This is a genomic window from Acidimicrobiales bacterium (assembly GCA_041394185.1).
Taxonomy (GTDB): Bacteria; Actinomycetota; Acidimicrobiia; order Acidimicrobiales; family Poriferisodalaceae; genus JAAETH01.
Genome location: JAWKIQ010000003.1, coordinates 57,672 through 288,357, shown reverse-complemented (window position 1 = coordinate 288,357; position 230,686 = coordinate 57,672). Strand labels below are relative to the sequence as shown.

The following is a 230,686-nucleotide window of genomic DNA, read 5'->3' as shown; positions in this document are numbered from 1 at the left end:
GTCTACCTGGTGACCACGCAGGGCAACGGCGTGGTGATCGACACCGAAGGCGGCTTGGTCATCGTCGACGCCGGCCCGGGCGGCGGTGCTACCGACCGCATGATCGGCGACCTGCGATCCATCACCGACCGGCCGGTGCGCGCCATCGTGTACTCGCACGGTCACGTCGGCTACAACGCCGGTGTCGCACAGTGGAGAGCGCACGCCCTCGAGCGCGGCGAGCCCGAACCGGTGACCATCGGCCAACAGCGGGTCAAGCCCAGGCTCGAGCGTTATCGAACCACCGCCGACTTCCAGGTTCTGATGAACCAGTGGCAGTTTCCCCGAGGCAATCGCGAAGGCCTGCGCAAGGCGCTCGACATCGAGACCCCCCAGGTCATGTTCGAAGATGCCTACACTATCGACGATCCGGTGCGTCCGATCGAGGTGCTGGCGGCACCATCGGAGACCGACGATTCGATCGCCGTGTGGCTGCCGACCCAGCGCATTCTGTATGGCGGTCCGGCGGTGATACCCGGGTTCCCCAACATCGGCACGCCACTGCGCACCCAGAGATTCACCCAGCGCTGGATCGACACGCTCGACATGATGATCGCCCTCGAAGCCGAGATCTTGATTCCCGAGTTCGGAGACGCGGTGCGCGGCGCGGACGCTGTGCGCCAGCGCCTGAGCACCACAGCCGACGCCCTTCGCTGGTTGGTCGCAGAGGTCACCGAGCGGCTCAACAAGGGCATGACCGACGTCGAGATCATCCACGACCTGCCCGACCCTGGCCCGGTGTTCGACCATCCGCACCTGGTCGCCAACTATGGCTCGCCGCACTATGTGGTGCGCGACCTGGTGCGCGAGCAGTTCGGTTGGTGGGCGTCACGCAACCCGACCGACCTTCATCCCGCCCACCCCGACCAGGCGGCTGCGGCGGTGTTGGCCGCAGTCGACGCGGCCGCTGTTGTGGCCAAGGCGCGCGCCCATCACGACGCCGGCGAATATCAGCTGGCCCTGCACGTGGTCGACCTGGTCGCGATGGCCCCAGGCGACGACGCCGTGTTGGCCGAGGCCTGGGAACTGAAGGCCGATTGCTGCGATGCGTTGGCCCAACAGACCGAACCGTTCGTGTCTCGCAGCCTCTATCGAAACTCGGCCAAACTGCTGCGCTCGGGCCGCCGCCGGTGGTCCGAGGCGCCCGAAGGCCCAGCGGGCCCCGAGTAGTCAGCCCGGCGGGCCCCGAGTAGTCAGCCCAGCGGGCCCCGAGTAGTCAGCCCGGCGGGCCCCGAGTAGTCAGCCCAGCGGGCCCCGAGTGACAAGATGACGTTCAAAGGGGAGACACCATGACCGAATTCGATCTCAGCCAGACCGATCGCCTGCTCACGACGACCAAGCAGGTGCGCAAGCGCCTGGATCTGACCAGGCCGGTTCCCAACGACGTCCTGCTCGAGTGCATTGAGATTGCGGGTCATGCCCCCGTGGGTGGCAACGCCGAACGCAACCGCTGGATGATCGTGACCGACCCAGATCTGAAGGCGGCGATAGCCGAGTTCTACTCAGCTGTCGGTCGGCCGTATCTGGAAGCAGCAGGTGACCCGGCCAACGAGCGAATGGGTCGCGTGATCGATTCGACCGTCTATCTGATCGATCACCTGGCCGAGGTGCCCGCCCTGGTCATCCCGTTGCGCCTCGATCGTCCAGGACCCACCAACAACGGCTCGGCCGGTTTCTACGGCTCGGTGCTGCCCGGGGTGTGGAGCTTCCAGATGGCTGCCAGGTCGCGCGGGCTGGGCTCTTGCTGGACGACCTTCCACCTGGGTTACGAGCGCGAGATCTCAGAGCTGTTGGGCATTCCCGAGTCGGTCACCCAGGTGGCGCTGCTGCCAGTTGCCTACTACACCGGCGACACCTTTCACCCGGCACCGCGGCGCGACGTGGGCGAGATCACGTTCCTCAACCAGTGGAAGAACCCGGTCAGCTAGTCGGGCCGGCTATCTAGATAGGCCTATTCGCTGCGACGCGGCAGCGCGGCCCGCAGCTGGCCGAACGCAGCCGCACCGTCGGCCGATCTGGTCCACGAGATGTAGTCAGACCTGCCGCGCTGGCGAAAGAACTGATTCGAGAAGATCTCGGCCCAACGGGTGACCGGCATCAGGCTGGCGGACATGGCCTCGTCGAAGCCGGGCCAGCGGCGTGCGTGCTCTTCCGACCGGAAGAGATTCATGTTCGCTCACCTGAACGGCCGGCTGGCCGCATCACCTCCTACTTCAGCCGTTGTGTAGCCGACCGTCTCGGCAGGGTCGACGGTTATGTCGTCGTCGCACATCTCGATCGTGATCGGTTCGCCGCAGCACAGGCAGGGTGCCTCGATGCGAACGGTCTTTCCCGGCACTAGCCATCTGATGGCGGTTGCCTCGAAACCACATTGGGCATACCAGCCCGGCTTGCCGTCGATCGAAACCCGGTATTGGGTCGGTTGCAGGTTGAACGGTGGAAACGACGCCAACAGGTCTGTGCCCGGATGAACCCAGCCGGGCGTGATCGCCACCAACTCGTGGACCAGTTGGCGTGCCGTCTCTAGCTCGATGCCGAGCTCGGCAGCGAGTTCGGTGAAGTGGTGAGCGGTGCCGGTCTCGACGATGCGCGCCATGACGGCTGCGTATCCCCGATCGAGCAGTTCCAGATCGGCCATGATGCCCCCTTGTCACCTGCGAACCTAGCGTCGCGGCGGCGGCTGGGGCCAGTGCTACTGGCGATACATGGCGATGCGGTCTTCGGCGCCGCCGTCGAAACTGATGGGACCGTTGGTGCGCAGCACGGCGCGGTGGAGGCGCCCCGTGAACGTGAACGGCGACTGATACTGCGACCAGACGGGGGTGCCGGCATCGCTGCCCACTTCGAGGCCCTCACCGACCGAATAGATGATGGGGTTGGTGCGCTCGACACTTCCCTGGCCGGCCATGTGGCCGTCTAGCCACAACGTGACCTCGCCGGCGAACGGCTGGGTCTTCTCGAACGACATGATCGCTGTGTGTCGGCCCGGAGGTATCGGTTCGACCGAGCGTACGACGAAGGTGTCGCGGCCCAGGTAGTTGCTGACGTAGACCAGATGACCGTCGGAGACGCACAGCGTGTAGCCGCCTTGCAGGCCCCCGTTCGACATCAGCACACCCTCGACACCGGGGGCGAACTCGAAGTCGACCTCGATGTTGTGCGAGCGGTTGATGATGTTGGGCGACACCGACCTGACCAGGCGGATCGGGCCCGAGAACACGTACTCGTCGCGGCGCTCGACCACCCTGGGGCGAGGCTCGGACGCCCGCTCGAGGGCCCGGTCGTCCAGCGGATAGACGTTGTAGCGAAGCGCGTCTTCGTGCCACAACTGCTGCAGCTCCAGAAGCTTCTCGGGGTGCTGCGTCGCCAGATCGTGGGCTTCGGAGAAGTCTTCTGCCAGGTGATACAGCTCCCAGACATCTTCTTCGAAGCGGCCCTCCCGCACCTCGAGGCCGGGAATGCGAGGCGCCGCCGCCTTGCCAGGGTGCATCGTCACCGCCTTCCATCCGTCGGCCCAGATCGCCCGGTGGGCGAACATCTCGAAATACTGGCGTTGCTTTCGGCTGGGGGCGCCTGCGTCGCCGAACGAGTAGGCCATCGAAACGCCCTCGAGGGGGCGCTGGTCGACCCCGTCGACGGTGTCGGGCAACTGCACGCCGGTCAGCTCGTAGATGGTGCTGGCGATGTCGACTACGTGGTGGAACTGGTCTCGAACCTCGCCCACCTTGCCGATTCCGGCAGGCCACGACACGATGAGAGGGTCGCGGGTGCCGCCCTCGTGGACGAAGCCCTTGTACCACTTCTGGGGGGTCGAACCGGCGTAGGCCCAGCCGTGGGCATAGTGCGGGTAGGTCGTGGGGCCGCCCCAATCGTCGAGTCGTTCGACCATGTCGTCGATCGATTCGGTGCGGCCGTTGAAGTAGGTGATCTCGGATACCAGGCCGTGCTGGCCGCCCTCGGCCGAGGCTCCGTTGTCGCTCATCAACATCACGATGGTGTTGTCGAAGCATCCGTCGTGCTGGAGGAACTCCAACAGCCGCCCGATCTCTCGATCGGTGTGCTCGACGAAGGCCGCGTAGACCTCCATCTGCCGGCAATACACGCGGCGCTCGGTGTCGGAGAGCTCGCTCCAGGCCCGCACGCCCTGGTTGCGCGGTGGCAGGTCGGTTCCCTCAGGCACCACTCCCAAGTCGATCTGGGCGGCGAGCGTCTGTTCGCGGATGACATCCCAGCCGTCGTCGAACACGCCTGCGTACGACTCGATGAGGTCTCGCGGTGCATGGTGCGGAGAGTGCGGGGCGCCCGTGGCGAAATGCAGGAAGAACGGCCTGGTGCTATCGATGGTGCGGTGCTCACCTATCCACCTGATCGCCCGGTCGGCCAGGTCGGCGGTGAGGTGATAACCCGGCGTGGGCGGAGGGTCGACACGGTGGTTGTCTTCCCACAGGTCGGGGTGCCATTGATCGGTCTCACCCGACAAGAAGCCGTAGTAACGGTCGAATCCCTGGCCCAGCGGCCACCGGTCGAAGGGGCCCGTGGGTCCGTTGTGTTCGTCTGGCGTCAGGTGCCACTTGCCCACGCAGTAGGTGGACCAGCCGTTGGCGCCCAACACCTTCGGCAGCATCGCCGAGTCCTTGGGGATGCGGGCGTGATAGCCGGGAAACGCGGTTGCGCGCTCGACGATGGTGCCGAGCCCGACACTGTGGTGGTTTCGGCCGGTCAGCAGAGCGGCCCGGGTCGGCGAGCACAATGCGGTGGTGTGGAAGTTGCGATAGCGCAGACCCCCGGCAGCCAGCCGGTCGATGTTGGGGGTGCGAATGCGGCCGCCGAGGCCGCCGTAACACCCCAGCTGGGCATACCCCAGATCGTCCAGCACGATGAACACGATGTTCGGGGCACCTTCTGGGGCTTGTTCCGGCACTGGCCAGGAGCCGCTGGACCCGTCGAGGCTCTGTGCGGCAACCCCAGGAAAGGGAGATCCATCGGGGTGGGTGTTCAGGTGGGCGTGACTGACCATGGCCAGACCGTATTGGATGGCGTCGGCATGCACCCAAGGCGGCAACCCGATGCCGCGCGGACCTTTGCCCCTTGCCGAGCTGTCGGCGCCGCTGGATCGTGAGAGACAGAGAGCGTGCTTTGGAGGAGGTACTCCGATGATGACGCAAGAGTTGGTGCGCTCGACCAGCGAACGATTGTTGGCCCAGTTGGAGCTGATTGCATCCAGACTCGACAGGCTGGCCGACACGACCATGGGGCTTGCCGCCGATAGTCAGGAGGTCTTCCGCGAGCGCATGTGGTTCATGACGCGCCGCTGTGAAGAACTTTCCGATGCTGTCGAACACGGACATGACGAGGCGCCCGGCACCGCCGGAGCCATCGACGACCTGAGCTCTGCGGTCGACACCCTCGAAGCCGACATAGGTGCGGTGCGCGAGGAAGAGGCCGTCGGCTATCGGGCGGCCGTCGACAGGCAGCTGCGCGCCTGGAAGGCTCGTGTCGAGAGCCTGCGCCTGCAGGAGGCGTTGGCCGGTATGGAGATCCGCGACGAGCTGGGCCCGCTGGGTGATCAGGTGAGCGATCTCAGGCACGCCGTGCTGGTCGATCTGCGCAACGTCGCAGACGACGCCAAGGATGCAGTCGGCGATGTCCGTGGAACGGTCGAGACCCTGTTGTCCGAAGTGCGCAAGGCCGTAGAGGACGCTGCGGCGTCGTTGACCAAACGCGATAGCTGAACGCCAGGCGCACGTCGCGGTGCATGGATGACGAATAGGTGGTTTCGAGGGGCCAGACTGGCCGCATGCAGCGAGAACCCGACGACCAGACGTTCTGGGACGACATCGAAGGCTATTGCGGTCAGCTGAGCTACCGGCCCGGCGAGACGGCCCAGATCCATGTGTCGACCAAGGCCGATACCTACGATGTCGTCGTCGAGCGGTGGGGGGCCAGCAGAGTCGAGGTGAGGCGCCGCGAGGGCGTGTCGGGGCAGTTCCACCAACCGCCGGACGACGCCGATTCGATGGGTTGCCGGTGGCCGGTTGGTGTCGAGGTGCCTGTCGGTTCGGACTGGGCATCGGGTTTCTACCTGGTGACCCTGCGGGCCCACGGCGCTCCCGCGGGCCGCAACGTGGGTCACGCCGGTTTCGTGGTTCGCGCCGAGACCGGGCGCCGTGCCGAAACACTGCTGATACTGGCCACCAACACGTGGAACGCCTACAACACCTGGGGTGGCAGGAGCCTGTACACGGGCGGCAACCAGGTGTCGTTCCGGCGGCCTTTCGGACGCGGCATGTTGTGTAGGCCCCAGGTCGACCGCACAGATCGCAAGGCCCGGCCGGTGCGGTTCCGTGAACAGCCCGATGCCGGTGGGCACATCTTCCAGGAGTATCGAACCAGCAACGGCTACCCGTCGGCCATAGGTTCGGCGGGCTGGTTCACCCACGAACGGCGGTTTGTGGAGTGGGCCGAGTCGGAGGGGTTCGAGTTCGACATGGCGGTGTCGTCCGACCTCGAGACCGTCGCCGACTTGCTCGACGGCTATCGGCTGGTGTTGTCGGTCGGCCACGACGAGTACTGGTCGGCCAAGGGACGCGACGCAATCGATGCCCACATCGCTGCGGGAGGCAACTTCGCGAGCTTCTCCGGCAACACCATGTTCTGGCAGGTCAGGCTGACCGATCAGGCCGATCACATGATCTGCCACAAGTACACGGCTCCTGACACAGACCCCGTCGTCGCCGACGGTGACCCGACCGCCATGAGCGGCATGTGGTGCGACCCGCTGGTTGGCCGCCCCGAGTGGACGACCTTGGGCGCCGGCTCGGCCTATGGCCTGTATCACCGCTTCGGAGACGCCACACCCAGGGGGGTGGGTGGTTTCGAGATCGTCGACCCCGACCACTGGATGTTGACCGGCACCGGCCTGCGCTATGGCGATGTGTTGGGCCGAGACGACGGGGTGGTCGGCTACGAGACACTTGGCTGCCCGCTCCAGTTCGACGAGACCAACCGGCTGGTGGCGCGCGTCGACAGCGGCTGGCCGGCCGAGATCGAGATAGTGGGATTCACCCTGTCATCGAACCTGGCGGTGGGTGAGTATCCGGCATCTGTGGCCGCGCTGAGCGATCAGGGCGACCTCGAGTTCATCTGCCGCAGGCTCGAGGGTGAAGCATCGGAGGAGGCCATGGCCAAGTGGCGCCGCGGCAACGCTGTGATGCTCGCGTGCCGACCCGCCGGACTATCCGGTGGTCAGGTGGCGACCGTGGGATCGACCGATTGGGTGTTCGGTCTGGCCGAAGACGCAATCGTCGCTCGCGTCACGGCCAACATCGTCGACTACCTGGCGACCTAGCCGCCGCCCAGGGCAGGTCAGCCGCGGGGCTGGTCGGCGACCGATATGTCGAACGAGCCGGTCTGGAGATCGAGCGTGAGGACGCTGTCGTATACGTCGCCGTTACTGGGGTCGGTCAGCGCGCAGTCGAGTTCACCCGAGTCTGGGACGATGGTCGGGCCATCGCCGCAGTCGTAGTTCTCGGCGGGCAGGTCGGCTCCCACCTGTTCACCGAGAAGCCGTGCGGCGTCGGCCTCCAGCAACGACAGGTTGTCTGGTGAAACGACATTGGTGCTGACCAGATTCACCATCTCTTCGGCCTCGTCGATGGTGGCTTCGAAGTGGACGACGCGACCGTCGGCGGCCAGGCCTTGGCACTCGAACACCGCGCCGTCTTCGGGGTCTTCCAGTTCGGGGCACTCGCCGGTCAGCTCGACTCCGATCTGGTCTGACAGCTCGCCTTCGATCAGCTCGACAGCGACGTCTTCTGGGCTCTTGCCCCCGATCGAGAAGTCGACAGAGCCAGAGCAGGCGGCTCCGGCCGATGCGAGAAGGGCGACGATAGGAAGGATTTGTCGGGTCTTCATTGGTCGAGAATCCTAGTTTCGGCTTTGTTGATGGTCATGGGTTCGGTTGGTTGGCGATGTCTGCGCTGAAGTTGCCGGTCGCCAGATCGATGGCGACCACGACGGCGAATTCGTCTGCGGTGGCCGGGTCTGTGTAGGTGCATTCGACGTCACCTTGGTCGGGGACGATCACCGATTCGGCGCAGGCGAAGTCGTCGGCGGTGTCGCCGTCTCGCAGACCGGCGAGTGCCTCCTCGATCACTGCTCCGGCGATGATGTTCCTGGGATCAGCGGTTACGTCGTCGGCTGCGACGTTCACGTCGAATCGCACCACCTCACCGGTATCGGTGGTGCCGGTGCAGTCGATCACGCTGCCCGGCTCGATGCGCTGTGAGGGGTCGATCCCCGGGCATTCGGCGGCGAGCCTCGCGCCGAGCAACTCGGCCCAGTCGCCCTCGATCAGGGCTATTGCCGCCTCGACAGGCGACGCAGCGAGTTCGGCCTCGCGGGGGTCGGGTCGATAGCTGGGTTCGAAGCTGTCGGCTCTGAAATCGAGGGTCAAGACGACGTCGATCACATCACCTGTTGCAGGATCGGTCACCGCGCACACGAACTCGTTGTTGGGCGGAAGCATCACGGTGGCGTCGATACTGCAGTCGACCGGAGACTCCGCGGCCGAGATCGCCAGGTCGCGAACGACTGCAGAACCTGCGGCCTCTTGCAGAGTCTCGGCGGTTCCTGGTGTGACGAAGTTGAGCGGGTAGACCTCGATGACGCCGTCCTCGGCCCTCACCGCGTAGAACCGGAAGTCCTCGCCCGCGTCGTCGGTAGCCGAACAGTCGAATGTCTCGCCTACCGCTATCTCGCCGGGGTCATCGCAAGTGGCTTCAAGTGAGGCACCAATTTCGTCGGACCACTTCTCGTCGATGGTCGCCTCGGCTATCTCGGCCGGCGTCTGGGAACCACCGATGCTCACCGAACAAGAGCCGAGCGTTGCGAGCAACGCCATGGCGATGGCCGTCTTGTAGAGCATGGGTGGCAACCTACTGCGGGCGCGTTAATGGCCCATTAACGGCACGGCGCAGCGATGCTCAGAACAGGCGCAGGTGATCAGACTCGATGCCCCTGAGGGCGTCGTAGTCGAGGGTCACACAAACGATGCCCCTGGACTCGGCCAGCACCCTGGCTTGGGGCTTGATCTCCTGAGCGGCGAACACACCACGCACCGGCTTGAGTGTGCCGTCGCGGTCGAGGCGTTCCAGATACCTGGTCAGCTGCTCGACCCCATCTATCTCGCCCCGGCGTTTGACCTCGACCGCTACCGCGGCGCCAGCGTCGTCGCGGCACAACAGGTCGACCGGGCCGATGTCGGTGGGGTACTCGCGGCGCACCAGCTTCCAGCCGGCGCCCAGCACCTCTACATCGCGGGCCAACAGTTCTTGAAGGTGGGCTTCGACGCCGTCCTTTTGAAGGCCGGGGTCGACTCCGAGTTCGTGCTGCGAATCTGCGAGAACCTCGTGGATGGTGATGCGCAGCGTCTCGCCCTTGGGGCTGGTGACCGTCCAGCCCTCGTCGTCGGTGACCAGGCGGTTAGGGGCGTTCATCCAGTTGAGCGGCTTGTAGGCGCCGCCGTCGGCGTGCACGGCGACACACCCGTCGGCTTTCACCATCAGCAGGCGTACCGCCTCGGGCAGGTGGGCCTGAAGGCGACCGTCGTAGTCGACCGTGCAGCGGGCAATGACCAGGCGCATTCGTTCGAAACTAGCGGACCGCGTTCCCGGTGCCAGGCACCCGCGCCCGGCACCCGAAACGTCGGAATCAGTCGGGCGTGTAGTCGGTGCTGAACCAGCGCTCGGGGCGCATCGAATAGATGGTGCCGCCGCCGGCGTTGGCATCGGCGTACTGACGCCCCATCTCGGTGCCCAGGTAACGCGTAGCCATGGCCAGGGTGTCGTCGTAGGTGCCCTCGCGCTCTGACACGACTGGACCCTCGGCCATCACGTACTTGTACGGCAGTGCCTCTTGCTGGGCACATATCGAGAACCGGCCCGCCGCCGCGATGGCGCGGCCCTTGCGGCTCGATGCCGACATGATCACCGCCACCTCGCCACCCGGCTCATAGGAGTACCAAACGGGCACGGCCAAGGGCCCCCTGTCGCCGCTGGGGTCGTCGATTGCGATGACCCCCACGTGCATCTCGGCAAGAAACGCCTGGCGTTCGGTTTCGTTCATCGGCCCCATCAGCGGCCCCCCATTCTCTTGATGATGATTTCGCGTCGGGCCCGTAGCTCGGCCCACGTCATTGATTCGACCTCGGACTCGACGCCCATGGACGCCTTGACCCCGGTCATGTCGATCATGTTCGGGTCGACGGCGATGCCGCTGTCGACCGCCAGCTTGGCGCCGTGACGCATGGCGAAGTGCATGGCGATCGACTGGATCTCGGCGATCAGGTCGATGTCGGGGGCCAGCCGTCCGATCATCGAAGACAGGAAGATCATGTTCTTGGTGAACAACATGAGCTCCTTGGGCAGTCGCGCACCATAACCCAGCAGGGCCTTGACCACCCGCTGCACCTCGTGAAGCAGTTCCTCCTGCGACAGCTTGGTGGGGTCGACGGGCGGCTTGTCGAGACCCAGGTCGGCGATGACCGCATCGATGTCGGTGTCTGGGGGCAGGGCTCCGAGGTCGCGCATTGCCTCCATCTGCACCCTCGGATCGTTCGACGTGGCGCCCATCATCAGCCGCAGGAATGCCCGGCGCTTGAACTCGTTCATCCGGCCCGTGATGCCGTAGTCGAGCAGGGCGACCTTGCCGTCGGGCTGGACGAATAGGTTGCCGCCGTGGAAGTCGCCGTGAAACACGCCGTACAAGGTGGCGCTCTCGAGGAAGGCGATCATCACGTTGCGCACGACCTCGTGGGTGTCGACGCCGGCGTCGGTGATGCCGGCGACGTCGTCGAAGGCAAAGCCCTGGACCTTTTCCATCACCAGCATGCGGGGACTGACCAGCTCTGGATGAGGACGCGGCACCACCCAATCGGTCTGGTCGAGCTGGCGAAGCGTTGACGCGATGTCCAGCAGGTTCTGGGCCTCGAGGCGGAAGTCGAGCTCTTCGGTGATGGTCTCTGCGAACAGCTCGACCAGGGCGGGCGGGTTGGCCAGTGCCGACACAGGGATGCGCCCGATGAGGAACGGGGCCAGCCAGGCCAGGGTGCGCAGGTCTTTGCCCACCAGTTCGCCCACCGTGCTGCGCTGGACCTTAACCACGACCTCTTCGCCGGTTCGCAGGCGGGCCTCGTGAACCTGGGCGATCGACGCCGCGGCCAAGGCGGTGGGTGAGATCCAGTCGAACACGTGCTCGGGAGGCCGGCCGAGCTCGCGTTCGAGTGTTGCCCTGACCACGTCGAATGGCTCGGGCTTGACCTGGTCGCGGCACTTCTTCAGCTCCTCGACCAGTTCGTCGGGGAACACGCCTTCGCCGGCCGAGATGATCTGGGCCAGCTTTATGTAGGTGGGGCCGAGGTGTTCGGCCGAGACACGCAGGCGGTGGCTGAGGTCGGTGCGCGACGCTGAACCGCCCTGGCGCCGGGCGCCCATTCGCCACCGCAGGATGGCCCAACCGAAACGTCCGCCGGTCTCGATGAGGCGCCCCAGCGGCGGAAACTTGCGGGCCTGCACCAGCTTGGGGACCGTCAGGCGGGTGCGCTCACGCACCTCGTCGAGCCCCTGGCGCCACGGCATCTGCTGGGGGTCGACCAACCACGGCGGGGACGAACTGAACGTTCCGAAGGACAGATCGGCGGGGGAGTCCGAAGTGATTGTCACCCTTGCCAGTCTCGCAGCAAGATCCCGGAATGCGACCGCCGGATCACGGTCCCTCGACCTTGTGCAGCCGATCGCGGATCGCTGCGGCGGAGGTTGTGTCGCCGAGTGATTGATACGCGTCGGCGAGCACCAGGTGCGTCGGTCGGCTCCACGGATCGACCGCCAGGGCGCGACGAGCCAAATCGGCCGCGCTGCCGGGGTCACCCACAGCCACCGAGAGCTCGGCGGCCCGGCAACATGCACGCACGAAGCGGCTGCGCAGATGGATTCGTTCGAGATCGAGCCAGTGGTGGTCGAGGTCGTCGGCCAGGTCGCCTTGCCAGAGGCGGGTGGCTGACACCAGCAGCGGCAGGGCTTGGAGTGGGCGTCCGGCGCGCTCAGCCGAATCGGCACCGTCCAGCAGTTCCCTGAACCGCCAGAGATCGATGCTCAGTCCGCCTGTGAGGGTTATCGAGGCTCCGTCGGATCGTATGAACCAAGGAGCGTCACCGGGCGAGCGACCCGGCTCGACGATTCGGTGCACATAGTTGAGGGTGGTGCGCAGGTTGCGCAGTGCCTTGTCCTGCTCGAGGTCGGGCCAGAGCTGACCTGCCAGCCGCTCTCGCGTCGTTCGGGGATTGAGCGCCAGAGACACCAGCAGCGACCTGACCCGCTCGCGGCGCATGTCAGGGTCGTCGCTGGTCCGGCCGTCGACGATCACCTCGGCGCGACCCAGCACGCGAAGCTCGACGTCTGCCGACGGGGGCGTTGGAGTGCTCGACAACACGTCGCGTGCCACCGCGCCAAGTGACGCATCGTCGGTCCAGGCGCGTAGGGCCAGTCGGGCCGGATCGCCCCAGTGTTCGCACAGCCACGAAGCCAGCCGACGCCCTTCCTGGCGGCCGGCTGCGAGCCCTCGCAGAGCAAACTCGATCGCCCATGGACAGGGCAACACCGTTGCCAGATAGCCCGGTTCGGGCCACCTGAGCGATCGCAGCGATCTCAGGTCGTCGTCTTCGCGTGCGGCCGTCAGCGCCCGGATGGCGTCCCGGGCCTCGGCTATCGACGGCCCTAAGTCGGCACGGTCCCAGTACTGCCTGCAGCCGGGGTCGAGTGCGTAAGCCAGGGCCAGATTGTTGCGCATGGTCTGTTCGGCGATGCCAGGCGCCAGCGGTGCTCGCTCGAACAGGCTTCGCATCAAGCCTGCCGCGTCGTCGTCGCGACGTTCTGCGACCGCCACCAGAACCTCGAGCCCCAAGAGCTGCAGCGATATCAGTGCGCTCGGGCTCTCGCCGGCGGCCGTTCTGGCGATGGCGAGGTGTTCGCGTGAAGCCGAAGCATCTCCTGCGTAAGCCGCGGTCAGTGAGTTCCAGGCCGCGACGATGAACAGGTCTCTGGCTCCTAGATCTGGAGCGTCGCTGGGCGGGGAGACGCTTCGGGCCTCGACAGGTCGCCCCGAATGCCAGAGGCACTGGGGATAGGTGACGAGGGCCCCGGGCACCGGCACTCTCGCCGAGGCCACGTCGCGCGGTGCAACCGCCAGACCGTCGCGCGGCCTGCCGAGGCCGAACAAGGCGTGCGCGATCAGGTGGTCGCGGGTGATGCGCCATACCTCGGGTAGTTCGATCTCGGCTATCGACTGCATCGCCACGAGCTGGGCCGCCGGGTTGCCTCGTGCCAGCGCAGCCCATGCATCGCCGAACGCGAGGAACGGTCGAGCCGACGGATGGCGATCGGCCAGCTCGCGCACCCTCGTCATGATCTCGTCGACGCGCTGCGGGTCGCCGCCGATGCGGGCGACGTAACCGAGCTGAAGCAACGCAACGAGCTCCAGTTCGGAATCGTTCTCGGCTCGGAATCCCGCCGCTGCCGATTCGAGCGACCGCCAAGTGCGTGCCGAGGTCGGATCGGATTCTCGGGCGGCGATCCCATCGATGAGATTGACCGTTGGATGGTCGCCCAGATGCCCAGGAATCAGCTTGCGCCACCTATGTAGCTGGCCGGGCCGCAGGCCGCCGTCGACTCCTTGTGCAATGGCGGTGGACATCGTTGCAAGAGCGTCGTCCCAGCAACCGACCGAAGCAGCGAGGTCGATGGCGGCGTCGTGCTGATTTCGTGACCGGCAGATCTCCGCGGCCGCAAGGGCTGCTTGCACCCGTGTCGAGTTGTCGATCTCGTGCCACAGAACGTCACCCCAAAGGTCGTGCAGGCGGGCGCGGTCACCCTCCCAACCGACCAGCGGCAGATCGCCAAGCAGTTCGTCGAGTCGCAGGCCCGTTACGGCGGTGGCGATCTCGTCGTCGCCGCCCCTTACGAACGCGAACTGGGCCAGCGCTCGCCGCCTGTCGGGCGCGATTTCCCTCAACGCCTCCTGCTCGAGATATCGCAGCGACCGCACTGCCGACCCGGAGGCGGCCAGCTCGACGAACGCGGGCCAACCCTCGGCAGCTTCGAGTTGGGCGATGTCTACGCCTCTGGAGTTGGCGAAGTCGATCAGCTCTTCGCGGGTCAGCAGAAGATCGTCCTGCTCGATTTCGAAGAGTTGCCCGGCGGCGTCGAGCCTGGCGATGTCGAACTTGGGGCGCCTTCGGCTCGACAAGAGGAGATGGCCGTTGGTTGGCAGCGACGTCAGCAGTTGTTCGATGGCCGTCGTATCTTCGACGGTGTGCAGGTCGTCGAGCACCAAGCACACGTGACCGGGCGAGTGAGCCAGTACGAGATCGACCAGATTGTCGATGCTGGCCGGCCGTGGGTCGTGTGAGCCGAGAACCTCGTGCACAGCGTCCACCAGCGACGCGATCAGGCGGTCGGCCGAAGCATCGGCTGATGTGCACGTGTGGAAGACGTCGACATTGATCCCGGCCGTGCGCATCAACTGGGCCAGGAGCGTGGACTTGCCTGCGCCACCACCTCCGATCACCAAGCCCAGGCGGCGGCGATGGCGCTCGGCCAGAGCCGTCTGGAGGCGTGGCCGTTCGATCGGTTTGCGCTGGACCACCCCTGGGCCCGCAGAATCCATGACCGCACGGTAGCCATCCGGCGTCAGCGAGGCGTCAGCGGCTGCTCAGCGCCATACCCCGACAACGGCTGGCGTCTCGCTGACGCGACTGAGCCAAGGTCGTCGACGATCGGACAACCCAGGGGGATGGTCATGATTCTGAAGCGACCAGTTGCGCTGCTCATGGCGCTGGCGATGCTGTTCGGCGCTTGCGGCGGGGGTGAGGACAGCGCCGGGTCGACTACGTCAACGGCTACGCCACCGACGTCTGCGGCCTCGTCTACGTCTACGTCAACATCGTCGACGACCTCCACAACGGTCGCTGTGACCACCACGGCCGCACCCCCGACAACGACGCAGGCGACCAGCACCACAGCAGGCTCGGCAGGTGGCGCAGTGGCGATTCCCGCATCGCCCGCGTCGGCTGTGCTCAACCAGTCCTACACATTCCAGGGCGGCACGCCCGAGCCCGAGTTGCTGCCTGCTGAACCGGGAACGGTCGAGGCTCGCTGGTACAGGGTCGGTGTGGTTTACGCGGTCGCCTATGTCGGCCTCGACCCCCAAGCGATTGCGTGTCCAGGTAACTCGATCCTGACCTCGGCCGGCTTTGACTTCGCCAGCAACGCCGAACTCGAGGGGGCTGAATGCAGTTCGTTCCCGACACTCATCGAGAGCAACGACGAGCAGGGGCTGCGGATCTGCAACGACACGGTGGTCTATCTGTCGCTCATCCCGTCAGATCTCGCCGGGCAGCTGTTCTCGAGCATCGAGGTTCCGGTTGCCGACATAGGCGGAGTCGGACTGACCGGCAGCGTCGCGGTGACTGACCCCACGACCGTACCGGAGCTCGACCTGGGCTCGATCGGTTGTTGAGCAGACCATGGAGCCGCTGACCCAGATCTGGATAGTCGACGAGGTGGGACGTCCCGTGCGTCACATCTCCAAGGACCAGCCATTCAGCGTGGTGGTGCGTACTGGCGCACCCGAGTCGGGTGAGCCAGACGACATCCTGGTCGCTCGCCTCGGCGTCGGCGATCAGTCACAGACGTTGTACGTGCCCCTGGTGGGAAGTTCTGAGGGCACCTTGCACTATCGCCTCGAGGGCCTGCGCCTCGACGACGACACAGCGTTCCTCGACTTCGCCGATCTCGACTTTTCGGTGGCTGACGGCATGGCGATCAACATCGGCCTGTACGGGCCCCACGACGGCCAAGTGCAGGAGTTCGATGGATTCGCTTACGAGGTAGCTGCCTCTCGCGAGCTTGCGATCGCCCTGACTCACCTTCATGCGGTGTTCGACGAGTGGAACGTCGCACGTGCGGCCGCTCGGCGCAACGGTGGACCCACCGATCGATCCGATCGGCTCGAGGCCTATGCAACGGGCTACCTGAAGCAACTGAGTCTCGGGTTCCAGGCCATTGGGCAACTGATGGAGTCGGACCGGTGGGACCGCAGAGGCGCCGCACGTGCCATCGCCAAGTGGCTGGTCATCAACACACCGACCGATCCGATCGCGGCGCTGGAGGAAGCCGACGAGCCACACATCGGGTTCATGTGGTCGGAGAGCCGATTCCAGTCGACGTTGTGGCAGCAGGTCGATTTCTACGAGGACGACGTGTCGGACCTCGTAGATCACGTGTGGGCGGTGGCGACGATCGGCTGTTACCGCGGGTTTGTCGCCTACAGCGGGGCCGACACCCATTGGGCCGTGATGACCAACGTCTATGCAAAGTATGAGGCGTTTCAGGCCGGCGAGATCACCTGGTTCGATGCAACCGGAACCGACGAGATGGGCCAGGCCAAGACCCTGACCGACACCGCTATCGACATGGCGGTCGACAAGGTGATCGACAAGGGAATGGAACTTGGGCTACGCCACCTCGAGGGTGGCCCCGATCTCGAATTCAAGGCGAGCAACAACACGCCCAGAGCTCGCGATAACCCGCACGGCGAGGTTGAGCCACAAGTCCCGCCAGTGCCGGGGCGCATCGTCGACCCGGGTACACATGGAATTCGCGACGACGTTCTTGTCAAGTTCCAACAGTTCGCGGCGAAGCACGGATTGGTGCTGGCAATGCGAGGCGCAAACGAGGCCTCGACCGTTTGGCAAGGCCTGGGGTTGTCGGGCAAGGACACCCGTATCAAGACCAAAACGGTGAGCCCTGTCGATCCGCTGATCGGAGGGCCGAGCGCGAGCGGAGTTCCGAACGGTCCAGACTCGCCAGAGGGTCTGGTCGGGTTCTTCGACCCACGCCTGGCGACCAGGCCCGACGGCATCCCAGACGCCGACTGGGACCTGGTCACAAACGGTGGCCGCCGTCCTGCACTCATGACCGACGACGTCGAGTGGACGGCCTACAAGAACCGGTGGGCTCAAGACGCCCGAGCCGTAATCGGCAATCACTGGGGCGACGAGTTCGGGCCCGATCTGGTCGAGGTTGTGGCCAAACGTTTCACCCAAAGGCGGGTCGAATACGAGGACAACCTCGCCTCGATTCAGAAGCTCCGAGACCAGGGTCTGGTAGATGTGCGCGACGGCTTACTGATCGATACCGGCCTGTACCAGGGGAACGGCATGCCGATGACCGGCGATCTCGATCTGTTCGAGATCGTCGACCTGAACGGCGTTCCGGTACCGACCCCCATTTACAAGGCGGCGATAGAGGAGCTCGGGCTGGACCCCGACATGTATATCCGCCATGGTGCCCACGATCGCTGGCGACAAGACGCCCCGTTCCTGCCGGGCAGCAAAGAAGAGGGAATATTTCTCGGCATCAAGGCGGGACACACGACCGATCCGCTCCTGTTGATCGGCGGGTTCGGCGATCGGCTTCTGCGGACGACCTACGTTCAGAGAGCGGGCAATGACTTCGAGCTGATCTCGACCAGAGACGGAGCCGTGCTGTGGTCCGGGGGTGTGATCATGAGACCGAGTCCGCTCGAGTCGAACCTGCGCCTGACCGAGCTCGACCTGCTCCGCTGGACACGCGCCTCGAGCCTGGCGACCAGGTTGCCCTTGCCGCTGGTGGTCAGCCGTCAACAGGCCGACTCCGTGCCACCCGGCAGTGGCGACGGCGAGACCGACTGGGACTCGAAGTGGGAAGACATGTCCTCGCGGCTCGACGACTACTACGAGCGGCTGGAGGACTCTGAGGGCTCAGAACCAGAGTATGAGGGTCCGGCCGATCTGTTCGAACCCGATGCCGAGACTGGTGGCGATGGCGACGAACCCGATCTGTCTCGCGATCGGCGGTCGTTTCCGGTGGCCAAGCTGAGCGCGACCTTCGGAGCCATTGGCATCGCAGGCCTGCTTGCGTTTCTCGTTTCTGACTGCGACGGCGGCACGGATTCAACAGCTGCGCCAGCCCTCGCGCAGGTGGCCGACGAGGTCGCGGGACCGATCGAGGCCGTAGAAGAGCCGGTCCCTGCCGAGGAAGCGGACGCTTTGGCTTCGGCGGGTGACACCGATGAGGTTCTGGAACTGGGTCCGGGGTTGGAGAGCGTTCGCGATTTCGCTGCGGGAAACCTCGCATCGGATCTCGGCTATGCCGTGGATGGCTTTGACTTCCATCTAGACACCGGTCCCAACCGGATCTACAGCATCGACGGCACCGCAGTGCCGGACCAGCCAGGACCCCCGGGTACCGATATCGAGGCAACGGCGGGTGGCGGTTTCTTCGCCCGCGGATCGCGAGTTCGCCTTCGCTATGACTTCTCGTCTCATCCCTGTGGGTTGGACGACGGTGTGAAGGTGATCACTTGTGCGATTGCGCCAGGACCCGTCGGCGAAGGCGAGGAGTTGGTCGTTGTCGTCGAGCTCGACGCCGCTCCCGAGCCTGGTGCTACCTACACGTATGGCTTGGCGCTGGACGACGACGGTGACTCGGCCGACAACTACCAGTTCGTCGCCCCGTTTGATTGGGACTACTTCCGTAACACAGAGTTCTGGTATCGCCTCCGTATCGACGCCGATGGAAGCCGCCGGATGTGGGCTGAAGAGGCTCATCCGGGCTCGATCGTGCCTCGGCATTCGTCGGCGTTGGTGATGCAGCACGGACGCTTCTTGGTCTGGGTCATCCCCAGGCGAGAGGTGCCGGGCCCGCTGCCCGCGTACCGGGCAACGGCTTTCGCGCAAGACACGGACCCCACTGAGCTGCCGCTGCCCGAGACTTCCGCCGGCGATGTCAGCGGTGGTGACCCGACGTCGACGTTGACGCCCATCGACGTGGCATCACCGACTCCGGTGGCCGTCGAGGGCATCGTCGACACGGGCGCCGCAGACCCGATTCCCCGGTTCGATCCCGGGCCCGACCCTGATCAGACGATGTGGGACGCCATGGTCGAAGAGTTCGGCACGAGGGCCTCGGCCGCCCTCGACGGTGGCTCGGTCGATGAGTTGACCTCATTGCTTCACCCGGTGCTCACATCGTCTCCCGAGTCGCTGAACCGCTGCCGGGAACTGATCGCTCAGTCGATTGCGCTGGCACGCGAGTACCGGGTGACTGGGCCAGCTGTGGTGGTTCGGGACGGCCTGTTCGTAGGCGCACAGGTTCCGGTTGAATACGTGTACCCGGGCGGTGCTGTTGCATCTTCAGATCTGCTCGTGTGGACCGGAGATGGCCGGTTGGCCTGGATATTCGACTGCGGCTGAACCCGCGTCCGTGCGGTGTGGTGCCGAACCCTTTGCCGTTGGTCTAGCCTGCAGCAGAACTCGTGACGTCGGTCACACCGCGCCGTCACGTCGACGCACAAGGGGGATCACATGGTCGATCGTTGGGTCGTGGAGACGAAGCTCTCCGAGCGCTACCCGGTTTATACGAGAGCCAACGTCGGCGAGGTCTTCCCAGACCCGGTCACGCCGTTGTCGTTCTCGCTGGCATTCCAGAACGAGGACGGCCTGCAGGGGTCAGAGCTGGGTTTTCGCGACGGTTATGTGCGCATGGGCGGCTTCGACGACCATGAGTTCGACCAGGACGAGTGTGTGTTCCTGGGCGTATTCGGGGGCTACTGCTACCTGAACGCCTCGGCGATGCGCCTGTTCGGTGCGCGAGCTCCGGGCATGACAGCCCAGGACATCGACGACCAGTTCTTCGGGCTGCAGCCGGGTATCCCGCCCTACGAGGAGCAGCCGGGCGACCAAGACCCTGACAAGACCGCACGCATCGGCGAGACCTTTGCCTGGGCGTTCTCGATCGAGCAACTCGACGACGCCCTCGAAGACGCCGAGGCCATGCGTCAGCTGCGCGCCGAACGGCCCGACGTGAAGGCAATGTCCAACCGCGAGCTGGTCTCGCGGGGCCGCAAGATCTTCGACGATCATTTTCGCCGTTTGTTTGGTCGGCACCTTTTCGTGACCGGGTTGGCGGCCGTGCCCGTGGCCGCGCTGACCGAGATATGTGCTGCGGTTGGTCGACCGGGAGACACCCTCAAGCTGATCGCAGGCGTCGGCGATGTCGAGTCGGCTGCGCCATCGGCCGCCATGTGGGAGCTGGGTCGTATCGCAGCGTCGTCGACAGCACTGTCCGGCGAGTTCGAAAAGGGTGTCAAGGGCCTGGTCGGGCGCATCGAGGCGTTGGAGGACCCTGCGGCGGCCAAGTTCATGGAGGGCTTCGAGCAGTTCCTGTACGACTTCGGCTCGCGAGGCCCCAACGAATGGGAATCGAGCTGCGCCACCTGGGAGGTCGAGCCCGAACTGGCGCTGTCGGCCATCGACCGGATGCGCTTGTCGCCAGACTCGGCCTCGCCGCTCGGTCATCAGGCCGAAAGGGCCGCCGAGCGCGAGCAGATCTCGGCCGAGATCTCGGCGATGCTCGAGGCCAACCCCGAAGTGCTGGGCCAGTTCCAGGCCGCTCTGCGGGCAGCTCGGGTGTTCATGGCCGGCCGCGAACGCACCAAGACCAACTGCGTGAAGATGATCCAGGAGACCCGGGTCTTGTTCTACGAGTTTGGGCAGCGAGAGGTCGACGCCGGCCGCCTCTCCCAGATTGCCGATTTCGCCATGTTGACGTGGAGCGAGGTGCAGCAATATCTGGACGACCCAGAACCGTTGCTCGAGACCATCCGCGAGCGCCGCGCCCAGTACGAGGAGCTGCGCCAGTTGCAGGAGCCGTTCGTGGTGTTCGGCGAAGTGCCACCCATCAGCTCCTTCGAACGGCGCGACGCCATCCAGGTCGAGATTGCACAGGTGGGCGATCAGCTGCAGGGAATGCCGGGCTGCCCCGGAATCTCACAGGGTCGGGCACGCGTGGTGCTCGACAGTCACGACCCCACCGCGTTGGCGCCAGGAGACGTGCTGGTCGCACCGCTGACCGACCCGTCGTGGACGCCGCTGTTCGTCCCGGCGGCCGGTGTCATCGTCGACGTTGGTGCACCCCTGAGCCATGCGATCATCGTCAGCCGCGAACTGGGCATACCCTGTGTGGTGTCGGTGACGGGGGCAACGCGCAAGATTCCCGACGGCGCACTGGTCGAGGTAAACGGCGACACCGGTGTGATAACCATCCTCGAGACATGATCTGACAGTTCGGCCGGGCCGGGTAACCATCTCCGATCGGGCCCGGTTGGGTGGCTGCCTCCACTGGGGGGCGGAGGCAGCCACCCAACTCTCTTCCCTGCTGCTCGCTTCTGCCCTTCGGCCGTGTCGGCCCTAAGCTCGCCGTCATGGTCGACAGACGCAGCGAACTCGCCTCCCTCACAGCCAACTTCATGGACGCCTTCAACCGCGGCGACCTGGACGCGGTGGTCGCGTCGTTCGCCGACGACGGCGTGTACGACGAGTTCAACGGCCGGCGCAACGTCGGGCTAGACGCCGTCCGCGAGTCGTTCCGCCCCCAGTTCCAGGGGGCCTTCGGCGAGATGAAGTTCCTCGACGAGGATCTGTTCATCGACGACGAAACCGACAAGGTGATGGCCTCGTGGGTCTGCACTCTCGAGGTCAAGGGTGAGCCGATGTCGTGGCGCGGTCTCGACCTGATCCACTTCAGCGGCGACAAGGTCGTCTACAAGGGAACCTACGCCAAGGCCAAGGCGCCCCTGTTCGAACCTCGCAGTTGACCGGGTGACAGCGCCTACCGCGGCTGGGGTGGCCAGCGCGGTGGGCGCTTCTCGATGAGGGCGGCCACACCTTCTCGATAGTCGGGTTGGCCCATCATGTCGTTCAGCAGTCGGCCGGCGTCGTCGACCGAGGCGCCTACGTCGCGCAGCAGGTCCAGGGCGATCTGGCGTTTGGTCGTGCGAATCGAGCTGGGCGCGACCTCGGCAACCATCGTCGATGCGTACTGGTAGACGACATCCATCAAGTCTTCGGCAGCGACGACCCGATTGAACAGGCCCCAATCGGCCACCTCGTCGGTGGTGACCTTGCGGCTCGACAGCAACAGGTCGTTGGCCCTCGTGTGCCCTATCAGGCGGGGCAGCATCCACGACAGGCCGTACTCGGCGGGCAGCCCCAACTTGCCGTGTGCGGTTGTCAGCTTGGCTCCGCTGGCGGCGAAGCGCAGGTCTGCGTACACCACTACGGCCAGCCCGACGCCTGCTGCTGCACCGTTGACCGCCGCGATCACCGGTGTGGTCAGGCCGAACTGGAACGCGAAGTCGGTGTCGAACTGTGGTCGGACGCCATAGCCGGGGTTGTCGATTTCGGGTGCCGTGCCCGGGTCGTAGGAGCCCCGCTCGGCGTGGCCGTCGAGCGCCTGTGAGTCGCCGCCCACACAGAACGCCCGGCCCTCGCCGGTGACCACGACGACGCGCACCTCTGGGTCGGCGTCGGCGCATGCCAACAGGTGGCGGTATTCGGTGTGCATGCGGCCGGTCCACGCGTTGTGGCGGTGGGGGCGCGACAGTGTCAGCGTCGCGATGCCGCCGGACACTTCGTAGCGGGTGGTCTTGAGTTCCAGGGTTGGCTGCATCAGGGTCTCCGATTCAGCGGTAACGAATGACTGCGGCCAGCGCCTCGAGGGCGGCCTCGGCGTACTCGGGGCGGCACATCACGAAGTCGGGTGACCAAGGGTCTGGGTAGTTGAACCGCATGGGCGAACCGTCGCAACGGCTGACGTGCATGCCGGCCGCTTGGGCCACCACTGCCGGGGCGCAGTTGTCCCACTCGAACTGGCCTCCCGAGTGGGCGTAGATGTCGCCGTAGCCCAGGATGACCGCCGCCGTCTTGGCACCCGCCGAGCCCAGAGCCATCATCTGGCCATCGAGAGCCCTGGCAACCACCACCGCCGCCGTCGAAGGATGGCTTCGGCTGACCATCAGGCGCGGCGGACCGTCCTCGCGGTCGGGCAGAATCGGCGGCTCGTGGGTCGACAGAACCTGGTCCATCGCCGGCAAGGCAACGGCCCCGGCCGTGGCGATGCCGTCTTCGCTGAGGGCGATGTGGACCGCCCAATCACCGCGTCCGTATTGTCCGTATTCGCGGGTGCCGTCGAGCGGGTCGACGATCCACACCCTCTGGTTGTCGAGCCGGGTCAGGTCGTCTCGGCCCTCTTCGCTCAGAACCGAATCGTCGGGGAAGCAATCGTGGAGCTGCTCGACGATGTAGTCGTGGGCCAACCGATCGCCCTCGTCACCGATGCGCCACGGGTTGTACCCGGCCTCGAACATCTGCTGGCGGATGTCGACCAGCAGCCGCCCTGCTTCGACGGCGATGCGCGCTGCCTCGCGATGATCTCTCCCGTCGGCCATGCCCGGTCGAGCATACGCCGCGCCGGTTGCGTGCGGCCCAATCGTGCTGTTGCGGGGTGCATCCACAGCGACAGGTCTCGACAACTTCGCACAGCAATCGGTCACAAGCGCTTTCAGTCGCTCGAAACACACTCTTAGTGGTTGTGGTGGAAGAAGTGGCGACAGCCTGTGATCTATGGCATAGGGTTGTCCGCTGACCGGACAAGGTTTGCCTTGCCGGTCGGACCGGGTGAGGCCTCGAGTCTCGCCGAACCGAATATGGAGGGAATCCTGCATGCGAAACAGCAAGCTTCTGAAGCTGCTCGCAGCACTGCTGGCCTTTGGTCTCGTGGCCAGTGCTTGTGGCGACAGCGACAGCGATGACGGTGCCGAGGAAGGCACCACCGACACCACCGCCGAGGGCGGCACCGAAACCACAGTCGAACTGAACCAGGACGGCGGCAGCCTTCTCGATGCCGTCATCGCACGCGGCACCCTCAACTGTGGTGTCTCGGGTGCGGCCGTTGCGTTCTCCGAGACCCAGCCCGACGGCAGCCAGACCGGCTTCGACGCCGACTACTGCCGCGCTGTTGCGGCCGCCGTGCTCGGCGACGCCAACGCAGTCGAGTTCTCGGCGCTCACCGCCGCCGAGCGCTTCACGGCCGTTCAGACCGGCGAGGTCGACGTGCTGATGCGCAACACCACCTGGACCCAGAGCCGCGACTCCGACGTAGGCATGGACTTCGGTCCGACCACCTACTACGACGGCCAGCAGTTGATGGCCCGCGCCTCGGACGGGTTCTCGAATGCCTCGCAGATCTCTGACATCGATGGCGCCGTGGTGTGCACCAACGCCGGTACCACCACCGAGAAGAACATCGCGGATGCTGCCGATGCCGCTGGTGTCGGCATCACGGTGAGCACCTTCGAGGACTTCGACATCGTCACCGACAACTTCATCAGCGGTGCGTGCGACATCATCACCACCGATGGTTCGGGCCTGGTCGGCCGCAAGGCCGTGCAGCAGCCCGAGGGCGAAGAGTGGGTGATCTTCCCGGCCACCCCGATCTCCAAGGAGCCGCTGGGTCCGACCTATGGTCAGAACGACTCGAAGTGGGCCGACGTCATCAACTGGACCGTCTACGCCACGATCATCGCCGACGAGAACGGCGTGACCTCGGCCAACGTCGACGAGATGGCAGCCAACCCGCCGACGGCCGAGATCGGCCGCCTGCTTGGCGGCGAGGGCGAGCTGCAGACCGCCATGGGTCTGCCTGCCGACGCCTTCTACCAGGTGATCAAGCAGGTCGGTAACTACGACGAGATCTACGAGCGCAACCTCGTTCCGGTCGGCCTGACCCGCGATGGTTCTGCCAACGCCGGTTGGCTCGATGGCGGTCTCATCTACGCCCCGCCTGCACGCTGATAGAGCGTCTGGCATTCGGCTTCACGGATCCGCTTTCGTGAGCTGAACCTCGAGCTTCAAGACGGTGGCCGGGCACCGGCCCGGCCACCGTCGGCTCGAATCGATCTTCACTTCTGCAAGAGGTCCACTGCGGGCCGCACTTCGTTTCCGGGGGGAACCGAACTTGACAGCAACAGCGGGCGGATCGCTGGCCACTTCCCAGCAGAACAAGCCGCCGTTCTATCGCGACGCCACGGTGGTCAAGTGGCTTGTACAGCTGGCGACCTTGGTGGCAGTCCTGGCCACCATGTGGTTCCTCGTCAAGGTCGCGGGTGACAACCTCGACCGATCCGGTGTCGAGGTCGACTTCGACTTCTTGGGCGTCGACCCCGGTATCAAGCTCTCCGAGGGCATCGACACCGACCCCAGCACGGGTGGCAGGGCGCTTTGGGTCGGAATGGTCAACACCATTCGAATGGCCGCGGCCGGCATTCTCTTGGCGACCATCTTGGGTGTGTTCGTCGGCCTGGCCCGCCTCTCCAGCAACTGGATCCTCAACAAGCTGGGCAGCATCTACATCGAGACCATCCGCAACATCCCCCTGCTGGTCCAGATCCTCTTGATCTTCGCCGCCCTCACCAGCCTCGAAGGCGTTGTGACGGATCAGGGTCCGTGGAATGGATGGGTCCATCTGTCCAACAAGGGCCTCGCCGTGCCTCGCGTGTTCGCCTCCGACGGCTTCTATCAGTGGTTCGTTTTTATCCTCATCGGCGCAGCCGTTGGCGAATTCGTACGCCGCAAGCAGGTGGCAAAACGCGACGCCACCGGCGACGACACCTATCCCGTGTTGTCATTCCTGGGCGTCGTGGCGGTATTCGGCGCCATCGGGTGGTTCGCTCATCCGGTCTTCTCGTGGCTCGATGGTCCCCTCGACTTGATCGGCGACACCATCGATGGGGTTCCCCAGGTGGTCATGCAGCTCGTGTTGTCCGGTGGGGCGGTTGCCGCATCGGTCCTGTGGATCAGGCGCTTCCTCGACAGCCGCCGAACACCGGCGGGCCTGGCCAAGCTGACCGACGACGACTACTTCCGAATGATCTTCGCCGGCGTCGGATCACTTGTGGTCATCGCTGTGGTGTGGGTTCTGTGGCCAGGGCTCAGCAGTTGGATGCTCAACTCGAGCCGCGACTTCTTCCACATGCTCGCCGACAAGTTCGTCGACCGATCGGGCAAGCCCATCGACGCGATGCGCCCCGACATCGTCCAGACCGGCAACTTCCCCAACTACGGCACCAACGGCCTCAACTTCTCGACCGGCTTTGCAGCGGTGTTCTTCGGGGTGGTGTTGTACACGGCGGCCTTCGTAGCCGAGATCGTGCGCGGTGGCATTCTGGCGGTGCCAAAGGGCCAGACCGAGGCCGCCGGGGCGTTGGGCCTCAAGAGATCGACAGCGCTGCGCCGGGTCATCTTGCCCCAGGCATTCCGCATCGTCCTGCCGCCGCTTGGCAACCAGTACCTGAACCTCACCAAGAACACCTCACTGGCGATTGCGGTGGGCTACAGCGACCTGGTGCAGGTAGGCCAGACCATCTACAACCAAACGGGCAAGACCTTGTCGGTCGTGGCCATCTGGATGGCGTTCTATCTGGCCTGTTCGTTGACCATCTCGCTGGTGGTGAACTTCTTCAACGTCCGCCTCAAGATCGTGGAGCGCTGAGATGTCAGACTCTGGTTCCTACATCGATGCGTCTCGCGATCTTGCGTTCATGGGCGCCAACAAGCCAGGCGACGAAGCCTTCGAACCCGGCGACGAGGTCGACATCCACAACCTGCCGCCCGAGCAACCCAGCCTCAGCCCGCAGGAATGGTTGAAAAAGAACCTGTTCTCGTCATGGGGCAACAGTCTCATCACCATCTTGTTCCTGCCCTTGGTGCTGCCCGTTGGTTGGCTGATCAGCTGGGTGCCCTACCTGGGTTCGATCTACCCGGACCGTGGCTTGCTGGGCGTGCTGCTCGACTTCGTGTTCAGCGAAGAGCGGGACTGGAACGCTGTTCGCACCAACCTGCGGCTGCTGTTCACCCAGGCATACCCAGACTCTGACTTCATCAGGGTGTGGATCGTCGTGGGCCTGGCGGTGGTGCTGGCAGGTCTCAGCGCCGGCCTGTGGCAGAACTGGGGCGGGGTTTCGCTCAAGCGCATCTCGATCTGGCTGATGTCGACCGGGTCGATAGTGGTTCTGGGTGTGGTGTCGCGCGAGCCCAGCGTCGTGACCGACGCCGACGGTGGCCGCACCATCGACGAGGCCACAGGCGAGTTCGTCCGCGAGTCGTTCGCCGATGCGATGGCCGACCGGGTGGTCTGGTGGATCATCGGCTTGGTCCTCGTCGGTGCCGGGCTGGGTTTGTGGTACGGCCTGGGCGACAAGAAGCGCAGAAGCACGTTCGTGCCCGTCACCGCCGTCGTCTTCGGCCTGCTCGGAGCAATCGTCGCCAGCACTTGGGTCGTTCGCTATGGCCACTACGCCTTCGCCGACGGCGAGTTCATCGCCGAGCCCGGCCGCACGGTCGCTCGATCGACGAAGCTCCCCTGGACCGTCATGTGGGTCTTGTTGGTCGCCTCGTACTTCGTCGGCAAATACATCAGGCACTCGCCGCTTGTCAGCGCAACAAAGGGCATCGTCAACCTGCTGTGGTTGCTGACGCCCTTCATCGGATTCTGGGTGGTGCTGCGCAGCCCCGTCATCGACTGGGGGCGTGTCGCCAGCGTCGATGCTCCCATGTTCCTGGCCTTTGCGGTTGCGGGCGCAGTCGTGCTGTTCGGGCTCAGCGCAACGGGCATCGGTGAGGTCGGCCGATTGGCGGCCATCGCCTTGTTGGTCGTGGCGTTGGGTACCTGGGCAGTGGGCGGCCTCGGCTGGTTCTCGATGTTGCAGAAGGCCCGCATCAGCTTCTTGGTGTTGGCCTTGTTCGCGCTGGCGGCTTCGGCCTTCTCCGGCGACCAGACCCAGCGACGCAAGTTCGTCGCCGCCTGGGTGTTGGCGATGTTCCTGGTGCACTTCTTCGCGACGGTCATCAACTCGCCCTCGGCCATCAAGACGCCGACGGGCCAGTTCCTCGGTGGGTTCAGCATCACCGTGTTCGTAGCGGTGATGACCGTGATGTTCTCGTTCCCGCTGGGTGTATTGCTGGCACTGGCCAGAACGTCGTCGATGCCCATCTTCAGGGTTTTGGCCACGGCCTACATCGAGACGATCCGGGGTGTTCCCCTCATCACCATCCTGATCTTCTTCTCGATCATGCTGAACCTGTTCTTGCCGGGTGGCATGAGCATCAGCGAATTGGCGGCCGTCACGGTGGGCTACACGATGTTCTCGGCGGCCTATCTGGCCGAGAACGTTCGAGGTGGCCTACAGGCGATCAGACGCGGCCAGTACGAGGCATCTGACGCCTTGGGTCTGACCACCGTGCAGCGCACCGGATTCATCGTGTTGCCCCAGGCGCTTCGGGTGTCGATTCCGCCGCTGGTGGGTCAGGTGATCGCCACTTTCAAGGAGACGTCGCTGCTGTACATCATCGGCGTGTTCGACTTCTTGTTCATGGCCAACAAGACCATTCCGGCCCAGACCGAGTTCCTCGGTGTGCGCCGAGAGGGTCTGCTGTTTGTTTCGGTCGTGTACTGGGTCGTCGCGTTCGCCATGTCCAAGTACAGCCAGCGACTCGAGAAGCGGTTGGGAGTAGGCGAACGATGAACGGATTCTCGATCTCTAGTCAGGAGACCCGGCGATGACGCAACCACTGAGTGCACAACCAGAGCTCAGGCCCGACATGATCGTCTGTGAAGGCGTCGACAAGTGGTACGGCGATTTCCAGGCGCTGAAAGGCGTGTCGGCGACCATCGCCGAGCAGGAGGTCGTGGTGGTGCTGGGCCCGTCGGGCTCTGGCAAGTCGACATGGATTCGCTGCATCAACCGCCTCGAGGCGCATCAGGGCGGCCGCATCGTCGTCGATGGTGTCGAACTGACCAACGACCTGCGAAACATCGAGAAGATCCGCTCCGAAGTGGGCATGGTCTTTCAGCAGTTCAACCTGTTCCCTCACCTGACGGTGCTCGACAACATCACGCTGGCCCCGCGGTGGGTTCGCAAGCAGCCCAGGGGCGAGGCCGAGCGCAAGGCGATGGAGCTGCTGGAGAGGGTGGGTATCCCCGAGCAGGCGGCCAAGTTCCCGGGCCAGCTCTCGGGTGGCCAGCAGCAGCGTGTGGCGATTGCCCGGGCCCTGGCCATGGAGCCTCGCGTCATGCTGTTCGACGAGCCGACGTCAGCCCTCGACCCCGAGATGATCAAAGAGGTGCTCGACGTCATGAAGGAACTTGCTCGCTCGGGTATGACGATGATCGTCGTGACCCACGAGATGGGTTTCGCCCGTGAGGTCGCGGATCGCATCATCTTCATGGAGAGTGGCGAGGTGGTCGAGGTCGGCACACCCGAGCACTTCTTCACCAACCCGACCGAGGATCGCACCAAGCTGTTCTTGTCGCAGATCCTTTGAGCCCTGCTGGGGGAGCCAGATGAACTCGACCGAACCACCAGAGGTACCCGATCGCCGGACAGCGTTCGACGACGCCTTCGATGAGGCTTTCAGCCACCTGGCACAGTGTCGGATCGCCTACGAGGAAAGCCCTCGAGATGCCACCCTCGTCGACGCCTTGGCGCAGGCGCGCGACCAGCTAGAACAGGCGCGCCGGGCCATGGACGCCGAGCGTCAGAGACTGGGGCTGTCGCCGAGGCGGCTTCCCCCGAGCCCGGTTGTCAAGATCGAGGGCCTAGCCATGCACTTGTGGCAGAGCATCCAACAAGAGGGCTGAACCAGGTCTACCGACCTCGACCACCCTTCCCCGAAGTGTCTGTCCCCAGCGCCCGCCCAGGGGCGCCCTACGGGGACACTTCGGTCGTTCCTGCCACCCGATTCCGAAGTGTCCCGTCCTGGCGCCCTCATAGGGGCGCTAGGGACAGACACTTCGTTGGGTGGGGTGCCGGTGCGAGGGTGGGGTGGTGGTTTGGGTCGGAGGGTTTCAGTCCTGGGGTGGCTCGCCGAAAGGGGCACCGGCCTTGTCGTAGCACTCTTGGTGAAAGTGCTCGACGCGATCCCACTTGCCCTTGACGTAGACGTTGCAGATCACCTGGTACGCACGCACCTTCGCTCGGAACTTGATCAGTTCGTCGCACTCAGAGCAGTACGCGGAATTTCCAGCGTCGATGGTGCGCAGAACCGCGCGGCTCGTCCACTTTTTCGATGCCTGTTGCTTGGCTGCCATGTCACTCCGTAGTTCGTGCCCCGCCAGAGACCGTCGACCTGAAGTCGAGGGTGAAACCTAGTTCGCGTGCTCACGCAAGTGGTGATACTCGCGCGAGCCGCGCGAGAAATTCGCGGGTCGCGCGAAATCCCTGGTCAGGGCCCGTTTTGCGCGCCATCAGTGAAATTTCAGGGCTGTAGTTCGTTAGTGCTTGAGCGGCTTGTACTTGATCCGCATGGGCTGGTCGACGTCGATGCCGAGCTCGCGCTTGCGGAACTCTTCGTACTGGCTGAAGTTGCCCTCGAACCATCGCACCTGCGAGTCGCCCTCGAACGCCAGCACGTGGGTGGCGATGCGGTCGAGGAACCAGCGGTCGTGGCTGGTCACGATGGCGCAGCCCGGGTAGGCAAGCAGGGCCTCTTCGAGGGCTCGCAGGGTGTCGACGTCGAGGTCGTTGGTGGGCTCGTCGAGCAGCAGGACGTTTCCACCGCTCTTCAACACCTTGGCCAGGTGAACACGGTTGCGCTCGCCGCCCGACAGGTCGCCCACCCGCTTTTGTTGATCGGGGCCCTTGAAGTTGAACGAGGCGACATAGGAGCGGCTGTGCATCTCGCGGGTGCCGAGCACGATGGTGTCGTGGCCGCCGGTGATTTCGTCGTAGACGGTGGCGTCGGGCTCGAGTGCGTCACGAGACTGATCGACATAGGCCAAGTCGACCGTCTGGCCAACCGTTATCGAACCCGAATCGGGCTGTTCGGAGCCCGTGATCATGCGAAACAGCGTGGTCTTGCCCGCGCCGTTGGGGCCGATGACGCCGACGATGCCTGCCGGGGGCAGGTTGAACGAGAGGTCCTCGATCAGCAGCTTGTCTTCGAAGCCCTTGGAGATGTTGTCGGCCACGATGACCACATCGCCCAGACGCCGGTTGGCAGGGATGACCATCTCGAGCTTCGACTGCTGGTCCTTCATCTCCTTGGACTTGGCAACCAGCTCGTCGTAGGCCTGCAGGCGGGCCTTGTTCTTGGCCTGGCGCCCCTTGGGGTTCATCCGCACCCAGTCGAGCTCTTGGGCCAGAGTGCGCTGCATGGCCGACTCTTGCTTTTCCTTCAGCTCGAGGCGCTTGCGCTTTTGTTCGAGCCAGCCCGAATAGTTGCCCTCGTACGGGAAGGTCTTGCCGTGATCGACCTCGAGGATCCAGCCAGCGACGTTGTCGAGGAAGTAGCGGTCGTGGGTGACCGCGATGACACACCCGCTGTAGTCCTTAAGAAAGCGCTCGAGCCAGCCGACCGACTCGGCGTCGAGGTGGTTGGTGGGCTCGTCGAGCAACAGCAGATCGGGGTGTGACAGCAGCAGCCGGCACAGGGCGACCCGGCGCTTCTCGCCGCCCGAAAGGGTGGTGACGTCGGCGTCGCTCGGCGGAACACGGAGTGCGTCCATGGCGATCTCGACCTTGCGGTCGATGTTCCAGGCGTCGGCCGCTTCGATCTTGGCTTCGAGCTCGTGCTGCTCTTCGCCGATCTTCTCGTAGTCGGCGTCGGGGTCGGCCCACTCGGCCATGACCTCGTTGTAGCGATCGATGAGGCCCTTGACGGCCGCAACACCGTCCATGACGTTGCCCAGAACGTCCTTGGAGGTGTCGAGCTGGGGTTCCTGCTCGAGATAGCCGACAGTGAAGCCGGGCGTCAGCCTGGCCTCGCCTGTGTAGCCGTCGTCGATGCCGGCCATGATGCGAAGCAGCGACGACTTACCGGAGCCGTTGTGGCCGATTACGCCGATCTTGGCGCCGGGGTAGAACGCCAGCGTCACGTCACGCAGTACCTCGCGATCGGGCGGGTAGAAGCGATTCACGTTGCGCATCGTGAAGATGAATTCGCTCACGGCGTCCTCCTGGATTCGAGCCAATCTGCCAAGTTATCGGCCGGGCACCCCTAAACCGGGCGGCAAGCGTCGCTACCATCGGCGTCGTGAATGACGAGTCGTCGCAATTGGGCCCCAACTCGTGGTTGGTCGACGAGATGTACGAGACCTACCGCGCCAACCCCGCCGCAGTGGACGCGCGCTGGCGCGAGTACTTCGAGAATGGGGCACCGGCCGCGCCCGCAGAGATAGGGCCGGGTGGGTCCAACGGCTCGCACCCCGCCAGCACCCCCAGCGGCAACGGGTTCGACGAGGCGTTGGCCGGCACTTCGGCTTGGCCCGAACCGCTGGGCTCGCCCAAGCCCGACACCCCCGAGCCCGCGCCTGCTGCCGCAGCCCCGCCACCCGCCGCCGCGCCTGAACCAAAGACAACAGCCAAGGCCGAGCCCGCGGCGCAAAGCGACGAAAGCGACACAACCCCCCAGGGCCCCACGATCGAGCCGTTGCGTGGAGTTGCGGCCCGCATCGTCACCAACATGGAAGCCAGCCTCGAGGTGCCCACGGCCACTTCGTACAGGCAGGTTCCCGCCAAGCTGCTCGAGGTCAACCGCAAGATCATCAACGGACATCTGGGCCGCACGGGTCAGGGCAAGGTCTCGTTCACCCACCTCATTGCCTATGCGCTGGTCGAGGCGACAAATGCCGTACCCGCAATGCGCAACACCTTCGACCGAGACGGCGACGACAAGCCCGTCGTCGTGCGCCACGAGGACATCGGTCTGGGTTTGGCGGTCGATGTCGAGAAGAGCGATGGTTCGCGCACACTGATGGTGCCGTGCATCAAGAAGGCGAACACCCTCGATTTCAAGACCTTCGTCGACGTCTACGACGACCTCGTCGACCGCACCCTCAAGGGCAAGATCCAGGTCGAAGACTTCACCGGCACGACGATCTCGCTGACCAACGTCGGCGGCATCGGCACACTGCAGTCGGTGCCCAGGCTGATGCCGGGCCAGACCTCGATAATCGGCGTCGGGGCCATCGACTACCCGGCCGAATTCTCGGGTTCTGACCCAACCACCCTGGCCGACGTGGGTGTCTCGAAGGTCATCACCATCTCGAACACCTACGACCACCGGATTGTGCAGGGTGCTGAATCTGGTCAGTTCCTGGCCCGCATGCATCAGCTGCTTCTGGGTGCCGACGACTTCTACGAACGCATCTTCGAGTCGCTTGGCGTGCCCTACTCGGCGGTCAAGTGGCGCCGCGACGTCAACCCTCACCGGTCGATCTCGCCGATGCTCGAAAAGCAGATGCAGGTGCGCAAGCTGGTGCAGATGTACAGGGTGCGCGGTCACCTGATCGCCGACCTCGACCCCCTGGCCTTGCAAGATCGGCCCATGCCGGCCGAGCTCGACCCGGCCACCTACGGCCTCACCATCTGGGATCTGGATCGCGAGTTCCTGAGCGATGACCTGGGCGGCGCCGACTGGATGACTCTGGGCGACATCCTCGGCGTGCTTAGAGACGCCTATTGCCGCACCATCGGTGTCGAGTACATGCACATCCAGGACGCCGAGGAAAAGGAGTGGATCCAGGCTCGGGTCGAGGCCCACAAGGAGCCCTTCACCGAAGCCGACCAGAGGCATCTGCTGTTTCGCCTGAGCCAGGCCGAGGCGTTCGAGACCTTCCTCGGCCGCCGGTATGTGGGCCACAAGCGGTTCGGCATCGAGGGCGCCGAGTCTGCGATTCCGATCATCGACGCCATCATCGAGTCGGCCGCAGACGCCGGGCTGGCACATGTAGTCATGGGCATGGCCCATCGCGGCCGTCTCAACGTGCTGGCCAACATCATGGGCAAGTCCTACGAGGAGATCTTCCGCCAGTTCGAGGGCTACGTCAGCCCAGACACCATCCAGGGCCAGGGCGACGTCAAGTACCACCTGGGCGCCGAGACGATGTTCACCGCCCGGTCTGGTACGGAGATCCCGGTGACTCTGGCGGCCAACCCGAGTCACCTCGAAGCCGTAGACCCGGTTGTGGTGGGTATGGCCCGGGCCATCCAAGATGGTCTCGAGCCGCATGGTTCTTTCGGCTCTCTGCCGCTGTTGATCCACGGCGACGCCGCTTTTGCCGGTCAGGGTGTGGTGGCCGAGACCCTCAACACGTCTCGCATCCCGGGCTTTCGCGTCGGGGGCACCATCCACCTGGTGATCAACAACCAGGTCGGCTACACGACCTCACCCGAGCAGTCGAGGTCGGGTACCTATGCCACCGAGGTGGCCAAGATGGTGCAGGCGCCGATCTTCCATGTGAACGGCGACGACCCCGAGGCCGTGGTGCGGGTGGCGCGGTGGGCTTTCGAGTATCGCCAGGCGTGGAACAAAGACGTCGTCATCGACATGGTCTGCTATCGCAGGCAGGGCCACAACGAGGGCGACGAGCCGTCGTACACCCAGCCGCTGATGTACAAGCGCATCGACCAGCACCCCGGTGTGCGCCAGCGCTACACCGAGACGCTCATGCGACGCGGCGACATCACCGCCGAGCAAGCCGAGTCCGAACTGGAGCAGTTCTCCGACTGGCTGCAGGTGGTGCTAGACACCACGCGCGCGTCGGCGCCGGCCGAACCGGCACGGTCGATACGCCCCACGGCATATGTCGCCGACTTCGAGTACCTCGACACCGGCGTAGACCGCAGCACGCTCGACAAGATCCACGACGCGCTCGACAGTTACCCCGAGGGGTTCACGCCTCATCCCAAGCTGGCACGCCAATTCGCCACGCGGCGAAAGATGTACGAGTCTGGCGAGGTCGACTGGGGCCTGGCCGAGACGTTGGCCTATGGGTCCTTGCTGCTCGAGCGGGTACCGATCCGCATCACCGGGCAAGACACCAGGCGAGGCACTTTCGCCCATCGCCACGCGGTGCTGGTCGACAACCTGAACGAGTCAGAGTTCACGCCCCTGGCGAGCCTGTCGGACGAGCAGGCACCGTTCTGGATCTACGACTCGATGTTGTCTGAATACGCAGCGCTGGGCTTCGAATACGGCTACTCGCTGATAAACCGGGCCGGCCTGGTCGCATGGGAAGCTCAGTTCGGCGACTTCGTCAACGGAGCCCAGATCATCATCGACCAGTTCCTGGCAGCCGCCGAGGACAAGTGGAACCAAAAGAGCGGCCTGGTGATGCTGCTGCCACACGGTTATGAGGGCCAGGGGCCAGAGCACAGTTCGGCCCGCATCGAGCGGTTCTTGATCTTGTGTGCCGAGGGCAACATGACCATCGCCAACGCCACCACGTCTGCGCAGTTCTTCCATTTGTTGAGGCGCCAGATCAAGCGCTTCAACGAGCGTCCCCTGGTGGTGTTCACGCCCAAGTCCCTGTTGAGGGCCAAGGCGGCACGGTCCCCGATCAGCGAGTTGGTCAGGGGAGGCTGGCAGCCGGTGCTTGACGATCCGGGGGTTACAGACCCCGACTCGGTCCGCAAGGTCGTGTTGTGTTCAGGCAAGGTTGCCTATGACGCCATGGCCCATCGCGACGCCACCGGAACGCCGATAGCTGTGGTTCGCATCGAGCAGCTCTATCCGTGGCCTGCCGAACAGCTCAGCGAGATCATGGCGCTGTACCCCAATGCCGAAACCGTGATCTGGCTACAGGAAGAGCCCGCCAACATGGGGCCATGGTCCTATGTCAGGGGCAGGGCCGACGAGGGCGCGCTGCCGGTGCGCGACCTGGTGTTGGTCGGGCGCCCCGAGTCGGGAAGCCCTGCCTGTGGGTCGCTGGGTGTGCATCAGCACGAGTTCGAACAGCTGATGGCCGAGCTGTAGACGCCCAGCCTGGCGCAACGAACGCGTCAGACCAGCGTCAAACCGAGTTTTGCGCCCAAAGCCGCAAGAGCCTCGTCTGGGTCGGTGACCTTGATGGCGAACATCCCCAACTGGTGCGCTGCCTTGCAGTTGATGCCCAGATCGTCGAGGTACACCGCCTGGGCGGGCTCTATGCCCATTTCCTGACAGGCCATCAGGTAGATCTCGGGACTGGGTTTGCGAACGCCCACCTTCGACGACTCGATCACGACTTCGAACCGGGCCAGCGCCGCGTCCATGGCCGAGGCTGCGTCGGAGTCGCGGGCCATGCCAGCGCCTTCGCCGAACGAGGCGTTGTTGGTGATGGCGCCTATGCGGACTCCGGCCTCGACCAACAGGTCGAGTGCCCGCACCATCTTGGGGCGCACCGTGCCCGTAATCGCCTTCAGTACCTCTCGGCCGTCGACTTCGAGCCCCAGAGCGCGGCCCTCGGCGTCGAACAGGGCGACGAACTCGTCGGGCCCAACCTCGCTTCGTTCCAGCTTCGCCCAGGCGTTGGAGTCGGGGTTGGTGGAGTTGATCTTGCGAATCGAGTCGGGCGGCAGACCCGCCCGCGCTTCGTATTCGTTGAAGCGCTCGAATGGGCTGGTGGTGATGACGCCACCGAGATCGAACAGTACGGCCGTTCTGGTCATGGCGTTCGAAGGTACTCTGGGGGCACACATGGTCACACATCTGGTAGTCGACGGATCGAACATCGCAACCGAAGGGCGCAAGACCCCCTCGCTCGAGCAGCTCGAGGAGGCGGTCCAGGAGTTCCTGGCCGAGCGGCCTCACGATCATGTCATCGTCATCGTCGACGCCACCTTTCCCAACCGCATCGACAAGTCCGAGTTCGCCCGTTACGAGAAGCTCATCGATGCCGGCTGGATGCTGACCCCACCCGCGGGTGTCATCGGGCGGGGCGACGCCTTCATCCTGCAGGTGGCCATAAAGGCCAACGCCACCGTGTTGTCGAACGACTCGTTCCAGGAGTTCCACGGCGACCACGACTGGTTGTTCGAAGACGACCGCTTGGTCGGCGGAAAGCCGGTGCCGGGTGTCGGGTGGGTGTTCGTCGATCGGGCGCCGGTGCGCGGAGCTACCAGCCGCCGCGCCGTGCGAGACGCCAAGCGCAAAGAGACTCCAGAGCCTGCCGCAAGCACAAAAGCACAGGCGACCCCCGAACCAGACAAGGGCAACGACGCCGACGGCGAGAAGGCACCTGCGCAATCCAAGACGGTCCGCGGTGAGCGCGCCAGCGACAAACCGATCCTCAACGACGCAACCGCGTTCGTGACCTTCGTCGCCAATTATCTGCCTGGTTCGAAGGTGCGCGCGGTGGTCGAGTCGTTCTCGTCTCACGGCGCCTACGTCAAGGCGGGCAACGCCACTTGCTACGTGCCCCTGCGCCTGATGGGCGACCCGGCGCCGCGCAGCGCTCGCGAGGTGTTGACCGTCGGCGACGAGGTCGAGTTCACGGTGCACGCGACCGACCCGGCCCACAACGCGATCGACCTGGCCTTGGTGCCTGACGAAACCACACCTCCGCCACCCAAGAAGGCCACCCGCAAGACGGCCGCTCGCAAGTCGCCCTCGCGCACGACCGCGAAGAAAGCCGCGTCGACGTCCGAGGAATCCGAGCCTGCAGCCGCGAAGAAGACGGCAGCCAGGAAGACCACCGCCGCGAAGAAGACGGCGGCCAAGAAAACCACGGCCAAGAAGGCAGCCACCAAGAAGACGGCTGCGAAGAAAACCACAGCCAAGAAGAGCACCGCCAAGAAGGCCGCAGCCAAGAAGGCCACAGGTACCCAGGCTGCCGCCAGCGACGGAACAGCCGCCAAGGCCCCGGCCAAGAAGGCCGCAGGGTCGACCACCCGCAAGCGCACCGTGCGGCCCGCGGCGGCCAAGGCCGACGAGCCGAAGGCCGACCAATAGCGGCGAGCCGGCTGGCCTCAACCACCTTTAGGCTCGGGGCATGCGCCTGGCCACATGGAACGTCAACTCGCTGAACGCTCGCATGGATCGTGTCGACGAATGGCTCGACTATGCATCCCCCGACATCTTGTGCATGCAGGAAACCAAGATGTCGGACGACCAGTTTCCGCACGACCACTTTGCCCAGTTCGGCTACCAGTCGGTCCACGTGGGAGAGGGCCAGTGGAACGGTGTGGCGATCCTGTCTCGTGTGGGAATCGACCAGGTGCACACCAACTTTGCGCCTGGCATAGAACCCGATGGCGAGGCCCGGTTGGTTTCGGCGACCTGTGGCGGCGTGAAGGTGACGTCTGTTTACGTCCCGAACGGACGCGCTGTCGACGACGATCACTACGTGTACAAGCTGGGATGGCTCGATCGCCTGGCAGACCACGTCGACTCGATCGCATCGCCCGACGAGATGGTGGTGGTGGCCGGCGACTTCAACATCGCGCCCCAGGACATCGACGTCTGGGACGTCGCCAAGACGTCGGGCGGCACCCATGTGACCGACGCAGAGCGCCAGCGTCTGACAGCCCTGGGCGAGTGGGGTCTGGCCGACGTGTTCCGCGCCCACCACAGCGATGCGGGCCTTTTCAGCTGGTGGGACTATCGGGGAGGCGTTCCACAAGCGTGAGGGCATGCGCATCGACCTTGCCCTGTGCAGCCGAAGTGTGGTCGACGCCTCGACGTTTGTGGTCATCGACCGCAACGCCCGCAAGGGCAAGCAACCCTCCGACCACGCACCGGTGCTGGTCGACTTCGACGCCTGAGCCCGCAGATCGGATCTCTCGGCGCAAAATAGCGAGCTCGTGGGTCTAGCTGCGGTGGATGGCAGCCAGGATTGCCACGTGGTCTCGGCGCAGGCGTATGGGCGACAACCCCGAGGCTTCGCACAGTTCGTCCAAATCGGCCGGCGCTCGTCGTGCGATCTGAACCATGGCTTCATCGCGAAGCAGAGCCTCCGGGTCGATCCGCCTGGCCCTGGCCGTGGTGTCGCGCCACGTCTGCAGGCGCTCGAGCCGACGGCGGGTGGCGCCATCGGTGCTGGCCATGGTGGCGGCGCGGGCCGAAGCCAGGAAGCTTCGGCGCTGGTCTTCGGTGGGCGGCACCGGCGGCGGAGCCTGGGTGCTGATCGAACCGAGCCACCTGGACGGATATCGCTCGTGGGCCACGCCTTGAACCGTGCGGCTTCGACACCACGACAGGTGCAGGCTCCGTTCGGCGCGGGTGACAGCCACGTATGCCAGCCTGCGCTCCTCGGCCGAGTCGTTCATGGGTACGAGACCCTCCTCGGTGCCGACGATGGTGACGTGAGGCCACTCGAGCCCCTTGGCAGCGTGGAACGTCACCAGGTCGACCACGTCGTGGTCGACCCCGACGTCGCCGGCGCGCAACGTGGTCAACCAGGCCGCGAACCCCGAACCGTGAGGCTGGTCGTTGCCGCTGACGTACTCGCGAGCCAACTCCAGCACGGGCGAGACGACGTCTGCGTCGTCGGACCCGATGTGTTCGGTCTCGAGGTCGATCAGCCGCACGGCAAAGGAAGGCCCTGAAGACTTCAGCTCGTCGACGATGGCCGTAGCAGCAGGGTCTTGTGACAACCCGCCGCGTCCCCTGATCCGATGGGGGATACCTGCAGCCGAGAAGGCTGAGGCCACCAAGTCGAGCTGGGCGTTGGTGCGGGCCAACACGGCATGATCGGACCATCTCCCAACAGTGCTGTGAGCCCACCGGATGCGTTCGACGGTCGAGCGCGCCTCGGCTTCTGGATCGGAGTGGTCGCTGGTGGTGGGTGAGGCGCCCGCCTGGCGCCTGACCACCACATCGCGCTCGCCCAGCACCGCGTGGGCTGCGGCGATGATTGGGGCCGCCGAGCGATGGTTGGTGCTGAGTGCCACGGTGGTGGCGTTGGGAAACCAGCGCTCGAAGTCGGTCAGATACGCAGCGTCGGCACCGTTCCACTCGTAGATCGCCTGGTCTGGGTCGCCGACCACGCAGAGATCGTCTCGGTCGCCCAGCCAGGCACGCAACAGCTCGAATTGGGTGTGGTTGACGTCTTGGAACTCGTCGACGAAGAAGTGCCTGAACCGCCACCGCTGAGCATCGGCGAATGCCTGGTCGGTGGTCAACATGTGGGTGCATTCGGCCAAGATGTCGTCGAAGTCGAGCAGGTTCTGGCGACGCTTGTGTTCGTTGTAGCGCCGGGCGAGGTCGGCTTCGACGCGGTTTCGTGGCTCGGTACCCGCCGAGATGGTCGCTTCGACGGCTACGGCGGCGCGGGCCTGGGTTGGATTGTCGGCCAGCGATCGCAGCAGAGCCACCCGGCTGCCGATGATCCGGGGCACCGCCTTGCCCCTATCCAGCCGGCGCTGGCGCACCTGTTGCAGCGCAACGGCATGGAATGTGCCCACCGGGCCCAGGTCGCGAACTCCGGCGGCGGCCAGGCGCTGCCTCAACTCGTTGGCGGCGCGTCGGGTGAAGGTCAGCGTCATCGCCCGGCGCGGGTCGATCTCGTCGGCAGCCCGGCGGGCGATGCGCGCCGTCAGAACCCTCGTCTTGCCCGAACCTGGCCCGGCCAGTATGCGCAACGTCGTGGCGGGTTGGTCGACGGCTATGCGCTGCGAGTCGTCGAGCCTGGCCAACAGATCGTCGATGCCCGGCTCGCCCATGGCCCAGACGCTACCGTCCCCTCCATGGAGCTGATCGGCTTCCAACGCTTCGAAGAACTCGTCGGTGAGGCACTGGACCTGCTGCCAGACGAATTGTTCGACGCGATGGACAATGTCGCGTTTGTCGTGATCGATGGGGACGACCCCGACCTTCTGGGTTTGTACGACGGCGTACCGCTGACCGAACGGGGCATGGACTACAGCGCCGTGATGCCCGACCGCATCTCCATCTTTCGCAACACCATCTGCGCCATCTGCGAGACCGAGGACGAGGTGATCGAAGAGGTCAGGGTGACGGTCCTGCACGAGATCGCTCACCACTTCGGAATCGACGACGACCGCCTGGACGAGTTGGGCTGGGCCTGACGACCTCTTGTCGGCGACCACTCAGAGTGAAATACTACTCTCCGTAGTCATTTAGGGTGGCGGCAGTACAAGGATGTCACCAGGGGCGTCAACGTGCGTCCGAGGGTCGTCTCCAGCCCAACAACAAGAGGTCGGACGATGGCGCTTTCGCGTAGACAATTTCTTGGTGGTTCCGCAGCTGCCTTGGCGGCATACGCGCTGCGGTCGGGGGTTCATCTCGACGCAGCTGCAGCTGTCGAAGCCGGGGCTCGGCTCAGCGACCCTGCCAGGCAGCCGATGTTCGTGGAACGCGCGCCGAATGCGTTGGACCCAAGCTTCGTGCTGCAAGACTTCGTCGAGAACGGCTGGGACAGTTGGCGTAACTACCGCCTGAAGGCCGCTCCCGCGCTCCACAAGACCGGGCTCATCGACCCGGCAACGGGAACCAAGCTGACTACCCCGATCTGGGGATACGGGGTCCATGAACCCTCGTGGCCAGGACCGACCATCCAGGTGAGGCGCGACGGCGGCGTCACCCGAGTCCAGTGGAAGAACCGGCTCGGCAAACAGCACCTCTTGCCCGTGGACGAGAACCTGCACTGGTGTTATGCCCTGCACGGATACCACGACCGCACCATCGAACGCGATGGCGTGCCGATGATCACCCATCTACACGGCGGCAAGTCCGACTATCAGTTCGATGGCAACCCAGAGTTCTTCTATAGCCATCGCAACAAGGTGGTGGGTCCACAGTGGGCGGGTGTCGACGGCGGGTTCACCGACACATTCGAGTACGACAACGACGTTGCGGCCGGCTCTCTCTGGTACCACGACCACGCCCTCGGAATCACACGGCTGAACGTCTATGCCGGGTTGGCCGGCTTCTACTTCGTTCGGGACGACATCGACACCGGCGGGCATGACAACCCGGTCGGGCTGCCGGCATTCCCCTACGAGATGGCCTACTGCATCCAGGACCGCATGTTCACCAAGACGGGCGAACTGTTCTTCCCGTCGTTCCCGGGTGAGCCCTTCTACGACGATTTCATCACGGGCGAGGGTGCCGACCTGCCCGAGGACCTGTTCCCCAACGGTGGGCCGACAGCCCTCGCCGAGTTCTTCGGCGATCACATCGTGGTTAACGGCAAGCTCTGGCCGAGAAAGAACGTCGAACGGCGTCACTATCGGCTGCGTCTTCTGAACGGCTGCGATTCGCGCTTCATGGTGTTGCAGTTCGTCGCAGTGGCCAGGGGTGCAACCGACCTCGACAGTGCAAGCGCACCTTTGCCCTTCTGGGTAGTCGGAAGCGACCAGGGTCTGGGCACGCCCAGGCAGGTCGAGTCTCTGGTGTTCGAACCGGGTGGTCGGTACGACGTGGTGATCGACTTCTCGCAGGTTCCCAAGGGCACCCGGGTCATCATGAAGAACGCAGGCGGGGATGCTCCATTCGGGGGAGCGTTCGGCGACGCTCTCGATGTCGATGACCTGTTCCCCGACCGGCGAACCGACAGGGTGATGGCCTTCGACGTCGTCAAGAGGACCAACACATCGGTCCCCGACCGTTTCGACCCGACCGCCATCGGTGGCTACGGCGGTGTGCGCGGCATCGCAAAGCGACGCAGGGTGGCCTTGTTCGAGGGCAAGGACGAGTTCGGCCGTCTGCAGCCGCTGCTTGGCACCGTCGACGACAACCTGTGGGGGCGCGGCGTAGCCACCCCCTTCACCTGGTCGCATCCCACGACCGAGAATCCCGCTGTAGGCGACACCGAGATCTGGGAGATCTACAACTTCACCGCCGACGCCCACCCGGTGCACCTGCACCAGGTGAACTTCGAGGTGCTCGACAGGCGCGACTTCGAATACGAAGTCACGGGCATGGTCGATGTAGTGCAACACAACGGTGCGGTGGGCAAGTCGCCCGAGGTGTCGAACATCCGCAAGCTGCCGCGGACACAGGTGGGGCCCGAGTACTACGAGGCTGCGCCGAAGGACATGGTGACGGCCCTGCCTGGCGATCCCGACGGTTCACCACGCACCGGACAGATGGTGAGGGTCAAGGCCAAGTTCGAGAAGCCGGGGCGCTACGTGTGGCACTGCCACATCCTCTCCCATGAGGATCACGAGATGATGAGAGTGCTTCACGTCGGGCCCCTCGATCGCTGAAGAAGTGGGGCCCTCGGCTCGCGTAGTCTTCTGAGCTATGGCGTTTCCCGATGACTACCTGAACGAGCGTGAGGAACTGATCCTCAACCTCAAACCGCACTGGTGGGTGTTTTCTCAGTCGGTTGCGTTGCTGGTCGCGGCCCTCGCCGCCGCTGTTGTCCTGAACGTCATCGACGTCGCATACGTCGGGTGGCTGGGCTGGGCTCTGCTGCTGGCAGCCATCATCAACCTGGGCGTGGTGTACACGAAGTGGGCGCAGACCTTCTTCGTGTTGTCCAGCGAACGCCTCATCTTCAGGACGGGTGTGCTGACCAAGCGCGGTGTCGAGTTGCCCGTCGGCCGAATCGACAACATCAACTTTCGCCAGTCGCTGTTCGAGCGAATGATCGGCGCCGGCGATCTTCTGATCGAATCAGCCGGTGAAAGCGGTCAGTCGCGGTTCTCGAACGTGCGCAAACCAGACGCCATCCAAAACGAGATCTACCGCCAGATCGACCGGCAGAACGATCGGGGCTACGGTGCTGCACCGCAGGCACCGACCGACGATGTCGCAGCAAAGATCAAGCAACTCGACGAGCTTCGTCGTCAGGGGCTGGTCAGCGACGAGGAGTTCGAGGCCAAGCGGCGCGATCTGCTCGATCGCATGTAGGCCAGACGACCACGGAGACCCTCGGGTGCGCACCACCAACGGCGACTACGAAATCGAGTTCGAGACCTTCGGCCGCCGAGGCGACCCGACGCTGTTGCTGGTGAACGGGCTCGGCAGCCAGATGATCGCCTATCGCGACGCCCTCTGTCTGGGGTTTGCGACGGCCGGTTTTCATGTGGTGCGCTACGACAACCGCGACGTCGGTCTCAGCACGAAGACCCCAACTCCGCCGCCGTCGATTTCCCAGGTTGCAGAGGCCCTGGCCGCAGGCGAGCCCGCCCCGGTTGCCTATTCGGTAGCCGATATGGCTGCCGACGGCATGGCTGTCCTCGACGCCCTCGAGGTCGAGTCGGCTCACGTGTGGGGCATGTCGATGGGTGGGATGATCGTGCAGACCATGGGCTACGCCTTCCCAGAGCGCGTCAGGTCGATCACGTCTGTGATGTCGACAACGGGCAACCGTGAGGTCGGCCGCTCGACACCCGAGGCGCTGGCGGCATTGACCGAACCAGCGCCCACCGAGCGCAGCGCATACATCGAGGACGACCTGCTCCGCAGGCGGATCTGGGCCAGCGACGACTACGACGAGGACGAGGCCCGCCAGTACGTCGCCGCTCAATACGACCGTTGTTTCCACCCCGACGGCACAGCTCACCAGTACACGTCGGTCATGGCCGACGGTGACCGCACGGCCCGGCTGGCCGCCATCACAGCGCCCACCCTCGTCATCCATGGCTCGAAGGACACCCTCATCGACATGTCGGGTGGTGTGGCCACAGCCGAAGCCATCGATGGTGCCGAGCTTGTTATCTACGACGGCATGGGCCACGATCTTCCGCAGTCGCTGTGGGACAGCTACATCGACCAAGCACGTCGGCTGGCCCAGCGAGCCGGCTGAGCAGGTTTCGAGTCTCGCCTACTGATTCAGGAGAACACAATGGGTCCGCTTTCGGGTGTACGGGTCGTCGAACTGCAGGGCATCGGCCCAGGCCCGTTCTGCGGGATGATGCTGGCCGACATGGGCGCGGAGGTGATCCGTGTCGACCGTTCGGCCAACGCCGGCGTCTCTCGTGGCATCGATGTCTTGGCGCGCGGTCGGCGCTCGATAGCCGTCGACCTGAAGAACCCCGAGGGAGTCGAGACGGTTCTGGAGCTGATCGACTCCGCAGACGCCCTCATCGAGGGGTTCAGGCCCGGGGTGATGGAGCGCCTGGGGCTTGGCCCCGACGTGTGCCTGAGCCGTAACCCGAAGCTGGTCTATGGGCGCATGACGGGTTGGGGTCAGGACGGGCCATATGCCTCGGCGGCCGGTCACGACATCAACTACATCGCTCTGGGTGGTGCGCTCGGCTCCATCGGCCGCGCCGGCGAAGCACCCGTGCCACCACTGAACCTGGTGGGCGACTTCGGCGGCGGGGGAATGTTGCTGGCCTTCGGAATCGCCTGTGGCATCGTCAGCGCTCGCTCTACAGGGCAGGGCCAGGTGGTCGACGCGGCGATGGTCGACGGCACCGCGACGCTGATGTCGATGTTCTTCTCGATGAAGGCCATGGGTATCTGGGGCGAGCGGGGCACCAACATGCTCGATACCGGAGCGCCGTTCTATGACGTGTACGAATGCGCCGACGGCGAGTATGTGTCGATCGGGTCGATCGAGCCCCAGTTCTACGCACAGCTGATGGAGCTGTCCGGACTGGGCCAGATGGATCTGCCCGCCCAGATGTCGCGCGGCGACTGGCCCGACATGAAGCACAAGTTCGCCGAGGTGTTTCGCACCAAGACCCGCGACGAATGGTGCGAGATCATGGAGCACACCGATGTTTGTTTTGCTCCGGTCCTCTCGCTCGACGAGGCCACGGCACATCCACACAACGTCGAACGTCAGACCTTCATCGAGGTCGACGGTGTAGTGCAGGCGGCACCGTCGCCGCGGTTCTCGGTGACCACTCCTGAGGTCAAGGGGCCCGCCGCGGTTCCGGGTGCCGACACCGACGCTGTGCTCGCCGAACTCGGCAAGTCAGACGATCAGATCGCCGCGTTGCGACAGTCGGGCGCCGTCGCCTGATGGCGACCATCGTCTTCTTTCACGCCCATCCAGACGACGAGGCCATCGCCACCGGCGGCACGATGTTGCTGGCCAGTCGAGCCGGCCACCGAGTGATACTGGTGGTCGCCACACGAGGCGAGGTCGGCGAGGTGGCCGAAGGCTTCCTCGAGCCCGGCGAGACGCTGGGTGCCCGGCGCAGCCTCGAGACACAGACCGCCGCTTCGATACTGGGCGTTCATCGCGTTGAGTTCCTCGGATACGAAGACTCGGGGATGATAGGCGAGCCCACCAACGACAATCCGGCGTGCTTCTGGCAGGCCGACGTCGATACCGCCGCCGGCCGCTTGGCAGAACTGTTGGCCGACGAGACCGTCGACGTGCTGAGCTGCTACGACGACCACGGCGGCTACGGCCACCCCGACCACATCATGGTCCACAGGGTCGGCCATCGTTTTGCCGAGCTCGCAGGCGTGGCGAGGGTGTACGAGTCGACCATCAACCGCACCCAACTACGCGAGCAGATGGCCGCGGCCGCAGCCGAGCGGCCTGAGATGGTCGACGAGATCGGCGAGGTCGGCGACGACTTCGGATCTCCCGACGAGATAATCACCACAGCGGTCGACGTCGTGGCGGTAATCGATGCCAAGCGCAAGGCGATGGCCGCCCACGCCAGCCAGATCGGCGAAGATTCGTTCTTCCTAGCCATGGATCCCGAAGTGTTCGCCAGGGCATTTGGAACCGAGTGGTACATCCGAACCGATCTGGCGCCCGCGGGGCGCGAGGATTGGATCATCGACGAACCAGCACCCGCTCAGGAGCCGACCAGGTGAGCTTGTCTCCAGACACTCCAGATCTGCCCGCATCGCTGATGCCCCTGTACGACGAGGCGATGGCTGTGGCCGATGCGTCACCTGCCAGCGCCTCGGCACTGTTGCGCCTGCTGCTGCGGGCGCTGATCAAGTCGGCGGGTCGGGGCGGGCGAGATCTGCGCGCCGACCTGGAGGCGCTGGTCGCCGGCGGTGCCGACGTGGGCATATTGCGAGCGCTCGATGCTGCCGGTCTTTCCGAGACCCATTCACGACGCCCCGGCGAGATTCAGCTCACCGATGGACATTCCGATGTGCGAAACCTGTCGGTGCTGGTGGCCGTCGTGGTGCGGGCCACAGGGGGCGGTCGGTGATAACGCTGCACCTGGTAGTCGCCTGGTGCGCTGTCATCGGCACCGGTATTGCCGGGGCCTGGGCGCTGCTCGCCAACTTCGTACCCGCTGTTCGGGGCAAGCCGATGTGGTGGTTCATGGCCCTGGCCCAGGGGTTGATGATCGTGCAGGTGGTACTGGGCGTGATCTTGTTGGCAGGCCTCGACTACGAAGCGCACGAACGCCACGTGTTCTATGGCTTCTTGACCTTCATCGCCATCGGAATCATCTACGCCTACCGCCAGCAGATGGAGCACAAGCTCTTCCTGCTGTACGGGCTGGGCACCCTCTTCGTGATGGGGTTGGGCATCCGCGCCATGTCGTTCGCCCTGTGAAGCGTCCTGTCTCGGCGCCCCGGTAGGGGCGCCAGAGACAGACACTTCGTTCTAGGCGGGGCAGGGTGAGGCTTCGCCCACCTGGCGACGCTCGGCATCGAGGTCGGTCGGGTCGTACTCGGGTGTGTTGTCGACACACTCGGCCGGTCCCTGAGGGATGAAGAAGCCCATGTCGTGGTCGGTGATCAGGGTTGTGGCCCCGATGCTCAGCACCTCACCCTCCATGGTCAGCGGGTCGATGTCGCTGTCGATGTCGTCTGGGCCGATGTCGGGCAACGACATGTTCCACGAGATCGGCACTCGCACCAGGCGCACGAAGTACTCGCCCGGATCCAGATCGCCGAACCAGTAGATGCCGGGCTGGGCCGTATCGCCGTCGAGGTTCTGCGAATACGTGGTTGCAACCAGATTCCGGTCGACGTCGTACAGTTCGATCCGAACGCCGTTCTGGCCGACCTCTTCGGGATCCTGGATGCCGTTGGCATTCTCGTCCAGCCAAACCCGGCCGCCGATGCCGTTGACAGACTTGTTCAACAGCAGGCCTGCATGGCTGGTCTCGATGGCCGGCGGAGCCGAGCCGTCGGCGTCGAACGCCACATAGTCGACCGGGAAGAACGCCACGGTGTCGGCCAGCCACGACCCCTGCGGGGCGATCAGCGGGATACGCACATCGAGGTCTTCCCCGGCGGCCCAGTACTGTCCCACGCCTGGTGTGGCCTGGACCCTCACCGCTCTGACCGCCGACAGATCCTCTGGGCTGGTCGTCCAGTCGTTGTCGCACCCGCCCGGAGCCGCGGCACCCGCCGCCGAGCCGAACAGCTCGGGACGGCACGGATCGGACGACATCGAGTACGACACGGTGACCGTGACATTGCCCGGCTTGGCGAACACCTCGGCAAGACCGCTGAGCGACGGCGTGTACTGCGAACCGATCGGGTCGCCGGTCAGCGGCGATACATCACCCGGGTAGGGCAACACCTGATAGGCCACCAGGCCGCCGGTCGCCACGTTGCCGTTGTTCTCGAGCTCGATGCGGATGCTGCCCGGGCCATGCGATGTGGTCTGGGCGATACACGGCCGCGACGTGTGGCCGGCCTCTTCTTCGCACGAGAAGTCAGATCGGCTGAAGTCGACCGCCCCGGTCCATGCTGCCGGTCCGTCGCCATTGGTCACCGCGAAGGTGATGGTGTTGGTGCCGACCTGGAACGGGCCAGAGAGTGGCACTGACACCGGGGTGCTCCAGTTCGATCCACCGACACCCTGGGACACACCGTTCACATAGATGTCGGTGACCGAGTTGTCGACCAGGAACCGCGCGGTGGCCTCCAGCGAATCGGGCAGGTCGTCGGCGCTCAGCTCGAACTCACGATGGAAGAAGTAGGTGAAGTTCTCCCTGGTGTTGGCTGACGTGTTCTGCCACGGGTCGCTCGAGCGCACCCACACCCGGTGGATGGTGTCGGTCTCTGCGTTGTTCGCGTAGTCGTCGACCTCCCAACGGTTTCCGTTGGCGCCAACACCCCAGTGATTGGTGCCCGCCATGTAGAACGGGAAACGGGTGAGGGCCTCGTTTCCACGATCGGCGTAGGTCGAGTTGGCCGTAGCCGGCAGGTTCGACGTGTGGCCCTCGAGGGCGGTGAAGTTGCTCTTCAGCCCGTTCAGGTCCATCGATCCGGATCCGGTTTCGAAGTAGCTGATGCCTTCGAAGGTGCGGAAGTGGATGACCCGGTCGTGGGCCGACGTTTCGGCATAGAACCGAACCTCGTCGGCGTCGAGGGCTGCGAACAGGTCGTTACCCGCGTGGCCCCAGGCGTTGGTGCCCGATTCGTCGGCGCCCAACGCGGCGTCGGTCGAGATCGGCAGGCTGTCTGTGCGCACGTCGAGCGACGGGTTGGTGCCGCCCTCGTGCACGTAGTTCAACACAAGCACCCAGCCGCCACCGTTGGAGTTGTCGACCTCGGCCTGGAAGGGGTCGACACCTTCGAGGTCGAACCAGTAGACGCCCGAAGGCACGTCCTGGGCCTGGCTGATGTCGACGAACGGGTTGGCCTGAGAACCCGGCGCGGCCAGGTTCACATCGGCGCTGACGGGCACCTGCACGCCACCGTTCCACTCGAAGTCGATCGACAGCGCACCGGGACCACCGGTGTTGCGGGTGACGACGGTGATGGTGTTGGTGCCGGGTACAAACGGGCCAGCGAGGGTCTTGACCGGCCGGGTACCGCTGAACCCAGAGTCGGTGATGCCCTGGCTGACTCCGTTGACCGTCACCGAGTCGATGTAGTTGTCGATCCAGGTCTGGGCCGACAGGCTCAACGACTCGTGGCCCGTTCCTTCGGGCAGCTCGAACGTCGCGGTGAACGTCGCTGTGCCCGTGTTGTTGCAGTTGGGCGTCCAGATGAGCTGAGCCGGGATGTTGTTCCACGCATAGGTCGCGCAGTTGGGCACGACGGTGGCCGGGTTCGTCGAGCCGTTGTAGGTGACGTCCCACATCGGGTCAGTCGAGCCAACCGGCAGATCCGCGCCGGAAGCATCAGTACCGGTATCGAGGTTGGGCAACTCGGCTGCTGCGAACTGGGTGGTCTCATAGACCGGCCGCTCGCAGTTCTCGCCCCACAGATACGAACCACCGCCCGGTGCGGCACCCCAGTTGGGCACACACGAGCGAGCGGCGCTGACCGCCGGGCGACGAGGCCCGTCGAGGCTCTCGCTGACGGTCCAGTCGCTGTCGAGCTGGGTGTATGCCACCGCAGGTGCCACGTGGGTGTTGACCTGTACCTCGGCCAGACTCAGGTGCTCGTCGGTGTCGAGCACGATCAGCACGTAGCGTCCGGCTGCTCCGGCCACCGAGAACTCGTGGTGGGGGCCCGACAGATCGGGAGTGACCGGAATCTCGATCACCCCGGCCTGTCCGCGTGCTCCGGCCACTGTCTTTGTGGTGATCGGGTCTGGCGACACGAACAGCTTTGCGCCGCTCAGCCGAGTGGTGCAGCAGTCGGTGCGGTTCCAGATCTCGATCGAGCCGACCGAAACCACGGTTCCCAGGTCGACCTGCCACCACTTGTTGCCGGTGTTGATGGCGGTGTGGCTGACCGACTCGTGCCAGTAGTCGCCGTCTGTGTTGCCGTCGATTGCGCGCGATGCAATGGGTGGGCCGTTGCCGGTATCCCACGCCGTGGCAGTCGTACTCTGGGTGGCCCGGCCGCTGGTAGCGATGTTGATCGCCTCGGCGCCGGTGCCAGACCCGTCGTCGGTGCGGTACCAGGCGAGCGATGCGGCCAGCAGGGATGGCCCGCCGTCACCGTCGACCTCGACCTCGATCAGGTTCACGCCGGCAGCCCACGGTCCGGTCAGGTACACCCGGCCGAACTCGTCGAGTTCCTGGCCCTGGCGAACCCCGTTCACGAAGATCTGGCCAACTCCGCTGGTGGCGACGTCGCCGACCAGCACCAGGCTGGCGGGCCGGTCATCCGACCCGAGGCTGAACGAACGCTGGAACCAGCGCGCGCCACCGTTGGCGCAGTCTTGCGACAGCACCGGTGCGTCGCCCGACAGTGGCACGCCGCAGTCGCTGGCGTCGGCCGGGGTCTGGTTGCTGACACGGTTGACCGAAGCCGTCCAGGCCGCGTTGGTCGAAGCGTCGGGCAAGGCATCGAGGAAGGTGTCCTGGCCGGTCACCAGCGGTGCGACATCAACCGACGCACCCTGGCCGGGAACCTCGTCATAGATGATGAAGTCCATGCCGTCGCGGCCTTTGGCAGAGGCGTTGACCTCGACATCCAACAAGGCGTCGACATCGAAGCTGTCGGTGTCCCAGCAGACCGACTCTGCCACCAGACCGTCGCCGTCGACGTCGTACACGTCGGCGATTGCCGGGTCGACACACGAAACGTTGTACTGGGTGTTGTTGGTGCCGGTCATGGCCACCAGATCGAACGACGACGCTGACACGGCAGGGCGCACGGTGGTGTTCAACACCAGGTCGAAGACCTCACCGGGCGTCAGGTCTCGTGCCGCGTTGCGATAGTCCCAGCGCACCAGCGTGCGACCGGTGCCGTTGTGGTTCTCGGTCACCAACAGCTGTGGCGGCTCGTCCTGGGTCAACGGTTGGGTGCTGGCATAGCTCAGCTCTTCGGGCAACAGGACTGCGACGAAAGGCTCGCGATACGGCCGTGACGCTGCAGGCAGGTTCTCGATGCGGATCTTGAAGCTGATCTGCTCGCCTGGTACCGCCGAACCGGTGAGGGTGGTGACGGTGAGGTCGGGAATCGAGTTGTTCAGATCGACCTGCACCAGGTCGCAGACCTCGCGGCCGGCCATGTTGTCGGCCGCCCACGTTGCACAGTTGACGATGGGTGCCGGGGTGTCGCCGTCCATCGGAGGGTCGAACACGTCGGTCACCAGACGTGCCGGTGCCAGCGTCGCAAACGCCTTGTCCAGACCACCCGGATAGGTGATGCGCACGGCCTCAGCGTTGGCAGGAAGGTTGTAGGTGGCGTCGTCGTCACCGTCGACGGTGGCGATGTCGAACCAGTTGCCGTTCTTCAGGTACTCGAACTCGGCAACCGTGGTCGACGGAGCCCATGCGCCGGTGCGGATGCTGACGGCACGAAGGCCGGTCGGAAGTACATCGGTGATCGTCGTGTTCTCGGCCTTGCCGGTGCCCACGCTGGTGGTGCCCAGCGACCACTCGATCTCGCCGCCCGCCGAGGCCATGTCGGTGTTGGCGATCTTCGATCCCTGCAAGAGGGCCTCTCCGCCACAGGCGGTTACAGGTGGCTCGGTGACCAGGATCTCAAAGCTGTCGAGGCTGCCGGCAAGAGCCGTACCCGAACTCTCGAGCGTCAGCACGATGCGGTCGACGGTGCCGGTTATCTCGAGTGAGCCGCCCGAGCTGCCGCGGTTGAAGGCGTCCATCGCCAGGGTCGGGTTGTTCATCAGGTCGCCGACCCGACGCTCGACGGTGTTGGAGGTCGCAGAGAAATGGCTGCCGTTGCGGTGCACGCTGTCGACGGTCCATGTGAGGCCGTCACCCAGGGTCAGCAGCGACGAGTTGGAGACCGCCAGCGGGCCGCCCAGGCCGACGTAGCCGCCCAGCCGGCCGATGTGAACCACGGGGTCGACCACGGCTGGGCTGAAGGTCAGGGTCAGCGTCGCAGACTGGCTGTAGTCGTGAACGATCTCCAGCGCCGGGTTACCCGCCACGTTTGGCTGGCTGTAGTCGTTGGAGTTCAGCTGGTCCATCACCGCTTGAGTTGCGCTGAGGTTGGTCAGCTCGGCCGTGACGGTGCTGTCGCCCAGCTGCGCACGCCACATGTCGAGCTGCAGTTCGGACCACGAACCGGTTATCCCTGCAGGGCGATCTTCGATGGGCAAGCCGGGGGCGCAGATGACGTTCATCGTCACTGTGGCTGTGTCGCACCGGGGGTGGCCAGACTCGAAGTCACCGGGGCACAGCTCGTATTCGAACGTTCGGGTCTGCGACAGCTCGGACAGCAGGGGCGTGTACATCACGACCCCGTCGTCGCGGATCTCGAAGGTTCCCTCGCCGTCGGTGGTGAGGATGCGCGGCAGCGACCCTGCGGGTGCGGTGTCGTTGGCCATCACGGGCACAGCGCTGGCCGTGCCGGGGTAGACGTCGACGAAGTCGTCGTTGGCATTGACCTTGCCGAACGGGTCGGGCGCACTGGGGCACGAACCGCCGTCGTTGTTGTTGGTGGGCTGTCCGGTCGAGATGCGGGTGCCTTGCGGATTGTTGGTGTCGAGGTCTGTGATCCAAACGATGGCACCGGTGGGGTTGTTCGAGGCGTAGAACTGATCGCCCGATGTCACGTAGGTCGAGCCCCAGCCACCGCTGAGACCTGAAACGCCTGTCACACCCTGCACGTCAAAGCGGAAGTGCTGCAGCGTGTTCAGGTCGTAGACACCCAGGCGGTCACCCTGCATGCCGTAGGCGCGGCCGTCGATGATGGCTATGTCGGCGACGCTGGGCCGGCTCTGTCCGTCGCCGGAGGTGAACGTCAGCGCATCGACGATCTGGAGGGTGTCGAGGTTCACCACCTTCCAGTTGTTGCCACCGTTCGAGATATGCATCAGCCCGGTGACGGGGTCGATGTCCGCGGTGAAGGCACCGGCCTGCACGAACAACCCTGTGTTGGTGATCGAGCCGTCGGACGGGTCGATGCGGATCAGATCACCGTTTCTGCGCGAGCCGTCGGCTGCGTTGGCGGTCGAGATCGCGTAGAAGACGCCTTCAGACTCGCGGAAGGCCATGGCGTTGTACGAGCCCTGGGTACCACTGTCGAGCACCTCGTACTGGCCGGTGGTGACGTCCAGACGATGCAGACGACCCGACAGCACCTGGTAGAAGCCGGTCGGGCAGGTGGGGGTGAAACTCTGATCCGAGAGGGCGAAGAACTTGACGTCGGCTTCGCCGTCGTTGTCGATGCGGAAACCGGCGATCGGGGTGGCGGTCGTGTCGACCTCGAATGCCTCGACGTCGACCACGGTGAACCACATCGGCTGGCCGACGTTGTCGCCCGGGGCATAGCCGGTGTTCCAGCGGTAGGGGGCGTCGAAGCCAAGGCGCTTGGAACCAGCGATGACGTTGCCGTCGGCGTCGAGCGGTTCGAGGTCGAAGAACGAGTTGCCGTTGCGCTCGGTTATGAGCACATAGTCGCCGTTGTCGACCGGGAATTCGAAGTAGAAGTCGAAGTCCGGCTCGAAACTGGTCAGCGCCGGGTTCGTGCCCCCGTTGACGTCGAGGTAATCGCGCAGGTCGGTCGACCCCAGCACCTGCTCGACCCGGTCCCAGAAGTCGGGATGCGACGGCAGTGTGTGCACGCCGTTCTCCGAAGTCCTCACACCTGACTGGTTGGTGCCCCAGTTCTGGTTCTGCACCTCGATGCCCGTGAAGTTGAACTCGTCGAGCACGACGGTCTGGCCACCGTCGACGATGGTCACCGACTCGATCTTCAGCTCGTCGTTGTCGGCATCGATCACACCAGACACCGAGGAGTTCTGGGTGATGGTGTTTCCGTTCTCGGTCATGACGACCTGGGTGATGGCGACGTCGCCGCTGCCAGCTCGGATGGTCTCCAGGCCCGACGTTTGTGCGGCGGCCGGCTGCACTGGCAACACGGCGAACGTCGATGCCACCACGGCGGTGATCAGCACCGCCAGCCAGGTGTTCTTGGCCATGCGGCCGACTCGATGGTTGTGCTTGCTCACCACTGTGCACTCCTGGCAGGCGAATCTTCGAGAATTCCGGACTGGGTTCGTGTGAGCCACACCGAGGCGCCTTCGTCCGTGACCGCTATTGCGACGGTTCCGTCGTCTGAGAAATCGATGCTGTTCAGGCGATGGTCGATCACCAGCAGCTCTTCGCGTTCGCCGCCCTCGTTCCAGTAGGTGACGCTGGCGCCGGCGGCGTTGGTGGACACAACCGCGAACTGGCCCGTCCCGGCCCGTGCGACCAACTTGGCATCGGAGCTGACCGAGATCTGCGAGATCTGTGTCCATGAGCCGCCATCGACAGACCCGAGGATCAGGTCGGTGCCGGAGGCGGAGGCGACGAGCAGTCCGAGGTGCGTATCGGCTTCGACCAAGTCGACGACCCGGCCGCCAGGCTCGACCACCTCGGTTACCTCACCCGCCGCGCTGGCCAGCGAGACCGAGGCGCCGTCGGGGGAAATCCATGCGACCCATGCGCCGTCATCGGATGCGATCGGGTGCGTGCCGGCGCCCAGGGTCACCGGGTTGTCGGCGCTGGAAGCGAACCTGACCACGGGTTCGCCATCTGAGGTCTGGAACCATCCGATGATCGACAGGCCAGATCCCATGTCGAAACCGACGATGGTCTCGCTCTGGTCGGGCGCCTGACCGATCTCCAGCGCAGGTGTGCGCATAAGGGTGCGGCGCGAGTCGCCGTCGATCATCGCGACGGCGCGGCCGTCGTTGACGATTCGCGTGTCGGGCAGCGCCACGAATGCGTCCGCGTCGGCCTCGGACTCCCACGAGAACCCCACCGGGGCAGCTGTCGTGGTGGTCACCTCGACGGCCGTGGTCGGCGCCGGAGCGGCGCCTCCATCGGATGTGCATCCGGCCAGGACCAACAGCGTCCCCACCATGCAGACGCCCACCGGCATCCGCGTTCTTGTTGTCCCGCGCCAGCTCACCGCAAGCTCCCAGAGGTCGATACTTCTCGACCCCCATCGGGATCAGCGGGGCCCTACTTGAGCCAAATCGGCCGCTGGCTGAACGGCCTTTCAGAATGGTTTCAGATTGGGCCGGGATGTGTCAGAGATTGACAACCGGGCACGTCAGGGTGCGGGTGATGCCGTCGATCAGCTGTATGCGAGACACAACCATCTTCCCGAGATCGTCGACCGAGCCGGCCTCGGCTACCGCTATGACGTCGTAGGGTCCCGTTACGTCGTCGGCCGAAACTATGCCGTCGATGGCCCCCATCTGGGTGGCCACGGCGGCAGCTTTGCCGACCTCGGTCTGGATGAGGATGTAGGCCCGGACGGTCATGATGGAAGGCTCCCTCGTCAGGTGACCAGACCCTACCGCGGGTTGTGCTGATGCCTTTGGTCCCACGGCCGGAACGTGAGGTACGGTCGTCTGCGTTCTTGTCGAACACCGATCACCAGACCCCACCGACGCAGGAGAACCGCCGATGCGCGCTGCACTCATGACCGCCCCCGGACAGCCGCTCGAGCTGGTCGAAGACGTCGAACTCGAGTCGCCCAGGGCCGGCGAGGTCAAGGTGCAGCTCCACAACTGCGGGCTGTGCCACTCGGACCTGCACTTCATCGACGGTTCGTTGCCCGGTCCGACGCCGCTGTTGTTGGGCCACGAGGCGGGTGGCATCGTCACCGACGTGGGTGCCGGCGTGCTCGACCTCGCCGAGGGCGACAAGGTCATCTTGACCCTGCGGCCCCCGTGCGGCCGGTGTTTCCACTGCGTGCGGGGCGAAATGTCGCTGTGCGAGACCTATGCCGGCGGCCTGTTCCCAGACGGTGGTACGCGCCTCAGCCGCGGCGGCGACGTGGTTCACCGTTCAGGTGTCAACCTGGCCGCCTTCGCCGAATCGACGGTGGTTCCCTCGGCCGCAGCGGTCAAGGTTCCCGAGGACACACCTCTCGACATCGCCTCGGTCATCGGTTGTGCGGTGCAGACCGGTGTGGGCGCAGCCATCAACACCGCCAAGGTCGAACCGGGTGCCACGGTGATGGTGGTCGGGCTCGGCGGAATCGGAATCTCCATCGTGCAGGGTGCCCGCATCGCCGGTGCTGCGCGCATCATCGGCGTCGACACAAACGAGGCCCGCCGCGAGCAGTCTCGCCACTTCGGCGTCACCGACACCATCGATCCGATGGCCGGCGATGTACCGACCCAGGTTCTCGACCTTCTGGGTCGTGGCGTCGACTACGCATTCGATGCCGTCGGCGCGGCCTCGCTGACCGAGACGTGCATCGGGTCCATCCGAAACGGTGGCCAGGCGGTGATGGTAGGAGTGCCGAAGATCACCGAGGGTGTCAACATCCACGCCATCGCCTTCGCCATGGGCGAAAAGAAGCTCAGCGGCTGCTTCCTCGGCTCGAGCAACCCGCACCGCGAGTTCCCGCGCCTGCTCGACCTTTGGCGCAACGGCAAGCTCGACCTCGACGCCATGGTCACCGGAACAAGGCCGCTCGACGAGATCAACGATGCGGTTGCCGACATGCAGGCCGGCAAGGGCCTGCGCACGGTTCTCAGCATCGGCAGCTGACCCGGCAGCGCAGCAGGGCGTCGAACAGGTGGAGCCCGCAGCCGAGTTGGTGGCACTGCACCTCGAGTGGTGCCGGTTTCGCGAGGCCGACACAGCGTTTCAAAAACTCGTAGGCGAACACCGCGAGTTCAGTGCCGTGGCCCGGCTTGGTCAGCGGTTGCTGCGCCTCGATCTCGAGCGCGTCGACCTCGCCGACCACGGGCACCTGGCCTCAGCTGTGCCATCCGACTTGGCATCCAGGGTCGGCGGCCTACAGTTCCCACGGCGTCCCGACAGCATCGATCGCGGCCCGTTGGCCGACTTCGGGCCGTTGGTGAGCCTGATGCTGGAGGTGTTCGCAATCCGTTGGCGCCGCCGCGAGAGCCTGCACGTTCTGGCCCTGATCCACCTGATCGGCGAATATGCAGGCCACATGGCTTGGGAGCCGGTGCTGGGCCACAGCCTCGACCCGCCGATGCTTGCCGACGACGTCAGCGGCAGGGCCAGCCTGTGGGGGCAAGTCGGAGACGACAGGTGTGGCCATCGCCGGTCGCAGCAACACCTGGCCTCGGAGGTGTCCGAACTCGAGATGATGCGCTCGGAGGCCAGGTGGGTCGAGTTTCTCCACGAGGAATACAGCCGGGTTGGGGAGATGATGACGGTCTGTGCCCTCAGGGGTTCCATGCGTGCCTTCGACCGTCGGGTGCGAGGCTGTTCTGCCCACTGCTCGGTGTGGGTACGCCACAGCGAGGCCGACCGCGACGCGTTAGAGAGACGGGCCCGGTTGGCGGCACTGCTTGGCGCATCGCCGCTGATACAGATGCGCCACTCGGCACCGGTGGGGCACTTCTTCGGCGTTCCCGACCTCGAGGAGATCGCGCAGGAGTGGGGTCGATTCGCCCACGAGGCCCGGAAGCGACTGGGTCACGACCTGTCGGTGGGTGGTGGTGTCGATGACATGCCGCAGAACCTGTGCCTGTTGATCAGTGCCCTTCGGGGCGAACCGACACAGCAGTCGTCGCTGGTGGCCGACGTTGTTTCGCACCTCAGATCAATACTCAACACCTCAACCCGGACGGTGGAAACGTGAGCCTGTACTGCCGAGCAACGCTGAACTTCGTGGGCGACGCCGATCGCGTTGCGGTCGCCACGCCAATTCTGGACGCCCGCAGCTCAGCGCCCGTGGGCTTCGACCGTTGCGGCTTCACCTTGCTGCAGCACGCTTCGGAGGTCACGGATTGGCGCGACGAGCATCGAGTCGCAGAGGCTCACCGGCCCGAGATCGTCGAGTTGGCGAGCAGCTTCACCGGTTGTGACGCCGTTGTCGCCTATCCGCCAATCGTGAGAAGTCCGGCGACGGCGCGGACAGTTGAAGACTATGCACCCATCGAGCTGGTGCACTCCGACTTCACCATCGACTATCGGGCGATGGTCACCGACCCGACACGCCCCTACAGCGGTTTCATCAGCCCGCTGCTCGCCGAGCTGGGTTTCGGCCAATCCGATCTGGCAAAGGCGTCGCGTCTTGCGATGATCCAGTTCTGGCGCAATACCGGGCCGCAGACGCCGGACTATCCGCTTGCGGTGTGCGACGTGGCGACAATGGATCCGCGACGTCAGGTGACCTCGGTGGTCGACTCGTACGGTGGCCAGCATCTCGAGTTCGAGGTCTCGTTCTTCCTCGCTCCGGCGCTCGATGTGGACCCCGAGGTCGGCCGAGATGTCTGGTACACCTACCCCGCCATGACCTCCGACGAGGTTCTGGTCTTTCGGACCTACGACAGCGACCGCGAGCTGGCCAAGCAGCCGGTGTGGACACCTCACTCTGCGTTTCTCGACCCCAACGCCTCGCACGGCGCGCACAACCGGCGCGAGAGCGTCGAGATGCGTGCCCTCTGCGTGTGGTTTGGATGACCTGAGCGGCTAGCTCCGTTTCGGTGCAAGATGGGGCATGGCCAAACCAATCCAGATCTCGATCGACGCCGCCAGCCCCACCCGGCTGGGCAAGTTCTGGTGTCAGGTTCTTGGATACGTCGAACAGCCCCCACCGCCAGGATTCGAGACCTGGGACGACGCGCTCGACGCGTTCGGTATCGACCGATCAGATCCCGACAGGGCCTATTCGATAGTCGACCCCGACGGTGTCGGACCCCGCCTGTTCCTGCAGAAGGTCCCCGAGGGCAAGACGTCGAAGAACCGCTTTCACCTAGACGTTCATGTTGGCGCCGAAGAACTCGAATCGACCGCCCAGCTGTTGGTCGAGATGGGCGCCGAGGTGGTTCAGTCGTTCGACGAACCCGAGGGCAGGTGGATCTCGATGAAAGACCCCGAAGGCAACGAGTTCTGTCTGGAAGGTTGACCAGCCGCTGCCGACGCAGGCGTCAGTCGTAGTCGGTCCAGTCGGGGGCTCCCAGATCGACCTCGCTGCCCAGGCGCAGGCCGGTGGCAAAGCCTCGGTCGTCGAGATCGAACACGACGCGCTGACCCTGTCGAAGCATCCGAAACACCGAACCCTCGAGAGCGTTTGGCGCAAGTTCGTGCTCGACACGATCGCGGTCGTCGACCAGAACTCCGGCCCCACTGGCGGGGTCGTAGGACTTGATGACTCCCTGCACTGCGCCCTCCTCGGCGGTCTGTACGCGGCTGTGAAACGGGTTCGGGGCACTGTGTGGCGCCCTCGAACGCACCTCAACATACCAACGAGGCCGGAACCGGCGCGCATCGCAGTTACGATCGTCGCCCATGGCCGTGCTGACAGCGTTCGGTGTCGAAGAGGTTCGGGGTCTCATCTCGACCTTTCGCGACGCCCTTGCGAACCACCGCGAAGCGATCAACCGATTGAACGTGTACCCCGTTCCGGACGGCGATACGGGCACCAACATGACTCTGACCCTCGAGTCGGTGTTGGCCGAGATCGACGGTGCGGGCGCCGACATGGAGGCCACGTGCGCCGCAATCTCGCACGGCTCGCTCATGGGTGCGCGCGGCAACTCCGGTGTGATCCTGTCGCAGGTCCTGAGGGGTATCGCATCGACGTTCGCCTCGGGTGTCGAGATCGGCGGCCGCAGTTTCGCGAACGCGCTCGATGTTGCCAGCAAGGCCGCTTATCAGGCGGTCATGAAGCCGGTCGAGGGCACCATCTTGACCGTGGTGCGCGAAGCGGCCGAGGCTGCGACGGCTGCAGTAGAACAGGGCAAGGACCAGCTGGTCGATGTTTTGGACGCGGCACGGGCCAGGGCCGTCGATGCCTTGTCGAGGACCCCAGAGATGCTCCCGGTGCTGAAGGAGGCCGGGGTCGTCGACGCTGGTGGCGCCGGGTTCATCTTGCTGCTGGATGCCGCCCTGAACATCGCCGACGGGCGTCCGCTGCCCGACCCGCCCGAGGGTGACGTCGCTGCGGACCTGGTCGCTGGTTTCGAACGTCCCGACGAGCACGACGGCGACGTCTCTGACCTTCGCTATGAGGTGATGTTCTTCCTGGAGGCCGAAGACGACACCATCGCGGGCTTCAAAGACGTATGGGTGGGAGTCGGTGACTCGATCGTGGTCGTAGGCGGCGACGGCATCTGGAACTGCCACATCCACACCAACGACATCGGCGCGGCGATAGAGGCCGCTGTCGACGTCGGACGCCCCCGCCAGATCCGCGTCACCGATCTGGCCGAGGAGGTTGCCGAAGAACGCTGGGTGCGCGAGGCCGCCGCCCAGTCGGCGGCGGTGCCCCTGCCACAACGCGACCCGGTCGGGTGTGCGGTGGTGGCGGTGAGCCCTTCGGACGGCATCGGCCGGATCTTCCACTCTCTTGGCGTCCAGGAGCTGGTCACAGGCGGCCAGACCATGAACCCCTCCACCGCCGACCTGCTGGCAGCGGTCGAGGCCGCCCCGTCCGACATGATCGTCGTCTTGCCGAACAACAAGAACATCATCCCCGTCGCCAGGCAGGTGAACGACCACACCGCCAAGACGGTCGTTGTGGTTCCCACTACGTCGGTTGCCGAGGGGTTCGCCTGCCTGCTGGCCTACGACCCAGATACGGACGCCCATTCGAACGCCAGCGGCATGGCCGATATCGCTTCTGGTGTGGTGGTCGGCGAAATCACCCAGGCGGTCCGCGACACCAACAGCGACGCGGGCCCCGTCAAGGTGGGCGACTGGATAGGCCTTGATCGCTCGGGCATACGCGTTGTGCGTGGCGAGATGGTCGAGGCTGCCATCCGCCTGCTAGATCGTCTGGTCACCGACGATCACGAGATCGTGTCGGTCATCGAAGGTGCCGACGCAGGGGCCGCCGATACCAGGGCCATCACCGAGTGGTTGTCAGAGCATCGACCTGCAGTCGAGGTCGAGGTGCACAAGGGCGAGCAGCCGTTCTATCCGTACTACTTCGGCGTCGAGTGAGCCGCCGGTCTTGAACCAGTCGCTCAGCCTCGCCGAGCTCGACTCGATTCCCGTCAGCCGCCTGCGCGGTGTGGGCCCCAAGACCCAGGCCGCCCTGGCTGTGCTGGAGGTCGAGTCGGTGGCCGATCTGCTGACTTACTACCCACGCCGCTACGTCGATCGCACCAACCAGGCTCGATTGGCCGAGTTGGTGGTGGGCGAGGAGGCGCTGGTGCTCGCAACGGTCGAGCGGGTCGAATCGCGGCGCATGCGCAACCGGCGCACGATGGTCACCGTCAGGGTCACCGACGGCACCGGCTACATGACCGTGACGTTCTTCAATCAACCATGGCGGGCCCGCCAGCTCACCGAGGGCACCACTGCCGCATTCTTCGGCAAGGTCGACCTGTACAAGGGGCGCCGCCAGATGACCAGCCCGGTGGTAGACCTCGTGGGCGACCGCACCGGGCGCATCGTTCCGATCTACCCGCAGTCCGAGAAGGCTGGGCTGATGACCTGGGAGATCGCCGGGCTGGTGACCGAGGCGCTACGCCGATGCGAGCAGCGCGGCATAGAAGACCCGATACCTGCACCCGCGCGGCAGCGGTTCGGCCTGGTCGACAGGCATGTGGCGTTCGCCTCGATCCACGCTCCGGGAGCCATGTCGGACGTGCAGCGGGCGCGTACCAGGCTGGTGTTCGACGAACTGTTCCGCGTTCAGCTGATACTGCTCGAACGCAAGCGCGAGCTCGACATCCACACTCGCGGGGTGGCCCACACCGTCGACGGCGCTCTGGTCGATCGTTTCGTCGAGTCGGTGCCCTTCGACCTCACGGGGGCCCAGAAGCGCACTATCGGTGAGATAGCCACCGATCTAGCGAGGCCGACTCCGATGCACAGGCTGCTGCAGGGCGATGTGGGCGCAGGCAAGACCCTGGTGGCAGTACATGCGCTGTTGGTCGCTGTTCAGGGCGGGCACCAGGGTGCGCTCATGGCACCCACCGAGGTCTTGGCCGAGCAGCACGCACTGGGCGTCTCGGCCCTGGTCGAGGGAATGATCGTCAACGATGCTGCGACGCTGATGGGCGAGCGGCCCTTGCGGGTCGAGCTGTTGACCAACAAGGTCAAGACCGCCGATCGTCGTCGGATCGTCGCCGATCTGGCTTCGGGCGCCGTCGACATCGTCATCGGCACCCACGCTCTGATCCAGGACGGAATCCAGTTCTCGTCCCTGGGCGTCGTGGTGGTCGACGAGCAGCACCGGTTTGGCGTCGAACAGCGCGCAAAGCTGCGCGACACGGGCCGCAGCGACGGCCTGACCCCCGACGTGTTGGTCATGACCGCGACCCCCATTCCTCGAACCGCTGCCATGACCGTTTACGGCGACCTCGATGTGTCGGTGCTAGACGAACTGCCCCCGGGGCGCACGCCGATCGTCACCCAAAAGGTCGAGGGAGATCTCGCCATCGAGTCGATGTGGAGACTGGTGCTCGACGAGATCGCTGCCGGACGCCAGGCCTACGTGGTGTGTCCGCTTATCGAGGAGTCAGACAAGCTCGATGCGGCGTCGGCCGAATCGACATACGAGCGCCTGACGTCGGGTGTCTTGGGTGACGTGGCGGTCGGTTTGTTGCACGGACGGATGTCACCGACCGACAAGGAGGCGGTGATGGCCGCCTTCCGGGCGGGTCAGCTCGATGTGCTGGTCGCCACCACGGTGATCGAGGTGGGAGTCGACGTACCCAACGCCACGGTGATGGTCATCGAATCGGCCGACCGGTTCGGCATAGCCCAGCTTCACCAGCTTCGGGGTCGAGTGGGCCGCGGCGCCCACCGGTCGCATTGTTTCCTGGTCGTCGATCAAGCGGCGACCGAAGCCGAGGAAGAGAACCAGAGGGCAACCGCTCGCCTGGATGCCCTGGTGAAGAGCACCGACGGCTTCGAGCTGGCCGAGATCGACCTTGACCTGCGAGGCGAGGGAACCATATTCAGCGAACGACAATCGGGGCGAAACGACCTGAAGCTGGCGTCGTTGCGCCGCGATCGCGAGTGGGTCGGCAAGGCCAGGGAGGTGGCCGCAGAGATGGTCGCCGATCGTTGCGTCGAGGACGACCCTGCGGCCCAGCGCGAGTTTCGCTGGTTCGTCGATGGCCGCGACGACACCGATTTCGTGCTGAAGAACTAGCGGCCGTCGCCGGTCACCCGGGAGGGCCGCCAACGGTGTCGTCGATCATCCACCGCAGCTCGTCGGAGTCGTCCAGATAGGGCGGGAGCCTGCCGATCTTGCCGTCGATCAGGCGAAGCATCAGGGGCGAACCTGGCGTCGCGTAGTCGATGTCTTCCCACGCGTAGAACTTGGGCTTGCTGGCGTTGAGCCTGACGTTGAGGCCTTCCTCGGTGGCAACCACGCCGGCGTACATGGCCTGGCCGAGGGTGTAGAAACCGAAGCCCACGAACACGATGCCCAAAAACACGTACCAGCTTCCGGCGAACAGGTTCGTCGAGCCGAACAAGATCAGCAGGAAGCTCGAAGTGATCTGCAGGATCCGGAACCAGCGCTTCAGACGAAAGAGCTGGGGTTCCATAGGGGTGTGGTCCATGGAGACAGTCTGTCATCCGTCGGGCGCAACGAAACCCTCGTCGATCTCTACATCCCATCGATCGAGGCAGTCGACGCACCTGTAGCTGACGATGTCGCCAGGTAAGAACCCGTCGTCGGGGTCGGGGTACGACTGCAGGTGACAACGGCCCCCGCAGTCGACGCAGTCGATGATCTTGGGGATGTCCAGTCCAGCCACACGGCCAGTGTCGCAGATGGATAGCGTCGAGCCATGCGCGTAGTGGCCGGGACACATCGAGGGCGGCGTCTGGAGGCTCCAGACGGGCTGGAGGCGAGGCCCACCTCGGGTCGGGCCCGTGAGGCCACGTTCAACCGTCTCGAGAGCCTCGACCTCATCGACGGTTCAGTTGTTCTGGACCTGTTCGCCGGCTCGGGGGCCCTTGGCATCGAGGCCTTGTCCAGAGGTGCTGCGCAGGTCGTGTTCGTCGACTCGTCACCGCGGTGTGTCGACGCCGTCAGGCAGAACCTGTCGGCGCTCGGGCTCACCAACCAGGCTCGCGTCGAGCGCAGCGACGCCATGCGCTTCCTGACAGACTCGACGGCGACCTTCGACCTGGCCCTGCTGGACCCGCCATATGAGTTCGACGGTTGGGACGAGCTGTTGACCCGCCTGCCGAGCGAGTACGCGGTCGTCGAGTCCGATCGGGCCATCGCAGTGCCAGATGGCTGGGTCGAGCTGAAATCGTCCAGGTACGGCAGAGCCACGATCGCTGTGCTGGAACGCGAAGAAAGGTAGCTTCGATCAGCGATGGCCAAGGCGTTCTATCCAGGTACCTTCGACCCGTTCCACCTCGGACACCTAGAGATCGTCGAGGCCGCGTCGCGCGCCTTCGACCGGGTTGTCGTGGCCGCCATGCGCAATCCTTCCAAAGCAACCCCGTTCTTCACCGACGACGAACGTATGGACCTGATCGCACGCTCGACCAGTCACCTAGACAACGTCGACGTCACCGCGATGGAGGGGTTGGTCATAGATGCGGCGGCCGCCGTCGGCGCCGACATCATCGTCAAGGGTGTTCGTGGTGTCACCGACTTCGACACCGAAATGCAGATGGCGCAGATGAATCGCCATGCATCTGGAATCCTCACGACCTTCCTGCCGGCCACGGCAGCCAACGGCTTCATCGCGTCGCGATACATCAGGGAGATATCGAAGATGGGCGGCGACGTCACCGATCTGGTTCCAGAACCTGTCGCGGAGGCCCTTCGGGAGAGGTTCCTGAGATGACCGACGCCGACGCACTCGCCACCGAGGGACCAACGCTCGACGACCGCGTACGCGAGGTCATCGCTTTGCTGCAGGCTGCCAGGCCAATGCCGTTGTCTTCGTCGGTGGTGGTCAACCGCGACGAGATAATCTCCCTGCTGGAGCTGATGCTGGAGGACCTGCCATCGGAGATCCGCCAGGCCCGATGGTTGCTGAAAGAGCGCGAAGAGTTTCTCGACGCAGCCCGCGCTGAGGCCGCCGCCATCGTCGAGCAGGCCGCCAGGCAGGCCGAGGCCATGGTGCAGCGCACCGAGGTGGTGAGGCAGGCCGATGCCCGCGCCGCGCGGATCGTGTCCGAAGCCCAGGCCGAGGGTCGTCGCCATCGTCGCGAAACCGAAGATTGGTGCGAACAGCGGCTCGAGCATTTCGACAACACGCTGGCCAAGGTCACGGCGGCAGTCCAGGAGGGGCGTCAACGTCTGCGGGCACTGCCACGCACCGAGGACGAACCCGAGTCGCAGGCCGAGATAGACCTGCGTGAGGCCGACGAGCAGTCGCAGGCCGAGGCGGCCGAGCGGCACCTGCTGTTCGATCAGGACGACTACTGAGATGCCCGCGGCGGGGCCCAGCAACGCGGGTGAAAACGGCGACGATCTGAGAGTGCCGCTGCACGATCTGCGAAAGCGGCCGCGCAACCGCCGACCCGTGCTGCTCGAGGTCTTGCTCGACGGGCTGGCCGTGGCCGACAGCCGGGTCGATCCGAGCTCGCCCGTGGTCGTCGACGTCGAGATCGAATCCGCGGCCGAGGGCGTCACCGTCGCCGGCGCGGTAGAGGCTCGATGGCTGGGGTCGTGCAACCTCTGCCTCGACGAGGTTTCGGGCGAACTGTCGGCTCACGTCAACGAGTTGTATGCCGACAGCCCACTCGACGAGGAGACATACAAACTCGACGCCGAGACACTCGACCTCGGCCCACTGGTAAACGATGCGGTTCTGCTCGAACTGCCGGTGGTGGTGCGCTGCCCCTTTGGGGGGATCGGGCACTGCGATCGGGTTCCCGAGGAGCTGGCGCGCGCCGCTGCCGACGCGGCCCAAGACGATGATTCTGCCGATGAGCGCCCTCTGGCCGACCCGCGCTGGGCGGCATTGAACGCACTCGAGTTCGACGAGGGGTAGCCGAGCGGCCCCGCAGCGGATAACATTTCCCGTTCGTCACTGCTCGCCTCGGGCGACGTGCTACCGCGAGCGAATCCGATCGATCACACCAGGACCGACGATGGCTGTCCCCAAGAAGAAAACCTCCAAGTCAAAGACGCGCAGCCGCCGCGCCTCGGCGTGGAAGCTCAGTGCTCCCGCCCGCAGCGTGTGCCCCCGTTGTGACGCCACCAAGTTGCCGCACGTCGTGTGCCCCAACTGTGGTTGGTACAAGGGACGCCAGGCCGTCGAAGTCGACTGATTTCACTATGAACACTCGCCTGACCATCGCTCTCGACGCAATGGGTGGCGACAACGCCCCCGGCCAGATCGTGGCCGGCGGCGAGCAAGCCGCCCGCGAACTCGGTGTCGAGGTGGTCCTCGTCGGCCGCCCCGAAGCCATTGGCGACACCGAACTCGAGGTCGTGGCGGCTTCCGAGGTCATCGACATGGCCGACGATCCGGCGCGCAGCGTCAGGGTCATGAAAGACTCGTCGCTGGTTCGTGGCGCCGAGCTCGTGCGAGATGGCGCTGCGGCAGCCTTTGTCAGTGCGGGCAACACCGGCGCCATGGTGGCCGCCTCGCTGCTGAAGATGGGCCGCATCAAGGGTGTGGCACGGCCCGCGGTCGCCACAGCCATTCCCGTGCCGGGGTCAACGCCCACGGTCTTGCTCGACTCTGGCGCCATCGCCGACTGCCAGGCGCAGTGGCTGGTGCAGTTCGCACAGATGGGCTCGGCCTTTGCCACCCGCCGCTTCGGATACGAGAACCCGCGAGTGGGGCTGCTGTCCATTGGCGAGGAAAAGTCCAAGGGCAACGAGTTGGTCAAAGAAACCCACGGCCTTCTCGCCCAGCTCGACGGCATCAACTTCATCGGCAATGTCGAGGGCCGCGACGTCATGTCCGACATCGTCGACGTGGTGGTAACCGATGGATTCACCGGGAACGTCGTTCTGAAGACCCTCGAGGGTGGTCTCAAGTCGATGGTCTCGGCCGTGTTCGGTGCCCTGACGGGTCCCGATGCCGGCGATGAGGCGGCGGCGGCGATCGGTTTGTTGGCACCACTGGCCACCGAGCTCAACCCAGACACCTACGGCGGAGCGATGCTGCTGGGCGTCGACGGTGTCAGCATCATCGGTCACGGGTCCAGCGGCGCCACCGCCATCTACAACGCCATCGCAGTTGCCCGCGACATGGCCGCCGCCGACTTGGTGTCGGCGATGCGGGCCTCGATCGGGCGCTGAGCGCCCCACCTCACACCCCGAGAAACGCGCGGTCGATAGTCGCTAGACTCGCTTGCGCCCCAACGACCCCTCAGGAGTTCAAGTGCCGGCTGAGACGCACGTCGAACAACCGCCAATGGATCGCCAGCAGATCTTCGAGCTGATCCGCGACCAGCTTTCCGACATCCTCGAGATCGATCCGTCACAGGTCACAGAGTCGGCGTCGTTCGCCGACGATCTCGAAGCCGACTCGCTCGCCCTGATCGAGCTGGTCGAGGCCCTCGAGGAAGAGGTCGGCGAGCGCACGGTCGGTTTCCGTATCGAGGACGAAGATCTCGAAGAGCTGAAGACGGTCAGAGACGCCGTCGACTACGTCGCCGCGAAGCTCGGGTCGACGAGCTGAACGAGGACGAGCTCCTGGGACTCTCCGAGAGGATCGGCTATACGTTCGCCGATACCTCGCTGATCGAACGCGCCATGTCTCACAGGTCGTGGTGTGCTGAGCACGGCGGAGTTGCGTCCAACGAGCGCCTCGAGTTCTTGGGCGACAGTGTGCTGGGATTGGTCGTCACCGATCACATCTATCACCGTTACCCCGAGCACTCGGAGGGCTCGTTGGCCAAGGTGCGCGCCGCGGTGGTCAACACCCACGTGTTGGCCGACGTTGCCACGTCGATATCGATCGGGCCTGCCCTGCTGCTAGGCAAGGGCGAAGATCAAAGCGGGGGCCGGGAAAAGACGTCGATCTTGGCAGACGCTCTCGAAGCCGTCATCGGTGCTGTCTACCTCGACGGGGGTATTGCGCCGGCCCGCGAGTTGGTGCTCGACTTGCTGAGCGACCGCATCGAGCACCATGCTGCGGGCCCCGGCGGCCACGACCACAAGACGCTCCTGCAAGAAGTGGCGGCCAGGCGTTTCGAGACCCTCCCGGTCTATGACGTCGAGGGTGATGGCCCAGATCATCAACGCAGTTTCGACGCCGTGGTCACCATCGACGGTGTCGAGCACGGCCGGGGCACAGGCAAGACCAAGAAGCAGGCCGAACAGGCGGCGGCGCGCAGCGCATGGGCCGCCTTGAACGAACAAACCGAACTCGAAGAAGTCAGGGAGCGATGATGCTCGAACTACCCGAAGCCGAGGTTGTGCGAAGAGATCTCGACAAAGAGATCTCGTCGCGCAAGGTGAAGGAGGTCGATGCGTCTGGCCCGATGGTCCTCTTCGACGGCTTCTCGACCCGAAAGGCGGTTGCCGCCAAGCTGGTCGGCAACAAGATCAACTCGGTGCGCCGTCAGGGCACCACCCTGTTGTTCGATCTCGACACCGACGAGACGATGCTCATCGATCTCAGCGCCGGTGTAGTCATGCGCCGCAACGCCAACAAGGACGCCCTCGAGGACGACACCGTTCTGGTCGTCACGTTCACCCAGGGCGGTCAGGTGCGCATGCTCGCGCCCGCAGACACCGAGAACGCAATGCGGATCGTGGCCACCGAGGCCCTGCCAGACGAACTGCCCCGGCCGACGGGATTCGACCCCATCGACGAGCCCATCCCCTGGACCCAGTTCGGTCAGACCCTGCGTGCGCGCACCGGGCAAAAGCTCTACGACTTGCTCCGCGACCAGAGCTTCGTCGTCGGCCTGGGCCCGGTCTACATCGACGAGATCCTTCACGCTGCGTTGCTGCGCCACGATCGCGTTGCCGACGGGGTGACCATCCAGGAGATCCGGCGGTTGTATCGCGCCATCGTCGAGACCATGCACAACGCGGTCAAGTACCGCGGCACCTCCTTGCCCGACGACCCGTTCACCGACGTGTTCGGCAACCCGGGCGGATTCGATTCGTACCTCGAGGTCTATGGTCGGGCCGGTGAACGGTCGCGCAACGGCCGGGGCGAGGTCCAGAAGATGAAGGTCTCGGGCAACGTCCACTACTACTGCGACTATCAGGTCTGAGCCTCGTGTTCCTGAAGTCGCTCACCATCAAGGGCTTCAAGAGCTTCGCCGACACCACGCGTCTCGATTTCGAGCCCGGCGTCACTGTCGTCGTCGGGCCGAACGGGTCGGGTAAGTCGAACGTGGTCGACGCCATCGCCTGGGTTCTGGGTGCGCAGGGTCCGCGTACCGTGCGCAGCCAGAAGATGGACGACGTGGTATTCGCCGGAACCGCGAAACGTGCCGCTCTGGGGCGTGCCGAGGTGTCGATGGTGCTCGACAACTCGAGCGGAATCCTTCCGATCGAGTTCAACGAGGTCACCATCACCCGCGTTCTGTATCGCTCGGGCGACTCCGAGTACGCGTTGAACGGCGTCTCGTGCCGGCTGCTCGACATCCAGGAGCTGCTGTCTGACGCAGGTGTAGGCCGCCAACAACACGTCATCATCGCCCAGGGTCAGATCGACCAGGTGCTGAACGCTCGCCCCGAAGACCGGCGCACCATCATCGAAGAGGCTGCCGGCATCTTGAAGTATCGGCGTCGCAAGGAGCGGGCCGAGCGGCGGCTCGACGCGACCGAGGCCAACCTGCTGCGCCTTCAGGACCTGCAGCGCGAGGTGCGCCGCCAGCTGCGGCCCCTCGAGCAGCAGGCCGACGCGGCCAGACGCCACGACGCGGTGGTCGCCGAGCTGCGGGCGTTGCGCTTGCACCTCGCAGGTCGAGAGCTCGAAGAGCGCAGACGACGCCTGCAGGCCGCCACGGCCGAACGCTCGACGCTGGCCGAAGACGACAAGCGCATCCGAAAAGAGCTGGCCGAGATCGATATCGCCGTGTTGTCGGCCGAGGCCAAGCTGGCCGCAGTCGGCGACGACATCGGCGACGCCCTTCCCCGCTACGAGTCGCTGGCCCAGCGGTGCCGTGGCCTGTCTGCCCTGCTCGCCGAGAGGCGGCGAGGTGTCGAGCGCGACCGTGGGGCTGCGCTGGCAGACGATCTGGTGGCCAGCCTCGAGGCCGATCGGGCCCTGGCGCGGGCTCAACTGGCCGATGTCTCCAAGCAGGTCGAGCTGCTGGCCCCGCGCATCGACGAGCTAGAGGCCGACGAGCAGGCGCTTGCCCTCGAGCATCACGAGTTTCAGAGCGAGCGCGAGGGCTTCAGCCCCGACAATTCGGGTCGGGCGGCAGAGGTGCGGGGCGAGCTGACCGCCATACGCGGATCGCTCGACCGAGCAGTTCGCGAACTCGACAAGATCGTGGCCAGGGTCGCCACCGCCGACCAGGTCGATGCAGACCGGGTGGCCAAGGCGTCGGAGATTCAGACGCGGCTAGACCAGCTGGCCGAGGCCGAACCCGCGCTTGCGCAGAGGTGCCAGAAGGCAGCCGTGCAGCTGACCGACGCCGAAGAGGGAGTTGCTGCGGCGGTCGATGCCGAGCGGGCAGCCAGCGCCGGTGTTGAGCGTTGGCGGACGCGGTCCGAGGCCTTGCGCCTGGCGCTCGACGAGGCCAGGGCCGCAGCCGGGTTCGAGCGCATCGAGTCGCTCGAGGGTGTCATAGGCACTCTCGCCGATCTGGTCGATGTCGATGCGGGCTTCGAGCTGGCATTCGAGGCCGCAGCCGGCGATGCCATGGCTTCGGTTGTGGTCGCCGACCCTGCCACCGCCCGGGCCGCGCTCGATCATCTGGCCGAGGCCGACCTGCGCGGAGCGGTTCTGTCGCTTGGCGGTTCGGTGTCGTCACCTGTCAAGCCCTCGGTCGGCACCAGGTTGCGCGACCACGTTCGTTCTGGTCGTGCGGGCGCCGACGCGCTGCTCGATCGGCTCTTCGGCTCTGCCGTGGTGGTCGAAGGAGACTGGCGCGAGGCCGCCGACGTGGCCCTCGACAATCCCGAACTGTTGGTTGTGACGCGTGCGGGCGACAGGTTTGGCCACAGCGGTTGGCGCATCGGAGCCGGAGGCTCGGGCGCCACGGCCGCTGCCTATGAAGAGGCCGAAGCCGAACTGGCCACGGCGATCGAGCTTGCCGCCCAAACCGCAGAGGTGCTGAAGGCCGCCAGGGCTGCGCTCCAGAGCGCCCAGACCGAGTCGAAGGCCGCGGCCCGAGAGCTCGAGCTTCACGGCGTCGAGACATCCAAGGCCACCGATGCCTTGTCGCGGGTCGAGCGGCAACGGTCCGACGCGGCGGCTGAATTGCAGGGCATCGTCGAGCGCCGCGCCGAACTCGAGCCTCAGATCGAACGCGACCGGTCGCGCATTGCCGAACTCGAGGGTGTGCTGCCCGCGCTGGTCGAGCGTGAGCAATCCGACCGTGCGCAGGCCGACGAGTTCGAGGCCAAGCGCGGCGATCTCGACCGGCGGGCCCGGGCCTTGGCCTCGACCCGCAGCGAGCTGGGGGTCAAGGCCGCCGGTCTCGACGAGCGTCGCGAGGTTCTGGAGAGCCGCATCGCCGACATCGGCACCCGGCTCGAAGAACACGTCCGCGAGGTCGCCCAGGCCGAAGCCAGACGAGAACGCCTCGACGCCCAGCTGGCAGCGCTGGACAAGCTGGCCGGCTTCGTGTCGCAGCGCCAGACCACGGTCGACGCCGAGCTGACGAGGTTGCGCGAGAAGCGCCGTCGCACCTCGCTGGCCACCCGCGCGGTCGCCGACGAACTCGACTCATTGCGTCAAAGGCGTACTGCCCTCGATCGCCAGCTAGACGAGCTGCGTGGCAAGCAGGCCCGTTTCGATGTGCAAGAGGCCGAGTTGAAGATGCGGCTCGAGAACCTGGTTGCGGCCATCCGCAACGATCTCGACACCGATCCCGACACCGCCTTGGCGGCACCCCTTCCAGAGTTGGCACAGGGTGTGACCGCACCGGCGCGGGTGCGCGACCTCGAGCGCGACCTCAAGCGCATGGGCCCGGTGAACCCGCTGGCCATGCAGGAGTACGAGGCGCTGAAAGAGCGGCACGAGTTCGTCTCCGAACAGCTCGAAGACGTCCGGCAGGGTCGTCGTGAGCTGTCGAAGGTGATCCGCGCCATCGACGAGGAGATCACGAAGATCTTCGCTGCTGCGGTCGCAGACGTGAAAGAGAACTTCGAGCAGCTGTTCGCAACGTTGTTCCCGGGTGGGGCCGGCTCGCTGAAGCTGACCGACCCAACCGATCTGCTGAACACCGGCATCGAGTTGGAAGCCCGGCCGTCTGGCAAGAACGTCCGCAAGCTGTCGTTGTTGTCGGGTGGCGAGCGCTCGTTGACCGCGCTGGCGTTCCTGTTTGCGATCTTCCGCAGTCGGCCGTCGCCGTTCTACGTGATGGACGAGGTCGAGGCCGCCCTCGACGACGTCAACCTGCACCGCTTCCTCGATCTGGTCGCCGAGTTCAGGCGCGAGGCCCAGCTCATAATCGTGTCGCACCAGAAGCGCACGATGGAGGCTGCAGACTGCCTCTATGGGGTGACCATGCCTCCGGGCGGCTCTTCTCGCGTCGTGTCGGAGAAGGTCGCCTAAGCGACCGCATCAACGGGGTCGCCTAAGCGACCGCATCAACGGGGTCGCCTAAGCGACCGCATCAACGGGGTAGCCCTGGCGTGGGTAGCATCGTCTGAGTCATGGATCCTCTGATTCTCATTCTCATCATCGTCAGCGCCTTGGTGCTGGCGTCGTTGCCGTTTATCCACCGAGCCTGGACTCGACGTGGGGGAGTGCCAGGCGAGGTTGCTCCAGAGCGCGAGCGGCCCAGCATTGTCGACACCACGCCTCCGGATCTGCGCGAGGCGCCCACTGTCGAGGCCGAACCCGAGCCGCTGCCCGAGGTTGTCGAGGAACCGCCGAGTTTCTTCGCCCGCCTGGGCAAGGCCCGGTCGACGGTGGCCGGTTATTTCGGTTCGGTGCTGTCGCGCGGTGTCGACAACGACACCTGGGACGAGTTGGAGGAGGCTCTGATTCGCGCCGACGTTGGCGTGGCCGCGACAACAGCCATCATCGAGGATCTTCGCGAAAGGGCCAAGCGCGACGGCATCAAGGAGTCTTCGGCACTGATGGCCGCCTTGGGCGACGAGATGAAGAGTGTGCTCAAGGCCGACCGCTCGCTGGACATGACCGATGAGGGCCAGACGGTTTGGCTGTTCGTCGGGGTCAACGGTGTGGGCAAGACGACCACCATCGGCAAGGTCGGAAAGCGCCTCACCGACGACGGCAAGACGGTGCTGATGGCGGCGGGAGATACGTTCCGAGCAGCGGCTGCTGAGCAGTTGGCCACGTGGGCCGAACGCTGCCAGGCCGATCTCGTGCGCGGGGCCGAGGGTGCAGATCCGAGCTCTGTGATCTTCGACGGCGTGCAGGCGGGCTGGTCACGAGAGGTCGACGTGGTGTTGGCCGACACCGCAGGCCGTCTTCACACCAAGTCAAATCTGATGGAAGAGCTTCGTAAGGTCAAGCGAGTGGCCGAACGCGAGCCGGGAGTTGTCACTGAAACCCTGCTGGTCATCGACGCCACCACCGGTCAGAACGGTCTGGCCCAGGCCAAACAGTTCACGGAGGCAGTCGATGTCACCGGTGTGGTGTTGACCAAGCTCGATGGCTCCGCCAAGGGCGGCATCGTGTTTGCCATCGAACGTGACCTCGGCATACCGGTGAAGCTGGTCGGGTTGGGCGAAGGTGCCGCCGATCTGGTCGATTTCGACCCCGACGCCTTCGTCGACGCGCTGCTCGGATGACCTCACCACTTGCCTCCAGCTATGGCCAGGCTCGGGCGCGCTTCCTGGAAGCGTCGAGTGCAGCCGGTGCGCGCGTCGAAACGTTCGCACATCCAGACGCAGGACCCAACGGCGAGGACCTGGCTGTCGATCTGGCTTGGCTGGCCGAAGCCGAAGGCGACCAGAACCTCGTCCTGGTCGTGTCGGGCACCCACGGCGTCGAGGGCTTCGCCGGTTCGGCCATCCAGACCCGCCACATCGTCGAGGGCATCGAGCTGGCGCCGTCGACGTCGATGGTGATGCTGCACGCCCTCAACCCGTATGGCTTTGCATGGGTGCGGCGCACCAACGAGGACAACATCGACCTCAACCGCAACTTCGTCGACTTCGATGCCAGGCCCGTCAACGAACGCTATGGGCCAATCGCAGATGTTCTGGTGCCAGACAAATGGGACGAAGCGACCCAACAGGCGACACTTCGGGCGCTGCTCGAGCTTCTCGAGCAAAGGGGTATGCCCGAGGTGCAAGAGATCGTGTCGGGTGGCCAGTACGACCATCCCAAGGGTTTGTTCTACGGCGGCGTAGAGCCATCGTGGGCCAACCGGTTGTTGCGCGACCTGTGCAGCGGGCCCTTCGCGCGATTCGACCGGGTGGTCATCGTCGACCTGCACACCGGTCTGGGGCCGTGGGGGGTCGGCGAGTTGATCAGCTCTGTGCCCGATACCAGCGACGCTTTCGAGGCCGATCAGGCCGTGTTCGGTGACGATCTGGTGTCGCTGGCGTCGGGGGAGTCGGTGTCGGCTCAGCTGGCCGGCGAGTGGATCTCGGCCGTTGCCCAGTGGTTGTCGCCCGCCCAGGTTCACGCGGTGGCGATCGAATACGGCGTGGTCGAGATCATCCAGGTGCTGATGGCGTTGCGCGCCGACGCATGGCTGCACGGCTACGGCGACCCCACCGGTTCAGAGGCTGCGCCCATCAAGCAGGCGCTGAGGGCCGTCTTCGCCGATGATGACCCCGAATGGCACGAGCGCACCTGGCAGCGTTATCAGCAGGTCTGGCGGCGTATCAATCAGGCGTTGAGTGCCTGAACCGGCGGTGTCGGGGTCACAGCTCGTCGCGCACCATCTTCACGCCCTCGACCATCGCTGCCAGCTTGGCCTTGGCCAGTGAGCGCGGCAGGTATTTCATTCCGCAGTCGGGCGAGAACGCCAGCTTGTCTGGGGTGGTGTAGCGCAGGGCCCCGCGAACCTTGTCGGCGATGGCGTGGGGATCTTCGACCTGGTCGCTGCCCAGGTCGATAACGCCCAGCACGACCCCTCTGGGCGCCAACCGTTCGACGATTTCGGGCCCCAGCCCGGGTTGGGCGGTCTCTATGGCTATGAAGTCGGCCGGCACTTGCGACAGCTCGTCCAGGAACGGATAACCAGACGATTTGTTCTCGACGTAGATCGCGTAGCCGTAGCACGTGTGCAGGGTCGTGGTAGCGGTGATGCCATCGAGAGCTGCCGAGATCGCCTCGACGGCGAACTCGCGGGCTGACTCGGCGTTGGCCTGCAGATATGGCTCGTCGAGCTGCAACACGTCGATGCCCAGATCTTGGAGTTCGCGAAGCTCCTGGTTGACCGCCGTGGCATAGGCCATGGCAAGCGCCGCTTGATCTGGGTAGTAGTCGTTTTGTGCCAGCTGGCTGAGAGTGAAGGGCCCGGGAACGGTGACCTTGGTGCGCGCGGTCGAGTGGTCGCGCAAGAACCGCGCCGAGTCGAGTTCGATGGGATGCTCGCGCACGATGGGTCCATTGACCAGGGGCACCTCGGCCACGCCACCACGGCGGTTGACCCCTTGCCCGATGCGCTCCTTGTCGACACCTCCCAGCGAGTTGGCGAAGTGGTTGAAGTAAGACTCGCGACCCACCTCACCATCGGTGATGATGTCGATGCCTGCGTCCTGCTGGTCTGCGATGGCCATCAGCGTGGCGGCCTCGATGGCCTCGTCGAAGTCTTCGTCGGAAACCTTCCACAGCTCGCGGTTGCGGACCCGTGGAACGCCGTCCCCCACGAGGCGGTCGCGATCGACCAGCCAGCGCGGCTGCGGGTAGCTACCCATGACGGTGGTGTCGAGCATTCTCGTCTCCTGGTCAGTTGGTCGGTGGCTGGTAATCGGTGTTGCGGTCGATGTTCATGTACATCTCCTGAGCCACAGGATCGGTCATCTCCTCGGCCAGATGGCCCAGGATCCCGGCACATCTCGCCAGCAGTGCAAATCCGCGCATCACTCCCATGGGCAGGTCGATGTCGGCCAGAACGGCGCCACATACGCCGGCACCGTTCAGGGGAAGAGTGCGGCCGAGCACCTGTGGGTGCACCCGACCGATGGCCGAGAACAGTTCGAGGTGAGGACCGAACTGCGCGTTCTCGCGGGCCAAACGCATGAGGGTGGGGGTGCGGGGGTCGCCGTCCTTGTGAACCGGGTGGCCCAAACCTGGCACGAATCGTCCGGCCTGCTTGGTGCGGCCGACCAGGTCCAGCGCCGCCTCATCCCAACCTTCATCGGTGGTCGGCAGCGAGTCGAGATCGGCCAATGCCGCGTGCAGGAACAGGGCCGCGTCTTCGGTGACACCCAGATACCGGCTGCCGCCGCCCAACAATCCCGACGCCAGGGCACCCTGGATCGAATCGGGGGCGCTGAGGTATGTGAGACGCGCGGATATGGCCGTTGGCGTGAACCCGTGATCGGCCAACGCGACCAAGACAGCTTCGAACATCACTCGCTGGCCGGGTGAGGGACGACGTTTGGCGACCAGCCAGTAGGCGAGTTCCCCGAACGTGATCTGGCCAAGCAGATCGTCGGCGAGTTCGTGTCCGAGCAGCTTGATGCTGTGAAGGTCGGAAGCGCCGATTCCGGTGCGGTAGGTGGGTTGGGGGGTTGAGGTCATCTGGTTCCTGTTCTGGGCTGGGTCACGAAGCCGGTTCGTCGAGCCATGCGCGAATCTCGTCGGTGTGTTCGCCCAACCGCGGCGGCAACCTCTGGTACGACGCCTGGGCGTCGCTGAAGGTGATCGGGTTGGCGATGAGACTCACCGAGCGGTCGCCTTCGGCGACCTCGACTATCGGGTTCAGCCCCAGGCGCTCGGCCAGGGCGACCCCTTCGTCGATCGTGTTCACCGGCCCACACGGCACCCCGGCGGTGTTCAGGCGGTCGAATAGATCGTCGGCCGACCACTTGGCCAACTCGGCCAACAGCATGGGGTGGAGGATCTCGCGGTTGGCGGTGCGGTCGGCGTTCAGCTTGAACCGGTCGTCTTGGGCCAACTCGGGAACGCCGAGCACGTTGCACAGTGCCTGAAACTGCCTGTCGTTGCCGCAGGCGACGATGACGTCGCGGTCGGCGGTGGGCATTGTCTGGTACGGGTACACACTGGGGTGCTCGTTGCCCATCCTGAAGGGCACCACACCTGCTGCCGCGTAGCCGCCCGTGTGGTTTACCAACCCCGACAGCGCGGAGGACAACAGGTTGACCTCGACGTGTTGGCCCCTGCCCGTCTGCGAGCGCTGGTGCAGTGCTGCCAGAAGGCCGATGGTGCCGTGAAGCCCGGTCATGACGTCGAACACCGAGATGCCGGCTCGGTAGGCCGGACCTTCCGGATCGCCGGTGAGGCTCATCAGACCGGACACGGCCTGCACAACCAGGTCGTATCCGGGTATGCCTGCGCCTTCTGCGGTTCCGAAGCCCGAGATCGACAAGTAGACGAGTTCGGGGTTGATCTGGGCAGCGGTGTCGTAGCCGAGGCCGAACTTGTCGAGAGCGCCGACCTTGAAGTTCTCGACGACGACGTCGGCGCGACGAAACAGTTCGTGCACCACAGCGACGTCGTCGGGGTTGCGGAAATCGAGAACGATCGAGCGCTTGTTGCGGTTGATCGACAGGTAATAGGTCGATACGCCGTCGTGTTCTGGAGGTATCCAGGTGCGGGTGTCATCACCCTGAGGACTCTCGACCTTTATCACCGTGGCCCCGAGGTCGGCCATCAGCATGGTGCAGTAGGGGCCGGCGAGAACTCGAGACAGATCGGCGACGACGATGCCTTCCAGGGGCCGGTTCTGCTGGTTCATCTGTTGACCTCCGCGGTCGGCAGTCGGGCAAGGTTCGCCCATTCGTCCGTGATGGCTCTTGCCGCCTCGAGGAGGGCAGGCAGGTAGTCGCCGGTCAGCTTCTCGACCGACGTCTCGGCCGCGTGGGTAGTGACGTTCAGAGCTGCGACCACCCGACCGTCGGCTCCGTACACGGGGGCCGCCACCGAGCGGATTCCGTGAGACAAGATCTCGTCGGCCATGGCCCACCCGCGGGCCCGCACACCGGCCAGGATCTCGTCGAGTTCACCGCGCTCGGGTGTGACGCGGGGAATGACGTGTGACGTCGACGAACACGCCAGTGCCTTGTCGAGTTGGTCTTGGGAGAGGTCGGCCAGCAAGACCTTGCCCATCGAGGTGGCAACCGCCGGGAACCGGGTACCGATGGTCACCGCCAGGGCGATGATCTTCGGCACCGGCACCCGCGCGGTGTAGACGATGTCGGATCCGTCGAGTTGCGACATCGACGACGACTCGCCGGTGAACGACACCAGCCCCAGCATGTGGGGTCTTGCGAGATCCCATATGCCCTGGGCTGCGACTGCGGCCGTGCCGATGTCGAGCACCTTGGTGGTGAGCGAGTATCGGCCATCGGTCGATCTCACGTAACCCAGCTGTTCCAGTGTCAACAAGAGGCGGCGCGCAGTGGGCCTGGCCAACCCGGTGTGGTCGGCGACGTCGCTGACGGTCATCTCGATCTGGCTGGGGCTGAAGGCGGTGAGAACCTCGATGCCTCGAGCCAATGCCTCGACGAAGTCGCGGTCTTTGGCCAGTGCTCTGCGCGCTGCCATGACCTCAGCGGTAGCTGTTGTTCGATGTGTGGTCGCCTGCCAACCAACGCTCGAGCGTGGCGTGGGCATCCTGGACCCGATCGGAGGCGATCTCGTCGGCGTTGTCGACATCGACGGTGAACTCGAGCAGCATCCCGTTCGGATCCTCGGTGTAGAGCGAGCGGCAGTAGCCATGCTCGAGCACGTAGGTTCCCTCGGGCTTCCAGTTGGCCGCGGTCAGGCGGCGTTCGAGCTCGGCTTGGCCGTCTGCGTCGACCTTGAGGGCGATGTGGCGGAAAGGCGACGGTGTCAGTGCCGGGTCGAACAGGTCTTGATCGTCTTGGTTCGCGAACTGGAAGAAAGCCAGCGCGCTGCCATCGGCGAGGCCGAAGAAGGTGTGGCAATAGACGCGAAGGGCGCCGAACAGTTCGTCGGCTTCCGACCAGCAGGCAACCAGCGGGAATCCGAGGATGTCTTCATAGAAGGCCCGTGTGGCCTCCTGGTCCTTGGTGAGGTATGCGGTGTGGTGAAGTCGTTGTGCGAGCGGGTTGGTCATCGGATCTTCTCCTCGATTCGGGGTTGTTCGTACTGTCTACAAGCTCGGCCCGCGACCGCGTCGCCGCCGGTCGCGGGCCGAGCCCGAGTTGTCAGGCTTCGGCTTCGGTGGGGTTGTAGAGCAGCCCCAGGAATGCGCCGTAGATCAGGTGCCAGAGCAAGATGCCGAAAGGCAGCTTCCAGCCGTCGGGGCCGTCGAACAAGAACAACCCGTATCCCTGCTCGGGAACGTAGGCATAGGGCACCAGCAGGCCGGCGCTGATGATGGTCATGATCACGCCGTACACCAGGCCGTTGGCGACATTGTTCTTGATCCACTTGCTTGCGTCCTCGCGGAACATCACTGCCCACAACACGGCGAAGATGATTCCGTTGACGAAGTGCAGCGCGTGGCCGACGAAGAACGCGTCGGACGAGACCGCGAAGGCCCCCTCGGTCGCTACCGCTCCGTTGAAGCCGTCGGCGATCGTGGTGCCGAGGATGCCGTTGTAGAGCGGCCACGGCAGCACGGGCAACCCCACTGCGGGGAACACGTAACCGAAGTACGTGCCGAGCTGTGTAGCGATGACGCCGATCACGAAGATGGCGCCGATTGGATGGGCATCGACATACTGCCGCCATCTCATCGATGGTTCGCCCGGCTTTGCGTAGGACATGAGGTACCCCCTTGGTTCTTCTCACATCCGGACTTTGTGTCCGTAGTGCGGTCAAACTAGCCGCACTGCGGTCGGCGATGCCAACAAAGTCACCCATCGAGCAGACGTTCGTTCAACATGCTTCGAACTGCGGCGACCTCGACCGGCCTGATCCGATGTTCGGAGTCGTCGAACAGGCGGGTGCTCACGCTTGCGCCGGCGGCTTCGAAGGCGGCCGCCGACTGTTGCATGCGGCCGAGGTCGATCCATGGGTCGTCGGTGCCGGCGCTGATCCACACCGGCATGCCCCCGAGGTCGCCTGCGATAGCCAGGTCGGTCCCCGCGGGGCCGATGCGGGCCCCGGTGAGCGCTGCCAGCCCTCCTCTCGGAACTGCGGTTCGGGCCACGTATTCGCAGGCCAGGCAGGCGCCCTGTGAAAATCCGAGCCAGACGACCTTGTGGCTGGGGATCGACTCGAGCAGGCTCGATTCCATCTGGTCCAGGGCACTCAACGAACTCGACAGTTGCGGCTCGTTGGCCTGGGCGGGGCCATGTGTCCCTCGGGGTACCAACTGCGATCACGAGTGGTCGGCAGTATCCAACAGACAGCGGGCAGGTCGACCGCTCCGAATCAGGCTGTCGACGAGGTTCTGTGGTTGGTGGTCGCGTCCATGGATGGCCACTGCAACAGCCGCAGCCTGCCTGGGCGGTGGGCCGACCCGCTCGACACGCCACCCCCCTGGCTGCCAAACGTGGGGTCGATGTGTCCGCACAGCGGCCAAGCTACCAACTGGCGGCCAAAACCGGACTCGGCGGACTCGCGTCGCCTAGTGTCACCCATCGAACACGAAGGTCAGGTCGCGCTGGCCCAGACACAGGATGTGTGATGACTCTCGACCACGGCAGAATTCTCACCACCCACACGGGCAGCCTGCCCCGCCCCGACGACCTCATCTCGATCATGTGGGCCCGCGAGGACGGCGTGCCCGTCGACGCCGACGCACTCGCCGGGCGCATCATTGCGGCGGTCGGCGAGATGGTCGACAAGCAGGTCGCGGCGGGCATCGACGTCGTGAACGACGGCGAGATGTCCAAGCCCAGCTACGCCACCTACGTCAAGGACAGGCTGCATGGCTTCGGCGGAGAGTCGGTCCAGGACTACTTCTTCGAAGATCTCGTCGACTACCCGCGCAGCGCCGAGATGGTGGCCGAGAACCCCGGCAGGCGAAAGCGGTCTGCGCCGGCTTGCACCGAGGAGATCGCGGTCAAGGACCGTCAGGCTGCGGTTACCGACATGGTGAACCTGACCAACGCGGCAAACGCTGCGGGCGCCTTCGCCACGTTCACCAGCGCTGCGTCGCCCGGTGTCGTCTCGTTGTTCTTCGGCAACCAGCACTATGCGAACGACCGCGAGTATGTGATGGCCATCGCCGAGGCCATGCGCTTCGAGTACGAGGCCATCGCAGCAGCGGGTGCCACCGTGCAGGTCGACTGCCCCGACCTGGCCATGGGTCGCCACACGGCTTACGCCAGGCTCGACCGCGACCAGTTCCGCGATCGCATCGCTCTGAACGTCGAGGCCATCAACCACGCGGTGCGCAACATCCCGGCAGAGCAGCTTCGCATGCATCTGTGTTGGGGCAACTACCCCGGGCCCCACCACCACGATGTGCCGATCACCGACATCATCGACATCGTCTGGGACGCGAAGCCCTCGACGATTCTGTTCGAGGCCGCAAACCCGCGCCATGCGCACGAGTGGGCCGTGTTCGAGACGCTCGAAGTACCTGACGGCAAGGTCTTGTGCCCCGGGGTCATCGAACCACAGTCGAACTGGATCGAACACCCCGAAGTGGTGGCTCAGCGCATCGAGCGTTATGCCCGCGTGCTGGGCCCGGACAAGGTCATGGCCGGGGTCGACTGCGGGTTCAGCGTGCATGTCGGCATACAGGGCATCGACCCAGATGTGGTCTGGGCCAAGCTGGGTTCGCTGGCCGAGGGCGCAGCCATCGCGTCCGGTCGCCTGTTCGGCTGAGCGGGCGTCGCCCGATCAGCTCTGGGGATATCCGGGGTAGCTCTCTTTGAACACGCCCTGATGCAGCAACACCGTCGCCACGTGTCTGCCGGTGTCTGCCTCGATGACTCGCGACTCGGTCCAGTACGACTCCACGCGCCTGCTCTGCCCAACGCACAACAGTTCTTTTTCGACGATGTAGGGCTGGCCTACGAACACCGGCCCGTCGACGGCACGGACCTCTAGGTCGATGAACAGCCCGTTGGCGGGGGTTCGCACGCCTGGCATGCCGCGTGTCTTGTTGGTCAGCACGCTGTACATCTCGAACGGCACTATCGGCCGACCCCACGGGTTGTCGGACGACTCGTACCAGGGGCTCGGCTCGGTGATGCGGTCGAGCTTCTGGCGCAACGAGAACGGGTACATGTGGCCGTTCCAGACATCCATGTCGATGGTGTGGGGCTCATCGACGACCACCCTGTCTCCGACTCGCAGACGGTCGATCACGTAGAGGGCGCCCGGGTCTTTCGCCTGCATCTCGGCCAGGCGGGTGCGCAGCGTTGTGGGGGCATCGGGATCTATCGACGCAGAACCGGCCAGCACCGGGGATCCGTCGGCCTTGTGGGCCTCGATCGTCGCGGTGCCATCGCCGCTGTCTGTCAGCGAAGCCGTGACCGATTCTCCCTCGACGACCATGGTGCGAAAGTGCGAGCTGATGCACCCGGTCTCGAACCAGCGCCGACCCCAGACGTGGAAGCCCAGTGGGTCGATCTGGCTGAAGTGAGTGGGCCCCTCGATAGGTGCGCCCGCCAGCCCGAGCTTGGCCGCGGTCTCGTCGTCGTGAACGCTGGCGTGCCCGTCGTAGCTCTGGTCGGCGAGCATCTGGGCCGGCATGCGCTGAGGCCCGAAATGGGTGTTGCCGTCGGTGATTATCACGGTGTCGAATGCCATTCGGCGAGTCTCCCATGTGTTCGCCCGAACGCACGCCTATCCTTTGTTCCCGTCATGTTCGAATCACTTTCCGATCGCTTCGACGGGATCTTCGGCCGTCTCCGAGGCAAAGGTCGCCTGACCGAGGCCGATGTCGACGAGGCGATGCGCGAGATCCGTCTCGCCTTGCTCGAGGCCGACGTCAACTTCAACGTCGTCAAGAACTTCGTCGCCCGCGTACGCGAGCGTTGTCTTGGCGCCGACGTGTCGGCCAGCCTCACCCCGGGCCAGCAGGTCATCAAGATCGTCGACGAGGAGCTCACGGGCATCCTCGGTGGCGAGACGCTGGCCATCACGTTTGCGCCCAAGCCGCCCACCGTCGTGCTGATGGCCGGTTTGCAGGGTTCTGGTAAGACCACCAACTCGGCCAAGCTCGCCGCCTGGTTCAAGAGCCAGGGCCGACACCCCCTGCTGATCGGCGCCGACCTTCAGCGGCCGGCTGCCGTCGAGCAGTTGCGCACGCTGGGCGGCCGCATCGACGTACCGGTCTTCAGCGACCCGTCAGACCCCGTCACCGCCGCTCGTGCGGGCCTTGAAGAGGCGCGCCGCACGGGACGCGACGTCGTCATCTGCGACACGGCCGGTCGTCTCTCGATCGATCAGGAGCTGATGGACGAGATCCGTCGCATCTCCGACACGATCGAGCCCCACTTCACGTTCCTGGTCATCGACGCAATGACCGGCCAGGACGCGGTGCAGACCGCAGAGGCCTTCCATCAGACACTCGAGCTCGACGGTGTCATCCTCACCAAGCTCGACGGCGACGCCCGTGGCGGTGCGGCCCTGTCGGTCAAAGAGGTGGTCGGCCGCCCGATCGCGTTTGCGTCTACCGGCGAGGGCCTCGACGCCTTCGAGCAGTTCCATCCGGACCGGATGGCCAACCGCATCCTGGGTATGGGCGACATGCTCACCCTCATCGAGAAGGCCGAGAAGGTCTACGAGGAGGAGCAGGCCGAAGAGGCCGCTCGAAAGATGCTCGAGGGGACATTCACCTTCGACGACTTCCTCGAGCAGTTGGCCGCCGTCAAGAAGATGGGCAGCCTGTCGAGCATCGTCGGCATGCTGCCCGGCGTTCCCAAGGAGCTCAAGAACGCCGACATCGACGAACGCGAGATGGCTCGCATCGAGGCCATCGTCTATTCGATGACCCAGGAAGAGCGCAATCATCCCGAGATCATCGACGGCTCTCGCCGGGCCCGCATCGCCAAGGGCAGTGGCACCTCACCTTCGCAGGTGGCGGCGCTGTGCAAGCAGTTCGGCGAGATGCAAAAGATGATGAAGGGCCTGATGGGCCCGGCGTTCGCCAAGAAGAAGGCCAAGCGCACCAAGAAGAAGGGCAAAAAGGCCGCTGGCGGGCGGGTTACGGCGTCCAAGAAGCAGCGTGCGATCCAGCAGAGTTCTGGCCCGATGCAGCTTCCTCAGCTCGACGAAGAGCTGCTGAAACAACTCGGCGACCAACAAGACGTACCGTTCCGCCTTCCGGGGCGCTAGAGTCGTCTGTCGGCCCGAGCGCCATCCCTACGCGCCCGATCCCCACCGATTTCAACTTTCAGACCTGGGCACGGTCTCACCTCTCGTTCCGTGCCTTCAACAAGGAGCAAAATGGCCGTTCGACTTCGCCTGATGCGAATGGGCAAGAAGAAGCAGCCGACATACCGCATCGTCGCGGCCGACAGCCGTTCGCCTCGCGACGGTCGGTTCCTCGAGATCGTTGGCACCTATCAGCCGCGCCTCGAGCCGTCCGGCATCAAGATCGACGACTCCAAGGCCCTCAAGTGGCTGCGCAACGGTGCACAGCCGTCCGAGACGGTCGAGAAGCTTTTGAAGATCAACGGCACCTGGGAACACTTCGAGAAGGGCACCGAGCCCGCCGCCGAAGCTCCTGCCGAGGCCGAGGCCACTTCATGAGCGAAGACGAGAACATCAGCCACGCCGAAGAGCTGCTGGTCTACCTGATCACCCAGATCGTCGACGACAAAGACTCTGTCGAGATCGAGATCGAGGAGAGCGACACCAAGCTCTCGATGGTTGCCCGGGTCGCCAACGACGACATGGGCAGGGTCATCGGCAAGCGTGGACGTGTCGCCAATTCGATCCGCGACCTCGTGCGCGCCGCCGCTCACAAGGACGGCATCGAGGTCGAGGTCGACTTCGACGGCTGAGCCCGTGCTGCTCGAGATCGGGCGCATCGTCAGGGTCCACGGTCTGAACGGTGAGGTCGTCGTAGACCTCACGACCAACGTCGACCAGCGCTTGGCGCCCGGATCCCTGCTGTACACCGACGCCGAGGGCGTCGGCTCGTTGCTGGTCGAGACCTCCCGCCCCCATCAACACCGCTGGTTGGTCAGGTTTGCTTCGGTCGCAGACAGGAGCGCGGCCGAGGCGCTGGGCAGGCCCGCGCTGTACGCCGAACCGGTCGACGACCCCGATGCGGTTTGGGTTCACGAACTGTTCGACATGGTGGTTGTCGACAGCGATGGTGAAGAGCGCGGCCGCGTGGTCGAGGTGCTCGACAATCCGGCGTCCGAGTTGCTGGTGCTCGACACCGGTCACCTGGTGCCTCTCGACTTCGTTGTTTCCATCGAGGCCGGCCAGATTTTCGTAGAGGTTCCCGCCGGGCTCTGGGAGCTCGTCGAGGGCCCAGACGCCTAGGCGTCGGTCGTGCGCATCGACGTCTTTTCCATCTTCCCCGAGATGATCGATCAGTTCGTGACCTACGGGGTCATCGGCAAGGGCGTCGAGGCCGGGTTGCTCGACGTTCGTGCCCACGACCTGCGCATGGCCACCTCCGACCGCCATCGCAGCGTCGATGACGCACCCTTCGGCGGGGGAGCGGGCATGGTCTTGATGCCCGAGCCTGTGTTCGGCGCGGTCGAGATGGTCGAGCCTCCCCGCCCGCTGTTCGCATTGACCCCTGGCGGGCGGCCATTCGACCATGCGATGGCCGTCGAATTGGCCTCTCTGGATGGGTTCTCGATGCTGTGCGGTCGCTACGAAGGCATCGACCAGCGCATCGTCGACCACCTGTGCGATGCCGAGATCTCGCTGGGCGACATGGTTCTAGCTGGAGGCGAGGTGGCGGCGATGGCCGTCGTCGAGGCCGTCGGAAGGCTCGTCCCTGGCGTTCTGGGGAACCAGGCGTCACCCGAGGACGAATCCTTCGCCAGCGGTTTGCTCGAATATCCCCAATTCACCCGCCCAGCGTCGTTTCGAGGCTGGGACGTGCCCGAAGTGCTGCGAAGCGGCGACCACGCCCGGGTCGATCGTTGGCGGCGGGCCATGGCACTGACCCGCACCATCCAAACCCGCCCCGACCTGATAGCCGCGCGGGGTGGGCTCACGGGCGAAGATCTGGCTTGTCTGCACGAGTTCGGGCTGCCCAGCGATGGGCTCGGCAAAATCGATCCGTAAGACGCGTTGGACAGCCACGCCTGTGCGGCTAAAGTAGACCGCTGCACTACCGGCCCCGCTGCGGTGCATCCATAGAACCCCGCAGCCCCTCGCTTTCCGGGCTGGCCACTCTCGGGCACAGGACTCTGCCATGCACAACACCGACTTCATCGACGCCGACTCCATCCGCGACGACGTCCCCGACTTCGCCCCTGGTGACACCGTTCGGGTCCACGTTCGCGTCGTCGAGGGCAACCGCGAGCGCACCCAGGTGTTCGAGGGCATCTGCATCGCTCGCCGCGGCACCGGTGTCAACGCCTCGTTCACCGTTCGCAAGCTGAGCTTCGGCGTTGGCGTCGAGCGCGTGTTCCCGGTCAACTCGCCGATCGTCGGCAAGATCGAGCGCGTCACCCGCGGCGACGTGCGTCGAGCCAAGCTCTACTATCTCCGCGACCGGGTCGGCAAGAAGGCCCGCGTCAAGGAAAAGCGCGACTTCTAGTCGCTTTGGTTTGTCGGCCTCGCGGCCGATGGACCCAGTTGCAAGCCTCCGGCACAGGACGTTCGATGTCTGCCGACGAACTCGAGGACTATGAGGCCGAGCTCGAGATGGCTCTGCTGCGCGAGTACCGCGACCTGTGTCGCGTGTTCTCCTACGTGGTCGAGACCGAGCGGCGCTTCTATCTCGCCAACGCGGTCGAACGCCGCGTGGTCGAGCTGAACGGTCAGTCGGCCATCGAGCTCCAGCTCACCGACGCCTGGGTATGGGACATGTACCGACCGTCTCGCTTTGTTCCCAGCGTCACGGTCGTGACGTTTCGCGATGTGAATGTCGAGCGCTTGCCGGAGACCGAACTCGAAGCTCCTTGAGCCTTGACCGCCCGGCGCATCGACCTGGGTCGCAGCGGCGAAGAACGGGTCGCGCGACGCTACGAGGCACACGGGTATGTGGTGCTGGAGCGCAACTGGCGGACTCGACGCGGCGAAGTCGATCTGATCCTCGGGCGCGAGGGTTCCATCGTCTTTTGTGAGGTCAAGACACGAACCTCGACTCGGTTCGGTACTGGGGCCGAGGCTGTCGGCTGGCGCAAACAGAGGCGGTTGCGTCAACTGGGTGCCGAGTACTTGGCAACCCGCGGATCCTTCGTGCCCGAGGTCAGGTTCGATGTGGCCTGGGTTTCGCCGACCGGAGTCAGGGTGTTCGAGGCCGCCTTCTAGGCTCGACCTTCGCCGGTTCTCAGCCCAAGAACGCCCAGGCGACCAGTGCGGCGGTCGCCAGACCCACCGCCGCCATCACTATGTAGTCGACCGGGCGGGCCTTGAACGGACGGTCAGGTGTGTAGCCCATGGGCCAATTATGGCCCGCGCGGCCGTCATCGCCATCGGGCCACTATCGGCGGCAGTTCCGCCAGGTGTTCGATGGTTGCGTCGGGTCTGACGTCGGGGGGCAGGGTGACGACCTTCCTGTCGTTCCAGACCCCCTTCCAACCGAGGCGCTGGGGTGCGGCCACGTCTTTCACCGGGTCGTCTCCCACGCACACCAGTTCGCTCGGCGTCACCGCCAACCGCTTGGAGACCTCCGCGTAGATCCGGGCCTCGGGCTTGGCCATCCCGATGTCAGGCCCTACGACGATTACCTCGAAGTACTCGGCCAGGCCCAGCCCGACCAGATCGGAGTTGCCGTTCGTGACAACCGCCAGGCGCACGCCCATTCCAGCGAGTCGATCAAGGCATTGCGTCGCATCGTCGAATGGCGATGCGGGCCCATGTCGTATCGAGAAATACAGATCGGTCAGCTCATCGCCGAGCGACTGGTCTCCAGGAGCGGCCTCGGCCGCTGCCTCGACCAGCGATTCGTGCCGAATCGTCGCCAACCTCTCGCCGGGGGCCGAAGCCTCGATCCGGTCGTACCTGGCCTGTAGATCGTCGATGCTCCAGGCCCACGGAGCCTCGCAGGTCGCTCTGTTGCACAGCAGTTCGAGGCAGGCGACCAAAGCGGCGCGGCGGTGCGAGTGGAAGTCCCACAGGGTTTGGTCTACGTCGAATGCGACGGCCTGAATCGACATCTAGTCGAACGTAGCGTTGTCCCACCCCTCGAGTAGAACTGTTGTTGTCCAACCGACCCGTCGTCCGAGCCGGCAGCTCGCTCCCAGCTAACAGGCGCTCAGCGCCGTCGCGCCCAGGGGGTTCGAAGTTGTTGTCGGTAGTTCAGTCCGCAGTTGTGGTTGGCGTTCGAGGTGTGCCCGTCTCGGTCGAGGTTCACGTCTCGAACGGCCTGCCCGGCTTTGCAGTTGTCGGCCTACCCGACACGGCTTGTCGCGAAGCTCGCGATCGTGTCAGGGCCGCAGTGCTGTCCAGCGGGCTCCAGTGGCCCATGTGTCGGGTGACCGTGAACCTCGCCCCGTCCGATCTGCGCAAGTCGGGCAGCGGTCTCGATCTGGCAATTGCGGTCGGTCTGGTGGTTGCCTCGGGGCAGCTGCCGCCAGCTGCCATCGACGGGCTCGCCTTCGTCGGCGAGCTGGGCCTCGACGGACAGATTCGACCGGTGCCCGGCTTGTTGCCTCTGGTCGCCGCATGCCGGCCTGCAGACGTCGTGGTGCCCTCGGCGGCCGCTAGTTCGGCCTCGGCAGCACCTGGGCACGTGGTTCGTCCGGTCGATCGTCTCGACGAACTGGTTACACACTTGCGTCAAGGTCGCGGGTTGGCAGTCGCCGAGCCGTGCCCAGATCCCGAGCCAACCCCAGACGGACCCGATCTCAGCGAGGTCGCCGGACACCCGCTGGGACGTCTAGCCGTCGAGGTTGCGGCCGCGGGTGGGCACCATCTGCTGTTGCTCGGGCCACCCGGTGCGGGCAAGACGATGCTCGCCCGTCGAGTGCGGGGACTGCTGCCCACGCTCGGCGATGGCGAGGCGCTCGAGGTTTCGATGGTCCACTCGGCTGCGGGCCAGGCCCTGCCACCGGGAGGGCTCATCAGGGTGCCGCCAGAACGGGCTCCACATCACGGCGTTTCGGCGGTGGGTCTGGTCGGCGGCGGATCCAACCGCCTTCGGCCAGGCGAGGTCAGCCTCGCTCACCGCGGCGTTCTGTTCTTGGACGAGCTGGGCGAGTTCTCGCCCCACGTGCTCGAGATGTTGCGCCAGCCGCTCGAGGACGGCTCCATCCGGGTGGTTCGTGCCACCGGCGCGGCGACCTTCCCCGCCCGATTCTTGCTGGTTGCGGCCATGAATCCTTGTCCGTGCGGCGAGGCCGCCCGGCCCAACGCGTGTCGCTGCACCGACGCCGAGAGGTCTCGCTACGCCCGGCGCCTGTCGGGCCCGCTGCTCGACAGGTTCGATCTGCGAGTCATGGTCGAGCGTCCGCCAGCCGGCGTTGTTCTGCAAGCCGCATCGTCTGAATCCACCACGGAGGTCGCCGAGCGTGTGGGCCGGGCCCGCGACCGCACCCGTGTCAGGGGGGTGACGACCAATGCCGAGCTGGCGGCGGCCCGCCTCGACGAGGTCGCTCCCCTCACCGACGCATCTCGCCAGCTCCTCTTGAGCGCACTCGAAAGGGGGACCCTGTCGCCGCGAGGTGCCCATCGCCTCAGGCGCGTCGCCTTGACCCTTGCCGACCTGGCGGGTGAAGACCCGCCCATCTCCGAAAGTCATCTCATGACCGCCCTCACGCTCAGGGCCGAACCGTCTTCTCTGCTGGGTGGTCGTTGATGAAGGCCGACACGTGCATCGGGCGCGATGGCATCGAAGCAGACGTTCATCGCGCAGCGCTGGCGGCTCTGCCCGAGATTTCTCCGGCCAGGCTGAGGCGAATCGACGAACTCGCGGATCCCAAACAGGCTTGGGCTGGCCTCGCGCGCGGCGATATCGGAGCTACCGAACTCAGCGTCAAGCCGGCGCTGGCAGCACGATGGCAGTCCTTTGCGCGCACCAACGACCCTCAAGAGATGGCGGCTCGCTGGTCGGCTTCGGGCATCGACGTCATAGACCATGGTTCGTCCAGCTGGCCCGACCGGTTGCTCCACGACCCCGAGCCCCCAACCGTGTTGTTCACGCGCGGCGCGGCAACGTTCGGCGGCCCGTGCGTGGGAATTGTCGGCACCCGCCGATGCACCAGCTATGGGCGACGGGTGGCAGCGCGGCTCGGTTCCGACCTGGCCCAGCGCGGTGTTTCGGTTATCTCGGGCCTGGCCCTGGGCATTGATGCCGTGGCCCAACAGGCCGCGCTCGAGTCCGGAGGCGACGTGTTCGCGGTCGTGGGCTCAGGACTCGATGTCGTCTACCCATCCCGCAACAGGCGCCTATGGGAAACAATCTGCGACCGTGGTCGAATCTGGTCTGAGTACGCCCCCGGGGTACGTCCCGATCACTGGCACTTCCCGGCGCGCAACCGCATCATCGCAGCCCTGGCCGACGTTGTCGTGGTGGTCGAGAGCGCGGCCAAAGGTGGCTCACTACATACGGTCGACGCAGCACTCGAACGCGATGTTCCGGTGCTGGCGGTTCCAGGGCCCGTCGACGGGCGCGCGTCGGAGGGCACCAATCGCCTGCTTGTACAAGGGGCCACCCCGTGTATCGATGTCGACGACGTGCTGGTGGCGCTTGGCCTCAGCACCGCCACCGCCGAGGGTGTGTTTCCTCAGGCACCTTCGGCGCCCGGTCTGGACCAGGGGTGCGAGCCAGACGAGTTGGCTGTATTCGACGCCCTGGGCGCCGAGGCGGCTTCGTTGACCGAGCTGGTACTGCGCAGCGCAATGCCGCTCAGCAGGGTCATCGAGGTCGTCGGCCGCCTCGAACTGCAGGGGCGGGTCACCAACCGTGGCGGTTGGTACGAGGTGGCACGCCGATGAGTCCGCGCTCGTCAGTCTCCGGCCTTGCGTGCAGCTATCAGGGTCGGGTCCCAGACCGGCGAGAACGGTGGGGCATAGCCGAGGTCCAGCTGGCTGAAGTCGTCCACCGTCATGTCGTTCCAGATGCCCACGGCCAGAGCATCGATTCGCTTGGCAGCCTCGGCTCCACCAACGATCTGGGCCCCCAACATCCGGCCGCTACCGGCCTCGGCGACGATCTTCACCGTCATCGGCATGGCATCGGGGTAGTAGTGCGCTCGGCTTGCGCCCTCGATGCGCCCTGCCATGATCGCGAAACCAGCTGCCCTGGCCTCGCGTTCGGTCAATCCGGTTCGGCCGATCTCGGTCGGGCCCACCTTCGTCACCGCCGTGCCGATAACACCCGGGAACCGGGCATGGCCGCCGCTGACGTTGATACCAACAACCCGGCCCTGCTTGTTGGCGTGGGTGCCCAAGGCGATCGCCGCCGGCATGTTTGTGACCCGGTGAAATGTCTCCACGCAGTCTCCGGCAGCCCAGATTCCGTCCACCGAGGTCGACATTGTCGCGTCGGTGGCTATTCCGCCGGTGGTGCCGATCTCGATGCCTGCGTCGCCGGCCAGATTCGAGTTCGGGCGGACGCCGAGACCAAGCACAACGAGGTCGGCCTCGATGTCGCCTCCGTCGGTGTTCACACTGCGGACCCAGCCATCGGTTCCTACCCCGAACCCTTTGACAGCAGTCTCCAGCCTCAGTTCGGCGCCCTGTTGACGAATCGACTCGGCTACCAGCGCACCCATGTCGGGGTCCAGGGTCGACATCGGCTGCTCCAGCAGTTCCACTACCGATACCTCCAGACCACGGGCGAGGAATGCCTCCACCATCTCGAGTCCGATGTACCCGCCCCCGACCACGACGGCGCGCCTCGGATTGCGCTCGCGGATCATCGAGTCGATCGCCAGGGCATCGGGAATGGTCTGGATGCCGAACACCCCATCGGCGCCGATGTTGTCGAAGGGTGGCCTGACCGCGGTTGCTCCGGTCGCGATGACGAGATCGTCGAATGGCTGGGCGAAGGTCTGTCCGCCGTCGAGGTCGGCCACTTCGATCTGCCTCTTGTCTGTGTCGATCGCCTTGACCTCGTGGCGAGTTCGAACGTCGATGCCGTTGGCCCGGTGCTGTTCGGGACTGCGAGCGACCAGTTGGCCTGGCTGTGGCACCAGGCCGCCGACGTAGTAGGGCAGACCGCAGGCGGCGAACGACGTGTACGAACCCCTCTCGAAAACGACCAGTTCGACCGGCTCAGCACCTCGGCTCGCCTGGGCCGCCGCCGACATGCCGGCAGCATCTCCGCCAATCACCACAACTCGCCGCATCTCATCTCCTCGATCGAATCCGCTCGACTCTGGTGTAGGGGCAGCGTCGGCCTCACACAAGGGCAAAAGGTCCGGGTACAAATGCGCCACCATGACCGGCCGGTATGGCTTGCGTGTCCAACCCTGCGCTGCGGGCGAACACCAAACCCGCTTGTACCATCACATCCAATGGTGACGGCGTCGCGAGACATCCCCCGGGCTTTTGAGCTCGACGAGTTCGTGTCGAGCCTCACCGCGGCGTCGCAGGCGACAAAGAACTCGTATCGCTCCGACATCGTTTCGTTCGTCGAGTGGCTGGCTCGTAGCTCTATCGCCGAGCCGGGCGCGGTCGATCGGCTCACCCTGCGCCGCTTCATCGCCTATTGCTCTACGTCGGGCTTGGCGCCGCGCACCATCGCAAGACGAGCGTCGTCGCTGCGTCGCTATTACGGCTGGCTGCATCGCACCGGCCGTGTTCAGACCGATCCGACACTTGGGCTGTCGACGCCCAAGGGGGCCTCTCGTCTGCCGCGTGTGTTGCGCCCCGACGAGCTCGACCAGTTGCTGGCCATCACCGAGACACTCGGCGACCACGAAGCAACCGTCGACAAGGCCGTCGAAGACGGCATGGCAGCGCTGGACCTCCGAGACGCAACGGTGCTCGAGCTGCTGTACGGCAGCGGGGTGAGGGTGGCCGAGCTGTGCGGCCTGCGCACCTCAGATCTCGACCTGGCCAACCGAACGGTTGATGTCATGGGCAAGGGCTCGAAAGCCAGGCGTGTTCCCATGAGCGAACCCGCCGCCGATCTGTTGCTGCGTTGGCTCGACAGCGGACGTCAGGCCTTCATGGTCCGCTTCGTCGACCACAGCGGTCGCAGCGGCGACGAATTGTTCCTGAACCGCCGTGGCAAGCCTCTGACCCCGCGCGATGTCAGGCGCATCCTCGACGTTCGCGCACCGTCACCGACGTCGCCTCACGCGCTGCGCCACACCTATGCGACCCACCTGCTCGATGGCGGAGCAGATTTGCGAAGCGTTCAAGAACTGCTCGGACATTCCGATCTGGGTACTACGCAGCTTTACACCCACGTCAGTCGAGAGCGTCTGAGGGAGGTGTACGAGCAGAGCCACCCACGGGCATGACACAGGAAGACCGATGAGCCAATACGCCGACATCGACGAAATCTGGCGGCGGTACCACGAACACGGCGACCCCGATGCCCGCGACCGACTCATCGTGCACTACTCGCCTCTGGTCAAGTTCGTCGCAAGCCGTGTGGCCGCTGGTCTGCCAGGCAGCGTCGAGCAGCCAGAGCTCGTGTCCAACGGTGTGTTCGGTCTCATCGATGCGATCTCGAAGTTCCAGCCCGAGCGTGGCTTCAAGTTCGAGACCTATGCCATGGCCCGCATCAGGGGTGCAATCCTCGACGAGCTTCGCAGCTACGACTGGGTTCCACGTTCGGTGAGGGCCAAGGCCCGCCAGATCGAGCGTGCCAATCAACGCTTCAGCGCCAAGCACCATCGTGCGCCCACCGAAGACGAGCTGGCCGACGAATTGGGTGTCACGCTCGAGGCCATCCAGCGGATGCTCAAGCAGGTTGCGGCGGCCGGAATGTTGGCCCTCGAAGACCCGTTCTCGGGCGACGACGGCGAATCTTCGACGCTCGGCGATGTGCTGAGCGACGGTTCCGACGAGCCCGAGGACTCTTTCGAGAGCGATGAGCAGCGGTTCATCATGGCCAACGAGATCAATCGGCTGCCCGAACGAGAGAAGCTGATCCTCGCCCTCTACTACTACGAGGGCATGACGTTGGCAGACATCGGCACCGTGCTGAACGTCACCGAGAGCCGGGTGTGTCAGATTCACACCAAGGCCGTGGTTCACCTCAAGCAACGCATGGCCGCCGCCGAACGTGACCGCAGCTCGCCCCAGCGTCCGACCCGATAGGCTCGCCTCGACCTAATCCCCGCCATCAGCTTCCCCCAAAGACGAAACAGAGTTTCTGGAGGCAAGCCCATGGCCGGGCGCTTCTCATTCGTTCGTTTGGCGGTCTGCGCCGCTGCTCTACTGCTGATCCCACAGTGGGCGACCGCGGCCGGCGCCGACGCTGTGCCTCGCACAGATTGGCCCTATCAGTGGCCTGTGGTGGCTCCCATCGCCGACCCGTTCAGGGCCCCGGCGTCTCCCTATGGCGCAGGCAACCGGGGCATCGAGTTCGACACTGCACCCGGAACCTTCGTCGCCGCCGCCGGAGCCGGAGTGGTCACCTTCGCCGGGCCCGTCGCAGGTCAGAGGTGGGTGACCATCTCACACCCCGACGGCGTGCGAACCAGCTACGGGCCACTGGCCGAGGTGCTCGTTGCGACGGGGCGCTCGGTGAACCGAGGCGAACACATCGCGACCTCGTCGTCACGCCTGCACGTGTCGGCCCGAATCGGCGACGCGTACGTCGACCCTGCGGTCTTGTTCGGCGCATTCGTGAGTGTTCGGCTGGTTCCGACTCCGCCGGGCCTCGGTGCCACACCCACAAACGCCCCGGCCGCGCCCGTAGATCGTGGGCGGGCCATCAAGTCGGTGTTCACAAACGCCCGATCGCGGCTACAATCGTCCGCTGGCCCCCGTCCGGGTGCCGCCCATGCGCTCAGCGCAACCCCGTGAATATCCATCGGGCCTTTCCGACGGTCGCTCTCGCGCCCAGGCCCGGTGCTTGCCTAAACCGTCGGAGAGGAGAAACCAATGTCGGCTGTCGTCACGATGCGTCAGTTGCTCGAGGCAGGTGTCCATTTCGGTCACCAGACCCGTCGCTGGAATCCCAAGATGCAGCGCTTCTTGTGGGGCGAGCGCAACGGCATCTACATCATCGACCTCCAGCAGACGATGAAGCGCACCGAGCGTGCCTATACCTTCCTGCGCGACCTGTCTGCAAAGGGTGGCACGGTCCTGTTCATCGGCACCAAGAAGCAGGCCCAGGACCCGATCCGCACTTACGCCGGCCGCTCCGGAATGCCCTATGTCAACGAACGTTGGCTCGGTGGCATGCTCACCAACTTCCGCACCATCGCCAAGCGGGTCGAGAAGATGCGCGAGTACGAGCGCATGCAGGCTGCGGGCGACTTCGCCGGCATGCCCAAGAAGGAAGCGCTGTTGCTGAGCCGCGAGCTCGAGAAGCTGCAGCGCAACCTCGGCGGCATCCGCCACATGGAGAAGCTGCCCGACGCGATCTTCGTTCTCGACACCGTCAAGGAGCACATCGCCGTCGCTGAAGCAAACCGGCTGGGAATTCCGGTCATCGCGGTTGTCGACTCGAACTGCGATCCCGACGTCATCGACTTCCCGATCCCCGGCAACGACGATGCGATCCGCTCGACCGATCTGATGTGCCGCATCGTCAGCGATGCGGTTCGCGAAGGTCGCTTCATCGCTTCCAAGCGCGGCGTCGTGGTTCCCACCGCCAGCCGCACTCCCGAAGAAGAGGCCCGCATCGCCCAGGCCCAGGCCGAAGCGTCGGCTCAGGCTGCGGCTCAGGCCGCCGAGCGTGAGGCCCGCATCGCAGCTGAGATGGCGGCCAAGGCCGAAGCCCCGGTCGCTGAGCCCGAGGTCGAGGCCGAAGCCACCGAGCAGACCGAGGGCTGATCGCCCTCTCGTCGTCACCCACCCGCAGAACAATTCGCGCTCGTTTCACCCACGAGCACCACGACGGCCCGGTCCGGGCCCAGAGCAACTAGCGCCCGCGGTCGCCGGCTGTGGGCACATCGAAGGACACAACACCATGGCCGATTTCAGTGCAAAGGACGTCCAGCGTCTGCGTCAGCAGTCTGGCGCCGGAATGATGGACGCCAAGAAGGCGCTCGTAGAAAATGGCGGCGATTTCGAAGCCGCTGCTGCTTGGCTTCGCGAAAGGGGCCTCGCCAAGGCTTCGACCCGCTCCGATCGCGAGAACTCCGAGGGCGTCGTAGCCGCTCGGGTCGAGGGCTCGGTGGCTGCGGCAGTCGAACTCAAGTGCGAGACCGACTTCGTTGCCAAGTCCGATCAGTTCATTGACCTGGCGGGCGAGATCCTCGACCTCGTGATCAGCGAAGGCGTAGAGGCTGCGGCTGCCAAGAACGAGGCCATCGACGACATGCGCGTCACCCTCAAGGAGAACATCGAGTTGGGCCGTGTTGTCCGATTCGACGCTGCCGAGGGTGATTCGCTCGAAGCCTACGTTCACGTTCAGAACGGCCGCGGCGTCAACGCCGTGCTCGTCCACCTGAATGGGGGATCTGAGGAACTCGCTCGTGACGTCGCCATGCACGCGGCGTTCTCGCGGCCCGCGTTTGTCACCCGCGACGAGGTTCCCGAGGCCGACGTTGCCGCCGAGCGCGAGACCCTCGCCACGATCACCCGCAACGAGGGCAAGCCAGAGGCTGCGCTCGAAAAGATCGTCGAAGGCAGGCTCAACGGCTGGTTCAAAGAGCGTGTCTTGCTCGAACAGGGTTGGGTCAAGGACGAGAAGACCACGATCGACAAGATGCTCGGCGATGCCAGCATCGCCGGTTTCGCCCAGATCGAAATCGGCGGCTGATCCCCTTGGCCTCCTCCAACCGCACAGGGTGGCAGCGCGTGCTGCTGAAGCTCTCCGGCGAGGCACTTGGTGCCCGCGAGGAAAGCATCGACCACGAGGTCATCGATCGTTTGGCCCGCGAGATCGCCAAGGTCAAGAACGATCTACAGATTGACGTGGCCCTGGTGGTCGGAGGAGGCAACATCTGGCGCGGCCTTTCCGGCGCCTCCGATGGTATGGACCGGGCCCAGTCCGACTACATGGGAATGCTGGGCACGGTCATCAACGCCCTGGCGTTCCAGGACGCTCTGGAAAGGGCCGGGCAACCCACGCGTGTGATGACCGCCATCGGGATGGCCCAGATCGCCGAGCCCTACATCAGGCGGCGCGCTGTTCGCCACCTCGAGAAGGGTCGCATCGTCATCTTCGCGGCGGGCACGGGTAACCCCTTCTTCACCACCGACACCGCAGCTGCGCTTCGCGCAGCAGAGATCGATGCCGACGTCGTTTTGAAGGGCACCCACTCGGGCATCGACGGGGTCTATACCGCTGATCCCAGGCTCGATCCGTCCGCGACGCGCTATCACGAGGTCTCGTTCCTCGACGTCCTTGCGAACGAGCTGGCTGTCATGGACAGCGCAGCCATCGCCGTGTGCAAGGACAACAACACTCCCATCGTCGTGTTCGACGTGATGGAGCAGGGCAATTTCAGGGCTGTTGTCCAGGGAGAGCCGATCGGTACGCTGGTCAGGTGAGCGAATTCGCCGAAGAGATCATCAAGGACGCTGTCGATCGTATGCACGGCGCCGTCGAGCACGCCCAAGGCGAGTTCGGTTCGGTGCGTACGGGCCGGGCTACCCCGGCCCTGGTCGAGAAGATCCGTGTCGATTACTACGGCACCGAGGTTCCACTTCAGCAGTTGGCGGGCTTCAGCGTTCCCGAGGCCCGTATGTTGATCGTTCAGCCCTATGACAAGTCGTCGCTGGGCGACATCGAGCGGGCAATCCAGGCTTCGGATCTGGGCATCAACCCGGGTAACGACGGCGACAAGATTCGCCTGGTGTTTCCGCCTCTCACCACCGAGCGGCGCCAGGAGCTGGTGAAGGTCGTCAAGCACATGGCCGAGGAGGCGCGCGTGGCGGTGCGCAATGTGCGCCGAAGTGCACGTCAAGATCTCGAGGCCATGCAGAAGGACGGTGAGCTGTCAGAAGACGAGCTTCGCCGTTATGAAGGTCAGCTCGACGCGAAGACTGCGTCTTCCATCGAAGAGATCGACAACGCTCTCAAGCACAAGGAAGCCGAGCTACTCGAGGTCTGATCTCGGCTTGCCACGAAACGACGGTGGGGTCGTGGCACACTCGAACCACCCGGCGTCGGTCGGGAGGAGGATTTCGTGGACGACCAGGACATCGATCGCAACACCGATGAGGACAACGACGACGAGCGTCGCGGCCCGGTGTTCTCGTTCGACGACACGGCGTCGCTGCCTCACTGGTCAGAGCCCGCCACGGGCGAGATCCCGAAGATTCCCGAGGGTGGCCAGCGTGCGGGTGGCTCTCGTCTGTTCCCTCAGCTTCCCGACGACCCTCGCATCGCAGAAGATGAGAGTCCCAGCGGGATAGATGTGGGTCCTTCCCTGGTCGATGGAATCGACGACCTGGCGCCCACCGGACCCATCGAGTCGATCATCCCCAGCATCCCCGCTGACGACCTGCCTACCCCTCGCTGGGCCGAGCCGAAAGCCGATTCGCCCGACGACGACCAACTCTCACCGTCTGAGGGCCGCGGGTCCATCCCCGGACTCGACTCGGTTCCCGATCTCGAGGATTCCGCCGATCAGGTGTTCGCGTCGGATGACTGGGTTGGTGAATCGGCCACGCCGGACGGGTCTGGCGAGGCCGAGACCCGCGGGCTGTTCGAGCCTTCGGTGCCGATCGAGCCCATGAGCGACCAACTCGACCAACTCTTGGACATCGGCCTCGACGAAGACGAGGCCGGCGGTGGGTACAGCCTCGACGAAGACGAGGCCGGTGGTGGGTACAGCCTCGACGAAGACGAGGCCGGTGGTGGGTACAGCCTCGACGAAGACGAGTACGAGGACGAGGCTGATTCGGTCCCGTTTGTGGCGGTGGAGCCAGAGCCTCCTGCCGTTGACACCGGTCCGCTGCCTATTGTCGATGTCGGCGAAGGGCGCTTCGGCGGCCCGGCTCCACACGAGCCTGATGAAGGTGTTCCCTCGGCCGAGCCAACGCCCGATGTTGCCCTTGTGGCTCCGATAGAGCCCGCTTTTGTGCCCTCGGAGGCGCCTCCGCAGAACGCTCCGGCGTCCGGCGGTGATGGCGAAGACGAGCTCGCTGCCTGGTCGGTTCTCGATCAGCAGGCCCCACTTTGGCGCGAAGGCGCCAAGGACTGGGGAGATCATGATTCGTCTGACTCTGCGGAGAGGACCGTGCTGCACTTCGACGACGGAACCGACGACGGCGGGCCGCCAGCCCCGTCGGGCGGGCGAAACATGCCGGTGGCCATCGCTACTGCCGCGACGCTGGTGGCTGCATTCCTGTTCCTGGTCGATCGAGGGCCGGGCTGGGCCATGCTGCTGGTGGTTCCGCTGCTCGTGATGGCGGCCAGCGAGTTCTTCATGTCGGTGCGCCATGTCGGCTATCGGCCTGCGACCTTGCTGGGTCTGGTGTCGGTGGCCGGGCTCTCGTTGGCCGCGTACTTCGAGGGCATTGCGGCGATTCCCCTGGTTCTGGTGCTGACCACGGTGTTCTCGTTGTTGTGGTTCCTGTTCGGGGTAGACCACGATCGGCCTGCGGCGAACATCTCGGTGACCCTTTTTGGGGTGCTGTGGGTGGGATTGCTCGGATCGTTCGTGCCGCTGATTCTCGAGATGCCCCACGGTTCGGGAATCTTGTTCGGTGCGATCATCGGTACCGCTACTTACGACACGGCGGGTCTGTTCATCGGCCGGGCCACCGGTCAAAGTCGGCTGGCGCCACACATAAGCCCCAACAAGACCTACGAGGGTCTCATCGGCGGCATGATCTTCGCCGTGCTGGTGGTGACCTTTGGTCTGGGGATATGGCCTGGGCTCATGCCCTGGAGCGGCGACAGCCAACTCGACGCGCTGCTGTTGGGCATAGTGGTCGCGGTGATGGCACCGCTGGGTGACCTGGCCCAATCGCTCATCAAGCGCGATCTCGGGGTGAAGGACATGGGCACAGCCCTGCCGGGGCATGGCGGGGTGTTCGACCGCTTCGACGCCATGTTGTTCGTGTTGCCCGCGGTCTATTACCTGGCCTTGGCACGCGATCTGCATCTCGGACTCTGAGCCGATCCGGTCGATGGGTGACCTGACCTCGGTTGCGGTGCTGGGCTGCTCGGGCAGCATCGGCACTCAGACCGCGGATGTGGTCAGGGCCGAGCCCGAGCGCTATCGAATCGCTGCGCTTGCTGCTTGGCGTTCGGTCGAGACCTTGGTGGCGCAGGCTTTGGAGTTTCGCCCCGACGTCGCTGCCATCGTCGACGAGAGCCTGTACGACCAGGTTCGGGGGGCACTTCCGGCCGATATCGAGGTCGTGGCCGGCACCAAGGCGCTCAGCGACCTTCCCGGGCTTGCCGATGTCACCGTCAACGCAGTTGTGGGCTTTGCCGGTCTCGACGTGACCCTGTCGACGTTGAGGGCTGGGCGCCGCCTGGCGCTGGCCAACAAGGAGTCGCTCATCGCGGCGGGTCCGGTGGTGCAGCCACTGCGGTCGGTTCCCGGCGCCGAGTTGGTTCCCGTCGATTCCGAGCACTGCGCCATCCACCAATGCCTGCGCTCGGGGCGAGTCGATGGGTCGGGGCGTACCGAACGGGTCTCGCGGCTGCTTCTGACCGCGTCAGGAGGGCCTTTCCGGGGAAAGACCGCCGCCGAGTTGGCATCGGTCACGCGAGATCAGGCCCTTGCTCACCCCACGTGGGCCATGGGGCCAAAGATCACCGTCGATTCGTCGACTCTCATGAACAAGGGTCTCGAGGTCATCGAGGCCCACGAGCTGTTCGGCGTCGCATACGACGACATCGACGTTGTTGTTCATCCCCAGTCGGTGGTGCATTCGATGGTCGAGTTCACCGACGGTTCGACGATCGCCCAGCTTTCGATGCCGGACATGAAGTTGCCCATCGGTTACGCACTGGCCTTCCCCGACCGCATCGCAACCCCCTTTGGGCGCATCGATTGGACCCAGCTGGCGCGGCTCGATTTCGAGCAGCCCGATCGCCAGACCTTCAGGTGCCTCGACCTGGCCTACCAGGCCGGCCGGATGGGCGGCACGGCACCGGCTTGGGTAAACGCCGCCAACGAGGTGGCCGTGCAGGCCTTCCTGGACGGACGTATTGGTTGGTCGTCGATCGCGGAAGTCCTTTACCGGGCGCTCGATCTTCACGATGGAACAGAAGCGACCTCCGCAGAGGTTGTAGTCGATACGGACGCGCGCTCACGTCGGGTTGCCGCCTCACTGATCGCAGATCTGGATCGATAGATAGAGGCGATGCCCGATCGGGCGTCTTGTCGGGCACAATCGACGAAGAGTTTTCCGGAGAAGACGTGACGATCCACGACGAGCAGCGAGACTTCGACCCAGCCGACATCGGCGAGCCCGCGCCCGCCTCGACGCCAGACCCCGAAGACGCCGGCTTGTCCGGACTGTTCATCGTCTTGGGCATGTTGGGTGTGCTGGCGGTTTGGTCGCCGATCGTGTTCGTGCTGGTGCTGGCGATCTTGTTCTTCGTGTTCATGCACGAAATGGGCCACTTCTTGACAGCTCGGCTGACCGGCATGAAAGCCACCGAGTTCTTCATCGGTTTCGGCCCTCGCATCTTCTCGTTCCGAAGGGGCGAGACCGAGTACGGCCTCAAGCCGATCCTGGCCGGTGCCTACGTGAAGATCATCGGCATGAACGATCTCGAGGAGGTCGACCCTGCCGACGAGCGCCGCACATACCGCCGCGCCACCTACCCGCGCAAGGTGCTGGTCATCACCGCAGGTTCGTTGATGCACTTCATCATGGCCATCGCGTTGTTCTTCGGTTACTACGCCTTCATCGGCGAAGAGAAGCTGGTTTCGCAAGAGTCGTGGGCCATCGCTACGCCGGGCCAACAGACCGCGGCCGAGGCGGCCGGGCTGCAAGAGGGCGACCGAATAGTCAGCATCGACGGCGTGGTAGTGCCGACGTTCGAAGATCTGCGCGTTGTCGTTTCGGAGAGGCCAAACGAGACGGTCGAGATCGTCTTGAACCGTGATGGCCAGACGATCAGCACCCAGGCGACGCTGGGCGTCAACCCCCAAGACCAGACGATCGGATATCTCGGAGTCGGGTGGATTGCGGACACCTACCGAGACAAGGAGTCGATCGGGGGAGCCGCCGCCAGATCGGTGACCGAGTTCCCGATGTGGGTCGGGCGGGTGTTCGAGGGCATGGGCATGTTCGTGCAGAACATCGGCGGCTACGTCGACAATGTCTTCACCGCTCCGGGCAACCAGGACCAGATCGACCTCGAGTCGCGCCCGGTGTCGGTCATCGGGGCTGTCGACGTCGGCCGTCAGATCGGTGTCGAGGCGATCCAGTGGCTAGCGATCTTCAACATCTTCGTCGGGGTGTTCAACCTGTTGCCCTTGCTTCCCCTCGATGGCGGGCATCTGGCCATCGCCACCTACGAGCGCATCAGGTCGCGGCGCGGTGAGCGCTACGTCGTCGACGTCAACAAGCTGCTGCCCATCACCTACGCGGTGTTCTTGTTGATGGTGCTGTTCGGTCTCGGCGCAATCTGGCTCGATATCGCCAACCCCATCAGGCTGTAAGACCCGGCGCGCGCAATACGCTGGGCGGCATGTACGAACGTCGTCAGACCCGGCAGTTGATGGTGGGCAAGGTGCCCGTCGGCGGTGGTGCGCCGGTGACCGTGCAGTCGATGACCACCACAAAGACCGCCGACGTGGACGCCACCCTCGAGCAGATCTATTCGTTGGCAGCCGCTGGCGCCGACATTGTTCGTTGCACGTGCAACGAGGTCGAGGCCGCCGAGGGGCTGGCACGCATAGTGCCTCGGTCGCCGGTTCCGATCGTGGCCGACATCCACTTCCAGTACAAGCTGGCGTTGGCCGCTCTCGAGGCCGGTGTCGACTGCCTGCGCCTCAACCCGGGCAACATCCGAAAACCAGAGCACATCCGAACGGTCGCATCCGAGGCGCGCGACAGGGGAGTGCCGGTTCGTATTGGGGTCAACGCGGGCAGCCTCGACCCCGATATCGAAGAGCGTTTTGGCATGACGCCCGAGGCCCTTGTCGAGTCGGCCAAGCGCGAGCTCGGCTACTTCGAAGAGGTCGGCTTCGACAATGTGAAGATCTCGGTGAAGGCCAGCGACGTTCCACTGATGGTGGGCGCCTACCGACTGCTGGCCGACACGGTGGACTATCCGCTGCACCTCGGTGTCACCGAGGCCGGCCCTCCGCCTGCGGGCATCATGAAGGCCACGGCCGGCATCGCCACCCTGTTGCTGGAAGGCATCGGCGACACCATTCGTTACAGCCTCACCGCCGACCCGGTAGAGGAGGCCAAGGTAGGCCGCCAGCTGTTGGAGGCTTTGGGCCTGCGCGAACGCTCGGGGCTCGACCTGATCGCATGTCCGTCTTGTGGTCGGGCCGAGGTCGATGTGATCGCGGTGGCAAACGAGGCCCAACGGGCTCTCGAGGGCCGCAACCTGCCGGTGCAGGTGGCCGTTATGGGCTGTGTGGTCAACGGGCCTGGTGAGGCCAAGGGTGCCGACTTGGGTATTGCCGCGGGTCGCAAGCGTGGCCATCTGTTCGTGAAGGGCGAGGTCGTCAGGGTGGTTCCCGAGGCCGAGATGGTCGATGCGCTGGTCGAGTGGGCCGAACGCATCGCCGAGGTCGGCGTCGAGGGAGCGCTGGCAGACAAGGACGAAAGCGCGGCCGCAGAGGCCGAGGCCGACCGCGCTGCCCTGCTCGACATCCAAGGCGCCGACGCGAACAGCTCCGAGCAGGTGGTCGAGTTGATCCGGTCCAAGACCGCCCAGTAGGCCCGAAAGGGCGGTATCGTCCTAGGTTGCCTCGACGGGGCGTGGGTTCGCCCACGCTCCTTCGCACTTAAGGCACCTATATGGGCCACGCGGTCCAGCACAACCCACGGCCGACGACGCGAAAGGACAGGTGAGCAATGGACACACAACGCATCGCCGACCTGGCGCGTCCTTTGGCCGAGGCCGAATCGCTCGAACTCTACGACGTCGAGCGCTTGGGCAACACGCTGCGCATCTCGCTGTCGGGCGTGGGCGGGTCTAGTGCGGGCATCGACGAACTCGAATCGGTTTCCAGGGCCATCTCGTTGGCCCTCGACGAGGCCGAGATCGGCGGCGGGGCCTACGTGCTCGAGGTTTCTACACCCGGGGTCGAGCGCAAGCTGCGCACCCCCGAACACTTCTCGATGGCCGTAGGCGAAACCGTCTCGGTCACCATCAGAACACCAGAAGGCCGGCGCCGACTCCACGGAGAGTTGGTGGCCGCCGATCACGACAAAGTCACGGTCTTCGACGTCGACGCTGGCGAGGTCATCGTCGCGTTCGCCGACATCGACAAGGCCAAGACGATCTTTGAATGGGGTCCAGCCCCCAAGCCGGGCAAGGGCAACCAATCCAGCTCGCGGAACAAGGCAAGCTCATGACTACACCTGACATGATGGAAGCGCTACAGGCCCTGGCGGCCGAGCGCGGTATCAGTACCGATGTGTTGCTGGAGGCTCTGGCCAACGGGCTCGAGTCGGCCTACAAGCGCATGCCCGGTGCGGCCGACCATGCATACGTCATCATCGACGAGACCTTCGACATCCGGGTCATCGCACAAGAGATCGACGAGGACGGTCACGTCACCCGCGAGTGGGACGACACCCCCGCCGACTTCGGACGCATCGCGGCGCAGACCGCCCGTCAGGTGCTGACCCAGCGCATCCGCGAAGTCGAGCGCGACATGAAGTACGAGGAGTACGCAGGTCGAGAGGGCGACATCGTCACCGGAATCATCCAGCAGTCCGATTCGCGCTACACGCTTCTGGACCTGGGCCGCGTCGAGGCCCTGCTGCCCCAGTCGGAGCAGGTCGCCTACGAGCGCCCAGAGCCCAACAGCCGCCTCAAGGCCTACATCGTCGAGGTGCGCAAGACCGCCAAGGGTCCCCAGATCGTGGTCAGCCGAACCCATCCGGGCCTCATCCGCGAGCTGTTCAAGCTCGAGGTTCCCGAGATCGCCGACGGCACGGTCGAGATCAAGGCCTGTGCTCGCGAACCCGGGCATCGCACCAAGATCGCGGTGTGGTCGAACGATCCCAACGTCGACCCCGTCGGCGCCTGTGTCGGCGCACGCGGAGCGCGTGTGCGTCAGGTGGTCAACGAGCTGCGCGGCGAAAAGATCGACATCATCCCGTTCTCCGACGAGCCCTACGAGCTGGTCGCCAAGGCCCTTTCGCCTGCCAAGGTCAAGGAGGTGCGTTTCCTCGAAGAGGAGGGCACCGCCGAGGTGATCGTGCCCGATCATCAGCTTTCTCTGGCCATCGGCCGCGAGGGCCAGAACGCTCGTCTCGCAGCACGCCTGACCGGCTGGCGTATCGACATCAAGAGCGAGACCCAGCTGGCCGACGAAGAAGCCGGCTACGAGGGTGAGGAATGGGCCGAGGGCGAATGGGTCACCGATCCCGAAACCGGCGAGTACGTCTGGAAGCCTGCCGATGGTGGTGAGGTGCTGACCGCCACCGCCTACGCCGAAGAGAGCGAAGCCGACGAATCCGGTGAGGCCGTCGAGGTCGTCGAGGCCAGCGCGCCAGCCGATAGCGAGGCCCCGGCACAAGATGACGAAGCCTCGCCCGACCCAGAGGGCGATCAAGACGAGGCCTGAGGGCCGCTCCACGCCAGCCAGCGGCGCTTCTTTGCCGAGGTTTTCCCCGCTGTGGGGAAGGCGTCTCAACGAATCCGTGACGGCGCCACCGTTCACCCGTTAGGGTGTACGGCGGGCGTGACGTGCCCAACGCGTTGCGCGCCCCACGATCGAGCACAAGGAACTGCGTGGCTAAGAACATTCGCGTTTTCGCACTGGCCAAAGAGCTTGGGTTGACCAACAAGGAGACCCTCGATCTGTGCGACGCGCTTGGAATCGGAGCAAAGAGCCACTCATCGAGCATCGTCGAAGCCCAAGCCGACCGAGTACGGCGCAAAGCCGAGCGTGAGGGCCTGATCCGCGACGAACAGCCCGAAGAGCCGGCCAAGAAGAAGGCGCCTGCCAAGAAGAAGGCGGCTGCCAAGAAGTCGACGGCCAAGAAGGTCGCCGCCAGCACGCCAGCCGACGAAGCGCCCGTCGCAGAGGCGCCGGCTGAGGCGACCCAAGAACAATCGCAACCGCCCGAGAGCGTCGACACGGCTCCGGCCGAAGCCGTCGAGGCACCTCCGGCGCCAGCGGTTGCCGACACCCCACCCGCGGCCGACACCGATGCCGGTGACGTTCCGCCCGTTTCCGAGGAGACTTCGGCGACTAGTTCCACCACCGATGCCCCGTCGCAGCCCGACAACTCACAAAGTGCTGCACCCCGACCGGGCAACATCCCCATGCCGCCTCCGCGCCCCCTGGTGACCTCCAGTGGTCACGAGGGCGCCAAGACGGCACCCGCCCCGGCACCCGCAGAGTCCAAGCCGGCTCCGGTTCCGAGGCCTCCGGCCGGTCCTCCACAGGCCAAGCCCGCTCCAGACAAGGCCGAGCGTCCGGCAGCAAAGGCCGACGCCCCCGCACCGCCCCCACCTCCACCTGCCGCATTGCGTCCCAGGTCGTCGGGCGGCAAACCGATCCCACCGCCTCCCGCTCCGCCGCGTTCGGCCAGCGGCAAGCCCATCCCGCCTCCGCCCGGTGCCGGTGGTCGTGGCCCCGCGCCGACGCGCGGAGCCGGTCGCCCCGGTGGCGGAGCCGGCGGCTTCGGTGGCCCACGCCGCGGCCCAGCCCCAAGCCCTTCGGGTCCGCCGCCTTCCACCGGTCGTCCCGGTGGTGGTGGCCGTCCCGGTGGTGGCGGTCGTCCCGGCGGCCCACCCCGGCGTCCGCGCCGCACCAAGCGTCGTCGTCGCAACATGGAAGACCTGCAGCCGCAGGAGCTTGCGTCCTACACGCCGGCCGACGCGCCGGTGCCGACCGAAGAGGTCATCGTCGAGCGCGGTTCGACCGCCCAGGAGATGGCACCCAAGCTCAACCGGTCGGCGGCCGACGTCGTGCGCTTCTTGTTGCAGCAAGGCGAGATGGTCACCGCTACTCAGTCGCTCACCGATGAGATGATCGAGCTGTTCGCCGAAGAGGTTGGCGCCGACATCCGCATCGTCGACCCTGGCACCGAGCAGGAAGAAGAGCTTCAGCAGATCTTGGGTCTCGACGAAGAGATCAATCCCGAAGATCTGGCGCCGCGCCCGCCGGTGATCACCGTCATGGGCCACGTCGATCACGGCAAGACCAAGCTCCTCGACCGCATCCGCTCGGCCAACGTGGTCGAAGGTGAGGCCGGCGGCATCACCCAGCACATCGGCGCCTATCAGGTCGAGCACAACGGTCAGAAGCTGTCGTTCATCGACACACCTGGTCACGAGGCGTTCACCGCCATGCGCGCACGCGGCGCCGAGGCCACCGACATAGTGGTTCTGGTCGTGGCCGCCGACGACGGCATCATGCCCCAGACTCTGGAAGCCATCGATCACGCCAGGGCGGCCGACGTACCCATCGTGGTGGCGATCAACAAGATCGACCGCGAGGGTGCCGACGTCAACCGGGTGCTCGCTCAGCTTTCCGAACGTGGGCTCATTCCCGAGTCCTACGGCGGCGACGTGGTAACTGTCGAGGTTTCGGCCCTTCAGGGCCTCGGCATCGACGACCTGCTCGACCAGCTGTTGTTGGTCGCCGAGCTCGAAGAGCTCGAGGCCGTGCCAGACGGCCGTGCCTCGGGTGTTGTTCTCGAAAGTCACCTCGACAAGGGCCGCGGCCCTGTGGCCACGGTGTTGGTGCAGCACGGCCAGCTCGAGGTCGGCCAGCCCATGGTCGCCGGTGCGGCCTGGGGCCGCATCCGCGCCATGATCAACGACCGCGGCGAACAGGTGAAGACGGCAGGGCCGTCCACCCCTGTGGAGGTTCTCGGGCTGTCCGACGTGGCCAGTTCGGGTTCGCAGTTCGTGGTTGCCCAAGACGAGAAGACCGCTGCCAAGGTCGCCGACACGCGTGAGCACTGGCAGCGCCAGGCATCGTTCGCCAACGCCGCGGCGGCATCGTCTGGCGGTGCCAAGCTCGAAGACATCTTCAAGCAGATCCAGGCCGGTGAGGCGGCAACGCTGAACCTCATCGTCAAGGCCGACGTCCACGGCTCGCTCGAGGCCGTCACCGAGAGCCTTCGCAAGCTCGAACGTGACGAGGTCAAGTTGGCCTTCGTGTCCCGAGGCGTGGGTGGCATCTCCGAAAACGATGTGCAGTTGGCGGCAGCCACCAACGCGACGATCCTGGGCTTCAACGTCCGCGCCGATCGCAAGGGACGCAGCCTGGCCGACGAACTCGAGGTCGAGATTCGGCACTACGAGATCATCTACAAGCTGCTCGAAGACGTCGAGAACGCCATGCTCGGCCTGCTCGAACCCGAGTACGAAGAGGTCGTCACCGGCGACGCCGAGGTTCGCGAGATTTTCAAGATCCCGCGCATCGGCCTCATCGCCGGTTGTTACGTGCTGAACGGTGTCATCACCCGCAACTCGAAGGTTCGTTTCCTTCGCGAGGGCACCATCATCTGGCGGGGCACTGTGTCGTCGCTCAAGCGCTTCAAGGAAGATGCTCGCGAGGTCTCGGCCGGGTACGAATGCGGCATCGGCTTGTCCGACTTCCAGGACTTGCAGCCGGGAGACATCATCGAAACCTTCGAGGAACGCGAAATCCCTCGCACCTAGAGCTGGGCGTAACCAACGATGTACGTGCTGGCAATGTCCATCGACCTGAAGCTGCCCGGTTGCGCGTCGCTGAAGGAGAAGCGGGCCGCTCTGCGGCCGGTCATCGACGGCATCAGACACCGTCAGCAGGTCTCCGTCGCCGAGACGGGTCATCACGATCTGTGGCAGCGGGCCGGCATCGGTGTTGCCGTGGTCAGCGTCGACCAGACAGGTGCCGACGAGGCGATGGACCGCATAGAACGATTCGTCTGGTCGCGGCCAGACGTCGAGGTCATCTCGACCGAGCGGTATTGGCTCGAGATCGACCGCTGATTGGAGGATCACCGTGCCAGCCCGAGGACATAAGAGAGAGTTCCCCCGCTCGGCGCGTGTGGGCGAGCTGCTTCGCGAGATCATCGCGTCGGAAGCCGAGCTGATCGACGACGATCGGCTACTGGGCGTAGCCATAACCTCTGTCGACGTCGACAACGAGCTCGAGAAGGCCGTTGTGTACTTCGATTCCGACGACGCCGACTCTGCAGATGCGGCCCTGCACGAACACTCGGGTCGGTTGCGGCGCGCGGTCAGCAGCCAGGCGCGTATCCGGCGCACGCCTCGTCTCGAGTTCGAGTTGGACCGCTCGATAAGCACGGGCAACCGCATCGAGGAGATACTGGGCAACCTCGATATCCCACCCGCCGAGGACTGATGTGGCGCGGCGCAAGCCCAGCAAGGTTCACGGCGTCGTCGTAGTCGACAAGCCTGCAGGGGTGACAAGCCACGACGTCGTCGGCATGGCTCGCAAGGAGTTGGGCGAGCGACGTGTAGGCCACAGCGGCACACTCGATCCTGATGCCACGGGCGTCTTGTTGTTGGGGGTTGGCAGGGCGACGCGGCTGATGCGTTTCATGACGATGCTCGAGAAGACCTACACCACCGAAATCGTCTTCGGAACAACAACCGACACCCTCGACGATTCGGGCGAGGTGATCGCTCACCACGACACATCGCGGATCGCCCCCGAAGCCGTGGCCCAAGCCGCCGCCGGCCTGACCGGCAGCATCATGCAGGTACCGCCGATGGTGTCGGCGGTGAAGGTTGGCGGAAGACGCCTGCACGAGCTTGCCCGCGAGGGAATCGAAGTCGAGCGCCAGGCGCGGCCGGTCGAGGTGTACTCGTTCTCGACCGAGCCAACCGACGATCCACTGGTCTACAGGGCCACCGTCAGGTGCGGGTCGGGTACCTACGTGCGCGTGCTTGCCGCCGACCTGGGACAGGCGCTGGGCAGCGGCGCCCACCTGCGCAACCTCAGGCGAACCCGAATCGGGTCTTTCGATCAGGCGCAGGCGTCGGCGCCGGGCCAACTCGAGCTGTTGGCGGTCGAAGCAGCAGTAAGAGACCACGCTCGCATCGAGGTCGATGCCGACGAAGCCCAGCGCATCGTGCACGGCGCCCATTTGTCATCGCCCCCGATTGGTGACGGACCCTGGGGGGTGTTCAGCCCCGATGGCGCCTTGCTGGCGGTGCACGAGCGTGACGATGCCGGACGTGTCAAACCGGGTGTCGTTCTGGCCCAGTCCAACTGACCGGTAGGTTGTTCGCCCGTGGAAGTCATTCGAGACATCGACTGGTGCCCCAAGCCCGAGAAGGGCTGTGTGGTGACCATCGGTCAATACGACGGGGTACACCGAGGCCATCGTGCGGTCGTGTCGGAGATGCACCGCATTGCCGCAGAGCTCAACGCTCGCACCGCAGTGGTGACCTTCGACGTGCATCCGGCAACGGTGGTTCGCCCCGAATCGGCGCCGCTTCAGCTCAGCGACCTCGAACAAAAGCTCGAGCTGTTGGCCGAGACCGGCGTCGACTACGTGCTGGTGATCACTTTCGACCAGCGGCAGGCCTCGATGGAGGCGGCCGACTTCGTAGATCAGGTCCTGATCGAGTGCCTGAACGCCAAAGCGGTGGTGGTGGGCGAGGACTTCCACTTTGGCAAAGGACGTGGAGGCAACGTCTCGACACTGACCAAGATGGGTGCCGACCTGGGGTTCGAGGTCATGGGCCTGCCCCTGGTCAAGCAGGCGACATCGGAGGGTGAGACGATCTCGTCCACGGCCATCCGTGCCGCCCTCAGCGCCGGAGACGTGGCCAAGGCTCAGCGCCTGCTGGGCCGGCCCTATGAGGTCCGCGGAACCGTCAGCCCGGGCGATCGTCGTGGCCGCACCATCGGTTTCCCAACGGCCAATGTGCCAACCGATGCTCGCACCCAGCTGCCCGCCGAGGGCGTCTACGCCGCCATCTACGAGCGCCCCGACGGGTCCAAACACAAGGCGGCGGTGAACATCGGCCGGCGGCCAACGTTCTATGAGTTTGTCGACAGGCCCTTGATCGAGGCCCACCTGATCGGGTTCAGGGGCGATCTGTACGACGAGGAGGCCAAGGTCAGGTTCGTCCAGCGGCTGCGGGGCGAGAAGCGCTTCGACGGCATCGACGAGCTGAAGGCACAACTGGAGCTCGACATTGCTGCCGCATCGGAGGCTCTGCGGTAGCGGAGTCTCGCCCAGGCTGCTAGAGTGTCCAGGTTGCGTGTGTGAGAGCCCGGATGGCGTCACGCACATTCACAAGTCCCAACGTCGCCGGGACGGCGGCCGACGGCCGTTCTCGCCAGAAGGTTTTTCGAATACACATGCCCAACAAGACTGCGACCATCTCCGAGCATCGCCTCCACGAGTCCGACACCGGGTCCCCCGAGGTCCAGGTAGCGATCCTCACCGAGCGCATCAACCACCTCACCGAGCACTTCAAGGTCCACAAGAAGGACCACCACGGCCGTCGCGGCCTGCTGATGCTGGTGGGCCGTCGTCGCCGTCTCCTCGACTACCTGAGGGACAACGACGTCGAGCGCTACAGGGCGCTGATCGCCAAGCTCGGCCTTCGTCGCTGACCACTTCTTCCAACGAGCGGCCCCAGTGGCCGCTCGTTTCCGTTCTGCACAACCGTCCGCGCACTGCTGCGCGTTCTGTGGTTCTGTGGAACCCAACACGAGTCTGATGACAACAAATGGACGGGAAGGTCCCGTCCTCGATTGGAGAAATGATGGCTGAAGCCATTTCCGTGTCGGGCCAGATCTCTGGCACCGACAAGACCCTCACGTTCGAAACCGGCAAGTTGGCCGGGTTGGCGAACGGAGCAGTCACCGCCCGCATGGGCGACACCCAAATCCTGGTAACCGCCACCGCGTCTTCCAAGCCGCGCGACGGTGCCGACTTCTTCCCCCTCACCGTCGACATCGAGGAGCGTATGTACGCCGCGGGCCGTATTCCCGGCTCGTTCTTCCGTCGCGAAGGCCGTGCGTCTGAGGACGCGATCTTGGCGTGTCGCCTGATCGACCGCCCCCTGCGCCCCAACTTCAAAGAGGGCTACCGCCACGACACCCACATCGTGGGCACCATCTTGGGTGTCGACAGCCAGAACCCTTACGACGTCATCGCCCTGAACGGCGCCTCGGCGGCGCTGTGGGTATCTGACATCCCCTTCGAGTCGCCCGTGGCGGCCGTTCGAATCGCCTGGTCCACCGAAGGCACCTGGATTCCGTTCCCCACCTACGAAGAGGGCGAAGCCTCGACCTTCGAAATGGTGGTGGCCGGTCGTCAGCTCGACAGCGGCGACATCGCCGTGATGATGGTCGAGGCCGGTGGCACCGAGAAGTCGTTCCAGTACTACGCCGATGGTGCCCCAAAGGTCACCGAAGAGGTCCTGGCCAGCGGTCTCGAGGCCTGCAAGCAGTGGATCGACGACGTCATCGAGCTGCAGAAGTCGCTGCGCCTGGCCGTTGGCGCCAAGCCCGAGATGGATTGGGTCCGTTCGGCCGACTATTCAGACGAGATCATCGCCGCCGTTCGCGAGGTCGGCACGGAGCGCCTCACCGAAGCCCTCAGCATCGCCGACAAGGCACAGCGTGAGGCTCGCGAGTCCGAGCTTCGTGGCGAGATCGCCGCCGAGCTGGTCGAGCGCTTCGCCGATGTCCCAGACGCCGCCAAGCAGGTTGGCAACGCCATCCGGTCGGCATCCAAGGAGATCGTGCGCAGGCGCATCGTCGAAGACGGGTTCCGCATCGACGGTCGTGCCACCAACGAGGTGCGGCCGTTGTCGGCCGAGGTCGGGCTGCTGCCCACCGCACACGGTTCGGGCCTGTTCCAGCGTGGCGAAACCCAGGTCATCAACGTGTGCACCCTGGGCATGAGCCGCATGGAGCAGCTGATCGACACGCTCAACCCGTCCGATCGCAAGCGCTACATGCACCACTACAACTTCCCGCCGTTCTCGACGGGTGAGGCCGGCTTCATGCGTGGCCCCAAGCGCCGCGAGATCGGCCACGGCGCCCTCGCCGAGCGTGCCCTTCTGCCCGTGATTCCTTCGAAGGAAGAGTTCCCCTACGCGCTGCGCCTCGTGTCCGACGTGTTGTCGTCGAACGGCTCGACCTCGATGGGTTCTGTTTGTGCCTCGACGCTGTCGCTGATGGACGCCGGTGTGCCCATCAAGGGTGCGGTCGCGGGCATCGCCATGGGCCTGGTCCATGCCGAAGGCAAGTACACCACCCTCACCGACATCCTCGGCGCCGAAGATGCATTCGGTGACATGGACTTCAAGGTGGCAGGCACCGCAGACGCCATCACCGCCCTGCAGCTCGACACCAAGATCGACGGCATCCCAGCCGACGTGCTGTCGCAGGCGCTGCAGCAGGCTCGCGAGGCCCGTCTGCAGATCCTCGAGGTCATGGCCGGCGCCATCGCCGAGCCTCGCGAAGACGTTGGCGCCTCGGCTCCCAAGATCGTCAGCTTCGAGATTCCGGTCGAAAAGATCGGCGAGGTCATCGGCCCGCGCGGCAAGGTCATCAACACCATCCAGGAAGAGACCGGCGCCGACATCTCGGTCGACGACGACGGCACCGTCGGAATCGTCAGCATCGGCTCGACCGATCGCGCTGCGGTCGAGGAAGCCGAGCGTCAGGTTCGCCTCATCATCAACCCGCCGACGGCCAACGTTGGCGAGGTGTACGACGGTCGTGTCGTGAACATCACCAAGTTCGGTGCGTTCGTCAACATCCTGCCCGGCACCGACGGCTTGCTCCACATCTCCAAGATCGGTGGCGGCAAGCGCATCGACAAGGTCGAGGACGTGCTGAACCTCGGCGACGTCATCGCGGTGAAGGTCGACGACATCGACCCCAACGGCAAGCTGTCGCTTTCGCTGGCTGGTGATGCACCGGCAGCCAAGGAGCCTGCTTCCGACGACGGCGACGATGTCGACGACGACTCGGACGACTCCGATGCACCGGCGCCGTCGCGGTCGCGCAGCGCTTCGGCTGATCGCGACGAGGTTTCGTTCGAAGAGGCCTTCGATGCGCAGGCCGCCGAGAAGTTCGGTGACCTCGGGCCATCCGTCGACACCGGCCGCCGCACCCGCGGCCGTCAGCGTCGCGGCCGTTCGCGCCGCTGAACAGGGTTGGTGATTCGGTGAGTATCCGGGTCGTGGTCGTCGGTGCGGCCGGGCGAATGGGCTCGGCCGCATGCGCGGCTGTTGTCGAGGCCGACGGTCTCGACCTGGTCGCCACCGTCGACCGCAACGGTCAAGCCGATCACCAATCGATCGAAGCGGTCGATCCGGCGTCGGTAGACGTCATGGTCGACCTGACCGTGGCCGAAGCCGCCCGCGTCGATTTGGCGTGGGCGGCCTCCCACGGTGTACACGCCGTCGTGGGCACCACAGGTCTCAGCGATGACGACATCGACCGGCTGCGAGCAGCTTTTGTCGACAGCAATTGCCTGATCGCACCCAACTTCGCCATCGGCGCCGTACTGATGATGCGCTTCGCCGAACTGGCAGCGCCCTGGTTCGATACGTGCGAGATCATCGAACTGCACCACGACAACAAGATCGACGCCCCTTCCGGTACGGCGCGAACCACCGCAGAACGCATCGCTGCAGCCAGCGATTCGTGGGCGCCCGACCCGACCCAGGACGAGGTTCTCGCCGGCAGCCGGGGCGGCCTGGCCGCTGGTGCGGTGCGGATTCACTCGGTGCGCATGCGCGGCATGCTGGCCCATCAAGAGGTCATCCTCGGCGCCGCAGGCCAGACGTTGACTATCCGCCACGACAGCTACGACCGGTCGTCTTTCATGCCCGGAATCGTTCACGCGTGTCGCGTGATCGCCGACCACCCCGGCCTCACGGTCGGGCTCGACTCGTTCCTCGGGCTCTAGGACCATCGGAGCAGCTGTGGTCGAGGTGGCCGTCGTCGGCTCTTTGAACCACGACATCACCGTTTGGGTGCCACACCGGCCAGCACCAGACGAGACCATGCACGGAGATCGGGTCGCCGAGTTCCGGGGTGGCAAGGGTGCCAATCAGGCCGTTGCTGCAGCCCGTTTGGGGGCCAGGGTTTCGATGGTGGGCGCTGTGGGCGACGACGCCCGCGGCACCTTCCTGGTCGATGGGCTCGCGGCCGAGGGTATCGACCACTCGCACGTGGTTCGCGCCGACGAGCCAACCGGTGTGGCGGTCATAACCGTCGATCCCGAAGATGTGTCGATAATCGTGGTGGCCGGAGCCAACGGCCGGCTGAGCCCCGCCCATGTCGGCGAGGCCGCCGATGTGATCGCCAGAGCCGATGTCTTGTTGTTGCAGGGCGAGGTGCCTGCGCCCACCGCTCGGCGGGCCGCCGAATTGGCACGGGCTTCATCGACTCTGGTGGTGTTCAACCCCGCGCCGTTCAACGATGTGGCGCCTGCTGTGCTGCCCCTCACCGACGTGCTGGTCGTCAACCGGGGCGAGGCCGCCCAGGTGGCCGAGCTCGGCGATCGAGTCTCGGCCGCCGACGTGGTAGTGACGACCCTTGGCGCCGACGGGTGCGTGGTGACTCAGCGGGGTGACGTGTCGCCCGCTCGCACCAGCATCGGCGCCTTCGAGGCCGCCATGGTCGACCCTACCGGTGCCGGCGACTGCTTCGTGGCGGCTCTGGCGGTGGCGATTGGCGAGGGTCGTTCGCCGGTCGATGCGGCTCGTTTCGCTGCAGCGGCCGGTTCGCTTGCCGTCGAGGTCGAGGGTGCCCAGCCCTCGATGCCGCTTCGGTCAGCTGTCGAGGTCAGGCTGGGCGGGGCCGGCTGATCCTTCTGGGGTGTCTGGGCGCTCCGAACGACCGACCTGCAGCCCCACCAGCACGGCCATCGCGATCATCACCGGGATCTGATAGCGACCCAGGAAGTCGAGGATCGTTCCGATCGGCCCTTCGATCATGCGGCCCAGGTGCCAGATGACCCAAAGGCGCCCCGCAGTGCCAGCGGCGTTCAGGATTCCAAAGATCCACCATCTGACTCGGGTCATGCCGGCCAGCAGGCAGACGGGATAGTTGGGCAAGATGACGATCAGCACCAGGCCGATCTTCGGAAACCACCTCTGTAGAACGTCGATGGCGCCGGTGACCTTGTTGGGATGCCCGAGTTCGGCATCGATGTACCGCCGTCCGGCAGGCCCGTAGTGCGAGCCGATCAGGTAGAGGAATGGGTCGGGCAGTACCAACCTGACGAACCCAACGGCGAAGAATGCCCAGGTGGGTACCGAACCCACGGTCAACACCAGGAATGCGTCGCTCGGGGCGATCGCTATCAGCAGCAGGGGAGCGGAGTTGGCAAGCGCAGCGAAGGCGACCTGGCCGACGAGCGCCAGCACGGCCAGCACCAGTGGAACAGCGGCCAGAGTCCACAGATGACGACGCTGCTGTGCATCGAGGATGGTTTCGGCAGGTTCGGCCACCCGAGGCAGGTTAGAGGTCCGAGGGGGTAGCCAGACCAGTGCCGCCCGGGACGGGCCCGCTCAATACAGCCCTGGGGCCGGCACCGGCTTGGGCGCAGGGCCCGTGCGAACCAGCTGCTTCTCGGGAGCCACGCCCGAGCGCATGGCCTCGAGAGCTTCGACGAAGTTCGGGTGGGCGCCGGTGACCCGTGCTCCGGTGCCATCTGAAACGACCCCAACTGTCAGAGCCCGGTTTACCCACGCACCTCCGAAGATCACCACGACCAGGCCCACCATCGAGATCAAGATGCCCATGAGGTTGCCGCCCGACACAGCCGAGAAGGCGTTGTAGAACAAGCCCAGCGTCAGCAGTATGCGAACTGCCATGACGACGGTCTGCTTGTTCTTGGCACCGTCGCCCCGTCCGACCTTTGCGCCCAGGGCGCTGCCGAACAGCTTGGTCAGGAGGTCCTTCGACAGGTAGCCGGTGGGCAGGCCTGCAAGCTGGGGAATCTTGGTGGGGCCGATGGCGATTTCGGTCAGCGTTTCGACCGGCTCGCCCGAGCAGATGCACACCAGGGGCAGCTGCCCACCCTCGAGTTCAGATTTTGACAGGACTACTTCGCTCATGGGGTTCTCCAGGTATGGCCGCTGTATTACCCATCGGTACTCTCGGCGCCGAGCTGTAGGGAGTTTTCTCTGCGAGCCGAGCCGGTTCGGGTAGCTTCGCCCTACATGAACTGGGCAAGTGCATCGGCGCCAGAAGCGGCAGTTTCTGGGCGTTTCGTCTTGGTCACAGGCGCGTCGACAGGTATTGGTGAGGCGACGGCGCGCCTTTTGGCCTCTGGTGGCTGGAACGTGATCGCCACCGTTCGCTCCGATGCCGATGCCGACCGCATCGGCGCAATCCAGCGGTGCTCTCCGGCGCACTTCGACCTGGGGTTGGGTGCCGAGCGAGCGGCCGCCGAACTGGCAGATCAGGTTGCCGGCATCGTCGGCGACGCCGGTTTGGCCGGGCTGGTGAACAACGCAGGTTATGTCGAGGGTGGCCCGTTCGAGACCGTGACCCTCGACCGGTGGCGGTCGCAGTTCGAGGTCAATGTGTTCGGGGTGGTCGAACTGACCAGGGTGTTGATGCCCACGCTGCGCCGTGCGGTCGATCCGCGGGTGGTGGTGGTCGGGTCGATTTCGGGCCGCGTCGGCGCCCCGATGTTGGGGCCATATGTGGCTTCCAAACACGCCGTCGACGGATTGTGCAAGTGCCTTCGGCGCGAGTTCGACGGCAGCGGGCCAATCGTCACGCTGGTCGAGCCTGGCGCCGTCAGCACCCCCTTGTGGGCGAAAGCGGTCCGGTTGGCCGATCGGATCGAGGGCAGCCTGAACGCCGACCAGCAAGCTCGATATTCGCGACTGATCAGTGCCCAGCGCGTCGCGCTGCAAGACGGTCGGCGCCAGGGCGTGAGCCCCGACGTGGTGGCCGAGGTGATCCAGACCGCACTGACCTCCAGCCGGCCACGAGCCCGCTATCTGGTGGGTCGAGACGCAAAGGCCGGGGGACTGTTGGATCGGGTTCTGCCCGACTCGGCGATGGAGGCCATAGGGCGAAGGCTGATCGCCCGTGCGGCCGACCGGGGGGTTCGATGAACACCGACACCGTTCGCGAACAGATTGTCGCCGGGGCCGCCAGGGCCGCCATGTGCAGTTCGTTGCAGAAGATGACGGTGGGCGACATCGCGGCGTCGGCTGGAATATCTCGCGCCACGGTCTATCGCCACTTTGCCGGCGGCCGCGACGAGATCGTCTCGGCACTGGTGAAGTCAGAGTTCCAGCGGTTCTTGAGCCACGTGGCCAGGGAGGCCGAGCAGGCCGACAGCCTCGAAGAGATGCTGGTGCGCGGCCTGATGACGGCGCGGGCGTTGGCCGACGAAAACGAACTTTTGCAGCGCGAGCTATCGGTCGAACCCGAGGTGGTCATCCCGTACCTGACCGTCGAGTCACGTCAGGTCCTCGACCTGGTCGCCGGGTTCTTCGAGGTGCGGCTGGGCCCGTTCGGGTGGCCCGCAGACGACATCGCAGCCAAGAGCCAGTACCTCGCTCGGATGTTCTTGTCGTACGTCGAGGCGTCGGGCAGCTGGAACTTGTCGGACGTCTCCAGCGTGACCAGGCTGGTTCGAAACGAGTTTCTTGGGGAAGCCCAGCGACGGCCGACTGGATCGCCATGAGTCTTTCGACGATGCGCAACGTTGTTCGCGACTACGCCTGGGGTTCCACCGATCTGATTGCGGCGTTGCGTGGCGAGCAGCCCTCGGGTCGGCGCGAGGCCGAGGTGTGGATGGGGGCTCACCCGGCAGCACCCTCGGCGGTCGACGTTGGTGGAACCGTCGTGGCCCTCGACCAGCTCGTGGCCGACGACCCTGTGCGGGTTCTGGGTGCCGGTGTCCACGAACGCTTCGGTCGCCTGCCCTTTCTGATGAAGCTGTTGGCTGCTGCCGAGCCCCTGTCTCTGCAAGCTCACCCATCCATAGAGCAGGCCGTGGTGGGGTTCAACCGCGAGAACCTCGCGGGCATCGCATTGGATGCTCCACACAGGTCGTACAAGGACGACAACCACAAGCCCGAGCTGATCTGCGCGCTGACGCCGTTCCGGGCGCTGGTGGGGTTCCGCGAGGTGGCCGCATCGATCGAGTTGCTCGAGTCTCTTCGGGTTGCCGAGCTGGCGGGTGTGCTCGATGTGTTGCGCTCTGACCCGTCGCGCGACGACCTCACGGGTCTGTTGCGCAGCTTGCTGACCACCGATCGCGTGGCCGGCCAGGCGTTGGCCGAGGCTGTGGGCGCAGCGGTGCGCTCGGACGGCCCCTTCGAGCTCGAGCGGGCCGTGGCGCGCTCGATTGCGCGCGTGCACCCCGGAGACCCCGGAATCGTCACCGCCCTGCTCTTGAACGCCATCGAGTTGGCACCGGGCCAGGCCATACATCTGGCCGCGGGCGTGCTGCACGCGTACGTCGAGGGGTTGGGCGTCGAGATCATGGCGTCGTCCGACAACGTGTTGCGCGGTGGGCTGACGCCCAAACACATCGACGTCGACGAACTCTGTTCCGTCGTCGACCCGACCCCTTCGCAGGTGGTTGTGCTGGAAGGTGACGACGCCGACGGCGAATACGTCTACCGCACACCCAGCCCAGAGTTCGAGCTTCGCCGCCTCGAACTGGACGGCGCGGTAACCCGCTCGACCTGGGGCCCCGAGATAGTCGTGGTCACGGCGGGTGTGGTCCGCATCGACGATGTGCCCGTAGCAGCGGGCGACTCGGTGTTCATTGCCGCGAACTCGACTTGGAAGGCCGGCGGCCGCGGCCAGCTGTTTCGCGCCGTCGTGCCCGCCGGTTGATGACGCTTGCGGTGTCGCTTATCGTCGAAACACCATGACCGAAGCGTCGAACTACCACCGAATACTCGACGCCGCGGACCGATGCGTCAGCCGATGGGGGTGGGCCAAGACCACCATCGACGACATCGCTTCTGAAGCCGAGGTCAGCCGGGCCACCGTGTACCGCACGTTCACGGGTGGTCGAGACGCCATCTACGACGCGGTCAGGCGCGAAAGGGTCAGGGCGTTCTTCAAGGAGCTCGAGCCGATAGCTGCGGCCGGCGACGACGTATTCGAGATCCTCACCGAGGCCATTGCGGTGTCGACCGAGGCGCTCGGGTCCGACGAGGTGCTGCAGTTCCAGCTCGAACACGAACCGGGCCAGGTGTTGCAGACGTTGTCGTTTCGCGGGCTAGAGCAATTGTTGACTGCAGCTCGCATCTTCCTGGCGCCTCATCTCACCCGCTTCGTCGACCGCCAAACAGCGGTCGAGTTGGTCGAGTGGGCGACGCGCATCGTGTTGACATATTTCCTGGCTCCTTCGCCCACCGTCGATCTCGGCGACCGCGACCAGGTGCGGTCGTTGTTGGCCCGGCGTATTCCGTGGTTGGCCGACTCGCCGGCTCAGGTTGGTGCTTCCAAGTCTTGAGATACGGTTGACGCCGATGGCGCACTCCGGCGAGATTCGGCTTCTCGCCCTTCTGGGTCTGAGGCTCAAGGGGTTTGCCTCGGCCGACGCAGTGGCCGAGGTGGTTGGCCAGGACCCTGGGCTGATAGCCGCCGAACTCGACGACTGCGTCGCCGACGGCTTGGCTGTATTCAATCCGCAGCGGCAGGTGTACTTGCTGAACCCAGCCCAGGGTCGCTCCGAGGGTGAACGGCTGCTGGCATCACAACTCGACAGGCTGGGAGTGCGCCAACGGGTCGAGAATGCCTACGGTCGATTTCTGGAGTTGAATCCCGAGATCCTTCAGCTGTGCACCGATTGGCAGATCTGCCAGCAGCCCGACGGTGAGCGCACGCTGAACGACCACTCCGATCCCGACTACGATGCCCAGGTGATCGACCGTCTCGGTCAGCTCGATGCCCGCCTTCGCGACGTGCTGGCCGAATTAGGCTCCGCGATCGATCGCTACTCGGTGTACGGTCCGCGGTTCAGCGCCGCACTGCGGCTGCTCGGCGAGGGCAACCTCGAGTACTTCACCAAACCCATAATTCCCAGCTACCACACCGTGTGGTTCGAGTTGCACGAGGACCTACTGGCCACCCTCGGCATCGACCGCGCTACGGAAGGATCGTCCTGATGACAGGCCGCTTCGGACGGGTCGTACCCGCCATGATCACCCCATTCGCACAGGACGGGTCGCTCGACGTGGATGGTGCGGTGAAGCTCGCCAAGTGGTTGATCGACCAGGGCTGTGACGGCCTGGTGATCACCGGCACCACGGGTGAGGGCCCGACCATCACCGACGAGGAAGACTGGGAGCTGTGGAAGGCTGTCTGCGAGGCGGTCACGGTGCCCGTGGTCATCGGGTCGGGCACCAACGACACCCGCCACTCGGTCACCCAGTCGAAGATGGCCAAAGAGTGCGGCGCCGACGGGTTGTTGATCGTGACCCCCTATTACAACCGCCCATCCCAGGCGGGCATCTGGGGTCATTTCGAGGCCATTGCCGATGCGGTCGATCTGCCGATCGTGGTCTACGACATCCCGCCCCGGACCAACCGAAAGATCGAGACCGACACCCTCTTGGCGATGGCCCACCAGATCCCCAACGTGGTGGCGCTGAAGGATGCGGCCGGCAACCCGGGCGAAACCTCCAGGGTCATCGCCGAGGCGCCCGCCGGCTTCGATGTGTACAGCGGCGACGATTCACTGACGCTGCCCTTGCTGGCGGTAGGTGCCGTGGGGGTGATCAGTGTGTGCGCCCACTGGACGGCACCGGACTTCGTCGAGATGTTCGATGCCTTCGCCGCCGGCGACACTGCTGGAGCCATACGGGCCAATGCCAGGATGCTCGCGAGCTATACGTTCGAGTCTTCGAACGACGCCCCGAACCCGGTGCCCACCAAGGCGATGCTGCGCACCCTCGGTCTGCCCGCCGGCGAACCGAGACTGCCGATGGGGCCAACCCCATCTGGCCTCGAAGACAGGGCGCGCGAGGTTTACGCCGCCCTAGTGGCGAAGCGCTGAGTGGCCGCCCCCGTAACGATCACCTTCCTCGGTGGGGTGGGTGAGGTCGGACGCAACTGCACGGCTATCGAGTGTGAGGGACAGGTTCTGGTCATCGACTACGGCCTGATGTTCCCCGACGCCACCATGCACGGTGTCGACGTGATCTTGCCCGACAACGAGTACCTGCTCGAACGATCCGAATCGATCGTGGGCCTGGTGGTGACCCATGGTCACGAGGACCACGTCGGTGGCGTCACGCACTTCTTGCGAGACTTCAAGGCTCCGGTGTATGGCTCGCCCTTCACCATGGCGCTGGCCCAGTCGAAGCTCGACGAGGCGCGCATCGATGGACGCGTCAACCCGGTTGCCGATGGCCAGACCGTCGACATCGGCCTGTTCCGGGTCGAGTTCTTGCCCGTCACCCACTCGGTGCCACAGTCGAACATCATCGTGGTGCACACGCCCCAGGGGCCGATGGTGCACACCGGCGATTTCAAGCTCGACAACACGCCCGTAGACAACCGTTTGACCGACCTTCAGAGGCTGGGTTGGCTGGGGCGCGACCCGGGCATTCGGGTCTTGATGGCCGACAGCACCAACGCCGACAACCCCGGTCACTCCGAGAGCGAAAGCCAGATCGGCGAGACCTTCAGGCGCCTGCTGCCCGAACTGCGCGGACGCCGCATCATCGCCTCGTGCTTCGCCAGCCATCTTCACAGGGTCCAACAGATCGCCGATGTTGCCATCGACGAGGGTCGCACGATCTTCCCGGCTGGCCGTTCGATGGAACGCAACGTCGAGATCGCCAGGTCGATGGGCATCCTGGACATCCCCGAGCGCCACCTCGACTCGCTGGAGGCCATCGACCAGTACGAACCCGGCGAGGTCTGCGTGGTGTGCACGGGCAGCCAGGGCGAGCCCTTTGCCGCCTTGTCGTCGATAGCCCAGGGAACTCACCGAGACGTCTCGGTTCACGAAGACGACGTCGTAATACTCAGTAGCCACCCGATTCCGGGCAATCAGCGTGCCGTGTTCGGGCTGATCAACGCCTTGGTGCGTCGCGGTGCCGAGGTCATCCACTCGGGCCAAGACCTGGTTCACACCACAGGGCACGCCAAGCGAGACGAACTACGCATCCTCCACAACGTCGCCAGGCCCGAATATTTCATCCCGATCGAGGGCGAGCACCGGATGCTGCGCCGCCACGCAGATCTCGCTGTAGATCTGGGCCTGGATCCCGAGCACGCAATCGTGCCGATGGGGGGCAGCCAGGTCGTGGTCGACGACGATGGCGCACGCCTGGCGCGCCAGTTGCCGCATAGGTATCGCTACGTCCACGGCGTGGGCATGCTGATCGACGCCGACGTCATCTCGGAGCGCCGCGAGCTGGCCGATGGAGGCGTCGTGTTCGTCACCGCCACCGTCGATCTCGACAAGCGGTCTGTGGTCGGTGGACCATCAGTGGTGTCTCGCGGCTGGGCCGCAACCGATGAGCTCGCTTTGCTGGTGCCACAACTCGAGGAGCTGGCGGCAAAGGCCCTCGGCAAGGCCTTCGACGGCAAACCCAGCGCATCTGACCTCGAGCGTGCGATGCGCCGAGCGGTCGGACGCTTCGTGGGTGACGAAACCCAGCGGCGCCCGCCCATCGTGGCACTGATACAGGTCGCCTGAGCCGAATACCGGCGGCGAAACGGACAACTCGGTGAGACGTAGGGGCGATACTTCGCTACCTTGAAACGTCGTGGCTACTACGCGCCGTAAATCGACCACTAACCGTCGCCGGTCGACGTCTTCGACGCGTTCGTCCAGCGGTCGTCGGGCGGCTTCGACCAAGCGTCCGGCGCGCTCGGCCAAGGCCAAGGCTCGCTCTCGCACAAACAAGCAGCCCTCGGCAGCGGCGCTCGCACTGGCCGAGCGCGAACGCGACATAGCGGCACTGGTGCTGTTCGCCCTGGCTGCGATCTCGTCGCTGGCGATTCTGGCCGATCGTGCCGGGCCGGTGGGGCGGGTGCTGCGCGACGGCATCGGCTTCGGCGACGGCGTGTTTCGTTATGTCGTGCCCCTGGTCTTTGTGTGGGTAGGCCTCTCGCTGCTTCGCACCAACCGCACCGCACGCAGCGTCCGTGTTGGTGTGGGGCTGGCCGTGATGCTGCTTTCGGGACTGGCCATAGCCCACTTGGCACGGGGCCCCGGAGCTTTCGATGCTCCAGCAGACGAGCTTCGCCGCGGCGGCGGGGTCATCGGAGCCGCCATTGCCGAGCCGTTGGTGAGGTTGGTGGCGACCCCCGGGGCATGGTTGGTGGCGGCGCTGGTGGGATTCTTCGGCCTGCTGGTGTTGCTCGACATGTCGCTGCGCACAGTCGTAGAGGTCGTTGGCGATTGGTCGCTGCGGTTCTTCGATGGCTCGGTTGCACTGCTCAAGCGATTGATCGAACCCGCGCCCGTTGTCGACGCGGACGCAGACCGGTCTGCGGCGGGGCCCGGACCCGGCTTCGAAAACGCAGGGCCAGAGGTCATCGACGTAACCGACATCTCGCCCGCCGACGACGAATCTGACGAGGGCCCTGCGGTCGACGAGCCGGCTCCGACCAAGCTGCCCAAGGTCAAGCTGCCCGAGGCTCCGGTCGAGGCCCAACAGCTCGCCATAGAGATGGTGCCCACCCAGGCGCCGGGCCCCTGGACCCTTCCTTCGCCCAGCTTGCTGGTGCGAAGTGGCGCCCAGACCGTGGACGAGCGGGCGGTCCACGCGGCAGGACGGGCCCTCGAGCAGGCGCTTGCCAGCCATGGCGTCGAGACCAAGGTCGTCGGTATGACCGTCGGCCCCACGGTGACTCGTTTCGAGCTCCAGCTGGCACCGGGGGTGAAGGTCAGCCGGGTCACCAGCCTCAACAAGGACATTGCCTACGCGATGGCAACCCCCGACGTGCGCATCCTGGCGCCCATCCCGGGCCGCTCCGCTATCGGCATCGAGGTACCCAACGACGCCAGGCACCTGGTCTCGGTAGGCGACATATTGGCCAGCCGGGTGGCGGCCGACGCCAAGCATCCTCTCGAGGTTGCCTTGGGTCAAGACATCGCCGGGCGACCCGTCATGGCCAACCTGGCGACCATGCCCCACGTACTCATCGCCGGCGCCACCGGAGCCGGAAAGTCATCCTGCATCAACAGCATCCTCACGTCGCTGCTGATGAGGGCCACCCCCGAGCAGGTGAGGCTCATCCTGGTCGACCCCAAGCGAGTCGAGATGGGGCAATACGACCGTCTTCCGCACCTGTTGACCCAGGTCGTCACCAACCCCAAGAAGGCCGCCAACGCCCTGGCCTGGGCGGTCAAGGAGATGGAGCGCCGCTACGACCTGCTGTCCGAGTGTGGGTTCAGGGACATCACCGGATACAACGAGGCCTACGATGCCGGCTCGCTGATCGCAGCCCCGGGCGACGATCGGGTCTATGACCGAATCCCGTTCATCGTGGTGGTGGTCGACGAGCTGAACGACCTGATGATGGTGGCAGCGCGCGACGTCGAGGAGTCGATCACCAGACTCGCCCAGATGGCCAGAGCCGTTGGTATCCACCTGGTCATCGCCACCCAGCGGCCGTCCGTCAACGTCATCACCGGTGTCATCAAGGCAAACATCCCATCGCGGATGGCCTTCGCCGTTTCGTCGCTGGCCGACAGCCGCGTGATCCTGGACCAGCCTGGCGCCGAGCGACTCATCGGCAAGGGCGACATGCTGCTGTTGACCGCCAACTCGAGCGTGGCCCAGCGCATTCAGGGTTGCTGGGTCACCGAAGCCGAGGTCGCCAAGGTCGTCGCATCCTGGAAGCGCCAAGCCCCAGATGTTCGGTACATCGAGGGAGTAGAGGGCGAAGAGTCCGAGGCCGCGGCCGGCTTCTTGCCCGGCGGAACAACGGGCGACGAGGGCGACGACGATCTGCTGTTGCAGGCGATGCGTCTGGTGGTCGAAAGCCAACTGGGCTCGACCTCGATGCTGCAGCGCAAGCTGAAGGTCGGTTTTGCCCGGGCCGGACGCCTGATGGATCTTCTGGAACAACGCGGTGTGGTCGGCCCCTCGATCGGGTCTAAGGCCCGCGACGTGCTGATGACCCCAGAAGAACTCGCTGCTGTGCTGCCCGCCGAATCGGTTTGACGGCCCACAGCGGGCATCATGTTTTGATGCAACAAGTCGCAGACGGGCTTCAGTTTCCCGAGGGCCCAATAGTCATGCCAGACGGCTCGATCCTGCTGGTCGAGATTCGCCGAGGCACCCTCAGCCGCGTGCACCTCGATGGAACCATCGAAGTGGTAGCCGAGCTGGGAGGGGGTCCCAACGGTGCGGCCATCGGCCCCGACGGGCGCTGCTATGTGTGCAACAACGGCGGCTTCCAGTGGCACGACGTCAACGGTCTGACCCTGCCGGGCGAGCAGCCCGACGACTACGTGGGCGGGTCGATCCAGGCCGTCGATCTGGGTACCGGAGCCGTCGAGACGCTGTACACCCAGGTCGGTGGGCATCAACTGCGCGGCCCAAACGACATCGTGTTCGACTCGGCGGGCGGCTTCTGGTTCACCGATCACGGCAAGAACCGGCCACGCGAGCGCGATCGCGGCGGCTTGTACTACGCCAAGATCGACGGATCTTCGGTGGTCGAGGTCGCATATCCTCTGGACGCGCCAAACGGCGTCGGCCTTTCGCCGGCACAAGACCGGGTGTACGTCGCCGAGACACACTCAGGTCAACTCTTGGCCTGGGATCTCGCCGGCCCCGGCGAGCTGTCGGGGGCATCGCCGTCCAGGGGCACGTTCATAGGGCGGCCCGCCGGTCGCAAGCTGTTCGACAGCCTGGCGGTCGATGCCGAGGGCAATGTCAGCATCGCAACACTCAGCACGCCGGGCATCACGACCTTCACGCCTGACGGTGACGAGTTGGCGTTCTTCGCCACCGACGATCCGCTCACGACAAATATCGCGTTCGGCGGCGACGACATGTGCACCGCTTTCATGACGCTGTCGGGCACCGGACGCCTGGTCTCGACCACCTGGGAACGTCCCGGTCTGAAGCTGGCTTTCTAGATGACCCACGGCGCCGAGGACCCACCCCGACTACGCGACGTGCTCAGCCAGCGCGATTTTGCGCTGGTGCTGGGCGCATCATTCGTATCCAACACCGGTCGGTGGATGCAGCAGGTTGTGCTGGGTGTGTTCGCCTGGCACCTGACCGAGAGTTCGACGTTCCTGGGGCTGATCGTGTTCGCCCAGATGGGCCCGATGCTTGCGTTGAGCCTCATCGGTGGAGGGCTGGCCGACTCGCTCGATCGCAAGCGCCTGATCGTGGTCACCCAGGCCTGGCAAGCGCTGTGGGGACTGGTGCTCGCATGGCGTGTCGCGGGCGGCTCGATCTCCAAAGGCGAGCTGATCGCCCTGGTGTTCGTCATCGGTGTCGGCCAGGCGCTTTATGCACCTGCTTTCACCGCGGTGTTGCCCAGCCTGGTTGGCCGAGAGAACCTGTCGGCTGCGATCAGCCTCAACTCGGCTCAGGTGAACGGCAGCCGGGTAGTGGGCCCGGCGTTGGGCGCCTGGTTGGCGTCGCTGTTCGGTGTGTCGACGGTGCTGGTCATCAACGCCGTCACCTACCTGTTCGTCATCGGGGCCATCATCGTGGTGACCATTCCACGCACCGTCATCCAGAACCGCGGGCGCGGCGATCGATACCTCGGCGGCATCAGGCTGGCGCGGATATCGCCCCAGGTGCGAAGACCGCTGTTGACCATGGCCACATTCGCGGCCTTGTGCCTGCCGTTCCTGGGGCAGATGCCCGCGCTGGCCGAGTTGAACCTGGGCGTAGATCCCGAGAGCCAGACCTACGGCCTGTTGTACGCAACGTTCGGCTTTGGGGCGCTCGTGGGCGCAGCCAGCGTGGGCACCGTCTTGGCCGGCGTACCCCAGCCCAAGATCGTCCGTGTGACCCTGGCGTGCTTTTCGGTTTCGTTGGCGCTGCTGGCCACCGTCAGTTCGGCAACGGTTGCCTATCCGGTGTTCTTCGCGGTGGGGTTGTTCTACTTCACCATGCCGGTTGCGCTCAGCACCTTCCTGCAGCATCACCTGGCCGACGAGGTGCGCGGACGGGTGATGGCGCTCTGGACGCTGTCGTTCGGTGGGGTCATCTCGATCTCGAACTCGATCATGGGTTATCTGGTCGACCAAACCTCGGTCAGCACCGTGGTGTATGTGGGCGCGGTGGTGTCGGCCGTGTTGGCCGTGGTGGTTCGACTCGAGTTCGGCGAAGAGGTCGGCGAACAGACCCTGTTGCAGACAAGGCCCAAATCTGTGCGTACAATCAGACAAAGTTCCAATTAGCCGCATTGATTGTCTGCAATCACAAGGAGTGAGGCCATGCCGGCAGCGACGCTCGATCGTGAGAGCCCGATGCCTTTGTGGGCTCAGCTGGAAGCAGACCTCAGGCAGCGCCTCGAAAACGACGAGTTCGCGGAGAGGTTTGCCACCGACGCCGAGTTGGTCGAACAGTACGGGGTCAGTCGCCACACCGTCAGAGAGGCCATCCGGCACCTGAACCGCACGGGCGTGCTGAAGCGCGAGCGAGGCCGCGGCACCGTTGTGAATCGCACCGAGTTCGAGCAGCCGTTGGGGCAGCTGTACAGCCTGTTTCAGTCGATCGAGGCCACCGGTGCTTCCCAGACCAGCCAGGTGCTGAAGCTGACGGTGTGCACCAACACGGTGGCCGCTGCAGCCCTCGATCTCGATGAAGACGCCGAGCTGGTTTATGTCGAACGTCTGCGCCTGGCCGACGACCAACCCCTGGCGCTGGATCGGGCCTGGCTGCCTCGATCGGTAGGCGAGTGCCTGCTGGACGTCGACTTCTCGCGGACTGCGCTCTACGACGAACTCGAGCGCACAGCGGGCGTTCGACCCGACAATGGATGGGAGCGGCTCAGCCCCATCATCCCGTCGGCGGGTGACCGCGAGCTTCTGGGGTTGCGAAAGACCGACGCTGCCTTCCACCTCGAGCGGCTGGGTCTTCACGACGGCACACCCATCGAGTGGCGCGTCACCATCATCCGCGGCGATCGCTATCGGTTCGTCGCCGACTGGTCGGCCGGTTCGGGCGCGGGCCTCACCCTCACCGCCTCCTGAACGACCCAACGATCCACCCGGCCGTCTGGGTAGGGTGACCCAATGTCGGCTTCACCGATCCTCCAGACGTTTGCCCTCGGCGATCAATGGCCCACCATCGACCCGTTCCTGTTCTGCGTTCATCACCTCGACCACTATCCGGCCAGCGACGGACAGATGGGTCCGGCCGCCTCGCTCGAAGGGCGCCAGATCGGTTCTGACTTCAGCTCTCGCGACGGCTGGAGCATGTACCACGGAACCCACGTACCGGGCTTTCCGTCGCATCCCCACCGGGGCTTCGAGACCCTCACCTATGTCAGGCGAGGCCTGGTAGACCACTCGGACTCGCTGGGCGCGGCGGCCAGATATGGGCGTGGAGACGCCCAGTGGCTCACGGCTGGGCGAGGCATCGTGCACTCGGAGATGTTTCCCCTGCTCGACCTGCCCGAGGGCAACACGCTCGAACTGTTCCAGATCTGGGTGAACCTCGCGGCTTCAGACAAGATGGCCGACCCCCACTTCTCGATGTTTTGGGCCGACGACATACCCAAGGTCGAGACGGTCGACGACCAAGGCCGCGCGGCGACCGTCACCGTGGTGGCCGGTTCGGTGGGAGACGCCACGGCGCCAGCCCCGCCGCCCTCTTCGTGGGCGTCGAGAGACGATTCGGATGTGGCTGTTTGGCACGTGGTCCTCGATCCAGGCGCCTCGGTCGATCTGGCCCCCGCCAACCATTTCGACACCCGCAGGGTGGCGTATCTGTTCGAGGGCGGCCACGTGATGTTCGACGGGCATCGCCTCGACCGCTACAGCGGTGCGGTCATCGACTGTTCGCGAGCCTGCCGGGTCGAAGCCGGGGAAGACGCCGTCGAATTGTTGGTTCTGCAGGGGCGGCCCATAGGCGAACCGGTGGCCAGCTATGGCCCGTTCGTCATGAACAACAGGGCCGAGATCCAGCAGGCATTCGACGACTATCAAGCGACGGGGTTCGGGGGCTGGCCGTGGCCCAGTTCAGACCCGGTGCACGGCGCCGACCCCGCCAGGTTCGCCCGCCAGGTCGACTGACGAGCAGGCTGCGTCAGCCCAGCGAGTCGCGCCAGGCCAACAGGGCCTCCACCGTGGCCAGGTCGGGGTCTGGGGCAGAGATGCCGAACACGAACAGGCTCACCCCCAACGACCTGTGTTGTTCGAGTCGCTCGATGTCCGGCTCGCCCGGCGAAGCCGCTGCGGCCGAGCCCGACAGCTCGATGTCGGACAGGTTGCGTCCGACAGCATCGCAGTGCCCTCGCAGCACCGAGAGCTTGTGCTCGAGGGTCTGGGGGTCGGAGAAGCTGTGCCAGATGTCGGCGTGCTGTGCGACGATGCGCAACGTCTTACGCTCGCCTCCGCCACCGATCAAGATCGGGATCTTGCGAGTGGGTGCGGGGTTCAGTTGCTCCCAGCGGCGGCGGATTCGGGGTAGGTCGTCCGACAGCGCATCGAGGCGTCCGCCCGCGGTGCCGAAGCTGTAGCCGTACTGGTCGTAGTCTCGTTCGAACCAACCCGAACCGGTTCCGAATATGAAGCGGCCGGTGCCGCCCTTGGCGCTGATGTGGTCGATGGTCCGTGCCATGTCGGCCTGCAGGTCGGGGTTGCGGTAGCTGTTGCAGTTCACCAGTGGGCCGAATTCGACGCGGCTGGTGGCCTCGGCCATCGAGGCCAGCATTGTCCACGACTCGAAGTGCAGGCCATCGGGATCACCGAACAGTGGAAAGAAGTGGTCCCAGTTGAAAACGACATCGACGCCCATCGCTTCGAGCTGCAGCACGATCGCCCGAAGCTCGTCGTAGGAAGCGTGTTGCGGAGCTATCTGCACGCCGATCCGGGTGGGTCTGGGAGCTGAAGACATCGAAGTCACCTCGTCTGGAAGGTCTGGGGAAGGCCAGTGCCGCGAAAGGCCGACGGGGTCTCGCCGGTTGTCGCATACATGTACAGGGCGGTCTGGAAGATGGCGTTGAGGGCGGTCATCACGACACTGATCAAAGCGAAGCCGACCACGGCGATGACTATGCCGACGACCAACAGGGCCGTCGACCCGCTGGACACCAGCAGGGCGACGATCACCAGCAGTGGCAAGGCTGCAAGAAATCCGACCAGACCAAAGCCCACGCGGGCGGCGAGATTCTCGCCCCATGTTCGCTTCAACAGCGCTCCGGATCGTTTGACACCGTCGACGGCGCCCAGACCATCGATGACGATCGCCGGGATCACGAGGAAGGTGACAACCTCCCAAGCGGCGCCGGCGATGCCCGTGACGATTCTGCCGAGGGCGCCCGACCGCTCGCGGATCGCCTGCAGGACGAGCCCCACGGTGGCGGTTATCAGCGCCCACGGCACCAGGCCGCCCAGGCGGCTGACGGCGGTGGAGATGGCACTGGACACAGTGGGGTCACCGCCGGTCATGCGGTCGTGGGCTGCTCCGACCAGGGCGCCGTTGAAAAAGACGGCGATGATGCTCATGCCCAAAGCCGCCAGCAGACCGATGAAGGCAAGGCCCGGACTGACCGAGTCGTCTGCTGATGTGGTGTCGAGCATTGCGAAAGCGGGAACGGCCAGAACTGCCAACAGCACCAGCGACGCCACCATCGACAGAACCGGTATCCACAACAGCTCGCGGTCCTGCATCAGAACCCGCCAAGAGACCTTGGCCAGTTCGAGGGTGTTCCTGATGCGTCCCATTGCTGCTCCGTCTGCCGCTGCTGCTAGAGGCCAGACGCTACCGTGACGCGGCGCGCGTTGGGCCTACCCGCAACTGGTAAGCGGCTCGGCGGGAGGCCGACCATCGATGAGGGTGCTGTCGACCAGCTCTTTGACGCAGTCGTTGTTGGGATAAACGGTGTGCTCGGGGTGGGTCACCTCGATCAGGCGACCGTCGGCCAACGTGTCGAAGGCCAGCTCCTCGGATTCGGTGAACGGTGTCACTGGGTCGTCGTGGTTGCCCACTACCACGATCGTGACGTCACCACCGTCGAGGGCGACAGGGCTGGGAGCGGGAGCTATCGAGTCGAGGAACGGGCACTGGTCGAACGCGATGGTGTCCATTGCGGCCAGCAACGGAAGATCGGCGGCCACCCGCTCGCCGAGGGCGATCGTGTCATCGAGGCGTTCGGCCCGATCGACGTCTGGGTAGATCGACCAGCTGTCGAGACAATTCACGTAGCCGGTGAACGAGGGCTGCCCAGGGTCGTCCAGCTGGAACAGCGCCAGTTCGCCCAGAATCGACGGGTCGTCGAACTCGACGAGGTCTTCCAGCGCGTCCCACAGCAATGGCCACGTCTGCTCGCTGTAGAGCGTGGTGATTACACCCAGCGCGCCGGCGAACGGCACACCACCCAGGTAGGTGTCGACCAGGTCGAGCTTGGCCGTGGCCTGCTCGAAATAGGCGATGGGGTCGCCCTCGTTCCATATCGGGCAGGTCGCGTCGTTGCACGCCTCGATCGCCTGGCGCAGCCGCGCCTCCAGCGGAACCAGTTCCTCCATGGCGCTCTCGATCCGCTGCTCGGTGGTGTCGGCCGGGTCTATGGGGTTGTTGGCTCCGTCCAGCACCATTGCCCTCACCCGATCTGGAAACAGGCTGGCGTACCAAACGCCTATGGCCGACCCGTACGAGTAGCCCAGGTAGCTGAGCTCTTCGAAGCCGAGGGCTTCGCGAACCGCGTCCATGTCGCGGGCCACGAACTCGGTGTGCAACAGGCCGGCCACGGCTCCCATCGAGTCGACGCACTGCTGTGTCGACAGTTCGGCCAGTTCGACCTCTTCAGGCGTGTCGGCCAGCCCATCGATGGCGTTTGTGATGACCACCCAATCGCCGTCGAGCCCGCACTCGAATGTCGGCTCGGAGTTGCCCACTCCACGCGGATCGAACGCAATCAGATCGAAGTGGTCGGTGAGCTCGGCCGGAAGGTAACCGTCGTGTGCGAAGTCGAGGAACTCGACAGCGCTGACCCCCGGGCCGCCGGGGTTGATGAAAAGGGCCCCGCGATAGTCGTCGGGTTCGCCGTCGGCGCTGACCCGCGCAACCTCGATCTCGAGTGTTTCTGGCCCGGCGCTCGCCCCATAGTCCATGGGCACATCCACGGTGGTGCACTCGAGGCGGCCGCATTGCGACCAGGCGAGGTCATCGTCGGGCCGGTCGGGCCCGCTGCCCGAGCCCTGATCGTCATTGGCTGTGCCGTCGGTGGTTGTGTCGTCGGCAGCTGTGTCGTCCGGGCCGCCATCGGAGATCGGCGCAGTGGTCGTGGACTGGTCGTCAGAGCCCGAACCCGAGCAGCCAGAGGCGAGCATCGACAGCGCTAGCAGAAACATCAGGGCACGTCTCATCGACGTCGAAGGTAGCCTCTGGAGCCGATGTCGCACTCGCGCCGATACCACCTCGTCACATTGGGCTGCCCGAAGAACGAGGTCGACTCAGACAAGGTCGAAGGAACCCTGCTGGCCGAGGGCATGGCCGCGGTCGACCACGCCGGCGACGCCGACCTCATCGTCGTCAACACCTGCGCCTTCATCGAGTCGGCCCGCCAGGAATCGATCGACACGATCCTGGCGCTCGACCAGGCGAGACGTCAGGGTTCCAGGCTCGTGGTCACCGGGTGTATGGCCGAGCGATACGGCGACGAACTGGCCGAGGCCCTGCCCGAGGTCGACGCTGTGGTGGGCTTCGGTGGTCCCATGCTCGCTCCGCCGCCCGAACCGGCCGCAACCCGTGTGCAGGTGAGCCTTGGCCCGACGCGCCGCTCGGCTCCCCAGCCGCCGGCACTCGACCTGCTCAACCTGCCCCGACCTGCCAGCACCCGACCGTGGGCCTACGTGAAGGTCGCCGAGGGCTGCGACCGCAAATGCGGATTCTGCGCCATTCCTTCTTTCCGGGGGCCGCAGCGAAGCCGTTCGATCGACGACATCGTCGCCGAGGTCGAGCAGTTGAACGTGCGCGAGGTGGTGCTGGTGGCCCAAGACCTGGCCTCGTTCGGCAAGGACGTGGGTCGGGCCGGAGACATCGTCGGGTTGGTCCGGGCGGTGGCCGACATGGTCGACCGGGTTCGCCTGTTGTACCTGTACCCGTCCGACCTCAACGACGCCCTCATCGATGTCATCGTCGGGTCGGGCGTGCCCTACTTCGACCTCTCGTTGCAGCACGTATCGGCGCCACTGGTGCGGCGGATGCGACGTTGGGGCAACGGCGACAAGTTCCTCGACCGCATCGAGCACATCCGCAATCTGGCCCCCGATGCGGCGCTGCGGTCGAACTTCATCGTCGGCTATCCGGGCGAGACCGAAGACGATCACTCGAGGCTCCTCGACTTCGTACAGGCCGCCCAGCTCGATTGGTGTGGCTTCTTCTCGTACTCGCGCGAGCAGGGCACGTACGCCGCCGACCTCGACGGTGAAGTTCCCGAGGGCCTCATGTCAGAGCGTCTGTCAGAGCTGACCGAGATGCAAGACCGCATCACCTTCGAGCGTCGCTCGGCCCTGATCGGCCAAACGATGGAGGTCTTGGTCGACGAGCCCGGTGTGGCGCGGTCACATCGCGAGGCTCCCGAGATCGACGGGGTTGTCCTGGTGCCAGAACAGCTCCAGACGGGCAGCCTCTGCATGGTTCGCGTGACAGACTCCGATGGGCCAGATCTCATAGCCGAACCGGTCTGAGAAACCTCTGGCGGTTGGGAGAAGTCGAAGCCCCGTGGTCGAACCCGGATCCGTGATCAACCTGGCGAACGCGTTGACGCTGACGCGCCTGTTCGCCTCGCCGGTGTTCATCGTGTTGATCACCGACAAGGGTCCCAATTGGGTGACCTTCTTCATCGGGGCTGCCATCGCTTTGACCGACGCAGTCGACGGATGGCTGGCCCGCCGGTTCGGCACCACCGCGTCAGGCGCTTTTCTCGACCCCCTGGTCGACAAGGTCTTCGTGTTGGGCGGGATGTTTGCCTTCGTGGCCGTCGGCCAGTTCCACTGGCTTCCCGTGTCGTTGATCGCACTTCGCGAGCTGGCGATGTCGCTGTATCGCTCGACGGTGGGCCGCAACGGCGTCTCGGTGCCCGCCAGCTTCCTCGCCAAGATCAAGACGACCGTGCAGATCTGGGCGTTGGGCTTTGCTCTTATGCCACCGGTGGCCGAGCACGCACACTGGATAGCCACGACGACGCTGTGGAGCGCTGTGGCGCTGACGTACGTCACCGGAGCTCAGTACCTGTCGGCCGCCCGAGCCGGCACGTCCTATGGAGGTTGATCATGCGGTGTGAGGTCGTAGCAGTCGGAACCGAACTGCTGCTGGGACAGATCGTCGACACCAACTCGTCGTGGATCGGCGAGCAGCTGGCGGCGGCGGGCATCGACAGCCACTTCCAGACCAAGGTCGGAGACAACTGGCAGCGCATCGCAGACTCGTTGCGGCTGGCGCTGTCGCGCAGCGACGCGGTCATCGTGTGTGGTGGGCTGGGTCCCACCCAAGACGACATAACCCGTGACGTCATCGCCGATGTGATGGGTGTCGAGCTGGTGCGCGATGGGGTCATCGAGGAACGCATCAGGCAGATGTTCGCCGCCCGAGGCAGGGCAATGCCCGAGAACAACCTGAGGCAGGCCATGGTGCCCGAGGGTGCCCAAACCATGGCCGAGCAGCCCGGAACAGCCCCCGGCCTCGTCTGCCCGATCCGCTGGACCGAGCCGACTGGAGAGGTGGTCGACAAGGTCATCTACGCAGTGCCTGGCGTGCCCCTCGAGATGCGCCAGATGGTGACCGGTACCGTTCTGGCCGACCTGCGAAGGCGGTCGGGAACAGACTCGGTCATATCCAGCCGGGTGGTTCGAACCTGGGGCCACTCCGAGTCGGGCGTGGCCGAACTGTTGGCCGACGAGATCGAGCGGCTTGACCAGCAGGGTCATGCCACCATCGCAATCCTGGCCAGCGGCGTCGAAGGTCTGAAGGTGCGGATCACCGCCAAAGGGCCCGACCTCCAAACCGTTGGGCAACTGCTCGATACCGAACAACAGCGCGTATGTGAGGTGCTGGGCGACACCGTCTTCGGCTTCGACGACGACAACATGGAGGCCGTTGTGTCGGCCGCCTTGGTGGGGTCGGGCCGCACCGTCGCCGTGGCCGAGACGATCTCGGGCGGGTACATGGCCAGCCGGTTGTCTCTGGCTCGCTCGGCCCAGGCAATGCTGGGCGGCATCGTCGTGGGTTCCGCCCAGGCCAGGTCTGCGTTGCTCGAGGCCGCCGGCCTGACCTCGACGGCGATCGAGCCCGCCTCAGCAGACGAGGCCGGCGCACTGGCCGAGGGGGCCAGGGCGCTATTCGGCGCCGACATAGGTCTGGCGTCGGTGGGCCCCGTAGCCGCCGGAAAGCCCACCGGCGAGATATTCGCGGCCATCTCCACGGCAACGTCGACCGACACATTCGCCTGGAAGTTCCCGGGTGACCACGAGCGCGTCAGGCAGTTCAGCTGCATCAGCCTGCTCGACCAGCTGCGACGCCACCTGGCCGCCACCGCAGGCGATTCTCAGCCCCCGCGCAGTACCTCTCCCACATTTTGGTGAAGACTGGAACCAGGGGCCGTGCTCGTTCGTCATAGAGCGAGTCCGTCGCGTACAGAGTGGAAAAACCTTGACCGAGCAGATCGAAGCGCCTGCGTCTCATGACCCTGTGGCGGCCTACCGGGCGCGCCTCAGGCGCAATCGCCTGATGCTGGTATTGGGGTTCTTGTTGATCGCAATCGTCGGGGGTGCGTGGGCCGGCCTCACGAAGGACCCGATAGGTCGCGACAATCCGGCCCTGCAGGTATTCCCGGTCGACGGGCGGTTTGTCGAGGTCGAGGGGGAGGAATTCTTCGTCGAAGAGCCGGCACTGCCCGATGTCACCTTCGCTCCGACCACCACCGTGGTGCTGGGCCCGTGAGGTCGAGCGTGATGAAACGGTGGGCCGGTCTTGCTGCGGCGCTGGTCGTGGCCAGTGCCTTGCTGCTCACAGGCACTGCCGGTGCCAGGCAGGCCCAGGCCCAAGCGGCGATCTCGCTCGATCTGCCTCGCAACTCTCCCCTGATCGCCGGTCAGCTGACCGCCGTAGAGGTCAGTGTCACTTCTCAGAGGGCGGTTCGCGGTGTCGTGTCGGTGTCGACGTCGTCGTTCGAGTTTGGCGGGTCGACCGTGTACCAGGTGCCCGTCGAGCTGGCGGCAGGAACGCCGGTCGAGTTCCCCCTGGCAGTTGTCGCCGGGTTCGGTGGGCTCGAGCTGCAGGCCGAACTGGTCGTGGGCGGCGAGTCGGTTGCCCAGGCCGAGCTTCGGCGCTTTGGCGACGAGGCACCCGGCGTGCTCGCCGCAGTGTTGGGGGTCGACGCCCCCGGGGCTGTCGAGATGAGGGCGGGTACCGGTTCTGCCACCACCTACCAGGTCAGTTCCGAGAGGCTCGAGACGGTGGGTCTGCTCGGCACGTCTTACCTGATCACCTCTCCTGGTGCGCTGCGTTCGTTGACCCAACCGGCTCTGCTGGCGGTGATCACCTGGACTGCCGACGGCGGCCAGTTGCTGGTCGTGGGTGCCGAAGGCTCCGCCGACGATCTGCTGCCAGAGGCCTGGGCCCAGGGACCGGCCGGCTTGGGCGAGGTCAACTACGTCGACGATTCGTGGGCCCAAAGCGGCCTGTCGTTGCCGGCTCGCACCATCGCCGGTGGCGCGGGCCAGATCGATCCGCAGATGTTGATGGGGGAGGTGCCGGTTTCGTCGATCGACGACCTGGCATCCGACGCCGGGTTCAGCCTGCCCTCGCTGCGCAGCCTGCTGGTGCTGCTTGGTGTCTACGTGCTGGCGGCGGGTCCGATTACATACCTGGTCTTGAAACGAATGGGCTCTACCCATTTGGCGTGGCGGGTGCTTCCCCTGCTTGCGGTCGTGTGCACGGGAATGGCGCTGGTGGTGGGGGCCGGCCTGAGATCCGACCGGGGCAGTTCGTATGCGTCTGTCGTGGAGGTGTGGCCCACGGGCTCGAAGGCCACCACCACGATCTTGGTGTCTTCTACCAGGTCCGACATTCGAACTGTCGAGGCACCGCAGGCGTGGCACTACACCGGTTCCGGCCAGATCGTGGGCTGGGGCCCTACCAGCGAAGGAGCGGTCAGCGTCGAACCCGGCCGCACCGGCGTGGCCGTGTCTTCGAACCTGACCGCCGGCGGTGCCGCATCGATGCAGCTCACCGGGCCGGCGCCGCAGTTCGATGGGGCTCTCACCATCGACCAGATCGTCCTCGACGGAGCCACCGTGGTCGCCAGGGTCACGAACAACTCAGGTGTCCAACTGACCGAAGTGGTAGCCCTTCTCGGAACCGAGGCGGTCGAGATCGGCGAGTTGGCCGATGGTGAGTCTCGCTCGTTCACCATCGAGCACTCGGCGCGTCTGCGTCAGCGTCTCGACGAGCTGGCGGCCTGGGGGGTCAATCAGTTCGGCGGACGTCCCAGTCGCAGCTCGCCAATAGCAGCCGGGGTCTGGTCTCAGTGGCGCGGGATCGAAGGTCTCAACGCCTTCCCCGACGGGTACGTGGGCGTAGTCGGGTGGTCGCGAGATCTCGAGCCGCCGACATCTGACATATCCAGCGGGCGCACGGCCCTGGTCGCACGCGCCGCACTTCCCGAGCCCATCGAAGATGGCTCGCCCTTGCCCTCGTTGATCGTGGCCGACCAGTCCTCGGGGCGGCAGGCCCAAGACGCCTTCTTCTTCGGGTGGACCTTTGCCATACGCATCGACGCAGGCGAACTAGAGGCGTCGCGTGTGTCGCTAGCACTCGACTCGTCGGTGGCCGGCCTCGAGATGTGGGATGGCACCGACTGGATTCCCGTCGACATCGCCGAAAGGGGCAATGTCACCATCGGGATCTTGCCGCAGGCGCTGATCGACGGGGTCGTCTACGCGAGGTCGACGGTGGTCGAGAGCTGGCCGGTGAGGCCTGGTGTCACGGCGATGGTGGGCGAGGCCGAGGTACCCGAGACCCGCGAGGTCGGCGACGTGCTGAGCCGCTGGGACGGCGGCGGCTTGATCGACCCCGGAATGGGTGGCTTCGCCGAGCTGTCCGAGTCGTTCGAGGTGCAGCTCGAAGAGGGTGAGCAGAGCTTCGAAGGCGACCTGTTCGGACCCGAGTACGACGAGTACCGCGTGCAGCTGAACGAGGGTGACGAGCTGGGAATCCGGCTGAGGGCCGACCACGACTCGCTGCTGTGGGTTCAAGGGCCAGACGGCGATCTGCTGGTCGAGAACGACGACTTCGGCGGTATCTGCTGCAACAGCGGGGCCGACCTGACCATCACTCGGGCTGGCGAATACGTCATCGAGGCGCGGGCGCTGGGAGGCAACGGCTCGGGTGGCTATGAGCTGGTGCTCGACTACACGCCATCGGCCGAACCCGCCGCGACCACCACAACCACCACCGCTGCCACATCCACCACTGGCGGCGACGAACAGGGCGAGGCCGACGGATGACCGACACCACCTCGATCCCTCTCGTCAGCTCGGCGGCGTCGCAGTTCGACGACATCGCACGGCCCGACCAACATCCAGGCCCCGAGGCCGCGGTGACGGTACGAGGCCTCACCAAGTTCTACGGCTCGCTGGCGGCCGTAGACCGCATCGATCTCGACATCGCACACGGTGCCGTCTTTGGCCTGATCGGCCCAAACGGCGCGGGCAAATCGACCCTCATGTCGATGATGGCCTCGTTGTTGTTGCCCTCGACCGGGTTCGTTCGCGTGCTGGGCCACGATCCGGTTGCCGAACCGGCCGCGGTGCGCTCGAAGATCGGCTACATGCCCGACGGATTGGGCGTATACGACGCCATGTCGGTCGAGGATTATCTGGGCTTCTATGCGGGCGCCTACCGCATACCCCGCCACGAGCACTCCGAGCTGATCGACGGGCTGCTCGAGCTGGTCGAGCTGTCGGTCAAGCGCACCGCAGAGGTCAACTCGTTGAGCCGAGGCATGAAGCAGAGGCTGAGCCTGGCCCGAGCGCTGGTGCACGATCCCCAACTGCTGATTCTGGACGAACCGGCCTCGGGCCTGGACCCCAGGGCCAGGGTCGAGCTTCGGGCACTGATCGTGCAGTTGAAGGAGATGGGCAAGACCGTCGTCGTCAGCAGCCATATCCTCAGCGAGCTGCAGGAGATCTGCACACACGTCGGCATCGTCGAGGCGGGCAGGTTGCTGGCCGCGGGTTCGCCTCGCGAGATCCTGTCGCGGTTGGGCGGGCTGCGCCAGATCGAGGTGCGTCTGGCCGATGGCTCGGTCTTGAAGCATTCGGTTGCCGACGAGGCCGCTCAGGTGGCCCTGTTGCGTCAGCTGGTCAACGAGGGCCACGAGGTGCTCGAGTTCATCGAAACCGGCTCTGGGCTCGAGGACGTGTTCATGTCGGTCACCGAGGGGATCGTGCAATGACCTCCATCACCAGTCGATTGCAGAGCCCGGTGTTGGCGCGCGAGATGCGTCAGCGGATGTTGGGTCGTCGTGGCGCCGTCGCCATCACGGTGTGGCTTGTCCTGCTCATCGGCGTATTCGGCCTGGCATACCAAGGCAACTCCGACTTCGATTCGGGGCTCAACGTGTTGTCGGCCGCACGGGTAGGTCGCGAGATCTTCGAGTGGGTTCTGACCGGCATGCTGCTGATAGTGCTGTTCTTGGTGCCGGCCACCACGTCGGGTGCCATCGCCGGCGAACGCGAACGCCAGACCTTGCTGCCGTTGCAGGTCAGCCTGATGTCGCCCCTGAACATCGTGTTGAGCAAGATCGCGGCGGCGGTGGTGTTCACCGTGCTGCTCGTGGTTCTATCGGCACCGCTGCTCGCCCTGACATATCTGATCGGCGGCGTCACGGTCACCGACATCTTCAAGGGCATAGCCATGGTCGAGTTGACGGCGCTGACGGTTGGGGCCCTGGGGGTTGCGTGTTCGGCGGTGTCGCGGCGCGTCCAGGCCGCCACGGTCATGGTCTACGGCGCCGTCCTGTTCATGATCGTCGGCAGCTTCGTGTTCTATGGAGCGGCAGCCGTCATCGACAACTCGCGCGGGTTCGACGAGCCCAATCCGCCCAAGGAGTTGTTGATGATCAACCCGGTGGTGGCCACGGCCGATGTCTTCGAACGCGTAGACGGTGGGTTCACGCTCGACACCAACACGCCGCTGGGCGCCTTGCGCACGATGCTCGACGAGGTCGAACAGATCGACGTTGGGTTTGGCGCACGCCAAACCGAATCGACCAGGGTTTGGCGATGGTACGTCGTGGCGTGCGTGCTCATCACCTATGCGTCGGTAGCAACCGCAACGTCGCGGGTGCGAACACCGGCAAAGGTCGAACGATGAAGCTGCCCTCGTCGCTCGAAGCTGTCATCAACGCTGGCCGAAGGCGCATGCGCGTGCTGTGGGCCGTTGCCACGGCGCAGCGGGTATTGCCCGCAGCCGCAGGCGTCGGGTTGGCGCTGGCCGTGCTGGCCCGGCTTCGACCGTGGACCTGGCCAGAACCTGCCGCCCTGGCAGCACCACTGGCCATGCTGCTGGTCGTTGCCGTGGGGGCTGTGGCAATGCGAATAGAGCCTTTGGTGGTCGCCAGGGCCATCGACAACGGATCGGGTTCGCGCGACGCATTGGCTACTGCGTTCGAGGTGTCGGAATCCGACCCGTTCGGCGCAAGGGTGCTAGAACGCGCCAGGGCGTCGGTGCCCGCCGACCTGGGAACGGCGCTTCCCGTCCGCATCGACTGGCGTCCATGGGCCGGCGCCGCCGCCCTCATAGTCGCGACCGCGGCGCTGGTGTTGGTTGCCAATCCCCAAGATGCAGTCAGGGACCGTGCAGCGGCCGAGCGCGAGGCGATATCGGAGACCGCCGACCAGGTCGACGAGCTCGCAGATCGTCTCGCGACCAACCCCGAGTTGGCAGAACAGGCCGACGCCCTGGCCGCGCTGGCCGACGAGTTGCGCCGCTCCGATGATTTCGAGGCGGCCCTGGCGAGCCTCGACGAGGCCGAGCGCCAGTTGGCGTCTTCGCTCGATTCGCAGACCCTGGCCCAACGGGCTGCCTCAGATGGTCTCGCCGCCACCCTGGCGCTGACACCCATCGCTGCAGGCAGCACGGCCGCCGAACAACTCGCGGCAGCAGCCGCCGGTCTCGAAGGACTCACGCCAGAACAGCAGGCCGAGTTGGCCGAGCGACTCGAGCAGTTGGCCCGCATCGAGCAGGTCGGCGACCCGGCTACGGGCGACAACCTGGGCGCAGCGGCCGAGGCGCTCGCAGCCGGCGATCTGGCTGCGGCATCCGAGGCGCTCGAATCGGCCTCGGCCTCCGCCGACAGCGCTGCCGGCGAGGCCGCTCAGGGACGCTCGGTCGAGTCGGCGGCCCAGAGCCTCGATCGACTGGCCGCCGAGCTGGCTGCGCAGCGCGAAGCCCAGCAATCGGGGCAGGGTTCGGGGCAGGGTGAGGGCTCGGGCCAGGGCTCAGGTCAGGGTGAGGGCTCCGGGCAGGGCGAAGGTTCGGGTTCGGGGTCGGGCCAAGGTCAGGGCGCTGGTTCGCCGTCTGGGCAGGTCACCGGCGGAGGCAGCGGCGGAACCGGCCAGGGTGGCCAGGGCAATATCGCCGGAAATGGCACGGGTGGGCGCGACGAGCCGGGTGCACACCACGACGCCACGCTCGAGGTGCCGGCGGCGGGTGCCAGCGACATCGTGGGCGCCGACGCGACTGCCACCGGCGACGGAACCGGAACAGACCCGCTCAGGGTCAACGGCACCACTACGGGCGGGGTCACACGCGTTCCGGTGTCCGACGTGGTCAACGAGTTCGAACAACGAGCCGTCGACGCAATCGATCGCCTCGACCTGGGCCCGTCCGAGGCCCGTGTTGTAGAGGGCTACTTCGACCGGTTGGTCGAGCTGACGACAGGAAACGGATGATCCGATGACCGACCACAGCGACTCAGGTGCCACCGGCATCAGCCCCGAACGCTATTCAGAGGTGGTGGCCGCCATCGAGGCCGAGGTCGGCAAGGTCATCGTCGGCCAGCGCAGCGTGGTGCGATCGGTGGTGGTCGCAATGCTTTGCGAGGGGCACGTTCTGCTCGAGGGTGTCCCCGGCTTGGGCAAGACGATGCTGCTGAAGGCATTGTCCGATGCCCTCGACCTCGAGTTCGGTCGCATCCAGTTCACGCCCGATCTCATGCCCGCCGACGTCACCGGCACACAGGTTCTGGAGACCGACGAGTCGGGCGATCGTGTCTTTCGGTTTCGCGAAGGTCCCGTGTTTGCCGGCCTGGTGCTGGCAGACGAGATCAACCGTGCCACGCCAAAGACCCAGTCGGCCCTGCTCGAAGCCATGCAGGAACGGTCGGTGACGGTCGCCGGTGCAACCCGCCGGCTGCCGAGGCCGTTCCTGGTGATGGCGACCCAGAACCCGATCGAGCAGGAGGGCACCTACCCGCTGCCCGAGGCCCAGCTCGACCGCTTCATGTTCAAGATCGATGTCGGGTTTCCGACCGCCGACGAACTGCACGAGATCGTCGGGCGCACCACATCTGGTGCATCGGCCACACCATCGTCGGTCACCGACGCAGCCGAACTCCAGCAGATGATCGCCCTCACCAGGCAGGTTCCGGCGGCAAGCCACGTCACTCGTCACGCCGTCGATCTGGTCGTTGCCACTCACCCCGGCGGAGCTGGGGCACCGGGCGAGATCGCCAAGTACGTGCGAAACGGAGCCTCACCCCGCGGCGCCCAGGCACTGATGCTGGGCGCCAAGGCCACGGCCTTGCTCGACGGCAGGCCTTCGGCATCGGTCGACGACGTCCGCGCCGTGGCCGGGTCCGCGCTGAGGCACCGCCTGGTGCTGGGGTTCGAGGCGATCGCCGATGGCGTCAGCCCCGCCCAATTGATCGAAGCCGTGATGGACGCGGTGCCGGCGCCGGCCTCAGGGGTACGCGGTGCTCCTTGAGCCAGAGCTGCTGGCTGCGCTCGAGCGCATGCAGCTGAACTCGCGCCGTCCCCTCGCCGGGCAGCTGAGCGGAGGGCACCGGTCGAAGCGCCACGGTTCGTCGCTCGATTTCTCCGACTTTCGCGAGTACCAGCCCGGCGACGATTTCCGACGCATCGACTATCTGACCCTGGCCAGGCTCGACCAGCTGGTGGTGCGCCTCTACGAGGCCGACGACGATCTGACCGTAGACCTGGCCATCGACACCAGCGCCTCGATGGGCCTCGACGGCAAGTTGCGCCGCGCTGTCGAGGTTGCCTCCGCGGTGGGTTTCGTGGCTTTGTTGCGACGCGACACGGTGCGCCTGCAGGTTCCGGGTGTGGCGCCGAGGCGCTTCACCGGACGTCGCGGTCATGCCCAGCTCGATTCGGCATTGTCGTCTTTGACCGCGTCGGGTTCTGTGTCGCTGCCGCAGTTCGCCAACCGGGTTCTGGGCAGCGCAAGGCCCCCGGGCATCACGGTGGTGTTCTCCGATCTGCTCGACGAAGACTGGGCCACCGCGGTCAGACGGCTGCCTGCCCTCGGCGCTGACGTGGTGGTTGTTCACGTCCTGGGTCCCGGCGAGCTCGACCCGTCTGCCATGGGCGACGTCGACCTAGTCGACATCGAGTCGGGCGACCGCGTTCCGGTATCGATGACGCCCGCCGCGCTCGAGCACTATGGCGGGCGACTCGCCGCATGGCGCGACGATGTCGGTTCCCTCGTGCGCAGCCGTGGCGCCGTGCTGGTAGAGGTCGACACCCGCGAACCGATACGCGACGTGCTGCTCGAGAACCTCAGGCGAGCGGAGGCCCTCCGGTGAGATTCGCCAACCCCGCCGGGTTCTGGTTCTTGCTGGCGGCACTTCCGGTCGTCGCCATGCACATGTTGAAGCCGCGCCGGGTCGAGGCGGTCGTGTCGTCGCACCTCCTCTGGGATGCCGAGACGGCCGGGTCCACTGGTGCACGTCCCTGGCAGCGACTGCCGGTGACCCTGCCGCTGGTGTTGCAGCTGTTGGTGGTCGGGTTGCTTGCCCTGGCGTTCGCCTCGCCATCCATCGAACGCGAGGCCGCGCTGGCCAACCACACCGTGGTCATCATCGACGCATCGGCCTCGATGGGGGCCACCGACGGTTCTCCCGATCGGCTCGCCGACGCTAAGGAGGTTGCGCTGTCGCTGTGGGACGAGCGTCCCGAGGCTGGTCGCATGAGCGTGATTGTGGCCTCGACCGGGTCCAGGGTGCTGGCGTCGGCCACGCAGGATCGCTCCACTTACGAGGCGGCCGTGCGCTCGATCAGACTGGGCGACGGCAGCGCCGACCTGGCATCGGCGATGGCGCTGGCAGATGGCCTCGAGACGCCGGCCGAAACCATAGGAATAGTGCTGATCTCCGACGGCGGACACAGCCCCGTCGAGTTGGCCGCCCTACCCCCTGGAGTGACCCATCGCCAGGTCGGAGACTCCGACATCAACCGCGCGATCACGTCATTGGACGTATTCGAAACCGCTGAGGGCCTGCGGGCCACGGCTGTGGTCGAAGCAGCCGGAGGTTCCGATTCCGCTGGTCTTAGCCTCAGGTTCGACGTCGACTCCGTCACCAGGGCGGTCGAGACCATCGATGTGTCTGCCGACGAGCCGACCGTGGTCACGGTGGACCTGCCGCCAGGCGAACAGGTCATCGCGAGGTTGGGCGGCGAAGACCTGCTGTCGGTCGACGACACCGCGTATGCCGCCGCATCTCAGCGCGACGACGTAAAGGTGTCTGTGTCGGGAGAACTCGATGCTTTCACCACGGCCTTGCTCGACTCGCTGCCCGGCATAGCCATCGTCGATCCAGCGGTCGAAACGCCCGACGTCACGGTCTTCGTGGGTGTCGAGGTTCCCGACGACATCGCCAGACCATTCCTGTCGATCGGTTCGCCTTCGGGGGTTCCGGGCGTCACCGTTACAGGCACCGTCGAGAACCCCATTCCCACCCTGGTGCGCTCGACCGATCCTCTGCTGGCGGGCCTGGACCTGACCGGGTTGCGCATCTCGGAGGCGGCCAGGGTGGAGGCACCTGCGGCCGAGACTCTGGTGGGTGCCGAAGGTGCGCCCCTGCTGGTGCGGGGCAGCCGGGGCGGGCTGCCGTTCATCTATGTCGCGTTCCAGTTCGGTCGCTCGAACCTGCCACTCGATGTCAGTTTCCCGGTGCTGGGCGAGCGCATGTTGGTCGAGCTTGCCGACGCGGCCACGGTGGCCCCGCGCCTGACGGTGGGCGACCCCTTGGACACGCCGGCCGGTCGGTCTGCGACCATCACCGACCCATCGGGCGCAACCCGCGAGGTGCCGCTGGGGTCGGGTGCGGTCACCGTCGACCGGCCCGGTTTCTGGACCGTGGTGCCCGACGGGGGCGCTTCGAGGCTGGTGGCCGTCTCGCTGCCGGATGCCGAGAGCCAGATCACCTCATTGCCCGTCGCCCCCACCGGGCCGCGCGAGCTGCGTACGGGCGAGGATCCTCCCAGTCGATCGACCTCTCTGCGCTGGATAGCCATCGCCGCAGCGATGGCCCTGGCGCTAGCCGAATGGTTCTTTTCTCGTACCCGCGTCGGTGTCGGAGCCGGTCAGTGGCGGCTGGCCAACGGGCTACGCGTGGCGGCCGCGGTCGCCGCAGTGTTGGCGACGATCGGCGTGTCGGTGACCCGCGATGGAAATTCGGTGGCCACCGTGTTCTTGCTCGACCGCAGTGACTCGGTGGGCGAGCAGGGGCGTCTGGCCGGGGTCGACCTGGTCGCAGACGCGCTCGGCAACGCACCCGACGGTGCCGAGGTGGGCGTTGTGGCGGTGGGCGATGGTGCCAGGGTCGAACGCCTGCTGGGCTCGGCCGACGGCGCCGATCGGCTCCAGACGGTGGTTGTCGACGGCGACAACACCGACCTCGCGGCTGGCTTGAGGCTGGCCGGAGCTGTGCTGAACGACGATACGAAGCGTCGGATCGTGGTTGTGTCTGACGGTCGGCCCACCGTGGGCGACGCACTTTCAGAGGCCGATCGGCTGGCCGAAAGGGGAGTGCAGATCGACTATGTGCCGCTGGACCTGACCGTGGGAGCTGATGCTGCGGTGGTTTCGCTTGCCGGCCCCGACAGCGTTTCCGAGGGCGAGGCGGTGGCCCTGGTGGCCACCATCGAGTCGACCGTGCAGCAGCCGGCTCTGGTGAGCTTGTTGCGCGACGGCGTTGCCATCGAGTCGGTCGACATATTGCTGGAACCGGGGCGCACGTCGGTGACGCTTCGCGACCCCCAGCCCGACAGTGGCCTTGCTTCCTACGACGTCACCGTCGATGTGGCCTTGGACGAACGGCCCCAGAACGACGCGCGCACCGCTGTGCGCGTCGAGGGCACGGCGGGTGTGTTGGTCGTCGAGGGCGCTACCGGTGCCGCCGACACCCTGGTCAATGCGCTGGTCGCCGGCGGCATCGACGTCGACGAGGTGAGCGTCCTCGACACCCCGTCCCTCGATCGCCTGGCCGGCTATTCGAGCATCGTCTTGGTCGACGTCGATGCCGAAGATCTGTCCGAGTTGCAGATGACCTCGATCGTGTCGGCCACTCGCGACCTGGGCGTCGGTCTGGTGACCATTGGCGGACCCCAGTCGTTCGGGATGGGTCAGTATCGCGACAGCTTGCTCGAGTCTGTGTTGCCGGTGATCAGCGATGTGCTCGACCCCAGGAGGCGACGCACGGTCGCCCAGGTTCTGGCGATAGACACCAGCGAGTCGATGGGCGAGTGCCACTGCGCCGAGGGGTTCACCGACACCTCCCGGCTGCCTGGCGGCGTCACCAAGACCGACATTGCCCGGGCAGGTGCTGTAAGGGCCATAGATGCGCTGCACGCCGACGACGAGGTCGGTGTCCTCGGAATCGACACCGAGGCCCGATGGCTGATCGACCTGCAGCGGGTTCCGTCGGCAGACGTTGTCAACGCCGGCCTGTCCACGGTGACACCCGCCGGCCAAACCGACTTGTCGGACAGCCTCACCACTGCGGCCGAAGCGCTGAGGCAGAGCAACGCCGGCCTCAAGCACATCATCTTGTTCAGCGACGGATTCACCCAGCCTGGCGCGCTGGCGAACCTGGCCGACGATGCAGCAGACCTGCTCGAAGAGGGCATCACGGTGTCGGTGGTGGCAACCGGTGAGGGCGCAGCGCGCGAACTCGAGCCGATCGCTGTCGCCGGCGGTGGGCGCTTCTATCCCGGCCGCGACCTCACCCGCATCCCAGAGATCCTGGTGCAAGAGTCGGTCATCGCATCCCGGTCGTTCATCAACGAGGGCGACTTCCTGCCCACCATCACCGGATTGTCGCCGGTGACCCAAGGGCTCACTGCAACCCCATCGCTGTTCGGGTTCGTCGCCACCACCGCACAGCCCTCTGCCACCACCCTGCTGACCATCGGCGACGAGGAAGATCCGCTGTTGGCCACGTGGCAGGCGGGCCTGGGCCGGTCTACGGCTTTCACCTCCGATGCGGGCATGAGATGGGGTCAGGCGTGGGCGGATTGGGACGGCTACGTCGACTTCTGGTCGACACTGGTGCGCGACACGTTCCCCCAGTTCTCGGCCGGCAACGTGCGAACGGTGGTCGATGGTGACGAGCTGCGGATCGTGGCCGACCCTGCCGACACCGATACTGCCCGTATCGATGCAGTGGTGACCGACCCGGCGGGCTTCACCCGCACCGTGCAGCTTGCCCGAACCGCTACCGGAACCTTCGAGGGGTCGGTGCGCCTAGAGCGCCCTGGCGCCCACGCGGTGAGCGCCAGCGTCGTAACGGCCGAGGGGGCCAGCGGGCTGGGTTCTGATGTCGCCAGCCTGTCGTATTCGGCCGAGTACAGAACCACAGGCGTCGATATCGCCGTGCTGGAGCAGCTCAGCGAGGCGACCGGTGGCCGGGGCGGAATCGATGCGGCGCAGGCCTTCGACGGAGCCGGCCTGGAGCCGGGCCGCAGCGTGATGCGGCTGACCACATTGCTGTTGGCGTTGGCGGCGCTGGCGTGGCTGGTGGCGATAGCCCTCTCGAGGCTCTGGCTGAGGCGAAGGGTCGTGGTTGGCGGCGAAACGTCCCAGCCTCGCTCCGAACAGGCTCGCACACGCCAGTCGGCAGCTGTCGACGAGGTGCCCGAGGCCCCGCAGAAGCAGCCAGAACCATCAACGGAGGCCGAGTCGGCCTCGACGGTGAACGCCCTGCTGAAGTCCAAACGCGACCGCTCCACCTAGGTGCCGGGTACGCGCCCAGAGCTTCAGTCGGGGCGGGTGCCTCGCGAGTAGGCCTCGAGCAGTCTGGGCGCATCCAGTACATCGAGGTGGTCCAGCAGATCCAGACCCTGATCGATGACGAAGTCGGTCAGCTGTTCGACCACCGTGGCTCGCAGGTCTTCTGGCGTCCACGGCTTGGCGATGTAGTGGTCGAGATCGGCCGAGTTGATCGCCCTGATCGTGTCTTGGTGGCCGGCCTGTCCGGTGATCAGCACCTTGCGGATCGGTGCGGTCGCCGGGTCGTTGTGCAACTGCACCAGGAGATCCACCCCGGTGCGCCCGGGCAGCCGATGGTCGGCCAGCACCAGGGCCACCCGGTCACCGTCTGCTGCGGCCTCGGACATGGCCGCTAGGGCATCGTCGAAACTCTCTGCCTCGTCGACGCGAATCTTCCCGGTGAGCGGCGCGAGGTCTCTGACCACGGCTGCGCGCACCTCGGGCTCGTCCTCCACGACCAGGATCACCAGCTCGTTCATCGGTTGACCTCCCCTGAAATGGTGGCGTCGGCGGGCAGGTCGACGGTGAACACGGTTCGGCCCGGCTCTGATTCGAGGCGTATGGAGCCGCCGTGTTCTTCGACTATCTGCCTGCTGATCGATAGTCCCAGGCCCAGCCCGAAGCGCACCTGGCCGTCCTTGGTGGTGAACCGGGGCTCGAATATCTGGTCGATCATCTCGGGTGGTACCCCGGGTCCGTCATCCTCGACCTCGACTCGTATTCCACCGGCTGAGGGGCCGAGCCTGACGGCGATCGTGCCGGCCTCGTCGGTTGCGTCCAGTGCGTTGGCCAGCAGGTTCGTCCATACCTGCTGCAGTGCACCGGGCCGCGCTGTCAGCCTGGGCGAAGCGGGGTCGAAATCGCGATGCAGCTCGACTGCGCGCATCCGGTGAGAAAGCAGCCGAATGGCGTTGTCGAGGCCCTCGGCGACATCCACCCCGGGCAGCAGTGGGCCGCGCCCATCCTCGCCGCGCGAGTAGGCACGCAAGCTGTCGACCAGCGATCTGATGCGTTCGGCAGCGGTCAACGAGTTGCGCACTGCTCGCCCCAGCCTGGCTGCGGCCTCGGCCCGTTGGAGTTCGGATGGGTCAAGGCGGTTCAGATCTTCGAGCTCACCGGTATCGGTAATGCCCAGGTCGATCAGCCGGTCGGCCAGTTGCCTGTCGTTCAGCTGGGCGGTCAGGGTTCGGCGAAGCGCTCGTTTGTCGGCCGATGACGGTTGCGCGGTGTCGAGCTGGCGGGCCAGTGCCTTCGCCGCCAGCGGGTCGCTGATGGCCGCCGACAGGTCTTCGACCACGTGGTCCATCGACCGCAGCAGAGCGGCGGTCGGGTTGTTGAGCTCGTGAGCCATGCCGGCCGAGAGCTCACCCAAGGTCGCAAAGCGGGCGCTAGACACCAGTTGGGCCCTGGCCGCCGACAGATCGGCGATGCTCTGCTCGAGCTCGACCTGAAGCTCGTCTGACCTTCTGAGCCTGCGAGCCAACGAAGACACCAGCACCCGGTTGAGCAAGCCGGAGAGCTCGGGTTCGCCCGCCAGAGCCCTTCCCAGCTGATCAAGCGTCACCGGTATCGCTCGCACATCGCTGACGGCCTTGCACGTAAGCATCGCTCGCCGGTGGCTGGCCAGCGACAGCAAACCCACGACCGAACCCGTCGAGTTCTCGTGAAGTATGTGCTCGCCGGTGGCGGCCACCGATGTCAGCCGCACAACGCCCTCGAGGATCACATAGATGCCGCCGACGTCTTCGCCGGCCTCGATCATGGTGGTGCCCGGGGCGACCCGGATGCGCGGCGGGTGGCCGAGAGTCTTGTCTAGCAACTCGACGAAGCGTTGCTCGATGGCTGCGTCGCGGGTGTCGTGATCCAGCAAGGGGTGGGTCGCCGAGGCCTCACCCGGATTGGCCCCGCGTTCTTCGGTCAGTCTCGCGGCGGCTTCAGCACGGTCGGATTCACCCAACACCCCCACGAAATGGTCGAGCAACTCGGGCGCCCATTCCAACAAGAAGGTGGTCAGGTGGGCATCGAGCATCCGCTGCAGGCCGTGCTGGGTCCAGGGCTTGGCGATCATGCCGTGTACAGCGCCGGCCTGCAGGGCCCGGTCGACGCCATGCAGCGAAGCCCGTGCAGTGACCAGGACTATTCGCGACGCCGCCAGGGCGTCGTGGTGGTGCATCGAGACGATGTCGTCGGCGCGGTCGGCAGCACCCGGAGATGTGAGGTCGACCTCGGCGAACACCACGGCCACCAGCGTGCCCACCGACCGCGCCTGTCTGGCCGCCGAGATCGCCGTGGCAGCATCGGGCACCACCAGAACCTCGACACGATCGACCAGGTGTTCCTGGATGGCGGCAGCGAGCTGGCCACCCGTCGACTCGTCGGAATCGACGACCAGGATCATCACCTGGCCGTTCACTGCACCAGCCCCATCAGCCGCCACATGGGCGGCGCTGCGAAGACGGCGAGCACCAGGCCGAAGGCCCCGACAGCAACGCCGATCGAGGCCAGGTCCTTGGTGCGGATTGCGCCGGTGGCATAGGCGATCGCGTTGGGTGGTGTGCTTATGGGCAGTGCCATGGCCAGCGAACAACCCAGCGCCACGACCACACCGGCCACCAGGGGGTCGAGGCCGACGTCTGGCGACATCGCCAGACTGACGGCGATGGGAACCACCAGGTTCGCGGTGGCCGAGTTCGATATCAGGGTGCTCAGAACCAAGGCGATCACGCCCAGCGCGGCACCCAACGCCACAGTCGGCAACGAGCCCCAGTCGAACAGGCCCACCAGCCAGTCGTCCAACCCCGTTGTGGCGACCCCGTTGCCCAGCGCAATGCCGCCACCCACCAGCCACAAGACGTGCCAATTGATGTGCTGAAGGTCGTCGACCCCGACCACTCCGGTGGCCATCAGGACCACCACCGGGGTGAAGCCCACGACGGCCGAAGGTATGCCGTGCAGCGGTTCGGTGACCCAGCCCAGGACAGTCAGCGCGAACACCGCGTACAGGATCACCGCGCGGCGGCTGCGGTCGAAGGCACCGCCGATGCGGACGTCGATCGAGGTCGCCGATGGCCGGTACAGCCGGGTCAGCAACAACCAGGCGAAGGCCAGCACGGCGATCATCAGGGGCATCGCCATCGCCATCCACTTGACGAAATCGACCGAGATCTGTTCGTCAGCCAGGCGGCCGAGGGCGATCGCGTTGGGCGGCGAACCGACGGGCGTGCCGAGGCCTCCTACGTTGGCGGCCACCGGCACTGCCAAGATCATCGACACCCTCAACGGGTCGGTTCGTTCGAGGCCTGCTGTCACGGGCAGCACCACCGCCATCATCGCGGCTGTGGTCGCTGTGTTCGACATGAACATCGACAGCATCGCGGTGATGACCATCAGCCCACCCAGGATCGATCTGGGTGAACTGCCAAACGGCCTCAGCAGCACGCCGGCCAGGTTTCGGTCCAGGCGGAAGCGGCCGGCGGCATCTGCCAGGACGAAACCACCGAGGAACAGCATCAGCACCGGATGGGCCAGGGTCGCGAAGAACGACGAGTACGGAGGTGCTTCGAATCCATCCGTTGTGGCCAGCACGGCTTCGTCGGAGATCAGCAACACCTCGGCCAAGATCACCATGATCGAGGTGGCCGACAGCGGAATCGCCTCGGTCACCCACAAGATGACGGCCGCTCCGAATATCGCCAACATACGGCTGGACTCGGTGGTCAGGTCGCCGGCATCACCCACCGCCAACACAACCACGAACCATGCCAACGCCGCGGCGATGGAGATGCGCCTGGTGGTCACCCGAGGTCGACCACTTCGGCCTTGATGATGCCAGGAACCCTGCGCAGGTCGGCCAGCACACCGGTGTCGGGCATTGTGTCCAGGTTGATGAACGACAGCGCGCGTCCGGCCTCGTCACCGCGCCCCAGACGCCACTCGCCGATGTTCACCTGGGCGTGGCCGAGCAGCGTGCCGACGGCGCCGATCACGCCGGGCATGTCGTCGTTGAGCATCAGCAGGACGATGCCCTCGGGTTTGGCGTCGAGTTGGTAGCCGCTGACCTGCACGATCCTGGGCTCGGAACCACCGAAGATCACCCCCGAGATGACCCGTTGGCCGCCTTCCCAGCTGACCCGGCAGCTGATCAGGTTGGGATAGTCACGCAGGCCCATTCCCCAGCCTTGGGAAACGGTGATGCCGTGGTCGGCGGCCAGTGCTGGTGCGTTGACGAAGTTGGCGTGTGTCACCCCGACGTTCGACAGCACGCCTGCCAGGACCCCCGCGGCCACCGTCGACAGGGTGTCGGTCGAACCGTCGGACACCTCGACCTCGACGTGGGTTATGGCCGAAGGCGCCATGACCTGGTGAATGCGACCCATGGCGGTTGCCAACGACAAGCGCGCCTCGGTCTCGGCGTCGAACCTGAACGGCACGTTCACGCAGCTGTTGAGCGACTCGCCTCGCAGCGCCCCCAGGACGTACTCGACCACTTGGAGCGACACGTCGCGCTGTGCTTCCAGCGTGCTGGCCCCCAAGTGTGGGGTGTGCACCACCTTCGGGTGGCCTATCAACGCGCTGTCGGCCGCCGGCGGTTCGTCTTGGTAGACGTCGAGCCCCGCGCCCCACACCGTGCCGTCGTCGAGCGCTGCGGCCAGGGCGGCCTCGTCGATCAACTGGCCGCGTGCGGCATTGATTATGACGACGCCCTTCTTCATCCGGGCGAACTCGTCTGGCCCCAGCAGAGCCGACCCGTCTGGCGCCGGAACGGCGTGAAGGGTCAATACGTCTGCGGTCTCGAGCACCAGGTCCAGGTCCAGCAGATCGACCTGGTGCTCACGTCCGACCAACTCGGATACGAACGGGTCATAGGCGACGACCTTCATGTCGAAGGCCTTGGCGCGCGTCGCCACCGCACGGCCGATCCGTCCGAACCCGATGACCCCCAGGGTGCGGCCCTTCAGATCGATGCCCGAGAAGCTCTTGCGGTCCCATTTGCCGTCGAGCATCGACGCGTGTGCGGCCGCGGTGCGTCGGGTCGTCGCCAGCATCAGAGCCATGGTCTGCTCTGCGGTGGCAACCGTGTTTGCCTGGGGTGTGTTCACGACCATGATGCCCCTGGCGGTGGCGGCGTCGAGGTCGACGTTGTCGACACCCACGCCCGCTCGGCCGATCACCTTCAACCCGTCGGCAGCCTGGATCAACTCGGCATCGACCGTGGTTCCGCTGCGGATGACCAGCGCGTCGGCTCCTGCGATAGACGCGATGAGCTCGGCCCGCGACTGCGCCGATGCATCGACGAGCTCGACGTCTGGCGCCTTCGCGAGGATCTCGAGACCGGCTGCGCCGAGCGAGTCGGAAACGAGCACTCTGAACTTGGTCATCGGTATTGCTCCGTGGTTGGCGGGTTGGCGCCGAACGCTTCGGCGAAGCGCCGGGCCGAGGGTGTGTCGTTGAACGTGAGATCGCCGACCTCGAACGCGTGTATTGCTGCAGCGAAACCGACGGTGCCGATCGAGGGATCGGCCGCGGCCAGCTCGCGGCCGACGGTGCCCGCTGCCAGGGCGACGATCGGCAGCAGCGACGGCGACCGCAGGTACACGTGGGCGTTGCGTTCCACTACGTCGCGGTGCGAAACCCCACCGAAGCCGACGAACAGGTCGACGCGCGGTGCCGCCACCAGGTCACTGACCCCGTCGCCGATGAGGATCGAGCGCTTGTCCGAGCCTGACAGGATCGAGTCGATGACATCGATCTTGCCGCTGGTCGTCGCAAGCGGCGACTGGGCGATGCCGGCGAATGCACCGCTGGATTGGCCGGGCCGCCACCACTGACCGCTGAGATCATCGTGTCGGGTCTCGACGGCATGAACGTCGTGTGGCTCTATGCCGAGAAACGCGGCGAACTCTCGCACCGGAGCCGCCAGACCACCGCTGACGACCGATATGTGGTGCCCAAGCGCCTTCAGAACCCTGACGGTATCGATGGCCCCTGGGGTGGCCGAGCGGCGATAACGCCTGTGTATCTCGCTGACCGCGCGTCTGTCCGGGCGCAACATCTCGAGGCGCTTCTCGTACACCTCGTCCAGTGGCACATCGCCGCGCATGGCGGCGTCTGTCATCTCGGCCACTGCCTGACGGTCTGGGTGGTCGCCGGCGAGTTCGTCGATGCCCTCGACCGTCGCGAGGGTTGCGTCGCAGTCGAAGATCACGTGGTGGAAGGCGGGCCACCTAGAGATGGGTGTGGAGGTCATCTTCCTGCGCTCGTAGTCGAGACTCCGACTCTACCGACACAGCCCTTGCACAATCTGTTGAGTCGGCCGCAGTTGGTCGACTTGAGCGGTGGCATGGGTCACGTCGCACCGCCGTGCACAGAGCTGCGGCCGCGATCATGGCGGCCCCGATCCAGACCAGGCTGGTCAGGGGCTGGACATTGATCAGCACCGCTGCCGCGCCAGTGTCGTCGGCCGATCGCAGGATCACCTGTACATCGCCCAGAAGGCCCCGGTCGGTTGCGGCCTCGGAGATGCGCACACCGCGATCGACCCGCTGCACGATGCTGGTGACATGGGGCGAGCCATCGATCTCGATGCTGGCTTCGACCGCCAGAAACGGATCCTCGACGACATCCAGGGCTATCAGCTCGACTTCGTGGCCTCGCACCGTCTGTGGAGTGCCCACCTGAAGCGTCGAGGCGACCGTGCTGGCTGCGGTGGTGCCCACAATGCCCACGGCCACCAGCGCGAACCCGAGATGTGCCAAGCTGCGCACCTGTTGCCGGGGCGACAGGCCCGTCGCCATTGCCGAACCGGCCGCAGCGGCCAGCGCCACTTGGGCGGGTTGATGGGCGCCGGTGCTCAGAGCCACAGCGGCTCCGACCATGCCGCCGGCGGCGGCCAGCAGCACGTTCTTTCGATCCGCCGAACGCAGGCTCATGAGGGGCAGTGCCAGTACCAGAGGGCCGAACAGCAGCCGTGAGTAGAACCATCCTTGGGTAGCGGCGCCGGGCAGGAAGGGGCGATAGGTCCCCAGCGCAACGACCGCCGCAGAGATCACCAGCAACGCCACCGCGACGGTTCGTTGCCTCCCGTGCCAGGTGCGGCTGTGCCCGGAAGGGCCGGCAGCGACTCGCCACACAACCAACGCACCTGCGGTCGCCAGCGCCGTCAGCGGCCACAGCCCCCAACCGATGGCACTGGCATCGGCGAAGGCGTGAACGCTCGTCCGCAGCGAGGTGCGGGTCAAAGCTGCGCCGCCGAAAACCGCGGGCCAAAGGGCGGCGTAAAGCCTCAGCCGGGTGGTCTGGCGTCGCGAGTGCAGCGAAGCCAGCAACAGCAACCAACAGACCAATGCGACGTTCTCGACCGGATCCCAAGCCCACCAGCCGCCCCACCCCAGTTCGACATAGGCCCACACCGCTCCCAGAGCCAACGCCGCGGTGGTGACCGCGGTCGCCGCGGCCGCAACGCGACGGGCGGCACCATCGTCACCGAATGCCGTCAACGCCGGGGCCAGGCACAGAGCCATGCCCAGGTACAGCAGCGGCGGGTGAATCAGCATCGCCGGATGCTCGAGGATCGGAGGTGGGCCCAGGCCCTCCAGCGGTGCCAGGTCGAGTCGCTCGAACGGGTCTGCCGCCAGAGCACATGTGGTTGCCAACACGGCGGTTGTGCCCGACGCGGCCGCCTGTTGCCACCGGCGCGGTGGAGTGCAGACCGCCAGCACTGCGACCACGACCGCACAGAAGAACAACATCGAACCTTCCGAGCCCGCCCACAGTGCTGCCAATCGCAGGGCCCCGTCCATGCCGGGCCTGACGTGGTCGGCCACGTATGTGACCTCGTAGTTCTCGGTCCATATCTGAATCGACAGCACCAGCGTGGCAACCCACACCGCCACGGCGCTCGCCCGCAGCCACGGTCTGAAGCGGCCCCGGTCCAGCAGCGCCGAAGCCGTGCCCAGAGCTGCTGCGGCCGCGGCTGTTGCCAGCGCAACGGTGCCGACAACGGGGTCCATAGGCTCCGAAATGTAGGCGCTGGTCCGGTGTGGCTATCGTCGGGCCATGCGCTTCAGCTTCTGGACCGGAAATTCTCACCCATGGGCCGAGATCCTCGACGCATGCTCTCACGCCGAGGCCACCGGCTGGGACGGCTTGTGGATAGCGGACCACTTCATGCCTCTGGCGGGCCCACCCGACGGTCCCGTGCACGAGGCATGGTCGGTTCTGGCCGCGCTGGCCGCAGCCGTACCCAGGGTGCGCCTGGGCCCGCTCGTGTGTGGCAACACCTATCGCAACCCTGCGTTGCTGGCCAAGATCGCAGCCTCGGTCGACCAGATCAGCGGCGGGCGCCTGGTCGTGGGCCTGGGTGCCGGCTGGCAGGAGAACGAACACCTGGCGTACGGATTCGAATACGGCACGGTCAAGACTCGCAGCGAACGCCTCGAAGAGGCGGCGGCGATCGTTCGCTCGCTGCTTCGCAACCAGACGACTTCGCTGTCTGGCGCCTACTACACGGTCATCGACGCACCGCTGGAGCCCAAGCCAGCCAATCCCGACATCCCGCTGCTCATCGGTGGCGGCGGCGAACAGCGCACGCTGCGAACGGCCGCCCGCTACGCCGATGAATGGAACGTATGGGGAACCCCAGAACTGCTGGCCGCAAAGATGGAGGTGCTCGACGCCCGGTGCGCCGAGGTGGATCGCGACCCCGGCGAGATCGCCCGATCGGCCGTGGCGCTGCTGGTACCCGGCGAGCTCCCCGAAGGCAACGACTTCCTGGCGTCGCGGCCGACCATCTCGGGTTCGGTCGAGCAGATGGTCGACACGGTCGGCCGCTACGTTCAGGTCGGTGTCGACGAGCTGGTCATACCCGACTTCACGCTGGGCTCGCTCGACAGGCGCAAGGACACGCTCGACATGTTCATGAACGAGGTCGTCTCGGCCGTGCGCTGAAGGGATCGGCGACCATCGGCGACAGCCCGATGGGAGGGGCCCGCCTCGAGCTGACGTTGCCCATCGACTGAACACTGCGACGCACGGTCGAGAATCTCCAGCTATCGTTGAAACGAACAGTTGTTCGAGTTACAATGCTGTCATTCCATAGAGGCTGCTCCGGTACACTCTGTTGCAGGCATTTGCATGTGACCGACCGGCCATCCGAGTCGTCAGCCGCCCGATCGGTCCCGAAGATCTCGACTGTCCCACCCCCTCCGTAGGGTCGGATCTCGTCAGATCCCGGCGGTCCGAAGCCGTCGGCGAACACGGGGCAACGAGGAGGAACACCGTGGAGCGAGAGAAGGCCTTGGACATGGCCCTGGCGCAGATAGAGCGTCAGTTCGGCAAGGGCTCGGTCATGAAGATGGGCGAACAGCCATCCATGATCGTCGAGTCGGTCTCGACGGGCAGCCTGGCCCTCGACATCGCCCTGGGTATCGGAGGGCTGCCGCGCGGCCGTGTCTGCGAGATCTACGGTCCTGAGGCCTCGGGCAAGTCGACCCTGGCCATGCACGTGGTTGCCGAAGCCCAGCGCAACGGCGGCATCTGCGCCTATGTCGACGCCGAGCACGCCATGGATCCCTCCTATGCCCGCAACATCGGGGTCGACGTCGACGAACTCCTCATCTCCCAGCCAGACACCGGCGAGCAGGCTCTCGAGATCACCGACATGCTCATCCGGTCGGGCGCCATCGACGTCATCGTCATCGACTCCGTGGCCGCCCTCACCCCCCGTGCCGAGATCGAGGGCGAGATGGGCGATACCCACGTCGGCCTTCAGGCTCGACTCATGTCCCAGGCGCTGCGCAAGATCACCGCCAACCTGAACAAGACCAAGACCATCTGCATCTTCATCAACCAGCTGCGCGAGAAGATCGGCGTCATGTTCGGTTCGCCCGAGACCACCCCGGGCGGTCGTGCGCTCAAGTTCTACTCGTCGGTTCGCATCGACATCCGCCGCATCGAGGCCATCAAGGACGGTGGCGACATCGTCGGTGGTCGCACCCGCACCAAGATCGTCAAGAACAAGGTGGCTCCGCCCTTCAAGCAGGCCGAGTTCGACATCATGTACGGCAAGGGCATCAGTCGCGAGGGGTCGCTGCTCGACGTTGGTGTCGAGCAGGGCATCGTCAAGAAGTCGGGTGCTTGGTACACCTACGAGGGCGAGCAGCTCGGTCAGGGCCGCGAGAACTCCAAGAATTTCCTGCTCGACAATCCCGAGATCGCCGTCGAGATCGACGACAAGGTGCGTTCGTTGCTCGGCGTAGGTGTCAAGGGCCCCGTCGAAGATGTCGATCTGACCGTCGAGGCAGAGTCGGCCAACGCCGACTGACATAGATCGCCCGCCCGTCACTCCCAACACGGGCGGCGAAAAACAGGCGACCGGCTGTGGCTGGTCCGGTCGCTGCGCATGTGCCCACGGACTCGTCCCCCAGACGACCGTGGGCACGAGCGCGTCTGGGCCCTCAGTTCAGTAGCCTGGCTGCCCGTGGCACGTAAGTACATCGTCAGAACCTTCGGGTGCCAGATGAACGAACACGACTCCGAGCGCATAGCCGGCCTGCTCGAGCAGGACGGCCTCGAGTCGACCGACCAGCTCGAGGACGCCGACGTCATCGTGCTCAACACGTGCTGCATCCGCGAGAACGCCGACAACAAGCTCTACGGCCATCTGGGTCACCTGAAGCGCCTGAAAGACAAGCGTCCCGACCTGCAGATCGCTGTAGGTGGGTGCCTGGCCCAAAAAGACCGCGACCTGATCCAGGAGAAGGCCGGTCACGTCGACGTCGTATTCGGTACCCACAACGTGGGGCGGGCGGCAGAGCTGCTAAACGAATCACGGATCAGCGGCCCCATCACCGAGATCATCGAAGAGAGCGACGAGTTCCCGTCGGCGTTGCCGGTTCAGCGCGACGCCGGACACGCGGCCTGGGTCACCATCCAGATCGGCTGCGACAACAACTGCGCCTTTTGTATCGTCCCCGCGGTTCGCGGAGCCGAGATCAGCCGCAGCTTCGGCGAGCTGGTCGACGAGGTCGCCGCCTTGGCCGCCGAGGGCATCACCGAAGTCACCCTGCTTGGCCAAAACGTCAACAGCTATGGCCGCGACCTCACCCTGGCCAACCGCAGTGCCGAGGTCGACGATCTACTTCGCCACACCACCGGGGCCGGTTGGGCCGACGGCGATCGTCGGGCCAGGCCACTGTTCGCCGATCTGCTTCGCTCGATCGGCGAAATCGAGGGCATTCGTCGAGTTCGTTACACCTCGCCCCACCCCAAGGACCTTCGCCCCGAGACCATCGCCGCCATGGCCGAGGTGCCAACCGTGTGCGAGCACCTGCACCTGCCTCTGCAGTCGGGTAGCGATGCCGTGCTTTCTGCCATGCATCGCGGCTACACGGCCCAGCGCTATTTGGAGAAGCTGGCCCATGCGCGGGCCACGGTCGACGACCTGGCAGTCACCACCGACATCATCGTCGGGTTCCCGGGCGAGACCGACGCCGATTTCGAAGCCACTCTCGAGGTGGCCGCCGCAGCCGAATACGACAGCGCATACACGTTCATCTTCAGCCCGCGCCCCGGCACCGAGGCCGCCGAGATGGTCGACCGCTATGTCGACGCGGCTGTGGTCGGCGAGCGCTTCGAACGACTGCGCCTGGTGATCGAGAGGTCGGGTCGGGCCAAACACCTGGCGCGCATTGGTCGCGTCGAGGAGGTCGCGGTCGAAGGCCCTTCCAAGCGCGACCCGGCGATGACCACCGGGCGCACCAGGCAGAACAAGCTGGTGCACTTCGCCTCGCCTCAGCCGCTTCGAATCGGCACCTACGCCAACGTTGAGGTCACCGACGCATTTGCCCACAGTCTCAAGGGCCAGTTCGTCGAGGTGGTTGCCCCGGCTACCCACCGCACTCGCATTCCGGTGGTGGCGCTCTGAGCACCACGACCGGTCCGCCGATCGTGGTGGTGGGCCCAACGGCAGTGGGCAAGTCGTGGTTGGCCCTTGCTCTGGCCAGACGCCTGGGCAACGCGGAGATCTTGTCGGTCGACTCGATGCAGGTCTACCGCGGTATGGACATCGGCACCGCCAAACCGACGGCGGCCGAGCGAGCCCAGGTGCAGCACCATCTGATCGATCTGATCGACCCACACGAGACGATGGACATCGTCGACTTCGCTCGGGCTCACGACAGCGCCATGGCCGATATGCATCAGCGAAGCAGGCAAGCCGTGTTGGCGGGAGGCACCGGGCTCTACATCAGGGCCGTTGTCGACCGGCTCGAACCGCCGCCTCGATATCCAGAGGTGATGGCGCGCCTCGAGAACGAACCCGACACCGTCGGTCTGCATCATCGGCTCCGCCAGGTCGATCCGACGGCGGCGGCCCGCATGGAGCCGAACAATCGTCGCCGGGTTCTGCGGGCTCTGGAAGTGAGCCTGGGTTCGGGCAGACCGTTCAGCTCGTTTGGGCCCGGGATGACCCACTATCCGCCGGTGCCCCACCTGATCCTCGGCGTCGACGCACCTCGAGACGTCCTCGACCGGCGCATCGACGTTCGCTACGACCAGCAGATGCGGCAGGGTCTGCTGGCAGAGGTCGAGGGCCTGTTGAACTCGTCTGAGGTGATGAGCCACACAGCCAGGCAGGCGTTGGGCTACAAGGAGCTGGCCGAGCACCTCGAAGGGGCCATCTCGCTGGACGAGGCACTCGACACCGCAAAACGACGTACCCGCAGGTTCGCGAGGCGCCAGCAGCGATGGTTTCGCCGAGATCCTCGGATCGTGTGGCTGGAACACCAGAGCAGCCCAGAACCCCTGGAAGAGGTGGCCTGGGAACTGGTCGAACGTCACCTCGACCACAAATGAGTTTGGGCGAGGCCGCCGACTTGCGACAATGGATGACAATCCGCACGAGGCGGCAAATGTTCAACAGAGGTTCCACTTGCATCTGACCAAACATCACGGGCTCGGCAACGACTTTCTCGTACTCATCGACTTGGACGAGACGACCCCCATCGATGCTGCTATGGCCCGCTCGGTCTGCGACCGGCGAACCGGTGTAGGAGCCGACGGCCTCATTCGCGTCACCCCGGGCCACGACGATGCGGACTTTGCTATGGAGCTTCTGAACAGCGACGGAAGCCCGGCCGAGATGAGCGGCAACGGCATGCGTTGCCTCGTTCAGGCGGTGGTCATGAGCGGGCATGCCCCTGGTGACGAGTTCGTAGTTCTCACCGCGGGCGGCGCTCGCCGCGCAGTTCATTCGGTTGGCGACCAGCCCGGCCAGTCGAGAGTTTCGGTCGAGATGGGGCCCGCCACGCCGGGCCAGATCGACGCCGCAGCGCTGGTTCACAAGACCCCGCCCTTGGCGGCGGCCACCATCGACATCGGAAATCCACACCTGGTGTTGCATGTCGAAGACCCCGGCGTGGTCGACCTGTCGGTCGACGGCCCTGCCTATGAGGCACAGTTCCCGGAAGGGGCGAACGTTCACTGGATTCGCCCTGTTGGCGAGGGCCTCGAGTTGCGTGTGTGGGAACGAGGTGCGGGCATCACGATGGCGTGTGGCACCGGAGCATGTGCAGCGGCCACTGCCGCCCACCGTTGGGGGCTGGTGCCCGCCGATGTCACGGTGCTGATGCCCGGCGGGGCGGTCGAGGTTTCGGTCCGAGACGACGTCTTGTTGACGGGGCCGGCCAACTATGTCGCTTCGATCGACGTCGATCCTTCGCTGCTGGTGTCCCGATGACCGAACGTCCAGACTCCAACGGTTCGCCGACGGCTGTCGCCGACGAGACCGAGTCGCATCGTGGCGGCTTCGGCGAGTTCGCCGGTGAGGCCACGGGCCTCATCGACCGCAGCTTCCGTGAACGGATCGTGCTGGTGGGCATGCACTTGCCCGACCGCACCGACATCGAGGTCGACCAGCATCTCGACGAACTCGAACGCCTTGTCGACACTGCGGGCGCTGACACCATCGAACGTGTCGTGCAGAGGCGCGACACACCGGACCCGGCCACCTATATCGGCAAGGGAAAAGCTCGCGAGGTGATGGAGGTTTCCGAGGCGGTCGACGCCGACACGGTCGTGTTCGACGACGAACTGTCGCCCGGCCAGCAGGCAAACCTCGAGAAGATCCTCAAGCGCACTGCGCTCGACCGCACCGCGGTCATCCTCGACATCTTCGCCCAGAACGCCACGACGCTCGAAGGCAAGGCCCAGGTTGAACTCGCGCAGCTGAAGTACCGCCTGCCCCGCCTTCGCGGCCGGGGCAATGCCCTGTCTCAGCAGGGCGGCGGCATCGGCACGAGGGGTCCGGGCGAAACCCAGCTCGAGGTAGACCGCAGGCGAATCCAGCGCCGGCTCCAGAAGCTGGAGCGCGACCTGGAAGGCCTTCGCCGCACCCGGGTCAACCAGCGCAAGGCTCGCCGCCGGTCACGGTTCCATACCGTGGCCATTGTCGGATACACCAACGCCGGCAAATCGACCCTGCTCAACCGCTTGACCGGAGCCGGCGTGCTGGTCGAAGACCGCTTGTTCGCCACACTCGACGCCACGACCCGACGGCTGCAGCTGCCAGGTGGCGAGACCATCCTGTTGAGCGACACGGTCGGCTTCATCCGCAAGCTGCCTACCTCGCTGGTAGAGGCGTTCAAGTCGACCCTCGAAGAGGTCGCCGAAGCCGACCTGTTGGTACATGTGGTCGACGGATCTGCCGCCGATGCTGAAGAACACATCGATGCTGTCCGGTACGTGCTGCGCGAGATCGGAGCCGGCGAGGTTCCAGAACTGGTGGTGTTCAACAAGGCCGACGCAGTCGTCGAGCCCGGTCATCTGGATGCATTGCTCGCCCACCACCGCGGATCTCTGGCGGTGTCGGCTCATTCGGGCCACGGAATCCAGGAGCTGCTGCTTGCCATAGGCGACCGCATCCGATCGCTGTCGGCTGTCTACGAACTGGAGATCCCGTACGAGCGCGGCGATATGATCGCGGCGGTTCACCGCGAGGGTGAGGTCATCGTCGAGACCCATGGCGACACCGGCACCCGCATCCGGGCCCGCCTCGACGACGTCTCCAAGAACATCCTCGCCGAGTACATCACCGACGCCGAGGATCCGATTTGACCGCCGAACCGTTCGTTCCGCCTCCCTACCCCTACGACCGGCTCGACCAGCTGAAGCCTCTGGCTCAGGCCCACGAGGGCGGCATCGTCGACCTGTCCATCGGCACACCGTGCGACCCGCCTCCGCCGGCGGTGGTCCAGGCGCTGGCGTCTTCGGGGGCCGAGCGCGGCTATCCACCGTCGATCGGCACATTGGCCCTGCGCGAGGCCATCTCGGGCTGGTTCGACCGCCGTCTCGGATTGTCGGTCAGCACCGACGACATAGCTGCGGCCATCGGCACCAAGGAGTTCGTGGCCGGCCTGCCCAACTACATGAGGCTTCGAAATCCGCAGCGCGACACCGTTCTGTATCCCGAGATCTCGTATCCGAGCTATGCCATGGGCGCCATTCTGGGCGGATGCCGAGCGGTGCCGGTAGCGGTGGACGAGCACTGGCGGATCGATCTGTCCAGCATCGACCCCGCAGACGCCGAGCGGGCCCTGTTGTTGTGGGTCAACACGCCCGGCAACCCGGCCGGAAACGTCGATGATCTCGAGGCCGCCGCCCGCTGGGGGCGAACCCACGGCGTGCCGGTGTTCTCCGACGAGTGCTACATCGAGTTCACCTGGAACGGTCCGCGACGGTCGATCCTGGAACACGGCTCGCAAGGCGTGGTCGCAGTGCATTCGTTGTCCAAGCGCTCGAACCTGGCCGGGGTGCGCGTCGGGTTCTACGCGGGCGACAGCGAGCTGGTGCACTACCTGTCCGAAGTTCGCAAGCACGCCGGATTCATGGTGCCGGGACCCGCACAGGCGGCTGGCATCGTCGCGCTGGGCGACGACGAACACGTCGAGATCCAGCGCGGCAGATACCTGGCGCGCATGCAGCGGCTGGCGCAGGGTCTGGCAGCAGTAGGTGTAGAGGTCGATCTGCCCGAGGGCGGCTTCTACCTGTGGGCACCGGCGCCCGACGGCGATGCGTGGGGTTTCACCGAGTATCTGGCCAAGACCACAGGTGCTCTGGTCAGCCCCGGCGAGTTCTATGGCGAAGCTGGCTCAGATCGGGTGCGCCTCGCTGTGGTGCGCGACGACGAGGCCATCGAGCGTGTTGCGTCGCGTCTCGAAGCCGCCGGCTAGCCGTCGGTCAACACCAGCAGCAGGTCGCTTCTGAGCCCGGCAGGAACCTTGCTGGTATAGGTCTCGCTGCGATCTGGCGACCTGAAGACCAGCTCGTCTCGGTCGAGCGACACCAGCAGGTCTTGGCCCGTCATCCACACGAGCGGTCGGGCTTGGTCGATCGCCGAGGTTTGGGTCTGACCGGCCTGCATCAGCCAGCCGACCGGGCGCCCGCCCCCGATCAGGTAGCGACCACTGGAAGAAATGGTCAACTCGTCGACCTCCGAGCCGGCCGGAAGCGTCTGCGAGGTTCCGTCGGCGAAGTCGACCACCAGAAGGCATTCGTTCAACGAGCAGTTCCAACGAACCGTGGTGCCCGCACGGCCGGCCACCACCAGCGACTCGACTTCCTCGACCACTCCGCTGCTGTCGAAACGCCAAACACCGTTGGGGCCGTCTGCGTACAGCGCGCCCTCGGCGGCGTGCACCGAGTTGACGTACCCGGTGGTGCCAGAAAGCATCTGAGGCTCGGCGCCCGGTATCTGGGCGATGAATCTCAGGCCGCCGTCGACCGAAGTTGATGCGGTCCAAACGGCTTGGTCGTCCCAGGCGATGGGTTCGCCGACCACGGGTGTCAGTGCAGAGCTGTTCGGATCGACCAGGTACGAGAACGGCTTGCCTTGGACCAGCACCATCCCGGCGACCACGGCGAGGTCGTTGACATCTGTTCCGTTAAGACTGATGCGTGTGATGCTGCCGTCGGCAAGGTCGATTCGCACCAGGCGGCTCGAAGCGTCGACGAACCACCCGGTTGACGGCACCGTCCAGTCGGAGTCGATCTCTGCAGGCCGGTCTGGCGCTGTGGTGGTGGTTGACGACTCGTCGACGGTTGCCGAAGTTGGTGTGCTGGGGTCGTCGTCTGCCCCCGACGTGGTGGGCGCGGTGGTGCTGGCGGCGGCGGTCTCTTCGTCTCCTGCGCCTCCGAAAACGGCGACGCCGAGCATGACGGACACCAGGCAGGCAACCAGGGCGACCACGCCGCGGTTGGCTCCGCGCGAGATATGGCCGTCTTCGAATGTGGGGGAGTCGTAGATCGGTTTGCCCGGCTCGACCCGCATTGCCTCACGCTAGTCTCCCAGCCGTGAAAGACCTCTTGCAGTTGGCATCACAGATCGTCTCGATCGAGTCGGTGAGTCTGGGCGAGACCGCTCTGGCCGACCACGTTCACGAGCTTCTGGGTTCGGCACCACACCTGTCGGTGGAACGGATCGGAAACAACGTGGTGGCCCGCACCACCCTTGGACGACCCCAGCGGCTGCTCATCGCCGGACACCTCGACACGGTTCCGGTCAACGACAACCTTCCCGGGCACATCGAAGGCGACCGGCTGTACGGCCTGGGTGCCTGCGACATGAAGGGCACTGTTGCGGTCATGCTCGACCTCGCCATCGAGGTGACTCAGCCGGCGGTCGACGTCACCTGGGTGTTCTATGAGGCAGAGGAGATCGCTGCCGTTCACAACGGATTGCGCAAGATGTTCGACGAGTGCCCCGAACTGTTGGCCTGCGATGCGGCCATCTTGGGTGAACCCACTTGCGCCGCTGTGGAAGCCGGATGCCAGGGCACGCTTCGAGCCAGGGTCACGTTCACCGGAGCCAGGGCCCATACGGCCAGACCCTGGATGGGACGCAACGCGATTCACAGGCTGGGCGACCTCCTGTCGCGCCTCGAGGCATACGAGGGTCGCTCGCCGGTCATCGAGGGTTGCACCTACCGAGAGGCCGTTCAGGCGGTGTTCGTCGAGGGTGGTGTGGCGGGCAACGTGGTGCCCGATTCCGCCACCGTCACCATCAACCACCGGTTTGCCCCAGACCGCAGTCTGCAGGAGGCGATCGAGCATCTGCGCTCGGTGGTAGGCGAGTGCGACCACTTCGAGGTGACCGATTCGTCGCAGGCGGCGCCGCCATCGGTCGAGCATCCATTGATCGCGGCCCTGATCCGGCGAAACGATCTGCAGGTGAACGCGAAGCTGGGCTGGACCGACGTGGCCCGATTCGCCCAACACGGCATTCCTGCCATCAACTTCGGTGCCGGCGACCCGACCATCGCACACACAAAGGACGAGTTCGTCGAGCGCTCGGAGATCGAAAGCGTGCACTCGGCCCTGGCCGATCTTCTCCAACGCGGGGTCGATTAGCCCGTATTTGGGAGATATGACAATCGCATCACAGCCGATTTGTGGGCTCTCAACAGGAAATTCCCGAAAATCTGCAACATTTTCGTCGCCTGATTGAAACTTTTACCCTCACATGTGATGTCATATGTCACGTACTCGACCCAACGGCAGCCGCTGTCCCTCCGGCGCAATTGCGCTCAGGCCGCCGACAGGGCCGTGTCGCGAGGGGAAAGCTCACGCGGCGATGCCGCCGGGGCCAGTTGCGGGACTGGGCTCGGCGGCATCGTACGTTCCCGCCCAGTTCAGGGGCGCACTGCGATGTCTATCGGGCTGCCGCCCACCTTCGCCCGGCCCCTGCCCAAGGCGTCACCGAAGGCAATAACCTCGCCGTTGTCGGCCAGCGCAAAGTAGCCGTTGCCGGTGCCCGTCGGCCGCAGTTCGATGGCAGGCGATGAGGTGCACAGACCCAGCCCGGGTACCGAACCCCAGAACGGCACGGCAAAGCTGAACACGCCGCCGTCTCCGCCCAGCAGCCAGTAGCCCGAGCCGTCTGGGTGAACAGCCATGGATATCACCGGAGCGTCCAAGACCATGGCGCCAGTGGAGCCGTGGAACTCGGCATCGCCGAATGTGAACACGCCGCCGTCGCTGGCAAGCAACCAATAGCCGTTACCGCTGGCGGTGGGGGCCATCGAGATGACGGGGGCCTTCAGGTCCATTCCACCGGTAGAGCCGTGGAACTTCGCTGCTCCGAAGGTGAACACTCCGCCGTCCTCGCCCAGCAGCCAGTAGCCATTGCCCGTAGGCAGCGCGGTCATCGAGATGATCGGAGCATCGAGCGTGAAACCGGCCATCGACCCGTGATCAACGGCATCGCCGAAGGCATAGACGACGCCTGCCGAGTCGAGAATCCAGTAGCCGTTGCCCGAGTGTGTGTTGGTCAACGCGACCGCTGTAACGCCTGTCGGCAGTGTCACGTTGCGGCTCTTCAGATCGCCCCAGAAGTCGACCCCCACCGCGTCGACAGACCCATCGCGATGCAAGATCCAATAACCGGTGGCCGAGTCCGATCGGGGGTTCTGGGGCGGGTTCAGATTGGGCCGGCAGGTGGTGGGCGCCGCGTTGTCGGTACCCGACGGGGCCGCGGTGTGCATCGGGTTGCCACGCCACATCGGCCACGTGCCAGATGGCTGACTGGGCAGACGGTAAGCGGTCAGCACCGCCCGGTGGCCGGCTGGGTAGACACCGCTGCCCGTGCGTTCGTTGGTGGGCACGATCAGCTGCCAGCCGTCGGGCCCGAAGTTGCCGGCGAGGGGTGAACCAGCTCCGGCGAACAGTTCGTCCTGGTTGAGACGGCCTCCGGCCAGGCGCTTGCCCGTCGAACCCTCGACCACGAATGTGAAGATGTTCGATGTTGCGACGATGTCCATGTCGGAGTCGCCGTCGGCGTCGACGATGATCGGGCTGGCCATGTAGTTGACGATCGCGCCAGGAAAGTCGCCTTCGAGGGCGTCCTTTTGATACTTGATGGTGCCATCGCGTTCGATGACCACGATCGATCCGCTGGAGGTCGGCTCGTTGATGGTGGTCACGACGATCTCGGTCTTGCCGTCGCCGTCGACATCGCCCAGAGCGGGTGTCGAGAAGACCCGGTGGCTGAGCTGAACGGGGAAACCAGGCAGCAGGGTGCCGTCGTCCGCGTGGAACGCCCAGACCTGCCTGGCTGCGTTGGGTTCGTAGAACTGAACGCTGCCGCCCACCACGACGTCGGTGCGCCCGTCGTTGTCGATATCGCCCATGACCGCCGATGACTGGAAGATGTCGGAGCGCTCTATGGCGGGGAAGCGTTCGCTGACCACACCCTGGTTCCAGTCGAGCACCCTGAACCGGCCGCCCTGGTGGGTGAAGTTCAGGCCGATGCTGGCGTCGCCGCCGATGTAGATCTCAACGCGTCCGTCGCCATCGATGTCGTACAGCGACGGCGAACCCCATGTGGTGTCGTAGTGAACGAACGGGAACCCGGAAACGGGCGAGCCGTTGCGGTCGAGGGCCCAGATGCGGTGATCCCAGCCGCCGAACACGATGTCGAGATAGCCGTCGCCGTCGACATCGCCCAGCGCCGGGCTGGAGTACACACCCTCGGTGAAGCCGTCGGCACCGCCGTCGGTCCACATGTTGAACGTGTCGAAGCCCTGGTGGCTCCACACCCGGTTGCCGTTGTGATCCAAAACGACGACGCCGCCCTGCTGGTTGGCGACCTTCAGCGTGCCCACGCCGACCACGATCTCGACATCGCCGTCCTTGTCCAAATCGGCGACCACGGGAGCGCTGCCCACCGAAGATGCCGCCGACTGGCCAGCGATCTTTGCGGGCTTCGACCACACCAGCGAGCCGTCGCCGTTGTAGACGTGAACCATCCCGTCGAGGGTGCCGAAGACGATCTCGTCGTATCCGTCGCCGTCGACATCGCCGACCGTCGGGGCCGACGAATCGTTGGCGGCGCTGGTGGTGATTCGCCACAACTGGTCCAGGTTCGACGCCGCGGAGGCCTCGGTCGGCGAGGTTGCGAGGGTCGCTGCGGCCAGGGTCGCGCAGAGCAGTGTGCGGGTCAGAGCTCTCATGGTGAACTTGTCGGAATGTTGGTCCTCGAACTGGAGTCGCCCGCCAGCGAATCATCTCAGGTTACGATGGGGCGAAGCGAGGTCGGACGCGGCCGCCCCGATCCTCGCAGCTCGGTCGAGATCGAAACCATCGTCTTGGTGGGTCCGAGCACCTCCAGGCGGCCTCGAAAGCTGACAACACGTGACAACCTTCCAGGAGCTCGGCGTCGCCGAAGACCTGGTCGAGTTCCTTGCCGCGCAGGGTATCGACGCACCATTTCCCATCCAGATCCTGACCATCGCGGATGGTTTGTTGGGCCGAGACGTGTGCGGAAAGGCCAAGACCGGCTCGGGCAAGACCCTTGCGTTCAGCCTGCCCGTGGTGCAACTCGTCCAGCGCCACGAACGAGGCCTGCCAACCGCACTGATGCTGACACCAACGCGCGAGTTGGCAAATCAGATCTTCGAGGTCGTTCAGCCCATGGCCGAGGTCAGGGATCTGCGCACGATCTCGGTTTATGGCGGCACCAACATCGACCGCCAGATCGAGACCATCGCCGAGGGCATCGAGATCGTGGTGGCCACACCCGGCCGTCTGATCGACCTCATCGACCGAGGTGCCATCGATGTCACGTGCATCGAGAAGGTGGTGGTCGACGAGGCCGACCGCATGGCCGACATGGGGTTCTTGCCGCAGGTCGAATGGATTCTGCGGCGAATCACCACCGAACACCAGACGATGTTGTTCTCGGCCACACTCGACGGTGTAGTAGACACCGTCATCCAGCGCCACCTGTCGGACCCGGTCAAGCACGAGGTCGACTCGAAGGAAGTCACCGTCGACCAGATGGGGCACCTGTATTTGACCGTCCACCACATGGACAAGCCCAAGGTCGCTGCGTCCATAATTCGTGGTGCCAGCAGGGCCATCTTGTTCACCCGCACCAAGCGGGGCGCCGACCGCCTCGAACGAGATCTTCGTAACGAAGGCGTCGAGGTTGCCGCGATCCACGGTGACCTGCGGCAAAAGCAGCGCGAGTCTGCCCTGTCGCGCTTCACCCAGGGCAAGATCAAGGCGCTGGTCGCAACCGACGTCGCAGCCCGCGGGATCCACGTCGACGATGTCGACGTGGTCATCCACTACGACCCGCCGGACGATCACAAGACCTACCTCCACCGTTCGGGCCGTACCGCCAGGGCCGGCGAGAGTGGCACCGCGGTGACCTTGGTGTTGTGGGACGAGGAACTCAACGTCAGGCAGCTTCAGAGGCGGCTGGGCATGTCGCTGCCGATGCACGAGGTCTTCAGCAACGACGAGCGTCTTCTAGATCTGCCGGCGTGGGTTGCGCTCGATTCCGAGGCGGAGTCCAGCACCGCCGGAACCTGATGTGACCCAGCCCGAGTTCGACGCGCCATCACGCATTGGCTCGTCGGTGGCCGGGGCCTTGGCCTTGGGCGTTGACGTCACAGATCTGTACCAAGTAGCCGTCGCTTTCGGGTTGAACGCCGACGTCGTGGACATTGCGGCCCAGCGCGGGCCGGCTCAGTCCCAGCCCGCTCAGATCGGCCCGTCCGGTGGTGACCGAACCGCTTTGGGCGCCTGGTACACCCCGCCCTCGTTGGCTAGTGGCATCGTCGACCTGGCCCTCGACCTGTTCGGAGCCGAACCCGAGTCGCTGCTGGACCCCACCTGCGGGTCGGGGGTCTTTTTGTTGTCCGCGGCCTCGGCGCTGGTCGCACGAGGTGCGAACCCAGACGACGCAGTTGGCCGGCTGAGCGGCTTCGACCTCGATCCGGTTGCATTGTTCTGTGCGGCGGTCGAGGTCGCCAACTGGTGCGCCACCAGTGGAGGTCGATGGACGCAGCCGAGTCTGCGGATGGGCGATGTGGTGCACTCGGGGATGCTCGACGAAGTCCGAGCTGCCGACCTGGTGGTCGGCAATCCGCCGTTCTTGTCGCAGTTGCGCCGGCGTACTGCACGAAACGCCACCCAGCGCGCCGGCGTAGGGCGCATCGGCTATGCGGACGCATCGGCGATCGTTTTGAAACGCAGCGTCGACCTGCTGGCCGATGGGGGAGTGGCCGCTCTGGTGATGCCGAGGTCGTTCCTCAGCGCCCGAGATGCGGCCCCTGTGCGCCAACACCTCGAAACCGCTGGTCGTTTGGCCGCGGCGTGGTTCGACGACCGACCGATGTTCGATGCCGCGGTGCGGGTATGGGCGCCGTTCGTGGTCAGAGAACCGGGCCATGCCGGTGACGTCGTGCTTGCGCGTGGTGACGGGGTCGAGGTCAGCCAGCGCGTCACGTTCGATGGCTGGAGTCAATTGGGGGCCGATGCCATGGAGGTGCCGCGGTTGCCGGCCGGCCGCAAGACCAGTGGCGTGCTGGGCGATCTGGCCGTGGTCAGCGCCGACTTTCGCGATTGGTTCTACGAACTGGCCCGAGCTGTGCGAGAGGCGCAGGGCCAGCACCTAGACCCCGACGAGGTCGGAGTGTTGACCAGTGGGGCCATCGACCCGGCGCGCATCTTGTGGGGGCACAAGCCCGTCAAGCTGGCGGGCACGTCATTCGACAGGCCGGTGGTGGATCGTGGGTGGCTCGAAGCACGCAGTGACGCTGCTGTTCGGCTGTCTCCCAAACTGATAGTCGCCAACCAGACCAGCGTCATCGAGGTGGTGGTTGACACCGAGGGTCGTTGGGTCGGATCGACGCCCACGATCCATGTGCTGCCCCGGGCCCACGAAGACCTCTGGCGACTGGCTGCTGTGCTTGCGTCGCCTCACGCCACGGTCGAGGCGATGCGGCGCAGCTCCGGCAACGCCCTGTCGCCCACTGCCATGCGCCTCAGCGCCAGGCTTGTGGCCGACCTGGCGCTACCCGCCGACCTCGACGCCTGGGATGAAGCGGCCCAGGCCATGTGCGATGGCGAGCCCCTGACCGTGGTGGCCGAGGCGATGTGCGACGCCTACGGGATCGACAGCAGCGACCCCATCGTCGGCTGGTGGATGGGGCGGGCCGGCAAACGGTTGGCTTGAAGCGCCGGTCAATCCGGTCGACAATCGAACCCGACCAGGCAACTCTGGACCTGGCGAGCACACCTGCTCGTCCGCAAGTCACGAAAGCGAGCCCAGACCAAGTGTTCTCAGAAGAAGACCCGACGAATCCGCCGCCCGTGTCGGGCGCCTGGTTCGAGGGTGACGATCCCGAAGATCGTGTCTTCATGCAGTTCACGCGCGGCCGCGACTTCGTTCTCGAGTCGGGCGAAACCCTTCAGGCACCCGTTCTGGCTTACGAGACCTGGGGCACGCTCGACGACACCGCTTCTAACGCCGTGTTGGTGTGTCACGCCCTCACGGGTGACAGCCACGCTGCCTCACACCCCAAGCCTCATCACCACCTGTCTGACGAAGGCTGGTGGGAACGTGTAGTGGGCCCCGGAAAGACCATCGACACCAATCGCTATTTCGTGGTGTGCGCAAACGTTCTCGGTGGCTGCCAGGGGTCGAGCGGGCCGGCCTCCACCAATCCGTCGACCGCCAAGCGCTATGGCCCCGACTTTCCGCAGGTGTCGGTGCGCGACCAGGTGAGGGCCCAGGCCAAGCTGGCCGAAGAGCTCGGTGTCGAGTCGTGGCTTGGCGTCGTCGGCGGATCGATGGGTGGCATGCAGGCGCTCGAGTGGGCCGTGACGTTCCCCGATCGGGTCAGATCGGTCGCGGCTCTCGCCACCACCGCTGCCGCGAGCGCACAGCAGATCGCCTGGAGCCAGGCGGGCCGCATGGCGGTGATGGCCGACAGTGGCTGGAATTCGGGCCACTACTACGACGCTGCCCCCGGGCACGGTCCCCACCGTGGCCTGGCCACGGCCCGAGTGTTGGCGATGATCCACTATCGCTCTGACCTCGAGTTCAATGCGCGGTTCGGCCGGCTCAGCTCTCACGGTCGACCGGCGGCCGAACACGGTGCGATGTTCGACATCGAGCGCTATCTCGCCTATCAGGGCTCGAAGTTCGTCAGGCGTTTCGACGCCAACAGCTACATCCTGTTGAACAGGATGATGGACCTGCACGACCTGGGACGAGGGCGGGGCGGTGTTGCGGCGGCGCTGTCACGCGTCAAGTGCCCGTTGTTCACGGCGTCGGTGTCCACCGACTTCCTGTACCCCGAGTACCAGCAACGGGAGCTGGTCGAGGGCTTCGAGGCGGCCGGTCAGTGGGCAACGCACGTGATGATCGAGGCCGACACGGGCCACGACGGCTTCTTGACCCACGGCGATCAGGTCGAGCCGCAATTGCAGGCGTTCCTGGACAAGATCGCATCCGACGGCTGACACCGCCGACAGCGGCGGCCCCCTCAGCCGTTGCGGTCCTCGAATGTTCGGGCGACGACCCGGCTGGCCGGGTATTCGACCTGGTGTGGTAGCTCGTGTGGTTCGGTCCTGACCCGAGCCACGAAGTGGCCATTGGGGCATGTTCGCGGCATCTTGACCCGAGGCTCGGTATCGACCCTGGCGCTTGCCAGCGAGGTAACGAACACGCTGGCGAGGCTGGGGTCGGTCATGAGTCGCATTGTTCCGGGTGCCGGCGCCGACAGGGGCGATTCGCCTCTCTTGACCCTCTCGGGTGCCACCGGCCAACTGATCGGCTCACCGCATTCGATGCACTCGAGGATGACCCTTCCTTTGGACGGGATCTCGAGGTTGGTGGGGATATGGAAATTTGCCGTCATAACCGATGGCAGTGACGCACAGAGCGACCGTCTGGTCGCGAGATTCTGCGAAAAAGATCACACTTTGACGATTTCTGAGATCTCGCCCAGTTCGTCTGGGGTCATCTCCCAGCCGTCGGCGGCCGCGTTGGCCACTATCTGGTCGACGCGTGTTGCACCGGCGATCACCGACGACACCGGTGCGTGTGCCAGCAGGTACCCGAACGCCAACTCGAGGATCGAACGGCCGTGGTTGGATGCGTATGACGTGAGCACCCGGGTGCGGTCGAGTTGCCAGTCGGCCAGGAACATCTCCTTGCGTTCTTCTGGCATCGCGGCAAGCCGCGAACCCTCCGGTGGGCCTTGGGGAGTGACCTTGCCCGTCAGCAGCCCGCTCTCCAGGGGGAAGTAGGGAAGGAAAGCCAAGCCCAACTCCTCACACGCGGGGATGACATCGGGCAGGGGCTCGCTGTGCAGCACCGAGAACCGATTCTGGACACTCGCAAACCTCGCAAAGCCGCGATCGTTGGAGACCTCGTTTGACTCGCCCAACAGGTCTGCACCGTAGTTCGAGCACCCGATGTGGCGGACCTTGCCGGCAACCACCAGATCGTTCAGTGCGCCGAGGGTGTCTGCCACGGGCACCTTGGCATCGGGGAAGTGGTGTTGATAGAGGTCGATCCAGTCGGCGCCCAGTCGGCGAAGGCTGTTGTCGACCGCCTTCTTGATCCATTCTGGGTGTCCGCCCGTGAGGGTCTCGGGAACGTCGTAGGCACCGAACTTGGTGGCGATCACGACGTCGTCGCGCTGGCCCTTCAGCGCCTTGCCCAGATACTCCTCGGACAGGCCGTTGCCGTACACGTCGGCCGTATCGAAGAAGTTGACCCCGGCGTCGAGCGCGGCGTGAACGACCTTGGCGGTGTCGGCTTCGTCGAGGCGCATGCCGAAGTTGTTGCACCCGAGACCTATGACCGACACGTCGATGTTGCCGAGCTTGCGATGTTTCATGTCGTGTAGCGTCGCACGTCGTGCCCGAGTTGGTCGAGGTCGAGATCTACCGCCGGTCGGTCGAACCCGTCGTGGGGCGGCGTGTCGAGGCCGTTCGCACCCCCGATAGCTGGTTCTTGAAGGGCGGCGTGACCCCGGCAGCCCTCGACGAAGCGCTGGTCGGGGCCTCGGTGAGAGCCAGTCGGCGCCTGGGAAAGCTGCTCATGGTCGACATCGGCGACACCACCCTGGGCCTGCGGTTCGGGATGACCGGCCGCATCGTGGTCGACGGCAGCCAGCCGATAGAGCGCCTTCTCTACTCAACGGTCAGCTCCAGCGAGAGATTCGCGAGGTTTGGGATCGGGTTCGACGACGGCTCGGAGCTGTCGATCATCGATCCGCGCCGTCTCGGTGGGGTCGAGCTTGCGCCAGACGAATCGGCGTTGGGACCAGATGCAGCAACCGTCTCGAAGCGCCAAATCGAGGCGGTGCTGACGGGACGAAGAAGCCTCAAGGCCGTGCTGCTCGATCAGAGCCGCATTGCCGGAATCGGCAACCTGATCTGCGACGAGACCCTGTGGCGCGTCGGCCTAGACCCAACACGCCCGGTCGCCACCTTGACCAGCGCCGAAAAAGCTGCGCTGGCGCGAGCCATCCGCGAGACCGTTGGAGTGCTGACCCGCCGGGGTGGCTCGCATCTGGGAGACCTGCAAGACCATCGCGTCGAGGGCGGTGTGTGTCCCCGAGATGGTGCACCACTCACACGTGCCCAGGTGGGTGGGCGCACCACCTACTGGTGCCCTCAGCATCAGCGCTGATCTAGACATCGCGCCCGTCATGGATAGGTCTGGCACGAGTACAGTCGCACGTGTGCATCGGAGTCGGGCGATAAAGCTGCTGCTGGCCACCGCAGCTATCGCCCTGGTGTCGGTGTTCGTTGCCGTCTCGCCTGTTGGTGCGCTGGCGCTGTTGGCTCAGGCCCAGACCGAGGTCGACGACGGCACCAGGCCCATGCGCATCCTGGCCATCGCCATGGGTGTGCTGGCAGTGCTGCTCGGTGTGCTGACCTACTTCTACTGGAAGGCCACAACCCCACCGGCGCGGCGTGGCTATCTGCCCATGCCCGACTGGTCGGCCGAGCCCAGGCTCGAGCGTCGGCCGAGCCCCACGGCGGGCGAGGTGGCGGGTGCCCCCCACGTTGAGGCCGAGCCCCGCACACGGCCCCCGCAGGCTGCACCCTCGCTGCGAGACTCGCTCAAGGCGCGGCCGGTTCTGGGCGACAAGCTGGCCGATTCGGGCAACTGAGCCTCTAGGTTTTGTTACATGGCTGAATCTCTCGACGTAGATGCGATGATCGCCAGGTTCCGGGCGCGGGCCGATGCTGCCAGGCGCCGAAACCTGCCACCCGTTGGTGGAGATGAGCGCAAGGCATTCCTCCGGGCTCAACAGGAAGACTTCATGGACTTCGCCATCATCGGCGATGCCACGTGGCAGCTCGAAGACGGCATTTTGACCTTCCGCGTCGATCTTCGACCCAAGGCCGAAGATTGATCCGAAGGCGTTGTACGCGCGGCACATCCTGCTATGATCTTTCCTCGCTGCGGATGTAGCTCAGCTGGCTAGAGCGCAACCTTGCCAAGGTTGAGGTCGCCGGTTCGAACCCGGTCATCCGCTCCAGTGCAAAGCCCCGCCTTCGGGCGGGGCTTCTGCGTTTTCAGACCAGGTCGCCGAGTTCGTGGTCCAACGCTGCTGTGTGCAGCCTTGTCAGCATTGCCTCGAACAGGTCGACGCTGCGCCGGTCGGGGGTAGCCATGTCGGCGAGGTTGTTGGCCAGCATCGCCATCCACCACAACATCGAGCTTCGGTAGTCGTCGCGAACGTGAGCCGTCTGGGATGGCTCGACTCCCAGCTGCAGCAGGGTGTCGATGTACAGGTCACACAGCTCATCTTCCATGGCGCGGCGAGTGGTGATGTCCAGGCTGGTAGTGCAAAAGAAGCTCAGGTCGGTGGCGCCGCCCGTGTACATGGCGGTCTGCCAGTCGACGATGGTCACCTTCGAATCATCGCCCGGAGCGAACAGCATGTTCTCGAGACGGAAATCGGCGTGGGCGATGGTCAAGGGTCGCCGGGCCATCGACGCCAGGTAGTCGCGCACCTGTGGCACAAACCGCCGTGTCCACTCGATGGTTTCTGCTTCGAGCAGGTACGCGAACCGGGCGGCGAACCGTTCGAAGCTGGCTTCCATGGCGCCCTGCAACCCGGCACCGGTATTGGGTCTGTCTATCCCTGGCACCCACTCGAGGTGGGCAGTGCGCGGCATTCCCCACCATGGTGCATGCAACCCGGCCAGCGCCGCCACGGCCGCTCTGGCGGCCTCCGGGCTGGCCCCCTTCACCTGGTCGCCGGCTGCAGCAGGCGCCATGTCCTCGATCAGCACAGCGGCCCGATGACTCGATGGTTCGATGATGGTGCGGTAGGACCGCGGCACCGAGATGGTGGAAGGCAGTCGTGGGGCCAACTGTTCGTAGAACATGGCCTCGCGATGCCACACCTTCAGCAGCTTGCCCACGGCCAGGGCTGCCGGGTCAGTTGCGGGGAGCTTGACTATCGCCGTCGCCGGCACGTTTGGCGAATGCGGCGCACTCATCTGAAGCCGGCCGACAGTGCCCAGAAATGCCGAGCCGACCGCAAGTTGGGTGACGTCGACCGACTCGATGGGCAGGCCAAAGACCTCTGACAACCAGACGGCGTCGACTTGGGCCAGTGTGGTGGGAACCCCGGGCGTCACGCGTCCGGGCCACTGTGGTCGGCGAACCTGGCCGGTATCCACTCCGACAATCGGGCGCGCAGTTCCTCAGCTGCTTCGGTCAATAGGTGGCCCGCTCCGTGCAGCGGTACGAGCTCGCCTTTGCCCGCCAGCATGGCGACCATCTCGCTGGCCATGAACGGAAGCAGCTGGTCGGCATCTCCGTGCAACAACAGCAGCGGTGCGATCAGCTGGTCGGCTGTCTCGCAACCAGCCGATTGGGTCGCCAGGGTGACTACGCCAGCGCAGTGTGGGCCGAAGGCGACGCCTGCGTTCAGCGCCACCGCTCCGCCGAAGCTGTGCCCGACGGTCACGAAGCGTTCGGCGCCCGACCGCAGGCTGAGGTCGGCGGCGGCAGCCACGTCGTGAACACATCGGCCCAGGTCGTTGGGCTTGCGGTATCCGACCCGCACGGTGCCGATGCCCAACTGGGCGAAATGCTCAGCCAGTGAGAAGAACAGCCCGTCGGCGGGTCCGAGAACCCCACCCAGTGCGCCACCACACATCAACACGACGTCGGTTGCGTCGGTTGGTCCATGGCGGAAGAACGACAGCAGACCCTTCTCGGTGTAGATCTCGACGTGCCGCTGGCCCGGGGCGATCTCGACCTCGAGGGCCGCCATGCTGTTGAGCGTTTCGAGCGGCGTTTGAACCTCGTCTGGCTCGTCGGTCGACGGATCTGGGTCGGTCATGTTGTCGCCAATCTCGAAGCGTGCGCAGACCAGCCGAAACTACCTGCATCGCTGCGGCGGGACGAAGACGGGAGACCCATTCCGCCGTGGAGTGACGTTCCCCTTGCGGCGTCACTCCACGGCGGAATCCGACACCGGTCCGGGAGTTCTTCCTTCTCCGACCCGGCTCGATCTCGACCAGATGTCTACGGAATGCGAAGATATCGCCACTCTGAGTGGGCGTCAATGCGGGCAAAACCTTTTCTTCGGAACGGTCTCGACGCGGCTACCATGTGGACCTCCAGGCGCCGTGGCCGAGTGGTTAGGCAGCGGCCTGCAAAGCCGTGTACACCGGTTCGATTCCGGTCGGCGCCTCAAATCAGTGAGACGGCCCCCGCGAGGGGTCGTCTTTCGTTTTGGGACTCCGCCGGCCCTACAACACTGAACACATCACATCCGATATCTGAACGCTCTCGGTGAGGAGAACGCTGCCTATGGTGCTAGGGTCCCGACCCAGTGCGGTACGTAGGTGGTGCGGAGGTTCCGATGTCCAGGTTGGTTAGTGGCGTCTTGGCCCTCCTCTTGTTGGCAGGTGGCCTGGTGTTGGTGGCCAGCGGCGAACAGTCGTCCGCGGTCACCGGGAACATCGAATGGGTCGAGATGTCGGCAGGTGCGGGCGACCTACCCGTACCGCTCGGCGGCTCTGAGCAGACGGCCCTGCTGGTTGGTGACATCGACGGAGACGGTGACGACGACATCGCGATGGGATCGCGGGGCGGAACCAATTCGGTGGTCTGGTTCCGGCGCACCGGCTCGACGTGGGAGCAGAGCGTGGTCGATGCGGCCGCGCTTCGGCCCGAGGCCGGTGGTGCGCTCCACGACGTCGATGGGGATGGGCTCCTCGACATCGTTCTGGCGGGCGACTTCATGTCGAACGAGATCTGGTGGTGGAAGAACCCCGGTGCGACGGCCTTCGGTTCGGCGTGGACGCGATACACGGCCAAGAACTCCGGGGCCAACAAGCACCACGACATTGCTTTCGGCGATTTCGACAACGACGGATCGGATGAGTTCGCCTACTGGAACCAGGGCAACGGAAACACCGTCAACGACCTGTTCATCGCCGAGATCCCTGCCGACCCGACCACTTCGTCGTCGTGGCCGGCCCAGGTGGTCGTCGATGCGACCACATTCTCAGAAGGACTCGCCGTGGGTGACGTCGACGCCGACGGCGACGACGACCTGGTCGGTGGCGGCCGCATCATCTCCTACAACAGCACGACGAGCAGCTACGACGTGACCACTGTCAATCTGGCAGAAGCCAGCTACAGGTGGCACATCGCCGACATCGTCCAAGGCGGCCGGCCCGAGCTGATCACCGCCTCGGGCGACAATCCCGGTGGGCTCGGCTACTACGAATGGGACGGTGCCACCTGGGTTTACACAACCCTGCTCACACACGAACTGGCCGGCACGTGGAGTGAGGGTCACAGTGTCGACACCGGCGATGTAGACGGCGATGGCTTCATCGACGTGTTTGCTGCCGAGATGGCCATCAATGCCGGAGCGGCCGCGCGATCGGTCGTGTTCTACGGCGATGGCGCTGGCTCGTTCGTGCGCGACCTGGTGTCTACCGGCATCGACAACCACGAGTCAAAGCTCGCCGACATAGACGATGACGGCGACCTCGACATCGTGTCCAAGCCGTTCAACCAAGGCACACCCGAACTCCGGCTGTTCGCCAATCCGTTCCCAGGTCACGACGTGGGCAGCTGGCAGCGTCATCTCGTGGGTACCAACACGCTCAAGCAGGCTTGGGTCCGTCATGGCGACATCGACCTCGACGGTGACCTCGACCTTCTCGCGGGCCGTGCTTGGTTCGAGAATCCGGGTTCGTTGGGTGGCAGTTGGACGCGCCACGTGCTGCCGTCGCCAATGCTCCATGCCTTCTTGCTGGTCGACGTAGACGGCGACGGCGACCTCGACGTGTTTGGCGAGCAGGGCCTCAACTCGATGACCTATGTGTGGTCCGAGAACGACGGCTCGGGCAGCTTCACCAGCCGATCCAACATCCAGAACATCGTCACTGCCACGAACGAGTTTCACCAGGGTGTCACCTTCGTAGAGACGCCGACCGGAGTCGAGATCTACACGCTGTGGAACGACCGAGCGTTGGGCATCGAGAAGATCACCGTTCCCGCTGACCCGATCAACACGACCTGGCCCACTGTCCTGACCAGCCTGCCCTCCCAAGGCGAAGAGGCGGCGTTCGTCGATATCGACGGCGACGGCGATCTCGACTTCATTCAAGGACACATGTGGTCGCGCCGCGAAGCCAATGGCTCTTACACCGACTTCGTGCTGCACAATCCGACGACCTGCTGCTTCGCCGGGCAGCCGGTGCTGGGAGATCGTCTGCCCGACCGAATGGTTCCGGCCGACATCAACCTCGACGGACGCATCGACATCGTCGTGTCTCACGAGTACGACCCGCAGAACTCGGTCGTCTGGTACGAGCAGCCCCTCGACCCAACCACCGAATGGCCAGAGCACCTGATGTTCGAGGGGGCGTTTCCGATCCACTCGCTCGACGTGGCTGACATAGACGGTGACGGCGACCAGGACGCTGTCATCGGCGAACATGGCCCGACCGAGGCCGACGGCACCGTGTACGTGCTGCAGAACATGTCGGGCACGGGCTCTGCGTGGAAGCCGATACCGGTTCACACAAACGAGGAGAACCACGACGGCACCAAACTCGCCGATCTCGACGGTGACGGCGACCTCGACATCTACTCGATCGGCTGGCTCCACTTCAGGGTGATCATCCACGAGAACCTCTCGGGCCTGATCTCGCCTCCGGTCTGGCACGATGTCGATCGCCGCTACCGCACCAACTTCGAGGTGGGTCCGCTGGGGGTCGCGAGCGTCGATCACCCCGCTGTCGCCGGAGTTGACTTCACGGCTGCTCTTGGCGCCGCAGGAGGCGGTGGGTCGATAGACACAGCGTCGCTCAAGGTCGTCGAGGTCGACGGGTCTGGTGCGATCGTCAACGTCGACGTGCCGTTCCAGTTCGATCCCAGCGCCACCTTCGACGCTTCGACGGATGCCACCGGTGAACTCGTGGTCCTGATGCCCGGCAACACCGCAGCAGGCCAGACCCGCTACTTCCAGGTGTACTTCGAGGTCACTTCGGCCGGCTTGGCGCCAACAGTCGTTGCCCCCCTGGTCACCACCACACCTGGTGTGGTCGACGCGGGCGTGTCGACAACCAGGGTCGAGACGCCGGCGGGCGACTGGTTCTTCGACATGGCCGGTGGCGGGTTCGCCAGCCTCGACGATGCCGACGGTAACGACTGGATCGGGTACAGCACGGCCGTCGGCGCCGCGGGCGAGTTCCGAGGCATACCCAACCTGATCGCTCCTGCCGATGGAGGCCACTTCCATCCTGGGTCCACGTCGGCGAGCTCGAGCGTCGTCAACGAAGGTCCGCTGCGGACGACCATTCGGTCGAGTATTCCCGGCACGGGCTGGGCCATGAGTTGGCAGATATACCCGGGTTGGGCGACGGCCACCGTCGACAGCGTCGACGGCTCGTACTGGTTCCAGTACGAGGGAACACCGGGAGGCACCTTCGAGGCGGCCGACCAGATCCACGAGTCTGGCGGCACCACCGTCGGTGCTTTGGCGACCTTCGGCGCCGACCTCGCCGCACCCGAGTGGATGGCGGCTGCCGACTCGACCATCAGTCGTTCTTTGGTCATGGCCCACCACGATGACGACACCATCGCGGACAGCTATCGCGACCAGGACGACCTGATGACGGTCGCCGCGTTCGGGCGCCCGTTGAACGTGTTGGCACCGTCTCTCACGGGGGTGGCAGAACGGTTCAGTGTCGGTCTTGTCGCCGGCAACGCTGCGGCCGACGCCTCGTCGGGTGCCGCCCGCTTCACCGCCGATGGATCTGCCCTCGTCACCGGTTGGTCGTCGCGGGCTGGAGGGTCTGGCTCCGAAGGAGGCTGGACCGGCCAACCCGCCGAGTGCGCTACATGCCTGCTTCGGGTTACGACCAACCCGCCCCTGCCATCACGCCTGATCGTCGACGGCTTGCCCAGGGATCGCTGGGGTCTCAACTGGATGAAGGTCACCCCAGGCCAGCACGAGGTCTGCTTCGGTGACGTGGTTGGCTGGGTCACACCGCCATGCCAGGTCGTCGACGTTCAGCCCGGCGTGACCGGGGTGGTCGACGGGGTGTTCCAGCAGATGGGCTCGTTGCGCGTGATTACAGAGGCTGGCGCTGGTGGCGGCGGAGTGCAGTCGACGATCTCGGTCAACGGGAACCCCGCAAACGATTGGGGTTCATGGACCGACGTCGCACCCGGAAACTACGAGGTCTGCTTCGGCAACGTTCCAGGGTTTGCCCCAGAGCCATGTCAGAACGTCGTGGTGGTGGCCGGCGTGGCCACTGTCGTCACAGGAACCTTCGATGCCGGCACATCAACGGCCCCGCCCCAACACGGCTTCTTGCGCGTCGTCACCGAGGCAGGTGCAGGCGGCGGTGGTGTGCCGACGACGATCACCATCAACGGAAACGTCGCGGATTCCTGGGGTCTCAACTGGCTGAAGCTTGCACCCGGGGCCTATGAGGTGTGCTTCAGCGAGGTGGTCGACCTGGTCACTCCGACCTGCAACAACGTGACGATTACGGCCGGTGTGACGACCATCGTGAACGCGACCTTCGACCTCAAGGGTTGGTTGCGGATCCTTACCGCTCCGGCCCAGCCATCGACGCTCTACGTGGACGGCGTCGCGGTCAACGAGTGGGGCTACTGGTCCGATCTGCCTGTTGGTGACTATCGGATCTGCTTCGGTGAAGCGGCCGGTTTCGCTCCAGCCTGTCAGACGGTCAGCGTCGCCGCCTCGACCCTCACAACGGTGACCGGTAACTGGCCGTGATAGCGCCGGGTTTTCGGTGTTGATTCCCTTCGGGGAGGTGGTACCGTTACCCGTCCCAGGGCGATTGGCGCAGTTGGTTAGCGCGCTTGCATGACACGCAAGAGGTCACAGGTTCAACTCCTGTATCGCCCACCACTCCGGCCAGGGCAAACGCCCTGGCCGTCTGGGTTTTGGCGCTCCGCGGGCTGCCAGCGTTGTGGATGAGTGCCCGCTTGCGAGGTCGCTAGGTGCGTTTCGCGATTCTCCATACCGCGATGACTTCGTCGAGGTCTGTGATGGCGGTGATCAGGTCTTCGGGGATGGGGCTTTGTCGGGGGACGACGCGGTAGGTCGATGGTGCCTGGAAGGTGCCAGAGGCGATGTCGGGATGGTCGGCGAGCAATTGGCCGATCGGGTCGAGCCGGTTGAGTGGCCTGTCCGTGTCGAGGTGGATCTCGATGATCCAGTCGGCGTCTTCCCATCCGGTTGGGTTCTTGCCGAACACGATCCATTCGCTGTCGGGTGTTGGTTCGTCGTATCGGTCGGCGAGGCTGATCGAGGATGAGAACGCCAACTTGGAGTCGCAGAGTGATTCGGCTGCATCGATGGCGTCGAGAGCTGCGGGGTCCTTGTGGGATGTCTGGGCTTGGCCGATTGTGCCCTTGACCCGGTCGAGCTGGATTGCGAACGCTCCGGAGTCGCGGTTGGCCATGATGCAGTTGCCGTAGTCGTCGATTAGCTGCTCGACCTCTGCGATCGTGTCGAGGACACGGACCGCACCTGCATCTGCCGGGCTGACGGTCGTGGGTGTGAAGCCTGGCTCGGTTTCGTCCTGGCTGGCGAATTGCCCGCCGGCCACGCCCACAACGACATCGGTTTTGTTTTGGGGCCCTTGCCGTCTGCGGTTCCGGCCGGCCGCTATCCCGATCCAATCGCCGCTACTTCGACGGCGCGTAACGGACCCTGCACACCCACGCTCAGCAGCAGCCGCGGCACTTGTTGCTTGAAGGGATAGTGAGTTGGCCGACTTATGGGGTCAACTCATCTCAGAAGGGTGGAACCATGAAGATCTGGCGATTGCTGGGGGCCCTCGTGGTCTGTCTCGTCCTCGCCGCTGGGTGTGGCGAGTCGGCCGAAGATGCCGGGGGTGCGCCGTCGGGCACAGATGACGAGTCGCAGACAGGTTCGAACTCGGATTCCGAGTCGAACTCCGGAGGCTCAGGCGGATCGGGTGATTCCTCAGAAGACGGATCCGATGGCGACGACGCTGACGCGACCGGACAGTCTGACCCTGGTGGCGGCGACTTCGAGACGGTGTTTGGGCTTCCGCCAGGTAACTCGGTAGAAACCGACTGGGCGCCCTTCACCGTCAACGAGACCGAGTTCGGCGTCGACCAGAGCGTCGTGTTCGAGGTGACCGGAGCCACCGTCGCCGAGATCGTCGCTCACTACCAAATGACTCTGCCTGAGATGGGCTACTCGGTCGACGAACCGATCGATCTTGGTGGCACGGTCGCGCTGAACATCACCGATCCAGCGAACCCCGGATTGACCGCGGTGATCCAGATCGGCGAAACCGGTGACTTCATCACCGTCAACCAGAACATGTCGATTCCAGCGGATCATGCGAGCCCGAGCACCGAGGCTTCCGACGGGTCGGCGACTGGCGGAACCACGGGGGTTTGGCGAGTGACCGAGGGGGCGACTGTCGCCATCGACTGGTCGGCGTTGCCCTCTACCCCGTTCTTTGCCCTGACCAACGCGGATGCGGACCCGTACTTCCACATCCACACCAATCCGGACTCCGACGGGTTCTTCCTGTCGTTCGAGCTCTACACGCAGTGGGGTGAGGCCTGGACCGGCGAACTGGGAACATACGAGATCTCGTGTGACGACCCGAACACGAGCACTGGGATCTGCGTCTACTACGACCCCGACGGCTCGGGCCCCGAGCCCGTGCTGGGAAGCGACTTCGCCACCATGGGCTCGATCACGATCGACCAGCTCGACGAGAGCGGCTACAGCCTCTACGTCGAAGGGCTCACCTTCAGCGACGGAACCAGCTTCACGCCGTTCACGCTCGTCGGCTGAGGCCGACGATTGCTCCGATCATCCGCAGGCGATCTCGACCCTGCGGTTGATCGAGCGTGAGGCTTCGTCGGATTCACGCACCAGGGGCTCGGTTTCGCCGCGGCCCTCGCTCGAGATCTGGTCGGCGGGCATTCCTCTGGCGACCAGCTCGTCGACCACCGCCTGGGCGCGGCGTTCGGAGAGGTCCTGGTTGTGGTCGGCATCGCCCTCGGTGGAGGTGTGGCCGACGACCGTCGCCTCCTGTGCGCCGAGGTCTTCGTACAAGTCGTCGAGGACCTGGGTCGAGTCGGGTCGGATAGTCGCGGAGTTGACATCGAAGTTGACGTAGACGACCGAGCCACATGCGATCGGTTCGGGTTCGGACTGGCTACATGGCGTCGTGGTGCCTTCAGGCGACACACGCCCGATGCGCGCCCTGAACACACCGTTGTTGGTCGATTCCATACCTCGCAGTCGGCCGTCGTCGCCGACCACGAATAGGTAGGCGCTGGGTCGGTCGTTGCGGGTGTCGATTCCGTTCAGGCGAACGACGTTGCCTGTGACGGTTCCGTTGACCATCGCGAATCCAATGCAACCAGACACGCGAGACCCGTCTTGGCGAAGCTGGGTCAGATCACCCGAGCCATCGGGGTTGTCGAGGAAGGCCAGCTCCCACACGCCGTTGAACCTATCCCCCATGGGAACCGGGTCCTGAGCGCCCTGTCCGATCAGCTCGGTGAAGCGAACGACGGTCTTTCCCGGCTCGTGCTCGACGTGGAGCGCGCCGGAGAGCGTGAGGCGAATCCAGCGAACCGGAGTCGAGGTGGACGGGGTGAAGTGGGCGGCCTCCTGACCTTCGTCGAGTTCGACGAAATCGTTGGACACGAGAACTTCGAAGCCCTCCTCGGGTCCGGTATTCGAGCCGGCGACCTCGACCGAGCCGAAGAAGGTCGTGTTCCCCGGCGAGTTGCGGGTGTCGGGGATGGAGAACGCGGTGAAGGTGGTGGGCGCGGGCAGCTCGAACACGTAGACGACGGGCTCTGAGGCGTCGTTGCTGAAGCCGATCTGGGTGGGCTCACCATCGATCGCGCGGACCCCGTTGGAGGCAGACGCATTCTCCCCTTCGAAGCCGACGATGGTGACCCCGGCAGCGATGGTGAGCCAGTCTGTCTCATCGGCCTCAGTCACTGGTTCTGCGGCTTCGGTCGTGGTGGTCGACCCGTCGGTGGTCGCCGACGCCGTCGTCGTAGTGGTCGGCTCGGGCGTCGTGGTGGTCGTGTCGGCCGAGGTCGTTGTCGAGGCGTCGGCTTCGACAGCGGAGGTCGAGGTGGTGGCCTGGCTGGTCGTCGAGGCGTCGGATCCTCCTTCGTCGCCACCGCCACAGGCGGCGAGCAGGAGCAGGACGACAAGGATGGAAGCGAGAGGTCTCAACACGGTAACGAGAGTACTCGAAGGGCCATTCGGCTACCACCGGGAGCGTTCGATGATCACGCATGGTGACCGCGTCCACGCCGGCGCCTGACCGTGTGGGGATGTGGCTCGGTGAGCTTGTGCGATTGGAGCTAGATGCCTCGCAGCTCGTCTGGCGGAGCGAAGTCGTCCCAGCTCGGCGGTGGCGTCTCGCGTTGCGCGGCGTCCGAGCCGGTGATTGCGTCCGCGCGACCAGACAGCGCCGCGGCCAGGGCTGTGGTGACCGGCACCGCTGCCACCAAGCCCATCGAGCCGCACAGAGTGCGAGCTATCTCGATGGCGACTACCTCGGTGTTCGCGATCATCTGAAGCGACTGGTCGGAGGCCGCGAACAACAACAGCAAGGGCATGCTGGCGCCGGCATAGGCCAACAAGAGGGTGTTGACGGTGGACGCGATGTGTTCGCGACCGACCCTTATTCCTGCGGCGAACAGTTCCTTGGCGGGCATGTCTGGGCTATGGCGGCGAAGCTCGGAGACTGTGGCTACCTGGGTGACGGTGACATCGTCGAGCGCACCCAGGGCACCGATTATCGCCCCTCCCAGCAGCAGAGCCCCGACGTCTACCTGGTTGGCTACGAAGGGCAGGGTCAGCGCTTCCTCGGAAGCCAGGCCAGAAAACTCGGCCAGGGCAAAGAACAGCCACGACAAGGCCAGGGTCACTCCAAGCGCCCCGAGCGTTCCGGCGAGCGCGACGGTGGTGGTGGGAGTCGGCCCGTGAGTGGTGTACAGCGTGACGAAGGCAATGGCACAGGCCGCGACGACCGACACGGCCAGTGGGTCGTTGCCATCGAGAACCGACGGCGCGACGAAGGCCACCAGGATGACCAGCGTGGCCGCCATGGCGACCAGCGCCAGCAGGCCCCTCAACCGGCCGAAGGTCACGACAACGGCCATGAACAAGGCAGCGAGAATCAACAGCGTGCTGCGACGGTCGACGTCGGTGAAGAAATAGATGCCCGTGCTGTCTTCATAGCCGAGGACCACACCGTCGCCGGGGGAGAGGTCGGGCAGATACGGGTTGAACGCCAGATTCACCTCTGGCAGCGCCACCAGCGAGCCGGCCTCGGGGCCGTCGTCGAGGCGAACGTCCATCTGCCTGCAGATCTCGCCAGGATCACTCGAGTACGAGCATTGAGCATCCGTGACCTGGAGGACGGTGGCCGCCAGCCGGTCGCTGACCAGACCCAGCTCGTTGGCGCTGACGATGGCGGCTTGGCGACCGTCGCCACTGGGCCAATAGGCGATGATTCCCCCAACCGTTGCGGCGGCGGCGACCATCAACATCCAGCCGATGACCCTGGACCTGGGGTCGGCCAGCCACGACCTCCAATGTTGGGCATCGAAGCCGCCGTGTTCGTGGCCATGACCGTGGCTGTGCCCCATGCGGTAAGAAGCTAGCCATCCAGAGGTCTCGTGGGTGCTCGATGTCGACTCGCGAGGAAGCTCGCCTCCTTGCGGCCCAGAAGTACTGGGACGCACCCGAGTGTGCTGAAGTTGGGGTATGGGAAAGCTGGAAGGTCAGATCGCGGTCGTCACCGGAGCGAGCAGGGGGATAGGCGCCGCCATCGCCGAGCTCTTCTCCGCTGAGGGGGCCGCCGTATGTGTGTCGGCTCGAACCTCTGAGGAGGGTGACAGCCGCTTCGCCGGGTCGCTGACCACAACGGTCGAGGCGATTCGGGGTTCCGGTGGGGTTGCCCACCCGGTGGTTGCCGACCTCGCGCGTGCCGATGATCGTGCCCGGCTCGTGGAGGAGACCGTGAGGGAACTGGGCCCTATCGACGTGCTCGTGAACAACGGCGCCGTCACCTATTTCGAGCCGGTTGAGGAGTTCACCGAGAAGCGTTGGAGGCTGATGTTCGAGGTTCAGGTGCGGGCACCCTTCGAGCTGGCCCAGATGGTGATTCCGTCGATGCGCGAACGCGGCTCAGGATCGATCCTGAACATCTCGTCCAAGGCCGGCCTTCACCCCTATCCCGATTCCAAGGCCAGAGGCAGCACGGTCTACGGCATGGTGAAGGCTGCCCTCGAGCGGTTCTCGACAGGGCTTGCAGCCGAGCTGTTCGACGACGGGATCACCGTGAACGCCCTGTCTCCTACATCGGTAGTGGCGACGCCTGGGGTGGTGCACCACCAACTGATCACCCCTGACCGCGAGCGGTGGGTCGAGGACGAATCGATGATGGCCCGGGCTGCTCTGGCTTTGGCCACGGGTGATCTGACCGGGCGGATCGCCTACAGCCATCAGCTGCTGGCAGAGCTCGGGTTGGAGGAACCACCAGCAGACTGGTTGATGGTGGCCGACCACACCCGCTACCGGTCGAGAGAGTGAGGGTCTTCTCGTCCCGGTAATGCCCTTCGGGTATCAGGTCGATCTCGGGCATGGCCGCGGCGCGCGGTCGTGTGCTCGGCCTCGTCTGGGTGCAGATCGGAGGGCCGGACCATGAGGCAAGACTACGCAGCCGTCGCGCGGTCCGGTCGACAGACATGGGTGAGCTCGCACCTTCGGAGGCTTTCGTGTCGCTCCGCCCATACTCCCGGGTAATCATCTCGCTTGCGATCGTCGCGTGGTCGGCTCTCGTCCTGGCCGACTCGCCGGCGCGGGCGGCCGAGCAGGTCCGGGTCAACTTCGGCAAGCTCGATGTAGAGGGGTGGGTCACCGAATCGGGCGGCGCCTACGACCCCCAGCGCGGGTTTGGCTGGCTCGACGAACTTCACCGCAGCCAGTGCTTCAATCGATCATCGGACCTGGGTATTCGGGACACGGTGTGCCGGGCCGAGTCGCGCTGGTACGACAAGCAGTGGCGCTTCAGCCCAGCCGTCAAGTGGCGGATCGATGTGCCGAACGGTCGGTACCTGGTGACGGTCGGTTGGGGGGACAGCGCTTTGTCCACGCTCAATCGCATCGAAGCCAACGGCGTTGTGGTCGTGGACGGCGACAACGGCCGCATGAACCTGGAGTCGGCGGCTGCCGTCGACGTCGCCGATGGGTCGCTCGTTCTCACGTTCGGCGATTCGGCCGAATACCAGACGGCCATCAACTATCTGAGCCTGGACCTGGTCGAGCCCGCTCCGCCCGCGGAACCTCCGGTGAGCACCACCACCACGACCGCGATTGCGTCTTCGACCACGACTTCGACGACCTCGACAGTTCCGTTGCTCACGACGACAACCGAGCCGCAGACCAGCAGCACGACCGTTCCGGCTCCGATGGAGCCGACCGGCGATCTGCAGCTGCCCCCTGGGGTGTTCGAGGTGGACGACCCGATCGTGATCGGAGATCATCAGGCCCTTACAGGGGCCGGTGTGGGTGTGACGATCATCCGCCCGGGCGCTGGTTTCGACCCTTCGGAGGGTCCGATCGTTCGAACCGCCGTCATGGATGGCGACGGAAACCATCACTTCTCGATCGCCGATCTGACGATCGACTGCATGGAGATCTGCGAAGGCGTCCGGATCCACGGCTACCAGTACGACATCGACAATCTGACGGTGAGCCACGCCACCGGCTCGGGCTTCCACACGTCGTGGAAACCAGACGACTGGGGCGAGGCAGCCCAGCCAGACCCGGCGACCGACGCCTTCATCATGGATCTTCAGGTCCAGCAATCGGGCTCACCGACCGAACCTGCGGTTCTGCTCGACGGCCCCCACGACCTCGTCTTGACGAACCTGTTCGTCTCAACCCACGAGTGGGTGCCAGACGATCAGCTGCTGCCGGCCGCGATACAGATCGGACCGGGCGGCTTCGGAACCATCATCACGAACGGCCACTACTGGGGGCGCGATCACCTTCGGGGCATCGTCGTCGACGAGGGGGTCACCGGCGTACGCCTGGATGGCTACTGGGAAGGCGCGAGACTTGCCGAGGTGACGCTCGTGGGTGCCAACCGGGATGCCGCCGTCACCGGGCAGGTGAGATGCTTCGGGCATGACTTCGCCCCAGAGGTTCGGGGAGTCCTCCTCGGCCCCGATACATCGGGCATCAGGGTCGATCTGCAGATGAGCAACTGCCTGGCCGGCGGTCTTGTGTTCGAGACACCATCTTCGGGCTTGGTATCGATTCTCGACATCGTCTCCTGGGAGTCACCGGTAGTCGGTCCGATCCCGCAATCGGCTCTGCTCCGACTCGCCTTCTGAGGCGGTTTCGCAGGCCCGTCGATCGGCCGTGGCCGGCAAGCGTCCGCCCAGGGGTATCGTGAGCGCTCGATGTCGAGGCGTAAGCAGGCTCTGGAGCGGCTGAAGAGCGCGAGCGACAAGATTCGCCACGCGGAAGCAGTACGCACTTTCGAGGACCGCTTCACCCAGCGCGAGCCGACCGTGTCTGCCCCTCGACCTCTGGCCCAGATCGAAGCCGATCTCGATGCGCTCATCGGCCTCGAGACGGTGAAAGAAGAGATCAAGGCCCAGGTCGCTCTGCTGCAGGTGCAGGCCAAACGCCGCGAGCACGGTTTGATGGACGTCGCGACCAGCCAGCACCTGGTGTTCAAGGGCAACCCCGGCACCGGAAAGACAACCGTCGCGCGTTTGCTGGCCGAGATGTATGGCGCCATCGGCATCCTCGAACGAGGCCACCTGGTCGAGGTCGATCGAGCCGGATTGGTCGCCAAGTACGTCGGTCAGACCGCTCCGAAGACGTCGCGAGTGGTCAAGCGTGCGCTGGGTGGGGCTCTGTTCATAGACGAGGCCTATGCCCTGGCCCCCGGTTCGCTCGCCGGCGGCGACTTCGGCAACGAGGCCATCGAGACCCTGCTGAAGCGTATGGAAGACCACAGGGGCAACCTGGTTGTTGTGGTCGCCGGCTACCCACGGCTGATGGAACGGTTCCTGGCGTCCAATCCGGGTCTACGGTCCAGGTTTGCTCGCGAGATCACCTTCACCGACTACTCGTCGGATCAACTGGTCGCCATCTTCCAGAAGATGGCTGCCGACGCCGACTATCGACTCGATTCGCACGCGCTGCCCACAGCACGCGTCATATTCGAGTCTGCTGTGCGCGGCGAGGATTTCGGAAACGGTCGATACGCCCGCAACCTGCTCGAGCAGGCGATGAGTCGTCAGGCGCTTCGCCTGGCTCACGAAGGCATCGACTTGGCGGACCGAGATGCGGTCGCCACGCTGACGTCATCGGACCTGGCCGAGGGCGCCCGACACCTCTGAGGGCGTCAACGCTCAGGTGACGCAGCGACGAGTAACCAGCGACCCGCCAGGGGTCACCAAGAACGCGGTGTCGCCGTCGTTGTTCCACACGTTGCCGTTGTGCCAGAAATACACCCCAGGACCGGGCGCGGCGTTGGGTCCGGTCTCGATGTCGAGGGTTGCGCCCGCCCCCAACACCACACCGGACGGGAACGTCAGGGTGTGCTTGTCGCCCTCGTCATGCAGGTGAAATCCGGTCAAGGAAACGCTGGTTGCACCAGGGTTGTGCAGCCTGACGACCTCAGACCGAGCGTCGCAGAACGTGATCTCCACCGTGCCGGGGCTTGTCCCTTGGGTCGTGGTCGGCCCCGTGGTCGTCGTCGTAGGTGCCTCCACGATCTGGGCGAGTTGCGGCTCAGCCACCTGGTACGCGTCGACCGGCGACGTCGGGCAGCGACCCAGCATGTCGACCAGCGACGACCTCTCGGCCTCCGATTCGAGCGGCAGAGACCACCGTTGCTTCGTATGGATCCAGTTCAGGGCAAAAGAGCACCAGCGGCTCTCGAGCGGTGGGCGCCAAGTTGCCGGACCTTGATCTGCCTTGTCGGTGTTCGAATCGGCCCCAACGATCACGAGGGTGCCGGCATACCCCAGGTCTGAGGCGAAGTCCTGTTTGGTGGCGAGGTCCCACTTCCACGCCCCCGCCCGGTGGGCGGCCGCGAGCGACACGACATGGTCGACCTGGACCTGAGACGCATCGCTGTAGATCTGGCCAGAGTATGGATCGGTCCAGCGGCCAGACTGCACAAAACAACCCGTGGCGTCGTAGGTGACGGCGATCTCGGACTCGGCAGCCAGCACCTCGTGCCTGTCGTTTCGACAGTTTCCGTCGCTGTCTCGCCACCCGGCGGGCTGATAATCGGCACGGTCGTACGGGTCGCCAACCGGGGCAGTGGCCACCGAGAATAGGGCCAGCGTGGAACGCACCGACGCTGGGTCGAAACCGGTGAGGGTTCCGAGCGAGCTAGCGCTGCCGAACGGGTGCATCGTGCCGACACTGTCGACCATCGCGTAGCCGGAGTTGTCGGGTTTCACTGCGACGCCGACGATGCCGTCGGTGCCGGTACCTCCGAGGCTGCCGTGGAAGATCGCCGTTCCGAACGTGAAGATGCCCCCGTCCTGGGCCACCATGAGATAGCCGGACGGTTGGGCGATTACCGCCACCACCCCGGCGTCGAGTGTGACGCCGGGCAGCACGCCCGGGACCGACCCGTAGAACCTGGCATCGCCGAAGGTGAAGATGCCTCCGTCCTGGGCGACCAGCAGGTATCCCTTGCCGGTGGGGGAGGGGACTATTCCGATGACCGGAGCGTCAAGTGTCACTCCGGGCAGGATCTGGGGCACCGACCCATAGAACACGGCCGAACCGAAGGTGAAGATGCCTCCGTCTTCGGCGACCATGTAGTAGCCGAGGCCGTCTGGCATCGCGATGGCCGAGATCATCGGCGCGGCGAGCTCGATGGCGCTGGTATCGCCGAACGACACGGCGGCGCCGAACGGGAACACGCGACCTCGGTTGGTGAACAGCCAATAGCCGTCGACATCGGGCCTCACCGACAGCCCGATGATCGACTCCCCGACCTCGATAGCCGGCCGGTCTCCGTAGTGCGGTAACCCGTCGCGGGCTTCGACGGTGCCGTCGCTGTGGGTCAGGTATACGCCTTCCATTCCCTCGACCGACGCGTAGTCGATATCGACCACCGATCCACCGCCAGCCGCCAGGGCATCTCCGCTGGGCGCGGCGACGAACAGGGCGGCGCCGACGGCCAATATCGCGGCAGTCAGGCGCAGGCCAACCAGGCGAGACCAGGCCGCGGGCGCATTCGGTGAGCGAGAAACCATCGTCCACCTCCGGGGGAGTGGCCCGAACCTATTGCCGATCGGGTATTCGATCAACTCCATTGGCAGCACCCGGACGCATGTGGGCTGCGGCCCGATACGGTTCCCAACGCGAACCTTGGAGGAACGAAATGGCCGATCTTGCATCTGAACTGATGGGGGCCCTGGGCGGGGCCGCAGGCTCTGGGGGTCTGGGAGGGCTGCTCGGTGGTGTGCTGGGCGGTGCCGACGACGACGCGAAGGTCGAGCGGGCGGCCTCCAGCAGCATCAGCGCGATCCTGGCCGGGTTGGCCACCAACGCCAAGACTTCAGACGGCGCGTCGAAGTTGAACGCGGCCCTCGAACGCGATCACGACGGCAGCGTTCTAGACCAGGTCGACTCTGCTGTGGCGTCGGAACAAAAGAGGGCAGACGGCGAAAAGATCCTCGACCACGTCTTCGGCGCAAACAAGAACGATGTCGCCCAGCGGATCTCGGCTGATTCGGGCCTCGATCTGGGCTCGGTGACCAAGCTGTTGCCCGCACTCGCTCCGATGGTCATGGGCATGTTGGGCAAGAAGAAGGCCGAGGGCGGGCTCGATGCCGGTGCGCTGGCAGGAATGCTCGGCGGAGCCGCCGGCGGTTTCGACCTGGGCAAGATCCTCGATGTCGTAGGTGGTTCGGGTTCCGGCTCGTCGCAGGGGGGTTCGGGCCTTGGGGGAGTCGGTGGCATCCTCGGCAAGTTGAAGGGCTTGCTGGGCGGCCGACGCTGAGTCCTACCCAGCCGTGCGCGAGGCTGTGGTCATGTTGATTCGGCCCGTGCACGAGTTGCCCGCACCGCTGCGCCCGACGCGCCATATCGAGGTCGTGTCGGTTTGCGACAACGTCACCGACGTTTTGTTGGCTGACCAGGGGCCGGCCAAGCGCTTTCGCGGGCGCACCGGTGGGGGCCCGACAACTCCGGCGCCTCTGCTCGTCGGCGGCGTGGCCGCGGCGCCGCCACTGGCCCAGCACGGGTTTTCTTCGCTGGTGCGAATCGAAGGCGACGATCGAACTTGGACCATCCTGTTCGACACCGGGGCCACCCCTGAGGGGTGCGTCGACAACCTCGACCGGCTGGGAATCGATCCTGCGACCATAGACGTGGTCGTTCTCAGCCACGGTCACTACGACCACGTCACCGGACTGTCGGGTCTGGCGCCTGTGTTGGGTCCGAAATCGACGCCCGTGGTGGCGCACCCCAACGCGTTTCGTTCGCGCCGGTTTCCTGCCGGCGACGATCATCGGTACCTTCCCACCCTCGACCGTGGGGCGCTAGAGGCTGTCGGGTTTGTCGTGCATTGTCACGAGGGCCCCACCCTTCTGGCAGACGACCGGTTGCTCGTGACCGGCGAGGTCGAGCGTTCGACGCCGTTCGAGCACGGGCTGCCCGGCCAGCAGGCACTCGTGGAAGGCACGTGGCAGGCCGACGCGACGATGAGCGACGACCAGGCGATGGTGATGGACCTGGAGGGCGAGGGCCTGGTCATGATGACCGGCTGCGGGCACGCGGGTGTGATCAACATCGCCAACCACTGCCGTCGGGTGGTTGCCCGCGACCAGGTGCATGTGGTGATGGGCGGCTTCCACCTGGGCGGACGCGGATTCGAGCACGCAATAGCGCCGACGATAGATGCCTTGGTCGACCTGTCGCCCGACGTCGTGGTTCCGACCCACTGCACCGGCTGGCGTGCCATAGCTTCCATCGCCGATGCGCTGCCGGCTGCGTTCATCCACAACAGCGTCGGTACCACCTATGACCTGAAGGCCTGACATAGCGGGTCAGAGTTGGGCCGTTTCCTTGTGCGCAAGGACCGTCAGACGACTCTCACGTCTGTGAACGCGAATGTCACCCGCAAGCTGTTGATCCTGCTAACCGCCCTGGCCGTCGGGGCCGGAGCGTGCTCGGGCTCTGATGCCGACGCCGCCGATCGCGACGACACCACCGCTCAGGCCGCCGAGTCGACGACCTCGACAGTGGCGACGATCGCTCTACCCTCCAACAGTGCCGATGCCACGGGTGACGCGGACTCCAGCGCTGCAGACACCGGTGATGGGTCGGCCGAGGGCGAGTCTGGGCAACAACCCTCGGACGAGCCCGCCGACGTCCAGCCACGAGCGGGCGATGGCTCGTCCGACCCAGACGTTGGCGGCTGTCGATTGGTCGCCTCAGAGAGTTGGCCCCTGGTGGCCTTCGAGTTGACAAACACGGGAGACGAGACGGTCAGCTACTTCATCGACTTTGCCCTGACCGACGAGGCCGGAACCGTCGTCGAGGACACGTTCGCGACCGTGAGCCTGGTGGAGCCCGGGGAGTTCGTTGCGATGCACACGGTCGTAACGACAAACGAGCTCGACCTGTCGCTCGACTGTGAGGTGCTTTCGGTTGATCGAACCATCGAGCACGCCGATCCGCTCATGCTGGCCGATGCTGGCGGATGCGAGGTCGAAGCCGGTGCTACGTGGGGCGAGATCGCCTACCGCATCAACAACGGGTCACCCGAACCCACCGGGTACTGGCTGACCTTCGGTCTGTACGACTCGTCAGGTGTGCGCGTCGCCGAAGACTTCGCGACCTTGTCGCAGCTGGAACCGGGCGGATCGGTAGCGATGACTACGGCCCTGGCAGCAGACGTGTCGGACCAGACGGATTGTCGTGTGCTGGAGGTCGAGTACATCGACGACCAATCCGACCCTGCCGCCATGGACGACATCGAGTCGTGCGAGGTCGGAGTCGACTTCGCAAACGATGCCGAACCGATCGTGACCCTGACCAACGGCGACCAGCAGACTTGGGACTACTTCGTCGACATCGGCCTGTACGACAGCTCTGGCGTGCGCATCGCCGAGAGCTTCGCCAGTGCTGATGACGTGGCGGCTGCCGAGACGACGACGGTGACCGGGATCACCTTCGTCGAGTTCGAACTGGTCGACCGGTGCCGGGTGTTGTCGGTTACCCGCACCGAGCCGTGACCAGGGTGGGTCTTCACTCGAAGACCTGAACCCCGTAGGGGGAGTCGGTGCTGAAGAACAGTTTGCCCTCGGCTGCGGCAACCCCGAATGTGTGGACTAGTTCGGTCGACGTCTGGCCGACGAGCTCGGCAGTAGCGGGGTCGAGTAGATACACGTTCTTCGTTCCGGTTCCGTCGGCCGGCCCCTCGGTCGTCTCGATCACTACGTAGCCGTCGGCCGCGAACGCCTGGCCGGTCCAGCCGGACACGAACCCGAGCTCGTTCTGGGCAGCGATGGTGCCGTCGTTTGACACCAGCCAAGCCGAGGTGACGATCGCGCCCGAGTCGTCGCTTTGGGCGAACACCCACACCCCGCCATCGACACCGACCAGCGCCCGAGCCTGTCCCAGTTCGCCGAGCCCATGAAAGGCCAACATCTGGCCCGAGGTTGCGTCGAACTGTGCCAGCGAAGGGCCCGACGCCGATGGAATCCACAGGTGACCGCCTGCAACGATCATCTGAGCGCTGCACCCGTGTGCCGCCCCGTCGGTGGCGGCGTCGGTCATGTACGCCTCGAACGCGGGGTCCATCGAACCAGCGGCGGCGCCGGTGATGTCGATCGAAATGGTGGCGGCGTCTCCTGTGGGTTGACCTGTCACCTCATCGACCCGGTAGGCCGACAAGAAGTCGCCGGTCCAAACGGTGGTCGCATCGGCCGCCACGCATCGGGCATCCGCGATCTCCACGACCTCACCGCTTGCGGCGTCGACCCTGGAAACCGTGTTGGTGACTCCGTTGGCGAACCATCCGGCGCGTTCGGAAACGGCGACCGGTCCGGCGCGGCCACTGACGGCCACATCGAGCAGCACGACTTCGGCCTCGGGGTCCAGCAACACGGCTCGGCTGGGCTGGTCGTTGTCGTCGTTGCCTCTGACGCTGACCCAAACGCCGTCCGCGCCGGCACCGAGGTACCGCACCAGATCGATCTCGTCGGCGGTGCCCAAGGCGATGAACGTCGCGGGTTCTAGCCCGCTGGGGTTCAACTCTGGCTCTGGGGGCAGGGTCGTCGTGGTCGCCACTTCGGTGGTCGAGGTGGTCTCGGTCGCGGTCGCGGTGGTTTGTGGCGCCGCGTCTTCAGATGAGCCACCGCACGCCGCCGCCGACAACGCTGCTATAGCCATGAACGCGGCTGCTCGCCTGTGTCGGTTGGTCTTCTGCTTTGTCATTCCGGGCCTCCGCGGTTTGGTCGACCCATTCAGCCACGTGTCCGTTAACCAAGCAATAACAAGCTGAGGCGGGCCTCGTTGAAGGCTGCCTAGGGACCATCGGCCCTATCGGTCATCCGAAATCGGATGAAACATACGAGCCAAATCTGTCTCACAGGGGGTTGCTCCGATGGCCGAGTTCCTTTCGCAGTATTCGATCCAGCGCTGGCTCGAGATGTGTCCGCAGGGATACCTGGAGGACACCGTCTTCGGCCACGAAGAAGGCGAGACCGAGCCCGACTTCGTGATGACCGATGAATCTCAGCGCGAGGCTGCGATCCGCTCGACCACCCAGCTCGTCGTCGGCGAGCGCGCGGCGTTGGCGGCTTCGTCGGGGCTCATCAACGCAGCACCGGACTATGCCAGCAAGCGGTTCCTTGCGACCCAGACTCTCGACGAAGCTCGCCATGTCGAGATCTTCACCCAGCGCCTGTACGACCTGGGCGTCAAGAAAGACGACCTCGAGACCACCATTGCGCACTTCGCGAACCCCAACCTCGTCAAGTTCGCCGAGGTCCTGCTGGAGAAGGTCGAGGCCGGCGATTTCCTCGCCGGGGTGGTCGGTCAGAACATCGTGCTGGAAGGCATGGCCTTCACCGTGTTCGAGATGATGGAGGCCGGCAACAGGGCGCTGAACCCCAAGTTTGCTCACACGCTCCAGGGCACCATCGCCGACGAGCGCCGCCATGTCGGCTTCGGCGAGAACCGCATCGGCAGCCTCATCAAGGAGCATCCGGAGAAGAAGCCGGAGATCGAAAAGATGCAGCGCGACATGACCTACTTCATGTTGGCCACCTTCTCGGACTCGTTCTCGAACAACCCCGACCGGGTCGAGGCGCCCCGAGCCGACGTACCTGCCGCCCAATGGCAAGGGCGCAACATCTCCACCGCAACCCCCGAGGAGATGGAAGCCCTGCTGGCCGACACGGTTCTGGGCGAGTTCAAGACACGGCTCGCTCGAATCGGCATCGAGTACCAGTCACCCGTGATGGCCGGCTGAGGCCGGCAGTGTCGTCCGTCGAACCCCACGCCTTGGACGCCGACGAGTTCCTCGACGAGGTCCAGAGCTTCGAGTTCTGGTTCGGGGCGGTCGAGGGATACCTGTCCGACCGCCCCTTCGGCCACTCGCCCGACGTCGTCGAAGACGACCTCGATCCGGTGCGGCGCGATCGTCTGATCACGACGTTGTGCAACTACTGCGTTGGTGAAACGGCGGCCTTGGATGGAGCAAGCGGGTTGGTCAGGCTGGCCCCGAACCGGCACTCGAAAATCTTCATGGCCACTCAGGCTGTAGACGAGGCGCGCCACCTGGAGGTGTTCCTCGCCCGTCTGGCCGATTTGGGTGTCGAGGATCCCGACGCCGAGATCGCCAGGCGCGCCAACCCGGCCCTGCTCGAGTTCAAGAACTCACTGTTGGGCCTGGTCGACAACGGTGATTGGTCGGCAGCGGTGTTCGCACAAAACGTCGTGTTGGAGACGATGGAGTTCACGGTGTTTCGGACCCACGAGCGGTCTGCCGATGCGGTTACGGCCGAGGTGCTTCGCGGGGTGATCTCCGACGAACGCCGCCATTTCGGGTTCGGCGAGAACGACATCGGCCGCCGCATGGTCGACGATCCAGACCTGGGCCCTCGGTTGAACGATCTTCGTCACCGGTTCGACTCGCTGGTTCTGGGCGTGTTCGAGCACGCCATGGGCGAACTGTCGATGCCCCGCGACGAGGCCCACAGCCTGGGTCGCGACTACCTGAACACCATCGAGCGCCTTGGGTTGGGTCGATGACCGATCGAGCCGCAACCGACATCATGGGCGAGATCCGAGATGACGGCCGCCGAAGGTACGAGCTCGAAGACCTCGGATTTCGCGAGGTGCCCAAGCGCTGGCGCAAGTTCTACCGGCATTGGGATGGTCCTACCGACGAGCTCGCTCCGAACGAGATCCTCTGCCCGGTTTGCAAGGTCGTGATCCGATCGGTTCGCGAGTTCAGGCCAGGCGACCGTGTCTATTGCATGCCATGCATGACGAGAATGGTTGTTGCCGAAGACGGCAAGGGTGGTCTCGTCGCCGAGGTCGTCTTCTGATCGGTCAGCCTGCAGAACCACACCCACACCAACTATCCCGGGGGAGGCCCGAACACCAATGGACTTTGAGATCTCAGAGAAGATGGAGACCATCCTCGGGATGGTCAACGAGTTCGTCACCAACGAACTGATCCCCCTCGAGGGTGAGATGTTGCACGGGTCGCCAGAGGCTCTCGACGCTCAGGTTGCCGACAAGCAGCGCAAGGTGCGCGAGATGGGCCTGTGGGCTCCGAATCATCCCGAAGAGTTTGGCGGTCTAGGCCTCAACCTCCTCGAACATGGGTTGCTGACCGAGGCTCTGGGCAAGACCCCACTGGGGTTCACGGTCTTTGGCACGCAGGCGCCCGACGCGGGCAACATCGAGATCCTTCACAAGTTCGGCACGGCCGAGCAGAAGGAACAATGGCTGAGGCCGCTGGTCGAGGGCGAGATCCGCAGTTGTTTCTCGATGACCGAGCCAGAGATGCCTGGGTCGAACCCGGTGATGATGGGCACCGTCGCCCGAAAGGACGGCGACGACTATGTGATCAGCGGTCAGAAGTGGTTCACCTCGTCTGCGGACGGAGCAGCCTTCGCGATAGTGATGGCGGTCACCGATCCTGATGCGCCCCCGTACCGGCGGGCCAGCATGATCATCGTGCCGACCGACACACCGGGGTTCGAGCTCGTTCGCAACGTCAGCGTCATGGGGCACTCGGGTCACGGGCACGCGAGCCACGCCGAGGTCATGTACCACTCGGTCCGCGTTCCACAATCGAACCTGCTGGGTGACGAGGGAGGCGGTTTCGTCATCGCCCAGGAGCGCTTGGGTCCCGGGCGGATACACCACTGCATGAGGTGGCTGGGAATCGCCCAGCGGGCATTCGAGATGATGTGTGATCGGGCCAACACCCGGCCCATCGCCGAAGACGGATCGACGCTGGCAGACAAGCAGGCCATACAGCACTACGTGGCCGAGTCGTACGCCGACATCATGGGCGCGCGGCTGATGACGCTTCGCACAGCGTGGCTGATCGACCAGTACGGCGCGCCGGCGGTGCGAGACGACATTGCGGCCATCAAATTCACGGTTGCGAACGTCATGTTGAAGGTGATCGATCGGGCCATTCAGGTTCACGGAGCCCTTGGCGTCACCGACGACACGATCTTGGCCTACTGGTACCGCCACGAGCGTGCCGCCCGTATCTATGACGGCGCCGACGAGGTTCACAAGACCTCGCTGGGTCGGCGGTTGCTGCGCACCCGCAAGAACTAGCGTCGGGGCTATTCCCGCAGCTACGTTGCGGTGGTGCTGGGCGATCGCGACCGCTGGGACACCCGTTACGCAGATGCTTCGGTGGGGCGGCCGGTTGCCTTTGTCGCTGAGTGTGCCGACGCCCTGCCCCGAGCCGGACGAGCGCTCGACATAGCGGGCGGCACGGGCGCAACGGCGATCGAGCTGGCCCGCCGAGGCCTCGAGGTGACGTTGTTGGATGTGTCGCCCGTTGCGCTGTCGGTGGCGCAAGCCGAAGCTGATCGCCTGGGGCTTTCGTTGGCGACGCTGCAGGCCGACCTCGACTCAGACCCTTTGCCGGCAGGGCCGTTCGACGTGGTGGTCTGCGCGAACTTTCTCGATCGCGGTCTGTTGGGCTCGTTGGCCCATGTCATGGCGCACGACGCTTTGCTGATGGTGGTGGTCGCCACCGTCACCAACCTCGAGCGCAACCCCCGGCCGAGCAGACGGTACTTGGTCGAGCCCGGCGAGCTTCCGGGGCTGATCGACCCGCGGATTCGCCCGGTTTCGTACGGCGAGGGCTGGTTCGGCGACCGTCACGAAGCGCGCTTCGCAGGCCGTCGACGGTAGGTCTTTGGCACTGGGTCAGCGGAGGTAGCCGACAACACCCTCGGTGATGGAGGCCACCCACAGTTCGCCGTCGGGGGCGGTTGCGAACCCGACCACGCCTGCGACCCTGACCCCCAGCTCGACGGCCCGAGTCGTTTCGCGGTCGAGAGCCCACATCCGTCCAGATCCGTAGTCGCCAAACACATAGTGGCCGCCCAGGCCCTCGATCGAGCCCTGATAGACGACACCTCCCGTGACCGACTGGCCCAGGTCGCGGTCGTAGACCACAACCGGTTCGTGATGGTCTACGACATCACAACCTTCGAACGCGGCGAATCCTTCAAAGCAATTCCAGCCCAGGTTCGCCCCGCCATCGCCTGGCCCCACCCGGTCGATCTCTTCGAATTCGTTTTGACCCACATCGCCGATCCACAGGTCGCCGGTGTCGGGGGCGAAGCTCATCCTCCACGGATTGCGAAGCCCGTAGACCCAAACCTCGGGTGCGCCGTTGGTTCCGTCGGCGAAGGGGTTGTCCGGCGGAACCGAGTAACCACCTGCCACAGGGTCGGGATCGATGCGTACCACCGACCCCAACAAAGAGAAGGGGTTCTGACCGTTGCGTTCGGGGTCGCCACCGCTGCCACCGTCGCCCAAGCCCCAATAGAGCATGCCATCGGGTCCAAAGGCGAGGCCCCCGCCGTTGTGGTTCGAGTACGGCTCTGCCACCCGCATGATCTCGACACCGTCGTCGAACGCCAGCGCCTCGGTCCCCGCCCACGGCCAGGCCGTCAGCACGTTGGTGCCGTCGAGATCGCTCCAATGAACGAATACATGGGCTCCGTCCGGGCTGAACTCGACCGACAGGAGGCCGCGTTCGCTGTTGGTAGCGACCTTGTCGGTGAGGTCGAGAACGGGGTCGGCGGAGTCGCCGTCGAGCAAGAACCAGCGGCCAGTCTTGGACGCGACGAACGGCCCCGTGCCGTCGGGATGCCAATCGATGTCGAGTGGTTGCTCGACTTGCGCCACTTCGACCAGTTCGATCTGGATCGCACCCACGTCTATCTGTGGTGGGGCGGCAGCGGTGGTAGAGGTTGCCGGCTCGTCATCCGACTGGACGACCGATGAATCACCGCCAGCGGCCTCGGTCGTAGCTGGGGTGGTCGCGCTGGTCGGCGAGCGACCCTCGGGCACCTCGCTGGCGCGCTCAGGAGAGTCACTTCCGCAGGCCGCCAGCATGGTGAGTGCGAGCAGGGTGGTTGCCCACGAAGCCTTCATCGAGGTGGCCGGGGCACGAGCACAGGGGTGGATTGCACATATTGACGATATTCCGGCTCGTCACCCCAACGCTTAGCGGCCCCTCGTTCCAGCATCGGGATGCCGCTGATCCTGGTCAGCAGCAGGGTGACGAACAGGGGCGATACCAGGGTGAGGTACCACAATCCGTCGAGGGCAGGCAGTGCGATCAACGCGACGCCTATCCACAGGACGATCTCTCCGAAGTAGTTGGGGTGGCGCGACCACGCCCAGAGGCCCGTGGTGATGAAACGGCCCGAGTTTGCGGGGTCTGAGCGGAACTGAGACTTCTGGGCGTCGGCCACCACCTCGATGGCGAATCCCGCCAGCCAGATGCCGAGCCCGACGAACCCGAGTGCGCCGAAGCTGTGCTGGCTGTCTGAGGTGATTGCCGCAAGCGCGGCTCCGGCCGTGAGCGAAACCCAAAGGCCTTGAAGCGTCCAAGTGATGAAGAACGACTTGACGTCGTTCTTGATCTTGTCGAAGCGCCGGTCGTGACCGGCCTTGACGACGCGCCTGAACAAGAAGGTGCCCAGCCGAAGGGCCCAGATGGCCACCAGTGCGCCGAGCACATAGGACCGGGTGTCGAGTTCGTCGGCCAAGAGCAGAGCGAGCGCCGTAACCGTCAAGTAGGTAGCGGCGCCGGTGAGGTCGAAGTATCGCTCGGTCCTGGCCACATTCGAGGGCACAAAAACCAGCCAGTTCAGTCCGAAGGCGACGGCAACACAGATCCAGAAGGCCATATCGGGTTGAACAAGCGAGAAATCCAGGTATTCCGCTATTTCGCTCTCAAGACGGTTTCGTTACGAACCGATGACGATGAGCATCCGGAATCACCGGGTCTCACCGCCACGAGGGGCGGGGAGGGTCCAAGTAAGCAGGAGGTAGCGGAAATGTTCTTCCGCATCATCGAGCGGCTCAACAATGCCGGTCAGGACGAAACGGGCGGCGTCGCAGCCGAGTACGGCGTGATCATCGCCGGCATTGCCGTTGTCATCGCAGTCGCAGCGGCTGCGCTCGGCGGACGTATCGGCGCTCTGTTCGATTCGGTCCTCTGACAATCCCTGGTCGTCGCCGGTCGCACTTTGCGACCGGCGACCAGGAGGGACTCCGGTCGTGACTCGAACCCCGCTTCGATCGCAGCGCTCCGAAGACGGAGCCGTGGCAGCAGAGCTCGCTCTGTTGCTGCCAATACTCGTGATGCTGTTGTTCGGCATCATCCAATTTGGTCTCGCCTACAACCGGCTCCAGGGTGTGCATGCCGCCGCCCGCGAGGGAGCCCGTGTGGGTTCTGTCAGCCCCGGCAACGAATGTGCCCGGGCTGCTGATGCTTTGGACGGCCTGTCGATCACCGCCACGTGCACGGTGATCCAGGCGTGTCCGGGCGATCGGGTGATCGTTTCGGTCGAGGCCACTTCGGCTCTCGACATCCCCTTTGTCGGCAGCAGGAACGTGACTCTCACCGGAAGGGGTGAGTACCGATGCGAGGTATAGGTCGTGGCCTTGCGGCGCGGACTGGCAGCGACCAGCATGGCGCGGCGGCGATCGTTGTCGCCTTGTCGATGACCGTGCTGATGGGGTCGGCCGCAATCGTCCTCGATGCCGGTGACATCTGGCAGCAGCGCAGGCAGTTGGTTGGGGCTGTGGATGCCGCGGCGTTGGCGGCTGCGGCGGACTTTGCCGTGGATGTCGATGGTTGCGCCACGACGGCCGACTCCTATGTCGAGGCGAACGCCCCCGATGTTGGGTCGACCGACTGCGTTTCGACGGGCATCGGATCGGCCGGGCAGGTGACCGTGACCGCCGAGGTGACCGTTCAGCACGCAATTGCTCAGATTCTGGGCAAGGAGTCGACCCTGGTCGATGCGACCACAACGGCACAGTGGGGGCCGGCGACATCGCTGACCGGCTTGCGCCCGTTTGCGCTGTGCGAGGGCGCGCCGGCGTTCCAGTCGTGGGTTGCTTCGGGTTTCTCGACCGACCAGACGTTTCGAATCGAATACACCAAGGAACAGGCTGACGCCTGCGGCGGCCCTGCACCCGGCAACTGGGGTCTGCTCGACTTCGACGGGGGTTCCAACTCGAACCAGGACACCAAGGAGTGGGTCGAGTACGGCTACCCGGGCGAGGTCGATGCGCCCGACTGGATCGACGGCGATACCGGAGCGTTCAGCCAGTCGTTGCCGATCTCCGCGGTGTTGAACAAGGTAATCCACGTGCCGGTGTTCGATGACTACAACGGCGCGGGCGGGTCAAATGCCGACTTCCACGTCGTCGGCTTCGTGTCGTTGAAGATCGTCGACTACAAGGCCAACGGCTCGGAGTCGAGCAGGTACCTCGACGTGGTGTTCCAGACCACGGTGGCGGCGGGCAAGTGCTGCAACGGGTCGACGGTGGACGGTGGAACCAGGGCGGTGGGCCTCTGTGCAGTCGAAAATGAAGGGACTTGCGGGTGAAACGTCGGATGTTCGGAATAGTCGCGGCTCTGGCCATGGCCGGATTCGGGACCGTGTTGTTGGTGTTCTTCGTGCGCGACGCCGAAGCCAGGGCGGTCGCGGGCGAGGAGCGGGTCGACGTGTTGGTAGTCACCGAGGAGATCCCGGCGGGCACCGACGGTGAGCTGATCGCATCGAGCGTTCGGGTCGAGGCCGTGCCGGCGAAGGTCAGGCCCGAGGACGCCGTGGTCGAGCTGTCGGAGCTGGAAGGCCTGGTGGCCGAGGTGGCGCTGGTGCCGGGCGAGCAGATACTTCGTAGTCGCTTCGTCGAGCCAGACCTGCTGACCCGCACGCGGGTGGAGGTGCCCGAGGGTTCCATCGAAATCACCGTTGCCCTGGAACCGCAGCGTGCCGTGGGCGGAACCCTGTTCCCGGGTGACACGGTTGCCGTGGTCGCTTCGTTCGAACCTTTCGACCTGGGCGGCGCACCTGTGGGCGAAACACCCGACGGCGAACCGTTGGTCGAGATCGACGGCATCCTGGTGCCGGCCGACACGAAGACGCCCAACTCGAGCCACCTGGTTCTGCAGGACGTGCTGGTCACCAACGTGCAGATCGAGGAGCTTCCGGTGGTTCCCGACGAGAACGACGAAGCGATCGAGCGTCGCGGTTTGGCCCCGTCGGGAAACCTGCTGATCTCGGTGGCTCTCGATCCCGACGATGCCGAACGTCTGGTATTCGCAGCCGAACACGGAACCGTGTGGCTCGGCAGGCAGCCCGGCGACATCGACCTTCGAGACACCCAGATCCAGACACGGGCATCGATCTATGGGGAGGGCTGACCATGAGCGTCGTAGCGGTAATCAGCAACCGCACCGGATTCGACGTCGAGCTCAGGGCGGCCTTGGGTCCCGAAGGGCCTGACGTAGGGCAGATTCCGGTTGGGCCGACGGCCTCGGAACGCATGATCGTCGAAGCGCTGCCGGCCAGCGGTGACGTGGTTGTCCTGGTAGGCCCCGACCTGCCGCAGGATCAGGCGCTGGGGCTGTTGGAGCTGGTGTCTCAGATGAGGCCCACCGCAGCGCCGGTGCTGGTGGCCCATCCCAGCCCCGACGTGTTGCGCCAGGCCCTGCGCATGGGAGCCCGCGGGGTAGTGGCTCCGACGGCGGCTGTCAGCGAGATAGCCGACGAGGTGCAGAACGCGCTGCACACGGTGATGCGCCTGCGCGAGAACTTCGCGGGCCCCGGCCCCGGTGACCCGACCAAGCGGGTGATGTCTGTGGTCAGCGCCAAGGGCGGCACCGGCAAGACCACAGTGGCGGCCAATGTTGCTGTTGCCCTGGCCGCCGCAGCCCCCGGCCAGGTGGCGCTGGTCGACTTCGACCTGCAGTTCGGAGACGTCGAATATGCCTTGCGCCTGAAGCCCGAGCTGACCATCGCCGACTTCGCCAGGGCCGGCGACCGCGTCGACGAGACCTCGGTGAAGGCGTTCTTGACCGCGCATCCCACCGGTGTGTTCGCACTTTGTGGCGCCTCGACCCCAGCCGAGGCCGAGGACTTGGATGCCGCGGTGCTGGCACGGTTGGTGCAGCTGTTGGCCTCGAACTTTCGTTATGTGGTCATCGACACGGCCGGAGGCATTGACGATGCGGCTCTGGTGGCGATGGACAACTCCACCGACCTGTTGATGATGAGCTCGACAGACATTCCGTCGGTGCGTGCCATGCAGAAGACCACACAGGCTCTGCGCCAGCTGGGGCTGGACGACAGGCGTTGGCATTACATCCTCAACCGCTCTGACGCGAAGGTGGGACTGGATGTCGACGACATCGCCGATGCGGTTGGCCTGCCGATCGATCTCGCCATACCCGACACCAAGACGATGACCATGGCCATGAACCAGGGAGCTCCGGTGGTCGAAACCGATCCTCGGTCTGCGGCGGCAAGGCGCATCGCCGAGTTCGTCAGTCAGTTCGTGCCGCGAGAAGACATCGAGCACAGAAGCCGCCGCCTTCTCGGAGCCAGGAGATAGCGATGAGTCTTTCGGATCGTTTGAAGGCTGCCAACGGCACTGAACCCACCGGCCTGGTGCCCGTTGGCCTGGCGCCCATCGGAAAGGCGCCTGCGGGCAAGGCCAAGGACCCCAAGCAGGCGGCCACCGACCGCGCTAGAGAAAACAACGCCGTCGACCCGTTCGGGGTTCTGAAGGCACGCGCTCAGGCGGCGCTGTTCGATCGGCTCGGGTCGAGACTGTTCGACCCCGACCTCGACGAGGGCGAGCTGCGCGAGCTGGTCGGCAAGGAGTTGACCGAGGTGCTCGAGGCCGAAGCGTCGGCCCTCACCGGCGACGAGCGCGCCATGGTGGTCGAGCAGATCTGTGCCGATGTGCTCGGCCATGGGCCGATCGACGACATGCTCGCCGACGAGGCGGTGACCGAGATCATGGTCAACGGCACGCAGCGGATCTTCGTCGAGCGCAACGGCCGTCTCACCCAATCAGAACAGCGGTACCTGACCGACGAGCATCTGCGCCGGGTCATCGAGCGCATAGTCGCCCGAGTCGGGCGCCGCGTAGACGAAAGCTCGCCGATGGTCGACGCTCGACTGCCCGACGGCAGCCGCGTCAATGCGATCATTCCGCCGCTGGCCGTCGACGGACCGGCCCTGACCATCCGAAAGTTCGCGAAGCGCGCCTTGACCGCCGACGATCTCGTGGCCAATGGATCTGCCAGTCGCGAGGTGGTCGACTTCCTCGAGGGGTGCGTTCGGGGTCGGCTGAACGTGCTGGTCAGCGGGGGCACCGGCTCGGGCAAGACGACCTTGCTGAACATCGTCTCGTCTTTCATTCCTGGCGACGAACGCCTGGTGACCGTCGAGGATGCCGTCGAACTGCGGCTGGCCCAGACCCACGTGGTGCGTCTGGAGAGCCGGCCGCCCAACATCGAGGGCAAGGGTGCCATCAGCATCCGAGACCTTGTTCGTAACGCCCTGCGTATGCGCCCCGACCGCATCATCGTCGGCGAGGTTCGTGCTGGCGAAGCGCTCGACATGTTGCAGGCCATGAACACGGGCCACGAGGGTTCGTTGTCGACCCTGCATGCGAACAGCCCGCGCGATGCGATAAGCCGCCTCGAGACGATGGTTCTGATGAGCGGCATCGACCTGCCAGTGCGAGCGATTCGCGAGCAGATCGCCTCGGCTCTGGACCTGATCGTGCAGATCGGCAGGCTCCGCGACGGCAGTCGCCGGATCGTGAAGATAAGCGAGGTGAACGGCCTGGAGGGCGAGGTGGTGACCCTCACCGACCTATTCGAGCTCGAGTACGGCAGCGGCACCGATGAAAACGGCCGGGTCAATGCAACTCTGGAACCCACGGGCTTGCGCCCCCAGTTCGGTCAGCGCCTTGCCGACCAGGGCATCACCTTCGCCTCGAATCTGTTCCAGGGAGGCCTCGGGGCAGACGCTGCGCTCACCAACGAGTTGGGCGGATGGCGCGACCGGTTGGGTGTTGGGGGATGAGCTGAGGTGACTTCGATGCGGGCTCAAAAGAATTCAGTTACCGCAGCTGCGTTGGCCATCACGGTGGTGTTTGCCATGGCCGGCTCGATCGGTTCGCCGGGCGTGGCGTCGGCCCAGGAGCCGCCACCCGCCGACACAGTGGCCGTAGAACCGGTCGACGAGGTGGCGCCACCGGCCGGTGCGGTGGTGTCGTCGATCGAAACAGTCGACGGGCGCATGACGCTGGAGGTGTCGATTCCACCCGAGGTGGCGGGCCAACGCCTCGACCCGAGTTCGGTCGGCGTGATAGTCGACGGTAACTACGTGGTGGCCAACGTGGCCAGGCCGCGCGGCGACGACCTGGCCGTGGTGTTGGCCATGGACGTCTCGGGATCGACCGCAGGGCCGGTGCTGGAGCAGGCCGTGACCGCAGCCGCGCGCTTCGTCGATTCGGTGCCAGAGGGAACGTTGATCGGCGTCGTGTCGTTCGCCGAACAGCCCCTGGTGTTGGTGCAGCCGACGTCGGATCTGTCGGTGGTTCAGGCAGCGCTCGCCTCGCTTTCGGGTGATGGTCCCACGGCTCTCTTCGATGGTCTGGTGACCTCGTCGCAGGTCATCGGCACCACATCTGCAACCTCGCGGGTGGTGGTCGTGTTCTCGGACGGCGGCGACACCAACAGCACTGCCACTCTGGCCGATGCCACCGCGGCCAGCGCGGCGGTTGACGCTTCGGTCGAGGTCGTATCGCTGCAGAGCACAGATGCCGACCCTGGCACCCTGGCTGCTCTGGCCCGAGAAGGACAGGTCTGGTCGGTGGCAGACCCAGCGGCGCTGAGCGACGTTTTCGTCGACATAGGCGACCGTCTGGGAAACCGGTTCGTCGTGAGCTTCGACGAGCCGGCCGGTGGCTTCTACGTTGTGGTTCGCGGAGACAACGGGCTGCGCCGCACCTACGTCGAACTCGACGAGGAAGTCACAGGTCTGCCCCGCAGTGATGCGGGCAGCCGCGCCGCGGTTCCCGAGCTGGTCAACCGGCCGTCGGTGGTGCCGACTGTTGCCGAGGCTCCGACAGCGATGTTTGGTGACCGCGCCCTTCCGTATGGTCTGGGCTCGGTAGCGGCCGCCGTGTTCCTGGCTGCAATCGTCATCGCCTGGCCCAACCCCAACCGGAACAGGCCGGCGCGGCCGATGCTGGCTCGGCGCAGCAAGCCGTCACCTCGTGAGATGACGCGCAGACTGTCGGACCTGGCCGAATCGGGCCTGGCCAGGTCCGGTCGCAAGAACGCGATTGCGTCGATGCTGGAGCAGTCTGGCTCGTCGCTTCGAGTCGGCGAGTGGCTGGTGGCGGTGCTGGGCGTTGCCATGGGCGTCATGGCCGGCGTCACCGTTGCCGCCGGACCCGTGCTGGGCCTCGTCGCCTCTGCGTTCGTACCATTGCTGGCGCGCTCGTTGCTGAAGCTGAAGGTGGCCAAGACACGAAACGCGTTTGCCGACCAGCTCGGATCGACGCTGCAGCTGATGGCTTCGAACCTGAGGGTCGGTCACGGCATGTTGCAGAGCATCGACGCGGTGGGTCGCGAGTCTGACGAACCAACCAGCCACGAGTTTCGGCGGGTAACCGGTGAGATCCGGTTGGGTCGCGACGTGGGCGACGCGCTGCGCGCCATGGCCGACCGTCTGGACAACGACGACTTCCGTTGGGTGGTGCAGGCCGTCGAAATCCACCGCGAGGTGGGTGGTGACCTCGGCGAGGTGCTGGACAACGTCGGGGCGACCATCCGCGATCGTCAGCGACTGAAGGGCCAGATCGCGGCCTTGAGTGCAGATGGACGTATCTCGGCGGGCGTGATGATGGCCCTGCCGTTCTGTGTTGGAGGACTGATGATGTTCACGACGCCTGACTATCTGGGCGAACTGACCGGACGAACCGGAGGCCAGATGTTGTTGGCGTTCGGCGCGTTCCTGATGGTGGCCGGCGCGGCGTGGCTCAAGAGCATCATCAAGTTGGACTTCTGACATGGGCGACTACTTCACCTCCGCGACCTCGCTGTTTCCCTCGGGCTCTGACATGCTCGTCCTGGCCGGGGCCGCCCTGGTCGCCACTGCAATTCCTGTCATGTGGTGGGCCCTGTCGGGCGGCTCTAAGAAAGAGGCCTCGCGCCACCTGCAGAGCGCAACCACCGTCGACCTGCACCAGCTGCTGTTGACGCGGTCTGCAGAAGAGCGTGTGGTCGGGCCGATCGCGGCATCGATAGCCCGCAAGGTCAGGCGCTTCAGCCCCGCCGGCATGATCGCCAGCCTCGACCGCAAGGTGGCCCTGGCCGGATCGCCCACGGCCTGGCCGGTCGAGCGGGTACTGACCGCCAAGCTCTTGTTGGGCATGGTTTCGGTGGCCTTGGCCCTGGTGACGCTGCTCGGAGGGTTGACCACCACCAACGTCGTCGTCGCCGCAGTAGTGGTGCTGTTCGGGTATCAAGCTCCAGATCTGATGTTGAGCCGAACTGCCGAAGCCAGGCAGGACATCATTCGCCGGTCGCTGGCCGACGCAATCGACCAGGTCACCATCAGCGTCGAGGCCGGGCTGGGGTTCGACGGAGCCATCGCCCGCTATGCCGAAACCGGTACCGGGCCACTGGCCGAAGAGTTCTTGCGCGTGCTCCAGGACATCCAGTTGGGCTTGGCCAGGCGCGAGGCCTTCGACTCGCTGCTGGCCAGAACCGACGTCGACGACCTTCGCCGGTTCGTCCTGGCGCTGCGCCAGGCAGACGAGCACGGCATACCGCTGGCCCAGGTGCTTCGGACCCAGGCGGGTGAGCTGCGCGAGCGCCGCCGCCAGCGAGCCGAGACCAAGGCCGCTGCAATACCTGTGAAGGTCATCTTCCCGATGATCGTGTGCATCTTGCCGACGCTGTTCATCATCATCCTCGGGCCTGCCGTGTTCCGCATCGCCGACACCTTCGGCGGCTGAGCTATTCGCGTTCTCCAGGAATCGTTCTTAGGTGCCGATGGACTTGTCATGAGCACCCACACCATCAGGCGCGGCACGGTGCTTGCGGCGTGCATGACTTTGTTGGTGACGGTGGCCACCTTGGCGGCCGTCAAACCCGCAGCTGCTGCGCCTTTGCAGTGCGCCGACTTGAGACTGGATCAGCTGACCCACGGTGTTCCGGTCTTCGATGTCACCGACATGGCCATCGCTCCTGACGAAACCGTCGTCATGTGGGTGGGCGCTGCGGGCTACCGGCACTTCATCGGGCTGAGCGGCGCCGAGCCCGCACCTGCAGCTCGTTTCGATGGCACCGCCTGGTGGGGAACGATCAATCCGATACTGGCCGACGGAGAATCGATCGTGGGCATCAGCTGGACTGCGACCAGCCAGGGCTACTGGATGTTCACCTCGGCCGGGCGCGTGTTTCCGTTCGGCGATGCGGGGTTCTTCGGCGACCTGGAGCAACTGGATGTGGTGCCGGCCCTGCCGGTGAAGGGCGGGGTGGCCACCGTGGCCGGCGATGGGTATTGGTTGTTCGCCGAAGATGGCGGCATTTTCGCCTTCGGTGCCGCCGGTTTCCACGGAAGCGTGCCGGGTGCGCTCGCCGGCACCGGCGCCCAACTGGCTGCACCCATAGTTGGCATGGCCCCATCTTCCACCGGTGAGGGGTACACCATGGTTGGCGCAGACGGAGGAATGTTCGCCTTCGGTGATGCCCCGTTCATGGGGAGCCTTCCCGGTATGGGCGTCACCCCCGACGAACCGATCGTCGACATGATCGCCAGCCCTGGCGGATATCTGCAGTTGGGCGCGGACGGCGGCACCTTCTTGTTCGGCAATGCTCAGTTTCAGGGATCGATCCCGTTCGGAGCCAGCTGTGGGCGCATCTCGTACTGGCCAGGCGTTGGCGCGGTGTCACTGTCTGGCCTCGACTTTCTGGGCGCTGACGTGTTGGCCACCAACGACGGCTACATCCTGACCGACACCCAGGGCTGGGCGTATCGCTTCGGCGAGGCCGTGGAGGTGCCCAGGTCTGGCGCCTGAGCCAGGGGCTGTGCTTGAGCGATGGTGTGGTGAGCCGACCGGATCGCCAGACTGGTGAGAGCTCATGGCGACGAAGACCTGCAAAAACCCTGCGTGTGACGACCGTGCCTGGTGGGCCGGCTTTTGTCGCCTCTGTTTTCAGACCACCGGCGCTGCCGAGAGGGTCGCAGAACAGCGGGTGGCCGAAGAGGTTGCAGCGCGGGAGGCTCGCCGCGCCGCAGAGCGACAGCGGGTTGTCGATGCGCTTCGCCGGTTTGGGGACGAGGGCCGACTACCTTGGTGGGAAGTGTCAGAGAAGCTCAACGCGGCCGGGTTGAAATGGGAGGGTCGCAGGTTCACACCCGCGCTGGCCCGCGGCCGATACCTCGACATGACAGCCGCCGAATGGGAGTAACCAGACCCGCCCGCACCATCTGGTCGCCCGATCTGTTGCCCGTCACCCTGGCCAATGTCACGGTGATGGCGCTGGCGGCCTTCGACGGCCTGGCGGTGGTGGGCGCGTTGCCCTCCATTACCGAAGACCTCGGCAAGGTCGCCCTGTCGCCCTGGGTGCTGACCTCGTATCTAGCCGTGTCGGCCGTTGCCGGCATCGCGGCGGGCCCGGCCATAGACGCGGTGGGGGTCAGGCGCACATTCAGGGTCACCGTCGTTTGGTTCCTGGTTTCAAGCATCCTTGCCACCATCGCCCCAACCATGGAGACGCTGATAGCGGCCCGCGTCCTGCAAGGCCTGGGCGGTGGGCTCGTGATCTCCGTGGTTCTGGCTTCGGTGGGTCTCGCCTACGAGCCCGAGCTGCGCCCGCGCGCATTCGCCGCCAACTCGGTGGTGTGGGGAATCATGGGGTTCGGCGGACCTGCCCTGGTGGGTCTGGTGCTGGCGTTCGGCGACTGGCGCTGGATATTCGGGATACAGATACCGCTGACCTCGCTGGCCCTGGCGATGGGCTGGAATCGTCTGCCCAGCACCCGCGAACGTCCCCAGCGAATCGAGACCGATTGGGTCGGCATCGGGTTCGTGGCCCTGTTCGTCTTTGCGTCGATCCTGGCCACGTCGCTGCTGGGGGTTACGGCTCTGGGAGCCGCCGCGGGTGCAGCGGTAGCACTGGCCGCGGCCGTGGCCTATTGGCGGCACTCGGGACGCGAACCCGAACCAGTGCTGGCCAGGCAGCACCTGGTCAGCGACCCGATGTGGCGAATCCACCTTTCGGCGGGCCTGATAATGATGGCCGGAATCAGCGACGCATACCTGCCGCTGTACGCCCAGGCGACCCGAGGCTGGTCGGAGTCGGCCGCCGCCTTCACGGTGCTGTTCGTAACCGTCGGCTGGACCGGCGCAGCGATAGTGATGTCTCGCCTCCTGGACAGAATCGACGAGGTCGATGGCATCGCCATCGGAGGCTTCTTGATCGTGCCGGCGACCTTCTTTGCCGCCCTGGGGTTGTGGTTCGACTGGCCGTTCCCCGTCATCCTGGCGGCCTTCTTCGCCATGGGTATGTCGTTGGGCGCACTGACCAACGCTGGCCTCAGCTTGTTGCAGTCGACCAGCGCCAGCAACGAGATGGGCCGCACCAACTCGGCCCATCAGTTCATCCGGTCGATGGCCATCACCTTCGCCGTTGCGGTGGGCGGCGCCGTCTTGTTGTGGGTGGTTGGCAACCAGGTGGGTGACGTAGAGGTCGTTCGCGACCTGTTGGCCGGTGAAGACATAGCGGTGGGCGCCGATACAGCGGCGGCGATCGGCGATGGACTGGCGGCCGTGTTGACGATCTCGGTGGTGCTGGCGATCGGGTGTTTCGCGACTACCCAGAGCTTGCGCAAGGCGATGCGATCCCAGAACTAGCCTTGACCTCGTGACGCACGGCTTCAGTTCCGACCTCTGCATCGTTCGCGGTGGGGGCGACCTGGCGTCTGGCGTGGTTTGGCGGCTGGTTGCTTCGGGTTTTCGCGTGGTGGTGCTCGAGTTGCCACACCCCCTGACCGTCAGGCGCACCGTGTCGTTCTCGACAGCTGTGCTGGACGGCCGCGTCGAGATCGAAGGGCTGGCCGCCGTTCTGCACAACGACTTCGCGTCGGCGGCCTCGGCGGAAAACGAGAGCGCTGTATCGGTGGTTGTGATGCCCGAACTGCCCGGCGACCACGGGGCCTTTGCCGTAGTCGATGCTCGCATGGCCAAACGCAACATCGATACGAACGTGGGCGATGCTCCGTGTGTGGTGGCGCTGGGACCGGGGTTCGAGGCCGGTGTCGATTGCCACGCCGTGGTCGAGACCAATCGGGGGCATCATCTGGGACGGGTGTTGTGGACGGGCTCGGCCGAGCCTGACACCGGAACCCCAGGTGTGGTCGAAGGCCGTGGAGCCGAGCGCGTGGTCAGGGCGCCCGCCGACGGCGCTGCCGAATGGAACGTGGCCATAGGCGAGCGGGTGGCGGCCGGCCAGTGCATGGGCTACGTGGCCGGTCAACAGATGTCGGCACCGTTCGAGGGTGTTGTGAGAGGCCTGATCGCCGCCGGTACGCAGGTGTGGACAGGGCTCAAGGTCGCCGACATCGACCCCCGACTCGACACCGACTGCTACGAGATCTCCGACAAGGCGTTGGCCATCGGCGGCGGCGTTGTCGAGGCGCTGTCGGTGTCGCTGCGCCGCCATCGGGCCTGACCCGTGGAAGTCTTCGCTGTGTCGCGAGCCGCCGAGGCTCTGAACCTGGGTTCGCACGAGCATGTCTCGCTGGTTGGCGGCGGTGGCAAGACGACCCTGTGGCACGCCATTTCGGCGGGTCTTAGCGGGTCTGTGGTGCTGACCACCACCACCAAGATGGGAGCAGACCAGCACCGCGGCCTGCCCTGGCTGTTGGCGCCCAGCGACCAGCAGGTCCGCGACGCCCTGGCCGAGCACCAGCGGGTCATCGTGTGGAGAGGTGTGCAGGGCCCCAAGGCCATTGGCGTTGCACCCGATCGCGCCGACGACCTGTTCCAGATCGCCGATCACGTCGTGAACGAGGCCGACGGCGCCAGACGCCGACCATTCAAAGCTCCGGCCCAGTTCGAGCCCGTGGTTGGGCGCACCAGCAACGTGATGGTGTCGGTAATCGGTGCCGACGCGCTGGGGCGGGTCATCGCCGACCAGTGCCACAGGCCCATGCGGGTGGCCGCCCTGGCGGGCTGCTCGCCCTACGAGCGGCTGACCCCTGGGCGGGCAGCGGCCGTCATCACCAGCCCCCGGGGTGCGCTGAAGGAGAAGCCGGCGGCTTCACGCTTCGCAGTTGCGGTGACCAAGGTGAGCCCCGGCAACGAGGATTTCGTCGCCGAGCTGGTGGCCGAGCTCACCTCGGCCCCCGGCTCGCTTCGGGTGGCCGTATTCGCCGACGAGGCACCGCTCGGCTGACCTGGGCGCCCCTTCTGGGTGTTCGGTGTTAACTCCCTGGCAAATCTGCCGAAGGTACGTCGAAGACCCGTTCCGGCGACGACCGACCCTCACCAGTGAGGTACGGGCGGTTGTGTGAGGTTTGCGACGATGCAAGACAGTGAAATGACAGAGGGCCTCGGCGAGGCGAAGGCAGGTGCTGGCGCCGCCAAGAAGGGCGGCGTGGGCCTGAACGCCAAGCTGATCGGGGCCTTCATTGCGATGGGACTGATACCGCTGGCGATCGTGGCCCTCATGGGGTTGCGCACCAGCTCGTCGGCGCTCACCGATGTGACAGGCGACCGGCTCGAGACCGCCGCCGTCGAGGCGGGCGACATGATCGATCGCAACCTGTTCGAGCGCTACGGCGACGTTCAGGCATTCGCGGGCCACCCCTACCTTCTGGAAGATCCGGTTCGGGCCACGGCCAACGCCGACTTCTTGATGGCGAACTACGGCATCTACGACCTGATGATCATCACCGACACCGAAGGCAAGGTGTTTGCGGCCAACAGCGTCGACTGGGAAGGCAACCCGGTGAACACCGCCGACCTGGTCGGGCGCGACATGTCTGGCACCGACTGGTTCCAGGCGGTGATGGACGGCCAAACGCCTCCTGGCACCACGTATTACACAGACGTGCATCTCGACGCAACGGTTCGTGAGGTATACGGCGAAGACCGCATGACCTTGCCCTACACGGCGCCGTTCCGCGATCCGTCGACCGGCGAGGTCATCGGTGTCTGGCACAACGAGGCATCGTTCCACCGTGTCGTCGCCGACATCATGGAGGCGACCCGCCAAAAGATGATCGCCTCGGGCGTCACCACCGTCGAAACCCACGTACTGCGTGCCGATGGTCTGGTCTTGGACGACCCGAACGCCGAGAACATCATGTCGGAGAATCTTCCGCAGCAGGGTTCAGAGGCCGCAGCGCTGGCGATCAGCGACGGCCACGGTGTCACCCAGGAAGCGTTGACCAGCGACGATCCGGTGACGCTCAACGGCTACGCGAAGACCGATGGCGCCCTCGGGTTCCCCGGATACGGGTGGGGTGTTCTGGTCAGCCAAGACCTCGGCGAGGCCACCGCCGTTGTCGGCGACATGCGCAACTCGATCCTGATGATGGCTGCCGTGATGGCCCTGATCATCGGTCTGGTCGGCTGGTGGTTGGCCCGCAGCATCTCGCGGCCGGTCAAGGCCGTGGCCGATCAGGCCGGAATGATCGCGGAGGGCAACCTCGATGTCGAAGAGTTGAAGATCAACCGCCACGACGAGATCGGCGAGATGGCACGGTCGTTCAACGCCATGACCGGCATGTTGAAGACAGTCAGAACGCAGGCACAGTTGATCGCCGACAAGGAGCTCAGCTCCAAAGAGTTCGATGTGCACGTGCCCGGCGACCTGGGTGTTGCCCTGACCACCATGGTCGGCTCGCTGCGCGACATGATCGACGGGCTCTCGAGCTCGTCGACGCAGCTCGCCAGCGCGGCCGAAGAGCTCACCATGGTGGCCACCACCGTTGGCAACGGAGCCGAACAGACGGCGATGCAGGCGACATCTGCATCGGCCAGCGGCGACCAGGTGTCGTCGAGCGTGGCCACAGTCGCCTCGGCAATCGAGGAGATGAACGCAACCATCCGCGAAGTGGCCCACAGCGCCGTGGAGGCGTCGAACGTTGCTGGTGAGGCGGTCGAGATCGCGAAGATGACCTCTCACACCATCGCCGAGCAGACCAACCTGCTGGCTCTGAACGCCACCATCGAGGCCGCCAGGGCCGGTGCCGCCGGCAAGGGCTTTGCAGTGGTTGCGAGTGAGGTCAAGGAGTTGGCCAACCAGACCGCGGAAGCCACCGACGAGATCTCGAGCCGCATCCAGGCGATTCAGGAAGACATGGTCGGGGCGGTCAAGGCCAACGAGCAGATCACCGAGACGATCGATCGCATCAGTGAGATCTCGGCCACGATCGCTTCCGCGGTCGAAGAGCAGAGCGTCACAACCGAAGAGATCGGTCGCAGCGTCGAAGAAGCAGCCGTAGGCACACAGGAGATCGCCAGAACGGTCACCGAGGTGGCATCGAATGCCGACTCGACCCGCCAGTCGACCGACGACACCCGTCGGTCGGCCGAAGAACTGTCGAAGATGGCCGGCGAGCTGGCAAGGCTGGTCGACGCATACCACTAGCCGCACCCAGGGCTCGGCCGCTGCGGCCGGGCCCTTTGGCTAGGTACTGATGCAAGAAGGGAGCGGACAAGTGGACGAAGACGACGAGATCATTGGCGAATTCCTAGTAGAAGCGAGCGAGGGCCTCGACAGGCTCGATCAGAACCTGATCGAGCTCGAGGAGACGCCCGACGATCGCGAGATTCTGACCGAAGCGTTCCGAACGCTTCACACCATCAAGGGCTCGTGTGGCTTTCTGGGCTTCGCCCAGATGGAGGTCGTGGCACACAGGGGCGAGAACCTTCTCAGCCTGCTGCGCGACGCCGTCCTGGAGATGAACGACGAGATCGCCGATGCCCTGCTGGCGACTGTCGACGCGATCCGCCAGATCACGGCGACCATCGACGAGACCGGCGCCGAGGGTGTTCACGACCACAGCGCTCTGATCGCCGAGCTGGAGCGGCTGGCGAACCATGACGCCGCCCCCGCCAAGGCCGCTGCGCCGCCTGCCGCAGAGCCGGTCGTGCCTGAAGAGGCTGTGGCTGTTGAAGAGGCTGTGGCTGTTGAAGAGACCGTGGCTGTTGAAGAGGCTGTGGCTGTTGAAGAGACCGTGGTTGTCGAAGAGCAGACGGCAGATGAGCCCGCGGCCCAGGCTGAACGCATCGGCGACATCCTGGTCGATTCGGGTGACGCCCGCCGCGACGACGTAGAGATAGCCGCCAGCGAGCAGAGCCTTGGCGACGAGCGCAAGATCGGCCAGATCCTGGTGGATGAGGGCCGTGCCGACGCTCAGTCGGTCGAGAAGGCAGCCGACAAGCAGAAGTCGGGCCGCTCGGAGTCGAGCATCCGCGTCGATGTAGACCTGCTCGACCGGGTCATGAACCTGGTCGGCGAGCTGGTGCTGGCACGCAACCAGATGGTGCAGCTGACCGAGGGCTCGAAAGAAAAGACCCTCATCTCGGCTGCCCAGAGGTTGAGCCACATCACGAGCGAGCTGCAAGAGGGTGTCATGAAGACCCGCATGCAGCCGATCGGCAACGTGTGGAGCAAGCTCCCCAGGGTCGTACGAGACCTCAGCCGTCAGTTCGGCAAGCAGATCCGTCTCGAGATGGAGGGCAAGGAGACCGAGCTCGACAAGGGCATCATCGAGGCGATCAAGGATCCGCTCACCCACATCGTTCGCAACACCGTCGACCACGGCATCGAACTGCCCGAGGTGCGCGAACAGATGGGCAAGGACCCCGAGGGTTTCCTGCGGCTGCGAGCCAGCCACGAAGGTGGTCAGGTCGTCATCGAGATCACCGACGACGGCAAGGGCATAGACCCAGAGGCCATCAGGTCCAAGGCCGTTCAAAAGGGTCTCATCACCGCCGAAGCCGCAGCCGAGATGAGCGACAAGAACGTCATCAGCTTCATCTTCGCCCCTGGCTTCTCAACCGCTCAAAAGGTCAGCAACGTGTCGGGCCGAGGCGTCGGCATGGACGTGGTTCGAACCAACGTCGAACGCATCGGCGGCACTGTCGACGTGAGGTCTGAGGCCGGCCAGGGCACGACCTTCAAGATCAAGATACCGCTGACTCTGGCCATCATCCCCGCGCTGATCGTGTCGGCAGACGGTGATCGTTACGCGGTGCCACAGGTGAGCCTGCAAGAGTTGGTTCGCATCGAGAAGGGCGATCCCGAGCACCGCATCGAGATGGTGCACGGCACTCCGGTCTATCGCCTGCGCGGTCGGTTGCTGCCAATCGTTGACCTGCGCTCGAACCTGGGCCTCGCTTCGGCCGAGGAAAGCGACTCGATCAACATCGTCGTGTTGCAAAGCGACGAGCGCCTGTTCGGGCTGATCGTCGACAGCATCGAGGACACAGAGGAAATCGTCGTAAAGCCGCTGGAGCGCCAGATCAAGGACCTCGACCTCTTCGCCGGCGCAACCATCATGGGCGACGGCAAGGTGGCCCTGATCCTCGACGTGCACGGCATCGCAGCCGCTTCGAACCTCGTTGGGCCCGGATCGAACACCACCTGGCTCAGCGAAGAAGAGGATGCACTCTCGGCCGAATACGACGAGCGTGCCCTGCTGATAGTGGAGCTTGCAGACGAATCGACGGTCGGTCTTCCTCTCGACCAGGTCGATCGGCTCGAGAGCTTCTCGCCCGACCGAATCGAACGCTCGGACGGCAGGCCTGTGGTGCAGTACCGCGGCGGAATCATGCGCCTCATCGATGTGGGCCCGACCCTCGGCATCTGCCATGGAGCCGTCGACGGGGGCATCGAGTCGAACGTCGTGGTGTGCAGCCAGGGCGGGACACTTGCCGGGCTTGTGGTGGGTCGGATCCGCGACATCGTGCTCGATCCCGAAATGCACGATGAGGACGGCCAGCAGCGAGCGGTTGTCGGGGGCAAGGTCATCGATGTCGCCGAGCCGCGACGGATCATGTCGATGGCCGGGATGGTCGTCACCGAAGACGCCAACGAGTTGATTGGGGTGTATTGATGCACGAGACGGCTAATCAAGCCATGCAGCTGTGCACGTTCAGGGTGGGCGAGCTGCTGCTCGGCATCAACGTTCTGGATGTCCAAGAGGTGCTGCGCGAACAGGCGATCACGCGGGTGCCTCACTCGCATTCGTCGATCAGCGGGTTGATCAACCTGCGAGGTCGAATCGCCACCGCCATCGACCTAGGTAGGCGGCTGGAAGCCGCAACCTCGGGCGAGGCGTCGATACACGTGGTCGTTCGGTCGGGGGGCAGCGTTGCCAGCCTGATCGTCGACTCGATCGGTGAGGTGATAGAGGTCGACGGCTCGACCTATGAACCGCCGCCCGAGACGATGCTGGGACCGGCGCGCGATCTCATTCTGGGTGCCTACAAACTCGAGAACGAGTTGCTGTTGATTCCCGACGTAGAGCGGGTGGTGACGATGCCGTCGGCAGCGGCGGAGGTTGTGGCATGAAAGCAGTAGTCGTTGACGACTCCAGGGTGGCTCGCCGCCGGGTGTCGTCGATAATGGGCGAGCTGGGCTTCGAAGTGATCGAAGCCGAGCACGGCCAGGATGCGTTGGACCAGATGGACCCGGCCGATCCACCCACGGCGATCGTCGCCGACTGGAACATGCCGGTGATGGACGGTGTCGAGCTGGCCAAGGCCGTTCGTTCCTCGACCGCATTCAAGAACGTTCCGTTCTTGATGATCAGCAGCGAGGCCGACCCCAGGCGGGTGGCCAAAGCCATCCTCGCGGGCGTCGACGAGTATCTGTTCAAGCCGATCGACCGGACCATGGTCGAGGATCGGCTGGCCGTGATGGGCGTCTACACGGCGGTCGAAGTATGAGCGACGAAACCAAGATTCTGATCGTCGACGACTCGGCCGTGGCCCGAGGCATGCTGACCTCGATCTTCGAGGGCGAGACCGACTTCACCGTCGTAGGCACCGCATCCAACGGTGAGATCGGCTTGCGCAAGGTCGACGAGCTGCAGCCCGACATCGTGGTGCTCGACATCGAGATGCCGGTGATGGACGGCCTCACGGCCCTCGAGACCCTGAAGACCCGTCACCCGCGACTGCCGGTGATCATGTTCTCGACCCTGACAGAACGCGGAGCTGCGGCAACGGTTCAGGCGCTGTCGCGCGGTGCCTGGGACTATGCGGCCAAGCCCGGTCAGACAACCAGCCTTGCAGCGGCCAGAGAGGCCGTCCGGCAAGAGCTGGTGGCCAAGGCCAGGGCGATCGCCGGCAAGATCGGCAAGGGTGGCGCAGCCCGCGGGCTTGCGTCGAGACCTTCGGCCCGTCCGGCCCCTGCCCGGTCGGTGCCGTCGCGTCACACGACGTCGACCATCGACGCTGTCGTGCTGGGAAGCTCCACGGGCGGCCCGGTGGCGCTCGAGACGGTTCTCAGCGCAATCAAGACACCGCTTCGGGTGCCCCTGTTCGTCGTGCAGCACATGCCGCCGAAGTTCACAGAGGCCCTCGCCGATCGGCTCGACCGCAAGACCGCCTCGCGGGTGGTCGAGGGTGCACACGGGATGCGGGCCGAGCCCGGAACCGTTTACATCGCACCAGGAGGGCGTCACATGGTGATCAACAACCGAGGGGCGATGCCCACGGTCGAGATCATCGACACCCCGCCGGTCAACTCGTGTCGGCCCTCGGTCGACGTGATGTTCGAGTCGGCGATAAAGGTCTACGGCGCTCACATGTTGGGCGTGATGCTGACCGGCATGGGCGCCGACGGGGCCAAGGCCGCAGCCAACATGGCCAAGCTGGGAAGCCCTTTCCTGGCACAGGACGAAGCAACCAGCATCGTTTGGGGAATGCCAGGCGCCGTCGTCGATGCGGGTTCGGCCAGCGAGGTGCTCCCGCTCGAATCGATAGGGCCTCGCATAGCCGAGATCGTGTTTCGCTCGACCCCGTCTCGGGGACGCGGAACTACGACCGGTCATGAAAAGGTGGTGGCGCAGTCATGACCACGAAGACCGACGCTCCGTCGATCGGTCCGGCCGAGATCGACTTCGTCACCAAGTTGGTGGCGACCAAGATCGGGGTTCAGCTCGAGGGCAAGGACTACCTGATCGAGAGCCGGCTGGCGCCGGTGGCCCGCAAGCTGGGGCTCGCCGACGCATCGGCCCTCATCTCGAAGGTAAGGATGGGCGACCGCGTCGCCGAGGGTGCCGTCATCGATGCGATGACCACCAACGAGACCTCGTTCTTCCGGGACCAGCACCCGTTCGAGACACTGACCGGACACATCATCCCCGACCTGCTGGCCAAGCGCGGAGCCGGAGCGGGACTCTCGATCTGGAACGCTGCGTGCTCGAGCGGGCAGGAGTCCTACACGCTGGCGATGCAGCTGTTCGAGAAGTTCCCGACGGTGGCCAAGTCGCCGCGGACCAAGATCCTGTCGACCGACGTTTCGCCTGTGATGGTGCAACGCACGAAGGCGGGCGAGTACAGCAGGTTCGAGGTAAACCGGGGCCTGCCCACCAGCCTGGCTATGAAGTACTTCGAACAGGACGGCCGTCAGTGGAGGGTGAAGCCCGAACTGAAGGCGATGGTCGACGCCAGAGAATTCAATCTGCTCGACCCGATGACCAACTTCGTTCGAATGGACCTGGTGCTGGTGCGCAACGTCTTGATCTACTTCCCGCGCGACACCAAGCGGGCGATCCTGGAACGCATTCGCACGCAGGTAGTGAAGCCAGACGGCTGGCTGATGCTGGGCGCATCCGAGTCGACGCTCGGAATCGACGACGGGTTCGAACCACGTCGGATCGGTGATTCGACCTTCTTTTGTGTGAGAGGAGCCAACAGATGAGCGACGTAGTGATAGACGACGTCGATCTCGACGAACTGGCCGAGGTGGTGCTGGAGACCCTCGACGGGATCCTCGCCACGATGGGCGAAGGCGTCGAGGTGCCGATGGTGCCGGCAACGGCAGCGACCGTCATCGAGGCGGTGGTGCCCGTGCTTGGCGCCGCTTCGGGGCAGTTCACCGTTCGCGTATCGGAATCGGTGGCCAAGAGCCTCGCCGTCATGTGGATGGGTTTGGAGATCCACGAGGTGTCCACGGTTGACGCCTGCGATGCCGTCGCCGAGTTCTGCAACATGCTGGCTGGCTCGGCCAAGACCCTCGTCAGTGCCGAAACCGCACTTGACGTGCCCCGTGTCGAGGCGCGTCACTGCGATGAGGTCCACCACCTTGCCAACAGCACCGAGGTGTTCCACGACCTGGGCGTGTTCGTGGTCGACTTCTCTGCCTGACACAACAAACTGAACGAACCAAAGAGGCCCGGATGCTTTGCATCCGGGCCTCTTCGCGTAGTTCTTGACGGGCGAGATCTCTGTCAGGCGCCTATGGCTCGGCGGGTCTCCTTCAGCACAGCGTTGAAGTCGCTGTGGCTGAGACCCAACTCATCCAGGCACGGGGGCACCAACATGAAGAAGTCGTTGTCCTCGTCGATGTCGCCGGCAGCCAGGTGGGCCACCACGTCGGCCAGGTAGGTGGCCGCAGCGAGCGGACCCCGGCCCAGCGGATCGTGGTGGTGTTGAATCGCCTCGCCGATGTCGTCGGGAATGGTCCAATGTTCACACACGACACGACTGACCTCGCCGTGATTCACGTCGAGCATTTCCAGCTCGATGCGTGCGGCCTGATCACCGATCGTAAGCGTCGGATCTTCGAGGATCGCCGTCGATGCGTAGAGCTTTGACAACACGAGCTTGCCGATGTCGTGAAGCACGGCCGCTGTCACCGCCGAGGCCCGATCGATACGAGACGACCGGCGCCCCAGCGCAACTGCGGCTTCGACGGCATGCATGTGGTGCATGGCGATGACCCGGGGGTCGATGGCCCCGTCGGGCAGAAGATGGGTCGCCCTGGCCGTCTCGAGCCTCGTGGCAATGGCCACCACTCTCATCAGGCCCAGGCGCACCACAGCATCGGAGACCGACCGGGCGGGCGACGACGATGCAAACACCGAACTGTTGGCCTCGGCCAGCAACTCGCCAGTTAGAACACCGTCTCGCATCAGCAGCTGGGCGACGTCGTCGGCCGTGGCGTGTGGGTCTTGGGTCAGACCCACCAGCCTCAGCACCGTGTCGTTCAGCGGTGGAAGCTCGTCGATCAGGTCGGTGAGTACCAAATGTGTTTCGATTAAAGCCATATTTTTCAACGCCACCGATCGATTGCTACACGTAATAGAAGAATCGGCATAAGTGGAGTTCGGCTGAGTGAAAACCCGGTTGCATCGTCATTACTTGTCCGTAATCAAGTAATAGACGCAGTGTTCACGAATTGTGGGCCGTTCACGCGCCTAGGCGCGCAGCTGTACCTGATGGCTACGCGCCTACGCGCGCAGCTCTGAGCTGGCTGCGGCGGACCTTGCCTGCGTCGTCCCTGAGTGGTTCGTCGACGTATTCGATGCTGCGCGGCAGCTTGTAGGTGACCAGGTGTTCGGCCAGGTGTTGCATCAGGTCGTCGTGTGGGGGTGGGTTGTGTGGGTCTTTGGGTTCGATGATGGCGTGGACCGTGTTGCCCTTGTCTTCGTCCGGTAGGCCGATGACAGCCGAGCTGGCCACACCGGGGTGGAGGTTGATGGCTGCTTCGACCTCGGCGGGAAACACGTTGGCTCCGCCGACCAGGATCATGTCGCTGCGCCGATCGTTCAGGTACAAAAAGCCGTCCTCGTCGAGCGAACCGATGTCGCCCAGGCACTCCCAGCCATCGCGTTCCTCGGTGTCGGCGCCGATGTAGCGATAGGTGGGCCTATCACGGCCCACCGGTCGCATCCATACCTCGCCGATCTCGCCGGGCGGCAGGTCGTTGCCGTCCTCATCACAGATCTTGAGCTCGCCGCTGATCGGCTGGCCCACCGTGCCCGGACGCTTCGCCCACTCGGTTCCCTGAACCACCGTGAAGCACTGTCCCTCGGTGCCTCCGTACAACTCCCACAGGTTCTCGGCACCGATCCATTCGATCCACACCTGCTTCAACCACTTCGGGCACGGCTCGGCCAGGTGGAAGGCGGTGGTGATCGACGAGATGTCGTAGCCGAACTTGACGTCGTCTGGCAGCTTCCAGATGCGCTGCATCATCGTTGGCACCAGGTAGATCGAAGGTGCCGAATACTGCTGGATCGTCGCCAGCGTTTTCTCGGCGTCGAAGCGGCGCAACAGTGCCACGTGCCCACCCGCCAAGATGGTCAGCCACGACCAGATGAACGGGCCATTGTGATAAAGCGGCCCCGGCATCACCATCGTCTGGTCTGGCAAAGCGCCGATGACTGCGCCCAACCCGGCGATGTTCTCTGTGTACAGCGACGGGTCGCCGCTGACGATCAGCTTGGGACGGCCCGTCGAGCCGCCGCTGGTCGGAGCCTTCCACGCCGCTGACACCGCGTCGGGCAGGGGCGAGCTATTGGGCGGGATGGCCTCGCCGTGGGCGATCGAAGGGCGCCCTTCGTACTGGTGGCCCACGACCACGGCCGAGTCGGCCAACTCGACGATGGCGTTCAGCTCGGCCTCGGGTAAACGCGACGAAACCGGCTGAGGCGTGGCACCGATCTTCCAACAAGCGGCACAGGCGATGTAGAACTCGAACGAATTGGGCGAGGCGATCGTGATGAACGAGCCGGCTTCGGCGCCCAACTCGACGAACCGATGCGCCATTGCGGTGGCCTGGGCATCGAGGTCGGCGAAGCTCAACACCTCGCCCTCGAGCGTGACGGCAGGCTGGTCGCCACGGTTTTTCGCGTGCTCGGCCAAGACGGTGGCAAAGCTCGGTGGTTGATTCATGGTTCCCCCTTCGACCCCAAGACGCTAGCCGCCGAGGCGCTCTGTATTCGATGGCTACGCGCTTGGGCGCTCCGCTGTATTCGATGGCTACGCGCCGAGGCGCGCAGCTCTGAGCTGGCTGCGGCGGACCTTGCCTGCGTCGTCTCTGAGTGGTTCGTCGACGTATTCGATGGTGCGCGGCAGTTTGTACGTGACCAGGTGTTCGGCCAGATGTGCCATCAGCTCATCGGTGTCTGGGACGGTGCCCGCTCGAGCCGGCTGGATGATCGCGTGAATTCGGTTGCCCTTTTCTTCGTCTGGCAGACCTATGACAGCCGAGCTGGCTACGCCGGGGTGGAGGTTGATGGCTGCTTCGACCTCGGCGGGGAACACGTTGGCTCCGCCGACCAGGATCATGTCGCTGCGCCGATCGGCGAGATACAGGTAGCCGTCGGTGTCCATCCAGCCGATATCGCCCAAACAGTCCCAGCCGTCGCGGGTTTCGGCCTCGGCGCCGATGTAGCGATAGGTGGGAGTGTCACGGCCCACCGGTCGCATCCACACCTCGCCGATCTCGCCGGGTGGCAGGTCGTTGCCGTCTTCGTCGCAGATCTTCATGGTGCCAGGCGTCGGCCGGCCGACCGATCCGCGGTGCTGCAGCCACTCCGAGCCGCTGATGAACGTGGCGGCCTGTCCCTCGGTGCCCCCGTACAGCTCCCACAGGTTGTCGGCGCCGATCCATTCGATCCACACCTCCTTCAACCACGGCGGGCATGGCTCGGCCAGGTGGAACGCTCGCCGCATCGACGAAAGGTCGTAGGCGAACTTGACGTCGTCCGGCAGCTTCCAGATCCGCTGCATCATCGTGGGCACCAGGTATACGGCCGTGGCGTTGTGGCGCTCGATGGCCGCCAACGTCTCGACCGGGTCGAATCGGCGCAGCAGGGCAACATGGCCGCCCACCAACAGAGCTCCCCACATCCATATGAAAGGGCCGTTGTGATAGAGCGGCCCCGGCATCACCATCGTTTGACCCGCGGCGGCGCCGATGCGTTCGGCCCGCCCCGCCAACGCTTCGCTGTAGATCGCGGGGTCGCCGGCGACGATCAGCTTGGGTCGACCCGTCGAGCCGCCGCTCGTCGGTGCCTTCCACGACGGGCTTGCCACATCTGGCAACGGCGTGTCGTTTGCGGCGATGGTCTGACCGTGGGCCACGAAGGGTCGTCCGGCGTACTCGTGGCCCACGACCACGGCCGAGTCGGCCAACTCGACTATGGCGTGCAGCTCGGCCTCGGGCAGACGCGACGACACCGGCTGGGGAATGGCCCCGACCTTCCAAGCCGCAGCGCACGCCAACACGTACTCGAACGAGTTGGGCGACGCGATGGTCACGAACGAACCCTCTCGGGCCCCCAGTTCGGCCAGGTGGTGAGCCATGTGAGTCGACCAGCGATCTAGTTCGCCAAAGGTCATCACCGACCCGTCGTCCAGCGTCACCGCCGGCTGCTGGGCACGCCTCGAGCCGAGCAGGCCTATGACCGCCGGGAACGTCAGCCCGACCAGATCGTCCACCGTTTGGGCGTGGCCTTCCTGGTCCATCAGCGCAGCGCCGATCCGGTCGAGCGCTTCAGGAACCGCCCATGACCGGGCCGTCCGAGGTAGTTGCGGTCTCTGACCACCCACGAGCCTCGGCTCATGACACTTCGCGCCTGGCC

At 65.2% G+C, this 230,686-nt stretch carries 204 protein-coding genes and 3 tRNA genes (2 of these 207 only partly in view); 148 read left to right on the top strand and 59 right to left on the bottom strand.

Features of this window, described 5'->3' with window-relative positions:
• On the top strand, positions 1 to 1,209 hold the 3' portion of the coding sequence (locus R2770_14825; GenBank protein MEZ5281732.1) for an alkyl sulfatase dimerization domain-containing protein. It extends 96 nt beyond the left edge of the window; the window shows 1,209 of its 1,305 coding nt (coding positions 97-1,305); its start codon lies off the left edge, out of view; it ends in the stop codon at positions 1,207 to 1,209.
• Between the two features lie 119 nt (positions 1,210 to 1,328).
• A complete protein-coding gene (locus R2770_14820) occupies positions 1,329 to 1,967 on the top strand; it encodes a nitroreductase family protein (GenBank protein ID MEZ5281731.1) in 639 nt (212 codons plus the stop codon).
• Positions 1,968 to 1,990: 23 nt separating this feature from the next.
• On the opposite strand, the gene R2770_14815 is transcribed toward R2770_14820, so the two are convergent.
• Genes R2770_14815 through R2770_14805 form a run of 3 tightly spaced genes read right to left on the bottom strand, consistent with a single transcriptional unit; the run spans position 1,991 to position 5,056 of the window.
• Positions 1,991 to 2,209, bottom strand: a complete 219-nt coding sequence (locus R2770_14815) for a hypothetical protein (protein MEZ5281730.1) — start codon at positions 2,207 to 2,209, stop codon at positions 1,991 to 1,993.
• A gap of 6 nt (positions 2,210 to 2,215) precedes the next feature.
• Positions 2,216 to 2,677: an organomercurial lyase gene (merB, locus tag R2770_14810; protein MEZ5281729.1), complete on the bottom strand. Its 462-nt coding sequence runs from the start codon at positions 2,675 to 2,677 to the stop codon at positions 2,216 to 2,218.
• A 54-nt stretch (positions 2,678 to 2,731) separates the two neighbouring features.
• Positions 2,732 to 5,056, bottom strand: a complete 2,325-nt coding sequence (locus R2770_14805; protein ID MEZ5281728.1) for an arylsulfatase — start codon at positions 5,054 to 5,056, stop codon at positions 2,732 to 2,734.
• A 136-nt stretch (positions 5,057 to 5,192) separates the two neighbouring features.
• On the opposite strand from R2770_14805, the gene R2770_14800 reads away from it, so the two are divergent.
• A complete protein-coding gene (locus tag R2770_14800) occupies positions 5,193 to 5,771 on the top strand; it encodes a hypothetical protein (GenBank protein MEZ5281727.1) in 579 nt (192 codons plus the stop codon).
• A gap of 65 nt (positions 5,772 to 5,836) precedes the next feature.
• Positions 5,837 to 7,387, top strand: a complete 1,551-nt coding sequence (locus R2770_14795) for a DUF6605 domain-containing protein (GenBank protein ID MEZ5281726.1) — start codon at positions 5,837 to 5,839, stop codon at positions 7,385 to 7,387.
• A 17-nt stretch (positions 7,388 to 7,404) separates the two neighbouring features.
• Here the strand turns inward: R2770_14795 and R2770_14790 are convergent, their stop codons facing one another.
• The 6 genes from R2770_14790 to R2770_14765 form a co-directional block, all read right to left on the bottom strand.
• Positions 7,405 to 7,953, bottom strand: coding sequence for a hypothetical protein (locus R2770_14790; GenBank protein MEZ5281725.1), 549 nt, complete (start codon positions 7,951 to 7,953; stop codon positions 7,405 to 7,407).
• A gap of 34 nt (positions 7,954 to 7,987) precedes the next feature.
• Complete coding sequence (locus R2770_14785; GenBank protein MEZ5281724.1) at positions 7,988 to 8,965, bottom strand: hypothetical protein; 978 nt, start codon at positions 8,963 to 8,965, stop codon at positions 7,988 to 7,990.
• 58 nt (positions 8,966 to 9,023) lie between these two features.
• Positions 9,024 to 9,683, bottom strand: a complete 660-nt coding sequence (gene nucS / locus R2770_14780; protein ID MEZ5281723.1) for an endonuclease NucS — start codon at positions 9,681 to 9,683, stop codon at positions 9,024 to 9,026.
• 67 nt (positions 9,684 to 9,750) lie between these two features.
• On the bottom strand, positions 9,751 to 10,164 hold the full coding sequence (locus R2770_14775) for a pyridoxamine 5'-phosphate oxidase family protein (protein MEZ5281722.1): 414 nt from the start codon (positions 10,162 to 10,164) through the stop codon (positions 9,751 to 9,753).
• An 8-nt stretch (positions 10,165 to 10,172) separates the two neighbouring features.
• Entirely contained in the window at positions 10,173 to 11,759 is a 1,587-nt protein-coding gene (locus tag R2770_14770; GenBank protein ID MEZ5281721.1) for an AarF/UbiB family protein, read from the bottom strand.
• Positions 11,760 to 11,802: 43 nt separating this feature from the next.
• A complete protein-coding gene (locus R2770_14765; GenBank protein MEZ5281720.1) occupies positions 11,803 to 14,757 on the bottom strand; it encodes a BTAD domain-containing putative transcriptional regulator in 2,955 nt (984 codons plus the stop codon).
• A gap of 132 nt (positions 14,758 to 14,889) precedes the next feature.
• Here R2770_14765 and R2770_14760 point away from each other — a divergent pair, with 132 nt between their 5' ends.
• The 4 genes from R2770_14760 to R2770_14745 all read left to right on the top strand — a co-directional run bounded on the left by R2770_14760 (position 14,890) and on the right by R2770_14745 (position 21,789).
• The gene (locus tag R2770_14760) at positions 14,890 to 15,609 is read left to right on the top strand and encodes a hypothetical protein (GenBank protein ID MEZ5281719.1); all 720 of its coding nucleotides are present in this window, start codon (positions 14,890 to 14,892) and stop codon (positions 15,607 to 15,609) included.
• A 7-nt stretch (positions 15,610 to 15,616) separates the two neighbouring features.
• Positions 15,617 to 19,387, top strand: coding sequence for a hypothetical protein (locus R2770_14755; GenBank protein MEZ5281718.1), 3,771 nt, complete (start codon positions 15,617 to 15,619; stop codon positions 19,385 to 19,387).
• Positions 19,388 to 19,498: 111 nt separating this feature from the next.
• Entirely contained in the window at positions 19,499 to 21,250 is a 1,752-nt protein-coding gene (locus R2770_14750) for a PEP-utilizing enzyme (protein ID MEZ5281717.1), read from the top strand.
• A 146-nt stretch (positions 21,251 to 21,396) separates the two neighbouring features.
• Complete coding sequence (locus R2770_14745) at positions 21,397 to 21,789, top strand: nuclear transport factor 2 family protein (GenBank protein MEZ5281716.1); 393 nt, start codon at positions 21,397 to 21,399, stop codon at positions 21,787 to 21,789.
• 14 nt (positions 21,790 to 21,803) lie between these two features.
• Here R2770_14745 and R2770_14740 read toward each other — a convergent pair whose 3' ends face one another.
• Together R2770_14740 and R2770_14735 are read right to left on the bottom strand one after the other, a co-directional pair.
• Positions 21,804 to 22,643: an enoyl-CoA hydratase-related protein gene (locus R2770_14740; protein ID MEZ5281715.1), complete on the bottom strand. Its 840-nt coding sequence runs from the start codon at positions 22,641 to 22,643 to the stop codon at positions 21,804 to 21,806.
• Between the two features lie 13 nt (positions 22,644 to 22,656).
• Positions 22,657 to 23,421 carry a 3'(2'),5'-bisphosphate nucleotidase CysQ gene (locus R2770_14735; GenBank protein MEZ5281714.1) on the bottom strand — a complete coding sequence of 255 codons (765 nt, stop codon included), beginning with the start codon at positions 23,419 to 23,421 and terminating at the stop codon, positions 22,657 to 22,659.
• 274 nt (positions 23,422 to 23,695) lie between these two features.
• Here R2770_14735 and R2770_14730 point away from each other — a divergent pair, with 274 nt between their 5' ends.
• From R2770_14730 to R2770_14710, 5 genes are all read left to right on the top strand, one after another.
• Positions 23,696 to 24,826 carry an amino acid ABC transporter substrate-binding protein gene (locus R2770_14730; protein MEZ5281713.1) on the top strand — a complete coding sequence of 377 codons (1,131 nt, stop codon included), beginning with the start codon at positions 23,696 to 23,698 and terminating at the stop codon, positions 24,824 to 24,826.
• Between the two features lie 163 nt (positions 24,827 to 24,989).
• Positions 24,990 to 26,522, top strand: coding sequence for an ABC transporter permease subunit (locus R2770_14725; protein ID MEZ5281712.1), 1,533 nt, complete (start codon positions 24,990 to 24,992; stop codon positions 26,520 to 26,522).
• Position 26,523: 1 nt separating this feature from the next.
• Positions 26,524 to 28,554: an amino acid ABC transporter permease gene (locus R2770_14720; GenBank protein MEZ5281711.1), complete on the top strand. Its 2,031-nt coding sequence runs from the start codon at positions 26,524 to 26,526 to the stop codon at positions 28,552 to 28,554.
• Between the two features lie 34 nt (positions 28,555 to 28,588).
• A complete protein-coding gene (locus R2770_14715; GenBank protein MEZ5281710.1) occupies positions 28,589 to 29,353 on the top strand; it encodes an amino acid ABC transporter ATP-binding protein in 765 nt (254 codons plus the stop codon).
• A 19-nt stretch (positions 29,354 to 29,372) separates the two neighbouring features.
• Positions 29,373 to 29,669, top strand: a complete 297-nt coding sequence (locus R2770_14710; protein ID MEZ5281709.1) for a hypothetical protein — start codon at positions 29,373 to 29,375, stop codon at positions 29,667 to 29,669.
• Between the two features lie 207 nt (positions 29,670 to 29,876).
• Here the strand turns inward: R2770_14710 and R2770_14705 are convergent, their stop codons facing one another.
• Positions 29,877 to 30,119 carry a hypothetical protein gene (locus R2770_14705; protein MEZ5281708.1) on the bottom strand — a complete coding sequence of 81 codons (243 nt, stop codon included), beginning with the start codon at positions 30,117 to 30,119 and terminating at the stop codon, positions 29,877 to 29,879.
• 183 nt (positions 30,120 to 30,302) lie between these two features.
• Positions 30,303 to 31,976, bottom strand: a complete 1,674-nt coding sequence (gene ettA / locus R2770_14700; GenBank protein ID MEZ5281707.1) for an energy-dependent translational throttle protein EttA — start codon at positions 31,974 to 31,976, stop codon at positions 30,303 to 30,305.
• Between the two features lie 86 nt (positions 31,977 to 32,062).
• Between ettA and R2770_14695 the strand changes: the two genes are divergently transcribed.
• Positions 32,063 to 35,785, top strand: coding sequence for a multifunctional oxoglutarate decarboxylase/oxoglutarate dehydrogenase thiamine pyrophosphate-binding subunit/dihydrolipoyllysine-residue succinyltransferase subunit (locus R2770_14695; protein MEZ5281706.1), 3,723 nt, complete (start codon positions 32,063 to 32,065; stop codon positions 35,783 to 35,785).
• 26 nt (positions 35,786 to 35,811) lie between these two features.
• Here R2770_14695 and R2770_14690 read toward each other — a convergent pair whose 3' ends face one another.
• Positions 35,812 to 36,459: an HAD-IA family hydrolase gene (locus R2770_14690; GenBank protein MEZ5281705.1), complete on the bottom strand. Its 648-nt coding sequence runs from the start codon at positions 36,457 to 36,459 to the stop codon at positions 35,812 to 35,814.
• A 28-nt stretch (positions 36,460 to 36,487) separates the two neighbouring features.
• On the opposite strand from R2770_14690, the gene R2770_14685 reads away from it, so the two are divergent.
• From R2770_14685 to R2770_14675, 3 genes are read left to right on the top strand one after another with little or no spacing between them, the layout of a single operon-like run.
• A complete protein-coding gene (locus R2770_14685) occupies positions 36,488 to 37,741 on the top strand; it encodes a histone H1-like repetitive region-containing protein (protein MEZ5281704.1) in 1,254 nt (417 codons plus the stop codon).
• 40 nt (positions 37,742 to 37,781) lie between these two features.
• Positions 37,782 to 38,417, top strand: a complete 636-nt coding sequence (locus tag R2770_14680) for an exodeoxyribonuclease III (GenBank protein MEZ5281703.1) — start codon at positions 37,782 to 37,784, stop codon at positions 38,415 to 38,417.
• 4 nt (positions 38,418 to 38,421) lie between these two features.
• Positions 38,422 to 38,553, top strand: a complete 132-nt coding sequence (locus R2770_14675; GenBank protein MEZ5281702.1) for a hypothetical protein — start codon at positions 38,422 to 38,424, stop codon at positions 38,551 to 38,553.
• Positions 38,554 to 38,598: 45 nt separating this feature from the next.
• Here R2770_14675 and R2770_14670 read toward each other — a convergent pair whose 3' ends face one another.
• A complete protein-coding gene (locus R2770_14670) occupies positions 38,599 to 40,452 on the bottom strand; it encodes an ATP-dependent DNA helicase UvrD2 (GenBank protein ID MEZ5281701.1) in 1,854 nt (617 codons plus the stop codon).
• Positions 40,453 to 40,476: 24 nt separating this feature from the next.
• Between R2770_14670 and R2770_14665 the strand changes: the two genes are divergently transcribed.
• From R2770_14665 to R2770_14630, 8 genes are all read left to right on the top strand, one after another.
• A complete protein-coding gene (locus R2770_14665; GenBank protein MEZ5281700.1) occupies positions 40,477 to 40,818 on the top strand; it encodes a metallopeptidase family protein in 342 nt (113 codons plus the stop codon).
• A gap of 183 nt (positions 40,819 to 41,001) precedes the next feature.
• Positions 41,002 to 42,960, top strand: coding sequence for a multicopper oxidase domain-containing protein (locus R2770_14660; protein MEZ5281699.1), 1,959 nt, complete (start codon positions 41,002 to 41,004; stop codon positions 42,958 to 42,960).
• 37 nt (positions 42,961 to 42,997) lie between these two features.
• Positions 42,998 to 43,609: a PH domain-containing protein gene (locus R2770_14655; protein ID MEZ5281698.1), complete on the top strand. Its 612-nt coding sequence runs from the start codon at positions 42,998 to 43,000 to the stop codon at positions 43,607 to 43,609.
• A gap of 25 nt (positions 43,610 to 43,634) precedes the next feature.
• A complete protein-coding gene (locus tag R2770_14650) occupies positions 43,635 to 44,507 on the top strand; it encodes an alpha/beta hydrolase (protein MEZ5281697.1) in 873 nt (290 codons plus the stop codon).
• Between the two features lie 39 nt (positions 44,508 to 44,546).
• Entirely contained in the window at positions 44,547 to 45,674 is a 1,128-nt protein-coding gene (locus tag R2770_14645) for a CaiB/BaiF CoA-transferase family protein (protein MEZ5281696.1), read from the top strand.
• On the top strand, positions 45,674 to 46,486 hold the full coding sequence (locus R2770_14640; protein ID MEZ5281695.1) for a PIG-L family deacetylase: 813 nt from the start codon (positions 45,674 to 45,676) through the stop codon (positions 46,484 to 46,486). Before R2770_14645 ends, R2770_14640 begins: the two co-directional genes overlap by 1 nt.
• Positions 46,483 to 46,836: a hypothetical protein gene (locus tag R2770_14635; GenBank protein MEZ5281694.1), complete on the top strand. Its 354-nt coding sequence runs from the start codon at positions 46,483 to 46,485 to the stop codon at positions 46,834 to 46,836. Before R2770_14640 ends, R2770_14635 begins: the two co-directional genes overlap by 4 nt.
• Positions 46,833 to 47,189, top strand: coding sequence for a hypothetical protein (locus tag R2770_14630; protein ID MEZ5281693.1), 357 nt, complete (start codon positions 46,833 to 46,835; stop codon positions 47,187 to 47,189). The genes R2770_14635 and R2770_14630 overlap by 4 nt, the downstream gene beginning before the upstream one ends.
• Positions 47,190 to 47,240: 51 nt before the next feature.
• Here the strand turns inward: R2770_14630 and R2770_14625 are convergent, their stop codons facing one another.
• The 3 genes from R2770_14625 to R2770_14615 all read right to left on the bottom strand — a co-directional run bounded on the left by R2770_14625 (position 47,241) and on the right by R2770_14615 (position 55,721).
• Positions 47,241 to 54,416 carry an SdrD B-like domain-containing protein gene (locus R2770_14625; GenBank protein MEZ5281692.1) on the bottom strand — a complete coding sequence of 2,392 codons (7,176 nt, stop codon included), beginning with the start codon at positions 54,414 to 54,416 and terminating at the stop codon, positions 47,241 to 47,243.
• Positions 54,413 to 55,333: a hypothetical protein gene (locus R2770_14620; protein MEZ5281691.1), complete on the bottom strand. Its 921-nt coding sequence runs from the start codon at positions 55,331 to 55,333 to the stop codon at positions 54,413 to 54,415. The genes R2770_14625 and R2770_14620 overlap by 4 nt, the downstream gene beginning before the upstream one ends.
• A 151-nt stretch (positions 55,334 to 55,484) precedes the next feature.
• On the bottom strand, positions 55,485 to 55,721 hold the full coding sequence (locus R2770_14615; GenBank protein ID MEZ5281690.1) for an Lrp/AsnC ligand binding domain-containing protein: 237 nt from the start codon (positions 55,719 to 55,721) through the stop codon (positions 55,485 to 55,487).
• A gap of 145 nt (positions 55,722 to 55,866) precedes the next feature.
• On the opposite strand from R2770_14615, the gene R2770_14610 reads away from it, so the two are divergent.
• The 4 genes from R2770_14610 to R2770_14595 are packed head-to-tail and all read left to right on the top strand — an operon-like array spanning position 55,867 to position 59,299.
• On the top strand, positions 55,867 to 56,961 hold the full coding sequence (locus tag R2770_14610; protein MEZ5281689.1) for a Zn-dependent alcohol dehydrogenase: 1,095 nt from the start codon (positions 55,867 to 55,869) through the stop codon (positions 56,959 to 56,961).
• Between the two features lie 28 nt (positions 56,962 to 56,989).
• Entirely contained in the window at positions 56,990 to 58,030 is a 1,041-nt protein-coding gene (locus R2770_14605) for a hypothetical protein (protein MEZ5281688.1), read from the top strand.
• Complete coding sequence (locus tag R2770_14600; protein MEZ5281687.1) at positions 58,027 to 58,854, top strand: CmcJ/NvfI family oxidoreductase; 828 nt, start codon at positions 58,027 to 58,029, stop codon at positions 58,852 to 58,854. Before R2770_14605 ends, R2770_14600 begins: the two co-directional genes overlap by 4 nt.
• 37 nt (positions 58,855 to 58,891) lie before the next feature.
• A complete protein-coding gene (locus R2770_14595; GenBank protein ID MEZ5281686.1) occupies positions 58,892 to 59,299 on the top strand; it encodes a VOC family protein in 408 nt (135 codons plus the stop codon).
• 22 nt (positions 59,300 to 59,321) lie between these two features.
• Here the strand turns inward: R2770_14595 and R2770_14590 are convergent, their stop codons facing one another.
• Positions 59,322 to 59,555, bottom strand: coding sequence for a hypothetical protein (locus tag R2770_14590; protein MEZ5281685.1), 234 nt, complete (start codon positions 59,553 to 59,555; stop codon positions 59,322 to 59,324).
• Positions 59,556 to 59,682: 127 nt separating this feature from the next.
• Between R2770_14590 and R2770_14585 the strand changes: the two genes are divergently transcribed.
• Both R2770_14585 and recG read left to right on the top strand, forming a co-directional pair.
• Positions 59,683 to 61,338 carry a DAK2 domain-containing protein gene (locus tag R2770_14585; protein ID MEZ5281684.1) on the top strand — a complete coding sequence of 552 codons (1,656 nt, stop codon included), beginning with the start codon at positions 59,683 to 59,685 and terminating at the stop codon, positions 61,336 to 61,338.
• A gap of 10 nt (positions 61,339 to 61,348) precedes the next feature.
• A complete protein-coding gene (gene recG, locus R2770_14580; GenBank protein MEZ5281683.1) occupies positions 61,349 to 63,502 on the top strand; it encodes an ATP-dependent DNA helicase RecG in 2,154 nt (717 codons plus the stop codon).
• A gap of 13 nt (positions 63,503 to 63,515) precedes the next feature.
• Here the strand turns inward: recG and R2770_14575 are convergent, their stop codons facing one another.
• A complete protein-coding gene (locus tag R2770_14575) occupies positions 63,516 to 63,917 on the bottom strand; it encodes a hypothetical protein (GenBank protein MEZ5281682.1) in 402 nt (133 codons plus the stop codon).
• A gap of 12 nt (positions 63,918 to 63,929) precedes the next feature.
• Positions 63,930 to 64,115, bottom strand: coding sequence for a hypothetical protein (locus R2770_14570; protein ID MEZ5281681.1), 186 nt, complete (start codon positions 64,113 to 64,115; stop codon positions 63,930 to 63,932).
• Between the two features lie 33 nt (positions 64,116 to 64,148).
• Between R2770_14570 and rsmD the strand changes: the two genes are divergently transcribed.
• The 12 genes from rsmD (at position 64,149) to R2770_14510 (ending at position 75,249) form a co-directional block, all read left to right on the top strand.
• Positions 64,149 to 64,673 (top strand): 16S rRNA (guanine(966)-N(2))-methyltransferase RsmD, encoded by a 525-nt coding sequence (rsmD, locus tag R2770_14565; protein MEZ5281680.1) that lies wholly within the window; start codon positions 64,149 to 64,151, stop codon positions 64,671 to 64,673.
• Positions 64,674 to 64,685: 12 nt separating this feature from the next.
• Complete coding sequence (gene coaD, locus R2770_14560; GenBank protein MEZ5281679.1) at positions 64,686 to 65,165, top strand: pantetheine-phosphate adenylyltransferase; 480 nt, start codon at positions 64,686 to 64,688, stop codon at positions 65,163 to 65,165.
• The gene (locus tag R2770_14555; protein ID MEZ5281678.1) at positions 65,162 to 65,752 is read left to right on the top strand and encodes a hypothetical protein; all 591 of its coding nucleotides are present in this window, start codon (positions 65,162 to 65,164) and stop codon (positions 65,750 to 65,752) included. Before coaD ends, R2770_14555 begins: the two co-directional genes overlap by 4 nt.
• A gap of 52 nt (positions 65,753 to 65,804) precedes the next feature.
• The gene (locus R2770_14550; protein ID MEZ5281677.1) at positions 65,805 to 66,320 is read left to right on the top strand and encodes a YceD family protein; all 516 of its coding nucleotides are present in this window, start codon (positions 65,805 to 65,807) and stop codon (positions 66,318 to 66,320) included.
• A 100-nt stretch (positions 66,321 to 66,420) separates the two neighbouring features.
• Complete coding sequence (gene rpmF / locus R2770_14545) at positions 66,421 to 66,600, top strand: 50S ribosomal protein L32 (GenBank protein ID MEZ5281676.1); 180 nt, start codon at positions 66,421 to 66,423, stop codon at positions 66,598 to 66,600.
• Between the two features lie 7 nt (positions 66,601 to 66,607).
• The gene (gene plsX / locus R2770_14540) at positions 66,608 to 67,582 is read left to right on the top strand and encodes a phosphate acyltransferase PlsX (GenBank protein ID MEZ5281675.1); all 975 of its coding nucleotides are present in this window, start codon (positions 66,608 to 66,610) and stop codon (positions 67,580 to 67,582) included.
• An 82-nt stretch (positions 67,583 to 67,664) separates the two neighbouring features.
• Complete coding sequence (locus R2770_14535; GenBank protein ID MEZ5281674.1) at positions 67,665 to 67,964, top strand: acyl carrier protein; 300 nt, start codon at positions 67,665 to 67,667, stop codon at positions 67,962 to 67,964.
• Positions 67,961 to 68,677 (top strand): ribonuclease III, encoded by a 717-nt coding sequence (gene rnc, locus R2770_14530; GenBank protein MEZ5281673.1) that lies wholly within the window; start codon positions 67,961 to 67,963, stop codon positions 68,675 to 68,677. Before R2770_14535 ends, rnc begins: the two co-directional genes overlap by 4 nt.
• Positions 68,674 to 69,513: a DNA-formamidopyrimidine glycosylase family protein gene (locus R2770_14525; protein MEZ5281672.1), complete on the top strand. Its 840-nt coding sequence runs from the start codon at positions 68,674 to 68,676 to the stop codon at positions 69,511 to 69,513. Before rnc ends, R2770_14525 begins: the two co-directional genes overlap by 4 nt.
• A gap of 5 nt (positions 69,514 to 69,518) precedes the next feature.
• Positions 69,519 to 72,974: a chromosome segregation protein SMC gene (smc, locus tag R2770_14520; GenBank protein ID MEZ5281671.1), complete on the top strand. Its 3,456-nt coding sequence runs from the start codon at positions 69,519 to 69,521 to the stop codon at positions 72,972 to 72,974.
• 101 nt (positions 72,975 to 73,075) lie between these two features.
• On the top strand, positions 73,076 to 74,182 hold the full coding sequence (gene ftsY, locus R2770_14515) for a signal recognition particle-docking protein FtsY (protein ID MEZ5281670.1): 1,107 nt from the start codon (positions 73,076 to 73,078) through the stop codon (positions 74,180 to 74,182).
• Entirely contained in the window at positions 74,179 to 75,249 is a 1,071-nt protein-coding gene (locus R2770_14510) for a DUF2817 domain-containing protein (GenBank protein MEZ5281669.1), read from the top strand. Before ftsY ends, R2770_14510 begins: the two co-directional genes overlap by 4 nt.
• Positions 75,250 to 75,265: 16 nt before the next feature.
• On the opposite strand, the gene R2770_14505 is transcribed toward R2770_14510, so the two are convergent.
• The 7 genes from R2770_14505 to R2770_14475 all read right to left on the bottom strand — a co-directional run bounded on the left by R2770_14505 (position 75,266) and on the right by R2770_14475 (position 80,742).
• The gene (locus tag R2770_14505; protein ID MEZ5281668.1) at positions 75,266 to 76,282 is read right to left on the bottom strand and encodes a cobalamin-independent methionine synthase II family protein; all 1,017 of its coding nucleotides are present in this window, start codon (positions 76,280 to 76,282) and stop codon (positions 75,266 to 75,268) included.
• Between the two features lie 13 nt (positions 76,283 to 76,295).
• Positions 76,296 to 77,093: a citryl-CoA lyase gene (locus tag R2770_14500; GenBank protein MEZ5281667.1), complete on the bottom strand. Its 798-nt coding sequence runs from the start codon at positions 77,091 to 77,093 to the stop codon at positions 76,296 to 76,298.
• Positions 77,094 to 77,115: 22 nt separating this feature from the next.
• Positions 77,116 to 78,270 carry a CaiB/BaiF CoA-transferase family protein gene (locus tag R2770_14495; protein MEZ5281666.1) on the bottom strand — a complete coding sequence of 385 codons (1,155 nt, stop codon included), beginning with the start codon at positions 78,268 to 78,270 and terminating at the stop codon, positions 77,116 to 77,118.
• A complete protein-coding gene (locus R2770_14490; GenBank protein ID MEZ5281665.1) occupies positions 78,267 to 79,079 on the bottom strand; it encodes an IclR family transcriptional regulator C-terminal domain-containing protein in 813 nt (270 codons plus the stop codon). Before R2770_14490 ends, R2770_14495 begins: the two co-directional genes overlap by 4 nt.
• 4 nt (positions 79,080 to 79,083) lie before the next feature.
• The gene (locus R2770_14485; GenBank protein MEZ5281664.1) at positions 79,084 to 79,614 is read right to left on the bottom strand and encodes a VOC family protein; all 531 of its coding nucleotides are present in this window, start codon (positions 79,612 to 79,614) and stop codon (positions 79,084 to 79,086) included.
• Positions 79,615 to 79,705: 91 nt separating this feature from the next.
• Positions 79,706 to 80,269, bottom strand: coding sequence for a hypothetical protein (locus R2770_14480; protein MEZ5281663.1), 564 nt, complete (start codon positions 80,267 to 80,269; stop codon positions 79,706 to 79,708).
• A gap of 89 nt (positions 80,270 to 80,358) precedes the next feature.
• Complete coding sequence (locus R2770_14475; GenBank protein MEZ5281662.1) at positions 80,359 to 80,742, bottom strand: hypothetical protein; 384 nt, start codon at positions 80,740 to 80,742, stop codon at positions 80,359 to 80,361.
• A 392-nt stretch (positions 80,743 to 81,134) separates the two neighbouring features.
• Here R2770_14475 and R2770_14470 point away from each other — a divergent pair, with 392 nt between their 5' ends.
• Positions 81,135 to 82,283 carry a cobalamin-independent methionine synthase II family protein gene (locus R2770_14470; GenBank protein MEZ5281661.1) on the top strand — a complete coding sequence of 383 codons (1,149 nt, stop codon included), beginning with the start codon at positions 81,135 to 81,137 and terminating at the stop codon, positions 82,281 to 82,283.
• Positions 82,284 to 82,298: 15 nt separating this feature from the next.
• Here the strand turns inward: R2770_14470 and R2770_14465 are convergent, their stop codons facing one another.
• Complete coding sequence (locus R2770_14465) at positions 82,299 to 83,213, bottom strand: hypothetical protein (protein ID MEZ5281660.1); 915 nt, start codon at positions 83,211 to 83,213, stop codon at positions 82,299 to 82,301.
• A 54-nt stretch (positions 83,214 to 83,267) separates the two neighbouring features.
• On the opposite strand from R2770_14465, the gene ffh reads away from it, so the two are divergent.
• From ffh to R2770_14425, 8 genes are all read left to right on the top strand, one after another.
• Entirely contained in the window at positions 83,268 to 84,743 is a 1,476-nt protein-coding gene (gene ffh / locus R2770_14460; protein MEZ5281659.1) for a signal recognition particle protein, read from the top strand.
• Positions 84,744 to 84,854: 111 nt separating this feature from the next.
• A complete protein-coding gene (gene rpsP / locus R2770_14455) occupies positions 84,855 to 85,160 on the top strand; it encodes a 30S ribosomal protein S16 (GenBank protein MEZ5281658.1) in 306 nt (101 codons plus the stop codon).
• Positions 85,157 to 85,414, top strand: a complete 258-nt coding sequence (locus tag R2770_14450; protein MEZ5281657.1) for a KH domain-containing protein — start codon at positions 85,157 to 85,159, stop codon at positions 85,412 to 85,414. The genes rpsP and R2770_14450 overlap by 4 nt, the downstream gene beginning before the upstream one ends.
• Positions 85,415 to 85,418: 4 nt before the next feature.
• Positions 85,419 to 85,904 (top strand): ribosome maturation factor RimM, encoded by a 486-nt coding sequence (gene rimM / locus R2770_14445; protein MEZ5281656.1) that lies wholly within the window; start codon positions 85,419 to 85,421, stop codon positions 85,902 to 85,904.
• A gap of 9 nt (positions 85,905 to 85,913) precedes the next feature.
• Positions 85,914 to 86,663 (top strand): tRNA (guanosine(37)-N1)-methyltransferase TrmD, encoded by a 750-nt coding sequence (gene trmD, locus R2770_14440; GenBank protein ID MEZ5281655.1) that lies wholly within the window; start codon positions 85,914 to 85,916, stop codon positions 86,661 to 86,663.
• 130 nt (positions 86,664 to 86,793) lie between these two features.
• Complete coding sequence (rplS, locus tag R2770_14435; GenBank protein ID MEZ5281654.1) at positions 86,794 to 87,141, top strand: 50S ribosomal protein L19; 348 nt, start codon at positions 86,794 to 86,796, stop codon at positions 87,139 to 87,141.
• 65 nt (positions 87,142 to 87,206) lie between these two features.
• On the top strand, positions 87,207 to 87,509 hold the full coding sequence (locus tag R2770_14430; protein ID MEZ5281653.1) for a DUF2469 family protein: 303 nt from the start codon (positions 87,207 to 87,209) through the stop codon (positions 87,507 to 87,509).
• A 3-nt stretch (positions 87,510 to 87,512) separates the two neighbouring features.
• Positions 87,513 to 87,857: a YraN family protein gene (locus R2770_14425; GenBank protein ID MEZ5281652.1), complete on the top strand. Its 345-nt coding sequence runs from the start codon at positions 87,513 to 87,515 to the stop codon at positions 87,855 to 87,857.
• A 155-nt stretch (positions 87,858 to 88,012) separates the two neighbouring features.
• Here R2770_14425 and R2770_14420 read toward each other — a convergent pair whose 3' ends face one another.
• Entirely contained in the window at positions 88,013 to 88,705 is a 693-nt protein-coding gene (locus tag R2770_14420) for an HAD family hydrolase (protein MEZ5281651.1), read from the bottom strand.
• Positions 88,706 to 88,860: 155 nt separating this feature from the next.
• Here R2770_14420 and R2770_14415 point away from each other — a divergent pair, with 155 nt between their 5' ends.
• Together R2770_14415 and dprA are read left to right on the top strand one after the other, a co-directional pair.
• Entirely contained in the window at positions 88,861 to 90,345 is a 1,485-nt protein-coding gene (locus R2770_14415) for a YifB family Mg chelatase-like AAA ATPase (GenBank protein MEZ5281650.1), read from the top strand.
• The gene (gene dprA, locus R2770_14410) at positions 90,345 to 91,484 is read left to right on the top strand and encodes a DNA-processing protein DprA (protein ID MEZ5281649.1); all 1,140 of its coding nucleotides are present in this window, start codon (positions 90,345 to 90,347) and stop codon (positions 91,482 to 91,484) included. The genes R2770_14415 and dprA overlap by 1 nt, the downstream gene beginning before the upstream one ends.
• Before the next feature lie 11 nt (positions 91,485 to 91,495).
• On the opposite strand, the gene R2770_14405 is transcribed toward dprA, so the two are convergent.
• Positions 91,496 to 92,839 carry an FAD-dependent oxidoreductase gene (locus R2770_14405; GenBank protein ID MEZ5281648.1) on the bottom strand — a complete coding sequence of 448 codons (1,344 nt, stop codon included), beginning with the start codon at positions 92,837 to 92,839 and terminating at the stop codon, positions 91,496 to 91,498.
• Between the two features lie 168 nt (positions 92,840 to 93,007).
• Between R2770_14405 and R2770_14400 the strand changes: the two genes are divergently transcribed.
• From R2770_14400 to R2770_14295, 22 genes are all read left to right on the top strand, one after another.
• On the top strand, positions 93,008 to 93,961 hold the full coding sequence (locus R2770_14400; GenBank protein ID MEZ5281647.1) for a tyrosine-type recombinase/integrase: 954 nt from the start codon (positions 93,008 to 93,010) through the stop codon (positions 93,959 to 93,961).
• A gap of 13 nt (positions 93,962 to 93,974) precedes the next feature.
• Positions 93,975 to 94,766 carry a FliA/WhiG family RNA polymerase sigma factor gene (locus R2770_14395; protein MEZ5281646.1) on the top strand — a complete coding sequence of 264 codons (792 nt, stop codon included), beginning with the start codon at positions 93,975 to 93,977 and terminating at the stop codon, positions 94,764 to 94,766.
• A gap of 69 nt (positions 94,767 to 94,835) precedes the next feature.
• Entirely contained in the window at positions 94,836 to 95,477 is a 642-nt protein-coding gene (locus R2770_14390; protein ID MEZ5281645.1) for a M23 family metallopeptidase, read from the top strand.
• A gap of 78 nt (positions 95,478 to 95,555) precedes the next feature.
• A complete protein-coding gene (gene rpsB / locus R2770_14385; GenBank protein MEZ5281644.1) occupies positions 95,556 to 96,452 on the top strand; it encodes a 30S ribosomal protein S2 in 897 nt (298 codons plus the stop codon).
• Between the two features lie 136 nt (positions 96,453 to 96,588).
• Entirely contained in the window at positions 96,589 to 97,383 is a 795-nt protein-coding gene (gene tsf, locus R2770_14380) for a translation elongation factor Ts (protein MEZ5281643.1), read from the top strand.
• 38 nt (positions 97,384 to 97,421) lie between these two features.
• Entirely contained in the window at positions 97,422 to 98,117 is a 696-nt protein-coding gene (gene pyrH, locus R2770_14375) for a UMP kinase (protein ID MEZ5281642.1), read from the top strand.
• Positions 98,114 to 98,680 carry a ribosome recycling factor gene (frr, locus tag R2770_14370; protein MEZ5281641.1) on the top strand — a complete coding sequence of 189 codons (567 nt, stop codon included), beginning with the start codon at positions 98,114 to 98,116 and terminating at the stop codon, positions 98,678 to 98,680. The genes pyrH and frr overlap by 4 nt, the downstream gene beginning before the upstream one ends.
• Before the next feature lie 75 nt (positions 98,681 to 98,755).
• Complete coding sequence (locus R2770_14365; GenBank protein MEZ5281640.1) at positions 98,756 to 100,693, top strand: phosphatidate cytidylyltransferase; 1,938 nt, start codon at positions 98,756 to 98,758, stop codon at positions 100,691 to 100,693.
• A gap of 13 nt (positions 100,694 to 100,706) precedes the next feature.
• Complete coding sequence (dxr, locus tag R2770_14360; protein ID MEZ5281639.1) at positions 100,707 to 101,885, top strand: 1-deoxy-D-xylulose-5-phosphate reductoisomerase; 1,179 nt, start codon at positions 100,707 to 100,709, stop codon at positions 101,883 to 101,885.
• 65 nt (positions 101,886 to 101,950) lie between these two features.
• A complete protein-coding gene (locus R2770_14355; protein ID MEZ5281638.1) occupies positions 101,951 to 103,204 on the top strand; it encodes a site-2 protease family protein in 1,254 nt (417 codons plus the stop codon).
• Between the two features lie 29 nt (positions 103,205 to 103,233).
• The gene (gene ispG / locus R2770_14350; protein ID MEZ5281637.1) at positions 103,234 to 104,439 is read left to right on the top strand and encodes a flavodoxin-dependent (E)-4-hydroxy-3-methylbut-2-enyl-diphosphate synthase; all 1,206 of its coding nucleotides are present in this window, start codon (positions 103,234 to 103,236) and stop codon (positions 104,437 to 104,439) included.
• 137 nt (positions 104,440 to 104,576) lie between these two features.
• Positions 104,577 to 105,080 (top strand): ribosome maturation factor RimP, encoded by a 504-nt coding sequence (rimP, locus tag R2770_14345; protein ID MEZ5281636.1) that lies wholly within the window; start codon positions 104,577 to 104,579, stop codon positions 105,078 to 105,080.
• On the top strand, positions 105,077 to 106,300 hold the full coding sequence (nusA, locus tag R2770_14340) for a transcription termination factor NusA (protein ID MEZ5281635.1): 1,224 nt from the start codon (positions 105,077 to 105,079) through the stop codon (positions 106,298 to 106,300). Before rimP ends, nusA begins: the two co-directional genes overlap by 4 nt.
• Positions 106,301 to 106,467: 167 nt before the next feature.
• Positions 106,468 to 109,356 (top strand): translation initiation factor IF-2, encoded by a 2,889-nt coding sequence (gene infB / locus R2770_14335; GenBank protein ID MEZ5281634.1) that lies wholly within the window; start codon positions 106,468 to 106,470, stop codon positions 109,354 to 109,356.
• A gap of 33 nt (positions 109,357 to 109,389) precedes the next feature.
• Positions 109,390 to 109,668 (top strand): DUF503 domain-containing protein, encoded by a 279-nt coding sequence (locus R2770_14330; GenBank protein MEZ5281633.1) that lies wholly within the window; start codon positions 109,390 to 109,392, stop codon positions 109,666 to 109,668.
• Positions 109,669 to 109,726: 58 nt separating this feature from the next.
• Positions 109,727 to 110,044: a 30S ribosome-binding factor RbfA gene (gene rbfA / locus R2770_14325; GenBank protein MEZ5281632.1), complete on the top strand. Its 318-nt coding sequence runs from the start codon at positions 109,727 to 109,729 to the stop codon at positions 110,042 to 110,044.
• A 1-nt stretch (position 110,045) separates the two neighbouring features.
• Positions 110,046 to 110,921, top strand: coding sequence for a tRNA pseudouridine(55) synthase TruB (gene truB / locus R2770_14320; GenBank protein MEZ5281631.1), 876 nt, complete (start codon positions 110,046 to 110,048; stop codon positions 110,919 to 110,921).
• Positions 110,922 to 110,939: 18 nt separating this feature from the next.
• Positions 110,940 to 111,881, top strand: a complete 942-nt coding sequence (locus tag R2770_14315) for a bifunctional riboflavin kinase/FAD synthetase (GenBank protein MEZ5281630.1) — start codon at positions 110,940 to 110,942, stop codon at positions 111,879 to 111,881.
• Positions 111,882 to 112,018: 137 nt separating this feature from the next.
• On the top strand, positions 112,019 to 112,276 hold the full coding sequence (gene rpsO, locus R2770_14310) for a 30S ribosomal protein S15 (GenBank protein ID MEZ5281629.1): 258 nt from the start codon (positions 112,019 to 112,021) through the stop codon (positions 112,274 to 112,276).
• Between the two features lie 152 nt (positions 112,277 to 112,428).
• Positions 112,429 to 114,831: a polyribonucleotide nucleotidyltransferase gene (locus R2770_14305; protein MEZ5281628.1), complete on the top strand. Its 2,403-nt coding sequence runs from the start codon at positions 112,429 to 112,431 to the stop codon at positions 114,829 to 114,831.
• A gap of 17 nt (positions 114,832 to 114,848) precedes the next feature.
• The gene (dapB, locus tag R2770_14300; GenBank protein MEZ5281627.1) at positions 114,849 to 115,595 is read left to right on the top strand and encodes a 4-hydroxy-tetrahydrodipicolinate reductase; all 747 of its coding nucleotides are present in this window, start codon (positions 114,849 to 114,851) and stop codon (positions 115,593 to 115,595) included.
• A 16-nt stretch (positions 115,596 to 115,611) separates the two neighbouring features.
• Positions 115,612 to 116,499, top strand: coding sequence for a ribokinase (locus R2770_14295; GenBank protein ID MEZ5281626.1), 888 nt, complete (start codon positions 115,612 to 115,614; stop codon positions 116,497 to 116,499).
• Here R2770_14295 and R2770_14290 read toward each other — a convergent pair.
• Both R2770_14290 and R2770_14285 read right to left on the bottom strand, forming a co-directional pair.
• Positions 116,464 to 117,144 (bottom strand): hypothetical protein, encoded by a 681-nt coding sequence (locus R2770_14290; GenBank protein ID MEZ5281625.1) that lies wholly within the window; start codon positions 117,142 to 117,144, stop codon positions 116,464 to 116,466. The two genes, R2770_14295 and R2770_14290, sit on opposite strands and share 36 nt — an antisense overlap.
• Before the next feature lie 60 nt (positions 117,145 to 117,204).
• A complete protein-coding gene (locus tag R2770_14285; GenBank protein ID MEZ5281624.1) occupies positions 117,205 to 117,753 on the bottom strand; it encodes a hypothetical protein in 549 nt (182 codons plus the stop codon).
• A gap of 105 nt (positions 117,754 to 117,858) precedes the next feature.
• Here R2770_14285 and R2770_14280 point away from each other — a divergent pair, with 105 nt between their 5' ends.
• The 12 genes from R2770_14280 to R2770_14225 all read left to right on the top strand — a co-directional run bounded on the left by R2770_14280 (position 117,859) and on the right by R2770_14225 (position 130,859).
• The gene (locus R2770_14280; protein ID MEZ5281623.1) at positions 117,859 to 118,767 is read left to right on the top strand and encodes an SDR family NAD(P)-dependent oxidoreductase; all 909 of its coding nucleotides are present in this window, start codon (positions 117,859 to 117,861) and stop codon (positions 118,765 to 118,767) included.
• On the top strand, positions 118,764 to 119,345 hold the full coding sequence (locus tag R2770_14275; protein ID MEZ5281622.1) for a TetR/AcrR family transcriptional regulator: 582 nt from the start codon (positions 118,764 to 118,766) through the stop codon (positions 119,343 to 119,345). Before R2770_14280 ends, R2770_14275 begins: the two co-directional genes overlap by 4 nt.
• Positions 119,342 to 120,508 carry a mannose-6-phosphate isomerase, class I gene (gene manA, locus R2770_14270; protein ID MEZ5281621.1) on the top strand — a complete coding sequence of 389 codons (1,167 nt, stop codon included), beginning with the start codon at positions 119,342 to 119,344 and terminating at the stop codon, positions 120,506 to 120,508. The genes R2770_14275 and manA overlap by 4 nt, the downstream gene beginning before the upstream one ends.
• 34 nt (positions 120,509 to 120,542) lie before the next feature.
• On the top strand, positions 120,543 to 121,136 hold the full coding sequence (locus tag R2770_14265; protein MEZ5281620.1) for a helix-turn-helix domain-containing protein: 594 nt from the start codon (positions 120,543 to 120,545) through the stop codon (positions 121,134 to 121,136).
• Positions 121,137 to 121,152: 16 nt separating this feature from the next.
• Positions 121,153 to 121,791: a hypothetical protein gene (locus R2770_14260; GenBank protein ID MEZ5281619.1), complete on the top strand. Its 639-nt coding sequence runs from the start codon at positions 121,153 to 121,155 to the stop codon at positions 121,789 to 121,791.
• Positions 121,791 to 122,681, top strand: a complete 891-nt coding sequence (dapA, locus tag R2770_14255) for a 4-hydroxy-tetrahydrodipicolinate synthase (protein ID MEZ5281618.1) — start codon at positions 121,791 to 121,793, stop codon at positions 122,679 to 122,681. Before R2770_14260 ends, dapA begins: the two co-directional genes overlap by 1 nt.
• The gene (locus tag R2770_14250; protein MEZ5281617.1) at positions 122,682 to 124,334 is read left to right on the top strand and encodes a ribonuclease J; all 1,653 of its coding nucleotides are present in this window, start codon (positions 122,682 to 122,684) and stop codon (positions 124,332 to 124,334) included.
• Between the two features lie 70 nt (positions 124,335 to 124,404).
• Positions 124,405 to 126,813, top strand: coding sequence for a DNA translocase FtsK 4TM domain-containing protein (locus R2770_14245; protein ID MEZ5281616.1), 2,409 nt, complete (start codon positions 124,405 to 124,407; stop codon positions 126,811 to 126,813).
• 26 nt (positions 126,814 to 126,839) lie between these two features.
• Positions 126,840 to 127,736 carry an SMP-30/gluconolactonase/LRE family protein gene (locus R2770_14240; GenBank protein ID MEZ5281615.1) on the top strand — a complete coding sequence of 299 codons (897 nt, stop codon included), beginning with the start codon at positions 126,840 to 126,842 and terminating at the stop codon, positions 127,734 to 127,736.
• Positions 127,737 to 129,020 (top strand): MFS transporter, encoded by a 1,284-nt coding sequence (locus tag R2770_14235; protein MEZ5281614.1) that lies wholly within the window; start codon positions 127,737 to 127,739, stop codon positions 129,018 to 129,020.
• 36 nt (positions 129,021 to 129,056) lie between these two features.
• Positions 129,057 to 129,815 carry a GntR family transcriptional regulator gene (locus R2770_14230; protein ID MEZ5281613.1) on the top strand — a complete coding sequence of 253 codons (759 nt, stop codon included), beginning with the start codon at positions 129,057 to 129,059 and terminating at the stop codon, positions 129,813 to 129,815.
• Positions 129,816 to 129,857: 42 nt separating this feature from the next.
• The gene (locus R2770_14225) at positions 129,858 to 130,859 is read left to right on the top strand and encodes a pirin family protein (protein MEZ5281612.1); all 1,002 of its coding nucleotides are present in this window, start codon (positions 129,858 to 129,860) and stop codon (positions 130,857 to 130,859) included.
• A gap of 13 nt (positions 130,860 to 130,872) precedes the next feature.
• Here R2770_14225 and R2770_14220 read toward each other — a convergent pair whose 3' ends face one another.
• From R2770_14220 to R2770_14210, 3 genes are all read right to left on the bottom strand, one after another.
• The gene (locus R2770_14220) at positions 130,873 to 131,682 is read right to left on the bottom strand and encodes an LLM class F420-dependent oxidoreductase (protein ID MEZ5281611.1); all 810 of its coding nucleotides are present in this window, start codon (positions 131,680 to 131,682) and stop codon (positions 130,873 to 130,875) included.
• Positions 131,683 to 131,687: 5 nt separating this feature from the next.
• Positions 131,688 to 132,512 carry a DUF6159 family protein gene (locus R2770_14215; protein ID MEZ5281610.1) on the bottom strand — a complete coding sequence of 275 codons (825 nt, stop codon included), beginning with the start codon at positions 132,510 to 132,512 and terminating at the stop codon, positions 131,688 to 131,690.
• A 63-nt stretch (positions 132,513 to 132,575) separates the two neighbouring features.
• Positions 132,576 to 134,153, bottom strand: coding sequence for an alpha/beta fold hydrolase (locus R2770_14210; protein ID MEZ5281609.1), 1,578 nt, complete (start codon positions 134,151 to 134,153; stop codon positions 132,576 to 132,578).
• 27 nt (positions 134,154 to 134,180) lie between these two features.
• On the opposite strand from R2770_14210, the gene rimO reads away from it, so the two are divergent.
• The 11 genes from rimO to R2770_14155 all read left to right on the top strand — a co-directional run bounded on the left by rimO (position 134,181) and on the right by R2770_14155 (position 150,048).
• Positions 134,181 to 135,476 carry a 30S ribosomal protein S12 methylthiotransferase RimO gene (gene rimO, locus R2770_14205; GenBank protein MEZ5281608.1) on the top strand — a complete coding sequence of 432 codons (1,296 nt, stop codon included), beginning with the start codon at positions 134,181 to 134,183 and terminating at the stop codon, positions 135,474 to 135,476.
• 34 nt (positions 135,477 to 135,510) lie between these two features.
• Positions 135,511 to 136,059, top strand: a complete 549-nt coding sequence (locus R2770_14200) for a CDP-alcohol phosphatidyltransferase family protein (GenBank protein ID MEZ5281607.1) — start codon at positions 135,511 to 135,513, stop codon at positions 136,057 to 136,059.
• A gap of 2 nt (positions 136,060 to 136,061) precedes the next feature.
• The gene (locus R2770_14195) at positions 136,062 to 137,369 is read left to right on the top strand and encodes a CinA family nicotinamide mononucleotide deamidase-related protein (GenBank protein ID MEZ5281606.1); all 1,308 of its coding nucleotides are present in this window, start codon (positions 136,062 to 136,064) and stop codon (positions 137,367 to 137,369) included.
• 67 nt (positions 137,370 to 137,436) lie between these two features.
• Positions 137,437 to 137,727 (top strand): hypothetical protein, encoded by a 291-nt coding sequence (locus R2770_14190; GenBank protein MEZ5281605.1) that lies wholly within the window; start codon positions 137,437 to 137,439, stop codon positions 137,725 to 137,727.
• An 11-nt stretch (positions 137,728 to 137,738) separates the two neighbouring features.
• Positions 137,739 to 140,294 carry a hypothetical protein gene (locus tag R2770_14185; protein MEZ5281604.1) on the top strand — a complete coding sequence of 852 codons (2,556 nt, stop codon included), beginning with the start codon at positions 137,739 to 137,741 and terminating at the stop codon, positions 140,292 to 140,294.
• Entirely contained in the window at positions 140,291 to 141,244 is a 954-nt protein-coding gene (locus R2770_14180) for an ABC transporter ATP-binding protein (GenBank protein MEZ5281603.1), read from the top strand. The genes R2770_14185 and R2770_14180 overlap by 4 nt, the downstream gene beginning before the upstream one ends.
• Positions 141,241 to 142,164 (top strand): ABC transporter permease, encoded by a 924-nt coding sequence (locus R2770_14175; GenBank protein ID MEZ5281602.1) that lies wholly within the window; start codon positions 141,241 to 141,243, stop codon positions 142,162 to 142,164. The genes R2770_14180 and R2770_14175 overlap by 4 nt, the downstream gene beginning before the upstream one ends.
• Positions 142,161 to 143,744, top strand: a complete 1,584-nt coding sequence (locus tag R2770_14170; protein MEZ5281601.1) for a hypothetical protein — start codon at positions 142,161 to 142,163, stop codon at positions 143,742 to 143,744. Before R2770_14175 ends, R2770_14170 begins: the two co-directional genes overlap by 4 nt.
• 4 nt (positions 143,745 to 143,748) lie before the next feature.
• Positions 143,749 to 144,777, top strand: coding sequence for a MoxR family ATPase (locus tag R2770_14165; GenBank protein MEZ5281600.1), 1,029 nt, complete (start codon positions 143,749 to 143,751; stop codon positions 144,775 to 144,777).
• Positions 144,767 to 145,618, top strand: a complete 852-nt coding sequence (locus tag R2770_14160) for a DUF58 domain-containing protein (protein ID MEZ5281599.1) — start codon at positions 144,767 to 144,769, stop codon at positions 145,616 to 145,618. The genes R2770_14165 and R2770_14160 overlap by 11 nt, the downstream gene beginning before the upstream one ends.
• The gene (locus tag R2770_14155) at positions 145,615 to 150,048 is read left to right on the top strand and encodes a VWA domain-containing protein (GenBank protein ID MEZ5281598.1); all 4,434 of its coding nucleotides are present in this window, start codon (positions 145,615 to 145,617) and stop codon (positions 150,046 to 150,048) included. Before R2770_14160 ends, R2770_14155 begins: the two co-directional genes overlap by 4 nt.
• Before the next feature lie 23 nt (positions 150,049 to 150,071).
• Here R2770_14155 and R2770_14150 read toward each other — a convergent pair whose 3' ends face one another.
• From R2770_14150 to ccsA, 6 genes are read right to left on the bottom strand one after another with little or no spacing between them, the layout of a single operon-like run.
• Entirely contained in the window at positions 150,072 to 150,563 is a 492-nt protein-coding gene (locus R2770_14150) for a response regulator (protein MEZ5281597.1), read from the bottom strand.
• The gene (locus R2770_14145) at positions 150,560 to 152,497 is read right to left on the bottom strand and encodes an ATP-binding protein (protein MEZ5281596.1); all 1,938 of its coding nucleotides are present in this window, start codon (positions 152,495 to 152,497) and stop codon (positions 150,560 to 150,562) included. The genes R2770_14150 and R2770_14145 overlap by 4 nt, the downstream gene beginning before the upstream one ends.
• Complete coding sequence (locus tag R2770_14140) at positions 152,494 to 153,882, bottom strand: DASS family sodium-coupled anion symporter (GenBank protein MEZ5281595.1); 1,389 nt, start codon at positions 153,880 to 153,882, stop codon at positions 152,494 to 152,496. The genes R2770_14145 and R2770_14140 overlap by 4 nt, the downstream gene beginning before the upstream one ends.
• Complete coding sequence (gene serA / locus R2770_14135; protein ID MEZ5281594.1) at positions 153,879 to 155,462, bottom strand: phosphoglycerate dehydrogenase; 1,584 nt, start codon at positions 155,460 to 155,462, stop codon at positions 153,879 to 153,881. The genes R2770_14140 and serA overlap by 4 nt, the downstream gene beginning before the upstream one ends.
• Positions 155,459 to 156,331, bottom strand: a complete 873-nt coding sequence (locus R2770_14130; GenBank protein ID MEZ5281593.1) for an HAD-IB family phosphatase — start codon at positions 156,329 to 156,331, stop codon at positions 155,459 to 155,461. Before R2770_14130 ends, serA begins: the two co-directional genes overlap by 4 nt.
• Positions 156,309 to 158,093 (bottom strand): cytochrome c biogenesis protein CcsA, encoded by a 1,785-nt coding sequence (gene ccsA / locus R2770_14125; protein MEZ5281592.1) that lies wholly within the window; start codon positions 158,091 to 158,093, stop codon positions 156,309 to 156,311. Before ccsA ends, R2770_14130 begins: the two co-directional genes overlap by 23 nt.
• Before the next feature lie 46 nt (positions 158,094 to 158,139).
• Here ccsA and R2770_14120 point away from each other — a divergent pair, with 46 nt between their 5' ends.
• The 7 genes from R2770_14120 to R2770_14090 all read left to right on the top strand — a co-directional run bounded on the left by R2770_14120 (position 158,140) and on the right by R2770_14090 (position 166,310).
• Positions 158,140 to 159,030: a TIGR03560 family F420-dependent LLM class oxidoreductase gene (locus R2770_14120; GenBank protein ID MEZ5281591.1), complete on the top strand. Its 891-nt coding sequence runs from the start codon at positions 158,140 to 158,142 to the stop codon at positions 159,028 to 159,030.
• A gap of 331 nt (positions 159,031 to 159,361) precedes the next feature.
• Positions 159,362 to 160,405, top strand: a complete 1,044-nt coding sequence (gene recA / locus R2770_14115) for a recombinase RecA (protein ID MEZ5281590.1) — start codon at positions 159,362 to 159,364, stop codon at positions 160,403 to 160,405.
• Between the two features lie 156 nt (positions 160,406 to 160,561).
• Positions 160,562 to 162,007, top strand: a complete 1,446-nt coding sequence (gene miaB, locus R2770_14110; GenBank protein ID MEZ5281589.1) for a tRNA (N6-isopentenyl adenosine(37)-C2)-methylthiotransferase MiaB — start codon at positions 160,562 to 160,564, stop codon at positions 162,005 to 162,007.
• 29 nt (positions 162,008 to 162,036) lie between these two features.
• Complete coding sequence (miaA, locus tag R2770_14105; protein ID MEZ5281588.1) at positions 162,037 to 162,936, top strand: tRNA (adenosine(37)-N6)-dimethylallyltransferase MiaA; 900 nt, start codon at positions 162,037 to 162,039, stop codon at positions 162,934 to 162,936.
• Between the two features lie 28 nt (positions 162,937 to 162,964).
• Positions 162,965 to 163,819: a diaminopimelate epimerase gene (gene dapF / locus R2770_14100; protein ID MEZ5281587.1), complete on the top strand. Its 855-nt coding sequence runs from the start codon at positions 162,965 to 162,967 to the stop codon at positions 163,817 to 163,819.
• Entirely contained in the window at positions 163,816 to 165,195 is a 1,380-nt protein-coding gene (hflX, locus tag R2770_14095) for a GTPase HflX (GenBank protein MEZ5281586.1), read from the top strand. The genes dapF and hflX overlap by 4 nt, the downstream gene beginning before the upstream one ends.
• Positions 165,192 to 166,310, top strand: coding sequence for an aminotransferase class I/II-fold pyridoxal phosphate-dependent enzyme (locus tag R2770_14090; protein ID MEZ5281585.1), 1,119 nt, complete (start codon positions 165,192 to 165,194; stop codon positions 166,308 to 166,310). Before hflX ends, R2770_14090 begins: the two co-directional genes overlap by 4 nt.
• Here R2770_14090 and R2770_14085 read toward each other — a convergent pair.
• Entirely contained in the window at positions 166,307 to 167,407 is a 1,101-nt protein-coding gene (locus R2770_14085; protein ID MEZ5281584.1) for a hypothetical protein, read from the bottom strand. The genes R2770_14090 and R2770_14085 overlap by 4 nt on opposite strands.
• 23 nt (positions 167,408 to 167,430) lie before the next feature.
• On the opposite strand from R2770_14085, the gene dapE reads away from it, so the two are divergent.
• A complete protein-coding gene (gene dapE, locus R2770_14080) occupies positions 167,431 to 168,486 on the top strand; it encodes a succinyl-diaminopimelate desuccinylase (protein MEZ5281583.1) in 1,056 nt (351 codons plus the stop codon).
• A 281-nt stretch (positions 168,487 to 168,767) separates the two neighbouring features.
• Here dapE and R2770_14075 read toward each other — a convergent pair whose 3' ends face one another.
• Complete coding sequence (locus tag R2770_14075; protein MEZ5281582.1) at positions 168,768 to 171,086, bottom strand: VCBS repeat-containing protein; 2,319 nt, start codon at positions 171,084 to 171,086, stop codon at positions 168,768 to 168,770.
• Between the two features lie 181 nt (positions 171,087 to 171,267).
• On the opposite strand from R2770_14075, the gene R2770_14070 reads away from it, so the two are divergent.
• The 3 genes from R2770_14070 (at position 171,268) to R2770_14060 (ending at position 175,392) form a co-directional block, all read left to right on the top strand.
• Positions 171,268 to 172,452: a DEAD/DEAH box helicase gene (locus R2770_14070; protein MEZ5281581.1), complete on the top strand. Its 1,185-nt coding sequence runs from the start codon at positions 171,268 to 171,270 to the stop codon at positions 172,450 to 172,452.
• A 1-nt stretch (position 172,453) separates the two neighbouring features.
• Positions 172,454 to 174,100, top strand: a complete 1,647-nt coding sequence (locus R2770_14065) for an N-6 DNA methylase (protein ID MEZ5281580.1) — start codon at positions 172,454 to 172,456, stop codon at positions 174,098 to 174,100.
• Between the two features lie 185 nt (positions 174,101 to 174,285).
• Entirely contained in the window at positions 174,286 to 175,392 is a 1,107-nt protein-coding gene (locus R2770_14060; GenBank protein MEZ5281579.1) for a homoserine O-acetyltransferase, read from the top strand.
• Positions 175,393 to 175,415: 23 nt separating this feature from the next.
• Here the strand turns inward: R2770_14060 and R2770_14055 are convergent, their stop codons facing one another.
• The gene (locus tag R2770_14055) at positions 175,416 to 175,622 is read right to left on the bottom strand and encodes a hypothetical protein (protein ID MEZ5281578.1); all 207 of its coding nucleotides are present in this window, start codon (positions 175,620 to 175,622) and stop codon (positions 175,416 to 175,418) included.
• A 225-nt stretch (positions 175,623 to 175,847) separates the two neighbouring features.
• Entirely contained in the window at positions 175,848 to 176,777 is a 930-nt protein-coding gene (locus R2770_14050; protein MEZ5281577.1) for an aldo/keto reductase, read from the bottom strand.
• 20 nt (positions 176,778 to 176,797) lie between these two features.
• On the opposite strand from R2770_14050, the gene R2770_14045 reads away from it, so the two are divergent.
• The 4 genes from R2770_14045 (at position 176,798) to R2770_14030 (ending at position 178,433) form a co-directional block, all read left to right on the top strand.
• The gene (locus R2770_14045; GenBank protein ID MEZ5281576.1) at positions 176,798 to 177,574 is read left to right on the top strand and encodes a DNA-formamidopyrimidine glycosylase family protein; all 777 of its coding nucleotides are present in this window, start codon (positions 176,798 to 176,800) and stop codon (positions 177,572 to 177,574) included.
• 52 nt (positions 177,575 to 177,626) lie between these two features.
• Positions 177,627 to 178,061, top strand: a complete 435-nt coding sequence (locus R2770_14040; GenBank protein MEZ5281575.1) for a hypothetical protein — start codon at positions 177,627 to 177,629, stop codon at positions 178,059 to 178,061.
• Between the two features lie 18 nt (positions 178,062 to 178,079).
• A complete protein-coding gene (locus R2770_14035; protein ID MEZ5281574.1) occupies positions 178,080 to 178,307 on the top strand; it encodes a hypothetical protein in 228 nt (75 codons plus the stop codon).
• A 49-nt stretch (positions 178,308 to 178,356) separates the two neighbouring features.
• Positions 178,357 to 178,433, top strand: a tRNA-Gly gene (locus R2770_14030).
• A gap of 37 nt (positions 178,434 to 178,470) precedes the next feature.
• On the opposite strand, the gene R2770_14025 is transcribed toward R2770_14030, so the two are convergent.
• Both R2770_14025 and R2770_14020 read right to left on the bottom strand, forming a co-directional pair.
• Entirely contained in the window at positions 178,471 to 179,544 is a 1,074-nt protein-coding gene (locus tag R2770_14025; GenBank protein ID MEZ5281573.1) for a phosphotransferase, read from the bottom strand.
• Entirely contained in the window at positions 179,541 to 180,254 is a 714-nt protein-coding gene (locus R2770_14020) for a hypothetical protein (protein MEZ5281572.1), read from the bottom strand. Before R2770_14020 ends, R2770_14025 begins: the two co-directional genes overlap by 4 nt.
• Positions 180,255 to 180,537: 283 nt before the next feature.
• On the opposite strand from R2770_14020, the gene R2770_14015 reads away from it, so the two are divergent.
• The 3 genes from R2770_14015 (at position 180,538) to R2770_14005 (ending at position 185,324) form a co-directional block, all read left to right on the top strand.
• Positions 180,538 to 180,608, top strand: a tRNA-Cys gene (locus R2770_14015).
• Between the two features lie 171 nt (positions 180,609 to 180,779).
• Positions 180,780 to 185,189, top strand: a complete 4,410-nt coding sequence (locus tag R2770_14010; GenBank protein ID MEZ5281571.1) for a VCBS repeat-containing protein — start codon at positions 180,780 to 180,782, stop codon at positions 185,187 to 185,189.
• A 58-nt stretch (positions 185,190 to 185,247) separates the two neighbouring features.
• Positions 185,248 to 185,324: transfer RNA gene (locus R2770_14005), tRNA-Val, on the top strand.
• An 88-nt stretch (positions 185,325 to 185,412) separates the two neighbouring features.
• On the opposite strand, the gene R2770_14000 is transcribed toward R2770_14005, so the two are convergent.
• The gene (locus R2770_14000) at positions 185,413 to 186,027 is read right to left on the bottom strand and encodes a hypothetical protein (GenBank protein MEZ5281570.1); all 615 of its coding nucleotides are present in this window, start codon (positions 186,025 to 186,027) and stop codon (positions 185,413 to 185,415) included.
• A gap of 203 nt (positions 186,028 to 186,230) precedes the next feature.
• On the opposite strand from R2770_14000, the gene R2770_13995 reads away from it, so the two are divergent.
• Positions 186,231 to 187,259 (top strand): hypothetical protein, encoded by a 1,029-nt coding sequence (locus R2770_13995; GenBank protein ID MEZ5281569.1) that lies wholly within the window; start codon positions 186,231 to 186,233, stop codon positions 187,257 to 187,259.
• Between the two features lie 18 nt (positions 187,260 to 187,277).
• Here the strand turns inward: R2770_13995 and R2770_13990 are convergent, their stop codons facing one another.
• Complete coding sequence (locus R2770_13990) at positions 187,278 to 188,672, bottom strand: OmpA family protein (GenBank protein ID MEZ5281568.1); 1,395 nt, start codon at positions 188,670 to 188,672, stop codon at positions 187,278 to 187,280.
• A gap of 128 nt (positions 188,673 to 188,800) precedes the next feature.
• A complete protein-coding gene (locus R2770_13985) occupies positions 188,801 to 190,093 on the bottom strand; it encodes a YibE/F family protein (GenBank protein MEZ5281567.1) in 1,293 nt (430 codons plus the stop codon).
• Between the two features lie 118 nt (positions 190,094 to 190,211).
• Between R2770_13985 and R2770_13980 the strand changes: the two genes are divergently transcribed.
• The 3 genes from R2770_13980 (at position 190,212) to R2770_13970 (ending at position 193,867) form a co-directional block, all read left to right on the top strand.
• Positions 190,212 to 191,039, top strand: coding sequence for an SDR family NAD(P)-dependent oxidoreductase (locus R2770_13980; protein ID MEZ5281566.1), 828 nt, complete (start codon positions 190,212 to 190,214; stop codon positions 191,037 to 191,039).
• A 185-nt stretch (positions 191,040 to 191,224) separates the two neighbouring features.
• The gene (locus R2770_13975; GenBank protein MEZ5281565.1) at positions 191,225 to 192,847 is read left to right on the top strand and encodes a hypothetical protein; all 1,623 of its coding nucleotides are present in this window, start codon (positions 191,225 to 191,227) and stop codon (positions 192,845 to 192,847) included.
• Between the two features lie 69 nt (positions 192,848 to 192,916).
• A complete protein-coding gene (locus tag R2770_13970) occupies positions 192,917 to 193,867 on the top strand; it encodes an AAA family ATPase (protein ID MEZ5281564.1) in 951 nt (316 codons plus the stop codon).
• Positions 193,868 to 193,879: 12 nt separating this feature from the next.
• On the opposite strand, the gene R2770_13965 is transcribed toward R2770_13970, so the two are convergent.
• Complete coding sequence (locus R2770_13965; protein ID MEZ5281563.1) at positions 193,880 to 195,748, bottom strand: lamin tail domain-containing protein; 1,869 nt, start codon at positions 195,746 to 195,748, stop codon at positions 193,880 to 193,882.
• A 128-nt stretch (positions 195,749 to 195,876) separates the two neighbouring features.
• Between R2770_13965 and R2770_13960 the strand changes: the two genes are divergently transcribed.
• From R2770_13960 to R2770_13950, 3 genes are all read left to right on the top strand, one after another.
• On the top strand, positions 195,877 to 196,497 hold the full coding sequence (locus R2770_13960) for a DUF937 domain-containing protein (protein MEZ5281562.1): 621 nt from the start codon (positions 195,877 to 195,879) through the stop codon (positions 196,495 to 196,497).
• A gap of 31 nt (positions 196,498 to 196,528) precedes the next feature.
• A complete protein-coding gene (locus tag R2770_13955) occupies positions 196,529 to 197,536 on the top strand; it encodes an MBL fold metallo-hydrolase (GenBank protein MEZ5281561.1) in 1,008 nt (335 codons plus the stop codon).
• Positions 197,537 to 197,599: 63 nt separating this feature from the next.
• Positions 197,600 to 198,736, top strand: a complete 1,137-nt coding sequence (locus R2770_13950; GenBank protein ID MEZ5281560.1) for an FxLYD domain-containing protein — start codon at positions 197,600 to 197,602, stop codon at positions 198,734 to 198,736.
• Between the two features lie 13 nt (positions 198,737 to 198,749).
• On the opposite strand, the gene R2770_13945 is transcribed toward R2770_13950, so the two are convergent.
• Positions 198,750 to 199,940, bottom strand: a complete 1,191-nt coding sequence (locus R2770_13945) for a hypothetical protein (protein ID MEZ5281559.1) — start codon at positions 199,938 to 199,940, stop codon at positions 198,750 to 198,752.
• A 169-nt stretch (positions 199,941 to 200,109) separates the two neighbouring features.
• Between R2770_13945 and R2770_13940 the strand changes: the two genes are divergently transcribed.
• The 5 genes from R2770_13940 to R2770_13920 are packed head-to-tail and all read left to right on the top strand — an operon-like array spanning position 200,110 to position 203,903.
• Positions 200,110 to 200,979 carry a long-chain fatty aldehyde decarbonylase gene (locus R2770_13940; GenBank protein MEZ5281558.1) on the top strand — a complete coding sequence of 290 codons (870 nt, stop codon included), beginning with the start codon at positions 200,110 to 200,112 and terminating at the stop codon, positions 200,977 to 200,979.
• A gap of 8 nt (positions 200,980 to 200,987) precedes the next feature.
• Entirely contained in the window at positions 200,988 to 201,761 is a 774-nt protein-coding gene (locus R2770_13935; GenBank protein ID MEZ5281557.1) for a ferritin-like domain-containing protein, read from the top strand.
• Positions 201,758 to 202,060: a hypothetical protein gene (locus tag R2770_13930; protein ID MEZ5281556.1), complete on the top strand. Its 303-nt coding sequence runs from the start codon at positions 201,758 to 201,760 to the stop codon at positions 202,058 to 202,060. The genes R2770_13935 and R2770_13930 overlap by 4 nt, the downstream gene beginning before the upstream one ends.
• A 58-nt stretch (positions 202,061 to 202,118) precedes the next feature.
• Complete coding sequence (locus tag R2770_13925; protein MEZ5281555.1) at positions 202,119 to 203,315, top strand: acyl-CoA dehydrogenase family protein; 1,197 nt, start codon at positions 202,119 to 202,121, stop codon at positions 203,313 to 203,315.
• Between the two features lie 33 nt (positions 203,316 to 203,348).
• The gene (locus R2770_13920; protein ID MEZ5281554.1) at positions 203,349 to 203,903 is read left to right on the top strand and encodes a class I SAM-dependent methyltransferase; all 555 of its coding nucleotides are present in this window, start codon (positions 203,349 to 203,351) and stop codon (positions 203,901 to 203,903) included.
• A 15-nt stretch (positions 203,904 to 203,918) separates the two neighbouring features.
• Here R2770_13920 and R2770_13915 read toward each other — a convergent pair whose 3' ends face one another.
• Positions 203,919 to 205,157 carry a PQQ-dependent sugar dehydrogenase gene (locus R2770_13915; GenBank protein ID MEZ5281553.1) on the bottom strand — a complete coding sequence of 413 codons (1,239 nt, stop codon included), beginning with the start codon at positions 205,155 to 205,157 and terminating at the stop codon, positions 203,919 to 203,921.
• On the bottom strand, positions 205,154 to 205,918 hold the full coding sequence (locus R2770_13910) for a DUF1295 domain-containing protein (protein MEZ5281552.1): 765 nt from the start codon (positions 205,916 to 205,918) through the stop codon (positions 205,154 to 205,156). Before R2770_13910 ends, R2770_13915 begins: the two co-directional genes overlap by 4 nt.
• Positions 205,919 to 205,924: 6 nt before the next feature.
• Between R2770_13910 and R2770_13905 the strand changes: the two genes are divergently transcribed.
• The 19 genes from R2770_13905 to R2770_13815 all read left to right on the top strand — a co-directional run bounded on the left by R2770_13905 (position 205,925) and on the right by R2770_13815 (position 226,460).
• Complete coding sequence (locus tag R2770_13905; GenBank protein ID MEZ5281551.1) at positions 205,925 to 206,233, top strand: hypothetical protein; 309 nt, start codon at positions 205,925 to 205,927, stop codon at positions 206,231 to 206,233.
• Between the two features lie 58 nt (positions 206,234 to 206,291).
• Positions 206,292 to 206,669: a pilus assembly protein gene (locus R2770_13900; protein ID MEZ5281550.1), complete on the top strand. Its 378-nt coding sequence runs from the start codon at positions 206,292 to 206,294 to the stop codon at positions 206,667 to 206,669.
• Positions 206,657 to 207,631: a pilus assembly protein TadG-related protein gene (locus tag R2770_13895; GenBank protein ID MEZ5281549.1), complete on the top strand. Its 975-nt coding sequence runs from the start codon at positions 206,657 to 206,659 to the stop codon at positions 207,629 to 207,631. Before R2770_13900 ends, R2770_13895 begins: the two co-directional genes overlap by 13 nt.
• Positions 207,628 to 208,452 (top strand): RcpC/CpaB family pilus assembly protein, encoded by an 825-nt coding sequence (locus R2770_13890; GenBank protein MEZ5281548.1) that lies wholly within the window; start codon positions 207,628 to 207,630, stop codon positions 208,450 to 208,452. The genes R2770_13895 and R2770_13890 overlap by 4 nt, the downstream gene beginning before the upstream one ends.
• Before the next feature lie 2 nt (positions 208,453 to 208,454).
• Positions 208,455 to 209,642 carry a P-loop NTPase gene (locus R2770_13885; GenBank protein MEZ5281547.1) on the top strand — a complete coding sequence of 396 codons (1,188 nt, stop codon included), beginning with the start codon at positions 208,455 to 208,457 and terminating at the stop codon, positions 209,640 to 209,642.
• Positions 209,643 to 209,644: 2 nt separating this feature from the next.
• A complete protein-coding gene (locus R2770_13880) occupies positions 209,645 to 211,129 on the top strand; it encodes a CpaF family protein (GenBank protein ID MEZ5281546.1) in 1,485 nt (494 codons plus the stop codon).
• Positions 211,130 to 211,144: 15 nt separating this feature from the next.
• Positions 211,145 to 213,124 (top strand): type II secretion system F family protein, encoded by a 1,980-nt coding sequence (locus R2770_13875; protein ID MEZ5281545.1) that lies wholly within the window; start codon positions 211,145 to 211,147, stop codon positions 213,122 to 213,124.
• 1 nt (position 213,125) lies between these two features.
• Positions 213,126 to 214,076 (top strand): type II secretion system F family protein, encoded by a 951-nt coding sequence (locus tag R2770_13870; protein ID MEZ5281544.1) that lies wholly within the window; start codon positions 213,126 to 213,128, stop codon positions 214,074 to 214,076.
• A 48-nt stretch (positions 214,077 to 214,124) separates the two neighbouring features.
• The gene (locus tag R2770_13865) at positions 214,125 to 215,141 is read left to right on the top strand and encodes a hypothetical protein (GenBank protein ID MEZ5281543.1); all 1,017 of its coding nucleotides are present in this window, start codon (positions 214,125 to 214,127) and stop codon (positions 215,139 to 215,141) included.
• 384 nt (positions 215,142 to 215,525) lie between these two features.
• Positions 215,526 to 216,980: an MFS transporter gene (locus R2770_13860; protein ID MEZ5281542.1), complete on the top strand. Its 1,455-nt coding sequence runs from the start codon at positions 215,526 to 215,528 to the stop codon at positions 216,978 to 216,980.
• Between the two features lie 10 nt (positions 216,981 to 216,990).
• On the top strand, positions 216,991 to 217,797 hold the full coding sequence (yqeB, locus tag R2770_13855) for a selenium-dependent molybdenum cofactor biosynthesis protein YqeB (protein MEZ5281541.1): 807 nt from the start codon (positions 216,991 to 216,993) through the stop codon (positions 217,795 to 217,797).
• 3 nt (positions 217,798 to 217,800) lie between these two features.
• Positions 217,801 to 218,523 carry a selenium cofactor biosynthesis protein YqeC gene (yqeC, locus tag R2770_13850; protein ID MEZ5281540.1) on the top strand — a complete coding sequence of 241 codons (723 nt, stop codon included), beginning with the start codon at positions 217,801 to 217,803 and terminating at the stop codon, positions 218,521 to 218,523.
• 129 nt (positions 218,524 to 218,652) lie between these two features.
• A complete protein-coding gene (locus R2770_13845) occupies positions 218,653 to 220,725 on the top strand; it encodes a methyl-accepting chemotaxis protein (protein ID MEZ5281539.1) in 2,073 nt (690 codons plus the stop codon).
• Positions 220,726 to 220,795: 70 nt separating this feature from the next.
• A complete protein-coding gene (locus R2770_13840) occupies positions 220,796 to 223,198 on the top strand; it encodes a chemotaxis protein CheA (protein MEZ5281538.1) in 2,403 nt (800 codons plus the stop codon).
• Positions 223,198 to 223,656 (top strand): chemotaxis protein CheW, encoded by a 459-nt coding sequence (locus R2770_13835; GenBank protein ID MEZ5281537.1) that lies wholly within the window; start codon positions 223,198 to 223,200, stop codon positions 223,654 to 223,656. The genes R2770_13840 and R2770_13835 overlap by 1 nt, the downstream gene beginning before the upstream one ends.
• The gene (locus R2770_13830) at positions 223,653 to 224,033 is read left to right on the top strand and encodes a response regulator (protein MEZ5281536.1); all 381 of its coding nucleotides are present in this window, start codon (positions 223,653 to 223,655) and stop codon (positions 224,031 to 224,033) included. Before R2770_13835 ends, R2770_13830 begins: the two co-directional genes overlap by 4 nt.
• Positions 224,030 to 225,166, top strand: a complete 1,137-nt coding sequence (locus R2770_13825; protein ID MEZ5281535.1) for a chemotaxis response regulator protein-glutamate methylesterase — start codon at positions 224,030 to 224,032, stop codon at positions 225,164 to 225,166. The genes R2770_13830 and R2770_13825 overlap by 4 nt, the downstream gene beginning before the upstream one ends.
• Positions 225,163 to 226,014, top strand: a complete 852-nt coding sequence (locus R2770_13820; GenBank protein MEZ5281534.1) for a protein-glutamate O-methyltransferase CheR — start codon at positions 225,163 to 225,165, stop codon at positions 226,012 to 226,014. Before R2770_13825 ends, R2770_13820 begins: the two co-directional genes overlap by 4 nt.
• Entirely contained in the window at positions 226,011 to 226,460 is a 450-nt protein-coding gene (locus R2770_13815; GenBank protein ID MEZ5281533.1) for a chemotaxis protein CheX, read from the top strand. The genes R2770_13820 and R2770_13815 overlap by 4 nt, the downstream gene beginning before the upstream one ends.
• 83 nt (positions 226,461 to 226,543) lie before the next feature.
• Here R2770_13815 and R2770_13810 read toward each other — a convergent pair whose 3' ends face one another.
• The 4 genes from R2770_13810 to hydA all read right to left on the bottom strand — a co-directional run.
• Positions 226,544 to 227,362 (bottom strand): HDOD domain-containing protein, encoded by an 819-nt coding sequence (locus R2770_13810; protein MEZ5281532.1) that lies wholly within the window; start codon positions 227,360 to 227,362, stop codon positions 226,544 to 226,546.
• Positions 227,363 to 227,537: 175 nt separating this feature from the next.
• Positions 227,538 to 228,992 carry an AMP-binding protein gene (locus R2770_13805; protein ID MEZ5281531.1) on the bottom strand — a complete coding sequence of 485 codons (1,455 nt, stop codon included), beginning with the start codon at positions 228,990 to 228,992 and terminating at the stop codon, positions 227,538 to 227,540.
• Positions 228,993 to 229,079: 87 nt separating this feature from the next.
• The gene (locus tag R2770_13800; GenBank protein ID MEZ5281530.1) at positions 229,080 to 230,570 is read right to left on the bottom strand and encodes an AMP-binding protein; all 1,491 of its coding nucleotides are present in this window, start codon (positions 230,568 to 230,570) and stop codon (positions 229,080 to 229,082) included.
• On the bottom strand, positions 230,570 to 230,686 hold the 3' end of the coding sequence (hydA, locus tag R2770_13795; protein ID MEZ5281529.1) for a dihydropyrimidinase. 1,296 nt of this gene lie beyond the right edge of the window; only the last 117 of its 1,413 coding nucleotides appear in the window; its start codon lies beyond the right edge, outside the window; its stop codon occupies positions 230,570 to 230,572. The genes R2770_13800 and hydA overlap by 1 nt, the downstream gene beginning before the upstream one ends.

Coding starts and splice junctions, on each gene's coding strand:
- R2770_14820 (MEZ5281731.1), top strand. CDS start 1,329: ATGACCGAATTCGATCTCAGCCAGACCGATCGCCTGCTCACGACGACC.
- R2770_14815 (MEZ5281730.1), bottom strand. CDS start 2,209: ATGAATCTCTTCCGGTCGGAAGAGCACGCACGCCGCTGGCCCGGCTTC.
- merB (MEZ5281729.1), bottom strand. CDS start 2,677: ATGGCCGATCTGGAACTGCTCGATCGGGGATACGCAGCCGTCATGGCG.
- R2770_14805 (MEZ5281728.1), bottom strand. CDS start 5,056: ATGGTCAGTCACGCCCACCTGAACACCCACCCCGATGGATCTCCCTTT.
- R2770_14800 (MEZ5281727.1), top strand. CDS start 5,193: ATGATGACGCAAGAGTTGGTGCGCTCGACCAGCGAACGATTGTTGGCC.
- R2770_14795 (MEZ5281726.1), top strand. CDS start 5,837: ATGCAGCGAGAACCCGACGACCAGACGTTCTGGGACGACATCGAAGGC.
- R2770_14790 (MEZ5281725.1), bottom strand. CDS start 7,953: ATGAAGACCCGACAAATCCTTCCTATCGTCGCCCTTCTCGCATCGGCC.
- R2770_14785 (MEZ5281724.1), bottom strand. CDS start 8,965: ATGCTCTACAAGACGGCCATCGCCATGGCGTTGCTCGCAACGCTCGGC.
- nucS (MEZ5281723.1), bottom strand. CDS start 9,683: ATGCGCCTGGTCATTGCCCGCTGCACGGTCGACTACGACGGTCGCCTT.
- R2770_14775 (MEZ5281722.1), bottom strand. CDS start 10,164: ATGAACGAAACCGAACGCCAGGCGTTTCTTGCCGAGATGCACGTGGGG.
- R2770_14765 (MEZ5281720.1), bottom strand. CDS start 14,757: ATGGATTCTGCGGGCCCAGGGGTGGTCCAGCGCAAACCGATCGAACGG.
- R2770_14760 (MEZ5281719.1), top strand. CDS start 14,890: ATGATTCTGAAGCGACCAGTTGCGCTGCTCATGGCGCTGGCGATGCTG.
- R2770_14755 (MEZ5281718.1), top strand. CDS start 15,617: ATGGAGCCGCTGACCCAGATCTGGATAGTCGACGAGGTGGGACGTCCC.
- R2770_14750 (MEZ5281717.1), top strand. CDS start 19,499: ATGGTCGATCGTTGGGTCGTGGAGACGAAGCTCTCCGAGCGCTACCCG.
- R2770_14745 (MEZ5281716.1), top strand. CDS start 21,397: ATGGTCGACAGACGCAGCGAACTCGCCTCCCTCACAGCCAACTTCATG.
- R2770_14740 (MEZ5281715.1), bottom strand. CDS start 22,643: ATGCAGCCAACCCTGGAACTCAAGACCACCCGCTACGAAGTGTCCGGC.
- R2770_14735 (MEZ5281714.1), bottom strand. CDS start 23,421: ATGGCCGACGGGAGAGATCATCGCGAGGCAGCGCGCATCGCCGTCGAA.
- R2770_14730 (MEZ5281713.1), top strand. CDS start 23,696: ATGCGAAACAGCAAGCTTCTGAAGCTGCTCGCAGCACTGCTGGCCTTT.
- R2770_14720 (MEZ5281711.1), top strand. CDS start 26,524: ATGTCAGACTCTGGTTCCTACATCGATGCGTCTCGCGATCTTGCGTTC.
- R2770_14715 (MEZ5281710.1), top strand. CDS start 28,589: ATGACGCAACCACTGAGTGCACAACCAGAGCTCAGGCCCGACATGATC.
- R2770_14710 (MEZ5281709.1), top strand. CDS start 29,373: ATGAACTCGACCGAACCACCAGAGGTACCCGATCGCCGGACAGCGTTC.
- R2770_14705 (MEZ5281708.1), bottom strand. CDS start 30,119: ATGGCAGCCAAGCAACAGGCATCGAAAAAGTGGACGAGCCGCGCGGTT.
- R2770_14690 (MEZ5281705.1), bottom strand. CDS start 36,459: ATGACCAGAACGGCCGTACTGTTCGATCTCGGTGGCGTCATCACCACC.
- R2770_14685 (MEZ5281704.1), top strand. CDS start 36,488: ATGGTCACACATCTGGTAGTCGACGGATCGAACATCGCAACCGAAGGG.
- R2770_14680 (MEZ5281703.1), top strand. CDS start 37,782: ATGCGCCTGGCCACATGGAACGTCAACTCGCTGAACGCTCGCATGGAT.
- R2770_14675 (MEZ5281702.1), top strand. CDS start 38,422: ATGCGCATCGACCTTGCCCTGTGCAGCCGAAGTGTGGTCGACGCCTCG.
- R2770_14670 (MEZ5281701.1), bottom strand. CDS start 40,452: ATGGGCGAGCCGGGCATCGACGATCTGTTGGCCAGGCTCGACGACTCG.
- R2770_14665 (MEZ5281700.1), top strand. CDS start 40,477: ATGGAGCTGATCGGCTTCCAACGCTTCGAAGAACTCGTCGGTGAGGCA.
- R2770_14655 (MEZ5281698.1), top strand. CDS start 42,998: ATGGCGTTTCCCGATGACTACCTGAACGAGCGTGAGGAACTGATCCTC.
- R2770_14645 (MEZ5281696.1), top strand. CDS start 44,547: ATGGGTCCGCTTTCGGGTGTACGGGTCGTCGAACTGCAGGGCATCGGC.
- R2770_14640 (MEZ5281695.1), top strand. CDS start 45,674: ATGGCGACCATCGTCTTCTTTCACGCCCATCCAGACGACGAGGCCATC.
- R2770_14620 (MEZ5281691.1), bottom strand. CDS start 55,333: ATGCCGGTGGGCGTCTGCATGGTGGGGACGCTGTTGGTCCTGGCCGGA.
- R2770_14615 (MEZ5281690.1), bottom strand. CDS start 55,721: ATGACCGTCCGGGCCTACATCCTCATCCAGACCGAGGTCGGCAAAGCT.
- R2770_14610 (MEZ5281689.1), top strand. CDS start 55,867: ATGCGCGCTGCACTCATGACCGCCCCCGGACAGCCGCTCGAGCTGGTC.
- R2770_14595 (MEZ5281686.1), top strand. CDS start 58,892: ATGGCCAAACCAATCCAGATCTCGATCGACGCCGCCAGCCCCACCCGG.
- R2770_14585 (MEZ5281684.1), top strand. CDS start 59,683: ATGGCCGTGCTGACAGCGTTCGGTGTCGAAGAGGTTCGGGGTCTCATC.
- R2770_14575 (MEZ5281682.1), bottom strand. CDS start 63,917: ATGGACCACACCCCTATGGAACCCCAGCTCTTTCGTCTGAAGCGCTGG.
- rsmD (MEZ5281680.1), top strand. CDS start 64,149: ATGCGCGTAGTGGCCGGGACACATCGAGGGCGGCGTCTGGAGGCTCCA.
- coaD (MEZ5281679.1), top strand. CDS start 64,686: ATGGCCAAGGCGTTCTATCCAGGTACCTTCGACCCGTTCCACCTCGGA.
- R2770_14555 (MEZ5281678.1), top strand. CDS start 65,162: ATGACCGACGCCGACGCACTCGCCACCGAGGGACCAACGCTCGACGAC.
- rpmF (MEZ5281676.1), top strand. CDS start 66,421: ATGGCTGTCCCCAAGAAGAAAACCTCCAAGTCAAAGACGCGCAGCCGC.
- plsX (MEZ5281675.1), top strand. CDS start 66,608: ATGAACACTCGCCTGACCATCGCTCTCGACGCAATGGGTGGCGACAAC.
- R2770_14525 (MEZ5281672.1), top strand. CDS start 68,674: ATGATGCTCGAACTACCCGAAGCCGAGGTTGTGCGAAGAGATCTCGAC.
- ftsY (MEZ5281670.1), top strand. CDS start 73,076: ATGGATCCTCTGATTCTCATTCTCATCATCGTCAGCGCCTTGGTGCTG.
- R2770_14510 (MEZ5281669.1), top strand. CDS start 74,179: ATGACCTCACCACTTGCCTCCAGCTATGGCCAGGCTCGGGCGCGCTTC.
- R2770_14505 (MEZ5281668.1), bottom strand. CDS start 76,282: ATGCTCGACACCACCGTCATGGGTAGCTACCCGCAGCCGCGCTGGCTG.
- R2770_14500 (MEZ5281667.1), bottom strand. CDS start 77,093: ATGACCTCAACCCCCCAACCCACCTACCGCACCGGAATCGGCGCTTCC.
- R2770_14495 (MEZ5281666.1), bottom strand. CDS start 78,270: ATGAACCAGCAGAACCGGCCCCTGGAAGGCATCGTCGTCGCCGATCTG.
- R2770_14490 (MEZ5281665.1), bottom strand. CDS start 79,079: ATGGCAGCGCGCAGAGCACTGGCCAAAGACCGCGACTTCGTCGAGGCA.
- R2770_14485 (MEZ5281664.1), bottom strand. CDS start 79,614: ATGACCAACCCGCTCGCACAACGACTTCACCACACCGCATACCTCACC.
- R2770_14480 (MEZ5281663.1), bottom strand. CDS start 80,269: ATGTCCTACGCAAAGCCGGGCGAACCATCGATGAGATGGCGGCAGTAT.
- R2770_14475 (MEZ5281662.1), bottom strand. CDS start 80,742: ATGGAATCGAGCCTGCTCGAGTCGATCCCCAGCCACAAGGTCGTCTGG.
- R2770_14470 (MEZ5281661.1), top strand. CDS start 81,135: ATGACTCTCGACCACGGCAGAATTCTCACCACCCACACGGGCAGCCTG.
- R2770_14465 (MEZ5281660.1), bottom strand. CDS start 83,213: ATGGCATTCGACACCGTGATAATCACCGACGGCAACACCCATTTCGGG.
- ffh (MEZ5281659.1), top strand. CDS start 83,268: ATGTTCGAATCACTTTCCGATCGCTTCGACGGGATCTTCGGCCGTCTC.
- rpsP (MEZ5281658.1), top strand. CDS start 84,855: ATGGCCGTTCGACTTCGCCTGATGCGAATGGGCAAGAAGAAGCAGCCG.
- R2770_14450 (MEZ5281657.1), top strand. CDS start 85,157: ATGAGCGAAGACGAGAACATCAGCCACGCCGAAGAGCTGCTGGTCTAC.
- rplS (MEZ5281654.1), top strand. CDS start 86,794: ATGCACAACACCGACTTCATCGACGCCGACTCCATCCGCGACGACGTC.
- R2770_14430 (MEZ5281653.1), top strand. CDS start 87,207: ATGTCTGCCGACGAACTCGAGGACTATGAGGCCGAGCTCGAGATGGCT.
- R2770_14420 (MEZ5281651.1), bottom strand. CDS start 88,705: ATGTCGATTCAGGCCGTCGCATTCGACGTAGACCAAACCCTGTGGGAC.
- dprA (MEZ5281649.1), top strand. CDS start 90,345: ATGAAGGCCGACACGTGCATCGGGCGCGATGGCATCGAAGCAGACGTT.
- R2770_14405 (MEZ5281648.1), bottom strand. CDS start 92,839: ATGCGGCGAGTTGTGGTGATTGGCGGAGATGCTGCCGGCATGTCGGCG.
- R2770_14400 (MEZ5281647.1), top strand. CDS start 93,008: ATGGTGACGGCGTCGCGAGACATCCCCCGGGCTTTTGAGCTCGACGAG.
- R2770_14395 (MEZ5281646.1), top strand. CDS start 93,975: ATGAGCCAATACGCCGACATCGACGAAATCTGGCGGCGGTACCACGAA.
- R2770_14390 (MEZ5281645.1), top strand. CDS start 94,836: ATGGCCGGGCGCTTCTCATTCGTTCGTTTGGCGGTCTGCGCCGCTGCT.
- rpsB (MEZ5281644.1), top strand. CDS start 95,556: ATGTCGGCTGTCGTCACGATGCGTCAGTTGCTCGAGGCAGGTGTCCAT.
- tsf (MEZ5281643.1), top strand. CDS start 96,589: ATGGCCGATTTCAGTGCAAAGGACGTCCAGCGTCTGCGTCAGCAGTCT.
- dxr (MEZ5281639.1), top strand. CDS start 100,707: ATGGGTGACCTGACCTCGGTTGCGGTGCTGGGCTGCTCGGGCAGCATC.
- ispG (MEZ5281637.1), top strand. CDS start 103,234: ATGTACGAACGTCGTCAGACCCGGCAGTTGATGGTGGGCAAGGTGCCC.
- rimP (MEZ5281636.1), top strand. CDS start 104,577: ATGGACACACAACGCATCGCCGACCTGGCGCGTCCTTTGGCCGAGGCC.
- nusA (MEZ5281635.1), top strand. CDS start 105,077: ATGACTACACCTGACATGATGGAAGCGCTACAGGCCCTGGCGGCCGAG.
- R2770_14330 (MEZ5281633.1), top strand. CDS start 109,390: ATGTCCATCGACCTGAAGCTGCCCGGTTGCGCGTCGCTGAAGGAGAAG.
- rpsO (MEZ5281629.1), top strand. CDS start 112,019: ATGCCCAACAAGACTGCGACCATCTCCGAGCATCGCCTCCACGAGTCC.
- R2770_14305 (MEZ5281628.1), top strand. CDS start 112,429: ATGGCTGAAGCCATTTCCGTGTCGGGCCAGATCTCTGGCACCGACAAG.
- R2770_14285 (MEZ5281624.1), bottom strand. CDS start 117,753: ATGAGCGAAGTAGTCCTGTCAAAATCTGAACTCGAGGGTGGGCAGCTG.
- R2770_14280 (MEZ5281623.1), top strand. CDS start 117,859: ATGAACTGGGCAAGTGCATCGGCGCCAGAAGCGGCAGTTTCTGGGCGT.
- R2770_14275 (MEZ5281622.1), top strand. CDS start 118,764: ATGAACACCGACACCGTTCGCGAACAGATTGTCGCCGGGGCCGCCAGG.
- manA (MEZ5281621.1), top strand. CDS start 119,342: ATGAGTCTTTCGACGATGCGCAACGTTGTTCGCGACTACGCCTGGGGT.
- R2770_14265 (MEZ5281620.1), top strand. CDS start 120,543: ATGACCGAAGCGTCGAACTACCACCGAATACTCGACGCCGCGGACCGA.
- R2770_14260 (MEZ5281619.1), top strand. CDS start 121,153: ATGGCGCACTCCGGCGAGATTCGGCTTCTCGCCCTTCTGGGTCTGAGG.
- dapA (MEZ5281618.1), top strand. CDS start 121,791: ATGACAGGCCGCTTCGGACGGGTCGTACCCGCCATGATCACCCCATTC.
- R2770_14240 (MEZ5281615.1), top strand. CDS start 126,840: ATGCAACAAGTCGCAGACGGGCTTCAGTTTCCCGAGGGCCCAATAGTC.
- R2770_14235 (MEZ5281614.1), top strand. CDS start 127,737: ATGACCCACGGCGCCGAGGACCCACCCCGACTACGCGACGTGCTCAGC.
- R2770_14230 (MEZ5281613.1), top strand. CDS start 129,057: ATGCCGGCAGCGACGCTCGATCGTGAGAGCCCGATGCCTTTGTGGGCT.
- R2770_14225 (MEZ5281612.1), top strand. CDS start 129,858: ATGTCGGCTTCACCGATCCTCCAGACGTTTGCCCTCGGCGATCAATGG.
- R2770_14220 (MEZ5281611.1), bottom strand. CDS start 131,682: ATGTCTTCAGCTCCCAGACCCACCCGGATCGGCGTGCAGATAGCTCCG.
- R2770_14215 (MEZ5281610.1), bottom strand. CDS start 132,512: ATGGGACGCATCAGGAACACCCTCGAACTGGCCAAGGTCTCTTGGCGG.
- R2770_14210 (MEZ5281609.1), bottom strand. CDS start 134,153: ATGAGACGTGCCCTGATGTTTCTGCTAGCGCTGTCGATGCTCGCCTCT.
- rimO (MEZ5281608.1), top strand. CDS start 134,181: ATGTCGCACTCGCGCCGATACCACCTCGTCACATTGGGCTGCCCGAAG.
- R2770_14195 (MEZ5281606.1), top strand. CDS start 136,062: ATGCGGTGTGAGGTCGTAGCAGTCGGAACCGAACTGCTGCTGGGACAG.
- R2770_14185 (MEZ5281604.1), top strand. CDS start 137,739: ATGAAACGGTGGGCCGGTCTTGCTGCGGCGCTGGTCGTGGCCAGTGCC.
- R2770_14180 (MEZ5281603.1), top strand. CDS start 140,291: ATGACCGACACCACCTCGATCCCTCTCGTCAGCTCGGCGGCGTCGCAG.
- R2770_14175 (MEZ5281602.1), top strand. CDS start 141,241: ATGACCTCCATCACCAGTCGATTGCAGAGCCCGGTGTTGGCGCGCGAG.
- R2770_14170 (MEZ5281601.1), top strand. CDS start 142,161: ATGAAGCTGCCCTCGTCGCTCGAAGCTGTCATCAACGCTGGCCGAAGG.
- R2770_14165 (MEZ5281600.1), top strand. CDS start 143,749: ATGACCGACCACAGCGACTCAGGTGCCACCGGCATCAGCCCCGAACGC.
- R2770_14150 (MEZ5281597.1), bottom strand. CDS start 150,563: ATGAACGAGCTGGTGATCCTGGTCGTGGAGGACGAGCCCGAGGTGCGC.
- serA (MEZ5281594.1), bottom strand. CDS start 155,462: ATGACCAAGTTCAGAGTGCTCGTTTCCGACTCGCTCGGCGCAGCCGGT.
- R2770_14130 (MEZ5281593.1), bottom strand. CDS start 156,331: ATGACCTCCACACCCATCTCTAGGTGGCCCGCCTTCCACCACGTGATC.
- ccsA (MEZ5281592.1), bottom strand. CDS start 158,093: ATGGACCCCGTTGTCGGCACCGTTGCGCTGGCAACAGCCGCGGCCGCA.
- R2770_14120 (MEZ5281591.1), top strand. CDS start 158,140: ATGCGCTTCAGCTTCTGGACCGGAAATTCTCACCCATGGGCCGAGATC.
- dapF (MEZ5281587.1), top strand. CDS start 162,965: ATGGATGACAATCCGCACGAGGCGGCAAATGTTCAACAGAGGTTCCAC.
- hflX (MEZ5281586.1), top strand. CDS start 163,816: ATGACCGAACGTCCAGACTCCAACGGTTCGCCGACGGCTGTCGCCGAC.
- R2770_14085 (MEZ5281584.1), bottom strand. CDS start 167,407: ATGCGGGTCGAGCCGGGCAAACCGATCTACGACTCCCCCACATTCGAA.
- R2770_14075 (MEZ5281582.1), bottom strand. CDS start 171,086: ATGAGAGCTCTGACCCGCACACTGCTCTGCGCGACCCTGGCCGCAGCG.
- R2770_14060 (MEZ5281579.1), top strand. CDS start 174,286: ATGCAGTTCACGCGCGGCCGCGACTTCGTTCTCGAGTCGGGCGAAACC.
- R2770_14055 (MEZ5281578.1), bottom strand. CDS start 175,622: ATGACCGACCCCAGCCTCGCCAGCGTGTTCGTTACCTCGCTGGCAAGC.
- R2770_14050 (MEZ5281577.1), bottom strand. CDS start 176,777: ATGAAACATCGCAAGCTCGGCAACATCGACGTGTCGGTCATAGGTCTC.
- R2770_14035 (MEZ5281574.1), top strand. CDS start 178,080: ATGGCTGAATCTCTCGACGTAGATGCGATGATCGCCAGGTTCCGGGCG.
- R2770_14020 (MEZ5281572.1), bottom strand. CDS start 180,254: ATGACCGACCCAGATCCGTCGACCGACGAGCCAGACGAGGTTCAAACG.
- R2770_14010 (MEZ5281571.1), top strand. CDS start 180,780: ATGTCCAGGTTGGTTAGTGGCGTCTTGGCCCTCCTCTTGTTGGCAGGT.
- R2770_13995 (MEZ5281569.1), top strand. CDS start 186,231: ATGAAGATCTGGCGATTGCTGGGGGCCCTCGTGGTCTGTCTCGTCCTC.
- R2770_13985 (MEZ5281567.1), bottom strand. CDS start 190,093: ATGGGGCACAGCCACGGTCATGGCCACGAACACGGCGGCTTCGATGCC.
- R2770_13980 (MEZ5281566.1), top strand. CDS start 190,212: ATGGGAAAGCTGGAAGGTCAGATCGCGGTCGTCACCGGAGCGAGCAGG.
- R2770_13970 (MEZ5281564.1), top strand. CDS start 192,917: ATGTCGAGGCGTAAGCAGGCTCTGGAGCGGCTGAAGAGCGCGAGCGAC.
- R2770_13965 (MEZ5281563.1), bottom strand. CDS start 195,748: ATGGTTTCTCGCTCACCGAATGCGCCCGCGGCCTGGTCTCGCCTGGTT.
- R2770_13960 (MEZ5281562.1), top strand. CDS start 195,877: ATGGCCGATCTTGCATCTGAACTGATGGGGGCCCTGGGCGGGGCCGCA.
- R2770_13955 (MEZ5281561.1), top strand. CDS start 196,529: ATGTTGATTCGGCCCGTGCACGAGTTGCCCGCACCGCTGCGCCCGACG.
- R2770_13945 (MEZ5281559.1), bottom strand. CDS start 199,940: ATGACAAAGCAGAAGACCAACCGACACAGGCGAGCAGCCGCGTTCATG.
- R2770_13940 (MEZ5281558.1), top strand. CDS start 200,110: ATGGCCGAGTTCCTTTCGCAGTATTCGATCCAGCGCTGGCTCGAGATG.
- R2770_13930 (MEZ5281556.1), top strand. CDS start 201,758: ATGACCGATCGAGCCGCAACCGACATCATGGGCGAGATCCGAGATGAC.
- R2770_13925 (MEZ5281555.1), top strand. CDS start 202,119: ATGGACTTTGAGATCTCAGAGAAGATGGAGACCATCCTCGGGATGGTC.
- R2770_13915 (MEZ5281553.1), bottom strand. CDS start 205,157: ATGAAGGCTTCGTGGGCAACCACCCTGCTCGCACTCACCATGCTGGCG.
- R2770_13910 (MEZ5281552.1), bottom strand. CDS start 205,918: ATGGCCTTCTGGATCTGTGTTGCCGTCGCCTTCGGACTGAACTGGCTG.
- R2770_13895 (MEZ5281549.1), top strand. CDS start 206,657: ATGCGAGGTATAGGTCGTGGCCTTGCGGCGCGGACTGGCAGCGACCAG.
- R2770_13885 (MEZ5281547.1), top strand. CDS start 208,455: ATGAGCGTCGTAGCGGTAATCAGCAACCGCACCGGATTCGACGTCGAG.
- R2770_13880 (MEZ5281546.1), top strand. CDS start 209,645: ATGAGTCTTTCGGATCGTTTGAAGGCTGCCAACGGCACTGAACCCACC.
- R2770_13875 (MEZ5281545.1), top strand. CDS start 211,145: ATGCGGGCTCAAAAGAATTCAGTTACCGCAGCTGCGTTGGCCATCACG.
- R2770_13870 (MEZ5281544.1), top strand. CDS start 213,126: ATGGGCGACTACTTCACCTCCGCGACCTCGCTGTTTCCCTCGGGCTCT.
- R2770_13865 (MEZ5281543.1), top strand. CDS start 214,125: ATGAGCACCCACACCATCAGGCGCGGCACGGTGCTTGCGGCGTGCATG.
- R2770_13860 (MEZ5281542.1), top strand. CDS start 215,526: ATGGGAGTAACCAGACCCGCCCGCACCATCTGGTCGCCCGATCTGTTG.
- R2770_13845 (MEZ5281539.1), top strand. CDS start 218,653: ATGCAAGACAGTGAAATGACAGAGGGCCTCGGCGAGGCGAAGGCAGGT.
- R2770_13835 (MEZ5281537.1), top strand. CDS start 223,198: ATGCACGAGACGGCTAATCAAGCCATGCAGCTGTGCACGTTCAGGGTG.
- R2770_13830 (MEZ5281536.1), top strand. CDS start 223,653: ATGAAAGCAGTAGTCGTTGACGACTCCAGGGTGGCTCGCCGCCGGGTG.
- R2770_13825 (MEZ5281535.1), top strand. CDS start 224,030: ATGAGCGACGAAACCAAGATTCTGATCGTCGACGACTCGGCCGTGGCC.
- R2770_13820 (MEZ5281534.1), top strand. CDS start 225,163: ATGACCACGAAGACCGACGCTCCGTCGATCGGTCCGGCCGAGATCGAC.
- R2770_13815 (MEZ5281533.1), top strand. CDS start 226,011: ATGAGCGACGTAGTGATAGACGACGTCGATCTCGACGAACTGGCCGAG.
- R2770_13810 (MEZ5281532.1), bottom strand. CDS start 227,362: ATGGCTTTAATCGAAACACATTTGGTACTCACCGACCTGATCGACGAG.
- R2770_13805 (MEZ5281531.1), bottom strand. CDS start 228,992: ATGAATCAACCACCGAGCTTTGCCACCGTCTTGGCCGAGCACGCGAAA.
- R2770_13800 (MEZ5281530.1), bottom strand. CDS start 230,570: ATGGACCAGGAAGGCCACGCCCAAACGGTGGACGATCTGGTCGGGCTG.